The following is a 225,183-nucleotide window of genomic DNA, read 5'->3' on the forward strand; positions in this document are numbered from 1 at the left end:
GGTTACATTCCGAACCCGGAAGTTAAGCTTCTCTGCGCCGATGGTACTGCACTCGCCAGGGTGTGGGAGAGTAGGTCGCCGCCGCACAAATATTGGTCAGTAGAGCCCGCCGTGGGTTTCCCGGCGGGCTCTACTGCGTTACACGAGAGTTAGGCCCGCCCGGGTGTCCGGGCGGGCCTTTCTGCGTTCAGGACGCCTCGTGGCATCTCTGAGTGTCAGGAGGGCGTCCTCTGCGGCCCAGGAGCCTCGGGGGCTCGGGGGCTCGGGGGCTCGGCGGTTGGTTGTTGGTTCACAGGTCCGTCCGCTGGCTCCGGAGCTGCTGGCTCCAGAGTGGGCGATTCCGGAGGTGCCGAAGCTCCCGGCCGGCCTGTAGGGGGATCTACGAGGATCTACGGGGATCTCGGACGGGCCTTCTCTGTCTCCTCGCTCCGCAGTCGGCCTCCTCACAGAGACGTGTCACCGGCAGTTCGGTGGGCTCAGGCTTGGTGAGGGCGCTCGACCCCCCAGGCCCAAGGGCGGCCGTCCCGTGAGCGGCTGGAGGGCTGGGGATGGGCCAGGGAGTCGCGTGGGCGAAAGTCCTGTCGCGTGGGCGAGAGACCTTGAGTGCGCGCCTCGTAGCCCGCTGGCCTTCAGCCCGGCAGAGAGCCCCTCGTGACGCGGGGGCGGGGGCAAGTAAGGCCGTGTCGTCTCCCAGGAGCGGCTGTGGCGCACCCTCGGGTCGGAGGCCGGCTGTGAGAGGAGAGGAAGCTAAAGAGTTACCCCGGCTCTCCATACGGCTGTGATCTCCGTTACGAAATCCGGTCGGCCGTGAAGCCGGGCCCCCAGCCCCCACATCCACCCAACCCCTGCTCCACCCCCGGTAACCGGATCGAGAGCAACCTTCGAGGTTAGGGATGCGTCTGATGTGGAAGGAGGGCTGCAAGCAAACCTTAGGCGCCTTGCAAACCGCTTGGGGCAGAGTGTTATCAGACGACAGTCCCGACTCAGGCAAGAGGCGAGAATGAACCACCCCCGCAAGACCACGACACGCCGAAGAGGTGAGGCGATGTCGGCGGTCCGTGGCACGGGTGGCGGACGGGCGAGGTCCCGCGGTGAGCCCCGCTGAGCTGTGCGGAAGGGCGCTCCCGGGTGGGGCAAGACGGTGCGATTTCGCCGATAGACACGGGCTTCTCGAGATCTTGTGCGCCGGTCTGAGAGATGATCATGCGCCCGGGATTACCCTAGGAAAGCAACGAGATATCCAGTCGAAACCGGGACGCTAGGCGTACAAAATGGAATTAACGCTGGGCGTGTCGCATGGCGAATCACGAATCGTCGGTTACCGTCAAATGTGTAGGGGCGTGCCAGTTGTGGTGGGTTCCTGAGGAAAGGACAAGCCGATGGGGGCAGTGCGCAAGGTGGCGAGCTACCTTGGCCTGGGTATCGACCAAGAAGACCGCTATTACGACGACGAGGAAGCGTACGAGGACGAGTACATGCCTGCGTCGGAGCGGGCGGCCAAGCGGTGGCGTGCCACTGTGGAGTCGTCGCGGATCGTCATGGTCCAGCCGTTGAAGTACAACGACGCGCCGATGATCGGGCAGCACTTCCGTGAGGGCCAGACGGTCATCATGGACGTCACCGGCATGCCGATGCCGGAGGCCACGCGGATGGTGGACTTCGCCGCTGGTCTTGCGTACGGGTGCGAGGGAAGAATCGAGCGGATCGCCGACCGGGTGTTCCTGCTCGCCCCAGCGCACGTGGAGATCGAGACGACCTAAGCCGCCCGAGGGCCGCGGCGCAGCAGCCGCGTGACCTCGGCGGCGTCCTCCGCCGCCTGCTTGGCCCTGGAGTCGGCCTCGCGGGCATAGGCGTGGAGCGCCCACACGGCGCCGTCGGCCAGCTCCTTGAGCTCGCCGACCTGAGTGGCGACGTAGCGCGAGTCGGATTCGACGGCCTTGTGCCGCTGCCAGAGCAACCAGCCCCCCGCGGTGCCCAGGGCGAGAGCGGGGAGAGCGAGCCAGATGGTGGCGATGATGCCGAGCAGGCAGGCCAGTCCGGCGACGATCAGCAGATAAGCGGGCCACGGGGGCGTGGCGTGCCGTGCGGTGCCGTCTTGAGTGATCTCGTGCTCGGCGGCGTCGATCGAGTCAGGGTCGGGGCCTTCCGGCCGCAATCTGATCTGGTGTCCGAGCATCGGCACCACGACTGATTCCGGCGGCGTGAGCACAGTGTCGGCCGCGAGCTCTTCGGTGACCTGCTTGAGGATCGGGGCGGCGACGTGGAGCGCGATGGCGGCGAGCATCGGGTCGGAGCCGGGGCGCAGATCGTCGAGGAGATGCCCGATGAGCGACCCCATGGGCCCTGCTGGGCCGGACAGGCCGACGAGGGCGCGCAGAACGCTCAGCGGCTCGTCCTCGGCCCAGGTGGTGGCGGGGCTGGCCGTACCGTTGGTGAGAGGCACGGTGACGTCGTCGCGCACCGAGGTGATCTCGACGCAGCGGGCCAGGAGCCGGGCCAGTTTGGTGCCGGCCTGGGCGGGCCGGGCGAGCTCGGGGATCTCGGCGAGTTCGGGGAAGTCGGCCAGCGAGGTGGGGACGACCACCGTGGGCTCGCCGGGGGCGAGGGCCTGGATCCACTGGCCGGGGTCGGCGTGCTCGTGGATGGCCAGGACGTCGAGCTTGCGCAACACGAAGATCTTGCCTGCCGGGCCGTACGCGCCGCGGGCGGCGGCGAGCCAGAGCGCCCGCTGGCCGTGGGTGACCGGGCGGTCGAGGGCGAGGTCGCCGAAGGCGGTGCCGAGCCAGGAGGCGTGCACGCGGGCGCCGTGACCGGCGACGGCGAGGGCGAGGCAGAGGAAGAGCGCGGTGTTCTGCTGGTCGCGGCCGGCGGCGCGGGAGAGCGGTTCGAGCGGGTCGTCGCCGCGGAGGATGGCCAGGAGGGCCTGGAGCGCGGGGGGCAGCCAGTCGCCGGGCTCGTCGGGGAAGTCGGCCTCTGAGGGCGGGACGGAACCGTTGGCCGCCAGATGGGCGAGCAAAGCCTCGGTGTAGCGGTGCACCTCGGAGGGGCGGGTGGTGACGTGCGTGCCCAAGGCGAAGACTCTCCCCCTCATGTCATGAGCACTGGCGAAACCCGAGGTCTCCACGCTCTGGACGACCGGCTCGGCCGCCTTTGGACACTCTAGAGCGTAACGAGAGGGCGCGCCATCTCGATGGAGGCACGCCCTCTGCGCCGTGAATGAACGGGAATCTACATACGTTCGGGGGTCGCCACGCCAAGAAGGGACAGGCCCGTCTCCAGAACGCGCAGGGTCAGCGCGCACAGCGCCAGCCGGGAGGCGCGGACGTCGGGGTCGACGCCCTCCTTCACGACCGGGCACTCCTCGAAGAAGGTGCTGAACAGGCTGGCGGTCTCGAACAGGTAGGCCGCCAGGCGGTGCGGCTCGTTGAGCATGGTGGCCTGCTCGACGACCGTGCCGAAGCCCAGCAGGTGCAGGGCCAGGCTGCGCTCGGCGGGCTCGCCGATCCGGATCGGGCCGCGGACCGCGCGCGGGTCGTAGCCGCCCTTGCGGAAGATGGAGCGGATCCGGGCCTGCGCGTACTGCATGTACGGGCCGGTGTTGCCGGTGAAGCCGAGCATGCGGTCGAAGTCGAAGACGTACTCGCTGTCGTGGCTGATCGACAGGTCGGCGTACTTGACCGCGCCCATGCCGACGGCGTGGGCGATCTCGTGCTTGGTCTCCTCGTCGTAGCCGCGGTCGTCGATGGCAGCCGAGGCCCGCTCGATGGCCTCGTCGAGCAGGTCGGTGAGCTTGACCGACTCGCCGGAGCGGGTCTTGAACCGCTTGCCGTCCTTGCCGAGCATCATGCCGATCTGGACGTGCTCGGCCGAGGAGGTCTCGGGCAGCCAGCCGGCCAGCCGCGCGGCGGCGAAGACCATCCGGAAGTGGAGGGCCTGGTCGGCGCCGACGACGTAGAGGATGCGGTCGGCCTTGAGGTCGTCGGTCCGGTAGCGGATGGCGGCCATGTCGGTGCTGGCGTAGCCGTACCCGCCGTCGCTCTTGCGGATGATGAGCGGCAGCGGCTTGTCGTCGGAGCCGGTGAAGCCGGGCGGGAAGACGCAGAGCGCGCCGTCGCTGTGCACGGCGACGCCCATGGCCTCGAGGTCGTCGCAGGTCTTGTCGAGCATGGGGTTGTACATGCTCTCGCCGGCGATGTCGTCGTCGGTGAGGGTGACGCCGAGCATGGCGTAGACCTTGTTGAAGTAGCGGATGGTGGCGTCCATGAAGACGTGCCACAGCCGCATGGTCTCGGGGTCGCCGCCCTGCAGGGTGGTGACCCGCTGCCGTGAGCGGATCTTGAAGCTCTCGTCGCCGTCGAACTTGACCCGGGCGGCCTGGTAGAACTCGGTGCCCATGCCGGCTTCGAGCTGCGCGACCGCGCTGTCCTCGCCGATGTCGAGCAGGTGCTCGATGAGCATGCCGAAGGGCGTGCCCCAGTCGCCGAGGTGGTTCTGCCGGATGACGGTGTTGCCGAGGTGCTCGTTGAGCCGGGCCAGCGCGTCGCCCACGATGGTGGTGCGCAGGTGGCCGACGTGCATCTCCTTGGCCGCGTTGGGCGCGGAGTAGTCGATCACGACGGTCTGCGGCGGCGTGACGGTGGGCACGCCGATCCGCTCGTCCTCGAAGGTCTGGGAGGCCTGGGCGGCGATCCAGTCGCTGTCGAGGGTGATGTTGAGGAAGCCGGGTCCGGAGACCTCCACCGTGCCGGGGAAGTCGGCGAGCCGGTTGGCGATCTCCTCGGCGACCTCCCGCGGCGGCCGTCGCAGTCGCTTGCCCAGGCTCATCGCGACGTTCGCCTGGAAGTCGGCGAACTGGGAGGGCCGGATCAGCGGGTCTGCGTTGGCGTACTCAGGACCGAACGCGCCGGCCAGCGCCTGCTGGACGCGCTCGGTGAGTACAGTCTGCGGGTCGGTCATGTTCTAAGGGTACCGGCGAGCTTGACGGCGATCGTGATGCCGGCCGCCGCCACGCCCGCCACGGCGAGCGAGATGAGGTCGTTGCCGACGTCCCCGGGCTGCAGGGCGAAGAACTCGCGTACGGCCGGCAGCGCGAGCGCCAGCATGAAGGCGGCTCCCATGATCACGACGAGGCCGATCCGCCACATCGTCAGCGGCCGGGCGACCAGCACGAGCACCCACCACGAGGCGAAGAAGAGGGTGAGCACCGCCGCGCTCTTGCTCTCGGCGAGCGAGGAGCCGGGGGCCGACAGCAGGAAGGCGGCGACGACGGCGATGCCGGTGATCAACCCGGCCGGTACGGCGAAGCGGAGCACCCGCGGCACGAACCCGGGCCTGGAGCGCTCGAAGGTGGGCGCGAGCGCCAGGAAGAAGGCCGGGATGCCGATGGTCAGCGCGTTGACCAGCGTGGAGTGCCGGGGCGCGAACGGGTAGTCGGTGGCGAGCACGACGACCAGGAACGAGATCATGATCGCGTAGAAGGTCTTGGTGAGGAACAGCCGCGAGACCCGCTCGATGTTGGCCAGCACCCGGCGGCCCTCGCCGACGACGTGCGGCAGCGTGGCGAAGCGGTTGTCGAGCAGGACGACCTGGGCGACCGCCTTGGTGGCGGGGCTGCCGGCGCCCATGGCGATGCCGAGGTCGGCGTCCTTGAGCGCGAGCACGTCGTTGACGCCGTCGCCGGTCATCGCCACGGTGTGCCCGCGTGACTGCAGGGCGGCGACGAAGGCGCGCTTCTGCTGCGGGGTGACCCGGCCGAAGACGGTGTTGTCCTCCAGGGCCCTGGCGAGACCGGCCTGGTCGTCGGCGGGCAGCGTGCGGGCGTCGACCGCGTCGGCGCCGCCGGGGATGCCGAGCTTGACGGCGATGGCGGAGACCGCGTCGGGGCTGTCGCCGGAGATGACCTTGACGGCGACGCCCTGCTTGGCGAAGTACTCCATCGTCTCGTGCGCGTCCGGGCGCAGCCGCTGCTTGAAGGTCACCAGCGCGACCGCCTCGGGCGTCTCCTTGCCGTCCAGCTCATCGGTACGGCAGAGCGCCAGCACCCTGGTTCCGGTCATGGCGATGGACCGGGCCTGGTCGTAGGCGTGCGTGCCGACGTCGAGCAGCATGTCGGGCGCGCCGATGAGCCAGGCGCCCTGGTCGGCGAAGACGGCGCCGCTCCACTTGCGGGCCGAGGAGAAGGGCACGACGTCGGTGGAGCGCCAGCCGTCCGGCATGGACGCGTAGCGGGCCTGGAGGGCCTGGGCGGTGGCGTTGGGCCGGGGGTCGACGTTGGCGAGGGCGGCGAGCGCCTCCTCGACCGGCTCGTCGGCGCGCAGGGGGATGACCTCGTCGAGGTCCATGCCGCCCTGGGTGAGGGTGCCGGTCTTGTCCACGCACAGGACGTCCACGCGGGCGAGGCCCTCGATGGCGGGGAGCTCCTGGACCAGGCAGTTGCGGCGGCCCAGCCGTACGACGCCTACGGCGAAGGCGATGGAGGTCATCAGGACCAGGCCCTCGGGGATCATCGTCACCACGCCGGCGACGGCGCCGGTGATCGCGGTGGCGAAGTCGGCGGAGTTGCGCAGCAGGTTCCAGATGAGCAGCGCGCCGAGGGGGACGACCAGCCAGGTGATGTACTTGATGAACTTGGTGACGCCGTCGCGCAGCTCGGAGTGGGCCAGGGAGAACTTGCTGGCCTCCTGGGCCAGCTTGACCGCGTAGGCGTCGGTGCCGACCTTGGTGGCGACGTAGGCGCCGGAGCCGGCCGAGACGAAGCTGCCGGACAGCACCTCGTCGCCGGGCTTCTTGTGCACCGGGTCGGACTCGCCGGTGAGCAGCGACTCGTCCACCTCCAGGCCCTCGGCGGCGGTCACGTCGCCGTCGACCAGCAGCTTGTCGCCGGGACCGAGCAGGATGAGGTCGCCCTGCACCACCTGGGAGGGGTGGATCTCCTGGTCGTGGCCGTCGCGGCGGACCTGGACCGGCGTCTCGTTGACCACGGCGAGCTGGTCGAGCGTGCGCTTGGCGCGCCACTCCTGGACGATGCCGATCGCCGCGTTGGCGACGATGACGAGGCCGAACAGGCTGTCGCGCCAGTCGCCGAAGATGAGGATGAGGGCCCACAGGACGCCGATCACCAGGTTGAAGAAGGTGAAGACGTTCGCCCGGATGATGGCGCTCAACGACCGGCTGGTCTGTTTGGGCACGTCATTGGGCTTGGCCGTCGCCACCTGGGCGGAGGTGAGTCCTGTCACGAACACATCACCATAGCCGGTGCGGCCGGTGGGCGATCCGTTCTCCGATCCTCTCGACGATGCCGCCTTTGCACAGGTCAGCCGCCAGGCGGCAGGCGGCGGCGACGCCCTTGGCGGTGGTGGAGCCGTGGGCGATGACGATGGTGCCGTTGAGGCCCAGCAGGACGGCTCCGCCGTACGCCTCGGGGTCGAGGCGCTGGGCGAGCTCACGCAGCCGGCCGCGTTGCATGAAGGCGCCGAACTTGGCCACGCGGCTGCCCTCGATGGTCTCGCGCAGCTCGTCGAAGGCGTAGCGGACGGCGCCCTCCATGGTCTTGAGCGCGACGTTGCCGGTGAAGCCGTCGGTCACGATGACGTCGGCGATGCCGGTGAGCATGTCGTGGCCCTCGACGTTGCCGGTGAAGCCGGGCAGCTCGGCCAGGAGCTCGTGGGCGCGGCGGGAGAGCTTGTTGCCCTTCTCGGCCTCGCTGCCGATGGTCAGCAGGCCGACGCGGGGTTCGTCGATGCCGAAGGCGATCTGCGCGTAGGTGGCGCCCAGGTGCGCGAACTGGACCAGCATCTCCGGCTTGACCTCGGCGTTGGCGCCGGCGTCGAGCAGGATGGTGGGCCGGGGGCGGGTGGGGAGGGCGACGGCGATGGCCGGGCGCAGGACGCCCGGCAGGGCCTTGAGGCGCAGCTTGCCGGTGGCGACGACGCCCGCCGTGGAGCCCGCCGAGACGATCGCGCCGGCGTGGCCCTGCCGTACCAGGTGGCAGGCGATGGCGATGCTGGACTTCGGGCGGCGCAGGCTGGCCAGCGCGCCCTCGTGCATGGCGAGCGCCTCCTCGGCGCGCACGATGGGGATCTCCTTGGTGGCGCCGTGGGCGGCGAGCGCGTCGTAGAGCACGCGCGGCGGGCCGACCAGGACGATCTGGAGCCCGTGCTCGCGGACCGCCTGGACGGCTCCCGCCACGATCTCGTGCGGGGCGTGGTCGCCACCCATGGCATCCACCGCGATCATTTCGGACACAGTCCGAATGGTAGGTCCCCGGAGGCCGCTACCTGCTGGTCTGGTCCCCGTTCACCGGCCTCAGCCACCCTGGGCGAGGTTCCAGTCGGTGATCCCGCGGTCGATGACGACCTTCGACAGGATGGCGCGGCCGGTGACGCGGATGACCGGGCCGCCGGAGCCCGAGCCGCCGGAGACGTTGCGCTTGCCGAGGATCGTGGTGCCCTCGTCGATGATCACGCACTCGTCGGGCACGCGCACGATGAGCTTGGTGAAGCGCACGTCGAGATGGAGGGTGATCTCGCGGCCGGGCAGCACCGCCTCGCTCAGGTCGATGACGAGCGCGCCGAAGCGGCCGTGCAGGCGCAGCTCGCGGGCGGCGGTCCAGCGGCCCTTGCGGATGGTCTTGCCGAGGACGGCGTCGACGCGGCCGCTGCCCAGGGCGAGGGGCGCCTGCTTGGCGTCGACGTCGGGCAGGTCGCGGGTGATGGGGACCAGTTCGCCGACCGTTTTCGCAGCGTAGGCGGCTTCCAGGCGGTCGAGGTGTTCGGGGCTGGTGAGCCGGCCGGTGGCCAGAGCTTCGCCGAGGACCGCGGCGACGCGGTCGCGGTCCTCATCGGACGCGCGGAGGTCATCGCTCATGAAACCACCATACGCGATATGTCGTGTCTTTGCTGGCACCTCACTGGCAACTTGCGTCCCAGTGGAACCAGAAGTGGGCGTGAGCGCGTCCGGGTATAAGGGCCCTAGACGCGCGGCAGGGCCCATTGGTTTACGCCCACACGAACAAAAAAGATGGGAAAGGCCTAGTGATCTTGAACGAGATGGGAACCCGGCGTTTCACGGCCTACTCCGCCAAGCACCTCGACGAGCTGCTCCGTCGCGCGCGGCTCGACGAGGAGGAGAGGCTCAAGGTCCGCGCGGTGGCCACCGTGCTGCCCTTCAGGACCAACGCGTACGTCGTGGATGAGCTCATCGACTGGACGGCGGCGCCGGACGACCCGATCTACCGGCTCGTCTTCCCCCAGGCGGACATGCTCCCGGCGGACGACGTGGCCCGGCTCGCCGGGCTGCTTCGCTCCGGCGCGCCGGCCCCCGAGCTCCAGGCCGAGGCCAACCGGGTCCGGCAGGGGCTGAATCCGCATCCGGCCGGGCAGATGGATCTGAACGTGCCGAGGATCGGGCTCGACCCGGTTCCCGGCATGCAGCACAAATATCCGGAAACGGTGCTCTTCTTTCCTAAACAGGGACAAACGTGTCATGCGTACTGCACCTACTGTTTCCGGTGGGCGCAGTTCGTCGGCGACGCGGACCTCAAGTTCGCCTCCGACGACGTCAAGCAGCTCGCGGAATACCTGAAGGCGCATCCGAACGTCACCAGCGTGCTGCTCACCGGCGGCGACCCCATGATCATGGGCGAGCCGGTGCTCAAGCGGTACATCGAACCGCTGCTGGAGATCGAGCAGCTCGAATCGATCAGGATCGGCACCAAGTCGCTGGCCTACTGGCCGCAACGCTTCGTGAGCGACCCTGACGCCGACGCCACGCTGCGCCTGTTCGAGAAGGTGGTCGCGGCGGGCAAGAACCTCGCCTTCATGGCCCACTTCACGCACCCGCGCGAGCTGGAGCCGGATCTGGTCGCGACCGCGGCCGAGCGCATCACCGGCACCGGGGCGACCATCCGCACCCAGGCGCCGGTCATCCGATCGATCAACGACTACCCCGCCGCCTGGGAGGTCATGTGGCGGCGCCAGCTCACGCTGGGCATGATCCCGTACTACATGTTCGTCGAGCGCGACACCGGTCCCCAGGACTACTTCGCCGTCCCGCTCGTCCGCGCCTACGAAGTCTTCCGCGATGCCTACGCCGCCGTCTCGGGGCTCTGCCGCACGGTGCGCGGGCCCTCCATGTCCGCGACGCCGGGCAAGGTCTGCGTGGACGGCGTCGCCGAGATCTCCGGGCAGAAAGTCTTCGTCCTCCACTTCATCCAGGCGCGTGACCCGGCACTTGTCGGAAAGCCGTTCTTCGCCCGCTATGACCCGAATGCGGTGTGGCTCACGGATCTGCGGCCGGCTTTCGCGGACCGATTCCCTTTCGAGCAGATTCCGCAGAATACGCGGCTTTCCGCCTGATCAATTCCCCGGAAAGGACTCGTGAATTCGCGCCGAACTCCGGCGCGCGATAAACGACGCCCGCCGCACCCCTTTTTCGGGGTACGGCGGGCGTCGCGAGCGATGGGGAAGTGGTGGGCCCAGTGTCAGGGAAGTCGGACGCCGGTGCGTCGGGCGATCTGGGCCTGGAGTCTGGCCATCTGCCAATGCAGCTCAAGCAGTTGCTCGGCCAGTTGGATCCTGGGAATCTCGGACACGTCCTCGATGGCCAGGTGGTCAATCGCGGACGACAGCTCTCGCATCGCGCGCCCCCACTCCATCAGGTGTTCTAGCATCGAACGAACGTTCTAATGATAGCGGAACACGGGTCACGCTGTCAGGCGGACGACGCTCAGGTCCCTCAGGTTTCGTACACCGGCACGATGTAGCCCCGGGCGAGGGTGTTGGCGACGATGTTGAAGCCCACCACGTTCGCCGGCGTGTCCGGCGACAGGCCCAGCGACTCCACGCCGAGCGCGTGGACGGCGACGATGTAGCGGTGCGGGTAGCCGGGCGGCGGGGCGGACCCGCCGTAGGCGGCGGTGCCGAAGTCGTTGCGGCCCTGCACGCCGGGCTTGGCGTCGGCGGTGCCGTACCCGGTGGGGAGCTCGGTGGTGTCGGCGGGCAGGTCCCACAGCAGCCAGTGCCAGAAGCCGCCCTGGGTGGGGGCGTCGGGGTCGTAGACGGTGACGGCGAAGCTGCGGGTGCCCTCAGGGGCGCCGGACCAGCGCAGGTGCGGGGAGAGGTTCTCCCCGCTCATGCCCCAGTCGTTGAACACGTGCGCCTCGGGGACGCGCTCGCCGTCGCGCACGTCGTCACTGGAGACGGCGAGCGGGGCGACAGGGGGAAGGAAGTCGAACGGGATCGGCGGCCGGGCGGACACGATGCACCTCCAAGAAGAACGGTGCTAACGGTCCTATCAGCCTTTGTTGTAGGCCGCCATCACCTCGGTGGGATCGCCGTCCATCTTGATCTTGCCCTTGTGCAGCCAGATGACCCGGTTGCAGGTCTCCTCGATGACCTTGTGGTCGTGGGAGACCAGGAAGACCGTGCCGGCCGACTCCCGGATCTGCCGGATGCGCTCCTGGCTCTTCTTCCGGAACTCGCGGTCACCGGTGGCCAGCGCCTCGTCGATCAGGAGCACGTCGTGCGTCTTGGCCGAGGAGATGGCGAACCGCAGGCGGGCGCCCATGCCGGAGGAGTAGGTGGACATCGGGAGCTGGACGAAGTCCTCGATGCCGGAGAAGTCGACGATCTCCTGGTACTTCTGCTTGACCTCGGACGGCGTCATGCCCATGGCGTAGCAGCCGAGGATGATGTTGCGCTCACCGGTCAGCTCGCGCATCAGCGCGGCGTTGACGCCCAGCAGGGACGGCTGGCCGTCGGTGTAGACCGCGCCCTCGTGCGGCGGCAGCAGGCCGGCGATGGCGCGCATGAGCGTCGACTTGCCCGACCCGTTGCGGCCCACGATGCCGATCGCGTCGCCGTGGTAGGCCACGAAGGACACACCCTTGACGGCGTGGACCTCGGTCATCTGCGGGCGGCCCTGGCGCTTGAGGATGCGCGTGAGGGCGTTGACCGCGTTGCCCTTCTCGTGGTCGGTCGTCTTGGCGTAGACGCGGTAGACGATGTGGAGGTTGTCCACGATGACGGTGGGGGTGCCCGTCGGCGCGTCGAGCGGCGTCACTTGCGGCAGCTCCTCGGTCATCTCAGCCACGGCCGTACCTTTCCTCGGCACGCCAGAAGTACCAGAAGCCGAAGAGCAGCGCGAACACTGCCCACACTATGCAGCTCGTCATGACCCACACCGGCGGGGTGTGGCTCTCGATCAGGATGTCGCGCATCCACTCGATGTAGGAGGCCGCCGGGTTGAGGTACATCAGGTCGGCGACCCACTGCGGAAGCTTGGCGCTCTGGACCACCTTCTCCTGGATGGAGAAGAAGACGCCCGAGGCGTAGAGCCAGGTGCGCATGATGAAGGGCAGCAACTGGTTCATGTCGCGCATCGAGGCGCCGACCCGGGCCATCACCAGGCTGGCCCCGATGTTGAACATCGTCTGCAGGATCAGCACGACCGGGATCATCAGCCACAGCCAGGTCGGCATCTCGCCGGTGATCATCACGATGCCGAGCAGGACGCCCATCGAGATCAGGAGCTGCTGGAGCTCCTGGATCGTGTAGGCCAGCGGCAGGGCGGCTCTGGGGAAGTGCAGGGCCCGGATCAGCGAGAGGTTGCCCGAGATCGACTTGGCGCCCGCGGTGACCGATCGCTGGGTGTAGGTGAAGATGAACATCCCGGTGATCAGGAACGCCGGGTAGTTCACGATGTCGCCCTTGCCACCCAGGATGATGCCGAACATCACGAAGTAGATCGCGGCGTTGAGCAGCGGGGTGATCACTTGCCAGAGCTGGCCCAGTGCGGAGTTGGAGTACTTCGACACGTTGCGAGAGGTCGCGTACGTGAGGATGAAGTGCCGCCGCTCCCAGAGCTGGCGCAGGTAGACGTGGAATCTCGGCCGTGCGATGGCACGGCGAAGCCCATATCTCTCGGCGAGCTTGGCCAGCGACTCCCCGCTTCGGCCGCCCGCCTGGGCGTCCGCGTACGCGGATTCCGGCTGGCTCATGGAAAGGACTCTATTGGATGCGGGTGGATGGGATGCCTGGCGTGACGCTTCCTTCCATGAAGTCTTGGACGGAAGTCCCCCATGCCGGGTTCCAACGCTTGGTCAACCGTAGCCCAGGAACCGGCAGGGTGCCCTGTGTTGGCGCGACCACTCTCCGGAAGGGGGTATTTTTCATCAACCTCGCCCGAGGCCTTCATGTCTCTTTGTCGCATTCCACGCCATCTTTGATGCTCCGGGGGCAACCGTGACAGAGCCGTGTGACGCGGGCAAGGCGCACGTGTGACCGAACTGCAACGCCACAGAGACGTGGTGGTGGCAAGTAGTGAGGGATAGTCGCGATCGACTGGCAGGGCGTCGGCTGGTATGACCATGTCAGCCAAAATCGGGGCAAGACAAGCTGGTCCCGTCAGGCTGCTTCGGCTAACTCGCAGCTCAGCGCTAACGCCCACCTCAGAGGGAGGAAACTTTCATAATGCGTGTTACCAAGGGCGCACAGATCGTCGCCGGTGCCGCGCTGCTGGCCCTCGCGGTTGCCGCGTGTGGCGGCGGTGCTTCCACCGGAAGCAACGCCGGAAGCGGCGAGACGCCGGTCCGTATGGAGGTCGGAGAGCCGCAGCACGCACTGGTGCCGTCGCTCACCGCTGAGTCCGAGGGCGCTGAGGTGCTCGCGGCGATCTACGAGCCGCTCGTCAACTACGACGAGAACAAGCAGCCGGTGGAGAACGTCGCCGAGTCGATCGAGTCGAGCGACAACGTCACCTGGACGATCAAGCTCAAGCCCGGTTACACCTGGCACGACGGCACCCCGCTCAAGGCCAAGGACTACGTCGACGCCTGGAACTGGGCGGCCTACAAGCCGAACGCCGCCGACGCGGCCGGCTTCTTCGCCAAGATCGACGGCTTCGCCGACGTGAACCCCTCCGAAGAGGGCGCCACCCCCACGGTCAAGGAGATGAAGGGCCTGAAGGTCGTCGACGACTCGACCTTCACCGTCACCCTCTCCGCGCCGTTCTCGCAGTTCAAGCTCATGCTCGGGTACACCGCCTTCTACCCGATGCACCCGAAGGCCTACGGCCCCGACGGGAAGCTGACCGCGCAGCAGAACGAGCAGCCCATCGGTAACGGCCTGTTCAAGCTGGACAAGCCCTACAAGAAGGGCACCGACCAGTCGATCGACCTGACCGTGTACGACAAGTTCGCGGGCAAGAAGCCGACCGGCTGGACGAAGCTGCAGTTCAAGCTCTACACGAGCTCCGAGACCGCCTACAACGACCTGGCGGGCGAGCAGCTCGACATCCACGACTCGATCCCGTCCTCGCAGCTCACCACCGCGAAGACGCAGCTCGGCGAGCGTTACCACGACGACCCCGACTCCGCGATCGGCTACATCGGCGTCCCGCTGAAGTACAACAAGGACTTCGAGAACGCCGACATCCGCAAGGCCATCTCGATGGCGATCGACCGCAAGACGATCACCGAGACCGTCTTCGCGGGCAGCCGCTCCCCGGCCGACGCCTTCATCAGCCCGGTCGTCGACGGCTACCGTCAGGGCGCCTGTGGCGAGGCCTGCACCTACAACCCGGCCGCGGCCAAGGAGCTCTACGAGAAGGCCGGTGGCCCGAAGACCGTCGAGCTCGGCTACAACGCCGACGGTGGCCACAAGGAGTGGATCGAGGCCACGGCCAACAACCTGAAGGCCAACCTCGGCATCCAGGTCACGGTCAAGCCGTTCGAGAAGTTCGCCGCCATCCTCGAGGACCTGCAGAACAAGAAGTACTCCGGCCTGTTCCGCATGGCCTGGTCCTACGACTACCCGTCGCCCGAGAACTACCTGACCCCGATCTTCAGCGAGATCGCGATCGCCACCGGTTCGAACTACGGCGGTTACATCAACAAGGACTTCGAGGCTCTGGTCGCCCAGGGTGACAAGGCCACCTCGCTGGACGAGAGCGTCAAGTTCTACCAGCAGGCCGAGGACATCCTCATCAAGGAACTCCCGTACATCCCGGTGTACTTCTACAGGACCAACTGGGGCACCTCCACCAAGGTCAAGAACGTCTCCCTCAACCTGCTCAAGCAGGTCAACTGGGCGGACATCACGAAGGCCTAAGAGTCCAAAGCGGGGGGCGGGCTCGGCCGAAGCCCGCCCCCTCTGGACCCGCCTGGGAGGCAGTCGCCTGGACTTCGGACTATGGTTCGGGGGACTGCCTTCAGGCATGTACGGGAGGCATAAATGGGCCGATACGTCATCCGGCGCCTCATTCAGGCCATACCTGTCCTGTTGGGCGCCACCCTGCTCATCTTCGCCATCGTCTTCGCGCTGCCCGGTGACCCCATCGCAGCGCTGGCCGGCGAAAAGCGCCAGTACCCCGGCGTCGTCGAGGTCCTGCGTGAGAAGTACCACCTGAACGACCCGCTGATCGTCCAGTACTGGCACTACATCAGCGGCGTGGTCTTCCGCTTCGACTTCGGGACGACCTACCAGGACGTTCCGGTGCTGGACCTGATGAAGGCCACCTTCGGCACGACCCTGCAGCTTGCGATGACCGCCCTCGTGCTTGAGGCGATCATCGGCATCGGGCTCGGCCTCTGGGCCGCCCTGCGCCGCGGCAAGGCCGCCGACACCATGATCCTGGCCTCGACGCTTCTGCTGATCTCCGTTCCGACGCTGGTCAGCGGCTTCGTCCTGCAGCTTCTCCTGGGTGTCGAGCTACGCATCTTCCCCATCGCCGGCACCTCCGAGGGCTGGATCAGCTTCATCCTCCCCGGCTTCGTGCTGGCCGGCACCTCCATCGCCTACCTCACCCGGTTGACCCGGACGAGCCTGGTGGAGACCCTGAGGGCGGACTACATCCGGACCGCCACCGCCAAGGGCCTGTCCCGGCGGCGCGTGATCGGCCGGCACGGTCTGCGCAACGCGTTGATCCCGCTGATCACCTATCTGGGCGCCGACCTCGGCAACCTGATGGGCGGCGCGATCATCACCGAGGGAATCTTCAACATCAACGGCGTCGGACTGCTGCTCTTCCGAGGGGTCTACGAACGGCAGCAACCCATCGTCGTGGGCGTGGTGACGGCCCTGGTCCTGGTCTACATCCTGGCCAACCTGGTCGTCGACATGTTGTACGCAGTGCTCGACCCGAGGATCCGCTATGAGTAGCGTCGCGGCACCGCCTCAGGCAGGCGGCAAGCACCAGAAGAAGAAGCAGAACGACAAGCCGGCGAGCCTGTGGAGCGACGCGTGGTACGACCTGCGTCGTAAGCCGGCCTTCCTCATCGCGGCAGGTCTCATCGCGATCCTGCTGGTCATGGCGATCTGGCCCACCCTGTTCACCTCGATCGACCCGACCGACGCGCGCACCTGCGACCTGGCCTCGGCCCGGCAGTTGCCCAGCTCCGGTCACCCGTTCGGGCGCGACAACCTCGGCTGCGACGTCTTCGCCAACACCATCTACGCGGCTCGGTACTCGATCCTGATCGGGTTCAGCGCGACGGTGGCGGTGGCGGTCATCGGCGGCCTGCTCGGCATGATCGCGGCGTACTACAGCGGTGTCACCGACACCGTGTTCTCCCGCATCACCGAGATCTTCTTCGCCATCCCCGGCCTGCTCGGCGCGCTGCTGATCGCCTCGACCTTCCGGGAGAGCGGGGTCAACAGCATCGTGCTGGTCATCCTCGCGCTCTCCGTGCTCGGCTGGCCGATGACCTTCCGCATCATGCGGGCCGCGGTCATCACCGCCAAGCACCAGGACTTCGTCGTGGCGGCCAAGGCGCTGGGAGCCGGACCCTCGCGGGTCATGTTCCGGCACCTGCTGCCGAACGCGATCGCCCCGGTGATCGTCGTGGCGACGATCAACCTGGGCGGGTTCATCGCGGCGGAGGCGGCCCTGTCCTTCCTGGGCGTCGGCGTGCAGTCGCCGGACGTCTCGTGGGGTCTCATGATCGCGGACGCGCGGAGCCGATTCATCGACGCGCCGCTGCCGCTGATCTTCCCGGCCGTCTTCCTGAGCATCACGGTGCTCGCGTTCATCATGCTCGGCGACGCGGTCCGCGACGCGCTCGACCCGAAGCTGCGGTAGGGGGGTATGGCAGTGAAGAAGTCAACGCAGCTCTTGCCGGCCGAGGGAGGGCTCGGCAACGAGCCGCTGCTGGCGGTGGACAACCTGCACGTGGAGTTCCACACGCGTGCCGGGGTGGTCCGGGCCGTCAACGGCGTCAGCTACACGCTCCACCCGGGTGAGACGCTTGCCGTACTCGGTGAGTCGGGGTCGGGCAAGTCCGTGACCGCTCAGGCGATCATGGGCATCCTCGACATGCCGCCGGCGGTCATCCCGCACGGGGAGATCCGCTTCCGCGGCACCGACCTGCTGAAGCTCTCGGAGGACGCCCGCACCCAGGTGCGTGGCCAGCGGATCGCCATGATCTTCCAGGACGCGCTCTCCGCGCTCAACCCGGTGTTCACCGTGGGCTGGCAGATCAGCGAGATGTTCCGGGTGCACCGCGGCCTGAACAAGCGCGACGCCATGAAGAAGGCCGTCGAGCTGATGGACCGGGTGCGCATCCCGGCCGCCAAGCAGCGGGTGAACGACTACCCGCACCAGTTCTCCGGCGGCATGCGGCAGCGCATCATGATCGCGATGTCCATCGCGCTCGACCCCGAGGTCCTGATCGCCGACGAGCCGACCACGGCGCTCGACGTGACCGTCCAGGCCCAGATCATGGAGCTTCTCGCCGAGCTCCAGCGCGAGAGCAACATGGGCCTGATCCTGATCACCCACGACCTCGGCGTCGTCGCCGACGTCGCGGACAAGATCGCGGTCATGTACGGCGGGCGGATCGTGGAGAACGCCCCGGTGCACGAGATCTACAAGGCTCCCGCGCACCCGTACACCAAGGGCCTGCTGGAGTCGATCCCCCGGGTCGACCTCAAGGGCCAGGAGCTCTACGCGATCAAGGGCCTGCCGCCCAACCTGCTCGACATGCCGACCGGCTGCGCGTTCCACCCGCGGTGTCCCTACCGCCAGGACAACTGCGTGACCGACGTCCCCCCGCTCCACGAGATCAGCGGCGTGCGCAGCAGCGCCTGCCACTACTGGAGGGAGGTCCTCGATGGCTCCTGACAAGGGTGCTCCGATCCTCGAGGTCCGTGACCTGGTCAAGCACTTCCCGCTGACCCAGGGCATCGTCTTCAAGAAGCAGATCGGCGCCATCAAGGCGGTCGACGGCGTCTCCTTCGACCTGCACCGGGGCGAGACCCTGGGCATCGTGGGCGAGTCGGGCTGCGGCAAGTCCACGCTGGCGAAGGTGCTCATGGCACTGGAGCGGCCGACGTCCGGCACCGTCAAGATCGACGGCCAGGACATGGGCAAGGCCACCGGCTCCAAGCTCAAGCGCATGCGCCGCAACATCCAGATGGTGATGCAGGACCCGTACACCTCGCTGAACCCCCGGATGACCGTCGGTGACATCATCGGCGAGCCGTTCGACATCCACACCGAGGTGGCGCCCAAGGGCGACCGGCGCAGGAAGGTGCAGGAGCTGCTGGAGGTGGTCGGCCTCAACCCCGACCACATCAACCGCTACCCGCACCAGTTCTCCGGCGGTCAGCGGCAGCGCATCGGCATCGCCCGAGGCCTGGCGCTCCAGCCCGAGATCATCGTCTGCGACGAGCCGGTCTCCGCGCTCGACGTGTCGATCCAGGCGCAGGTCATCAACCTGCTGGAGCGGCTGCAGAACGAGTTCAACCTGGCCTACATCTTCATCGCCCACGACCTGTCGGTGGTCCGCCACATCTCCGACCGGGTCGGCGTGATGTACCTGGGCAAGATGGTGGAGCTCGGCAAGGACGTCGAGATCTACGACAAGCCCGCGCACCCGTACACGCAGGCGCTGCTGTCGGCCGTCCCGGTCCCCGACCCCGACGGCCGCGAGCAGCGGGAGCGGATCATCCTCCAGGGTGACCCGCCCTCGCCGGCCAACCCGCCGAGCGGCTGCCGCTTCCGCACCCGGTGCTGGAAGGCGCAGGACATCTGCGCCACGCAGGAGCCGCTCCTGCAGATCCGGCCGGGGACGGCGCACGAGAGCGCCTGCCACTTCGCCGAGACGCACGACGTGGTCCACGTCCACTGACGCCTCGCGCGCTCAGCCCGCCACGTGCCTCGTGGCGGGCTTTCGCGCTTCCAGGGGCCTCAGCGGACCGCGATGAGGGCCGAGCCGTGGCCGAACAGGCCCTGGTTGACCGCCAGGCCGGTGCGGGCGCCCTCGACCTGGCGGGCCCCGGCCTGGCCGCGCAGTTGCCAGGTGAGCTCGCAGAGCTGCGCGATGGCCTGGGCGGGGACCGCCTCGCCGAAGGAGGCCAGGCCGCCGGAGGGGTTGACCGGCTGCCGGCCGCCGAGCGCGGTGTGGCCCGAGCGCAGCAGGGCGCCGGCCTCGCCGGGGGCGCACAGGCCGATCTCCTCGGTCCAGTCGAGTTCGAGCGCGGTGGACAGGTCGTAGACCTCGGCCAGCGACAGGTCCTGGGGGCCGAGGCCGGCCTCCTCGTAGGCGGCGTGGGCGATGGCCTCGCGGAAGGGGCGCGGCGGCGGTGGTACGGCGAGCGCGGAGTCGGTGGCGAAGGCGGGCAGGTCGAGGAAGGTGTTGGGGAAGTCCGGCGTGATCGTGGAGACGGCGGCCAGCCGTACGGGCCGGGTGTGGCCCAGGCGGCGGGCGTAGGACTCCGAGGCGAGCACGACGGCTGCGCCGCCGTCGGAGGTGGCGCAGATGTCCATCAGACGCAGCGGGTCGGCGACCATCGGGGAGGCGAGCACCTCCTCGGGCGTGACCGTCTTGCGGTAGCGGGCGTTGGGGTTGAGCGAACCGGCCAAGGCGTTCTTGACCTTGACCGCGGCGAACTCGGCGGGCGTGGAGCCGTGCACGGCCATCCGGCGGCGCGCGTAGAGGCCGAAGTACACCGGGTTGGAGGCGCCCAGCAGGCGGAAGCGCAGCCAGTCGGGGTCGTCGGGGCGCTCGCCGCCGACCGGCTTGAAGAAGCCCTTGGGCGCGGCGTCGGCCCCGACGACGAGGGCCACGTCGCACAGGCCGGCCAGGATGCGGGTGCGGGCGACGTCGACGGCCTGGGCGCCGGAGGCGCACGCGGCGTAGCAGGTGGCGATGCGGGCGCCGCTCCAGCCCATGGCCTGGGCGAAGGTGGCTCCGGCGACGAAGCCGGGGTAGCCGTTGCGCACGGTGGCCGCGCCGACCACGTACTGCACGTCGGTCCAGGCCAGGCCGGCCTCGCGCAACGCCGCCCGCGCCGCGGCCACGCCGTACTCGGTGAAGGGGCGGCCCTGCTTGCCCCACGGGTGCAGGCCCGCGCCCAGCACGACGACGCTCACGCGCGCCACATCCAGCGCTCGCCGGAGCTGGTCAGCTCCAGCTCCATGCCCACCCGCAACTGCTCGGCGGTGAGCCCCTCGACCTGGCCGAGCACCACGAGGCGTTCCGTCTCCAGCTCGACCGCGGCCACGGTGATCGGCACGTACGGCTCGGCCGCCTCGTAGGGCGGGGGCGGCGGGTAGCAGGAGTTGGTGTAGGACCAGACCCGCCCGCGTCGCGACAGCCGCGTCTCGACCAGCTCCTCGCCGGCGCAGTGCGGGTTGGGGCAGAAGCCGCTCCTGGGCGGGAAACAGACGGTACGGCAGGCCGTGCACCGGGTGCCGACCAGGTAGGTCAGCCCGTCCTTGACGGTGAACCACATGCGCCGAGTATCACACAAGCGCTTGCTTGAGTCACCGCCGCGCGATCACCCGGATCGACATGGCCGTCACGAGCAGCACCATCGCCAGGATGGTCACGTACCGCGAGATCGGCGCCCGGGGCTGGGGCGCGGCGAAGGCGTCGAGCGAGGCGCCCTCCGGCGACTCACGGGCCAGCAGCGCGGCCGCCTTGAGCGCCCGGTGGGCGTCGGCCAGCCCGTGGCCGAGCGAGCGGCTGTGGCCTGAGCCGGGCCGGCGGCGCGTGCCGTACTCCAGCGCGCGGCGCACCTGCGCGGGGGCGAGGCCGGGGTAGCGCGCCCGGATCAGCGCCGCGACCCCGGCCACCATGGCGGCGGCCGGGCTGGTCCCGTCGCCGATGACGTAGGACGCCGAGCCGTCCGCGCCGACGATCTCGGTGCCCGGCGCGACCACCGACAGGTAGTCCTGGCGGTTGGAGAAACCGGCCGCGCGCAGGTCACGGTCGACCGCCCCGACGGCGATCACGCCGGGGTAGGCGGCGGGGTAGTTGCGCCGGTTGGTGCTCGCGCCGTCGTTGCCCGAGGAGGCGACCAGCACCGAGCCCTTGGCCAGCGCGTACCGCACCGCCTCGGCCTCGGCGGGCGAGCCCTTCCAGGTGCCGCTGCCGCCGCCGAGCGACATGCTGATCACGTCCGCGCCGGAGTCGGCGGCGTACCGGATGCCGCGGGCGAGCGCGGTGTCGGAGACGGGCGCGGTGGACGGCGCGCAGCCGGCGCACCGGCGTTGCAGCTCGCGCAGCGGGTCGTCGTTCTCCAGCGTGACGCGGATGGAGAGCACCTCGGCCTCGGGCGCCACGCCCAGCACGCCGCGCCGGTTCTCCTTGCCGTGCCCGCGCCCGGCGATCAGGCTGGCCATGGCGGTGCCGTGGTGGCCCCAGCGGGCCTGGGGCCGGCGGCGGGCGCCGGTCAGGTCGGGGCCCTCGACCACCGCGCCGCGCAGGTCGGGGTGACGGCCGTCGACGCCGGTGTCGAGCACGGCGACCAGGGCCCCGCCGCCCCTGGTCACCCGCCAGGCCTCCGGCAGGTTGAGCGCGGTGATCTGCCACTGCTTGGCGCGCACCGTCGCGGCCACGTCGTCGCTCGTTCCCGCCGGCAGGAGCAGGAGTGGCACGAGGAGCAAAGGGGGGAGGGGGGACACGTCGGTGAATTCTGGCAGGCCCCACCGGAGATTTCGGTAAGCACGACGATACGCGGGGTAATGTCCGGTGTGGCAACAACCGGAGTTACGGCTGTGCCGCAAGCGCTCAGAGCGGCGCGAGCTTCACCCGCGCGCCGGGCGGCAGGCCGAGCCGCTGCGCGGCGTCGCCGCAGTTGACCGCGATGGCGATCAGCCCGGCGGAGTCGGCGAAGGCGACCAGCTCGCCCGGCGCGACCGCCGAGTAGGTCTCGCGGAAGGGCATCGCGAGCTGCCGCCGCCCCAGCCGGACGTCGAGCGTGTCGCCGACGCGCACGCCCAGCGAGCGCAGGTCCCCCTCGGCGATGGACAGTTGCGTGTTGCCGTAACGGTCGACCGAGACGACCTCGCCCTCCACCGAGCCCTCGCGCAGCAGCGAGGTGGGCGAGGGCAGCGAGACCAGCCGGTTGATCGGGAGCTCGGGGCCGACCTCGGCCAGCTTGCGCCCGCCGGACAGGTGGGCGGCCACCGGCGCGAAGACGTCGCGGCCCGGGAAGGTGGGCGAGGTGGGCCGCAGGAAGAACTCGTCGTTCACGATCTCGTGCGCCGCGCTCGGGCCGCCGCAGGCGTGGATCGCCCACGACAGCAGGCCGTTGTCGGGGCCGATGAGGATCCGGCCGCCCGCCTCCACCGCGACCGCCCGCCGGGCGCCGCCCGCGCCGGGGTCGACCGCGGCGATGTGCACACCCTCGGGGAGGTAGGGCAGCGTCTGGGCCAGGACGGCCGCGCCACGCCGTACGTCTCCCGAAGGGATGAGGTGGCAGAGGTCGATGATGCGGGCCTCGGGCACGATCTTGAGGATCACGCCATGACAAGCCGCCACGTAGCCATCCTCAAGCCCGTAGTCGGTGAGAAGTGTGATGACAGGGGCCACAACAGGTGACTGTACGTCCCGCAAACGCCGGTGAACACCCACGTTCGGCACATTACGATGGCGACGGGCCGCGGTGACGAGAGGAGGAGATCATGGACACTGCACCGGTCAGCGGTGACAGTGCTGCCGAAAGACCCCTCACGGACCGGGACAAGGAACTGCTGGCCTTCGAGCGGCACTGGTTCCGGCACGCCGGGGCCAAGGAGCACGCCATCAAGGAGGCCTTCGCGATCTCGGCGACCCGCTACTACCAGCTCCTCAGCGAGCTGATCGACCGTCCTGAGGCTCTGGAGCACGATCCCATGCTGGTCAAGCGGCTGCGCAGGCTGCGGGCCACCAGGCAGCGCGACCGGGCGGCCCGCCGTCTCGGCCTGCGCCCCTGATGCCATGATGGGGTGATGCTTCCCACCGCGCGCACCGAGGCAGGCCGGGCCGGGATCGAGGCCCTCGTCCGCGATCCGGGCGGGGCCCTGATCGGACTCGACTTCGACGGCACGCTGGCGCCGATCGTCTCCGACCCGGCCCAGGCCCACGCCCATCCCGGCGCGGCAGGCGCGCTCGGCGCGCTGGCCGGCCAGGTGGGCACCATCGTGGTCATCACCGGCCGGCCGGTCGCCCACGTGCTGACCGAGCTGCCCGTCCCCGGCCTCGTCGTGCTCGGCCACTACGGCGCCGAGCGCTGGGAGGCCGGCGAGCTGTCGGCGCCGCCGCCGCATCCCGGGGTGGAGCGCGCCCGGGCCGAGCTCGGCCGGCTGGAACTGCCCGAGGGCGCGACGGTCGAGGACAAGGGCCGATCGGTGGCCGTGCACACCCGCCGCGCGGCCGATCCGGCGGGCGCCTTCGACGCGCTTCGCGCCCCGCTGGACGAGCTCGCCCGCGAGACCGGCCTGGTCGTCGAGCCGGGCCGTTTCGTGCTGGAGCTGCGGCCGCCGGGCATGGACAAGGGCCGGGCGCTGCTCGACTTCGCCGCCGAGCGTGGCGCGCGCTCGGTCTGGTTCGCCGGGGACGACCTGGGCGACCTGGCCGCCTTCGCCGCGGTGGACAAGCTGCGCGCCGGCGGGGTGCCCGGCGTGACCGTGGCCAGCTCCTCGGATGAGGTGGGCGAGCTGGCGGCGCGGGCCGACCTCGTCGTCCCAGGTCCGGACGGGGTGGTCGCGGCCCTTCAAGAGCTCGCCAACCGGCTCGCAAGCGATCACGGCTAGCGTCTGCGTCATGCTGACATCCTTGGTGGTGACCGCCTCCCTCCTCCTGGCCGGCGCGCCCGCCCAGAGCACCGCGACCAAGTCGTTCACCTACCGCGGCATGACCCTCCAGATCCCCAAGACCTGGAAGGTCGGCAAAGCCGACGCCTGGGGCGTGCACATCAAGACCGGCGGCTGCGACCGCACCGCCGCCGAGTGCCGCGGCTTCTACGTCCTCGGCCCGAAGGGCGTCGCCACGGCGCGTGAGGGCAACCCCTACGACACCGAGCAGCGCTTCCACCCGGGCACCGGCGTCTCGCTGTGCACGCCGGACAAGCGCTACTACGAGGGCTACCCGGGCAAGCTGGTCACCAGCGGGCTGCGGCAGGTCGGCCCGGGACACAAGGCCTACTACCGGGTCTGGCTCATCCGCTGCATGACCATGAAGTACAAGCCGACCGACACCTACTTCCAGGAGCGGGTCTGGTACCTGCCCAAGTCGAAGATCCTCGTCTTCGACGCCTGGGGGACCAACCGCCTCGGCGCGATCCTCAAGGCCGCGGCCTGGCGCTGAGCACGCCCGCCACCGCGAGGCCGATCAGGACCGGCACCATCAGGAAGGCGTTGACGGTGCCGTAACCGTCGGCGAGGGCGCCGAGCACCAGCGGCCCGGCGCCCACCGCGACGCTGGCCCAGATCGAGCCGATCGCCGAGGCCCGGTCGGGCCGGCCGCCGGAGTTGGCGATCACGCCGGACAGCGCGAGCGGGAAGTGCAGCGCGATGCCCAGCCCGCACACCACGACGCCGGTCAGCGAGAGCACCGGGTTGGTGCTGAGCCAGAACAGCACCCAGCCGGCCCCGGTGACCGCGAGCGCGCCGACCAGCAGGGTGGTCGTCGTCAGCCGCAGCGCCAGGCGGGCGCCGACGAACCGGCCGGCGGCCAGGCCCGCGGCGAGGGCGGTGACGGTGATCGCGGCGCGTTCCGGCGTCAGGCCGGTGCGGGTGGTGACCAGCACCGCGGCCCACAGGTTGAAGGTGAACTCCAGCGCCACGCAGCAGAACAGCACCGCCCCGGCGGCGTAGAACTTCCACCCGAACCGGCCGCGGTGCTGCCGGTGCTCGCCCTGGTGGTCCTCCTCGGGGATCCAGTACCTGCCCAGCGTCAGCGCGAGCACGAGCGTGCACGCCGGGGTGAGCAGCAGCGCCGCGCGCCAGCCGGCCGCGCTCTGCGCCGCCGCGCTCAGCAGGAAGGGCGCGAAGAGCGCGATCGTCGCGCCGACCGCGTTGGCCTCGCTGATCGCCGCCGGGCCCGCCGGGCCGTGGTGGTCGCTCAGCGCGGCCATCGAGGCGTACAGGGTCAGCGTGCCGAAGCCGCTGGCCAGGCCGTAGCCCAGCAGGGTGGCCGGCAGCGCGGTCGTCGCCACCACCAGCAGCACGCCCGCGTTGACGCCGGCCAGGCCGATCCAGGTCGTCGCGCGCCTGCCGTACTTCCTGACCAGGTACGGCAGAGCAAGCCCCGCGGCGATGCCGCAGAGCGCCATCGAGGTGCCGTGCAGGCCGGCGACGGTCTGCGAGACCCGCTGGTCCTTCTGCAGCAGTGGCAGGGCCGCGCTGAGGCCGTACAGGTAGGTGGCGAAGGTGCCGAGCTGGAGGTAGATGAGCCAGGTCGGGCGATCTCTCGTCAGGCGCATCGCGGCCGTTGTCACGCGGGGACCCCCAGGGTGTCGGGCAGGGTCAAAGCGTACTAAAGGGCATTCAACTGGGCGGCCAGCCACCTTTCCGGGGGCAGCGCGGTGGCCTTGGCCCGCAGCCGCAGGGCTCGCCGTACCCGCTCCTGCTCGTCCATGATCAGCGCGGCGTGCAGCGCGCGGGCGGTCTCGCCGACGTCGAAGGGGTTGACCACCAGCGCGTCCTCGCCCAGCTCGGCGGCGGCGCCGGCCTCGCGGGAGAGCACGAGCGCGCAGCGGTCGGACAGCACCGGCCCCTCCTTGGCGACCAGGTTCATGCCGTCGCGCACCGGGTTGACCAGGAGCACGTCGGCCAGGCGGTAGGCGGCCAGGCTGCGCGGGTAGTCGTCGTCGACGTTGAGGATGAGCGGGTCCCAGTCCTCCGTGGCGTACTCGTCCTCGATCTCCTTGGCGCAGCGCTGCACCGCGGCGGTGTACTCGCGGTACTCGGGCAGGTCGTGCCGGCTCGGGTAGGCGAAGGCCAGGTGCACCACCCGGCCGTGCCACTCGGGATGGGCGGCGAGGAACTCGCGGTAGGCCATCAGGCCGCGCACGATGTTCTTCGACAGCTCGGTGCGGTCGATCCGCACGATCAGCCGCCGCCCGCCGGTCTGCTCCCGTAATGCCGCGACATGGGACTCGACGTCGGGCTCGCAGGCGCGGGCCCACAGCGCGTCGCCGTCCACCCCCAGGCTGTGGACGCCGATGCGGGTGGTGCGCCCGTCATGGGTGACCGCTTCGGCGGAGACCTCCGCGCCGAGCAGGTGGCGGCAGCAGTCCATGAACGCGCGCGCCCAGCGCTCGGTCAGGAAGCCGGCGTGGTCGGCGCCCAGGATGCCCTCCAGCACCTCGCGCCCCACCTCGTCGGGCAGCAGCGAGAAGTACTCGGGCGGCGCCCACGGCGTGTGGCTGAAGTGCGCGATGCGCAGATCGGGCCGCTCGGCGCGGAGCATCGCCGGGGTGAGGGTGAGGTGGTAGTCCTGGACCATCACCCGCGCCTCGTGCGCCGCCTCCTCGGCCAGGGCCAGCGCGAAGGCGCCGTTGTAGTCGCGGTAGGACTCCCACTCGCGCTCGAAGCGGGTGCCGAAGTGCGGGCTGGTCGGGATGTCGTAGAGCAGGTGGTTGACGAACCAGAGCGTGGAGTTGGCAACCGCGTTGTAAGCCCGGTGAAAGGTGGCTGGGGGAATATCCAGCATGCGCAACGGACCGGTGTCGTACCCCGCGTGGTCGAGCCGGCCGCCGGGGGCCTGCCGTACCGCGCCGCGGTCGCCGTCGGACAGCGCGGCACAGACCCAGAGCACGTCCTTGGCCACCCCCGACAGGCCCGAGACCAGCCCGCCGCCGCCGCGTTTCATCGTCAGGACGCCGTCGGCGTCGACCGTGAAGGAGACCGGCCCCCGGTTGGAGGCCACCAGGACGCTGTTCATGAAAACCCTCCCCGCTCTTAGGATCTCTCTATGGCGCTTGATGAGCTAACCGAGGAACTGGCCCGATCCGCAGCGGGCGGCGATCACCGTGCGCTCGGTGAGCTGCTCAAGCGGATCGAGCCCGATGTGTTGCGGCACTGCGCCCGGATCTTGCCCTACCACCAGGATGCCGAGGAAGCCTGCCAGGACACGCTGCTGGCCGTGGCGCGAAACATCGGCCGGTTCGAGGGGCGGGCCCGCTTCAGCACGTGGCTGCACATCGTGACGGCCAACTGCGCGCGCACCACCTACCGCTCGCTCAAGCGGCGCGCGGCCGAGCAGACCTCCGACGAACTGCCCACCCAGCGGCCCGACGTGCGCCGGGTGAGCGTGATCGCCGGCTCGCGGCTCGACCTGCTCGACGCGATGGAGGCGCTGGAGGCCGACAAGCCGGACCTGGCGCAGGCTCTGGTGTTGCGCGACATCGTCCAGCTCGACTACAACGAGGTGGCCGAACAGCTCGGCATCCCGCTCGGCACCGCCAAGTCGCGCATCCACCAGGCGCGCAAGTACGTGCAGGCGGCACTGGGCGAGGACTACCGCTGAGACGGCCTGTCTCGACTGGCGAGACGCTGAGTTGTCAGCGTCGCCAGTCCAGGTAGAGTGCTGCGCAGAAACACAACTTCATATTGCTCATCCAGAGGGGTGGAGGGACCGGCCCTGCGAAGCCCCGGCAACCCTCCCGGTTCGTGCTCGTGACGTGACGAGGCCGACCGGGACAGGTGCCAATTCCGGCCCGTGACCAAGGTGGTCGCGGGCGAAGATGAGGGAAGGCCTCGCTTCATGTCGCTCGACTTCGGCCCTGCTGTCGCGCTCTCCTGCCGCGAATGCGGCACGCGCTACGACCTCGGTCCCCACTTCGCCTGTCTCGAGTGTTTCGGGCCGCTCGAGGTGGCCTACGACTTCGGTACGGTGACCCGCTCGGACATCGAGTCCGGTCCCGACAACATCTGGCGCTACCGGCGGCTCCTCCCGGTCCCCGTGGACGTGACCGAGAAGCGCAACATGAACCCCGGCTGGACCAAGCTGGTCCGCGCCGAGGGGCTCGGCAAGTCGCTCGGTCTCAAGTCCCTGCACATCAAGGACGACTCCGGCAACCCCACCCACTCCTTCAAGGACCGGGTGGTCGCGATCGCCGTCGAGGCGGCCCGCACCTTCGGTTTCCACACCCTGTCGTGCTCCTCCACCGGCAACCTGGCCGGCGCGGTCACCGCCGCGGCCGCCCGCGCCGGGCTGGAGGCCTGCGTCTTCATCCCCGCCGACCTGGAGCAGGCGAAGATCGCCATGGCCCGGGTGTTCGGCGGCAAGCTGATCGGCATCGAGGGCACCTACGACGAGGTCAACCGCTTCTGCTCGGAGCTGATCGGCGACCCGGCCGGCGAGAAGTGGGGCTTCGTCAACGTCAACCTGCGGCCCTACTACGCCGAGGGATCCAAGACGCTGGCCTACGAGATCGCGGAGCAGCTCGGCTGGCGGCTGCCGGACCAGATCGTCATCCCGGTGGCCTCCGGCTCGCAGCTCACGAAGATCGACAAGGGCTTCAAGGAGCTCGTCGCGCTCGGCCTCGTCGAGGAGAAGCCGTACAAGATCTTCGCGGCCCAGGCGACCGGGTGCTCGCCGGTGGCGGCGGCCTACAAGGCCGGGCACGACGTGGTCCAGCCGGTGAAGCCGGACACGATCGCCAAGTCGCTGGCGATCGGCAACCCGGCCGACGGCCCCTACGTGCTCGACATCGCCCGCCGGACCGGCGGCGCGGTGGAGGACGTCACCGACGCCGAGATCGTCTCGGCGATCCACCTGCTGGCCTCGACCGAGGGCATCTTCGCCGAGACGGCGGGCGGGGTCACCGTGGGAGTGCTGCGCAAGCTCGTGGCGGCCGGGAAGCTCGACCCCGAGCTGGACACGGTGGTGCTCAACACCGGCGACGGCCTCAAGACCCTCGACGTGGTCACGGCCGAGCCGTCCGCGGTGATCAAGCCCTCGCTCGACGCGTTTAGGAAGGTTATCTGATGAGTGTTTCGGTGCGGATTCCGACAATTCTGCGCACATACACGGGCGGAAGTGCAGATGTGCGCGGGGAGGGCGCGACGCTTCGCGAGGTGCTCCAGAAGCTCGACGCCGACTTCCCGGGTATCGGCGCGCGAATTCTGGATGAATCGGGCAAGATTCGCCGTTTTGTCAATGTCTATGTCGGGGAAGAGGACGTCCGTTTCTCCGAGGGCCTTGACACCGCGACGCCCGAAGGCGCGCAGATCTCGATCATCCCGGCGGTCGCGGGCGGCTGATCCGGCCCCTTCCGTACGACGCACCCCCTGGGCCCTCGCCCGGGGGGTGTTCGTATCTGCAGGGACATTTCAAACTTAAAGGAAATGTAGCGCTAAGCAGTTTTGTGCTTGACTCTGTTCCCCAATGCCACCTCACAGGTATGGTCGAGTGCGGTCGACTGGCTGGAAATCCCCTTAAGTCAGGAAGACTGCGGATCTTGCGAGAGGAATGGGCGAGGTCCGGAGCCCAGTTAGAGGAGTCGGAAGTGGCGCAGGGCACCGTCAAGTGGTTCAACGCGGACAAGGGCTACGGCTTCATCGCGGTAGACGGTGGTAAGGATGTCTTCGTCCATTACTCAGCGATCATGATGGACGGCTATCGGTCTCTCGAGCAGGGCCAGCGGGTCGAGTTCGAGATCACGCAGGGACAGAAGGGGCCGCAGGCCGAATCTGTCCGAGCGGTCTGACACACACACCTGGCCGGTGGTTCGTACGGCAACGCAGTCCGTGCGAACCGCCCACGAACGCGCGTGGCCGGGTCCGTTCCGGACCCGGCCCGAGCCCCGGCCTCCGGCGACCCGTCCCAGGTGAGGCACCCTCATGAGCAGCCGACTCATGGCGTCGGCTTGCACTCGACCGGGTAGAGTGCTAAACAGTTCGTTGGCACTCTCGATAGCAGAGTGCCAATGATGGATCGAGGCGATGGGGCCTGCCGCAGGGAGATGCAGGCCTATATGCCGTCGCGGGCTTCGGCTCGATCCCTTATGCAAACCACCCTGCATCTGGGAGGTCCAGCCTTATGGCAGCCAAGATGATCGCGTTTGACGAGGACGCCCGGCGCGGTCTCGAGCGCGGTATGAACCAGCTCGCCGACGCCGTCAAGGTGACCCTCGGCCCGAAGGGCCGCAACGTCGTTCTGGAGAAGAAGTGGGGCGCCCCCACGATCACCAACGACGGTGTGTCCATCGCCAAGGAGATCGAGCTCGAGGACCCGTACGAGAAGATCGGTGCGGAGCTCGTCAAGGAAGTCGCCAAGAAGACCGACGACGTCGCGGGTGACGGCACCACCACCGCCACCGTGCTCGCCCAGGCGCTGGTGCGCGAGGGCCTGCGCAACGTTGCCGCCGGCGCCAACCCGATGGCCCTGAAGAAGGGCATCGAGGCCGCCGTCGAGCGCGTCAGCGAGGAGCTCTCCAAGCTGGCCAAGGACGTGGAGACCAAGGAGCAGATCGCTTCGACCGCCTCCATCTCCGCCGCCGACCCCGAGATCGGCGCGCTCATCGCCGAGGCGATGGACAAGGTCGGCAAGGAAGGCGTCATCACCGTCGAGGAGAGCAACACCTTCGGCCTCGAGCTCGAGCTCACCGAGGGCATGCGCTTCGACAAGGGGTACGTGTCCGGTTACTTCGTGACCGACCCCGACCGGATGGAGGCCGTCCTCGAGGACCCCTACATCCTGATCGTCAACAGCAAGGTCTCCGCCAACAAGGACCTGCTCCCCGTTCTCGACAAGGTCGTGCAGTCCGGCAAGCCGCTGCTGATCATCGCCGAGGACATCGAGGGCGAGGCCCTGGCCACCCTGGTCGTCAACAAGATCCGCGGGCTGTTCAAGTCCGTCGCGGTCAAGGCGCCCGGCTTCGGTGACCGCCGCAAGGCCATGCTGAACGACATCGCCATCCTGACCGGCGGCCAGGTCATCGCCGAGGAGGTCGGTCTCAAGCTCGAGAACGCCACCCTCGACCTGCTCGGCCGCGCTCGCAAGGTCGTCGTCACCAAGGACGAGACGACCATCGTCGACGGCGCCGGTGACGCGGACCAGATCTCCGGCCGGGTCAACGAGATCCGCTCCGAGATCGACCGCACCGACTCCGACTACGACCGCGAGAAGCTCCAGGAGCGCCTCGCCAAGCTGGCCGGCGGCGTCGCCGTCATCAAGGCCGGCGCGGCCACCGAGGTCGAGCTCAAGGAGCGCAAGCACCGCATCGAGGACGCCGTTCGCAACGCGAAGGCGGCCGTCGAGGAGGGCATCGTCCCCGGCGGTGGTGTCGCGCTGCTGCAGGCCGGCGCCAAGGCGTTCGACAAGCTCGAGCTCACCGGCGACGAGGCCACCGGCGCGGCGATCGTGCGCAAGGCTCTGGAGGAGCCGCTCAAGCAGATCGCGGTCAACGCCGGTCTCGAGGGCGGCGTCGTGGTGGAGAAGGTTCGCAACCTGACCCCGGGTGAGGGCCTCAACGCCGCGACCGGCGAGTACGTCAACATGTTCGAGTCGGGCATCATCGACCCGGCCAAGGTGACGCGCTCCGCGCTGCAGAACGCCGCTTCCATCGCGGCGCTGTTCCTGACCACCGAGGCTGTCATCGCCGAGAAGCCGGAGAAGACCCCGGCTGCTCCCGGCGGCATGCCCGGCGGCGGGGACATGGACTTCTAAGTCCTGATCCACACGCTTCAGGCGGTCCCTTCGGGGGCCGCCTTTTGCGTGTGCGCTCTTGGTGTTCGCGGGATTTTACCTACCTTTATTTGGCATTTCGGTTGGAGTCCTATTACAGTCCCGCGTTACCGGACGGTTATCGGCCTTCAACGGGAAGGCGGCCGTCCGATCGTCGAGTCCCCCGTGCGCGGGGAGCCGGGGACCCAACTTTCTGGGGTGAATCCGCGACCCCGAGCAGAGTGCGGCCTGCTCGAAACCAGCGGTAGGGCGGCTTTCTCCTGGCCCGAACCCGTCAGCTAACCCGGTAGGCGTCCTAGGAGAGGACCGCCCCCAATTGGATCCGATCTCGGACAAGTTGTTCAAGGTCATCGAAGCTGAACTGCCGTACAGGGAGGAAAGCGGCGGCTATACCAAATACGGCGACTGGTATGGCGCGCACGTCGACGACTCGTACTCCTTCAAGACCGCCGCCTGGTGTGACATGTTCCTCGCCTGGGCCGCGGATCAGGCCGGGGTGGCCGAATACGCGGGACAGTTCGCGTATACGCCGGCGCATGCCAACTGGTTCCGGCAGCAGGGTGCTTGGAGCACCACGCCGGAGCCTGGGGCGTTCGTGTTCTACAACTGGAGCGGGTCGAAGTCGGTCGGCGGGATCAGTCATGTCGGCATCGTGGAGAAGGTCGCCGGGACCAAGATCCATACGATTGAGGGGAACGCGGACGGCGTTTACCTCAAGCGGAAGGTTCGCGACACCGGGACGGTGGTGGGGTATGGGTTGCCGCGGCTGGTGAAGGTCGACGGGGCCACCTACGAACAGACCCTCGCCGCAGCCGCCACTCCCGCAGCCACGCCGCCGCCCGCGGTCGCCGCCACGCCGGCCGCGTCAGCTCCTGCCCCCGAGCCCACCGCCGCATCGGCCGCCCCCGCTTCTCCCGGCTCAGCTCTCTCACCGATGTTCCTTGGTGCCGGTGAGGGGGCGGCGTTGCAGGCTGCTGTGCTGAGCCGTACTCCCGGAGCGGAGAACCTGCCGCCGGCGGATGCGGGCACGGTGGTGCTGGCCGGGGTGTTCCTGACCGCCCTCGTCACCCGGCGGTGGCAGCGCCGCCCGGGACGGCACCGGGCGGCCGGCGGGTCAATCGATGGGATGACCTCGGCCTCACCCGGCCGGAGCGGCAAGGTCGGCCGGCTGCGCGATGCCGGGCGGCGCCGCCGTACCTAGCCTGAAAACGTGGGGTCGCGGCCACCGCACTGGCCGCGGCCCCACTCAATCACTAGTGGTATACCATTGCGGCGTCTCCCCAGCCGTGATCAGAAGGAGCCCGCCCGGTGCTGCGAGCGAAGCCGTCCAAACTGGGCCTGGGCACGGCCCTGTCCGCGCTTCGCGCCAACGGCCGGTTCCGGCTGCTCTGGCTGTCGAACCTGTTCTTCTTCGGCGGCGTCTGGACCCAGACGCTCGTGCTCGGCTGGCTCGCCTACGAGACGACCGGGTCGGAGTTCCTGGTCGCGGTCTTCACCGCTGCGCGGCTGGCGCCGATGTTGCTGGGCCCGATCGCGGGCGCGGTCGCCGACCGGCACAACCGGGTCGGCCTCCTGATCATCGCCTGCGCCTGGGCGCTGGTCACCGCGGGTGCCGTGGCCGGGCTGGCCTCGTTCGACCTGCTGCCGTACTGGGCGCTGGTGGCGGGCGGCCTGGCCCTCGGGCTGGCGCAGTCGCCCTCGCAGCCAGCCCGCTCGTCCATGGTGCTCGACCTGGTCGGACGCGAGAACCTGAGCAACGCCAACGCCCTGAACACGATGGCCATGAACCTGCCCCAGGTGATCGGTCCGGCGGCCGGCGGCGCGCTGATCTCCACGCTGGGCGCGCCGGCCGCGTTGTGGATCTCGACCGCCTGGTACGGGCTCTCGCTGGTGTTGCTGATCCCGCTGCGCGGCCTGGGCGACCCGGTCCGGCACGAGCCCGAGCGCGTGCTGTCGATGATCACCGGCGGGTTCCGCGCCATCGCCCGCAACCGGCTGGCGGTCGCCATCCTCCTGGTCACCCTCGCGGCCAACATCCTGCTCTGGCCGATCTACCAGTCGTTCATGCCGGTCTTCGCCCAGCAGTCGCTCGGCCTCGACGCCGCCGGGCTGGGCGTCCTGCTCACCTGCTGCGGCGTGGGCGGCCTGGTGGGGTCGTTGATCATCGCCGGGCTCGGCGACTTCCGCTTCAAGGGCGGCGCCTTCGTGCTGGGCACCGCCGGATGGGGCCTGCTGTGGGCGGTGTTCGCGGTGGCCCAGAACGTCACCGCCGCCTACGTGGTGATGATCGGCATCGGCGTGCTCAGCGCGGTCTTCGGGGTGCTGCAGACCACGCTGCTGCTCATGACCACCGAGCCCGCGCTCCACGGCCGGGCCCTCGGCGTGCAGGAGCTCGCCATCGGCGTGATGCCGGTCTCCGCGCTGATCCTGGGCGTCATCGCGCAGACCGTCGGCGTCGCCCTCACCACGCTCTGCGCCGGGCTCCTCCTGGCCGCCGCCCTCATCCTGCTCGCCGTACGGGTGCCCGAGCTGGTCCGGTACGGCTGAGCCTTCAGCCGAGCGGCTTGACCCAGCGGCCCCATTCCGGTTGTACGGCGTAGCCGGCCGCCTTCCAAGCGTGGTGGGCGAGGGTGTTGTCGTGGAGCACCATGGCATCCGCCCGGAACGCCCCGAACCCGGCGAACCGCTGCTCGGCGGCCTCGATCAGCTTGGAGCCGATGCCCTTGCGGCGATGATCCGGGTGGACGGCGAGGCGGTACAGGTGTGCCCGCCAGCCGTCCCACCCCGCGATGAGCGTGCCGGCCAGTTCCCCGTCCACCTCGGCGACCAGCAGGGCCTCGGGGTCGCGGTCGAGCAGGGCGAGCACCTTGCCGGCCGAGTCGTGCCGGTCGGTGCCCTCGGCGGCCTCCGCCCAGAAGGCGAGGATCTCGGGCACCTCGTCCTGGCGGGCGGGACGGATGGTCAGCACTTGGTCCTTCATGGCCGGACAAGCTAGCACCCGTCACCACGGACTCCCCTCCCAGCCTCCTGGAAAGGGCAGCCGGTGAGTCGGCTAGCGAGTGATCAGCAGATGCGTGGCCGCCTTCGTGCTGACCTGCTCAACCACCCGATAACCCTGCATGGCGTCCCCCAGCCCATCGAACAACCGCTCACCCCCACCGATGAACATCGGCGCCACCGCGATCCGCAACTCATCCACCAGCCGCGCCCGCAGGAACTGCCGGATCACCCCCGCGCCACCGGACAGCTGCACATCCTTCCCTCCGGTCGCCGCCACCGCCCGAGCCAGCACCTCCTCAGCAGTGCCGTCCACGAAGTGGAAGGAGGTCCCGCCCGCCAGCTTGAGCGTCGGCCGCGGGTGGTGGGTCATGACGAAGACGTCGTTGTGGAAAGGCGGGTTGTCGCCCCACCAGCCCTGCCACTCGTGGTCGTCCCACGGGCCACGCTGCGGGCCGAACATGTTCCGCCCCATGATCGTCGCCCCGAAGTCGCCCGCCGCCTGGAGCACCCGGTCGTTGTCCGGGCCCTCCTCGCCACCCTCCATCCCGTGCGACTCCCGGAAGGCGCGGGTGCCGACCATCCAGTCGTGCAGCGCGTCCGCCCCGTCCCCGAACGGCGCGTCCATCCGCTGCCCGGGTCCCGCGGCGTAGCCGTCGAGGGAGATGGTGAAGTTGGCGACGATCAGCTTGGCCATGACGGCTCCTTCGTGTGCAGTGTTCGGTGTCCTTCACCCCTTGGTCGGAGCCGCACTCGACTCCTCTACACACCCGGCCGACTATTTTTCCGCCACTTTGAGCACCATCAGCGACCCCTCCAGAGCCGCCACCATGGCGAACGGAAACCGATCGACCTCAAGACACAGCGCGACATCATCCGGATGCACGCCCAGCCGTACCCCCTCGGCCAGCTCGGCCGCCGCCCGCGACTCCCCGGCCCGCCGCAGGAACCCCGCCGCCTCCACCTCGTCTCCGCCGGCCCGGAGCGCGATGTACTCAGCGCACGCCAGATCCTCCTCGGCCCGCCCCTCCTCACCAGTCACCACGTACGTCACGCTCTCGCACCCGCGTTCCCGCAGCAGCCGGGCCGTCGCCTCGGCCACCACGAAACTCGCGCACAACACCAGCTCCGCGTCCTTCACCGCCAGCGCGCCCACCGTCCCCGCCGTCGTCTTCTGCACCACGGTCCGGCCGCTCAGGTCGACCGTCCGCAGCATCGCCGGCGAGTTCACCGCGTCGAACCCCGCCGCCGGCGTCCCGTCCTTCAACGCCACCCACCCGGGGTTGCGTGCTTTGAGCGCCAGCGCCTGGTCGAGACTCTCGGCCAGCACGATCCGCTCGGCCCCACGCGCGAACGCCCACGCCGCCACGGTGAACGCCCGCATCACATCGACCACCACCGCGGTTGCGGGGGTCTCAACCAACTGGGGGATGCCCAGGAACCGACTCTCCATCGGGCCATGATGGCCGTTCCTGCTCTCTGGGAGAAAAGAGCCGTCCCAAGTCGCTCGCCGCCGCAAGTTCTACGCCGTCTGGGCTGCTCCGAAAAAGGGCGGGCCTCAAGCGCTCCCTGGGCCGGTCGCCTCGTAGCCTGGGGCCTTCCTAGGTCGCTGCGGAGCGGGACGCGGGGGCTCCGAGGTGCTGCCCGATCGGCTTCTGATCTCGCGGTTGCTCGCTCGTCGACGGCTCGGGGGTCCGGGGGAGCTGGGCTCCCCCGGGAGGGGAGCCCGAGGCGGGCACGCGCGGAGCGCGCCCCACAGCGAAGGACCCTAGGTGAGGAGTTCGGGGAGGGGCTTGGCGTGGAGGACGGTGAGGGTGGTGACGGCGCGGGTGAGGACGACGTAGAGCCGGGCCAGGCCACGGGGTTCGGCGGAGACGATGTCGGCGGGTTCCACCACGATGACGTGGTCGTACTCCAAGCCCTTGGCCAGGGTGGCGGGGACGATGAGGAGGCGGTGGTCCTCGGTGGAGTCGGGGCCGAGCACGGTGTGGGGGAGGTCGGCCAGGGCGGCCGAGGTGTCGGAGACGAGGGCGTCGGGGGTGATGACGCCGATGGAGCCCTCACGGGCCAGCGCCTCGGTGACCGCGTCACGGAGGAGGGGGGCGCGCACCACGGAGTCGTGCGACGAGGGGCTCTGCCGTACGGAGAGGGAGCCGAGGCCGGGGCGGAGGGAGCGGGGGGCGGCCAGGGTGGGGGCGACGGAGGGCAGGAGCTGCGCGGCGTAGTCGAGGACCTCGCGCGGGACTCGGAAGCCGAGCGTGAGCTCGGTGACCTCGCCGGAGTCCTGGCCGAGGTGGTGCAGGACGGTCTCCCAGGAGCTGACCGACCAGGGGGTGGTGCCCTGGGCGAGGTCGCCGAGGACGGTGGCCGACCCGGTACGGCAGCGCCGCCCGAGCGCACGGAGCTGCATCTCGGAGAGGTCCTGGGCTTCGTCGACGACGAGGTGGCCGAGGGAGGGGGTGCGCTCCATGAGGTCGGCGAGCTCGTCGAGCAGGGCGGCGTCGGCGGCGCTCCACTTGGCGGACTTCCAGCCCCGGTACGGCTTGCCCCACAGCAGGAGCTCCTGCTCCTCCGGCGACAGGTCGGTGCGGGCGGCCTTGGCGAGGAACTCGGGGTCGGACAGGAGCCGGAAGAGCACCTGCTCGGGCACGAGCTTGGGCCAGACGGCGTCGACGAGCTGCTTGACCGGCTTGGAGCGGGCGACCTTGTCGTGGACGCGGTCGTCGGGCGCCTCGCCGCGCTGCTCCATGCGGACGAGCACGAGGTGGGCCAGGCGCTGGGTGAGGGCGTCACGGCCGGGGTTGTAGCGGGTGGTGCCGCGCAGGGAGGCGACGATCTCGCGGACCTCGTGGTCGGCGACGCGGAAGCGGTAGACGCCCTGCGTGTAGACGACGCCTTCGGTGGGCTTGGTGATGTGCGCCCAGAGGGCTCGTTCGAGGACCTTGGCCATGCGGGCCGAGCCCTTGACCGCGGAGACGGAGGGGTCTTCGGTCACGGTGCCGGCGCCGAGGAGGTCGGCGACCGTGGTCTGGTCGACCTTGACCTCGCCGAGGGCGGGCAGGACGGAGGAGATGTAGGAGAGGAAGGCGCGGTTGGGCCCGACGATCATCACGCCGGCGCGGGCGAGGCGCTCGCGGTGGGTGAAGAGCAGGTAGGCCGCGCGGTGCAGGCCGACGGCGGTCTTGCCGGTGCCGGGGGCGCCCTGGACGCAGACGGTGGTGCCGAGGTCGCTGCGGACGATCTCGTCCTGGTCGGGCTGGATGGTCGCGACGATGTCGCGCATCGGGCCGGTGCGGGGGCGTTCGATCTCGTCGGTGAGGATCTTGGAGGGGCCGAGGTCGGCGCCGGTGTCGAGGGGCTCGTCCTCGAAGGCGGTGAGCTTGCCGCCGTGGTAGCCGAAGCGGCGGCGGAGCCGTACGCCCATGGGGTCGGCCGGGCTGGCCTGGTAGAAGGCGCGCGAGACGGGGGCGCGCCAGTCGATGACGAGCGGGCGGCTGGTGCCGTCGTGGACGTGCCGGCGGCCGACGTAGATCGTGGGCGGCAGGTCGTCGTCGGCGGAGCGTTCGAGGCGGCCGAAGAACAGCGGCGTGTCGGGGTGGTCGGCGAGCGCGGCGACGCGCTGGTCGAGCAGCGACTGGAGGATCTGCTGCGAGACCCAGTCGCCGGCCGCGTCTGAGGAGAGGGACTGCGCGTGTTCGCGCATCGCCTGGAGGGCGCGGCGGGATTCGGCGAGGTGGGCCTGTTCGGCGGTGAGTATGTCGGGTGCCGGTGGTTCTGCGGGCATGCGGAAGTGCCTCCCGGGAGGTGGTGGTCATCTGAGGTAGCGAACCGACAAGCTTAGTCGTCGAGCGGGCAGGCATCCAAAAGGTTTTCCCTGGGTACAGGGAGGGCGTGCGCCTGGGCTTCTCGCCGGTTCTCCCCACCGTCGCCAGCTTCCTGCTCGCGGCCCTGTGGGGTCTGTCGGTTTTCGCCGGGTGGGGTTTGGAGGCGTTCTGCGCCGATGGGGAGGCGTCCGGTGCGTGCGCGGAGCGGTTGGCGACGTCTAATCTGGTTTCGGGGGTATTCGCGGTTTCCGGGGGTGCGTGTACGGCTGCCGCATGGTTCTCCCGGCGGGATGAGCGGCTGTTCGACCGGGTGATGGCCGTGGCGGTGGCGGCCTGGGTCATGGCGGTCGCGGTGCTTTTCCTGGGCGGCCTGCTCGCCGGCTAGACCAAAACAACACTTCCTACGAAAAATCCGGGCATATCCAGTGGATTCCTTGAATCATGGGGTATGTCGCGTTCGAGCGTGATGCGTAGGGGACTTGTCACCCTGGTGAGGGGGGTGCTTTCGATGACCCGTGGATGTTCCTGGACCTAGTGGGGAACCGTCCGGCTCGGGGAGCCGGACGGTTCGTTCGTCTGCAAGACGCGGGTCACACGTCGTCGGCGTCGACGATCTGGTAGGCGTACCCCTGCTCGGCCAGGAAGCGCTGCCGGTGCGCGGCGAACTCCTGGTCGACGGTGTCCCGGCTGACCACGGTGTAGAACCGCGCGCCGCCCCCGTCGGCCTTGGGCCGCAGCACCCGGCCGAGCCGCTGGGCCTCCTCCTGGCGGGACCCGAAGGTGCCCGACACCTGGATCGCGACCGCCGCCTCGGGCAGGTCGATGGAGAAGTTGGCCACCTTGGAGACGACCAGCACCTGGATCTCCTTGTCGCGGAAGGCCTGGAAGAGCTCCTCCCGCTCCTTGATCCGCGTCTCGCCCTTGATCACCGGCGCGTTGAGATGCTCGCCGAGCTCGTCGAGCTGGTCGATGTACTGCCCGATGACCAGCACCTGCTCGCCCAGGTGCTTGCGGACCAGCGCCTCGGTCACCCGGGTCTTGGCCGGCGCGGTCGCCGCGAAGCGGTAGCGCTCGTCGGACTCGCACATCGCGTAGGTAAGCCGCTCGTCGTCGCGCAGGGTGACCCGCACCTCGACGCAGTCGGCCGGGGCGATCCAGCCCTGGTTCTCCATCTCCTTCCAGGGCGCGTCGTAGCGCTTGGGGCCGATCAGCGAGAACACGTCGCCCTCGCGGCCGTCCTCGCGCACCAGCGTGGCGGTGAGGCCGATGCGCCGGCGGGCCTGCAGGTCGGCGGTCATCCGGAAGATCGGCGCGGGCAGCAGGTGCACCTCGTCGTAGACCACCAGGCCCCAGTCGCGGGCGTCGAAGAGCTCCAGGTGGGAGTAGACGCCCTTCCGCTTGGCGGTCATGACCTGGTAGGTCGCGATGGTGACCGGGCGGATCTCCTTCTTGGAGCCGGAGTACTCGCCGATCTCGTTCTCGGTCAGCGAGGTGCGCTTGAGCAGCTCCTGCTTCCACTGGTGCACGCTGACGGTGTTGGTGACCAGGATCAGCGTGGTCGCCTTGGCGTGCGCGAGCGCCGCCGCGCCGACGATGGTCTTGCCGGAGCCGCAGGGCAGCACGACCACGCCCGAGCCGCCGTGCCAGAAGGCGTCGGCCGCCTCCTTCTGGTAGGGGCGCAGCGTCCAGCCCTCCTCGCGCAGCTCGATCGGATGGGCCTCGCCGTCGACGTAGCCGGCCATGTCCTCGGCCGGCCAGCCGAGCTTGAGCAGGGCCTGCTTGATGTTGCCGCGCTCGCTCGGGTGCACCGCGACCGAGTCGCCGTCGATGCGCTCGCCGAGCATCGGCTGGATCTTCTTCGAGCGCAGCACCTCTTCGAGCACCGCGCGGTCGCTGGTGGTGAGCACCAGCCCGTGCACCGGGTGCTTGTCGAGGCGGAGCCTGCCGTACCTCGCCATGGTCTCGGCGATGTCGACGAGCAGGGCGTGCGGCACGGGGTAGCGGCTGTGCGCGATCAGCGCGTCGACGACCTGCTCGGCGTCGTGCCCGGCGGCGCGGGCGTTCCACAGCGCGAGCGGGGTGACGCGGTAGGTGTGGACGTGCTCGGGGGCGCGCTCGAGTTCGGCGAAGGGCGCGATGGCGCGGCGGCACTCGTCGGCCTTGTCGTGGTCGACCTCGAGCAGCAGGGTCTTGTCGGACTGGACGATGAGCGGGCCGTCGTTCACAGGCTCCCTTTCGTGTGCGCGAGCAGAGGCGGTCGCGCCGGTACGGCTACCGCATATCCAACACGCACGGAGCCCTGAACAGTCCCTAAATCCCGCGACTGTCCAGGACGATCATCACCGCGATGAAGGCCGCCATCAGCACGAACCCGGCGGCGAACACGCTCCACGCCCAGCGGGTGAGCACGCGGGCGCGGGCGGGCTCGGTGGTGACGCGGCCGAGCGCCTTGCCGGCCACGATGGCGCCGGCGATGCCGAAGACGTTGAAGCAGGAGACGACGCCGATGAGGTTGACCACGAGGGCGACGATCGCGTTGGTGCGGGCCCGCTCGATCTCGCGGTGCACCTGGGGCGGGGGAGCGCCGTAGGCGTAGGCGGGCGGCGGATGCTGGCCGTACGGCGCCCCGTAGGGCTGGTAGGCACCGTAGCCCGGCTGGGAGTCGTAGGGCTGGGTCACGAGTCCACATTTATCACGAATTGGCCGGTCTGCCGGGCCGGAGAAACGAAACAGCGGCGGGAACCGCGAGGTTCCCGCCGCCGAGTCCGGCACTCACGCGCTCCGCGGCTCCCAGCGGAAGTGCTTGCGCGCGATGAGCACCCCGACCACGATCCAGGCGACGATGAGCAGCAGCCGCGGCCCGGCCGCCACCCATCCCTGGACGAAGTCGACCGCGGGATGCGGCGCCCCCGCGGTGAAGTCCTGACCGAAGTAGCCGATCCGGATGACGTCCACCACCGGCGAGAGCGGCAGGGCCGCCGCCACCCGCTGGACCATCTCCGGCATGCCCGCGAGCGGGAAGCTGGCCTGCGAGGTGGTCGCCAGGATCAGCATCGCGGGCAGCACGGTGATCTGGGCCGACTCGCCGGTCTTGGTGAAGCCCGACATCGCCGCCGCCATCGGCACGAACATGATCGAGCCGAGCACGACGCCGAGGAAGAGCAGCAGCGGGTTACGCGGCAGGTGGCCGCCGAGCGCGACCAGGCCGAGCGTGATGATCGCGGCGACCTGGAAGACGTAGATCAGGGTGCAGGCCAGGCCGCTGCCGCCGAAGATGGCCGCCTCCGACAGCACGCTGCCGCGCATGCGCTTGAGCACCAGCTCCTCGCGCCGGACGGTGAAGAGCGTGGTCAGGTGCATGAAGGTGACGAAGAAGCCGATGAGCGCCAGCATCCCGGTCAGGATGTAGAGCCCGGCGGGCACGCCCGCCACGTATCCGTCCTTGAGCACCAGGGCCACGCAGCCCAGCAGGAACGGGAAGGCGATCGTGGTGAAGAAGGCCATCCGGTTCCTGGTCAGCATCGCCAGGTCCAGCCTGGCCAGACGCAGGGTGTGTTCAAGCAGCATTGGCCACCTCCAGGAAGACCTCCTCCAGCGAGGCGCTCCGCACCTCCAGGCGGTCGAGGACGATTCGGTGCTCCGCGGCCCACGCCAGCAGCGAGGCCAGGGAGTTCTGGGTCAGGGCCGGGTCCGCGCCCAGCCGGTACTCGGCGGCGCCGCGCTCCACCTTGGCGGGCACGCCGCCCAGCAGGGGGAGCCCGGTGCCGGGCAGGTGGTCGGGGGCCTGGAAGGTGATGCGGTTGCCGCGCTGGGCGACGACCTCGGCGATGGTGCCGGCCACCTCGATCCGCCCGGCGTTCATGATCGCCAGCCGGGCGGCCAGCCGCTCGGCCTCCTCCAGGTAGTGGGTGGTGAGCAGGACGGTGGTGCCGGCCGCGACCAGGTCCTGGATGATCGTCCAGGTGTTGCGGCGGGCCTCGGGGTCCATGCCCGTGGTCGGCTCGTCCAGGAAGAGCACCTTGGGCTGGGAGAGCGTGGCCAGCGCCAGGTCCAGGCGGCGCTTCTGGCCGCCGGAGAGCTGCCGGACCTGCACGCCCGCCTTGTCCTCCAGGTCGACCCGGCCGAGCACCTCGGAGACCGTCAACGGCTTGGCGGGGGAGACGTCCCGCCAGAACCGGACCGTCTCCGACACCGACAGATCGCTGAAGAAGCCGCCTTCCTGCAACATCAGGCCGACGTGCGGCCGGACCTTCGCCCGGTCGGCATGCGGGTCGTGGCCCAGGACGCGCAGCGTGCCCGAGGTGGGCGGGCGGAAGCCCTCCAGCACCTCGATCGTGGTGGTCTTGCCGGCGCCGTTCGTGCCCAGCAGCGCGAACAGCTCGCCCTGCTGTACCTCGAAGGAGATGCCGCGCACGGCCTCGAAGTCGCCGTAGCGCTGGTGCAGGTCCCGGACGACGATGGGGGACTGGGGGGTCGCATTCACGGTTCTGTCTCGTCTCGAAAGGGTGTGAAGAGCCATGATCACCTGACCATCTCGTAGGATTTGATCATTGAGAGATCGCCGACGGCAACGCCGGTGATGAAGCCGGGGTCGAAAAGCCGGGCCGCGGCGGCCCGTACCTCCTCGTGCGTGACGGTGGCCAGCGCGTCGCCGTGCCGCACCAGCTCTTCCGGGGTGCGCTCCAGCAGCGCGGTGGCCAGGCCGGCGGCGTCGCCGACCGACTCCAGCCACCGGCCGACCAGGTAGGCGCGGGCGCGCTCGATCTCCTGCGCGGTGAACGGCTCGGTGGTCACGCCTTCCAGGAGGCGCGCGAACTCCTCGATCGCCGTCCGCGCGGCCTCGCGCCGGACGTCGAACGAGCTCAGCACGAGGCCGCTCGGCTCCAGCGCGGTGCGCGCCGAGTAGGTCAGCCGCAGCCGGTCCCGCATGGTCGTGGCCAGCCGCGAGGAGGAGTGGCCGCCGAAGACCGCGCTCGCCAGCTCCACCGCGGGCGTGGGCTCGGCGACCGTGCCGAACAGGAGCTGCACCTGGGCGGCGCCGTCGCGGTGCAGTCCCCGCCAGGCCTTCTTCCGGTACGGCGGAGCCGCCGCGGCGACCGGTTCCGCGCTGCCCCGCCAGCCGGCCAGCGCGTCGGCGGCCAGCGCGAGGGTGTCCTGCGGGTCGAGCTCGCCGGCGACGACGAGCGTGGCGCCGCCCGGCCGCAGCCGGCTGCGGTGCAGGCCCGCCAGGCTCTCCGCGCTCACCTGGTCGACCGGCCCCGACACCTCCGGCGCGAGACCGACCAGGCGGCGTACGGCCCCGCGCGCGGTCGTGGCCGGATGGGCGGCGAGCGCGGCCAGTTGCCGCGTCACCAGGCCCCGGATGGCCGCGATGTCGTCGGCGGCGTAGCCGTCGTCCTGGACCAGCGCGGAGGCGACGACCTCCAGCGCCTGCCGCAACGTCCTCGCCGGGCCGTCCCCGCTCAGCACGAGCCGGCGGGTGTCGGCCAGCGGCAGCACGGTCCAGCCGGCGCGCTCCAGCTCGGCCGCCCGCGGGCAGCGGCTCTCGCGCAACACCATCGCGCCCAGGATCGAGGCGTCGGCCGCCTCGCCGGAGGCGATCGGGACGCAGAGCCGTACCGCGGCCAGGGGAAGGCCGGGGCAGCGGACGGCGAGCACGCGCAGCCCGTTCGGCAACGTGGCCGAGGCCGACTCGGGCACCCGCGCCGGGCGGTGCCCGCCGAGCGGGGGCAGGCCGGCCGGCTCGGCGCCGGAGGCGGCGGCCGTGCGCTGGTGGACGGTCTCGGGTTCGGCGGGCACGGGAGCCAGCGGCGCACGCCGGCCGCCGTCGCCCGCACCCGGCCGGGTCTCGGACGGGGTCACCAGCACCAGCGCGCGCGGCTGGTCGCCCAGCCGTCGCCCGGCCTGCGTGACCTGCTCGGCGGTGATCCGGTGCAGCCGCTCCGGCAGCTCGCCGAGCAGGTGCGGGGCGTCGAACAGCAGCTCCAACCGGCTCAGTGCGCGGGCCCGTTCGACCGGCCGGGCGTGGGCGCGGCTCCACGCGGCGCCGGCTCGGACGGCGGCGCCCTCCAGCTCGCTCGCCGACAGGTCCGGCACGCTCAGCTCGTCCTCGATCAGCGCGAGCACGCGCTCGGCGGAGCCCTGGTGGTAGGCGGCGACGGAGAAGGTGTCGGGGTGCCGGGCGCGCAGGATGCCCCCGGCGGGACCGCAACCGGAGCGCACGGTGACCTCGCCGAGCCCGGCCTCGGTCAGCGAGCGCCGCAGCCGGCTGCTGAGCCCGTCGGTCAGCAGGGCCGACAGCAGCACGTGGGCGAGGTAGCCGTCGAGGTCGGCGGCCGGGTCGGGCAGGGGATAGCCGACGGCCAGGGCCGGCGCGGTCGCGTGCTGGTCGACCTGCCGGAGCTCGCCGCCGCGCGGCTGTTCCTCGATCCGGCCGGGCAGCGGCTCGCGGCCGGCGATGTCGCCGAAGTGGCGCTCGATCAGCTCCACGTCGGGCTCGAAGTCGCCGCAGATCGCCAGCACCGCGTTGGCCGGGTGGTAGTGGCGCTCGAAGAACTCCCGGCAGTCGGCCACTCCGGCCGCCTCCAGGTCGCCGAGCTCGCCGTAGCCGTCGTGCGTGCAGGCGAAGGAGGTGTAGAGCGTCCGCGCCAGCAGGGTTCCGGGGAAGCGCGCGTAGGGACGGCTCAGCACGTTGCGCCGGATCTCGTCCCTGACCACCTCGCGTTGCTTGGTCAGCGCCGCCTCGTCCAGGAGCGGCGCGCGCATCCGGTCGGCCTCCAGGAACAGCACCCGTTCCAGGGCCCCGCCGGGCACGCTCGCGTAGAAGTTGGTGGCGTCCGGGCCGGTCGTGCCGTTGAAGCTGCCGCCGGAGGCCTGGATCACCCGGCCGTGGGCGCCGGGCGGGACGTGCAGGCTCCCCTCGAACATCAGGTGCTCGAAGAGGTGCGCGAACCCGGCCCGGCCGGGCGGCTCGGTGCGGAAGCCCACGCCGTAGTGGACGCTGACCCCGACCGTGGTGGCGGCCGGGTCGGGCGCCAGAACGAGACGCAGCCCGTTCGGCAGGCAGGCGCGGATGAGTTCGCGCATGATGACATTCCCTCTCTGGCAGATAAGGGCAGGTTGGTGCAATTTCGTTGACCCTTGTCGGGCCGGTTTCCTAGCGTTGAAGTTCAGCCTGTGGCGCCCGCCGGGTGGCGCCGGAGAAGAGGACGAGAATGGCCACGACGCGAGGGGACCGGGCGTGCACTGTTCCGGTCGGCGAATATGAGTGCTGCTTTCAATCCGGCCTGGAATCTGCTTTTGGCCCCGAGCTTCTCCATCAGTTCCGCGGTTACCCGCCGGACGGTGCGCAATGAGACGCCGAGACTCCGGGCCGCCGCCTCATCGGTGCATCCTTGTGCGAGAAGCTGCAGGACCTGCCATTCGCGGGCGGAGATGGGCTGCGCGGCCGGCGCCGTTACGCCGAGCCTGGCAGCGGCTGCCCCCCGTGCTTGGGCGCGGGAGAGCAGGAGTGTCATGCCCGTTTCCGGACGGACCACGGTGAGGGCTTCCCCGTCGGCGCGGCGCAACAGGGCGAGCTCTTCCAGCAACATCAGGCAGCGACGGACCGCGGACGGTTCGCCGTCCAGCCGCTGCACCAACTCCATGAAGGTCAGCGCAGGGCCGGCGGCCAGCAGCGCGTAGACCTGGACGACCTCCACCTCCTCGGTCATGACTCCGCCCCCTTGGCGAGCAGCAGGACCAGGGCGCTGGTCAGCGTCCGGCCGCACTCCTCCAGTTCGGCCACCTCGACGTGCTCGCCGGGCCGCCGGGTCCTGGTCGTGTCGCCGGGCCCGTAGAGCACCATGGGCACGCCGAGTTCCTGGAAGACGTGGGCGTCGCTGGGGCAGGGGTACTGGCACCAGCTCAGGCCGGGGTTGACCGTGCGCAGCAGGTCGGCGAAGGTCGTGTGGCCCAGGCTCGTGGCCGGGGACAGCAGTTCGCGCTCGCTCCAGCTCGGCAGCGGCAGCCCGGCCGGGTGGAACCGGTCGTGCAGCCGGTCGTCGATCACCTTCCTGGCCACCTCCGCCGGCAGCAGCGGCGGCAGGGCCAGGGTGAAGTCCACCTCGCCGGACAGGGCGGGCGTGGACGGGTCGAGGCCGGCGGCCACCCGGCCGGGCAGGACGTACCTGATGCCCTGCCGGGTGGGGTAGAGCTGGCGCAGCTCCTCGTTGGCGTCGTTCAGGGCGAGCACGGCGGCCGCCGCGTGCGTCGCCGCGTTGTGGACGTCGGCGGCGTAGGCCATCGGCCCCGGCGCGCCCCAGCTCGTGAGCCGGTGGCGGGAGAAGCCGTAGGCGGTCGTGCAGACGTGCCGGTCGGTCGGCTCGGTCAGGATCGCCAGCTCGGCGTCGTCCAGGAGCGCGGCGAGCGCGTTCGTGCCCGCGCCGTCGCGGTGCCCGTCGGCCACGAGCTGGACGGTGAGCCGGCCGTGCAGGTCGCTGCGCCGGGCCAGCTCCGCCACCGCGGTGACGATCGTGGCCACGCCGCCGAGCATGTCGCTCGTGCCCGTGCCGTGGATCCGGCCCGAGCGCAGCTCCCCGCCCGAGTCGTCCATGATCGGCTGGTCGATGTCGAGGTGGCCGTTGAGCACCACGTGGCGCCCACCGGGCCCGAGGTCGCAGGTGGCCAGCACCTGCCGGGCGCCGTCTCGCTCGCGGAGCTCGGCGGTCAGGCCGTGCTCGGTCAGCTCGGCGGCGGTCAGTTCGGCGGCGAGCGCCGCGCCGTCGCTCGCGTGGGTGGGTCGCAGGCCGGCGAGCCTGGATGTGAGCTCCGCTGTGGAGAGGGTCATCGTTTCACCTCCTGGTCAGGACGGTAGGGAATGCTGCTTGCCGGGAGTAGGGAGAAGATGCCAGGTGTCAGGCATTGACCATCCGGCGTTGCGCGGCGGTCTCCTGCTCGTGCAGCAAGCACCTGGTCAGGCCCTCGGCGAGCAGGGTGGTGGCGTGGAAGCCCAGCTCGGCGCGGGCGCGGCTGACCGACGGGATCTGTACGGCCAGCGGCCGGCCGTGCCCGCGACGGCCGTTCGTGGTGATGGTGGCGGAAGTTCCTGCCAGCCGGATCGCCAGCCGCGCGGCGTCGCGCAGGCTGATCGTCTCGAACGAGGCGAGGTTGTAGACGGCGTACGGGCGCTCGTCCAGGTTGGCGCGGCCGACCGCGGCGACGATCCCCCTGGCCACGTCCGCGACGTAGGTGAAGTTGCGCAGTTGCTGCCCGCCGCCCGGCAGGGGGATGGGGTGCCCCCCGAACGCGGCCCGCACGACCCGGCCCAGGGTGGACTCGGCCGGCTGGCCCGGGCCGTACAGCCCGAAGGGCCGCACGACGGTCGAGGCGCGGCCCGGGAGCCGCCCGAACTGCTCGGTGAGCCGCTCGCCGATGACCTTGGCGCGGGCGAAGCGGCTCTGCGGGGCGAGCGCCTCGTCCTCGTCGAAGGCCCGTCCGGGGCCGTCGCCGTAGACGTCGGGGGAGGAGTAGAAGAGCACGTGCCGGCAGCCCTGGCTGATGGCCGCGGAGGTCACCGCCGCGGTGCCGCTGACGTTGGCGGAGTACGGCACGGCGTGCCCTTCCTCCGAGCCGAGGTGGATGAGGTCGCGCGCCCCGGTGACCGCGCGGTAGAGCGCGGCCGGGTCGCCCGTCCCGCCGGCGACGTGTTCGACGCGCAGGCCGGGCACGGGTTCTGGCGGGGTGCGGCTGAGCACCCTGACCACCGTGCCGGGCCGGGTGAGGCTCAACTGCTCCAAAATGAAGTTCCGGAGAAAGCCTGACCCGATAATCGCGAGAGCTGTTTCCATGACATTCTCCCTGGTTATTCGTCTGGCGTTGTCTGGAGAATAGGCCGGTGGTCTTCCTTGAGTGAGAGATAAGCTGCCATTTGGCATTGAAAGCCCCTCCTGCCCGCCTGTACGGTGTGCTGGCGAGTCCATTCTTTGGAGGGGATAGTCGTGGCGCGCTCCGGTGGTGGCGAGAGCGGGGAACTGTCCATCGACCGGGTTTTGGAGCTCATGGACGGCCTGCTGCCGGAGGCGGCGTCGCAGGGGTATGCCCTGCTGCTGGAGCGGGGGGACTGTTCGGAGGAGGACGCGGCCCGGCTCGTCGGCGCGGAATGCCTGGCCGAGCTGCTCAGGCGCGGGCTGGCGCACCCGGTCTCCCGGGACAGCCGCACGGTCAAGGTGATCAGGGCGACCGACCCCACCCTGGCCTTCCACGACGTGCTGCACGAGCTGCAGTCACGGCTGACCGAGTCGAGCAACCGGTTGCTCGACGCCCATCAGCGGATCGGCGACATCCAGCGCATCTTCGCCAGGAGGACCGCGGAACAGGACCCCGAGGACGCCATCAGGCTGGTGACCGACCGGCAGGAGATCCAGTCGCTGTCGGTCTCGCTGATCAACATGGCGCAGTCCGACTACATGGGCCTGCACACCTGGCGCTTCGTCGTGGCCCCGCGCAAGGGCAACTTCGCGCCCAGGCCGCCCAGCGTGCTGGAGCGCAAGGTGCGGCGGCGCTCGATCTACTCGACCGAGTACTTCGACAACGAGGTGGGGTACGTCACCATCCAGACGGCCATGTCGGTCGGTGACGAGGTGCGCATCCACCGGCACCTGCCGATGAAGCTGAAGCTCATCGACGAGGACGCCGCTCTGCTTCCGCTCAGCCCCACCGGGGTCACCGGGGTGCTGCTGGTCAGAGCGCCGGTCGTGGTGAAGGCGCTACGTCAGTATTTCGAGCTGCTCTGGCACCGTGCCACTCCGGTCGGGGACGGGAGCGCTCGGCAGGCCGGCGAGGGCATGCCGAGCGAGATCCACCGGCAGGTGCTCAAGATGATGGCACTGGGAATGAAAGACGAATCCATCGCGAATCGCACGGGAATGAGTCTTCGCACGGTCAGGCGCCATATCGCGACCATCATGGAAATGCTTTCCGTGGAAACGCGTTTCGCCGCAGGAGTAACCGCGGCGAAACGCGGCTGGGTCGAATAGCGCCATCTCGATCAGGTCCACTCGTCGTCGTCCGGGCACTGCACGCCCAGGGGGGCGTTGCAGCCGGCGACGACCGTGATCTTCGAGGTCGCGGGCTCGCTCACCGCCGCGTGCACCGTGGCGAAGGTGAAGACGGAAGCGGCGGCCAGGGCGAGGGCGGTGAGGGCGCGGCGAGCGTTCATGGCTTCTTCCTTTGCTTCTTGGTGGCTGGTGATGGTCCAGACATTAGGCCGGAACAAAGCCGCCAAGAAGGAAGGAGATGTCATGTGGCAACATGTACACCTATTGCCACATTACAAGAGCTTTGTGTGCTTGCTGCAGAATGTCAGAATATCGGCGTTGAGCTGGACGTTTGTCGTCACGGCGCGGGTGCCGTGCCCGGCCGCCCGCTCGACCCGGAGCAGCACCTCGTTCGGTGAGGCCCACTGCAGCGCCGCGCCCATCTTGCGGGCGTGCGCCGGATCGACCCGGGTGTCGGCCTCGGCCACCGTGAGCAGCGTGGCCGGGTAGCGCACGCCGGCCTCGACCCGGTGGTAGGGCGAGTAGGCCAGCAGGTGCCGGAAGTGCTCGGGGTCGGCGGCCGTGCCGTACTCGGAGGTCCAGGCCGGGCCCAGGCCCGACCGCTCGTAGCGGACCATGTCGAGCAGGGCCGAGGAGCTGACCGCGGCGGCGAACAGGTCGGGCCGCTGGGTGAGCGCCGCGCCCACCAGCAGGCCGCCGTTGGACCCGCCGGTGATGGCCAGGCGGTCGGCCGTGGTGCGGCCGGTGGCGATCAGGTGCTCGGCGGCGGCCAGGAAGTCGTCGAAGACGTTCTGCTTCCCCGCCAGCATCCCCGCCCGGCGCCACTGCTCGCCGCGCTCGCCGCCGCCGCGGATCCGGGCGATGGCGTAGCCGCCGCCGGCCTCGATCCAGGCCAGCGCGACCGGGTTGTAGGCCGGGACCATCGACAGGCCGAAGCCGCCGTAGCCGAACAGGATGAACGGCCGCGGCCCCGGCGCCCCGAGCACGGTGAGCTGCACCCGGGTGCCGTCCCGCGAGGTGTACTCCTCGGTCGTGCCGCCGACCGCGGGCAGGTCGGCGTGGCCGGGCGGGGCCTCCCACAGCGTGGTCCGCCCGGTCTCGGCGTCGAACCGGAAGACCGACACCGGGGTGGTGTAGTCGGTGTAGGCGAACCACACCTCCCGGCCGCCCTCCGGCCGCACGGCCAGCCCGGCGACCGTGCCCTGACCCGGAGTGGGCACCAGGCCCACCAGCTCGCCCGTGGCGGGATCGTGCCGGGTCAGCTCCGCCAGGCACTGCCGGGTCCTGTTGACCACCAGTTCCCCGTCGAGCAGCACGAAGTCGGCCAGCACGGCCTCGGGGTCCTCCGGGACGAGGTCACGCCAGTGCTCGGTGCCCGGCCGGGCCGGGTCGGTGACCGCGATCCGCCCGCGCGGCGCGTCGAGGTCGGTCAGCACGTAGGCGCGGCCGTCGGGTCCCACCCGCAGCGCGGTGTGCGCGTCCACGCCGACCTGGACCGGGCGCAGCGCCGGGGACTCGGCCGGCGCCTGCCGGAGGTCGGCCAGCCACAGGTCGTTGGCCGGTGAGGTCCCGAGGGCCGCGGAGATGGTGAGCCAGCCGTGCCGGACGTCCAGCCGGTAGTGCGTGGCGGCATCGCGGCCCTCGCCGAACACCAGGGCGTCGGAGTCCGCGTCGGCGCCCACGTGGTGCAGGTAGACCCGGCGCGGCCCGTCTCCGATCCGCCGGACGTAGTAGAAGGACTTGCCCTCGGGCAGCCAGGCGATCGGCGAGTAGCGGGTGCCGTCGATCGGGCCGTCGAGGACCGTCCCGGTGGCCACGTCGAGGACGTACAGCAGGGACTGCTCGGTGCCGCCGGTGGACAGCTCGTAGGCGAGCAGCGTGCCGTCGTCGGAGGGCTGCCAGAGGTCGATCGTCTCGTTCCGGGCGGGCGCGAGCAGGACGCGGTCGGTGCCGTCGGGGTCGACGACGTGCAGCGCGAGGCGGTCGGCCTCGGGGGCGCGGCGGATGACGAAACGCCGTCCGCCCCGCCAGGCCGGCGGGCCGACGTAGCCGGTGCGCTCCAGCTCGGCCAGGCGGGCGGCGAAGCGGGCGTGGACGCCGGCCGTGGCCTCCGCGTGCGCCGCGAACAGCTCCTCCTGGCGGTCCAGCCACTCGCGGGTCTCCGGGGCGTCCGGATCCTCCAGCCAGCGGTACGGGTCGGCCACCTGGACGCCGTGCAGGTCTTCGGTCAGGTCGAGGCGGGGGGCGGTGCTCATGGTCGTCCTTCCATCACGTCAGCCACGATGTCCAGGTACTTCGTCAGTTGTGGATCCCAGCCGACATAGGCGGCGTAGTCGTGCGCATGGGTCAGCACCCGCAGCGGGACCAGCCCTTCGACGGCGACCGGGTGTCCGTAGCCGTCCTGTACGGCGCGCCGCAGCGCCTCGTAGTCGGCACTCAGGGCCGGGGCCAGGCCGTGCGCGACGGCCAGTTCCAGTTCCGACAGCTCGGCCAGCAACCAGGCGACGTCGAGCGAGCCGCTGCCCCTCGCCAGGAACTCGCCGGACAGCAGGGCCGGTTCGGGGCCGGGGACGATCAAGGCCAGGCTCGCCGCGCCGTGCAGCAGGTCACCGCCGGGCGGTCCCAGCAGGGTGGCGCACCTGTCCAGGAGCCGGTCGAGCCTGGCAGGTCCCAGCCGGCCGGCCGCCGCCCGGTGCAATGCGGGGGCGGACTCGCCGGTGGCCAGCCAGGTGGCGAGCCGGGACACGCCGGGATGGGGGCGGGTCACCTCCGGCGGGGCGGGAAGGCGGTGCAAGGCGGCCAAGGCGGCGCCGGCGGCGTGCAGCGCCTGCCGTACCAAGGGTTGCTGGTCGGGAAAGGCCAGCCAGCTCGCGGCCGGCAGCGGGCCGTGGGCCAGGTAGGTCAGGCTCAGGCCCGGCTCGGCGGTGGGCCGGACCGGCAGGCGGAGCGCGGGGTGCAGGCTGGCGAGCGTGCGATGCAGCGGGTCGGGCAGCGGCGCGGGTGGGGGGACGTAGGCGGGACCGGGCTCGCGCCGCCACCGGAAGGCGTCGCCCTCCGGCTCGACGGTGGTGCGGACCAGCCGCGTGGCGAACTGTGTCATGCCGTCAGCTCCTGCTGGGCGCGGCGCTCCTCGATCAGGGTGAGCAGGAGCGACAGGGGAGCCGCCACGGAGGCGTCGTGCCGGCCGGTGGAGATGCTCAGCCCCGGCCGGGGCGGAGCGATGACGATGTTGGGCCGCCGTTCCAGGACGGCCCGGTGGTCCAGGTAGGCCGGGCTGTCCAGGCCGTGCGGCGGCAGCGAGGGCGCCAGGCCGATGTAGGCCGGTGTGCACTGCAGGGCGAGCATCGCCGGGGTGTCGCCCAGGCCGAGCGCCAGGCGGGCCAGGAAGTTGAGGCTCGCCGGGTAGACCAGGATGGCGTCCGGCCAGTTGCTCATCTCCACGTGCGGCGCCTCGACGCCGACGTGGGCCGGCCACTCGTCCGACACCGCGGGCTGGCCGCAGAGCGTGCTGAGCGCGTCGAGGGTGACGAAGCGTTGCGCGCTGCGGGTGGCGACCGGGCGGACGACCAGGCCGGGGTAGCCGGCGCGGAGCCAGCTCAGCCAGCCGGGGATGAAGGCCGCGGAGAGGGCGCCGGTGATCACGATGAGCAGCCGGTTGCCCGAGAAAGGTGGATAAATCAGGTTAGGTGTGGTCACGGAGTGCCTCCAGGATCTCTTCCGCCTCCGCCAGGGCCGCGGTGGGTCCGTCGGCCAGGCAGACGCCTGCGGTGTTCACGACGAGCTCGTCGACGCCCGCCTCGACGTACTCGCCCAGCCGGGCCGCGATGCCGCCTGCCGTACCGCTCTGGAAGACGCCGGAGGCGACCAGCGCGTCCGGTGCGGCCGCGACGCCGGCTCGGGCGAGCATGTCGGCGTAGTGCGGGGCGTTCAGGTGGTGGCCGGCGGCGAGGCCGGCCAGCCGGGCCGGGTCGCGCCCGGGACGGTCGAGGGCGGCGTGCACCACGGTGACCAGGCGGGGACGCCGGGCGCCCGCGCGCAGGATCGGCACGATGACCTCCCGCAGGTAGGCGGGCGGGGTCAGCCAGGTGATGGCCACGTCCGCGCAGTCGGCGGCGGCCCGCGCCATGGCCGGGCGCAGCACGCCCGCGCCGACCTCGACCGCCGGGTGCTCCAGCGGCGGCAGCCGGAAGCCGCGCAGCTCGCCGCCGTCGATCAGCTCGCGCACGGTCGTCAGGTAGGCGCGGGCCTCCCGCACCGGGCTGTCGTACGGCCGGCCGGTGAGCGCGGCCACGAACTCGGGCGAGGAGGCGCCGAACCCGGCGACCACCGGGTGCCCGGTCAGCGCGGCCAGCGAGCGCGCGTCCACCGCGGCCTGCAGCGGATGCTTGAGCGGCATCAACGTCACCGACGTGCCGACCGGGACCCCGCACCCGGCGAGGAGCTGGCCGGTGTCGGCCCGCAGGGACTGCCCCAGCCACAGCCGCCGCGCCACCCCGCGCTTGACGAGACCCGCGTAGCGCCGGGCGGCGGCGGCCGAGCCGGGCTGGATCGGCAGGATGATCGAGGCACGGGTCATGGGGTCAGAGCTCCAGCGCCGGCGAGGACAGGTTCCGGTACGGCAGGGCCGGATCGACCCCGCCCCGGGTGAGCGAGGAGTGCAGCGCCTCGGCCGGCGTGCCCTCGCCCGAGGCGGCGGCCAGCAACGCCTCGGCGACCAGCCGGGCGCGGTGCTCGCCGAAGCTCAGCAGCCGCATGCCGACCCGGGTGTCCACCGGATCCCAGGCGATGGCGAGCCCGGGCCCGACCCGGTGCGCGAAGGCCGACACGTCGTCCACCAGGCCCTCAGCCGTGGACAGCGCGGCGACCAGCGAGGCCAGCGCCGGCCAGGCGGGCTCTTCGAGGTAGATGACCAGGGCGTCGCGGCGGGGATAGCCGGACGAGCGGGAGAACGCCTTGGCCCGGTAGGGCAGCTCGCGCTCCTCCAGCAGGGAGAGCGCGGTCCGCAACGCCGGCGCGGCGTGCGCGGGGGCGGCGAGGTGGACGTAGAGGCGCAGGATGGGCCCGTCGCCGAGCACGGTGCCGGCCGAGCCGTCCACCAGGAAGAAGCCCGGCGAGAGGGTGGGCCGGATGGCGTCGGCCTGGATGAGCGCGCGGCCGATCTGCCCCGGGCCGGTGGGCGCGAAGGCGAGCGAGCGCTCCCCGGGCGCCTGCTCGGTCAGCGAGAGCACGCGGTCGGCGGGCAGCCGCACCCGGACGCCGAGCAGGTCGACGACCCAGGAGGACTCGCCCTGCTCGTAGACCGGCGCCAGCACCTTGCTCAGCCGGTGCGGGACGGCCTCGGTGAGCGCGGACTCCAGCGGCAGGTCACGGGTGCCGGGCCGGATGGTGGGGTCGTTGGCCTGCCCGATGTGGAACCGCTCGTAGAGCGCCCCGCTCAGCGCGGACCACAACGCGCGCGCGCCGTCCGCCTCGATCGTCTCGTCGCCCACGCGGGCGCGGAGCCGGTCGGGCTCGAGGTGGACCGCCTCTGCCACGGCCGCCAGGCCGGCGGCGATCGTCATTTCTTCGACTATGCCCATGCCAGCCAAAGTAAGGGGAATTCCTATTGGTCGGAGGCGGGGTGGCACCACGCTGCTGCGAAATGGCAGCACGGTGCCACGGCGCTGGCGCGGGCCGGAACCGGCGGGTGATTATTGAGTTGTCCGCAAGGGCGCCGAAACAAAAAACAAAGAGTTCCGAGGAGAAATATCATGGCTGAGAAGGACCTGGTCGACGGTTACAACGCCTACACCGACTCCGAGGAGATCGCCTTCGACGAGAACGCCAACGAGGAGTCCCCCAGCACCCCGTGGTGCGTCGTGAGCATCGTGGTCACCGCCTCCGCCGGCTGCTGACGACGCCGCTCATTCGAGCCGCCGGCCGGGCGCTCCTCAGCCCGGCCGGCTCCTCCCCGGATTCTCTTTCGACCCACGCCCCGAGCGTGTTCACCATATGCTTCCGGCCCCGACTGCCTGCGCAGGCGGGGCCGATTTCTCGTGCGCCGGCACGCCGGCACGCGGAAGGGCCCGCACCCCGGAGGGTGCGGGCCGTTCTGTCCTGCGAGGGGGCGGGTTTCAGCAGCCGGCCGAAGCGGTGACCACGATGCTGAGGACACACCACGGGCTGGTGGGGGCCTCCTCCTGGGCGTTCTCGTCGAACGCGATCTCCTCGGAGTCGGTGTAAGCCTTGTAACCGTCGACCAGGTCCTTCTCGGCCATGATGTTTTCTCCTATGAGTATTTGTTTCTTGTTTTTGTTTTCGCGTCCTTGCGGATAACTCAATGATTGCCTGCGCAGAATCGCCTCCGCAAGCGTCTGGCAGCTTGCGGACACGCCTATTGATGGGGGCGTGAAACGCCTTCATCATCTGCGAATATGCTGCGAAAAGAGAGAATCGAGGCCACCTCGCTGGCCGCCGCATCGGAAGTGAACGCGCTGCTGGAGCGGCTGGGCCTGGGCCGGCTGGAGGACGACGGGGTCAGCGCCTTCGCCGGCCGCAACAACAACTGGGCCGGCCAGACCTCGCTCGACGTGCCGGTCTTCGTCAAGCGGCTCGACGGGGAGAGCGCGGAGTCGCTCACCCGGTTCCGGCGGGTGCTCGACCTCCAGGCTCTGCTCGCGGCTCAGCCGGACACGGAGCTGCGCTGCCCGCCGCTGCTGGCCGCCGACGAGGACAGCCGGCTGCTGGTGTTCCACTGGCTGCGCGAGGCCAAGGCCGGGAACGTGCTGGCCGCCGACGGCGAGTTCACCGTCGAGCACGCCTACCGGGCGGGGCGCGGCATCGGGGCGCTGCACCAACTGCCGGCCGCCGCCGACACCAGCGCGCACCCGCTGCCGCCGCTGTGGGCGTTCAAGGCGATCCCGCTGTCGTTGTTCTCCGCCTCCCGCGTGGCCGAGCTGCGTTACTGGGCGTTGCTGCAGAACGACGCGGCGCTGGTCGAGGCGCTGGAGGCGCTGCGGGAACGCGAGCGGGAGGTGACGCACCGGCCGATCCACGGCGACCTGCGGCTCGACCAGTTCCTCCAGGACGACACCGGCTTCTACGTCCTCGACTGGGAGGAGTTCCGGATGGCCGACCCGGCGCGGGACGTCGGGGCCTTCGCGGGGGAGTGGCTGCACCACGCGATCCGGAAGGTCAACTCGGACGTGGAGCAGGTCTTCGGGCCGGGCACGACGCTCTCCCACGAGCTGATCATGGAGCGGGGGGCGGCGGAGATCGCCGCTGTACGGCCGCTGGTCGCCGAGTTCTGGCGGGGGTACCTCGACAGCGGGGTGCCGGTGGACGCGGAGCTGGCCGAGCGGGCCACCGGGTTCGCCGGGTGGCACCTGCTGGACCGGCTGCTGGCGACGGCCGGCATCCAGGTGCGGCTCCGGCCGATCGACCTGGCCGCGGCCGGGATCGGGCGCACGGCGCTGCTGGACCCGGCCCGCTTCGTCGCCACCATCGGCCTGGCCGTCCCGGTGAGCTAGCCGGAATTCACAGTTGGGCCCGGAGGGCCTTCCGGTCGAGTTTGAGCACGCTGGTGACCGGCACGTTGTCCACGAACCGCACCTCCCGCGGGTACTTCACCCGCCCGACCCGGGCACGGGCCCACTCGACGAGCTCGTCCCCGGAGACCTCCGCCCCCGGCCGGACCTGCACGAAGGCCACGACCTCCTCGCCCACGCGCGGGTCGGGCCGGCCGACCACGCCGGAGACGACCACGTCCGGGTGCTGGTTGAGCGCGTCCTCGACGTCGCGCGGGAAGACGTTGAAGCCGCCGCGGATGATCAGGTCCTTCTTGCGGTCGACGACGTAGAGGTAGCCGTCGTCGTCGACGCAGCCGATGTCGCCGGTGTGCAGCTCGCCGTCGACCAGGGCCGTCGAATCGTCCGTGGTCTCACCCCAGTACCCCTGCATGAGCGAGGCGCCCCGCACGCAGATCTCGCCCACGTCGCCGCACTCCACCGGTTCGCCCGCCGAGTCCCGGATGGTGATCTCGTAGCCGGGCAGCGGCAGCCCCACGCTCCCGACCCGGCGCCGGCCCGGCGGGTTGAAGCTGGTGACCGCGCTGGTCTCGGTCAGCCCGTAACCCTCCAGGATCTGCACGCCGGGCATCCGGCGCTCGAACTCCTCCAGCACCGCGCGGGTCAGCGGCGCCGCGCCGCAGGTGAGGAAGCGCAGGTCGGGCAGGGGCCGCAGCTCGTCGCCGAGGGCGAGCAACATCTGCACCATCGAGGGCACGACCGTCCCGTACTGCACGCGTTGCTCGCGGGCCAGCTCCAGGAACGCCTTGGGGTCGAACCAGCGCATCAGCACCGCCTGCTGCGGCTCGGCGGCGTGCATCCCGGCGATGGTGACGATCAGCCCGTAGGCGTGCGAGAGGGGCACCGGCACGATCGCCCGGTTCGCGCCCTCCAGGTGGGACATGGCGTAGGCGTCACGGGCGACATTCCACAGGCCGCGGTGGTCGAGCATGACGCCCTTGGCCGTGCCGGTGGTGCCGCCGGTGTACATCAGGGCCGCCAGGTCGCCCGGGTCGCGCGCCACCGGGCCGTGCTCGCCGGCCTGCTCCAGCTCCTCGACGCCGGACAGCACCCGCACCTCGGCGCCGCTCGCCTCGACCGTCGCCAGCAGCTCGGGCGAGGCCACGACCAGCCGGGCGCCGCTGTCGTCGATGATGTGCCGCAGCTCGCCGGGTCCGACGAGGAAGACGACCGGGGTGACGACCGCGCCGGCCAGCCAGACCGCCTGGTAGAGCACCTGCACGTCGGGGGAGGTGGCCATCATCACGACCACGCGGTCGCCGGGCCGTACGCCGAGGGCGATCAGGCCGCCGCAGACGCGCCGGGCGCGGGCGGCCAGGTCGTGGCCGCGGTGCCAGACGCCTTCGTAGAACAGCGCCTCGTAGTCGCCGAAGCGCTCCCATGACTCCTCGGCAAGTCGCCCCAAAGTCTGCGTCATGTCGTCAAACTAACGCGCTCAGGACAGATCGGCGACCCCTGTGATCCGGTGGAGGGCGAAGCGGTGCACGGCGGCCCGCGTCTCGTCGTAGGCGGTCAGGTAACCGCCCTCCAGCCGGGCCGGCTCCAGGACGCGGCTGGTGGCGTTGCCCTGCGAGTCGGTGTAGCCGATCCACACCCGCGCGCCCTGCCGGATCGCCTCCTGCAACGCGGTGATCGTGGTGGTGGACGGCCCGCGCGGGATCTGCCCGTCCGGCGCGTCCACCGGGCCCCGCCGCTCGTCCCCGGCCCGCATCGCCCGGACGGCCGCCGCGACGACCTCCGGATCCGGGCTCCCGTTCGGTACGGCAGGCGGCCGAGCGGGCGCCTCGGTGCGGCGCGCGTCGAGCTGGCTGACGATCACGTCCCCGTCGAGCGACTCGGCGACCGGCGCGTAGCCCATCGCCCGCAGCGAGTCGACCAGCACGGCCCGCGACGTGCGCGAGGCGATCACCGTGGGCGCCAGCCGGCGCAGCCGCAGGGGAGCGGCCCGGCGGTCGGCCATCACCTGGTCGAGCAGCGCCGGGTCGTCGCAGCGCACGTAGGCGCTGGCCGTGCCGACGCGGATCCGGCCGTGCCGGCGGGCCACGTCGGTGACCAGGTAGGACAACGGCTGCGGCACCGGCGTGGCGGAGTGGCGGGCCAGCATGGACAGCAGCTCGTCGGCGCTGTGCCCGGCGTCGAGCGCCCGCCGCACCGACGGCTCGGAGAAGCGGTAGACGGTCGCGCCGCCCTTGGATTCGACCTCGGCGGCCAGCGCGAGCCAGCGGTTGAGGTCGCTGGTCAGCGGACCGGGCGCGACCGCGGTGAGGTCGGCCTGGAGCACCACGTGGTCGACCGGTTCCGGCAGCAGCGGGGCGAGCAGGGCCGCCGCGCGCTCGGTGTCGGTCAGCAGGGCGCGGCCATGCCGGGACAGCACGCCCAGGCCGGTCACGCCGACCTGCTCGGCCTCGCGCAGCGCGAACTCGATGAGCTGGTCGCGCAGCGGCCCGCGGCGGCGGGGCTGTTCCCAGGCCAGGCGTTGCTGCACCGACTCCAGACCGGGCGCGCGGCCCTCGGGCAGCACGTCCAGGGTGGCTCGGCGCAGGCCGGGCGCGGAGGAGCGGCGCAGGTCGGGGTGGAGCGCGTTGAGCGGCCGGTCGCGCTCGTCGCGCTCGCCGATCAGGCCGGGCACCCGGTCGGTGCGCAGCCACGCGGCGGCCAGCCGTACCCAGCGTTCGGCGGTGTCCTTGACCCGCCACTGGTCGTAGAGGGAGGTCGGCAGCCACTCGCCGTCGGCGGCCAGCAGCCCGGCGGCGTGGGCGATCTCGACGATCAGCGCGGTGGCCCACTCCGGCCGGTCGAGCAGGGTCGCGGTGCGCTTGAGGTCGCGCACGCCGAGGCCGCCGGTGCGCAGCACGCCCGGCGGTTCGGCGCTCCAGCGCTCGCACAGCTCCTCGACCGAGCGCACCAGCTCGAAGGCCTGCGCGGCGGCGGTGCGGTCGACCAGCGAGCGGTCGCGCTCGGGGCCGCCCAGCTCGGGGGGCTCGGTGGCCAGGTCGCGGTGGACCCGGCCCTCACGCAGGTAGAGGGCGACCTCGCGGGGCAGCGTGACGCTCTCGGGACCGGTGGCGGCCAGCAGGCCGCGGGCGAGCAACTGCTCGATGGGCGAGCGGGCGCTCTCGACGGTCACCTCGCGCCGGGCGTTGGGCACCCGGCCGGTGGGCGGCCCCCAGGCGAGCTGGCTGAGCGCCGCCTGGGCCTCGGCGGAGACCGCGGCGATCAGCTCGGCGGGCTCGGCGAGCGCAGCGGCCAGCCGTTCCTTGCCGGTGCCGGCCGTGCCGGGGGCGATCTCGTCGGCCATCTCGGCGAGCTGCTCGGGCGGGTGGTGACGGAAGACGTCGGCCACCGGCGGCCCCAGCCCGGCCGGGTCGTCGAGCACCGCGGCCACCCCGGGCGCCAGCATGAGCGCGTCGTCGGGGCCGTAGACCAGGGCGAGCTCCTGGAGGTACTCGATCCGCGGGTCGGCGCCCATGATCTCGGTCAGCCGGTCACGGGTCATCGGCTCGCCCAGCACGGCCAGCGTCTCGACCACGGCCAGCGCGAAGCGGTCGAGGCGGTCGAGGGTACGGCCGATCGCCGACGGGCTGGCGGCGCGCGAGGCCAGGCCGTCGAGGTGCGCGGGCACGGGAGTGATCAGTTCGGGGCGCGCGGAGACGAGCGCCCGCAACTGCGCGTCGGAGCGCCCCCGTAGCCACTCGGTGAAGGTCATCGCCCCAGGGCGGGCTTCACCCCCGGGCGAGGTAGAAACCTTCATTCACGCAATGGTATGTCGCTGTAGTTTGAGCATGTGCAGGAGAGTGCCGAGCAGTTGGTCCTCGACTATGTCGCCAGGGTGGCCGACGCCGCGCACGGCGTGCTCCGGCCGGACCAGCGCGTCGACTTCGTCAACCGGCTACGGGCCCGCATCGAGCGCGAGCGGGCGGGCAGCACCAACCCCCGGGAGGTGGCGCGGCTGCTGGCCCGGTTCGGCGAGCCGCGCGCGCAGGTCGAGCGGGAGGTGCGCCGGCTGGCCCCGGCGGCGCAGCCGGAGAACGCGGCGGCCGTGCTGATGGAGAGCTCGGGGAACACCACCCCGTTGCCGAAGGTCGACACCACCAAGTTCCCCCGCATCATCGACGACGTGCCGCCGGGCGTGGCGCGCAGCCGCCGCGAGGCCCAGCAGCGGCTCGACCGCCGTGGCCGCCGGCCCGCGCCGCTGGTGCGCTTCCGGCAGGCGGCGATGTCCACCGCCAACCCGGCCGCCACCGACGGCCGGGACGCCGTGACCATCCTGCGCGCGCACTCACGCGAGGTGACCGCGATGGTGGTGCTCTTCGTCGCGGCGCTGCTGGTGCCGTTCAACGTCGGCGAGCTGGCCATCTTCGAGGTGCCGCTGGTGGTCTGGGCGGTCGGCGCCTTCCTGGTGCTGCTCAGCGAGACGTGGACGCTGCGCGACAAGCTGCTCGGCATCGCCGCCGCGCCGCTCACCTACCTCGTCGGCGGCGCGCTGGTCGCCGCCGCCCGGCTCGGCGGGGCCGACCAGGGGTTCGGGCGCTTCATCACGGAGTTCTGGGCCTACAGCGGGATCATGTTCATGGTCGGCACCGGTCTGGGTGTCGTACGGCTGGCCTACAAGCTGCTCGACCCGGCCTGAGGCAGCAGCCCCCTGGCCAGGCGCACCCACGCCGCCACGAACTGGTCCTTCTCCGCGTGGCCCGGCGACTCGCCCACGGTCTCCTGGAACAGCCGGTACTGCACCACCGCGCCGCCCAGCACGGCGGCGACGCCGGCCCAGTCGACGTCGGCGTCGGCGTACTCGGGCTGGGCCTTGAACCACGTGACGATCGCGTCGAACATCGGCTGCAGCAGGCCCTCCCTGACCACCGCGACCAGCTCGGGGAACTGGCTCAGGTCGCGGAAGAAGACCCGGGTCAGCTCGCTCTCCTCGCGCACCTTCGCCAGGCCGGCCTTGCACAGCCTGGCCAGCCGTACGTCGAGCTCCTCGGCCGACTCCATCAGCCGCCGGTCGGCGAGCCCCTCGGCGACCTGGGAGCTGGTGCGGAGGGCGTGCTCGTGGATGGCGGCGGCCAGCACCTCGTACTTCGACCGGAAGTGGCGGTAGAGGCCCCCGGCGCCGGGGGACAGGCCGGAGGCGGCCTCGATCTCGGCCACCGAGGTCGCCGAATAGCCCCGCTCGGCGAACAACCTCAGGGACTCGGCGATGATCCGCTCTCGTGTCGGCCTGGTCATAGTCGTCTCAGAATACTCGCCACCACCGAGCCGATGATCAGCCAGACCACGGCGGCCAGACCGTAGTCCACGAGGGTGTTCCAGAGCGGGTCCTCGATCTGGAAGAGCCCTTCGAGGCCGAGGGTGAGCGAGCCGGCGAGACGTTCGACCGTCTGGTACCAGGAGTTGGCCGGGTTGGCCGGGACGATGGTGAAGACCGCGTAGAGGACCAGCACCAGGGCGGCCGCCCGGGTGGCGAGGAGCACGAGCGAGGCGAGACCTTCGCCGAGGCGGCGGAGGAACTGGCCGGGCGGGGGCTTCGCCGGGCGGTAGGGCCTGGCGTCGGTCTGCGGTTCCAGTGAACCACTCATAAGTGCCTCCTTACCCCCGTTCCGGCAGTTCAAAGACGTCGGTGCCGTGGTGCATCCTTCATGCGTGGGGAATGTGGGATTTGATCTGGATATGACGCTGGCCGACACCCGGTCCGGCATCGCGGCCTGCTACGACGAGCTGGCGCTGCGTCTCGGCATCGAGATCGACAGCGCGGCGATCATCACGCGGCTCGGGCCGCCCCTCGAACTCGAGATGGCCAACTGGGTCGCCGCCGAGCGGGTGGCGGAGGCGGTCGAGCTGTTCCGCAGCTTCTACCCCGAGCTCGCGGTCCCGGTGACCACCGCCATGGCCGGCGCGCACGAGGCGATCGAAGCGGTCAGGGCCAGGGGCGGCAAGGTCATCGTGGTGACGGGCAAGAACCTGCGCGACGCCGTCCGGACCGTCGAGGCGCTCGGTTTCGACGTGGACGAAGTGGTCGGATCGGTTTTCGGATCCGCGAAAGGAACGGCTCTCGCACGCTTCGGCGCCGCCGCTTATGTTGGAGACCATGTGGCCGACATCGAGGCGGCGAAGGCCGGTGGCGCCGTCAGTGTGGCGGTCGCGACGGGACCGTACACGGTCGGTGAATTGCGGGAACACGGAGCGGATGTGGCGTTGCGTGATCTGAAGGAATTCACGTCCTGGTTCGACGGGTTTTACCCGGTCGCTCTCCGGGCGTGAGGGGCATAACCTACTTCCACTCAATCATTCCGACAGTCTGAACGAGGTCCCCCTGTGCCGAGTGGCAAGGTCAAGTGGTACGACGCCGACAAGGGTTTCGGCTTCCTCACCCGCGACGATGGCGGTGAGGTCTTCGTGCATTCCTCCGCGCTGCCCGCCGGCGCCCCTGCGCTCAAGCCCGGCCAGAAGGTCGAGTTCGGCGTGGCGGAGAGCCGCAGGGGACAACAGGCGCTCTCGGTCCGGATCCTTGAGCAGCCGCCCACCCTGGCCAAGCCCAAGCCCAAGGCCAAGCGGAAGAACCCCGACGAGATGGTGGTCATCGTCGAGGACCTGATCAAGCTGCTCGACGGCATCTCGGAGACCTACCGGCGGGGCAAGCATCCGGACGGCGCGCACGCCAAGAAGATCGCCCAGGTGCTCCGGGTGGTGGCGGACGACCTCGACTGACCCGCACGGCCGGCTCTAGCGGGCCAGGCCGCCGAGCTTGCGGGCCGCGGTAGCGGCGGCGTCGGCGGGCATGCGGGCGGCGAGCGCCCGCGCCCGCTCGGCGGTCTCCGGCTTGAGCGCCCCGGCCAGCGTGCCGGCCAGGCCCTCCGGCGTGGTGGTCCCGCCCACGCCCAGCTCGGCGACCCTGCGGCCCCAGTAGTGCTGGTCGTAGCTCTGCGGGACGATCACCTGCGGCGCTCCGGCCAGCGCGGCGGCCGTGGTGGTCCCCGCACCGCCGTGGTGGACCACCGCCGCCACCCGGCGGAAGAGGGCGGTTTGGTTGACCTCCTCCACGGTCAGGCGGTCGGGGCCGTCCGAGCCGGGCGTCAGGCCCGCCCAGCCCCGCAGCACGACCATCCGGCGGCCGGACTCCCGCACCGCCGCCAGCACCGCCTCGCCGGTCTCCGGCGCCAGCGCCATGCTGCCGAACCCGACGTAGACCGGCGGCTCCCCGGCGTCGAGGAACCCGGCCAGCTCCGGCGGGAGCGGCCGGGCGTCCGGCAGGAGCCAGGCGCCGCTCTGCCACACCTCCAGCTCGGCGCCGCCGGGCCACGGGCCGAGGACCGGGTCGGCCGCCAGCCAGGGCCGGTCGGTGAACAGGTGGTCTCGCACGCCCTCGACCGGCGGCAGCCCGAGCGCGGCGCGGTGACCGTTGAGCGCCGCGCCCCACATCGCGTCCCAGTGCTCGGCGTCCCGCTCCCACAGCCTGGCGGCCGGCTCGTCCTCCGCCGCGGCGTACATGGGCGTCGGCGCGGGCGGCACCAGCGGGTTGGGCAGTCCGGCCGGGCAATACCCCACATAGACGTACGGCAGGCCGAGCCGCTCGGCGACCGACCGGGCGGCGAGCTGCAGGGCGGTGGCCCCGACGAGGACGTCACACCCCTCGGCGGCCTCGGGCAGCGTGGCGAACTGGGTGCTCACCGTGGCCTCGGCGAGCTGCCGCAGTTGCTCCGGCGTCGGCCTCCCCGCCGGGCGCGGGGCGGTGGCGGCGCGCCGCACCTCCGGGCCGATCGGGACGAAGCCGAAGCCCAGGCCCTCCACCCAGGCGCCGAAGTCGGGCGGCGCGCACAGCCGGGCCTCATGGCCGAGCGCGCGCAGCTCCAGGGCCAGGGCGAGCAGCGGCTGGACGTCGCCGCGGGAACCGATCGTGGACAGCAGGGCACGCATGCGGAACTCCCCGGGTGAATGGTGTCGGCCGCGGTGAATACCGCGCCGGCCCACGATTGTGCGGGGCGTCCCGGGGCTTGTGGCAAGCCCCGGGGTGCGCTATACGGTGAAAGTGGCGGGGAAATGGTCCCCATACGGTGAAAGTGGCGGGGAAATGGTTCCCGGCTTTTCGCGCTTTGCCCTGGGCGGCGCTACAGGCCGTGCGGGCGGGTCAGCGGCTTCGTGGTGTCGATGACGTCCAGCGGGCCGCCGGTGTCGGCCGGTTCGGGCTCCTCCGGAGGCTCGGCGGCCGCTTCGCGTTCGGCCTCGACCCGGGCGTCGCGGGCGCGGATGCGGGTGCGACGCCGTACCAGCAGCCATACCAGGCCCACGCCGAGCACCACGGCCAGCACGATCATGCCCGCCCGGCCGCTCTCGGTGAGCGACAGCAGCAGCCCGACGAGACCGCCGAAGACCCACGCGACCTGCAAGAACGCCTCGACCACGCCGAAGGTGGACGAGCGCACCTCCTCGCCGATCTCCCGCTGGATGATCGCGTCACCGGCGAGCTTGCCCAGTTCCTGGGCGAAGGCGGCGGCGAAGGCGATGGCCAGGGCCCACCAGACGTTGAAGAAGACCGCGGTGACGACGGTGGTGACCAGGGCCAGGGCCGAGGTGAGCAGCACGATGAGCTGCGGCGAGTGGTTGCGCGACCAGTTGGCGGCGGCGGCGCCGATCAGGCCGCCCAGGCCGGCGGCCCCGGCGAGCAGGGCGATGAGGGTGAGCGGGGCGAACCCGGCGATCTGGTCGATCGGCACGCCTGGTGGCGGCGTCGCCGGTTTCATCCCGGGGACATTGTTCTCCTGAACCAGGAAAAGCAGGAAGAACAGCAAAAAGCCGGAAAAGATGCGAATGCCGACGTTGGCCAGCATCGATTCGGTGACCGCGGGGCCGACGTTGAGAATGGTCCGCCAGCGCACCGGCGAAGCGCCCTCCTCCTCGGTCTCCGGCGAGTCCACGTGCCGCGGCAGCCGTACCGCGTAGACCCCGGTGACGATGAAGACGAGCATCGCCAGCCGCAACGTCCAGGCCGCGCCCAGCCAGGTGGCGAGGCCGGCCGCCACCGGGACCGCGGCTCCGGCGGCCACCAGGGAGAACAGCGCGACCCTGGCGTTGGCGCTGACCAGGGTGATGTCCGCGGGCAGCACGCTGGGCATGATCGCCGCCCGGGAGACGTTGTAGGCCTTCGACAACACCAGCACGCCGAGCGCCGAGGCGAAGAGCGTGACCAGGTCGTTGGGCCCGACCGCGGCGGCCATCGCGAAACAGAGCAGGCCACGGCCGAAGAGCGTGCCGGCCATCACGTACCGCCGGCCGGAGCGGAACCGGTCGAGGATCGGCCCCACGAACGGCGCCACCAGGGCGAACGGGATCATCGTGATGACCAGGTAGAGCGCCACAGAACCGCGCGCCTCACCCACCGGCAGCCCGAAGAAGATCGTCGTCGCCAGCGCCCCGGTGACCAGCGCGTCGCCGACGCTGTGCACCGCGGTGAGCTCGATCAGCCGGCCCAGCCCCGTCCGGCCCGCGCCCTGGGCATGGGTGAGCCGGCGCGTGGCCTGCCCCACCTTGCGGGCGCCGCGTGCCGTCCCCTGCGCGGCGGCCTTCGTGCCCCGCGCGGCGCCGCGGCCGGCGCGAGCCACGCCACGACCGGCGTCGGCGAGCCCTCGACCGACCCGGCGCGACACCTCTCCCGCCTTTTCCCAACCATCCGCCACGCTTAACAGTCTTACCCGGTCGCTCCGATGGGTGACAATGAAGTGTGAGCCAACCGATGACGCGGACCAGGAGCCGTGCCGCCGCACCCGATCAGGCCTGTGTCGCCGCCGTGGATCTGGCGCGTGAGGCGGCCGAGGAGCTCGCCGCGCCGAGTCCGGTCGGTGAGCACCTCGGCTACGAGGGCGAGGGCGACCGGATCGTCACCCACTATTTCGCCTGCCTCGACCGCGCCTACCGCGGCTGGCGCTGGGCCGTCACGGTGACCCGCGCCTCGCGCGCGAAGAAGGTCACCGTCAGCGAGGCGGTCCTGCTGCCCGGCACCGGCGCCCTGCTGGCGCCCCAGTGGCTGCCGTGGAGCGAGCGGCTGCTGCCCGGCGACCTCGGCGTGGGCGACCTGCTGCCGACCTCCGACGACGACGACCGGCTGGTGCCCGGTTTCACCGATCCCGGCGACGACGACACCGATCACCAGATGGTTTTCGAGTACGGCCTCGGCCGAGCCCGCGTGCTCTCGGCGGTCGGGAAGGACCGCGCCGCAAGGCGCTGGTACACCGGCGATCAAGGGCCGCACACCCCTCTCGCGCACGCCGCGCCCGCGCAGTGCTCCACCTGCGGCTTCTACTGGCCGCTCGCGGGTTCGATGAAGTCGGAGTTCGGAGTCTGCGCTAACGAGTACGCGCCCGACGACGGCAAGGTCGTCTCGGCCGACCACGGCTGCGGCGCCCACTCCGAGGCCGCGGTCATGCCGCCGCCGGTGGAGCAGGCCGTGCCGATCCTCGACGACCTGGGCTACGACCTGCTCGACGAGGGCTCGGTGGACGAGGCGGCCTCGCCCGCCGAGGAGCTCGGCCACTCCTGAGCGCTCGCCCCGCCGCCCGGCGTCTCCGCCGGGCGGCGTTCTTGACGGTGGCGGGCGCTAGCCTTTCGTCCGCGTGGCCGACCCGTGCCACCGGGCGAGAAGGAGAGTCGTGGACGTTTTCGGCACCGATCGGATGCGGGCGGCAGTGCTCGCGGCTTGGCAGGCCTCGCCTGCGCGCTTTCGTGAGGATGCCAACGCCGAGGAGGATTTCGCCCTCGGCGGCTACCGTGACCGGCTGATCGTCGAGCTGGCCCAGAACGCCGCGGACGCGGCGCTGCGCGCCGGGGTGCCCGGCGTGCTGCGGCTGGTGCTGCGCGACGGCGTGCTCACCGCGGCCAACACCGGCGAGGCCCTCGACGCCGCCGGCGTGGAGGGCCTGTCCACGCTGCGGGTCTCGGCCAAGCGCGACGACGCGGGCGCCGCCGGACGGTTCGGCGTCGGCTTCGCGGCCGTCGTGTCGGTGTCCGACGCCCCCGAGATCGGTTCCCGTGGCGCGCCGTCGGTGCGCTGGTCCCGCGCGGAGACCACCGAGCTGGTCGCGGCGAGGCCCGAGCTCGCCGGGCAGCTCGCCGACCGGGGCGGCCACGTGCCCCTGCTGCGGCTGCCCTTCGCGGGTGAGCCGCTGGCCGTGCCCGACGGCTTCGACACACTTGTACGGCTGCCGCTGCGCGACGAGGCGGCGGCCACGGCGGTCCGCCGCATGCTGGCCGAGGCGAGCCCCGCGTTGCTGCTGGGCCTGCCCGCGCTCACCCGGATCGAGATCTCGCTCGACGGGGACGAGCGGGTGGTCGAGCCCGGTGACTGGGCGCTCGGCGTGGCCTCCGGCGAGTTCACCCCGGCCGAGGTGGCCGAGCTCTTCGCCGACCGGCCCACCGAGGAGCGGGCCCGCCCGTTCTGGTCGGTCCGCTGGGCCGTACCGGTGTCCGCCGAGCGCGGCGGGGAGCCGGTGCCGCTGCCGCGCAGCGTGCGGCCGGTCATCCACGCGCCGACGCCCAGCGACGAGCCGCTCGACTTGCCCGCCCTGCTGATCGCCTCCTTCCCGATGGCCACCGACCGGCGGCACGTCGCCAAGGGGCCGCTGACCGACTTCCTGGTGGAGAAGGCCGCCGACGCCTACGTGGAGCTGCTCGGCCGGTTGCCGCGCACGCCCAAGCTGCTCGACCTGGTCCCGGCGCTGATGGGCAAGGGCGAGCTCGACGCGATGATCCGGCGGGCGGTCCTGCGGCGGTTGCCGGACGTGCCGCTGCTGCCCGCGCTCTCGGGGCCGGCGCCTGCCGTACAGACGCCGACGTTCGCCGACGCCGAGCTCTACGACCCCGACGCGGAGTGGACGGTCGAGCACCCGGTGCGCGAGCGCGGCGCCGACGGGTGGGTCGTCTCCGGACGGGAGGCGGCGGTCGTGCCCGGCTCGGGAGAGCTGCTGGCGCGCATCGCGGAGATCGTGCCCGGGCTGCTGCCGGCGGGCTGGCCGGCCCGGCACCCGGCGATGATCACGCTGGGCGTCCGGCAGGTCGGCCTGGCCGACGTCATCGACCTGCTGTCCGGCGAGGTCGTCGAGGGCCGGGAGCCGGGGTGGTGGCGCGAGCTCTACGACGTGCTCCCCGGCGACGACCACGAGGCGCTGGGCGCGCTCCCGGTGCCGCTGACCGACGGGCGGCTGGTCCGCGGCCCGCGCGGCACGCTCATCCTCAGCGGGGCCGGCGGGTTCGACCTGGCGCCGCTGGGGCTGCGCATCGTGCACCCCGACGCGGCGCACCCGCTGCTGCTGCGCCTCGGCGCGGCCGAGGCGACGCCGCGCACGATCCTGGAGGACCCGCTCACCAAGGCGGCGGTGGCCGAATCCTTCGACAACCCCGACCACGAGCCGATCGCCCGCGCGGTCTTGGCCCTGGTCGACGCGGCGGCGCTCGCGCCCGGCGAGGCGCCCTGGCTGGGCGAGCTGGCGCTGCGCGGAGCCGACGGCGAGCTGTACTCGGCGGGCGACCTGCTGCTGCCGGGCGGCGCGCTGGCCGGCATCCTCGAAGAGGGGCCGCTGGCCGCCGACGAGCTCGTGGCCGAGTACGGCCCGCGGGTCCTGGCCGCCGCCGGAGTGCTCGACGGCTTCGCGGTGGTCAACGACACCGACGTGCTGCTCGACCACGACGACTGCGACCACGACCTCGACGCCGAGGACGACTGGCTCGACGAGGTGGCCGACCTGACCGGCGACCTCGACCTGCCACCGGTGGCCGCCGAGTTCAGCGCCGTGCGCGACCTGGAACTGGTGGCCGACTGGCCGGCCGCGCTCGCCCTCCTCACCCGGCCGCCGCTGCGGGCCGCGCTCCAGCCGCTGCGCGTCGGCGGCGTCGAGGTGCCGTCCTACACCGCCTGGTGGCTGTCCGAGCACCCCGTCCTCGACGGGCGGCGCCCGCGCGAGCTGCGGCTGCCCGGCGCCGACCCGCTGCTGCACGGCTTGTACGGCGACGCCCCCGCCGGGCTCGACGACGTGGCGCTGGCGATGATCGGCGTGCGGACCACGCTGGCCGACCTGCTCGACTCGCACGGCGGGCCCGAAGAACTCCTGGAGCGGATGGCCGACCCGGCGATCGAGCTCGACCGGGCGCAACTGCGCGGCCTGTGGATCGCGCTGGCCGCGGTCGACCCCGGACGGGTCTCACCGCCCGAGCGGGTGCGGGCCGTGCTCAACGGGCGGATCGTGGTGGCCGAGGCGGAGGACGCGGTGGTCGTCGAGGCGCCCGACCTGCTGCAGCTCGTCGCCGACCGGCCGCTGGTGCTCGCGCCGTTCGACCTGGCCGAGGCGTTGTCGGAGCTGCTCGACCTGCCGCTGGCTGGGGAGCTGGCGACCGGCGAGGTGACCTCGGCGGGGGTGGAGCGGGCGGTGCCCGCGCAGGTGCGGTCACTGTTGCCCGCGGCGCCGGACAGCTACGTCGAGCACGAGAAGTTGCTGGTCGACGGGGTGGAGTGCGCGTGGCGGTTCTTCGACGGGAAGGTGCACTGCACCGGGGTGGACGGGCTGGCTCGCGGGCTGGCCTGGGCCACCGGGCAGTGGAACGACCGGCTCGCGGTGGCGGCGCTGCTGCGTGACCCTGATGCGGTGCCGCTGCTGCTGGCGGAGGCCGACCTGAGCTGAGCTTGCTTGGTGTGTGCGACGTGAGCCCGGTCCATGGCCGGGCTCATGGCGTTTCCGGGGCTGGTTACGGCTGGCCTGGTTTGCGGAAGCGGCGGACGAACCAGAGGCCGAACAGTCCGCCGACGATCCCGGCGACACACGTCCAGACCCACCACGAGTACTGCGGCGCGGGTGGGAAGAGCAGCAGCGCGACCAGCGCGAGCGCCCACAGACCGGTGCCGACCAGGATGGTGGTCTGGTCGTTCGTGGCGATCGGCTCAGGATCGGGATGCCATTGCTGCTTCACGGCATCAACCCTATCTCGATCCGATCACCGGACCTTTCGCTGTTTGGCCACTCCTGTCACTCTTCGCGCGTGAATACACGCCTTGACGGATTCTTTTCGATCACCGAACGCGGGTCGACCATCTCGCGGGAGGTCCGCGGCGGTCTGGCCACCTTCTTCACGATGGCCTACATCGTCGTGCTCAACTCCTTCATCCTCGGCGGGATGGCGGACAAGGACAAGCAGTTCCTGGGTGACGTGGTCACCTCCGGGGCGCAGTTCCCGATGATCGCCGCGGCGACCGCGTTCGTCGCGGGTGTGTTGACCATCGTGATGGGCCTGGTGGGCCGCGCGCCGTTCGCCGTGGCGGCGGGCCTGGGCCTCAACGCCTTCGTCGCGTTCGGCATCGCGCCCAACATGTCGTGGGAAGACGCGATGGGCCTGGTCGTGCTGGAGGGCCTGATCATCGCGGTGCTGGTGCTGACCGGCTTCCGCACCGCGGTCTTCCACGCCATCCCCCCGGCGCTCAAGACGGCGATCAGCGTGGGCATCGGCCTGTTCATCGCGCTGATCGGCTTCGTGGACGCCGGGTTCGTGCGCGCCAACGCCGCCCCGCCGCTGACGCTCGGCATCGGCGGCGCGCTCGTGAGCTGGCCGATGTTCGTCTTCGTCATCGGTGTCCTGATGACGTTCGTGCTGGTGGCGCGGAGGGTCAAGGGCGCGATCCTGATCGGCATCGTCGCCAGCACGGTCCTGGCGCTGATCGTGGAGGCGGTCGCCAAGGTCGGCGGCGCCAACGGCGGCAAGAACCCCGGCGGCTGGCAGTTGAACACGCCGACCTTCGCCGACCTGCAGATCTTCGGCATCCCGGACCTGAGCCTGCTCGGCCAGTTCAGCCTGTTCGGGGCCTTCTCCAAGATCCCGCTGCTGCTCGGCGTGCTGCTGGTCTTCACCCTGCTGATCACCGACTTCTTCGACACCATGGGCACCGTCGTGGGCGTCGGCGGCCAGGCCGGGCTGCTGCGCGAGGACGGCACGATGCCGCGGACCAGCCAGATCCTGTTCGTGGACTCGGTGGCCGCGGCGGCCGGCGGCGCGGGCTCGGTCTCGTCGAACACCACTTACGTCGAGTCGGCGGCCGGCGTCGGCGAGGGCGCGCGGACCGGTCTGGCCAGCGTCGTCACCGGTGTGCTGTTCCTGTTCGCGGTCTTCCTGTCGCCGCTGGTCAAGGTCGTGCCCTACGAGGCCGCCGCGCCCGCGCTGGTCGTGGTCGGCTTCATGATGATGACCTCGGTCAAGAACATCGACTGGGACGACTTCGAGATCGCCGTCCCGTCCTTCCTGACCATCGTGCTCATGCCGTTCACCTACTCGATCGCCAACGGCATCGGCGCCGGGTTCATCAGCTTCGTGCTGATCAAGCTCGCCCGGGGCAAGGCCCGCGAGGTGCACGGCCTGATGTGGGTGGTGGCCGCGCTGTTCGCGCTGTACTTCGCGCTGGGCCCGATCAAGATTCTGTTCGGTCTTGACTAGGTAAGGCAGGCCCTACCGAAATTCCGGGTGCGCGCGGGGTTACGGAGGACGCCGGAAGATCGCGACACTTGGGCGGTGTCTACCACCACTGGCAGTGACTTCGCCCACCTGTCGAGGATGATCAAGGACGCCGGTCTGCTTGACCGGCGTCCTGTCTATTACCTCCTCCGGCTCGCCCTCGTCACCGTGGCTTTCGCCGGTGGCTGGCTGCTGTTCGTGTCCGTCGGCGACTCCTGGTGGCAACTCGCCGTCGCCGTCTTCCTCGCCGTCGTCTTCGCCCAGGTCGCGCTGGTCGCGCACGATCTGGCGCACCGCCAGGTGTTCCGGTCGCGGAGCAGTTCGGCCGTCGCCGGCCGGATCGCCGGGAACCTGGGCATCGGGATGAGCTACGGGTGGTGGATGGAGAAGCACAACCGCCACCACGCCAACCCCAACCACGAGGACCACGACCCGGACGTCGACCCGTCGCTGCTGGTCTGGTCGGAGGAGCAGGCGTCGCGGGCGACCGGGCTGTCGCGCTTCATCGCCCGGCGCGAGGCCTGGCTGTTCTTCCCGCTGCTCACCCTGGAGGCCTGGAACCTGCACGTCTCCGGGCTGCGCAGCCTGCGGACCATCCGCGGGCGCGTCCTGGAGGGCGCGCTCCTGCTCGCCCACTTCGCCTGGTTCTTCGGGCTGATCTTCGCCACGTTGCCGGTGGGCAAGGCGATCGTCTTCGTGCTGCTGCACCAGGCGGTCTTCGGGGTCTACCTCGGGTGCACCTTCGCGCCCAACCACAAGGGCATGCCGGTGCTCACCGCCGAGGACGAGCTCGACTACCTGCGCAAGCAGGTGCTGACCTCGCGCAACGTGCGGGGCGGGGTGGCGATCGACGTGCTGCTGGGCGGGCTCAACTACCAGATCGAGCACCATCTGTTCCCGAACATGCCCACGCCCAACCTGCGCCGGGCTCAGCCGATCGTGCGGGACTACTGCGCTTCGCTGGGCGTGCCGTACGCGGAGGCGGGGCTGATCGAGTCGTACGGCATCGCGTTGCGGCACATGCACCGGATCGGGGCCGAGCTCAGGGCGTCTTGAGCTGCTCCGCCGTACACCCTGAGCAGGCCCGGAGAGCGGGCATCATGGAAGGGCCCCGGAATCGGGGCCCTTCGCCGTGACGGATCTCACACCGGGCGGGGTATCACATGGTGAGACATGTCCGTATTTGAAGGGGAATATACGTGCGCTTTGTGATAGTTAGCAAGGGTAATGAATCATGCTAACGAATCCTCCAAAGTTGGACCTGCGCAGCGACGCGGGCCTGGCCTCGGTCCTGCGCGTGTCGCTGGCAAGGCTGACCAGGCGACTTCGACGACAAGCAGCGGCACACTCCCTGACGCCCACCCAGTTCGCGACGCTCGCCGCCGTGGAACGCCACCCCGGGATCTCACCCGGCGAGCTGGCCGACCTCGAGAAGGTGCAGCCCCCGTCGATGACACGGGTGATCGCGTGGCTCGAGGAGCGCGGATTGGTCGCGCGCACACCGCACCCCAGCGACCGGCGCCAGGTGACCGTGAACGTGACCGAGTCGGGCGAGGCGCTCCTGAAGGAGGAGCGTCGGCGGAAGGAAGCCTGGCTGACACAACGGCTGAAGGAGCTGACTCCGGAGGAGCGGGCAGTGCTACGGCAGGCCGCCCCGATTCTGGAGAAGCTCAGCAAGATCTAGGGGAACATACCCGGACCGGGATGTTCCGGTCGCTCCGTATCCACAACTACCGGCTCTTCGCCATGGGCGGCGTCGTCTCGAACGTCGGCGGCTGGATGCAGCGCACCGCCCAGGACCTGCTGGTGCTCCAGTTGACCGGGGGCAGCGGGGCGGCGCTCGGCGTCGCCACGGCGCTGCAGTTCGCCCCCATGTTGCTCTTCGGCATGTTCGGCGGCGTGCTGGCCGACCGCTACCCCAAGCGGCCGTTGCTCGTCACCGCCCAGGCGCTCATGGCGGTGCTCGCCCTGGCCATGGGCGTGCTCACCGTCACCGGCGCGGTGCAGGTGTGGCACGTCTTCGTGATGGCGTTCGCGCTCGGCCTCATCTCCTGCGTGGAGGTGCCGACGCGGCAGACCTTCGTGGTCGAGATGGTCGGACGCAAGGACCTGCCGAACGCGATCGCGCTGAACGCCTCCAGCTTCAACCTGGCCCGCGTGGTCGGCCCGGCCGTGGCCGGACTGCTCATCCACGCCCTGGGGACCGGGCCGATCTTCCTGCTCAACGCGATCTCGTTCGCCGCGGTGATCTCCAGCCTGCTGCTGATGCGCAAGGCCGAGCTGAACCCCGCCGAACCCGTGCCGCGGGCCAAGGGGCAGTTGCGAGAAGGCTTCCGCTACGTCCTGCGAAATCAGGACCTCCTCATGCCGGTGCTGCTGGTCGGCTTCGTGTCGATGTTCGCGCAGTCGTTCTCCATGTCGATCGCGCTGATGGCCACCGAGGTCTTCGCCGCGGGCGCCTCCTCCTTCGGCCTGGCCTCCAGCATGTTCGCGGTCGGCGCGCTCGGCGGAGCGCTCCTGGCCGCGCGGCGGGCCCGGCCCAGCAAGAAGCTGCTGGTCGCCGGGGCGCTCAGCTTCGGCCTCTTCCAGATCGCGACGGGCATTGCTCCCTTCTACCCCCTGTATCTCCTGCTACTCGTGCCCACCGGAATCGCACTGATCACGGTGAACACGGCCGCCAACGCGAGCGTCCAGCTCGCCACCTCGGCCGAGATGCGAGGCCGGGTCATGGGCATCTACCTGCTGGTCTTCACCGGCGGAGCCCCGCTGGGCGCACCGCTGATCGGCTGGCTGTCCGACCTTGGTGGCCCCCGGATGGGCGTGGCCCTGGCCGGTGCGCTGGTCGTGGCAGGCACCGGGCTGGCCGTCCTGCTCAGCCGGGTGATCGGCGCGCGCGTCCAGCGCGCAGAATTGACCGATGAGACTCTTCGCGGCGCTGTTGCCGCCGGATGAGGTGCTCGACGAGATCGAGCGGGCGATCGCGCCGCACGTGGGCGAGGTGCCCGGTCTGCGCTGGCCGGACCGGGCGACCTGGCACATCACCCTCGCCTTCTACGGCGAGGTGCCCGACGCGGTCGTGCCCGATCTGCGGGTACGGCTGGCGCGGGCCGTACACCGGCATGCCGCCCTGGACCTGGCCTTCACCGGGTTCGGGGCGTTCAGCAGCGCGCGGCGGGCCCGGGTGTTCTGGGCCGGGGTCAGCGGCGACTCGGCGGAACGGCTGAGCGACTCGGTCAAGGCCGCCGGACGCCGGGCCGGAGTGCCGCTGACCGACACCAAGCGCTTCCACCCGCACCTGACCCTCGCCAGGGCCAGGGACGAGCAGGACCTGCGCCCGCTGGTCGAGTCGCTGGCGGGCTTTCGCGGCTCGACCTGGCGGGCGGCTGAGGTGCACCTCATGCGCAGCGTGCTGGGACCGCCGCTGGAGTACCGGTCACTGGCCTCCTGGGCGCTCGGCTGAGCCTTTTGGTAGCTGGGTCACCTGGTTGTGCGGGCTTCGGCATCCCGGGGGCTCGGCTAGGCTCCAGGGCGTGGATCGTCCTCGCCTCTGGCTGCTGCCCATCGTGCTCGGCCTGCTCCTCGTGATCGTCGTGGTCGGCGCGCTGCTGCAGTGACCTACCAGGCGTAGTCCTCCGGCGCGGTGCGGTGACCAGGGAAGATCTCGTCGAGGCGGGCCAGCGCCTGCTCGTCCAGGTCGATCTCCAGGGTCCGCATGCTGCCGTCGAGCTGCTCGATGGTCCGCGGCCCGATGATCGGTGAGACCACCGCGCGCTGCCGGAGCAGCCACGCCAGGGCGACGTCCGCGGGCTGCTCGCCCAGCTCGTCACAGAACTTCTCGTATGCCTCGATCTTGTCGCGGTGCTTGTCGAGCTCCTTGACCATGTGCTCGCTCGCCGACCGGCCCTTGTCGATCTTGCGCAGCACGCCGCCCAGCAGGCCGCCCGCCAGCGGGCTCCACGGGATCACGCCGATGCCGAGGTCCTCGGCGGCGGGCAGCACCTCCAGCTCTACCTTGCGGGTGAGCAGGTTGTAGTGGGACTGCTCGCTCACGATGCCGAACATGCCGCGCTTCTCCGCGACGTTCTGCGACTTGACGAGGTGCCAGCCGGCGTAGTTCGAGGTGCCGACGTAGAGGATCTTGCCCTGCTGGCGCAGGACCTCCATCGCCTCCCAGAACTCCTCGAACGGCGTGCTCCGGTCGATGTGGTGGGCCTGGTAGACGTCGATGTAGTCGGTCTGCAGCCGCTTGAGCGAGGCGTCGGCCGCGCGGCGGATGTGCAGGGCCGACTGCAGGTTGTCATTGGGCCAGTCACTCATCCGGCCGTGGAACTTGGTGGCCAGGACGGTCTTCTCGCGCCGCCCGCCGCCCTGGGCGAACCAGCGGCCGACGATCTGCTCGGTGACGCCCTCGCCGGTCTTCCAGCCGTAGACGTCGGCCGAGTCGAAGAAGTTGAGACCCAGCTCGTGGGCCCGGTCCATGATCGCGAAGGAGTCCTCCTCCGTGGTCTGCGGACCGAAGTTCATGGTGCCGAGGCAGAGGGGGCTGACCTTGAGCCCGCTTCGTCCTAGGTTCACATAGTCCATGCGGTCAACCCTAAAGACCTGGAGTGCACTCCAGGCCAGAGGCCGTTTCCGAGCGACCGCCAGAGGCCGTTTCTCGGTAGACTGAGGGTGGCCCGACGGGAGATCTGGAAGTTGCCCGGCGGGTTTCGCTGTTCCATGAGCTCGTTCCGGAAACTGTCGGTGCCGTCTGATGCACTGTCCCGCGTGCCCCGCCCCCAGCCCATAGCTGCGCTGCCCGACGGCCCTCAACCCACGGCTGCGTTGGTCCGCGGCGCTCAGTCCACGCCTAAGCTGTCCCGCGGGTCCCAGCCCACGCCTGCGCTGCCTCGTGGGCCCCACCGCACGCTGATCGGCGCCGCAGTCCCGATCTTCCTGTCCATGATCACCAGCCTGGTCGGCGGGCTGATCGGCACCGCCGTCCTGGGCCACCACGCCACCGCCGCACTGGTCGCCTTCGCGCTCTCCCAGGCGGTCCTCAACCCCGCCACCGCCGCCGTAGCCGGCGCCCTGCGCGGCATGTCGCCCTTCCTCGCCCCCCACCGCGGCAACCCGGCCGCCGCCCTCCCGATGCTGCGGGACGCGCGCTGGCTGGCACTCTCCCTCGGTACGGCAGGCGCCGTGGTCGTGGCGTGCACCCCGCTCATCGCCCAGGCGTCCGGCGCACCCGCCGAGGTGCTCGCCGAACTCGGCGCACTGCCCTGGTGGCTGGCGGCCTACATCGCCGTCTTCGCGGCCAGCGGCGGGGCCGGGGCGGCGCTCATCGCGCTCGGACGCAGCCGCCCGGTCTTCTGGGCCTCGCTGGCGGCGGCCCTCACCGAGGTGGTGCTCGCCTTGGTGCTCGTGCCCGTGCTGGGGTTGCCCGGGATGGGACTGGCCTTCCTCGCCTCCGCCCTGGTCAGCACCCAGGTCGCCGGCTTCTTCCTGCGCCGCGTGCCCGGCCTGGAGTCCTACTCCGCCTGGCCCGGCCGCCCCCGGACCGCTGAGATCCTGCGGATGGCCCGGGTCGGGCTCCCCATGGCCGGCACCACGCTGGTCAAGTTCGCCGCCCTGGCCGTCGTCACCTACGCAGCCGCCCGTACCGGGGTGGCCGGGGCTGCGGCGCATGCCGTGCTCAGCTCGACGTTCGGGTTCCTGTTCCTGGGCGCTTTGGCGGTGGCCATGGCCTCCATGCCCGAGGTCGCCCGCGCCCAGACCGTCGCCGAAGCCCGCCGCGTCACCCGCGCCGCCCTCACCGTCGGCGGTGGGGTTGCCTTGGTGGGGGCCGTGGCGGTGCTCCTCTTCCAGGACGCGATCTTCGGCCTGCTCACACCTGACCCGGCGGTGCGCGGCGTGGCGGCTTCCCTGGTGGGGCTGCTCGTCCTGGCCTCACTGGCTGATGCTGTGCAGATGGTCATGGGCTTCGGCCTCAGCGGCCTCAAGCGCTCCTGGTGGAGCTTGGTCAGCTTTGCCGGGTCTTACGGGGTTCTGGTGGTGATCATCCATCCGGTGGTGTCGACCTGGGGGTTGGCTGGGATCTGGTGGGCCATGCTGGCCAACGGGGTGGTCTTGATCGGCCTGCAGAGCTACGGCTTCCACCGATTCAGCGGCCGCCTCGAAACCACCCCGCCCCCGCCACCACCCCTCCCACCCCGGCCACCAGCCCGACCCCACACTGAGCCGGCCGATCCCGCGCTGACCCGGTGGTTCCTGCGCTGAGCCCCAAGCCCGCGCAGGCACCTCGTCCATTCCTCCCTCGGCCGCCGGGCGGCCCGCGCTGAGCTCGGCTGATCTCGCGTTGCCCCCCTGGCCCCGCACGGCCACCTCGACCGCTCCCTCACCCCAGCCGGGCCGATCCCGCGCTGAGGCCAGCCCGCTCAGCCACCTCGGCCCGCGCAGCAACCTCTCCTCCCGGCTACCTGGTCCGCTCAGTTACCTTGGCCCTCCTCCCGCTCCACGTAGCCCGGTTCATTCCGCGTGAGTCCGGCTCGCCGGATCACCTTCCCCCGAGCCCTCTCGCTGTGCCCCGCCCTTCTCCTCCCGAGGCCCCGACGGCGGGGGCTGGGTTGGACTTCGGTTGGTGCGTGCTGGCTCGGTGCTCTCAGTGCAGAGGTGGAGGCGGGCGGAGGCGGAGGAGGGTGGGGTTGGGCGCGGCGGAGCCACGGGGGCGGGTCGGGGTCGGGCGGGGGGCAGAGCTAGGGGGTCGGGCGGGGGCAGAGCTAGGGGGTCGGGCGGGGTGGAGCTACGAGGGCGGGTGGGGTGGGGCTTCGAGGGTGGGCGGGGGGTTAGGGGGTTGGGGGTTGGGCGTCGTGGGCGAGGATGGCGAGTTGGATGCGGTTGACCATGCCGAGCTTGGTCAGGGCGCTGGAGATGTGGGCCTTGACGGCGCCGACCGAGAGGTGGAGGCGGTCGGCGATCTCGCTGTTGGAGATGCCCTCGGCCACCGCCTGGGCGACCTCGCGTTCGCGGGGGGACAGGAGGGACAGGCGGGCGCTGGCCTGGGCGGTGCGGTGGTCGCGGGTGGCGTCCCGGGTGACGTGCGAGATGAGGGTACGGGTGACACCGGGGGACAGGACCGGCTCGCCGGCGGCGGCTTGCCGTACCGCACGGACGATCTGGTCGGGCGGGGTGTGCTTGACGAGGAAACCGGCGGCACCCGCGCGGAGGGCGGCCAGGACGGTGGCGTCGCCGTCGAAGGTGGTCAACACGATGACCTCGGGGCGGTGGCCTTGGCGGGTGGTTACGGCTCGGGTGGCGGAGATGCCGTCGAGGTACGGCATGCGGACGTCCATGAGGATCACGTCGGGGGTGAGGCGGTCGACGGCGTCCATGACGTCGGCGCCGTCGGCGGCGTCGCCGACGACATCGATGTCGGGGTCGCCGCGCAACATCAGGCGGAGGCCTGCGCAGACCAACGGGTCGTCGTCGACGAGCAGGACCCGGATGACGTCGGCCATGGTCACAACGTAGCTCGGTGGGGGCGGGTGTGGGGGTGCCGTCTCTATGGAGCTTCGGGCCGATGGGGGGTGGGTGGGCCATCTCGCCCGGCCACCTGGTGTTGACACGCCCCCGGCGTGCAAACGCCCCTGGCGTTCCCCCGCCCACCTAGCGTTTCCCCCGCCCACCTGGCGTTCCCCCGCCCACCTGGCGTTCGCAGGCCCTCCTGGTTCCCCCCGCCCACCTAGCCCTGCTCCGCCGCCCTCATTCTCCGGCCGAATCCCGCCCCCCACCTGGCCCGTCCCTCTGGCCATCGGTCTTCCCGCCGCCCCACCTGGCGGCCCGTACCCTAAGCACCGATCAGCCCGCCGCCTCCACTTGAGCCCGCCCCCTGATCACCGATCAGCCCCGCCACCCCACCTGGCCCGCCGTGGGGTGGCGGGGGTCAGGGGGTGTGGGTGGGGAGGTGGGCGGTGAGGTGGAAGGTGCCATCGGTGTGGCCGTGGGTGAGGGTGCCGCCTTCCAAGGTGACGCGTTCGGTGAGGCCGACCAATCCGTAGCCGCCGTTGGCTGCGGCGGGGTGGGGGCTGGGGTTGGTGATGTGGACGGTGAGGGCTGGGCCTGGGGTGATGGTGACGTGGACCGGCGCGCCGGGGGCGTGTTTGCGGGCGTTGGTGAGGCCCTCCTGGACGACCCGGTAGATGGCCCGTTCGAGCTGGGGGCGGAGACCGTCGAGGGTGGTGGGGCAGTCCAAGGTGACGGGCTGGCCGGCGGCGGAGGCGTCGGCGACGAGCGCGGGAAGGTCGGCCAGGCGGGGGTACACGGGTGCGCCGGTCAAGGGGCGGGGTGCGGGAGCTTCGGCCGGGTGGGGAGATGTGGGAGTGGCGGTCAGGTGGCGGTGTGCGGGAGGGGCGGTTGGGGGGAGGGTGGGCAGGGTCGGGTCAGGGGGGAGGGTGGGCAGGGTCGGGTCAGGGGGGAGGGTGGGCAGGGTTGGGTGAGGGGGGAGGGTGGGGGTGTCGTCGCGGAGGATGGAGAGGACTTGGCCCAGCTCGTCCAAGGCCAGGCGGGCGTTGTCGTGGATGACGCGGACGGCGGCGTCGACCTCGGTGGGTTCGAGGGCGGGAGCCTGGCCGGCACCGGCGCGAGCCGTACGGTAAGCAAGGGCGCCGGCGTGCACGGAGAGCAGCGAGATGCGGTGGGCGAGGACGTCGTGCATCTCGCGGGCAAGGCGGGTGCGTTCGGCACGGCGGGTGTCGGCGAGACGGGCTCGGTGCTCACGCTCACGGACCTCGGCCTCACGGCGCAGGTCGATCAGGACGAGGCGGCGGCTGCGCACGATGAACCCGGCGCAGAGCGGGCCGACGAACAGCAGCGCGGTCCAGAGGATGATCGTGATGCGGCTCATGCCGGGCGGGTCGGCGAAGAGGGCGTAGTAGCTGACGCCGAGCAGGTGGAGGGCGGCGACGGCGACGGCGCGGGTCCAGGGCTGGTGCACGGCGAGGGTGAAGACGGCGACCATGGCCGCCCCGAGCGCGGCGCCGGAGAGGAACAGCGCGGGCAGGAGCAGCAGCGCGACCGCGACGGGGTACCGGCGGCGGGCCCAGACGGCCAGGCAGGCGAGCGCGCCGACCCAGGGGTTGATCGCGATCATCCACTCGGGGACGAAGTCGACGCCGGCGGGCGGGTAGCCGATGACGCCGTCGAACCACATGGCGACGGCGAAGGCGAAGAGGGCGGCGTCGGAAGCCCAGTCCCGTGGCGTCCGGCGGCGGCGGCCGGGCACGAGTTCGCCGGGCATGAGCCAGTAGGGCGCCTGGACGGGCTGGTGCCGGGGGGTCATACCGCCGAGCCTACGTTCGCCGGGCCAGGCGCACTCTGGCCGATCGGCCAGGGGTGGTGGCCGGTGGACCAGTGCGCGGCGCGGGCCGTACGGCGTGCACTGGTGGCATGACACAGGTGGTCCTGGCCTGCGAGGGCCTGAGCAAGCGGTTCGGGGATCGGGTGGCGGTGGCGGAGCTGTCGTTCACCATCGCCGAGGGGGAGACGTACGGGCTGCTCGGCCCGAACGGGGCGGGGAAGACCACGGCGATCTCGATGATCGTCGGCATCATGCGGCCGGACGCGGGCGTGGTGCGCGTGGACGGGATGGTGCATTCGGTGCGCAACACCGCGGTGAAGGCGGTGATCGGTTACGTGCCGCAGGAGCTGGGGTGTTACCCGGAGCTGAGCGCGCGGGAGAACCTGCGTTTCTTCGCCCGGCTGTACGGCTTGCGCGGCCGGAGCCGGGTGGAGGAGGTGCTGCGCGTGGTCGGCCTGGAAGCCAGGGCGGACGAGCCGGTGTCGGGCTTCTCGGGCGGCATGGCCAGGCGGCTGAACATCGGCATCGGCCTGCTGAACCACCCCCGGCTGCTGGTGCTGGACGAGCCGACCGCCGGGGTGGATCCGCAGAGCCGCAACGCCATCCTCGACAGCGTCGGCCGGCTGGCCGGGGAGGGGGTGGCGGTGTTGTACACGACGCACTATCTGGAGGAGGCCGAGCGGTTGTGCGATCGGGTCGGCATCCTCGACGAGGGCCGGCTGCGGGCGGAGGGCACGAAGGAGGAGCTCACCGGCCTGGTCGGCGAGCCCGATCTGGAGTCGGTGTTCCTGCAGCTCACCGGGCGGGAGTTGCGGGACTGATGGGGACGATCCTGCTCAAGGACCTGCGCCAGCAGACGCGGGAGGGCACGGTCGTGCTGTTCGGGCTGGTGCTGCCGCTGGTGCTGGCGTTCGTGCTCGGCCTGGCGCTGGGCGACCAGCCGGCGGGGCCGGGGTTCGATCTGACCACGCGGCTGGCGGCCGGTTCGTCGGTGTTCTTCCTGTTCTTCGTCGTCTCCGGGATGACCGGGTTGCTGCGCGAGCGCCATCTCGGCACGCTGCCGCGGCTGCTGGCCGCGCCGGTCGGGGACGCGGCGATCCTCGGCGCGAAGCTGGTCGCGGGGGTGCTGCTCGGCCTGCTGAGCATGACCGCGCTGGTGCTGATCACCACCTTCCTGTACGGCGCGCGCTGGGGCCCGCCGCTGCAGGTGGCCGCCCTGGTGTCCGCGACCGTGCTGGCCGCGTCCGGGTTGTCGGCGGCGGTGGCGGCCTTCGCCAGGACGGCGGAGCAGGCGGTGAACCAGCAGGGCGCGCTCGCGGTGGTGCTCGGCCTGACCGGCGGCGCGTTGTTCCCGCTGCCCCGGACCGGCTGGGTGGAGTGGGTCAGCCTGCTGGCCCCGCACCACTGGTTCCTGCGGGGCCTGGAGGAGGGCGAGCCGGCGCTGCCGGTGGCGGTGTTGCTGGGAATGGCGCTGGTGACCGGGGCGGTCGCGGTGGCGAGAGCGGGAAGGACGTTGCGGCCATGAAGGTGTGGGCGATCGCGCTGGTGGAGCTGCGCCGGGCGGTGAAGGAGCGCAGCAACCTGTTCTACATGGGGCTGATGCCGCTGCTGCTGGTGTACCTGCTGGGCTCGGTCTTCGGCGAGCGGACCCGGGCCGAGCCGCCGGAGCACGTCACGGCGCCGGCGATGGTGTTGATGTTCGTCTTCTTCATGTCGCTGATCGTGGCGATCAACCTGGCGGCGAGCTTCGAGTCGGGGGTGTTGTACCGGGTCTACGCCGGTCCAGTCCCGGCGGGGGCGATCGTGCTGGGGCAGGCGCTCGGGCGGGTGCTGATCGCGCTGGCTCAGGCGCTGATCATCATCGCCGGTTCGGCGGCGCTCTACGGGGTGCGGTGGGGCGATCCGCTGGGGGTGGCGGTGTTGACCGTGCTGTTCGTGCTGGTGGGGGCGGGGGCCGCGCTGGTGCTCGGGTCGGTGCTGCGGCAGCAGGGGCCGGTGTTCGCGGTCGCGATGATCGTCGGGCTGAGCCTGCCGACGCTGGGCGGCAGCCTGGCGCCGCCGCTGGAGCACATGGACCAGCCGTTGCGCACCTTCGCGCACCTGACGCCGCACGCGTGGGGGCATCTGGGGTTCGGGGCGCTTCGGGCGCCGGGAGCGTCGGTGCTCGACATCCTGCCGAGCCTGGGGGTGCTGGCTGCTTATGCGCTGGTGTTGCTCGGCGTGGGGATGTGGGCCTTTCATCGGCGGCTGGCCAGGGTTTAGGACATTTGTCGTGCCGCGCCGGGGATTCTTGGATCTGCCGGGCCGTACCGGCTGGTTCCTAAGGTCGAGGGCATGAGAGCGATGAGTGGATCGTGGTCGTGCCGTGTCCGGCTTCCGGCGCGCACGGCCTAGGTTGGTGCGGTGAGCGCTTGGCTCGAACCGCCGGACGGCCGGCCGTACCACGCCCTCGACCTGCGGCGGCTCAGCCCGTTCTGCCTGATGGTGGCCGGGCCGGTGTGGAGCACGGTCGAGGGGCACTACCGGCCCGTCTGGCTGGCGTGGACGGTCGCGGTGCTGGCCGCGGGGCTCTTCGTGGCGGTGGTGCTGCTGGCCGCCCGTGGCCGGGGGAGGGCGGCGTGGCTGCCGTTGGCCGCTCTCGGCGCGCTGTCGGCCGCGGCCTGCCTGGGCTGGGGTGCTGACTGGTTCTACCTCTTCCCGCTGGTCGGCCTGGGGTGCGGCGCCGCGCTCACCGGCCGGGCGGTGCCGCGGGTGCTGCTCGCCTGCACGGCCTTGGTCGCCCTGCTGAGCTGGCGCGACGGGGCCGGGATCGGGGAGATCATGGCTTTCGCCTGGGGCACCTTCGGCGCGGGCGCGGTGCTCGCCGCCTTCCTGCACCTGCACGCGCTCATCGGCGAGCTGGCCAGGACCAGGGAGAAGCTGGCTCGTGCGGCGGTGGCCGAGGAGCGGCTGCGCTTCTCCCGCGACCTGCACGACCTGCTTGGGCACACGCTCTCGGTCATGGTCGTCAAGGCCGAGGCCGTCCGCCGGCTCGCCCCGCGCGACCCCGAGGCCGCCGCCGGGCAGGCGGGGGACATCGAGGTTCTGGGGCGGGAGGCGCTCACCCAGGTCAGGGCGGCCGTCACCGGGTATCGCGGGCGGGGGCTGGCGGCGGAGCTGGACTCCGCGCGGGTGGCGCTGGCCGACGCCGGTGTCGCGCTCGCCGTGGAGGTGGCGGAGGTACGGCTCGCGCCGGAGACCGACGCGTTGTACGGCTGGGCCGTACGGGAGGGGACCACCAACGTGATCCGGCACAGCCGGGCTAGCACCTGCGAGATCAGCCTCGCGGCGGGAGAGGACGGCACCGTGCTGGAGATCCGGGACGACGGCAGCGCCCAGACGGCACCGGCCGGCGGTGCTCATGGGCATGGGTTGCGCGGGCTTGACGAGCGGGTCGCCGCGGCCGGCGGGACGATGAGTGCGGGGCCGCGGCCGGGTGGCGGGTTCGTGTTGCGGATCGAGCTGCCGTGATCCGGGTGCTGCTCGCCGAGGACCAGGGCATGATGCGCGACGCCCTGGCCCTGCTGCTCGGCCTGGAGCCGGACCTGGAGATCGTCGCCCGGGTGGGCGCGGGGGACGAGGTGCTCGCGGCGGCCCTGGAGGCCAGGCCGGACGTGGCGTTGCTGGACATCGAGATGCCCGGCCGGAGCGGTCTGGAGGTGGCCGCCGAGCTGCGGGAGGCCCTGCCCGCCTGCCGGGTGCTGATCCTGACCACCTTCGGGCGGCCCGGGTACCTGCGCCGGGCCATGGAGGCGGGAGCGGCCGGATTCCTGGTCAAGGACGGTCCGGTGGAGGAACTGGCGGCGGCGATCCGGCGGGTGCTGGCCGGGGAGAAGGTCGTCGACCCGGCCCTGGCCGCGGCGGCGTTGAGCGCGGGGGCCAGCCCGCTGACCGACCGCGAGCGCGACGTGCTGGCCGCCGCGGCGGACGGGGCGACGGTGGCCGACATCGCGGCGCGGCTGCACCTCTCGGAGAGCACCGTGCGTAACTACCTGTCGGCGGCGATCACCAAGACCGGCACCCGCAACCGCATCGAGGCCGCCCGCACCGCCCGGCAGCACGGCTGGCTGTAGGCGTCCCCTGGTCCGTTCCGGCTGCGCGGCTGGTTGGAAGGGCTTTTGGCGGTCCGCTCCGCGGATCGGTGCACATCCCATCGGTGATCAGTGGGCATGATGGCGGGATGGGGGATGTCCTGATTCGGGTGCTTGCCGCTGTCGTCCTGGTCTGTCTGACGCCGGCCGCGGCCTGGGCGGCGGAGCCGGACGAGGCGGGTGAGCGGCTGTTCACCTTCCGGGACGACCGGATCACCGAGTCGAGCGGGCTGGCGCTCTCGCCGACCCACGAAGGCGTCTACTACACGCACAACGACAGCGCCGCCGCGCCGGAGTTCTTCGCGGTGGACGGTCGGGGGCGGACCAAGGCGGTCTTCCGGGTGCGCGGGGCGATGGCCAGGGACTGGGAGGCGATGGCGGCCTCGACCGACCCGGCCACGGGGCGTGGGGTGTTGTGGTTCGGTGACATCGGCGACAACCAAGGGCTTTGGCAGGACATTTCGGTGTATCGGGTGGCTGAGCCGTCGGTGGTGCGCAGTACGACCCTTCCGGCGGTGCGTTACCGGTTCCGGTACGAGGACGGGCCGCGGAACGCCGAGGGGATCATGGTGCATCCGCGTACGGGGCGGCTGTACGTGGTGACGAAGGAGTTCTCGGGGGCGGTCTACGCGGCGCCCAAGCGGTTGCGGACCGATCGGGTGAACGTCCTGCGGCGGGTGGCGGCCGCGCCGCTGATGGCGACCGACGCCGCGTACGCGCCGGACGGGGAGAGCTATGTGGTCCGGACGTACTTCTCCGCCACGCTCTTCCGGGCCGATGGCGAGATGATCACGCGGGTTTCGATGCCGGAGCTGCAGCAGGCCGAGTCGGTGGCGTTCACCCGGGACGGGCGGGCTTTGCTGACCGGGAGCGAAGGGGTGGACAGCCCTGTGCATCGGGTGCCGTTGCCGGATCGGGTGCTGGCTTCGGGGGCTGAGGAGGAGCCGTCGGGGGAGGCTTCGCCGGAGCGGCCGAGCGGGCAGGCCTCCCGGGCGGCGGCCGCTGAGGCGTCGGACGGGTCGGGGGCCGCGTTGTCGATCGGGGATGTGCTGCTCTGGCTGGCCGCGGCGGCTGGAGCGGTCGGGGTGATCGTCTTTCTGGCTCGGCGGACGCGGTGAGGGTACTCGGGCGGAGTTGAGTACCTCTGCTCAAGCGGTCTGCAATCAGGTCGCGGGAGGGTGGGGGCATGCACGCGCGAAAGCTGATTTGTCCGGACTGTGGGGTGGGGTTGCCGCCCGGTGGCGTTTCGGCCTGCCCGAACTGCGGGTTGCCGCTCAGTGGGCCGGTCGCGGCGGAGCTCTGGCAGGTGGACGCGGCTTTGGCAGACCTGCGGGGGCGGCGGAACCAACTGCTCGGGCTGTTGCGGGCCGAACGTGACCGTCTGGCCAAGGAAGCCCCGCCGTTGACCCCGGCCGCCGCGGGAACACCGACGGGCCCCGGGGGTCCGGCGGGCCCCGGGGTATCGGCGGCCCCTGGAGTTCCGGTGGGTGCGGGAGTCCCGGGCGTCGTGGGGGCTCCGGCGGGGGTCCCGGCTGGCGCGCGGCCGGTGGGTGCCGGTGGCATGGGTCCGGGCGGTGCGGGTGCCGGTGGCTTCCAGCAGAACGTCGGGCAGGGCGTTGGGCCGGGCGCCGGGCAGGGGCGGGCGGAGGTGTCGCGGCGGGGGGCGCAGAACCTGCTGCTGATCCTGGGCGGCCTGCTGATGGCGGTGGCCGCGATCATCTTCACCGTCGTGAGCTGGGGCCACATCGGCCTCGCCGGGCGCGCGGCGATCATGGGTGGCTTCACCGCCGTGACGCTGGCCGCCCCGGTGGTGCTCCTGAAGCGCCATCTGACCGCCACCGCCGAGACGATCGGCGTGCTGGGCCTGGCCCTGCTGCTCCTGGACGGGTACGCCGCCCGCCGCGTCGGCCTGCTGCCCGACCTGCGGCCGGAGGTCTACGCGGCCCTGCTGGTCGCGGTGGCCGCGCTGGCGGCGGCGGTGTACGCGAGAGTGCTCCCGCTCCGCGCCCCGGCGCTGATCGCGATCGTGCTGGCCCAGGTCCCGCTCCCGCTGGCGGCCATGCACCCCGCCGGCGACACCCTGTACGCCGCGCTGGCCGCCACCGCGGTGCTCGACGCGCTGATCTGGTTCGCGCTCGCCCGCCGCGGCACGGGCTGGCGGGCGCGCGAGGTGACGACGATGGTGTGCCTCATCCTGATGTGGGGCGCCGCGCTGCTGTTCGGCCTGTTCTCGGCCCTGCTGGCCGAATGGCTCGACTACTCCCTGCCGCGCGCCGCCGGGCTGCTGGTGCTGGCGGCGATCCCGCTGGCCGTCGCGCTGGTGCCGGTCCCGCTGCTCGGCGCGAAGGCCCGTGCGGCGGCGGTCCCGCCCGCGTGGCTGGCGCTGACCCTGGCCGCCGGTACGGCGGTGCATCCGCTGACCGAGGAGTTCTGGGTCGTGGTGCCCTTCGTGGCCGCCGGGCTCGCGCTCATGCTGGCCTCGATGCTGCTCCCGGCCCGCCTGCGCAAGACCGGCGCGATCACCGGCCTGGTGCTCGCCGGCGTCGCCGCGATCCCCGCCGCGCCCGGCACGCTCGGCCTGCTGCTCGCCCCGGTCCTCTGGGACGACGGCCGGGCGATCACCCCCGGCCCCGAGCACAGCCACTCCACCGTGGTGATCCTCCTGCTCTTCGCCGCCGCGTTCGCCGCCGGGTCGGTGCGGGTACGGCGGGCGCTCTGGCCGGCGTACGGCCTGGCGGTCCTCGCGGTGTTGTGCGCCCCGGTCGCCTTCGGCGCGCCCAGGCCGGTGGCCATGGCGGTGCCGCTCGTGCTGGCGGTGCTGCTGACCTTCCTGGCGTTGCGCGCCTGGGGGTTCGCCCTCGGCGCCGGGCTGGCCGCGGCCGAGGCGGTGGCCTGGTCGCTGAGCGTGCCGAACCTGGTCTACCTGGCGCTCGGCGTGCTCCTGGCCTGCTGGGCGCCGCTGTACCGGCGTCCGGCGGCGCTGGCCGGGGCCGCGGCGAGTGGGGGCGGGCTGGTCTGGGCGGGGTTGCTGGATCTCGGCGTGCCGTTGGTGGAGGGGTGTGTCGCGGCGCTGGCTGTCGCCGGGCTGCTCGCCTTCGTCGCCGAGTTCCGGCGGCGTCCGGGTGACCAGCACTGGCATCTGGGGGAGATCTTCGCCTGGACGGCGTTCGTGCCGGCCGTTCCGGCGCTGGCGGCGACCATGGAGGGGTATCGCACTCTGGACATCCCGCTGACGTCCGCGCATCCGGTGCTCCTCGGAGGGCTGGCGGTCGCGGGGGGCGTGGGGGTGTCGGCGATGCGCCGCCGCAAGACCGGGCTTTGGGCGGGGGCGGCGACGCTCGTGGGGGCCTTGCTGGTGGCGTTGGTGCCGGTCACGGTTCGCCTGCCGTACGGGCTGGTGGTGGGGTTGGTGACGGCCGGCTGCGCGGGTGCGGCGGCGGTGGCGGTGTGGCTCGGGCGCAACCCGGCGCGGGCGCCGGGCGTGGGCAACCGGGTGGCCGCCGCGGTGGCGGCCGGGTGGCTGGGCACGATCGCGGCGAGCGCGGCCGGGGCCTCGGACGGGGCGTTGCTGACCGTGCTGGCGGTGCTGGCCGCGGTCGCGGCGCTGGCGGCGTGGCTCGGGCCGGTCAAGCCGCTCGGGGTGACGCTCGCGGCGGTGCTGGCGGTGACGGAGGTCGTGGCGGTGTGGGCCGTGATCGACCAGCGGACGGCCAGCCTGGCGTGTGCCGCCGCGGCGGTGGTGGCGATCGGCGCGGGGCTGGCGGCGCGGAGCCGGGCGGTCGGTTACCTGGGCACCGGGTTCCTGCTGGCGGCGTCGTGGATCCGGCTGAGCGCCGAAGGGGTGGAGGTCGTCGAGGCCTACACGCTGCCGTTCGCGCTGGTGTTGCTCGGGCTCGGCTGGTGGCATGCGCGCGGGCGGGTGATGAGCTCGTGGCGCGTGTACGGGTCGGGGCTGTTGCTGGCCTTCGTGCCGTCGGTGCTGGCCGAGCCGACGCCGGTGCGGTCGCTCATGCTGGGGGCGGCGGCGCTGGTGGTGACCGTGTCAGGGGCGCGGATGCGGCTGCAGGCGCCGGCGTTGCTGGGCGGGGTGACGCTGGCGGTGGTGGCGGTGCGGGAGCTGTCGCCGTGGATCGCCGACCTGGTCTCGGTGATGCCGAAGTGGATCCCGATCGCCGTGGGCGGGCTGGCGCTGCTGGCGATCGGGGCCACCTACGAGGCGCGGTTGCGCGACGTACGCCGCCTCAAGGCCGCGGTCACGCGCATGACCTGAAAACCCAAGGACTGGTCAGGCTCGGCGGCGGCGCATGGTTTCGGTGAAGCCCTCGCCGCGCAGCGCCCGCTCGACCACCTCGATCGAGCGGGCCAGCCGGACCAGCCGCGGCCCCTCCTCGCGGTAGACGTCGAGCACCGCCTCGACCGCGTGCGGCGGCAGGTGCGGCTTGAGCTCGACGGCCGCGCCGCGGTACCCGGCCCGCGCGGCCTCGACCGCGGAGTTGACGTGATGGATCGCCATCCGCGCCAGCGCGAGCGGGAAGCGGCGCAGCACCTCGTAGGCGCGGTAGTCGGGCGGCACGGCGTCGAGCAGCCAGGTCACGGCGGAGGTCTCCCAGTCGGGCGCGCTCGGCGGCCGGACCTCCGGCGGCCACTCTGGCGGCAGGTACATGGCTCCTATCGTACTCGTGTTCGACTTGAGTGAAGAGCAAGTAAGCGCTAGCTTGCGGTCATGAGAGTGCTGGTCACCGGCGCGTCCGGCTTCGTCGGCTCGCACGCGGTGGCCGCGTTGCGCGCCGCCGGCCACGACTGCCGGCTCCTGGTGCGCGACCCCGAAAGGGCCGTCCGGGTGCTCGGCGGAGCCGACGGGCTCGTGCGCGGTGACATCCGCGACGCCGCGGCCGTCCGGCGCGCCCTGACCGGGTGCGAGGCCGTGCTGCACGCGGCGGCCGACATGGGTGTCACCGGCCGCGCCGCCGACCTGGCCGGGGCCAACGGCCAGGGCCTGGAGAACGTGCTGGGCCAGGCGGTGGAGCTGGGCCTCGACCCGGTGGTGCACGTCTCGACGATCGCGGTGTTCGTGCCGCCGACCGGCCCGCGCATCACCGCCGCGAGCCCGCTGGCCAGCCCGCGCAACGCCTACGGCCGCTCGAAGGTGGCCGGCGAGCGGTACGCCAGGGGGCTGGGCCGCGTCACCATCGTCTACCCCGGCGGCGTCGCCGGACCGGGCCAGCCGCGGCTCGACGCGCTGAACGAGGGCATCCGCGCCGGCGTCCGGCAGGGCTGGCCCCTGGTGCCGGGCGGCGTGGGCGTGATCGACGTGCGCGACCTGGCCGGCGCGCTGGCCGCCTGCTTCGACGGGCCCGGCGAGCCGCGCCGGGTGCTGCTCGGCGGGCGGTTCGTGACCTGGTCGGAGATGGCCGACCTCTGCGAGGCCGTCACCGGCCGCCGCATCCGCCGCTACCGGCTGCCGCCCGCCCTGCTCAGAGGGCTCGGCAGCACGCTCGACCTGCTGAAGAAGGTGATCCCGATCAGTTACCCGCTCACCCGCGACGCCGCCGAGATCATGCTGACCAACGTCCCGGTCGCCGAGGGCGAGGAGGTGGCGCTCCGCCCGGTGAAGGACACGATTTCGGACACATTGCGCTGGCTCGCCGCCGAAGGCCACCTGAAAGCCTCGGAAATCGGCACACTTGCCCCGTGACCAGAGAGAGGATCGGCGTCGTCGGCGCGGGACTCGTCGGCCTGGCGGTCGCGCGCGAACTCGCCCGCACCCGGGACGCCGAGGTGACGGTGCTGGAGAAGGAGAACCGCGTGGCCGCCCACCAGAGCGGCCACAACAGCGGCGTGGTGCATGCCGGGCTCTACTACCCGCCGGGCTCGCTCAAGGCGACCCTGTGCCGCGAGGGCGTGGCCATGCTCCGGGAGTACTGCCGGGCGCACGGCCTGCCGTACGAGGAGGTGGGCAAGCTGGTCGTCGCCTCGACCAGGAGCGAGCTGGCGGGGCTGCGCCGGCTGGCCGAGCGGGCCAGGGCCAACGGGGTGCCGGAGCTGGCCGAGCTCGACGCGCTGGGGTTGCGCGAGATCGAGCCGAACGCGGTGGGCGTGGCCGCGGTGCACTCGCCGCGCACCGCCGTCTGCGACTTCCCCGCGGTCGCGCGGCGGCTCGCGCAGGACGTGGCCGAGCTGGGCGGTTCGGTACGGCTCGCCCACCCCGTGCGCGCCGTGCGGGAGCGGGCCGGCCGGGTCGAGCTGATCGCGGCCCGGCGGCGCTTCGCCTTCGACCGGCTGGTGGTCTGCGCCGGTCTCAGCTCCGACGCGCTCGCGGCGATGACCGGCCGGCCGGGCGAGGTGCGCATCGTGCCCTTCCGCGGCGAGTACTACGCGCTCCGCGGCGGCTCCCGCGACCTGGTGAAGGGCATGATCTACCCGGTGCCCGACCCGCGCTACCCCTTCCTCGGCGTGCACCTGACGCGGCACATCGACGGCGAGGTGCTCGTCGGGCCGAACGCGGTGCTGGCGCTGGCCTACGAGGGCTACCGCCGGCGCGACGTGCGCAATGTCCTGGACATCGCGCGCTGGCCGGGCGCCTGGCGGATGGCCCGCCGGCACTGGCGGACCGGCCTGAAGGAGGTCTACGGCTCGCTGGCCAAGGGCGCCTTCGTCCGGGCCGCGCAGCGGTACGTGCCCGCGCTGACCGCCGCCGACCTGGAGCGGAGCCACGGCGGGGTGCGCGCCCAGGCGGTCGCCCGTGACGGCTCGCTGGTCGACGACTTCGCCCTGGACGTGCACGGCCCGATCGTGCTGGTCCGCAACGCGCCCTCCCCGGGCGCGACCTCGAGTCTGGCGATTGCCCGACATATCGCCGGAATTGTTCCGGCACTCACCCGGTGAGGCATCCTGTAAGCGATGGAAGCGCGACTGCTGGTCGTCGAGGACGACCCCAACATCCTCGAGTTGCTCGCCGCGAGCCTGAGGTTCGCGGGCTTCGACGTCGACACGGCCGGCACCGGCCTGGAGGCGGTGGCCGCCGTGCAGCGGCACCGGCCCGACCTCATCGTGCTCGACGTCATGCTGCCGGACATGGACGGCTTCGAGGTCGTCCGCCGGCTGCGGGGCACCGGCACGTGCACGCCCGTCGTCTACCTGACCGCGCGTGACGCGGTCGAGGACAAGATCCGCGGGCTGACCATCGGCGGCGACGACTACGTCACCAAGCCGTTCAGCCTGGAGGAGACGGTCGCCCGCATCCGCGCGGTGCTCCGCCGTACCGGCGGGGACGCGCCGCCACCGCCGCCTCGGCTCACCTTCGCCGACATCGAGCTCGACGAGGAGAGCCACGAGGTGTGGCGCGGCGGCCGGCCGGTCGCGCTGTCGCCCACCGAGTTCAAGCTGCTGCGGTACTTCATGAGCAACGCCGGGCGGGTGCTGTCCAAGCCGCAGATCCTCGACCACGTCTGGGACTACGACTTCCGCGGCGAGGTCGGCATCGTGGAGTCGTACGTCTCCGTGCTCCGCCGCAAGATCGACAACCGGAACCCGCGGCTGATCCACACCCTGCGCGGCGTGGGCTACGTGTTGCGCACGCCGCCGGAGCCCTGATGCGTGCCCTGCCGCTGCGCATCAAGCTGACCGCCCTGACGCTGGCGCTGCTGGCGGTGGCGCTGGTCTTCATCGGCGTCAGCAGCGTCTCGATGTTGCACACCTACCTGATCCAGCGCGTCGACCAGCAGCTCGACCTGGTCATGCACAAGTCGCAGGCCAAGCTGGCCAAGGCCGTCGGGCCCGACCAGTTCACCGTGCTGGAGGCCGACACCATCGTGCTGCTCGGCCGCCGCGACGGCCGGTGGCAGTCGCTGGTCCGTGACGTGCGCGACGTGGACGGCCTGCCCAAGCCGGTGCTGCCCGAGTCGACCTTCGGGGAGAACATCACCGTCCGGGCGGCCAAGGGCGACGGCGAGTGGCGGGTGAAGCAGCACCTGCTCCCTCAGGGACGCCTGGTCGTCGCGGTCGACCTGCGCGAGGTCGCCGACATCACCCGACAGCTCGTCCTCATCGAACTGCTCGCCGGCGGCGCCATCCTGCTGGTCCTCGCCGTCGTCGGCGTCGCCACCGTACGGCGCAGCATGCGCCCGCTGAACGAGATCGAGAACACCGCACAGGCCATCGCCGCCGGCGACCTGAGCCGTCGCGTGCCCGACGGCGACCCCCGCACCGAGGTCGGCCGCCTGGCCAGGGCCTTCAACAGCATGCTCACCCAGATCGAGGCCGCCTTCCAGGCCCGCTCGGAGTCGGAGGTCGCGGCCCGCCGCTCGGAGGACCGGATGCGCCGCTTCGTCGCCGACGCCTCCCACGAGCTGCGCACCCCGCTCACCTCGATCCGCGGCTTCGCCGAGTTCGCCCGACAGGACCCCGACGCCGACACCGCCGGCATGCTCAAGCGCATCGAGGAGGCCGCCGCCCGGATGGGCGTGCTGGTGGACGACCTGCTGCTGCTGGCCCGCGTCGACCAGCACCGCCCGCTGCGCATGCACCCGGTGGACGTGCTCGCCCTGGCCGCCGACGCCGTGCACGACGCCCGCATCCTCGCGCCCAGCCGCGACATCCGCCTCGACGTGGTCGGCGGCGCCGCGCTCATCGTCTCCGGCGACGAGGTGCGGCTGCGCCAGGTCGTCGGCAACCTCGTCTCCAACGCGCTGGTGCACACCCCCGACGGCACGCCCGTGGTGATCCGCGTCGGCCAGTCGGGCGAGATGGCCTTCCTGGAGGTCGCCGACCAGGGGCCCGGCCTGTCGCCCGCCCAGCTGGAACGGGTCTTCGAGCGCTTCTACCGCGCCGACACCGCCCGCTCCCGGCGCTCCGGCGACGATCGGGGCAGTGGCCTCGGCCTGGCCATCGTCGACGCGCTCGTCGCCGCGCACGGCGGCACGGTCGGCGTGACCAGCGCCCCCGGCGAGGGCGCGACCTTCCGCGTGGAACTCCCACTCGCCTTGGAGTGAGGCTTCAGCTTCCTCTCAGATCCGTTTGCCATGCTGCGAGGGTGACAGAGGCGTTGATCCTCGTCGTGGACGACGAGCCGAGCATCAGAGACCTGCTCTCGGCCAGCCTGCGCTACTCCGGCTTCGACGTGCTGACCGCCGCCGACGGCTACGAGGCCATCGAGGCGGCCGAGCGCGTCCACCCCGATCTTGTCGTGCTCGACGTGATGCTGCCCGACCTCGACGGGTTCGAGGTGGCCAAGCGGCTCTCGGCGCCGGTGGTCTTCCTGACCGCGCGTGACGCCGCCGAGGACAAGCTGCTCGGGCTCGGCATCGGCGACGACTACGTGACCAAGCCGTTCAGCCTGGAGGAACTGCAGGCCCGCATCCGGGCGGTGCTCCGCCGTACCAGGGGAGAGGTGGTCTCCGGGGTGCGGCTCCAGGTCGCCGACCTGGTGCTCGACGAGGAGGCGCACGAGGTCTGGCGGGCCGGCCGGCAGGTACGGCTGTCGCCGACCGAGTACAAGCTGCTGCACTACTTCATGACCAACGCCGGCCGGGTGCTGTCGAAGGCGCAGATCCTCGACCACGTCTGGAACTACGACTTCGGCGGCGACGCCGGCGTGGTGGAGTCCTACGTGTCGTACCTGAGGCGCAAGGTGGACGACGTCGAACCCCGGCTGATCCACACCTTGCGCAGTGTCGGCTACGTCCTGCGCGAGCCGCCAGCGTAGCGTGGAGCCATGGACCTGCTCGGCGTTCTGCGTGCGCTACGGCAGCGGCTCGGCGGCGAGCTGTTCCCGCTCGACGTCGGCGACGCCGCCGCCGACCGGCGGGCGGTCGCGGAGCTGATCGGGCAGCTCGACGACTACCTGCTGCCGCGCCTGGCGACGATTGACGCGCCGCTGCTGGCCGTGGTCGGCGGCTCGACCGGCGCGGGCAAGTCGACGCTGGTCAACTCGCTGGTCGGCAGCGAGGTCAGCGAGCCGGGCGTGCTGCGCCCGACCACGCTCGCGCCCACGCTGGTGGTGAGTCCCGCCGACGAGCCGTGGTTCATGGCCGCCAACGTGCTGCCCGGCCTGGCCCGCACCACCGGGCACGCCGAGCCGGGCTCGCTCCGGGTCGCGGTGGCCGCCTCGCTCCCGGCCGGGCTGGCGTTGCTGGACGCGCCCGACATTGACTCCGTGGTGACCGCCAACCGCGAGCTGGCCGCGCAACTGCTCGCCGCGGCCGACCTCTGGCTCTTCGTGACCACCGCCGCCCGCTACGCCGACGAGGTGCCCTGGAGCTTCCTGCGCTCGGCCCGCGAGCGCTCGACCGCGCTGGCCGTCGTGCTCGACCGGGTGCCGCCCGAGGCGCTGGAGGCGGTCGCCGCCGACCTGTCCAGGCTGCTGACCGAGAACGGGCTGGGCGGCACGCGGCTGTTCACCGTGCGCGAGGAGGCGCTGCCGAGCGAGAAGGCGATGTTGTCCTTCGCGGCGGTCGCGCCGATCTCCGACTGGCTCGGCGAGCTGGCCCGCGACGCCGCCGAACGTGGCCGCATCGTGCGCCAGACGCTCTCGGGCGCGCTCGACAGCGTGGCCGACCGGCTGCCCTGCCTGGCCGCCGGGGTCGAGCGGCAGCGTGCCGCCCTGGACGAGCTGCGCTCGATCGTCGCCGAGGCCTACTCCGGGCAGGCCTTCGACGAGGGGCTGGCCGACGGCTCGCTGCTCCGGGGCGAGGTGCTGGCCCGCTGGCAGGACTTCATCGGCACCGGCGACCTGATGCGCGCGCTCGAATCGCGGGTCGGCTGGCTGCGCGACCGGATCGTCGGCGTCTTCACCGGCCGTCCCGCCGCCTCCGCGCAGCTCCGGGTGGCCCTGGAGAGCGGGGTCGTCACGCTGATCCGTGGCGTTGCCGACCGGGCCGCCGAACAGAGCGTCGAGGGCTGGTCGGCCGCGCCCGGCGGCGCCGAACTGCTCGACCGGGGCGGCGCGGTGGCCGCCACCCGGCTCGGCCGCGCCTCCCCGGACGTCGGCGAACGCGCCGAGGCGCTGGTGCGATCCTGGCAGGAGTACGTGCTCGCCCTCGTGCGCGAGGAGGGCGCGGCCCGCCGGACCACCGCGCGGGTGGCCTCCTTCGGCGTCAACGGGGCCGGGCTGCTGCTCATGCTCGCCGTCTTCGCCTCGACCGGCGGCCTCACCGGCATCGAGGTCGGCATCGCGGGAGGGACCAGCGTGCTGTCGCAGAAGGTGCTGGAGGCCGTCTTCGGCGACCAGGCCGTCCGCACCCTCACCGCCAAGGCCCGTGCCGACCTGCGCGAACGGGTCCGCGGCCTGCTGGCGGAGGAGGCCGGGCGCTTCACCGCGCTGCTCGACGGCCTCGAACCCGACGCCGAGGCCGCCCCGGCCCTGCGGGAGAGCGCGACCGCCCTGCGCGAGCGCGGGGAGGCGATGTGAAGCTGCTGCGCCGCAAGGACGGCCCCTCCCTCGACGACCGCCTGGCCGCCCTCACCGAGGCGGCCGACCTCGCCGACGGCCGCCTGCCCGCCGACCTCGTCCTGGCCGCCCGTTCGGTGACCGACCGGGCCGGCGTACGGCGGAGCCTGTCGGTCGACCACACCGTGGCCGCGCTCGCCGGAGCCACCGGCAGCGGCAAGTCCTCGCTCTTCAACGAGCTGGCCGGGGCCGACCTCGCCCAGGTCGGCGTCACCCGCCCGACCACCTCCACCGCCCGCGCCGCGCTCTGGGACGGCGACGGGGCCGGGCCGCTGCTGGAGTGGCTGGCGGTGCCCACCCGGCACGCGGTCGAGGGGGACGACCTCGGCGGGCTGATCCTGCTCGACCTGCCCGACCACGACTCCATCGAGCTCGCCCACCGGCTGGAGGTCGACCGGCTGGTCGAGCTGGTCGACCTGCTGGTCTGGGTGATGGACCCGCAGAAGTACGCCGACGCCGCCGTGCACGAGCGCTACCTCCGGCCGCTGGCCCGCCACCGGGACGTGCTGGTGGTCGTGCTCAACCAGATCGACCGGCTGCCGCCCGACGCGGTGGCCCGCTGCCTGGGCGACCTGCGGCGGCTGCTGGAGGAGGACGGGCTGTCCGGGGTGCCCCTGCTCGGCGTCTCGGCGCGGACCGGGGCCGGGGTGGCCGAGCTGCGCGCCATCCTGGCCGAGCGGGTGAACGAGCGCCGCGCCTGGTCGGCCCGGCTCGCCGCCGACGTCACCACCGCGGCCGACACCCTGGCCGGCGCCTCACCCCGCGACGCCGACCCCGACTCGGGCGCGCGACCGGCGGGCAGCCTGGACAAGCCGCTGGTCCGGGCGCTGTCGGAGGCGGCCGGGGTGCCGCTGGTGGTGGAGGCCGTACGCAAGGCGCACACCCACCGGGCGGTGACGGCGACCGGCTGGCCGGTGACCCGATGGCTGCGGCGCTTCCGGCCCGACCCGCTCAAGCGGCTGCGGATCGGCACCGGCTCCTCCGGCCGGACCTCGCTCCCGGCCGCCTCGGCCGTGCAGACCGCCCGGGTGGAGACCGCCATTCGCGACCTCACCGGCGCCGCGTCGGCCGGGCTGCCCCAGCCGTGGGCGGCGGCGGTCAAGCGGGCCGCCACCGCGCACGCGCCCGAACTGCCGGACGCGCTCGACCGGGCCGTCGGCGGCGTCTCCCAGCAGGTGACGCGGCGGCCCCGCTGGTGGAGCTTCGTGGGGGCGCTGCAGTGGCTGATCCTCGGGGTGGCGGTGGCCGGGCTGTTGTGGCTGGGAGTGCTCTTCGCGGTCGACTGGCTGCGGTTGCCGGAGATGCCGATGCCCACGGTGGGCGACCTGCCGTGGCCCACCGCGCTGCTGCTCGGCGGTGCGTTGGCGGGGGTGCTGGTCGCGGTGTTGTCCCGGTTGGCCGCGTGGGTGGGCGGCCGTCGCCGGGCCGCCCGGGCCGCCCGCGAGCTGCGCCGGGCCGTCGCCGCGGTGGCCGCCCGGGACGTGCTGGAGCCGGTCGAGGCGGAACTCGGGCGCTACACCGCCTTCACGGAGGCAGTACGGCGAGCAGGTTGATGGTGGTCAGTCGAGGAGGTTCTGCTCGACGGTGAGGTCCTGGGGCGGGTGCCGGGTCAGCTCGTCGAGGAGCGGGCGCAGCAGCGGGTGCTTCTCCGCGCCTCGCCGTACCGCGGCGAAGACCCGGCGCTCGGGGCCCGCCGCCGGCCGGACGACGACCTGCGAGAGGTCGAGGTCACGCAGGGCCAGCCGCGGCACCAGAGCCACCCCCGCCCCCGCCCCGACCAGCGCCACGACCGCGCGGAAGTCGTCGGAGTGGTGGGCGAAGTCGGGCGTGAAGCCCACCCGCTCGCAGGCCACGGTGATCACGTCGTGCACGGGGTTGCCCGGGTAGGGGCCGATCCAGTCCGCGCCCGCCAGGTCGGTGAGCCCGTCGGAACCGGCGTGGTCGTGCGGCAGGACCAGGTCGAAGGGCTCGGAGTACAGCGGCAGCCGGAACAGCCGCGGGTCGGAGGAGTCGGGGGCGCCCCGGTACTCGACCGCCAGGGCCAGGTCGGCGGCCTCGTCCAGCAGCAGGCTCAAAGCCTGGTCGCCCTCGGCGTCCCGGACGTGCACGCGCAGGCCCGGCGCGACCTCGCGCAGCGTCCGGACCGCCGGGGCCAGCACCGCGCCGATCGCGGTGGCGAACGCCGCCACCGTCACCTCGCCCACCTGGCCGCTGGCGTAGGCGGCCACCTCGGCCTCGGCCCGTTCGAGCTGGGCCAGGACCTCGTTGGCGTGCGCCAGCATGATCCGGCCCACCGCGGTCAGCCGTACGCCCCGGCCGTCGCGGGTGAGCAGCCGGTGGCCCACCTCGTGCTCCAGCGCGCCGAGCTGCTGGGAGACGGCGCTCGGGGTGAGGTGCAGGGCCGCGGCGGCGGCCGTCACCGTCCCATGGTCGGCCACCGCGCGCAGGGTCCGCAGGCGCCGGGTGTCTATCACGGGGCTGAGTCTACGGATTCCCCGCTGCAGATCCTCGGTCGTCAGCCGCGGGCGGTGATGAAGGCCTCGACGGCCCGGTCGACGTCCTCGGCCGAGTGCGCCGCCGAGAGCTGCACGCGGATGCGCGCCTGCCCCTGAGGCACCACCGGGTAGGAGAAACCGATCACGTAGATCCCCAGGTCAAGCAGACGGTCAGCCATGGCGGAAGCCTTGGCGGCGTCCCCGATCATGACCGGCGCGATCGGATGGTCCCCCGGCAGGATGTCGAACCCGGCCTCGGTCATCTTCGTCCGGAACCGCTCGGTGTTGGCCCGCAGCCGCTCCCGCGCCTCGCTCGTGGTCTCCAGCAGGTCGAGGACCTTCAGCGAAGCCGCAGCGATCATCGGCGCCAGCGAGTTGGAGAACAGATATGGGCGTGACCGCTGCCGCAGCAGGTCGCAGATCTCCTTGCGCGCCGACACGTAACCACCGGACGCACCGCCCAGGGCCTTGCCCAGGGTGCCGGTGATGATGTCGACCCGGTCCATGACCCCGTGCAGCTCGGGCGTGCCGCGTCCGGTCGGGCCGACGAAGCCGACGGCGTGGGAGTCGTCGACCATGACCATCGCGTCGTACTGCTCGGCCAGGTCGCAGATCTCCCGGAGCGGAGCCACGTAACCGTCCATGGAGAAGACGCCGTCGGTCACGATGAGCTTGCGGCGGGCCGTACCGGCTTCCTTGAGCTTGGCCTCCAGATCGGCCATGTCCCGGTTGGCGTAGCGGAAGCGCTGGGCCTTGGACAGCCGGATGCCGTCGATGATGCTCGCGTGGTTGAGCGCGTCGGAGATGACCGCGTCCTGCGCGTCGAGCAACGTCTCGAAGACGCCGCCGTTGGCGTCGAAGCACGAGGAGTACAGGACGGTGTCCTCCTGGCCGAGGAAGTCGGCCAGGCGCGCCTCCAGCTCCTTGTGCACCGACTGGGTGCCGCAGATGAAGCGGACCGAGGCCATGCCGAAGCCCCAGCGGTCGAGCGCGACCTTGGCCGCCTCGATGACCTCGGGGTTGTCGGCCAGGCCCAGGTAGTTGTTGGCGCAGAAGTTGAGCACCTCGGCCGAGCCGACGCCGACCGAGGCGTTCTGCGGCGTGGTGATGACGCGCTCGGGCTTGAGCAGCCCGGCCCGCTCGATCTCGTCGAGGGTCTCGCGGAGCTGGCCGCGCACGCTGTCGAACATCAGTTGCTCCAGTCCATGATGACCTTGCCGGTGCGGCCGCTGGCGGCGGTGTCGAAGGCCGCGTCGAAGTCGCGGTAGGAGAAGCGGTCGGTGATGACCGGGGACAGGTCGAGGCCCTTCTCGAGCAGGACCTGCATGTTGTACCAGGTCTCGTACATCTCGCGGCCGTAGATGCCCTTGATGGTGAGCATGGAGGTCACCACGGTCGCCCAGTCGACGGCGAACTCCGCGGCGGGCAGGCCGAGCATGGCGATGCGGCCGCCGTGCGTCATGTTCGCGATCATGTCGCGCATGGCCGCCGGGTTGCCGGACATCTCCAGGCCGACGTCGAAGCCCTCGCGCATGCCGAGCTGCGACATGCCCTCCTGGAGACTGCTCTGCGCGACGTTGAGCGCGAGGCTGACGCCGAGCTTGCCGGCCAGGTCGAGACGCTCGGAGCTGACATCGGTGATCACCACGTTGCGCGCGCCCACGTGCGTGGCGACGGCGGCGGCCATCAGCCCGATCGGGCCGGCGCCGGTGATCAGCACGTCCTCGCCGACCATCGGGAACGACAGCGCGGTGTGCACCGCGTTGCCGAACGGGTCGAAGATCGCGGCGATGTCCGGGTCGACCGGGATGCGATGCACCCACACGTTGCTCGCCGGCAGCGTCACGTACTCGGCGAAGGCGCCGTCGCGGTTGACGCCCAGGCCGACGGTGTTGATGCACAGGTGGCGGCGGCCGGCCATGCAGTTGCGGCACTTGCCGCAGACCAGGTGCCCTTCGCCGCTGACCAGATCGCCGACCTGGATGTCCTCGACGCCGGGCGCCACCTCGACGACCTCGCCGGAGAACTCGTGGCCCACGATCAGCGGGAGCCGCAGGGTGTTCTTCGCCCAGTCGTCGTATTTGCGGATGTGGAGGTCGGTGCCGCAGATCCCCGTCCGGAGGACCTTGATCAGCACCTCGCCGGGGCGGACGGTGGGCTCTGGCACGTCCACCAACCACAGGCCCGGCTCGGCCCTCTCTTTGACCAGCGCTTTCATAGTGAACCATCTTCCTCCAGGGCACCGTGGTGGTGTCCATCGAGGCTTTCTTAACTCCCCCCTCAGATCCGCTTCACGCGCTGGGTTGTCGGGGTTTTGGGTCGCCGTAGGGGGTTCTTGTCGGACAGGGGCAGGTTCCGCCGTACGGGGGGCTTGCCGTATTGGTTGGGTGGGGGTCGGGGCTTCTGAGACCCGCCCCCGCCGCACCCCCGCTTCCGCAGCTCCCGTCGATGGATTATTGAAAGTTGTTTTGTTAAGTAGGATGGTCGGGTGCACCAGCAGAGTGGCGACGCCTCCCTCCTGCGGCGGCTGAACACCGCCGCCATCCTCGGCAGCCTCCGCACCGCGGAGGTGGCCACGTTGACCGAGCTGGCCAAGGCCAGCAGGGTTTCCCGGCCGACCGCCGAGGCGATCGTGGAGGAACTGCTGGGCGAGGGCTGGGCGGAGGAGTGCGCGGAGGAGCCGGGGGAACGCCAGCGGGGCCGTCCGGCCCGCCGGTTCCGGTTCCGGGCGGCGGCGGGGCACGTGGCGGGCGTGGGGATCGGACACACGAGCGTCCGGGTGATGGTGACGGACCTCAACGGCGAGCCGGCCGCGGCGGGCCGTACGCCGATGGCGTCGGGAGCCCCGGCGGACGAGCGGCTGAACGCGGTGTGCGAGCTGCTGAGCCGTACGGTCGCCGAAGCGGGCCTGGAGACCGCCCAGCTCGCCTACGTGGGCGTCGGCACGACGGGTGTGGTGGACGGCGCCGGCCGGGTGGTCAAGAGCATCGTCCTGCCCGGCTGGAGCGGCCTCGACCTGCAGCGGGAGCTGTCCGACCGGTTGCCGGTCCCGGTGATGGTCGAGAACGACATGCGGCTGGCCGTCCTCGCCGAGCACTGGCGCGGCGTGGCCCGAGAGGCCGAGAACGTGGTCTACCTGTTCACCGGCGACCGCGTGGGCCTGGGCCTGCTGATCGGCGGCCGGCCGTACCGTGGGGCGCACGCCGCCTCGGGGGAGATCGGCCGCCAGCCCAACGACAACTGGGCGGGCCTGCGGCACGTGATCGACTACGCGATGGCCGTGGAGCCGGGGGAGCTGCGCGGGGCACGGCAGAGCGCGGAGTTCGCCATCGCGCGGGCCCGCGCGGGTGACGGGAAGGCGCTGGAGGCGGTCAGGTCGTTCGGCCGGGGCCTGGGCGCGGGGCTGATCCCGGTGGTCAACCCGTTCGACCCGGAGATCGTGGTGATCGGCGGCGCCCTCGCCTTCGCCGGTGACCTGCTGGTCGAGCCGATCCAGGAGCTCCTCGACGAGTACTGCCTCTACCCGCCCCGCGTGGTCGCCTCGGGGCTCGGCAGCGAGTGCGTGACGCTCGGCGCGGTCCGGATAGCCCTCGATCAGGCCGAACGCCTGCTGTTTACGCAGACGGCTTGAAAAAATCAGTTACCAAATGGTCTCAGCCAGATCGCTACGCCGCATCAGTTGTCCAAAACGAGCGTATTTACTCTAGTTGCTTGCATAAATGAGCGTTAACCTCCAGGCAATCGTCATGACCTGGAGGTGAGACGTGGCCGCTGCCACGACGGCCCCACCCGTGGACCTGCCGGCGCCGGCAGTGCCCGCGCCGCCGCGCCGGACCCTGCGCGACCGGCTGCGACGCGACTGGACGCTGCTCCTGCTGGCCGCGCCCGGCGTGCTGTACTTCGTGATCTTCTTCTACGTCCCCGTGCTCGGGAACGTGATCGCGTTCAAGGACTACGCGCCCTTCCTCGGGATCAACGGCAGCCCGTGGGTCGGCATCGACAACTTCGTGATGCTCGTGGCCGAGCCCGAGTTCTGGACCGCGGTCGGCAACACCCTGCAGATCACCGCGCTCCAGCTCATCCTCTACTTCCCGGCCCCGATCTGCCTGGCGCTGCTGCTGAACTCGCTGGTCGGCCACCGGATCAAGCGCTTCATCCAGAGCGTGGTCTACCTGCCGCACTTCCTGTCGTGGGTCGTGGTCGTCGCCATGTTCCAGCAGGTCGTCGGCGGCGCGGGCACGCTCACCCAGTTCCTGAACGAGCACGGCGTCACCATCGGCAACCTGATGTCCAACCCGGACACCTTCAAGCTGCTGGTCACCGCGCAGGTGATCTGGAAGGACACCGGCTGGGGCACGATCATCTTCCTGGCCGCGATCACCGCGATCGACGTCAACCAGTACGAGGCCGCCGCGCTCGACGGCGCCGACTGGAAGCGCCGGCTGTGGCACGTGACCCTGCCGGGCATCCGGCCGGTCATCCTCATGCTGCTCATCCTGCGCCTCGGCGACATCCTCAGCGTCGGCTTCGAGCAGATGGTCCTGCAGCGAGACGCGGTCGGCCCGGCGGCCTCCGAGGTGATCGACACCTACGTCTACTACCACGGCGTCATCAACGGCGACTGGGGGATGAGCACCGCCGCGGGCCTGATGAAGGGCCTCATCGGCGCGGCGCTGATCTACGCGGCCAACAAACTCGCCCACCGTTTCGGAGAACAGGGGATCTACCGATGAGGCCGCCGTGGATGGAACGCCCGACCATCGCCGGGCGCACCCTGAAGTTCGTCGTCCTGACCGCCATCACGCTGGCCGTGCTCTACCCCTTCGGCCTCGCGCTCGGCACCAGCCTGACCGGCAAGGCCGAGAGCGTCGCCAACGGCGGCAGCTACGTGCTGTTCCCGAGCGACCCGACGCTGGAGGCCTACAAGGTCATCCTCTCCGGCGGCACGGTCACCAGGTCGGTCCTGATCAGCATCGGCATCACCCTCGTCGGCACCGCGCTCAGCCTGGCCTGCACGGTCTTCCTGGGCTACGCGCTCTCCCGGCGCGGGGTGCTGTTCGGCAAGCCGATCCTGCTGATGGTGCTGGCCACCTTCCTGTTCACCCCCGGCATGATCCCCAGCTACCTGATGGTCAAGGAGCTCGGGATGATCGACACCTACCAGGCGTTGATCGTGCCGGTCCTGGTCAACGCCTTCAACGTGGTCGTCGTCCGGGCCTTCTTCCAGAACCTGCCGGAGGAGCTCTTCGAGGCGGCCCGCATGGACGGCTGCTCGGAGTGGCGGATGATGTGGCGCATCGCGCTCCCGCTGTCCAAGGCGGTGATCGCCGTGGTCGGCCTGTTCTACGCCGTCTCCTACTGGAACACCTTCTTCAACGCGATCCTCTACCTCAACGACCAGACGAAGCACCCGATCCAGGTGGTGCTCCGCCAGTACATCTTCCGCGGCAACGCCCAGGCGGGCGCGGACATCGGCGTCATCAGCAGCCTGCCGACCGCCTCGGTCCAGATGGCGGTCCTGATCATCGCGCTGATCCCGATCGTCGCGGTCTACCCCTTCCTCCAGAAGTACTTCGCCAAGGGCGTCCTCACCGGCGCCATCAAGGGCTAACAGCCCTCCTTCGTCGGTCTGTCAGCCCAAGGGCTGGCTGCGTTTATGGAGAACCAATGCTTTCTCGTCGTGGTTTCCTGGGTCTCGTCGCCGCGGGCGTCACCGTCGCCGGGCTCGCCGCGTGCAGCGGCGAGGGCGGTACGGCAGGCGTCAAGAAGGGTGGCGCGGACCTGTCCAAGAAGCTGCAGCTCCCCACCTTCACCGCCGCCAAGATCCCCACCCCCGACCTGCCCATCGACGCCGGCCAGGACCCGGCGTACCTGAAGTACCCCGAGACCCTGGTCAAGTCGGTCGCCACCCAGCCCGGCGACGGCAGCAAGATCACCGCGTTGACCCAGACCTGGGACGTCGCCCCGCCCACCGTGGACAAGAGCGCCTACCTGCAGGCGCTCAACAAGGCGCTCAACGCCCAGTGGGAGATGAACATCGTCGTCGGCGACGGCTATCCCGACAAGTTCAACGCCATCATCGCCTCCGACGACCTGCCCGACCTGGTGTGGTTCCCGCCGAACCAGGGCCTGCAGCGCGTCCCCGAACTGCTCGAGGCCAAGTTCCACGACCTCACCCCGCACCTGTCCGGCGACGCGATCAAGAAGTACCCGAACCTCGCCAACCTGGGTGACACCGCCTGGAAGTCGGCCGTCACCAACGGCAAGATCTTCGGCGTCGCGGTCGCCTACAGCCGCTTCGGCCAGGTCTTCCTCACCAACCGGGAGTTCTGGAAGCCGGTCGGCGGCGACAACGCCTTCACCAGCGCCGACGACTTCCTGGAGAAGGCCAAGACGCTGATCGACCCGAAGAAGAACAAGTACGCGCTGGAGCCGGCCTACGCCAACGCCGTGCACATGTTCAGCCACTGGTACGGCGCGCCGAACACCTGGAAGCTGGAGGGCGGCAAGCTGACCCACCAGTACGAGACCGCCGAGTACCAGGCCGCCATCGAGTTCGCGATCAAGTGCTACAAGGCCGGCCTGTTCTGGCCCGACCCGACCCTGACCACGATCAAGGAGAAGGCGGCCAACGGCCAGATCGGCGCCTACATCGAGTCCTTCCCGGGCTTCCTCAACGACTCGCGCAGCCAGAACTTCGACCTCGGCGTGATCGTGCCGTTCGCGGCCACCCCGTCCTCGAAGCCGGTCTTCAACATGGCGCTCGGCTCGGTCGGCTTCACCTCGATCAACAAGAAGGTCGACGCCAAGCGCGTCGAGATGCTCCTGCGCGTCCTGGACTTCATGGCCGCCCCGTTCGGCACCGAGGAGAACCAGCTCGTCAACTACGGCGTCGAGGGCACCCACTTCACCAAGTCCAACGGCGACCTGGTCTTCACCGACCGGGGCAAGACCGAGGTGCCCACCACCCAGCAGCCCATCTCCTTCGTCATCGGCTCGCCCGCCGCGCTGTTCATCCCGGGCAAGGCCGACCGCACGAAGCTGATCCACGACTTCCAGACCAAGGTCGCCCCGATGGTCCAGCAGCGGGTGACCACCGGCCACTTCTCCGACACCTTCACCCAGAAGAACGGCGAGCTGTCGACCATGGGCAACGACATGGTCAAGGACATCGTCGCGGGCCGTAAGTCGATGTCGGACTGGCCGGAGTTCGTCAAGTCGTGGATGGCCAAGGGCGGCGCCGCGATGAAGGCCGAGTACGAGGCGTCGATCGCCAAGGGCTGACGGCCTGCCGTACCAATCGAGAAGGGAACGAAGTGGAAGACCTGCGTATCGGAGTGATCGGCCTCGGCCTGCGGACCAACCTGGCGTTGGCCGCGCACCGGCCCGGCAAGGGGTCGGTGGTGTCGGCGCTGTGCGACTCCGACCCCGCAGTGCTCAAGCGGCAGGCCGAGCGGTTCGAGGCGGACCTCCTCACCGAGGACTACCGCGACCTGCTCGACCGGGCCGACATCGACGCGGTCATCGTGATGACCCCGGACGACACCCACGAGCAACTGGCGGTGGACGCGCTGCGCGCGGGCAAGCCGGTCTACCTGGAGAAGCCGCTGCACATCACGGTCGAGGGCTGCGACAACATCCTGCGCGCCGCCTACGAGACCGGGACCAGGCTCTACGTGGGGCACAACATGCGCCACATGGGCGTGGTCCGGCTGATGCGCGACATCATCCGGAAGGGGGTCATCGGCGAGCCGAAGACCGTGTGGGTCCGCCACTTCGTCTCCTACGGCGGCGACTACTACTTCAAGGACTGGCACGCCGACCGCACCAAAACGACCGGCCTGCTGCTGCAGAAGGCCGCGCACGACCTGGACGTCATCCACTGGCTGGCCGGCGGGTACACCACGCGGGTCAACGCGCTGGGCGACCTGATGCTCTACGGCGACCTGCCGCGCCGCGAGCCGGGCACGCCGCGGCCGGAGGGCTGGCTGCGCGAGTTCGAGTGGCCGCCCACCGAGCGCCGGAACCTGAACCACGTGGTGGACGTCGAGGACGTCTCGGTGATGAACATGCGCCTGGACAACGGCGTCATCGCCGCCTACCAGCAGTGCCACTTCAGCCCCGACTACGTGCGCAACTACACGGTCATCGGGACCGAGGGCCGGCTGGAGAACTTCGGCGACGGCCCCGGCGACACGGTCAAGGTCTGGAACACCGGCCCGACCGGCTACCGCGAGGACTGCGACATCGCCTACCGGGTGCCGGAGGCGCAGGGCGGGCACGGCGGGGCCGACCCGGGGATCATCGGCGAGTTCTGCCGGTTCGTCCGCGAGGGCGGCGTCACCGACACCTCGCCGGTCGCCGCGCGGATGAGCGTGGCCGCGGGGTACATGGCCACGATGTCGCTGCGGGACGGCGGCATGCCGTACGACGTGCCGGCGCTCGACCCCGAGCTGATCGCCTACTTCGAGGCCGGTCAGATCCGGGCATGACCTACCGGCTCCGCTACCAGGTCCTGCCCGGCCGCGACCCGCGCGAGCTCGCCCGCTGGTGCGCCGAGCACGCGATCCCCGAAGTCGTCCTGATCTACGGCTCCGAGGAACTGCACTCCGGGCACCCGGCCGGGGTCGGCGAGGACCTGTGGTTCGAGCACGTCGCCGGGGTGAAGCGCGTGCTCGACGCGCACGGGATCGGCGCGAGCCTGAACCCGTGGGTGACCGTCGGGCACGCCGACCGGGGCCGCACGCAGGATCTCGGCTTCGCCCCGATGGTCTCCCCGTCGGGCGAGGTCGCGACCGCGACCGCCTCCTTCGCCTGCCCGGTCTGGCGTGACTGGCTGGCCGGGCACTACGGGCGGTTCGCCGCGCTCGGCTTCCGCGTGCTGTGGCTGGAGGACGACTTCCGCTTCCACAACCACGGCCCGCTGACCTGGGGCGGCGGCTTCGAGCCGGAGATGCTGGAGCGCTTCGCGCTGCTCGCCGGGGAGAAGGTCGGCCGCGCCGAGCTGGTCGCGGCGATCACCGCCGCCGGCCCGCCGCACCCCTGGCGGGCGCTGCTCCAGCGGACCTGGCGTGAGGCGCAGCTCGAAGCCCTCGACCTGGTACGGCAGGCGGTCGCCGGCCGCGCCGAGCTGGGCCTCATGAGCTCGGGCCTCGGCATCGCCTCGGTCGAGGGCCGCGACTGGGCGGAGCTCTTCGACCGGGTCGAGGTGCACCGCCCGCACTTCGCCGCCTACAGCGACACCCCCGGCAAGTCGCTCGCCTACTCGATCGCCATGCTCGAACTCCAGCGCGGCCTGCGCCCCGCCGGGGTCGAGGTGACGCCCGAGATCGAGAACTGGCCGCACACCGAGTGGACCAAGTCCGACACCCAGACCTGGTCGGAGATGGTCACCGCCCGGCTGTCCGGCGCGGACGGCCTGCTGCTCGACGTGCACCCCTTCGTCACCGGCGACCCGGCGCGCTACCCGCGCGTCGGCGCCATGCTCGACCGCTCCCGCCCCGCGCTCGACGCCACCGCCACGCCCGACCTGCAGACCATCGGCGTCGGGATCCCGTGGTGGCCGGACACCGCGGCGCGGATCTGGGGCGACGGCACCCTCGACGGGCTCGCCGCCGACCCGCTGCGGGCCGCCCGCTACCTCCTGCCGTACGGCGTGCCGGTCCGGGCGGGTCTCGCGCCGGTCAGCGCGGTGTTCGGCAAGGTCGCCTGGGGCGTCCCGGACGAGGCCGTCGAGGAACTGCTCGCCGGCGGGGTGCTGCTCGACGGGCACGCGGCGCTGGTGCTGACCGAGCGCGGGTACGGCTCGCTGCTCGGCGTCGAGGTCGAGGAGATCGCCGAACGGTTCACGCCGGCTCGCCTGCCGTACAGCATGGAGCGCGTCGCCGACGGCGGCGCGTTGCTGAGCGTGAACGTGCAGCCCGCGGTGGCCCGGCTGGCGGCGGTTCCCGGGGCGGAGGTGTGGACGCAGCTTCTCAGCCCGCGCGGTGAGCACTGGGGTGAGGGGCGGGTGGCCTTCCGCAACTCGCTCGGCGGCCGGGTGGTCACGCTGGCCGCCTGCGAGCCTGAGGAGCTCGGGCGGTGCGACGACGGGCAGCGCCTGGCGCACCGGGCGGTGCGTTTCCTCGGCGGCGAGTTCCCGCTGGTCACCGGCGGGCCGTTGCTCATGCCGCAGTACGCCCTGGTGGGCGGGCGGCACCGGCTGGCCATCGCCAACGGCTCCGCCGACCCGGCCCGTCCTGTGGTGACCGGCACCGGGCCGATGCAGGCGACCCTGTTGGAGCCGTTGCGGGAGCCTCGCCCCGTGCCCATCCACCAGCAGTCCGGAAATTTCGTGATCGACGCGGATGTGCCGCACCGGGGATATGTGATCGTGGAATGGTGAAGAACGAGCGTCCCTTCGTCGTCCCCGCCCTCCAGGAATGGACCGGCGGGGAGGGCGTCTTCGTCCCCGGCGTCGTCCGGCGCGAGCTCGCGCCCACCGGTCTGGGCGACGAGGGCTACCGGCTGGAGATCACCCCCGACGCGGCCACCGTCACCGCCGAGACCGAACGCGGCCTCATCCACGGAGCCGCCACCCTGGACCAGCTCCTGGCCCGCGGCCCGGTGCCCTGCGGGGTGGCCGAGGACTGGCCGAACTACCCCGTCCGCGGTTACCTCCTGGACGTCGGCCGCCGCTACGTCACCCCCGAGCTGATCCACCGCCTGCTGCGGCTGATGGGCCGCTTCAAGCTCAACGAGCTCCAGCTCCACCTCAACGACAACGAGATCAAGCCCCCGGACGGCGACTGGAACCGCGCCCTGCACGGCTTCCGGCTGCGCTCGGCCGCCTTCCCCGGCCTGGCCTCGCCCGAGTCCTACTCCCGCGCCGACTGGGACGGGTTCGAGGACCTCGCCGCCGCGCACGGCATCACCCTGGTCCCCGAGATCGACGCCCCGGCCCACGCCCGGTCCTTCATCGCCTACGACCCCTCTCTCGGGCACGACGGCGGCGACTCCGACCACCTCGATCTCGCCAACCCCGCCGCGACCGAGCTGGTCAAAGCGGTGATCACCGAGTTCGTGCCGTGGTTCCGCGGCCCGGCCGTGCACTTCGGCGCCGACGAGTACTACCAGAGCAAGGAGCTGTGGCAGCGCTTCTTCAACGACATGGCCGCGCACATCCGCTCGCTCGGCAAGCAGCCGCGCGCCTGGGGCGGCTTCACCCGGCTCTCCCCGACCGGCGACACCACCGGTTTCGACCCCGACGTGGTCGTCAACAGCTGGAACAACGGCTTCTACGGCCCCGAAGGGGCGCGCGGCGACACCTACCCGCTGATCAACAGCAACGACGCGCTGCTCTACCTCGTCCCCGAGGCCGACTACTACCACGGCCACGGCCTGGACAACGAGTGGCTCTACGACCACTGGGAGCCGCACGTCTTCGCCGACGGCGAGCGCCTCGACCCCGGCGACCCCCGCCTGCTCGGCGCCATGCCCGCCCTCTGGAACGACCTCGTCCGCGCCTCCTACCCGCAGGAACGCATGTACGAGCTGATCGAGGACAGCCTGCCGGTGCTGGCCCAGAAGATGTGGAGCGGCTCCAAAGCGGGCCTGCCGTACGCGGAGTTCAGCAGCCGAGCGCGGCCCTGATCGCCGGGTCGTCGAGCTCGTGCCCGGGCCCGTCGGCAGCACCCGGTCCGCCCAGCGCACCGCGACCGGTCCGGCCGAACCGCAGGTAGCTCATCGGCGGCCGATCACCGTGGTGGTCTCGTACTCCTCCGACTCCTCCGACCAGGCGGTGAAGCCCTGCGCGGTGAGGATCTCGACCGCGACGGGGGCCTGGCGGGCGGTGGTCTCGGAGAACAGGTGGCCGCCGGGGGCCAGCCAGGCGGGGGCGTCGGCGGCGACGCGGCGGAAGACGTCGAGGCCGTCGCCGCCGCCGTCCAGGGCGACGGGGGCCTCGTGGTCGCGGGCCTCGGAGGGCAGCAGGCCCAGGTCTGCGGTGGGGACGTAGGGGACGTTGGCCAGAAGGAGGTCGATCCGGCCCCGGAGCGCGCCGGGCAGGGCGGCGAACAGGTCGCCCTCGTAGACGCGCGGCAGGTTCTTGCGGGCACACCGCACCGCGGCCGGGTCGATGTCGGCGGCGTGCACCTCGACCTCGACGGAGGCGGCCAGGGCGGCGCCGAGCGCGCCGGCGCCACAGCACAGGTCCACGGCGAGCGCGCCCGGCCGGGCGAGGGCGGCGGCCTGCCGTACCAGGAACTCGCTGCGGCGGCGGGGGACGAAGACGCCGGGGTCGACGACGATCCGGAGGCCGGCGAACTCGGCCCAGCCCACGACCTGCTCCAGCGGGTGGCCGGCGACGCGGCGGGCGACCATCTCCTCCAGCTCGGCGGGTGAGCCGGCGGCAGCCGTGAGCAGGTCGGCCTCCTCCTCGGCGAAGACACATCCAGCGGCGCGAAGCCGTTCCACGAGAAGCACCGGGGGAGTCTAGCGGCCCAGGTCGTAGGTGAGATGGGTGGCCAGCGCCGAGTGCCGGCAGCGCACCGGCGTCAGGTCGGCGGCGAAGCCGCCGTCGAAGAGCGGGGTGCCTCCGCCCAGCACCACGGGGGCGATGTGCAGGGTGAGCCGGTCGACCACGCCGGCGCGCAGGCACTGCCGGATCACGGTGGGGCCGCCGCCGATCAGCACCGGGCGCTCGCCGGCGACCTCGGCGGCCTGCGTGAGCGCGCTGTCCAGGTCGGAGAGGTAGGTGAAGCCGGCCGGCAGGTCGTCGGTGATCCGGCTGGTCAGCACGAAGATCGGCATGGGGTAGGGGTTCTCGCCGCCCCACTGCTCGCCGTCGTCGAACATGCCGCGCCCGACGATGACCGCGCCGGCGTCGACCAGGTCGGCGGCGGCCTCGGCGTCGGCGCGGGTGGCCTCCTGGCCGGAGGACGGGGAGTCGTAGGTCCAGGGCCCGCCGAAGATCCAGTAGTGCAGCCGTTCGCCGCCCTCGCCCAGGCCGCGTCCGGGCCGGGGGTCCGGTCCGGTCACGAAGCCGTCGAGCGAGACGGTGATGTCAGCGTGGATCCTGGTCATGGCTCCTCCTCGGGTACGGGTGTCGGCGAGACAGACACCCGCACCGGGCGGAACTCATCGCTCGGATTCGTGCCGGGCGCGCTCCCGCTCCAGGTCGGGCAGCGGGGAAGGCTCGGGGACGGCGGAGCCCAGCGCCCGCGGCCCGGTCTCGGCCTCCTGCGCGTCGGCGACGGCGGAGGCGGCGGCCCGCTCCGCCTGCTCGATCTCGCGCCGGGCCGCCTCGCTGGAGTCGTCCCCCTCGTCGCGGGTGGCCGCCGAGCGGGGCAGGTTCTCGGTGAACGCCTTCGAGATGCCCTGCAGCGCCGAGGTGACCTCCGAGGGGATCACCCACATGGTGTTGCCCTGCCCCTGGGCGAGCTGGGGCAGCACCTGGAGGTACTGGTAGGCCAGCAGCTTGGGGTCGGGGTCGTTGCGGTGCACGGCCTGGAAGACCTGGTCGATGGCGCGCGACTGGCCCTCGGCCTCCAGGATGGCGGCGGTGCGCTGGCCCTCGGCCCGCAGCACGCGGGCCTGCTTGTCGCCCTCGGCGGTGAGGATCTGCGACTGCCGCTGGCCTTCGGCGGTCAGGATGGCGGCGCGCTTGTCCCGCTCGGCGCGCATCTGCTTCTCCATCGCGTCCTTGATGGTCTTGGGCGGGTCGATCGCCTTGATCTCGACCCGGTTGACCCGCAGGCCCCACTTGCCGGTCGCCTCGTCGAGCACGCCGCGAAGCTGGGAGTTGATGGTGTCGCGCGAGGTCAGCGTCTTCTCCAGGTCCATGGAGCCGACCACGTTGCGCAGCGTGGTGACGGTGAGCTGCTCGACCGCCTGGATGTAGTTGGCGATCTCGTAGGCGGCCGCGCGCGGGTCGGTGACCTGGAAGTAGAGCACGGTGTCGATCTCGACGACGAGGTTGTCCTCGGTGATCACGGGCTGGGGCCGGAAGGACACCACCTGCTCGCGCAGGTCGATCATCGGGTAGACGCGGTCGATGTAGGGGATGACGAAGTTGAGCCCGGGCTTGAGCGTGCGGTGATAGCGGCCCAGGCGCTCGACGTTGCGCGCGCGGGCCTGAGGCACGATGCGCACCGAGCGCAGCACCGTGATGGCGGCGAAGAGGATGAGCAGGATCCCCACGATCAGGAGGGCGTCCATATCAGTACTCCCGTGGATAGACGAGGGCGGTGGCGCCCTCGATCTCGATGACGTCGACGGCCGTGCCCGCAGGGATGACCAACGTCTCGTCATAGGCGCGTGCCGACCACTCCTCGCCCCCGATGCGCACCCTGCCCTCGCGTCCGGTGACCTCCTGGACGACGTAGGCGGGCTTGCCGACGAGCGCCTCGACCCCGAAGCGCTGGAGTTGTGGCTGGCGGATGTGGCGCATGGCGATCGGGCGGATCACCAGGATCCCCGCCGCGGAGGACAGGGCGAACACCAGAAGTTGCACGGGAACGGGCAGGCCGAGCGCGGCCACGCCCGCGGTGAGCAGCGCCGCGGTGCCGAGCAGGCCGAGCGCGGCGGTCAGGGTGAAGAGCTCGGCGATGCCCAGCACCACCGCGAGGACTAGCCAGATGATCCATTCATCCATGGGTCGGCCCTCCTGAAGGAAGAACGGACCTGCCTTCGCAGTTGGTTCCCCACTGTCCACCGTATGCCCTGCGCAGGGCTGATCCCAGAACGGATATCAACTCGTAGTGGTCGGGGGTGGCGGCGCGGGCTCGACCCAGCCGTTCTTGGGCGCCGGGTCGTACAGCGCGCTGCCCTGGATCCACTTGTCCCACGGCAGTTGCCAGAAGCCCCAGCCGTTGTGCCATTCGAGCTCGCGGTCGGTGCCGGTGATGGTGACCGGGTCGCCGCGCAGGGAGCTGTCGAAGAACCAGGCGGCCTGGTCGGGGCGGGAGTTGATGCAGCCGTGGCTGACGTTGACCCGGCCCTGCGCCCACACGTTGTCCTTGGCGTGGACGTACTCGCCGCTGTTGGAGATGCGCACGGCGTGGTCGATCAGCACGTCGTAGAAGCCGGGGTCGCCCTTCGTGCGGCCCGGCGAGATCATCCGGACCGGGTGGCCCTTCTCCATGGTGAGGTGCACGCCGCTGGTGGTGGTGTACTCCCTGGTGGTGGCCATGCCCGCGCTGATCGCCATGCGCTGCACGACGCGGCCCTCGCGGCGCACGGTCATCTGCTTGGTGATCGTGCTGACCGTGCTGATCTGCTTGCGGCCGACCGCGAACTCCAGCTCGTGGTCGGCGGTGCCGAACACGCCGGGGGCGGCCCGCACGCCCGTCAGGTGGGCGACGACGCGGACCGGCTGGCGGGGGGCCCAGTAGTGCCGGGTGCGGTAGACGGCCTGCTGGTCGCTCACCCAGCGCCAGGCGCCCTCGACCGGGGTGGCGGCACGCACTTCGAGGGCCCGCTCGACCGCGGCGCGGTCGCGGATCGGCCGGTCGAAGGTGACGATGATCGGCATGCCCACGCCCACGGTCTCGCCCGGCGCCGGCACCACCGAGGCGATCTTGAAGGTCTCGGGGGCGGGCCGGGTGCGGAAGCGGCCCGCGGCCAGCGTCGAGACCTGGCCGCCGGCCGCCTTGGCGGTCACCGAGTACTCCGTGCCCGGGGCGAGGGTCCAGTCGGAGCGCCACGTCGTGCCGGTCGGGTCGAGCCGGCCGGGCACCGGCGTGCCGCCCGCGTGCGCCTGCACCTGGGCCAGCGTGCCGCCCTGCGCGCGGATCACCAGCCCGCGGTCGGGCCGGGCCCGCTGGCTGTCGAAGGCCGGCCAGACGGTGACCACGGGCGGGGGCGCCTGCGGCGTCTCGGCGGTGACCGAACTGCATGCGGTGAGGGCGACGCAGCAAGCCGCGGCGAAGACCGCGCCGAGCCGGGGCACGCGCATCTGCTCTCCTGTTGTCAAAGACCGGGGAGAGACCAGAGTAGCGGCATGTCACGACTCGGGCACGCGGAGTCACCTATACGATTTTTCCGGACACCTCGCCCAGCGACAGCTCGCCGATCCGCGCCGACAGCGTCACCACGTCGCCGTCCTCCAGGAAGGTGCGCACCGATCCGTCGGCCAGCTTGATCGGCTCGCTGCCGTTCCAGGTCAGCTCGATCAGCGAACCGCGCTGCTCCCGCTCCGGCCCGGAGATCGTCCCGCTGCCGAACAGGTCGCCGGTGCGCAGCGAGGCGCCGTTCACCGTCAGGTGCGCGAGCATCTGGTCCGGCGTCCAGTACATGCTCGCGTACGGCGGGCGGCTCACGACCTCGCCGTTGAGCGAGACCTCCACCTCGATGTCGAAGCCCCAGTCCGCCTTGCGCTCCAGGTAGGGCAGCGGCTCCGGGCTCTGGGCCCGGCCGGGGATCCGCGGCAGCGCCTCCAGCGGCGTGATCCACGGCGAGATCGAGGTGGCGAACGACTTGCCCAGGAACGGCCCGAGCGGCACGTACTCCCACGCCTGGATGTCGCGCGCGCTCCAGTCGTTGAGCAGCGTCACGCCGAACACGTGGTCCTCGAAGGCGCCCGCCGGGCTGCCCAGCTCGGACGGCACGCCCACCACGAAGCCCAGCTCCGCCTCGATGTCCAGCTTCGCGCACGCCCCGAAGACGCCCGCGCGGAGCTGGCCGTGCGGGCGGCGCACCGGCGTGCCCGACACCACGACGGTGCCCGAACGGCCGTGGTAGCCCACCGGCAGGTGCCGCCAGTTCGGCAGCAGCGGCTCGGCGTCGGGGCGGAAGATCCGCCCGATGTTGGAGGCGTGGTCCAGCGAGCAGTAGAAGTCGACGTAGTCGGCCACCTCGATGGGCAGGTGCAGGCTCACCTGGTCCAGCGGGACGAGGTGCTCCTCCACCAGCGAGCGCGAGGAGGCCAGCTTCTCCTGGATCACCGCGCGGGTGTCGTGCCAGGCCGTGCGCCCGCGCGCCATGAACGCGTTGAGGCTCCCGGTCGCGAACACCTCGTCGTGCAGCGCCGCGGCCAGGTCGAGGACCCGGTCCTCGAAGCGCACGCCGACCCGCGGCGCCTGGCCGGGACGCGAGAAGACGCCGTAGGGCAGGTTGTCGATTCCCCAGCTCATTGCTTGTCCACCAGTCCTAGTGCGATCAGGTCCTCCACCGGCGCGCTGGTGCTGCAGGAGCCGTAGGAGACCAGCAGCCGCCGCGCCTGCTCGGCCGTCTCGTCCGGTACGGCTTGCGCCAGCCGTACCAGGCCGCCGACGTCGGTTGAGGTCAGCACCGGCACGGGGTCGCGCCCCTCGACAGCCTCGCAGACGGCGAGCACGAGGTTGAGGAAGCCGTGCCGGTCGACGCCGAGCGCGGGGTCGAAGTGCCGCACCGCGTGGTGCAGCCCGGCGGTGGCCTTGAAGCGGATGCCGCGCTCGGCGCAGTGCGTGACGAAGCCGCCGAGCGCCTGCGCGGTGGGGAAGGCCTCGGCGGTCAGGCCGCCGCAGCGCACCTTGAGCCCGGCGCCGTCCGGCAGCTCGACGGGCAGCCGTTCGGGGGCGACCTCGACGAACACCGCGGGTCCTGCGGGCAGGGCGGGCAGGACGCCGTCCGGCGGGAGCCGTACCTCGACCAGGTCCACGGGCAGGCCGTCGAGCGCGGGCGGCTCGGCGGTGTCCATGATCAGGCCGATGCGGCCGGGCCGTACCGGGGCGGCACGCAGGTCGTCGAGGCGGCCGGCCGGGCACAGGAAGCGGTGGGTGAGCACCGGGCTGCCCGCGGCGCGGTCGCTCGCGTGCCGCTCCAGCGCCTCCGGCAGCGGCAACGCGGTCGGCGGGAACAGGCCGGCGTCGTCCACCAGGGCCTGGAACAGCCGGTTCATCGGGCCCAGGTCCAGGCGTAGCCCGGGTCCTCGCACGACAGCGCGCCCTGGCCGAGGTCGAGCGGGCGGAAGGTGTCGACCATGACCGCCATCTCGCTGGTGTGCGTCGCGCCGGCCTCGATGACCGCCTCGACCGCGCCGGGCTGCGGGCCATGGGTGAAGCCGGCCGGGTGCAGCGAGATCGAGCCGACGTCGATGCCGGAGCCGGCGCGGGCGGAGTAGTCGCCGCCGACGTAGAACATGAACTCGTCGGAGTCGACGTTGTGGTGGTTGTAGGGGATCGGCACTGCCTCGGGGTGGAAGTCGAGCGGGCGCGGCATGAACGAGCAGACCACGAAGCCGGGCCCCTCGAAGGTCTGGTGCACCGGCGGCGGCGCGTGGGTCTTCTTCACCACGGGCTCGAAGTCGTCGATGTTGAAGACGAACGGGTAGAGGCAGCCGTCCCAGCCGACCACGTCGAAGGGGTGGTTGCGGTAGACCAGCCGGGTGAGGCCGCCACGGGTGCGGACCAGCACAGGCACCTCCTCGCCCTCGACGATGAGCGGCTGGTCCGGGGCGCGGAAGTCGCGCTCGGAGTAGGGCGCGTGCTCCAGGAGCTGGCCGAACTGCGACAGGTAGCGCCGGGGCGGGCGGATGTGCCCGGCGGCCTCGATGACCAGGGCGTTGACCCGGCCCTTGGGCACCCAGCGGTGGATCGTGCCGGTCGGGATGACGACGTAGTCGCCCGCGCCGACCTCAAGGGCTCCGTAGCTGGACTCGAAGCGCGCCGAGCCGGCCTGGATGTAGACGCACTCGTCGCCCTTGGAGTTGCGGTAGAGCTCGCTGGGCTGGTCGGTGGTCGCGTACGACAACCGGACGTCGTTGTTGCCGCTGAGCATCATCCGCCCGGTGACCAGGTCGCCCTGGGAGGCGAGGTCCTGGGTGCGGAAGTGCCGGGGGGAGAGCGGCAGGTTGGGCTGGAGCGTCTCGGACAGCAGCGGCTCGACCGCCTCGGCCTTGACGATCGCGGTGGGCAGGTAGCGGTGGTAGAGGAGCGAGGAGTCGGAGGAGAAGCCTTCCTCGCCCATCAGCTCCTCGGCGTAGAGCCCGCCGTCCGGCCGGCGGAACTGCACGTGGCGCTTGCGCGGGACCTCGCCCACGAGACGGTAGTGCGGCATCTGCCCTCCTCCAGCGCGTCCGCTTAGCGGACGCTTATGTCCTCTATAAGGACCATCCTAGGCCAGGGCGGCGGCCAGTTCCACAGCCGCGGCCAGCACGTTCTCCCCGTCCGGCAAGGGCCCGAACGTCACCACCCCCACCGAGGCCTCCAGCCAGGGCACGCCGACAACGGGCGCCGCGACCCCGCGCGCGCCCTCCTGCAATTGCCCCTCACTCACGAAATACCCCGATTCCCCGGCCCGGAGCGCGAGGATCGCCTGCCCGGCCGCGCCACGGCTCAGCGGATGGCGCGCACCCTCCCGGTAGGCCACGTGCAACGTCGTCCACGACGGCTCGACCACCGCCACCGCCAGCCCGTCGTCGCCCTCGGCGACGGTCAGGTGCGCGGTCGCGCCCACCTGCTCGGCCAGCTTCCGCAACACCGGCAGCGCCGCCGCCCGCAACAACGGCTGGACCGCCTGCGCCAGCGCGAGCATGCCGAACCCCAGGTGCACCCGGCCTTCGGTGTCGCGCCGCACGAAACCCTCCTGCAGGAGCGTGGTCAGCAGCCGGTAGATCACCGGCCGGCTCAGCGCCAGTTCCTTCGCCAGTTCGGTGGGCGTCAGGCCGCCGCGCCCCTCGGCGAGCAGGCGCAGCAGGCGTAGCCCGCGTTCAAGGGTCTGTGCTGATTCGGCGGCCATGAGGTCGATTATCGGGCCGCCTGAGTGGTGGCTTGATGACCTAGGCGTGGGGGTAGGAATGCGCTTAGTCACGAAAGGGGCAGGAGGGGGAGGGTGCGGACGATGTGGCTCGGTTTGCTGTCCGCGGTCTTGCTGGCCGTGCTGGCCATCCCACGCTTGCCGGATGTCGACGCCTCCACCTTCATGGTCAGGGACACGCCCGTCAGCCGGGGGATTCCGCCGCCGCCCACCCAGCTCGTGGAGAACGTCTTCGAGGTCTCGGAGGGCATCCCGGTCGACGACCGGCTGATCCCGCTGGAGGAGGGGGTGGCCTTCCGCCCGGCCGAACTGGCCCCCGGGGTGCGGGTCGACGAGCTCGGCCACCTGCGCGGCACGCCGCTGCGGCCCGGCTCCTACACCGATCCCGTGTCGATGTGCCGGGGCCGGTTCTGCGTCCAGGACCAGGTCACCTTGGTCGTGCACCGCAACGTGTCGTGGCAGCCGGGCGAGCTGACCTTCCCCGGCCGGGTGGGCCAGCCGGTCGAGGGGCGCATCCCGATCCTCGGCGGGCCCGGCAGCGTCCTGGCGACCTTCACCGTCACCGACTCGGCCGCGCTGCCGCCCGGGGTCGTCATCGGCCCCGACGGGTACGTCAGCGGGGTGCCTGAGCGGCGCGGTGTCTACGAGGTGCCGGTGCGCATCTGCCTGGCGGGCAACTGCGCCGGAGTAGTGGTCACCCTCATCATCGTGTGACACGCTTTGTCGGCATGAAATCGGTCATTGTGGTCGGTGCAGGGATTTGGGGATCGTCGCTGGCATTGCGGCTGGCCGAAACCGGGTGGCAGGTCACGCTCGTCGAGCAGCACACCCCGGGTCATGTCCGGCAGGCCAGCGCGGGTGAGACCCGGCTGCTGCGCAGTGCGCACGGCACGGACGAGTGGTACGCCCGGCTCTCCCGCACGGCCCGGCAAGGCTGGCTCGACCTGGGCGAACGCATCGGCGAACCGCTCTACCACGAGCACGGGACGGTGTGGTTCGCCCGCGAGGAGCACGGCTGGGAGCGGGCCAGCGCCGGCGTCCTCGGCTCGCTCGGCATCCCGCACGAGTTGCTCGACCCGGCAGACGGGCGCCGGTTCTTCCCGGACTTCGCGCCCGACGGGCTCGCCTTCCTGCTGTGGGAGCCCGAGGCCGGGGTGCTCAGGGCCCGCCGGGCCACCCAGGTCATCGCGCGGCTGGCCGTCCAGGCCGGGGTGCGGCTGGTCACCGGGCGGGCCGTGCCGTACGGCGAGGCCGTCTCGGTGGCCGGTGAGGTGCTGCGGGCCGACCGGGTGGTGTGGGCGGGCGGGGCCTGGTTGCCCGCGCTCTTCCCGGAGCTGCCACTGGTGGTGACCAAGCAGGACACCCTGCACTTCGACGTGGCCTGGCGGGGGACGCCGGCCTGGGTGGACTACGACGTCTCGGCCTACGGGCACGGCGATGTGGACGGCGTGGGCATGAAGTGCACCTCCGACGCCGAGGGCCTGCCGTACGAGCCGGAGGAGGGCTCGCGCACGGTCGACCGGGAGAGCGTGGCGGCGGCCTCGGCCTACCTGGGCCGGCGCTTCCCCGCGCTGGCCGGGTCGCGGGTGCTGTTCAGCCAGGTCTGCCAGTACGCGCTGACGCCCGACGCCGAGTGGATCATCCACGAGACGGCGCCGGGGGTCTGGGTGCTGGGCGGCGACTCCGGGCACGGCTTCAAGCACGCGCCCGCGCTCGCCGGCTACGTGGCGGGGCTGCTGGACGGCGAGTACGCGCCGGAGCCGCGGTTCGGCCTGCACGAGCGCACACCGGCCCGCGGCCTGCGGACCAGCGGGTTCACGGACGGCTGAGCCGCTCCGCCCCAGGGGCGCGCAGGTTGCGCACGCCGGGCGACAGCAGCGCCGCCAGGCAGGCAATGATCACGATCGCCGCGCAGCCGACCAGCGCGCCCTTGGGCCCGATCGCGATGCCCACCGGCCCGGCCAGCATCAGGCCGATCGGCCCGAACATCAGCGAGCCGAGCGCGTCGTAGGAGCTCACCCGCGACAGCGCCTCGCCCGGGATCTCCCGCTGCATGGTGGTCTGCCAGAGCACGCCGAAGACGTCGAAGCAGACCCCCATCAGCACCGCGCCCAGCACCACCAACCACAGCGGCGCCGACAGCCCGAGCAGCAGGTACGGCATGGCCGTCGGGATGGTCAGGCAGGTCGCGACCAGGATCGGCCGGCTGGGCCGCAACCGCAGCGACACGAAGACGCCCAGCAACGTGCCGACCGCCTCCCCGGCCAGCACCGCCGACCAGGCCGCCGGGCCGCTCTCGCCCAGCTCCTGGTCGACCAGCATCGGCCCGAGCACGCCGTGCGCGGCCTGGATGGCCAGCAACATGATGGAGAACTGGGCGACCACCACCCACAGCCACTGCCGGGAGCTGAACTCCCGCCAGCCCTCGCGCAGGTCCTTCAGCACCGAATGCCGTTCCCCGGGCTTGCCCGCCGGCGCTTCGCCGGCCGGCCGCAGCTTGAGCTGGGCGATGCACACCCCGGCGACCGCGAAGAGCAGGCCGCTGATCATGAGCGCCCACCCGCCGCCGACCAGCACGACGGTGCCGCCGCCGAGCACGGCCCCGAGGATGCGCGAGGAGTTGGCCCCCAGCGCCAGCAGCGCGTTGCCGGTCTGCAGCCGGTCGACCGGCACCACCTCGGGGATGATGCCCTGCAGCGCGGGGAAGAGCAGCGCCATCGCGATGCCGCTGACCGCCGCGGCGGAGGCCAGGGCGGGCAGCGGCGCCCAGCCGGTCAGCAACATCACGCCCAGGCCGCAGAAGGCCAGCGCGTTGGCCGCCTCGCCGGCCATCATCACCCGCTGGCGCGGCAGCCGGTCGGCGACCACCCCGCCCACCAGCATGAACAGCACCATCGGCAGCGACTCGGCGGTCAGCACGACCGACAGCGTGGTGGCGTTCGCGCCCGGAAGCTGCAGGACGCCGAAGGCCAGCGCGACCGGCGCGAAGGTGCTGCCCAGGGTGGAGATGGTGCGAGCCGTCAGCAGGAGGGTGAAGCGGTGGTCCTTGAGCAGGGACAGGTCCTGCTGAAAGCTGTGCATTCTCGCCATTCTTCCGAGGCTGTCACGTCGTGTCGCGCCATTTTTCAGCGGGTGGTCACCTTCTTGACCGGCGTTTGTGTGGATCTCCGGTACGAGGATGGATAGTGTGCTGAATGCCCTAATGTCCCCCCAGGAGTGGCGCGCATGACCAAGAGGAAGATCCTCATCGTCGGACTCGTCCTGGCCCTGCTGGGCATCGTCGCTCCGGCCTCGGCCCACGCACAGCCCGCCCGCCCGTGCGAGGACCTGCCCCCGGGCACCCCCTCGTTCGTCGTCTGCACCTGGCTGGCCACCCCCGAGGAGGCCGCCGAGATCGCCCGCTTCTGGCTCGGCAACGACGGCGAGAACATGAAGGCCGCCGACCCGAACCCCGGCAAGTTCGGCGTCTGCGAGGGCATCACCTGCAACACCGAGGGCGACGGCGTCGCCCACGAGATCGGCGACCCGGACGTCCCCGAGGCGACCGACGACGAGGGCAAGCCCGAGTGCGCGCAGGGCGAGACCTGCTACACCGACCCGGACGAGATCTCCCAGGCCGACGTGGAGAAGGCCGCGCTGACCCCGGCCGGGCAGAGCACGAAGAACGCCACCGGCACCGGCCTGCGCACCTGGATCGACACCGAGCTGTCCGACGACTGGAAGAACGGCAAGCTCGCCGAGGCGGTCAAGCGCGTCGGCGCCCTGGCCGCCCAGCCCGGCGTCGTCGGCATCCGCTTCGCCACCCAGCTCGGCTACGACTCCCGCGCCTTCGCCTCGGCGGAGGAGCTGGAGAAGTTCGTGACCGAGACCTCCGCCGCGCTGCGCGAGGCATTGCCCGGCAAGAAGCTCGCCGTGCACACCGTCCTGCCGGTGCTCGGCTGCGGCGCCGACGAGGCCTGCAAGGGCGAGCTGGCCAAGAAGTACCCACTGCTGAACCCGGACGCCTTTGGCGCCTTCCTGGCCAAGTCGCTGATCGACCAGCTCGGCCTGGACAACGGCCACCTGGCCACCGAGTACGCCGCCTGGAAGATCGACGCCGTCACCGCCCAGCGCAACCAGTCGATCGAGATCCGCGCCAAGTCGTGGGACGCCTACGGGCACATCGCCGCCGAGGACGCGACCTTCACCGCGGCGGGCTCCTCGGCGCTGACCGAGGAGCAGGCCACCAAGGCGATCACCGAGCGCGTGGTCGCCCCGCTGCAGTCCGACGCGGCCGAGAGCGTGGTGCTCTGGACCCGCTGGCAGGCCGCCGACGGCACCGTGCACCGGGTGCTCGGCGAGAAGCTGGCCGACAACGCCACCTGGGGGCAGTTGCGCAAGCTCGCCGCGGTCAAGCCGCGGCTGGCCACCATCTACGACCCGGCCACGCCCGAGGTGGACGTGACCAGCGACCTGAAGAAGCTGGCCGAGGTCTTCGGCCAGGTCTACCTGCGGGCCGAGTAGCCGCTAGCCGCCCTGCGCGGACGGCAGCACGCCGAGCGGCAGCGGGGCGGGCGGCACGGCGTCGGGGATGCCCGGCGCCGGTCCGGCCGCCGCGTCCGGTGTCTCGGGCAGTTCGCTCGCCGGTCCGCCGCCGGGCAGGCCGAGAGCGGTGAGGATCATCGGGAACGAGCTCGCGAACGCGCGGTTCCAGGCCGGCCAGGAGGCGGGCCTGGCCGGGCTGAGCGTGTGCTCGATGCCCAGGGCGCCCAGCCGTCGGCTGATCGCCCCGGCCTCCTCCCCGGCCAGATAGACGCCCAGCCCGCGCAGCCGGGGCGCCAGGACCAGTGGATCGCCGCCCGTTCCAGGGCCGGTCAGAGGTCCGCCGTAGGCTCCGGCGAAGCGGAACAACGCGGGTATCGCCGTCGCGTACGCCAGGGCCCCGTAGCCGCCCTCGCCCTGTCCGGCGACCGCCCGGCGGCGACCGGCTCGATACTCCCGCTCCAGCAGGCGGCGCAGCTCGCGGGTGTGGAAGGCGGCCCACCGCGCGTCGGCGTAGGAGGCGTCCCGGCCGGCGTCCGGCATGACCACGATCGCCTCGACGCCCTCGGTCATCGCCGCGACGTCGCTCATCCTGGTCCAGGCCGTGTAGTTGTCCGCGCGGCCGTGCAGCAGGTAGAGCACGGGCCAGGTGCGGATCCGGTCGGTCTTGCTCCAGCCGGGCGGCAGCAGCAGCCGGACCGGGACCAGGCGGCCGGTGGCGGGGGAGGAGACCAGCAGGTCCAGCATGCGCGGCCCGGTCCAGCGCTCGCGCACGACGCTTGCCGTACCGGGGAGGGCGGGCCGGCCCGGGGTGAAGCGCGGGTCACCGTCGTTGGGCGGCACCGCGGCCGGCGGCGCGGCGCTGGGCCGCGGCGAGGCCGGAGGGGGAGGGTCGGCGAGTGCGGGCAGGCCGGTCAACGCCAGGCACGCCGCACCCGCCAGGGACAGCAGGACACGCACCAACGGTCACCAGTCGAGGAAGTTGCCCAGCTCCTGCTGGTTGATGAGTCCGTCCCCGTCGAGGTCGAGCTGCTTGACGGCGGCCTCGGCCCGCTCCATGGTGATCGGCTGGCCCAGCACCTCCATCAGGCGCACCAGCTCGGCGGGGGAGATCAGGCCGTCGTTGTCGACGTCGATCAGCTTGAACGTGACCTCGTAGTCGCTCATAGGTAGGCACCCTAGTGCCGAAAGCGGTCAGGTGTAATAGGACACATGCTCATCGCATCAGCGCCTAATTTGCGCGATATCGGGGGACACCGCACGACCGATGGTGGAAAGGTGCGAACCGGGCTGGCCTACCGATCGGGGGCGCTCAACCTGCTGGGCCCCGACGACCAGCGGCAACTGCTCGAAGCCGGGGTCCGCCGCGTCTGCGACCTGCGCACCGCCACCGAGCGCACCGACGGGCCCGACCTGCTGCCCGAGGGCGTCGACTACCTCGTCTGCGACGTCCAGCGCTCCGGCGGCCACGGGGCCGACATCGCCGCGCTCTTCTCCGCGCCGGAGGGGGCGGAGGCGCTCAGCTCGCCCGAATCGGCCGAACGGTTCCTCACCGAGGTCTACCGGGCCTTCGTCACGACCACCGACGCCCACGACGCCTACCGCGACCTGTTCCGCGCGCTCGGCGAGCCCGGCACCCTGATGCACTGCACCGCGGGCAAGGACCGCACGGGCTGGGGCGCGGCGGTGCTGCTCACCCTGCTGGGCGTCGACCGGGCCACGGTCACGACCGACTACCTGGCCAGCAACGAGCACCTGGCCGCCTCCTACGCCGGGATCTACGACCTGGTGCCCGAGCCGGAGGTGGTCCGGCCGCTGCTGGAGGTACGGCAGGTCTACCTCGACGCGGCCTTCGACACCGCCGCCCAGTTCTACGGCGGCGTCGAAGGCTACGCCCGCGAGGCACTCGGGCTCGCGGAGGCCGACCTGGCCGCCCTCCGCGAGCTCTACCTGGACTAGACGACCGCTCCCGGCCGCACCTTCTCGCGGGGGCGGACGGGCGCGGGCTCCTTCGCCCTGGCCTCCAGCTCGATCGCCATCGGCCCGGCGACGAAGCACGACGACAGCGTGCCGGTCACGATGCCGATCAGCAGGGCGATGGCGAAGTCGCGCAAGGAGTCGCCGCCCAGCACGGCCAGCGCCGCCAGGATGAACAACGCGCCCAGGCCGGTGTTCACCGTGCGCGGCACGGTCTGCAGGATCGCGGTGTTCACCACCCGGCGGAACGGCTCCTTGCCCGAGCGCAGCTCACGGACCCGGTCGAACACCACCACCTTGTCGTTGACCGAGTAGCCGATCACGGTCAGCATGGCCGCCAGGAAGACGCCGTCGATCGGCTTGCCCAGCCAGGCGAACGTGCCGAGCACCACGGCCGCGTCCACGAACAACGCGGTCACCGCCGCGGTGGCCAGCGTCCACCGGAAGCGGATCGCCAGGTAGAGCAGCTGCGCGGCCAGCGCCACGCCCAGCGCGATGAGCGCGCCCTGCCGCAGCTCCGCGCCCAGCGACGGGCCGATCAGCTCGTCGCGCACCTTCGGGCCGAGCGCCTCGCCGATCCTGGCCGCCTCGTCCGAGCCCAGCTCGCCGGTCCGTACGGTGATCCGGCCCTCGGCCGCCTGCACCACCGCGTTGGGGAAGCCCGCGTCGCTCACCGCCTGCCGGGCGGCGTCCGCGCTCTGGGCGGTCGCGAACTCCATCACCCGGCCGCCGGTGAACTCCACGCCGAAGTTGAGCCCGCGCACCGCGAGCCCGGCGAAGGCGACCACCAGCATCAGCCCGGCCACCGCCAGCCAGAGCCGGCCGCGCCGCAACACGAACGGATTCCGCGCGGCCAGCCAGGTCCGCAACCGGCCGGGCGAGGCGAGGCCCGACCAGCGCGCCGGCATCCGGCCCGCGGCCCACTGCGCCAGCACGCGGGTGATCACCATCGCGGACACCAGCGACGCCAGCACGCCCAGGGAGAGCGTCACGCCGAAGCCCTTCACCGGGCCGGAGGCCAGCCAGAACAGCAGACCCGCGGAGAGCAGCGTGGTCACGCCCGAGTCGGCGATGGCGCTCCACGCCTTGCCGAAACCGCGGTCCAGGGCGCGGCGCAGGCCCGCCTTGCCGTACTCCTCCCTGGCCCGCTCGAAGACCAGCACGTTGGCGTCGACGGCCATGCCGATCGCCAGCACGAACCCGGCCAGACCCGGCAGGGTCAGCGTGGCCCCGAGCGCGACGAGCGCGGCGTAGGAGAGCAGCCCGTAGACGCCCAGCGCGATCGCGGCCAGCAACCCGGTCAGCCGGTAGACGAGCACGATGAACAACGCGGTGAGCGCCAGGCCGATCACCCCGGCCTGCGCGCTCGCCTCGATCGCGGCGGCGCCCAGCGTCGGGCCGACCGTGCGCTGCTCGACGATCTCCAGCGGCACCGGGAGCGCGCCGCCCTTGATCAGGACGGCCAGCTCCTCGGCCTGCTGCGCGGTGAACTGCCCGGTGATCGTGGTCGCGCCGCCCGCCTGGCCGGCCCGGCAGGGCGTGTCCGTCCCGACCATCGGCGAGGAGATCACCTCACCGTCCAGGACGATCGCCACCCGGCGCTCCGGCGCCTCGTACGGCTGGCAGGCCGCCTCGCCGGTGAGCCGCTGCCAGGGCCCCGGCTCGCGGAAGTCGACCGTGACGAACCAGCCCGGGCCGCGCTGCGGATCGGTGCGAGCCTCGGCCCCGGTCACCCCGTCGCCCGAGATCACCGCCGGACCGGCCGACAGCGGCCGGCCGTCCTCGTCGGTCAGCGCCTGCCCGCCGGAGGCGAGCACCGGGTGGAAGGACAACTGCGCGGTCTTGCCGATGACCTCGGCCGCCTCGCGCGGGTCGAGCACGCCGGGCAGCTCGACGATGATGCGCCGCTCGCCGGACCGCACGAGCGTGGGGTCGGCGACGCCGAGCGCGTCGGCCCGCCGGGCCAGCACGTCACGGGCCCGGTCGACCGCCTCCGCGTCGGCGCCGTCCTGCGCCTCGAAGACGATCTGGGTGCCGCCGCGCAGGTCCAGCCCTAGGCGCGGCGACATGGTGAATGCGACGAACAACGAAAGGGCGGTGACGGCAAGCGCCATCACCGCACGCCAAACAGACATGCGAAAGCCTCCACATGATCAGGAAAGGAAAAGACGCCGGATCAGGCGGAGGCGGGCGGGGCTCGGGCGGGGCTGGCCAGGCGGTCGGCCATCACCGGGGTGGCGGGTCGCTCCGCCGTACCGGTGGAGACCGGGAGGGCCGGCGACGGCGGGCCGGCGGCGGGGACGGCGGCGAAGCCCGCCTGCGGGCCCGCCTTGGTCCCCGGCTGCGCGGTCATCGGGACCTGCGTCGCCTGGCGGTGCTGGGCGCCGTCCTGGACGGCGGTCTGGGCCGTCGGGGCGAACGCGGCGGCGGGCGGATGGACGCCCGTGCCGAAGAAGATGGAGGACAGCAGAAGGACCAGCGCCGCGGGCAGTCTGATCCTCACGCGTTCACCGTACCCGTGTTCGGGGTAGCGGGTGCCCTATGCCGCGCTACGGGCTTCATGCTTCCCACGAACAGGTAAAGCCGAAACACCTGCTGGACGCCGTGATCGCGGCGGAGCAGGCGGGCTTTTCGGCTTTCATGTCCTCCGACCACTTCTCTCCCTGGAGCGCCAGGCAGGGGGAGTCAGGCTTCGCCTGGTCCTGGCTGGGCGCCGCCCTGGCCAGCACCTCGCTGCCCGCGGGGGTGGTGACCGCGCCCGGGCAGCGCTACCACCCGGCCATCACCGCGCAGGCCATCGGCACGCTGGCCGCCATGTTCCCCGGTCGCTTCTGGGCCGCGCTGGGCAGCGGCGAGGCCTCCAACGAGCACATCACCGGCGACCGCTGGCCGCCGAAGGCCGAACGCAACGCCCGGCTGCTGGAGTGCGTCGAGATCATCCGGGCGCTCCTCGCCGGCGAGGAGGTCACCCACCACGGGCTGGTCACCGTCGACCGCGCTCGCCTCTGGACCCTGCCCGACGAGCCGCCGCTCCTGGTCGGCGCCGCGGTCAGCGAGGAGACCGCGCGCTGGTGCGCGCAGTGGGCCGACGGTCTCATCACCGTCGGCGGGCCCAAGGCCGCCGACGTCCTGCGCGCCTACCGCGAGGCCGGCGGCCGCGGACCCGCGCGGGTGCAGGTGCACCTGAGCTGGGCGCCGACCCAGGAGGAGGCGGTACGGCTGGCGCACGAGCAGTGGCGGTCCAACGTCTTCCCGCCGCCGGCGTGCTGGGACATCGACAGCGTCGAGGTGTTCGACGCCGTCTCCGCCGGGGTGAGCGAGGCCCAGGTGGCCGAGGTCGTCCAGATTTCCAGCGATATTTCACACCATCGGGAGATGCTGGAGCAGTATCGCGACTTTGAGGAGATCTTCCTCCACCACGTAGGGCAGGAACAGCTTGCCTTCGTCGAAGCCTTCGCGGAGATCGTCAAATGAGACTCACCCAAACCTCTGACCTGTGGTGGAAGAACGCCGTCGTCTACTGCCTCGACGTCGAGACCTTCAAGGACGGCAACGACGACGGCATCGGCGACTTCCGCGGCCTCACCCAGCAGATCGACTACCTCGCCGGACTCGGCGTCACCTGCCTGTGGCTGATGCCGTTCTTCCCCACGCCCAACCGCGACGACGGCTACGACATCACCGACTTCTACTCCATCGACCCCCGCCTGGGCACGCTCGGCGACTTCGTGGAGTTCATGCGCACCGCCAAGGACCGCGGCCTGCGCGTCATCGCCGACCTCGTGGTCAACCACACCTCCGACCAGCACCCCTGGTTCAAGCAGGCGCGCTCCTCCAAGGACAACCCGTTCCGCGACTGGTACGTCTGGTCCGACACCCCCGAGCCGGACGACCCGAAGCAGGTCGTCTTCCCCGACAAGGAGAACTCCTTCTGGGAGCTCGACAAGGACAGCGGCCAGTACTACCTGCACAGCTTCTACAAGCACCAGCCCGACCTGAACGTCGGCAACCCCCAGGTGCGCGACGAGATCACCCGCATCCTCGGCTTCTGGATGGAACTCGGGCTGTCCGGCTTCCGGGTCGACGCCGTGCCGTTCCTCATCCAGAACGTCAGCCCCAAGCTGCCCGACCCGCACGACTTCCTGGCCGACCTGCGCGCCTTCATGAGCCGCCGCGAAGGCAGCTCCATCCTGCTCGGCGAGGTCAACGTCCCCTACGACGAGGCCCTGACCTACTTCGGCGACGGCAACGGCACCGAGCTGACCATGTGCTTCGACTTCATCGCCATGCAACGCGCCTGGCTCTCCCTGGCCCGCTCCGAGGCCGAGCCGCTGGCCAGCGCGCTCCGCGAGCGCCCCAAACCGCCCAAGGACTGCCAGTGGGCGATGTTCCTCCGCAACCACGACGAGCTCACCCTCGACAAGCTCACCGACGAGGAACGCCAGGAGGTCTTCGACGCCTTCGGACCCTCGCCCGACATGCAGATCTACGGACGCGGCCTCCGACGCCGCCTGCCCACCATGCTCGGCGGCGACCTGCGGCGCATCAAGATGGCCTACAGCCTGCTCTTCTCCCTGCCCGGCACCCCCGTCATCTTCTACGGCGAGGAGATCGGACTCGGCGAGAACCTCGAAGCCGAAGGCCGCATGGCCGTCCGCATCCCCATGCAGTGGGCGCCCGAAGGCGGCTTCAGCAAGGCCGAACCCGACCGCGAGATGCCCGGCGGCGCCTACGCCCCCGAACGCGTCAACGTCGCCGCCCAGAAACGCGACGGCGACTCCCTGCTGCGCTGGTTCCAGCTCCTCATCGAGCGCTACCGCGAATGCCCCGAACTCGCCTGGGGCGAGAAACGCGTCCTCGACTGCGACCACCCCGCCGTGCTCGCCCACCGCTGCGACGCCGACGGCGCCACCGTCCTGGTCGTCCACAACCTGTCCGACACCGCCGCCGACATCGAGCTCACCCTCGAAGGGCTGGCCCACTGCCGGCTCACCGACCTGCTGACCGACGCCGTCTTCGACGTCGGCGAGGACGAGCGGGTGGAGCTTCCGCTCGACCCGCACGGCTCCCGATGGCTGAGAGCATCCGCCCCTGACGTCCCCCCAGAGGATGCTTCGGTGAAATCTCAGTGATCACATCGAATCCACATTCCGGGTGATTTCACGGCGCGAGAGCTGCTTTAACCTCACGGCATGACCCCCGCGAGACCCGCGTGTTGAGACAACGGGTGCTGAGACACCGCGTCTTGACTCACCCCGTCCTGAGACACCGCGTACCCCCCACGCCGCTCGACTGGACGATCGCCGTGGCCGTCCTGGTCTTCGCCCTGGCCGAAGAACTCGGCGACGGCGGAGGCCGCCCGTTATGGCTGGCCGCCGCGGTGACCGCCGGTGTCCTCGTGCTGGTACGGCGGCGCCTGCCCGCCACCGTGCTCGCGGTCTACAGCGCCCAGTTCCCCGTCACGCTCTACTTCGGTAACGGCGTGCCGGCGGCCTGGGGCTGGTACGTCGAGCTGCTCCTGCTGTTCACCCTCATGGCGGAGGCCGCCTTCCCCAGCAGGCGGCTCCTGCTCGGCCTGGGCTGCGGGGCCTTCGCGATGGTCAGCCTGTTCGTCTTCAGCCCCACACCCATCGCGGTGGGCGACGTCACCATCGCCTTCTTCATGGCCGCCATCGCCTGCGGGGCGGGCGTCGCCGTACGCCGCCACCAGGAGACCGCGCTCGCCGCCCACGAACGAGGCGAACTCCTCGCCCGCCAGGCCGTCGTCGAGGAACGCAACCGCATCGCCCGCGAACTCCACGACATCGTCGCGCACAGCGTCAGCGTCATGACCATGCAGGCGGGAGCGGTCCGGCTCATGCTCAAGAAGGAGCAGTCCACCGAGCGGGAAACGCTCACCCTCGTCGAGGGCGCCGGCCGGGAGGCGGTCGAAGAGCTTCGCCGTATGCTCGGCCTGCTCCGCACCCCCGGCGACGACGAGCGCACCCCGCAGCCCGGCCTCGAACGCCTGGAGGAACTCGTCGAGCAGATGTGCATCGCCGGCCTCGACGTCCACCTCATCGTCCACGGCCACCCCGTGCCCCTCTCCCCGGGACTGGGGCTGTCGGTCTACCGCATCGTCCAGGAGTCGTTGACCAACACCCTCAAACACGCCGGCCCCACCAAGGCCACCGTCACCCTCTCCTACCGGCCGCGCGAACTCCGGGTGGACATCGAGGACGAAGGCCTCACCGGCAAACCCGGCCCGCCTGGACACGGCCTTATCGGCATGCGGGAACGTGTCGCCCTCTTCCACGGCCGCCTCACCGCCGGCCCCGCTCCCCAGGGTGGGTACAGCGTCCGGGTCGACCTGCCCCTCTGACTACAGGGTCCTTCGTTTTGAGCGCGCATCTACTCGGACCTTCGCTCTGGGCGCGCTTCGCGCGTTTCGGCTTGGGCTCCTCTCATGGGGGAGCCGAGCTCCCCCAAACTTCCTAGCCGGGGGCCTCCCGGCCCCCGGACCCCCGTGTCTTGGGCGGTCTCTGGATGGGGGCGTCGGAGTGGCCGGACTGGATGGTCGAGACGAGGGCTGTTGGGCTGTGGGAGGGTTTGGCCGAAGTGAGATTCACCCTGCGATAGCCGTCGGGAGGTGGCAGGTGGCGGGTCACCGGCTGTCGAGGTGTGCAGCGGCCGTCATGGCGGCCGTCGCAGCACTGGCCGCCTCTGGATGTGGAACACCAGCCCGTACCGCGGCACCTAAGTCCGCCACACCGGAAGCGTCCTCGTCGCACTCACTGGAACTGGAGATCACGCGACGGGAGGAGAAGGACGACACCCCCAACCCCGGATCGGGCCCGGGTGACCCTCGGCTGGCGAAGGCCCTGCTCGCTCGCTTCCAGGATGCGCAGGAGCGCCCGGGCCTGCCGGGAGCCGTCGTTGCGCTGCCGGTGACCGACCTGGAGTCGCTCTTCATACCGTTGCGCCAGCACAGCACCGCTTTCTTGGAACGGGAGGAGTGCCACAAATGGACCATCGGGCTGTGGTTCGAGGTCCTGCAGCGGTACAACACCCCCGGCGTGCAGATGGCCGTCACGACCCTCAGCGAACGCGACTCCGTGGCAGGGCTGCAAGAAAGGCCCGAGGCGGCAGTCTTCAGTGAGGCGATCATCACCGGTCCCCGCGCGATGTTGGACCGTCTCGGCGATCCGACCTTGCCTGCGGCATGTCGCCACCTGTCCGACGCCGCGGTCGGAACGGGGAGCATCCAGCCGCTGGCCGTTCCACCCCTGGGCGAGCGCTCCTGGGCCTATCGGGTCACCGGCAGCGGGGAGGTCCCGATCTGGCACTGGGTGGCGGTGATCCAGACCTCCCGCTACGTGCTGGAGATCCGGATCCCGAACCAGCAACCGAGCCCGCGTGTCGATCCCGCCGTGCTCCTGCCGCACATCGCCCAGGAGGCTTACACCAAGGCGGAGGCGGCATACCGCTAGCTGCCGCACCGCGCCATCGGTGTCTGGGCACACCGATAGCGCATCAAAAGGGCGGCATCCTACGGTGCTCGCGTCCTGGACGTTCCTACCTGAGGAGTGCTTCATCCATGCGAGTTCCGTTCATCGGCGTATCCGCCCTGGCCTTGGCGGCGGCGCTCCTGACGCCCGGTGCGGCGAGCGCCGCCGTCAACCCGGATGACCCCACGACGCTGGGATCGGGTGGCTGCTACTCGGTGTCGGTCACCCGGCAGGACCGCGTCGCCGTGGCCTACATCAACCTCAACGGCTGTAAGCCCAAGCACGCCATCCGGGCCGTCATGATGTGCATCCACGTGAGCATCCCGCAGAAGTACTACGGCCCCTGGAAGCGCAACGCGGGAGAGTTCAGCGCCACGAACTGCCCCACCGGGTCCAAGGTCGCGCGCTATGGCTACCAGTACGGGAGTGGAAACGGCCCCATCCACTGGAACTAGTGCTCCCACCGGTGCGGGCGAACGTACCGCGCGCGACTGGCCTTGCCTGAAAGCGGATGGTCGAACGAACCAGCGGCAGTGCGAGAGAGTGAACGGACGAGGATTGACGCCGTCACCGAGCGGGTCCTGCCCTCGTGGCCAGGTCTACACGGGGTCGGACGCTTCGACGACGGTGACCTGCCAGGGCAACACGTCGAGCACGGGAGCCCACCGCTCGCGGTCCAGCGTGAGGATGGGGAAGTCCAGGTAGCGGCTCACCGCGACGACGTGGGCCGCGGACAGGTCAGGGGCGTCGCCCAAGTGCTCGGCGATGGCGGCGATGCGGAGGGTGTGGTCCAGGTTGGCCACCACGTCCAGCAGGACGTTGGGCAGGTTCTCCACCAAGCCGTTGAGCGTGTCCTGCTGGCGGGGGCTGAGGCCTGCCTGGGCGTGCGCGAGCGTGACGGCGGGGACGCTCATGCGTTCGGCGGCGAAGTCCAAGGCGGCGACCAGGTTGGCCGTCATGTCGTCCCCGCGCGCCAGCTCACGCAGGAACAGGTCGTCCAGGACGTAACCGCTCACGTGCCGTCCTCGTCGAGGCGGTTCTGCCGGAGCAGGCTCAGGCTGTCGAAGATGCGCTTGGCCCGGGCCACCGCCTCGGGGTTGCCCGCCGCCTCGGCCAGGCGGCGTTCGGCGGCTTCGCGTCGCCGGTGGACGGTGGCCTGGTGAGCGTCGTAGAGGAACTCGAGCGCTTCGGCGGCGGTGACGGTGCGTCCGCGCTCGCGGGTGAGATCGGCGACGACCTGGTTGAGCTGGTCGCGGACGCGCTCGGGGGCTTGAAGTTCCGGGCAGGCGCGAGGTGCCTGCCCGGAAGTGCCGGGAGCCGCCGTCTAGCGCGTGCGTGGCACCAGGCGCAGCACGATCGCTGCTGCCGTCAGGCACACCACCCCCGCGACCGCCATGCCGGCCGAAGGGCCGGTGGCGGCCATGACGCCGGTGGCTGCTGCCAGGGTGAGGGTTTCCAGGCTGATCCGGGCGGTGTTGAACAGTGCCGCGCCGGCTCCGCCTCGGTCGGAGGGGACGTGCTTGAGGGCCTGGCCGTCTGGCACGCCTTCGGTGAGGCCGAGGACGGCACCGGCGACTGCGGCGGCGATCAGGAGGGCGGCGAGGTGGGTGGTGAACAGGAGCAGGGCGGACGCGGCTGCGCCGGCGAGGAGGGCGCCGGTGACCAGCCGCCGGGCCCAGCGCCGGGCCAGGCGGGAGGCGATGAGCGGCAGCAGGGTGGACGGCACGGTGAGCAGGCTGAGGATGAGGGCGGCCTCGCCTGGACCCACCCGCTCGGCGGCGCCCAGTTGGGGGAGTACGGCCAGGCCGACTACGAGGAGGCCCATGAAGGCGCCGGTGGCCACCGCGTAGGCCCGGTAGGCCGGGATGCGGAGGAGGTCGAGCGGGATGGCCGGGTGTTCGGCTCGGCGCTCGACGCGGACGAGGAGCAGTGCGGTGGTGAGGGCGAGGAACAGGAGGAGGCCCGGCACCCACCAGGGGATTCCGGAGCCCAGGCCCAGGCCGAGGGCGGTGACGACGGCCGAGATGGTGACACCGAAGAGCACAGCGCCGGCCAGGTCGTAATCGCCACGAGCATGGGGGGTCCGGAGGCCGGGGAGGCCGAGGGTGGTCAGGGCGGCCAAAGCGGCGACTGCGCCCGGGACGACGAAGACGAGGGGCCAGCCGCCCAGGGCCATCAGGCCTTGGGCGACGAGGGGGCCCATGGCCAGGCCGCCGCCCATGACCGCGCCGATGTAGCCGTAGACGCGGCGGCGGTCCTCGGGCGGGTAGACGGCCAGGACCATCGACGAGGCGCCTGCGGCGCACATCGCCGCTCCGAAGCCGGCGACCGTACGGAGGGCCACCAGGGAGAGCAGGTCGGGGGCGAAGGCGGAGGCCACGCCGGTGGCTGCGACCACGAGGTTGCCCAGGGCGAAGAAGCGGGTGCGGGCGGTGCGGTCGGCCATGGTGCCGGCGAGGAGCAGGGCTGCGGCGAAGATGCCGTTGTAGGCGAGCACGATCCACGGCCCCAGGGCGGTTGGACCGGGCAGGTGGCGGGTGACGTCGGGGACGACGGCGGTGGCGCCGGTGATGGCCAGCGGGAAGACGGCGTCAGAGACGAGGGCGGCCCACAGGACACGCCGGCGGTGACGTCGGGACAAGGTGAACACGGAGTGCGCTCCGGAAAGAGGAGTTCCGAGCGCCACGGGGGCGCTCCTGGCCAGAGGTCAGGAGCGACGGCGAGTGTCTGGTTTTCGCGCCGCCGCTCTCAGCGACGGCGCACCTTGTCCGTTTTCGGCACGCGGACACGGTAGCAGCTCTCGGGAGCCGCCTTCATCGGGGTTTTCGGGCGCGAGAGCTCATGAGGACCCGGAGGAGGTCTCGAAGGCGCTGGCGAGGAGGGGGATCGGGTCGGCGGGGAGGTCGTGTCCCGATCGGGCGGTGGGCCAGGTGGAGAAGCCGTCGTCGGGCCAGCGCGGGATCACGTGGAAGTGCAGGTGGAAGACCGACTGCTCCGAGCCTGGGCCGCTGGCGTGGAGGAGGTTGACGCCGCTGGCGCCCAGGCGGGTGCGCATGGCGTGGGCGACCTGCTGGGTGAGGGCCATGGTGGCGGCCAGCGCGGGCGCGGGGATGTCGAAGAGGTCGGCGTGGTGGGCGACCGGGATGACGAGGGTGTGCCCCGGCGCGATGGAGTCCAGGGGGGCGAACGCGCAGGCCTCGGGGGTGCGGGCGACCCAGCGGGCGGTGTCGCGGTGGAGCAGGTCGCAGAAGACGCAGGTCATGAATCAACGATCCCAGACTTGAAGTTCGTGGCACGAACCAATATGGTTCGTAACGCGAACGAATTGGTTCGTGAGGCGAACTTACGCACAAATGGAGAAGTGATCATGAGTCGCAAAGTTGTCGTTGTGGGTGGCGGGTACGGTGGGGCCGCGGTGGCCAAGGCGCTGGATGCGGAGGCCGAGGTGGTCCTGATCGACCCCCGGGACGCCTTCGTCAACTCGGCCGGTTCGCTGCGCGCCCTCGCCCAGCCGGACTGGGCGGGTGCGATGTTCTTCCCCTACGACCAGTGGCTGAAGCGCGGCACGGTGGTACGGGACCGGGTGGTCGCGGCGGACCCCGAGGGGGTCACGCTGGCGGCCGGGCAGCGGGTCGAGGCCGACTACCTGGTCCTGGCCACCGGTTCCAGCTACAGCTACCCGGCCAAGCCCGCCTCCGACTCCACCGAAGCGGCCCTCGAGGACCTGCGCGAGACGCATAAGGAGCTGGCCGGGGCGGAGCGGGTGCTGATCCTGGGCGCGGGGCCGGTCGGCATCGAGCTGGCGGGCGAGATCAAGGAGGTCTGGCCGCACAAGCACGTGACGCTTGTGGACCCGGCGCCCAGCCTGCTGGCCGCCTTCCCGGAGGAGATGCGCCAGGACCTGCGCCGCCAGCTCGACGAACAGGGCATCGAGCTGCGGCTGGGCCACGGCCTGGCGACGCCGCCGCCGATCCCGGCCGGCCGGGCGGGCGGGTTCACGGTCTCGACCACCGCGGGGGAGGAGATCGCGGCGGACATCTGGTTCCAGGCGTACGGCGTGCGGACCAACAGCGACTACCTCGCCGACGGCAGGCTGACCACGCGCACGCCGCTGGGGCAGGTGCCGGTGACCGAGACGCTCAACGTCGCCGGCCACGACCACGTCTACGCGGTCGGCGACCTGACCGATGTCCCGGAGGCCAAGATGGCCGGGTACGCGATGCAGCACGCCGAGGTGGTGGCCGCGAACATCCTGGCCCAGCTCCGCGGCGAGCGCCCGGCGGCGACCTATCGGCCGCTGCCGTACCCGATGATCCTGCTCCCGCTGGGGCCGCGCGGCGGGGTCGGCCAGTTGCCCGGCCCGGACGGGCCTTCCGTGGTCCCGGCCGAGACGGTCTCCGCCTACAAGGGCGCCGACCTGTTCACCGGCCGCTTCACCCAGGAGTACGGCGGAGCCGCCTGACCCGCCCGAGGAGTGCCCCGAAAACGAGCCCTACGGCTGGCGCAACCCCGCGGTGAGCAAGTGCCCGCTCACTCCCAGCAGGGACGGCGCCGACTCCATAGCCCGCTGCGCGTCAAGGGCCTGAGCCCGCCGCTCCGGATCGTCGAGCCACTCGTTGACCGGCGCGTACAGCCAGAGCGTCCCCTCCAGCCCGTACTGCGTGACCCCGCCCAGCCCCGCCTCGGCGAACTCCACAGGCACCTCCTCCGGCGAGTGGAAGTACGCCACGAACCCGCCGGGCGAGCGCATGGCCCCGGTGTCCGCGGCCGAGCGAGCGGCCACCCGCTCGACCTCGGTGAAGTAGGAGCCGGTCCGGAGCGTGTCGTGCACCCCGGCGAACCGGTTGATCGTCGCCGCCACGACCACCCCGCCCGGCCGTACCACCCGATGGGCCTCGGCCAGCGCCCGCACCCGGTCGGCACGGTCGGCGAGGTGGTACAGCGGCCCCAGGAGCAGGGCCGCGTCGACGCTCCCGTCGGGCACGGGCAGGTCTCGCGCGTCACCCAGCCGCGCGGTCACGCCGGGCAGCTCGGCGGCCCGCTCCACGTGCAGGGGCACCGGGTCGAGCAGCTCCACCTCGTACCCGTCGGCGGCCAGCCATTCGGCGTGCACGCCGGTGCCGCCGCCGACGTCGAGCACCCGGGCCGGCGCGGGCGGCAGCACCCGGCGCAACACGTCCTGCGTGCGCCAGAACTCCAACCGGCCGTGGCCCTCGCGCAGCCGGGTGTGCTCACGGTCCTGGGCGTAGTAGGCGAGCAAGGTCTCGCGAGTCACCGTCATGCTCGATCATGACCCCGCGCGCGGGCGCCGGGCAACGCGTTATCCGAGCTCCTCGAACAGGGTGAGCTGCAGCCCGGCCGGTCCTTCCAGCCGGGAGTTGAGCGAGTTCCAGGGGGTGCGGACCGGCTCGGCGACGACCTCGGCCCCGGCCTGCGCCAGCCGTACGGTGGCCTCGCGGGAGTCGGACACCTCGAAGGCCACCCGGATGTGCCCCGCCACGCGGCGTCCGACCTCGACCTCGTCGATGAACTCGGCGTGCCCGGGGTCGGTGATCTCCAGGGTGGCGCGGCCGGCCTCCAGGATGGTGACCCGCCCGTCGGGGGAGGAGTAGGCGGCTCGTTCCGGCAGTCCGAGGACGTCGCGGTAGAAGTGCAGGGCGGTCTCGTAGTCCTCGGCCGTCACGACCAGGCGGAGTTCTTTCACGCTCATGAACAGCGACAAGCCGGGCCGAGCCCGCGCTATTCCTCCGGGTTCTCCAGCCAGGCGACGATGTGCCGGACGAAGCTGTCGGCGTGCGCGATGGGGCCGCGGTCGAGGGCGGCGACCAGGTGGGTGATCCCGAAGGTGGCGTCCCAGACGCGGGCCCGCCGGTAGGTGCCGGGGTCGACGGCGTCGCGGACGTTGGCCCAGCCGTGGATCCAGCCGAGGAAGGCGGCGTCCACCGCCGGGTCGAAGAGCTTGGCGCGGTCCCAGTCGAGTACGCCGATCAGCTTGCCGTCCGGGCCCCAGTGCACGTTGTGGCCGCCGAGGTCGCCGTGGACGAGTGCGTCGGGGACCTCCTCCAGGGCCAGGGCCGCAGCGAGTCGCCGTTCACCGTCCTCGCGCCACTCGGCGGGCAGGCGCGGGATGACCTCGCCGGCGAAGATGTCCATCCAGCGTCGCCCGGCCGGGTAGCCGCGTGGCGCGGGGACGACGGCCCGCAGTTCGGGGGTGACGGGCAGGTCGCGCAGGGCGGCGAGCAGGTCGGCGAACCGCGCCGGGTCGCCGACCCCGTCCGGGAGGGCGGTGCCGTCGAGCCAGGAGAGCGCGACCGCCGCGCGCTCGCCGAAGCGGGTGACCGGGGTGAGCGGCTGGGGCACCTCGAACGGGAGCCCGGCGGCGGCGATCACCCGCAGCAGTTCGGTGCGGGCGGGCAGGGCCTCGGCCTCGGTGGGCCGCCGGCTCACTCTGACGGCGGCGACGCCGGGCAGCAGCACCACGTCGTGCAGCCCGCCGGTGAACAGCCGGGCCCGGTCGAGCCCGACCCCCGGCAGCAGGGCCTCGGCGATCTCCAGCAGGTCGGGCGTCATCCGCCCAACCTAACGTCCCGGCTGCTCAGAGGTACGAAGGCCCGGTCACCCGGTGCCGGAAGGTCCACCACACCCACGCCTGCGAAGCCACCAGGAACGGGATGATCCCGGCGATCACCGGAGCCAGGAAGGCCGGCCCGGTGGCCTCCAGCCGCACCGCACCACCGGCGATCACCACCAGGGCCGCCAGCGCCGCCGAGGTCAGCGCGTAGGCCCGCCACCCGGCCGAGCGCCCGGCCAGGACCGAGGCCCGCTCGCGCAGTTCCCCCCGCAGCCGCAACGAGGCGAAGGCCAGCCCGTGCACGGCCAGCAGCAACGCCACCAGCAACCCCGGCAGCAGGGCGACCGGCCCGCCCAGCCCGACCAGCGCGTCGCCGAGCAGGAGCCCGAGGCTGATCGCCAGCCCCCAGCTCCCGGCGACGATCGCCCCGTCCCAGACCAGCCGCCAGGTCGCGCCGCTCAGCCGGCCGCGCAGCCACAGCCCCATGTCGCGGACGACCCAGGCGGCCAGCAGCCCGACGACTACCGCGTAGTTGCCGCTCAGCAGCTCGCCCTCGCCGGTCGGGAAGAGCCCGGTCAGCACGCCGGCGGTCGCCACCAGCCACACCTCGTTGCCGAGGAAGAACGGCGCGATAGCCGCGATCACCTCCCGCCGCTCGCCGGAGGTGCGCCCGAGGTACGGCAGGAGCATCCCGACCCCGATGTCCGCCCCGCCGAGCACGAGGTAGCCGATGGCGAAGAAGGCGAGGATCAAGGCTTCCATGAGGGCTCCTCAGTAGGTCAGGGCGGGTTCGGCGGCGGCCGGCAGGCGCTCGGCGCCGAGCATGACCGCGCCGGGCTCGCGCCGGGCGGTGCGCGCCAGCAGCCAGTAGTTGATGACGATGAGCACGCCGAACACGGCCGAGAAGGTGATGAGCGAGGTCAGCATCTGCCCGCGGGTGACGTCGGAGACGGCGTCGGCGGTTTTGAGCAGCCCGTAGACGGCCCACGGCTGCCGGCCGAGCTCGCGGAAGAGCCAGCCGCCGATGGTGGCGACGAACGGCAGCGGGATGCAGGCGATCAGCAGCCAGTGCCAGCCGCGCCAGCGGGCGACGGCGCCCTTGAAGAGCATGAGCACCGTGCTGAGCATCGAGACCAGCGCGAGCACCGCGTAGACCACCAGCATGACCAGCGCCGAGGTCGAGACCACCTCGACCGGCGGCAGGTAGTCGCCCGGTCCGTGGAGCGCGACCGCCTCGGCCTGCGCCTCGGCCAGCCGTTCGGAGCTGCCCACCCACGCGGCCACCTTGGTGGGCTGCAGGCTCTCGAAGGAGATGCCGCCGAAGGAGGCGGTCAGGGTGAGCGCGGCGAGGGAGAACCCGACGCCGAGCCGCAGCGACTTGCGGAAGAACTCCTGCTCGTGGGTGCGCCTGCGCAGGTGGTAGGCGCTGACCCCGGCCATGAAGAACGAGCCGACGACCAGCCCGGCGCCCAGCACGTGCCCGAAGGCGTTGATCGCCGCCGGGTTGGCCAGCAGCGCCCCGAAGTCGGTGAGTTCGAGCACCCCGCCGCGCAGCTCGTAGCCGACCGGCTGCTGCAGGAAGCCGTTCGCGATCATGATCCAGAAGGCCGAGGCGTAGGCGGTCAGCGTGACGATCCAGATCAGCGCCAGGTGCGCCCAGCGGTTCAGCCGGTTCCAGCCGAAGATCCACAACCCGAGGAAGGTCGACTCGACGAAGAAGGCGACCAGCGTCTCCAGCGCCAGCGAGGCCCCGAAGACGTTGCCCGCGAAGTGCGTCAGCCCGCTCCACGACAGCCCGAACTGGAACTCCATCACCAGGCCGGTCACGATGCCCATGGCGTAGTTGATGACGTAGAGCTGTCCCCAGAAGCGCACCATCCGGGTGTGCACCGGGCTGCCCGACAGGGTGGCGCGCGTCTGCACGATCGCCACCAGCGTCGCCAGCCCCAGGGTCAGCGCCACGAAGAGGAAATGGGCCCCCGCGGTGAGGGCGAACTGCAGCCGGGCGAGCTCTACCGTGTCCATGCCCCGATGGTGCTGGTACGGCTCCCGCCGCCGCGTCATGCCGGCGCGGGCACCGGCCCTACTCCGCGGGAGTTACGCCGCGGCCTGCCGTACCACTCAGGGGGTAAGCCAGCCGGGCGTGATCATGCCCGCCTCGTAGGCGAGCACCACGAGCTGGGCCCGGTCGCGGGCGGCCAGTTTGGTCATGATCCGGCTGACGTGCGTCTTCGCCGTGGCGGGGGACAGGATCAGCCGGGCGGCGATCTCGTCGTTGGACAGGCCGTGCCCGACCAGCACGAGCACCTCGCGCTCGCGTTCGGTCAGCCCGTTGAGCTCGGGACCGGGCTCGGGACGCTTGACCCGGCCGGCGAACTCGGCGATCAGCCGCCGGGTGACCGACGGGGCGATGAGCGCGTCGCCCCGGGCCACGACCCGGACGCCGTGGATCAGCTCGGCGGGCTCGGTGTCCTTGACCAGGAAGCCGCTGGCCCCGGCGCGCAGCGCGCCGTAGATGTAGTCGTCGAGGTCGAAGGTGGTCAGGATGATCACCTTGACCTCCGCCAGGCGGGGGTCGGTGACGATGCGCCGGGTCGCCTCCAGGCCGTCGAGCTCGGGCATGCGGATGTCCATGAGCACGACGTCGGGGCGCAGCTCGCGGGTCAGCTCGACGGCCTTGGTGCCGTCGCCGGCCTCGGCGATGACCTCGATGTCCTCCTCGTCGCTGAGGATGGAGCGGAAGCCGGCACGCACCAGCGTCTGGTCGTCGGCGAGCAGAACTCGGATCATTTCCCTCATTCTTCCTTCAGCGGCAGCGTCGCCACCACCCGGTACCCGCCCTCGGGCCTCGGCCCGGCCTGGAGGCTCCCGCCGAGCGCGGCGGCGCGCTCGCGCATGCCCTGCAGGCCGAACCCGGAGCCGTCGGCGTAGTTCGCGCCCGGCCCGGCGTCCTCCACGCTCAGCACCAGGGCGGCCGGCTCGCGGGTGACGGCGAGCGAGGCGGTGTCGCCGCCGGAGTGCCGGGAGACGTTGGTCAGGGCCTCCCGCAGGATGCGGGTCGCGGTGAGGTCCACCTCGGCGGGCAGGTCGGCCAGCGAGCCGGTGACCGTCGTGGTCACCCGCAGGCCGCTGTCGCGGGCCAGTTCGTCGAGGCGGGCCAGGCTGGCCGCCGGCAGCGTGGGCAGGTGTTCGTCCACCTGGCGCAACATGCCGAGCGTGCTGCGGAGCTGGCGGAGCGTCTCCTTGCTGGTCTCCTTGATCGTCTGCAGCGCGGTCTCGGCGTCCTCGGGGCGCTTCTTCAGCCCGTGCAGCGCCGAGCCGGCCTGGACGTTGATCATCGAGATGTTGTGCCCGATGACGTCGTGCAGCTCGCGGGCGATGCGCAGCCGCTCCTCGGTCTCACGCCGCCGGGCCTCCTCCTCCTTGGCGTGCTCGGCCTGGAGCAGGCGTTGCTCGACCTCGTGCCGGTAGGCGCGGCGGTTGCGCACGTAGGCCCCGGCGGCGATGGTGACCACCACGCCCTCGGCGATGGCCAGGAAGCTGGTGTTGTCGATGTGCCGCGGGCCGCCCATCTCGCCCAGGCCCATCGCCAGCAGCGCGGTCGCCCCGGTGGTGATCGCGGCCAGCAGGTAGCCCTGCTCGGCGGCGGTGTAGAGGGCGACGATCGGCAGGATGATCAGGGGGCCGTCCATGCTGGCGTACGGGTAGTACGCCAGCGTCGCGGCGGTGACGACGACCAGCGCGGCCACCGGGAAGCGCCCACGCCAGAACATCGCGCCGCACGCCACGAGGGGCAGCACGAAGTCGAGGAGCTCGGGGGTGCGTTCGGGTCTGAGTACGAAGGTCAGGGCCGTGCCGAGCACGACCGCCGCCACGACCACGATCGTCGTGATCCGCATACACGTCACCCTAACCTGGGTAGGGGACAGGCATGTCAATCAAGGATCAACTGCGCGAGATCGACTCCGACCTCGCCAGTCTCAAGGCCACCCGCGACGAGCTGCGCGAACAGGTGGGCGACCCGGACGCCGGGGACTACATGGACCGCTCGTTGCTCCTGCAGCAGCTCGACGAGCAGGAGCGGCGCATCGGGGAGATGCAGGCCAGGCGGGAGGAGCTAGCCAAGCGCCTTGACGCGTAGCGGAGCGCCCACCTCGTGCAGGTGCCGCAGCGCCTGGCCGTAGGACGCCAGCAGGCCCGTCTCGCAGTAGTCGACGCCGAGCTCGGCGCAGTAGGCCCGGACGATCGGCTGCGCGCGGCGCAGGTGCGGGGTGGGCATGTTGGGGAACAGGTGGTGCTCGATCTGGTAGTTGAGGCCGCCGAGCGCGATGTCGACGAACACCCCGCCGCGCACGTTGCGCGAGGTCAGCACCTGCTTGCGCAGGTAGTCGAGGGTGGTCTCGCCGGTGATCGTGGGCATGCCCTTGTGGTTGGGCGCGAAGGTGCAGCCCAGGTAGAGGCCGAACAGGCCCTGGTGCACGATGATGAAGACGATCGCCTTGACCGGGGAGAGCACGGAGAAGATCAGCCCGAAGTACCACACGAAGTGGGCGGTCAGCAGTGCCGCCTCCAGCCAGCGCTGGCGGGCGTTGGGCCGCAGCAGCGCCTTGAAGCTGGCGATGTGCAGGTGCCAGGCCTCCAGGGTCAGGATCGGGAAGAACAGGATCGCCTGGTATTTGGCGACGAAGCGCGGCAGGCCGCGGCTCTCGGCCAGTTGGTCGCGCGACCACACGATGACCGAGGGCGAGACGTCCGGGTCGTGCTCCTCGTGGTTGGGATTGGCGTGGTGGCGGGTGTGCTTGTCGGTCCACCAGTCCCAGCCCAGGCCGACGCCCAGGTTGCCGAGCAGCCGCCCGACCAGCGAGCTGGGCCGGCGCCGCCGGAAGACCTGAAGGTGCCCGAGGTCGTGGGAGACGAAGCCGAACTGCGCGAAGACGATCGCGAAGTAGACGGCGACGGCGATCTGCCACCAGGTGTCGCCCGCCCAGACGAACAGCGCCACCCCGGCCGCGAAGGCCAGCAGCCAGGCGCCGATCCGCACCGCGTAGTACGCCGGGCGCCGGTCAAGGAGCCCTTCCTCGTTGATCCGCCTCGCCAGGCGGGCGAAGTCACTTCCCCGCGCCTCGACCGCGCTTCTCGCCATCGAACCTCCCCAAATCGTGCTTGCGTTCTCGACGTAAGCACGTGGGTGATCGACGCCACGGGCCCCACCGACACTGTACGGCACGACTCGCCGTTCCTTACTGGGGCGAATTCGGCGGAAAGGCAACTGAGTCAGTCGCGGAAGATCACCTCGCCGGGCTGCACGATCTTCGCTCCGGCCCCGGCCAGCTCCTGCTCGACCCCGGCCGAGATCTCGGTCGCCGGCCGCCCGTCGTCGTAGGTGCCGTGGGCCCCGCTGACGAGCTGGACCTCGTGGCCGCGCCGGAGCGCCTCCAGCCCGGTCTCGCGCACGCACCACTCGCTCTGGAAGCCGGCCACCACCAGTTGGTCGCCCGCCGCCAGCAGGTCGCCGAGCTTCGTGCCGGTGAAGGCGTCGGGCACGAGCTTGTCGACCACCGGCTCGCCGGTCAGCGGCGGGTGCACCAGCTCCCACCCGTCGGTGCCGGGCCGGTCGGGGTCGAGCTCGCCGCCGTTGTTGCGCACGTGCACGACCCGGGCGCCGGCCGCGCGGGCGCGTTCCAGCAGGTCCTCGATGGCCGCCCCGACCTCGGTCGCGCCCGGCGCGGGCGTCGGCGGGAGCAGCATGTTGCGCTGGACGTCGATGAGCAGAAGTGTCGTCATGCGAACACGCTATCGAATCAGCGACTCCGGTGTCAGCCGTCCGGTCAGAAGCAGCAGCAGGGTCGCGGTCGGCGCCTCGATCAGCCGGCCCTCGCCTTCGGTCCAGGTCGTGTCGGTGGCGACCAGCCGGTAGCCGGCCAGGTCCTTGCGCGGGTGGAACAGCCGCTTGCGCGCCCACAACCGCTCGCAGCCGGCCCGCGCCGCCTCCGCCGGCGTCTCCCGCGTCTGCCCCAGCGGCCGGGTGACGTCCTGCCAGTGCACCAGCACGTCGGTCAGCGCCTCGTACACCGTGGTCGTCGGGGCCAGCCGCCGCGACTCCGCCGCCCGCCGCATATCCGCCACCAGCCGCTCGTACGGCAGGCGAGCCTTCTCCCGCGCGGCGTCGCGGATGATCACGTTGAGGTCGCCGCGGGCCCGGATCGCCGGCCCGAACAGCTCCCACCACCGCACCTCGGTCGCCAGCGGGACGTGCGCGATGACGTCGCGCACCCGCCACTCAGTGCACAGCGAGCGGCTCTCCCACTGCTCGGGCGAGAGGCCCTCGGCCCAGTCCGCCAGCTCGTGGCGCTGCCGGCGGATCTCCTTCCTGATCTCTTCCTCGGTCACGTCGCCCTCCCGGCACGGTAGACGGCCACCGGCCGCAGCAGCGCGGACGGATCGGTCAGGGGGTCGCCGTCGACGGCGACCAGGTCGGCGTCGTACCCGGGCCGGATCCGGCCCTTGCGGTCGCCGACGCGGCACACCCGGGCGGCCACCGAGGTGACCGCGCGCAGCAGGTCGAGGGGGGCGTAGCCGATGCCGGCCAGCTGCTCCACCGCGTGCGGGAGCACCCCGTGCGGCTTGGGCGGCCCGACGCCGGCGTCGGTGCCGATCACGAAGGGCACCCCGCAGGAGTACAGCGCCTGCATGTTGGCGATCAGCTTCGGCAGGAGCGCGACGATGCGCGGCGGGGGCGGCCCGCCGACCGGGACCACGCCCGCGGTGACGGAGACCACCGTGCCCGCGCCGGCCAGCTTGCCGAGCAGGTCGAAGTCGGTCTCCACGGAGTCGGCGGTGAGGAAGGAGCAGTGCTCGACGGTGTCGAACCCGGCCTCCAGCGCGATGGCCACCCCCGGACGGCCGTGCGCGTGCCCGGCGATCGGCAGGCCCAGCGCGTGCGCCTCCTCGGCCGCCGCCCGAGCCTCGGCCAGGGTGAACTGCGCCAGGTGGGAGTGGGTGCCCTCGGTCATCTCGCCGCCGGTGAGCATCATCTTGACCACGTGCGTGCCGCGCCGGGCCCGCTCGCGCACGGCCTCGCGGATCTCCGCCTCGCCGGAGACCTCGCCGCCGAGCCACCAGCAGTGCCCCCGCACCGTGGTGATCGGCGGGCCCGCGGCCAGCACCTCGGGGCCGCCGGTGAGCCGCAGCGCCAGGAAGCCCCGGTCGCCCAGGTCCCGCACGGTGGTCACGCCCGCGGCCAGGTGCCGCGCGGCGGACTCGCGCATCAGCTCCAGCAACTCCTCGTCGCCGGCCGCGGTGAGCCGGGCGATCGGGTCGGGCCCGGCGTCGAAGGCCAGGTGCACGTGGCAGTCGACGAGGCCGGGCAGCAGCGTCGCCCCGCCCAGGTCGACCCGCGCGGAACCGCCCCGCGCCACCTCGGTGACGCGGCCGTCCACGACGGTGACGACCTGGTCCTCCAGGAAGTCGTGGCCGTCGAAGAGGCGGCCGGCACGTATCGTGAGCATGCGACCACGGTCGCACGCCCGGCCGGGCCGGCGCCTGAGTAAGGGTTACTCAAGTGTGGCGAGCCGGTCGAAGAGCTCGATGGCGGCGTGCCGTACCTCCTCGGGGTTGAGCCCGTCCAGGGTCTGCCGGGCGTGGGCGGCGTCGCGCGTGGTGGCGAGGGTGATGGCGACCGAGTGCGCCGCGGCCCGGTCGAGCGAGCCGGCGGGTGCCCGGTCGGCGAGCTCCTGAGCGCTGGTGGCGAGGTCGAGGTTGTCCTTCACGGTGGCTCCTTCCGGGGGGAGCCCATCACATCATCCCCGCCCGTCCCAGATCCAGCGGAGTCACGTGCGGGCCGCGTCGATCCAGTGGTCGAGGACGGCCGCGGCCCGGCCGGTGTCGACGGCCGTCGCCGCGCGGTCCATCGCCGCGGCCAGCCGTACGACGAGGTCCCGGGGCGTGGGCGCGCCCTCGGCGGCCACCAGCGCGGCGGCGGCGTTGAGGAGCACGATGTCGCGCACCGGACCCGGCTGCCCGTCCAGCAGCGCCCGGGTGACCGCGGCGTTGTGCGCCGGGTCGCCGCCGACGAGCCGGTCCGGCGTGGTGTACGGCAGGCCGAGGTCGGCGGGGTCGAAGCCGGTCTGCGTCACCGCCCCGTCGCGGACCAGCCAGACCGTGGACGGCCCGGTCGTGGTCAGCTCGTCGAGCCCGTCCTCGCCACGGAAGACCAGCGACGAGCAGCCACGGCGGGCGAACGCCTCGGCCAGCACCGGGGCGAACCGCGCGTGGGCGACGCCGACCGCCTGGGCCCGGGGCCGGGCCGGGTTGATCAGCGGGCCGAGGAAGTTGAAGACGGTCGGGATGCCCAGCTCGCGCCGCGCACGCGAGGCGAAGCGGAAGGCCGGGTGGTAGAACGGCGCGAACAGGAAGGTGATGCCGACCTCGGCGGCCACCCTCGCGGCCCGCTCGGCGGGCAGGTCGAGCGGCACGCCGAGCTCTTCGAGCAGGTCGGCGGCGCCGCAGGCGGAGGAGGCGGAACGGCCGCCGAGCTTGACCACCCGGGCGCCGGCCGCGGCGGCGACGAGGGCGGCCATGGTGGAGACGTTGACGGTGTTCGCCCGGTCGCCGCCGCTGCCCACCAGGTCCACCAGGTCGCCGGGGACGTCGATCGGGGTGGCTTCGCGCAGCAGCCGGTCGGCCAGCCCGGCGACCTCGTCGGCGGTCTCGCCCTTGGCGCGCAGGGCGACGGCGAACGCGGCGATCTGGGCGTCGGCGGCGGCGCCGGTCATGATCTCCGCCATCGCCCAGGAGCTCTCCGCGGCGGTCAGCGAGTGGCCGGAGAGCAGGCGGGTGTAGAGCGAGGGCCAGGTCATGTCATGCCTTTCGGAGGTCGAGCCTCGACGAAGGGCATGAGAAAGGCCGCCTCACCGAGGCGGCCGGGACATCACGGGGACCGCCTAGGGGGCGGGCCACCAGCGACGGTTCGTGATCACGTGTGCGACCCTATCCCATGCCGGGGAAATACGGCGAGGCCGCATGGTGTTGAGCTGGACGTTGAAACTTCAACTAGTTCCACGGGGAGTGGTTCGGCATGATGCAGTTCGGGATCTTCACCGTCGGTGACGTCACCACCGACCCGACGAACGGACGCACGCCGAGCGAGCACGAGCGGATCAACGCCATGGTCGCCATCGCGCTCAAGGCCGAGGAGGCCGGGCTCGACGTCTTCGCCACCGGCGAGCACCACAACCCGCCCTTCGTCCCCTCCTCACCCACGACCATGCTCGGCTACATCGCGGCCAAGACGGAGAAGCTGCTCCTGTCCACCGCGACCACGCTGATCACCACGAACGACCCGGTGAAGATCGCCGAGGACTTCGCGATGCTCCAGCACCTGGCCGGCGGCCGGGTGGACGTGATGATGGGCCGCGGCAACACCGGCCCGGTCTACCCCTGGTTCGGCAAGGACATCCGCGACGGCATCCCGCTGGCGATCGAGAACTACGCCCTGCTCCGCCGCCTGTGGACGGAGAAGGTGGTGGACTGGGAGGGCACCTTCCGCACCCCGCTGCAGGGCTACACCTCCACGCCCGCGCCGCTCGACGGCGTCGCGCCGTTCGTCTGGCACGGCTCCATCCGCAGCCCGGAGATCGCCGAGCAGGCCGCCTACTACGGTGACGGCTTCTTCGCCAACAACATCTTCTGGCCGAAGGAGCACTTCCAGAAGCTCATCCGGCTCTACCGGCGGCGCTTCGCCCACTACGGGCACGGCACCGAGGAACAGGCCATCGTCGGCCTGGGCGGCCAGGTGTTCATGCGCAAGAACTCCCAGGACGCCGTCCGCGAGTTCCGGCCCTACTTCGACAACGCCCCGGTCTACGGGCACGGCCCCTCCCTGGAGGAGTTCATGGCCGAGACCCCGCTGACCGTCGGCAGCCCGCAGCAGGTCATCGAGCGGACCCTGAAGTTCCGCGAGCACTTCGGCGACTACCAGCGCCAGCTCTTCCTGGTCGACCACGCCGGTCTGCCGCTGAAGTCGGTGCTGGAGCAGATCGACCTCCTCGGCGAGGAGGTCGTGCCGGTGCTGCGCAAGGAGTTCGCGATCGGCCGGCCCGCCTCCGTGCCGGACGCCCCCGTCCACCCCCGCCTCAAGCAGCTCGTGAAGGAGTCCCGATGAAGCTCGTCGTCGTCTCGGCCGGTCTGAGCGTCCCCTCGGCCACCCGGCTGCTGGCCGACCGGCTGGCCGAGGCCACCGCCGGCCGGCTGCCCGGCCTGGAGGTCCAGGTCGTGGAGCTGCGCGACCTCGCGGTGGAGATCGCCAACAACTTCGTGACCGGCTTCCCCGCCGCCAAGCTCCGCGCCGCGATCGACGCGGTGACCGAGGCCGACGCGCTGATCGCGGTCACCCCGATCTTCACCGCCTCCTACAGCGGGCTGTTCAAGTCGTTCTTCGACGTCATCGACGACACCGCCCTGGTCGGCAAGCCGGTGCTCATCGCGGCCACCGGCGGTACGGCCCGGCACTCGCTGGCGCTGGAGCACGCGTTGCGGCCGATGTTCGCCTACCTGCGTGCCGTGGTCGTGCCCACCGCGGTGTACGCGGCGTCGGAGGACTGGGGCAACAGCGACGGGCTCGCGAGCCGGATCGACCGGGCGGCCGGAGAGCTGGCGGCCCAGCTCGAAGGGCGGCCCGCGGCCAAGCCGGCCGAGGAGTTCGTCGCCTTCGAGCAGCTCCTGAACGGGCAGAACGGCAACCGCCGGCACCTGCGCGCGGACAACGTCACCGGATAACCGGATAACCGGATAGCCGGCTAGCCGGGCGTGAGGGCGCGGCGGTAGACCGCGATGCGGTCGGCCGGGCTGTCCAGGCAGCAGCTCGCGCACTTCCCGCCGTCCTCGGCGGTGTAGTAGAGGCAGCAGGTGTTGCGCAGGTAGAACAGCCCCGACCGGTCGCCCTCGGCCAGCCGTACCACCTGGCCCAGGCGGTCGAAGTCGGCCGGAGCCGCGGCCAGGAACCGTTTGTAGGCCGCCTCCAGCAGGTCGACGTCGGCGTCCGGCCGCCGGCTGGCCGCACAGAAGGCCATCGCGCAGCCGAAGGCGGCCCCGCCCCTGAGCTGGCGCATCCCCGCCTTGGTGGCGGCGCGCATCGAGCCGGCCAGGGGTTCGAGGTGCTCGCCGAGCACCTGGCGGACCACCAGGTCCAGCCCGCGCCCGAGACGGGCCTCCCGCACGGCGACGGCGTCGAAGCCGTGCTCCGCGCCGAGCCGGATCAGCACGTTGCCCGGCCCGAGGTCGGGGAACTCGTCGAACAACGCCCACGACAGCAGCGCCGAGGTGGTCACCGTGCTGGCGTAGACGGCCATCACGGTCAGCGCGGTGGCGTGCGCCGAGACCTGGCCGCTGGCCACCCGCTCGGCCTCCAGCACCGCCGCGAGCTCGGGCGAGGCGGGGTCGAGCAGCCGGTCGGCGGGGATCCAGCTCCCGTCCGGGTCCGGCTCGACCGTGAGCCGGAACCGCTCGCCGTACCCGGCCAGCTCGGCCAGCGTCTCGTCGAAGCCACGCATGGCCTTCATACCCCCTGGAGGTTCCGGTGCCGTCGGCGGAACCCTAGCACCGGCTCACCAGGCGCAGCGGAAACCCATGTGCCCGGTGGCCGAGTCGGGGGTGTTGGCGGTGCGGGCGGCCACCCGGTAGCGGTTGCAGTAGGAGTCGTGGCACAGGTACGAGCCGCCGCGGATGACCTTGTGCGTGGCGTCCCAGGCGTCCGCGGTCCACTCCCAGACGTTTCCCACCACGTTGTAGAGGCCGTAGCCGTTGGGCTGGAAGGACTTCACCGGCATCGTGCCCCGGCTCGGCGCGGTCGGGAAACGGCCCTGCCAGATGTTGCACCGCGCCCGGCCGCCCGGCGCGAGCTCGTCGCCCCACGGGTACCGCTTCCGCTCCAGGCCGCCGCGCGCGGCCCGCTCCCACTCCGCCTCGGTCGGCAGGCGCTTGCCCGCCCAGGAGGCGTAGGCCCCGGCGTCGTGCCACGACACGTGCACGACCGGGTGGTTCTGCCGGTCGGCGATGCTCGATCCCGGGCCCTCCGGCGACCGCCACGTGGCCCCCTCGACCCCCACCCACCAGGGCGCCTGCGGCACCGTCGCGTCCATCACCCCGCGCGAGGCGAACTGGCGGAAGACGAACGACCAGCCGATCCGCTCGGCCTCGGTGACGTAGCCGGTCGCCTTCACGAACGCGGCGAACTTCGCATTGCTCACGCAGACCGGGTCGATACGGAACGGCTCCAGCCGTACCTCCCGCACCGGGCCCTCGCCGTCGCCGGGCCGCGCGTACTCGTCCTCGTTGCCCATCAGGAAGGTCCCGCCGGGAATCGGCACCATCCCGCTCGGCGGCTCGCCGCCGCTCCGGTCCGGTCCACGGTACGGCGCAGCCGCGGCGGGCAGCGCCTCCGCGACACGAGCCGGAGAGCAACAGGCCTGCTGGTCGGTCATGCGGACTACCTTATGGTGGCCGGTACGGTATGAAATGACCATGCAGTTGCCGGACCTCACCCCCGCCTGGCACCGGCCGGAGGTGCTACGGGCCGGCCTGGTCGCGCTCTGCCTGGCGCTGGCGGTGCACCTGCTGCCCGGACTGCCCTCCGCTTCCGGCCACCCCGCCCTCCTGGCCGCCGCCTCCGCCCTCGACCGCCCGGCCACGGCTGGGCCGTACTTCCAGGTGCGGCTGACCGTCACGCAGACCTTCGACCTCGGCGGCTACCGGCTGCGCGAGACCTTCAGCACCGACCGCGTCTACGACCTGACGCTCGGCAAGATGGCCGAGCGGCTGCTGCCGCCACGCCTCGTGCCCGAGGACGAGGCGGCCTGGGCCCGCGCCGGCCGGCCGATCCCGGCGGCGGCGCTGAGCAGCGGCTCGATCGCGCCGGAGCCGGTGGTGCGGCGGTGGCGGCGGCACGACGGCTGGAAGATCGGGCCGATGACGCTCGACGGCGTCCAGGTGCGCGGCCTCGACCCCACCGAGGCGTCGCTGCGCCGCTGGATCGACGCCGGGCTCACCGACCTGCTGACCGCGCCGATCTCGCCCGCCCTGCGGGCCCGGATCTACCGCGACCTCGCCGGCCGGCCCGGCGTGCGCGTGGAACGGGTGAGCTTCGACGGCCGCCCCGCCGCGCGGGTCCGGCTCGGCCCGGCCGACTTCCACCTCGACCCGGCCACCGGCGCCTACCTGGGCACCCAGCAGGCCGGCGACCCCGCCCGCCCCGATCTGCCGATCGGCTACCGGCAGCGGGTGGACCACCTCGGCTTCACCGAGACCCCGCCTTTCGAGATTCCCACCTGAACGCGGTCACACTTTCGCGGCGGCGTCCGTCAGAGAGATGACGGGAAGATTCGATAGGGAGTCACCACATGATCGACAGTTTGTCCTCCGCCGTCCGTGGCCGCGTCCTGCTCGCCGGGCAGGACGGGTTCGACCAGGCGGCCCGCGCCTGGAACCTCGCCGTGGCCCAGCAGCCGGCCGCCGTCGTGGAAGCCGCCGACGCCCAGGACGTCGCCGCGCTGGTCCGCTTCGCCCGCGAGGCCGGGCTCGTCGTCGCCGCCCAGCCGAACGGCCACGGCGCCAACGGCAACGCCACCGGCGCCATCGTGCTGCGCACCGACCGCCTGGACGACCTGCGCGTCGACCCCGACACCCGCACCGCCCGCGCGGGCGCCGGCGTGAAGTGGGGCGCCGTCCTGACCGAGGCCGCCAAGCACGGACTCGTCGCCCTGGCCGGCAGCTCGCCGGTGGTCAGCGTGGCCGGCCTCACCCTCGGCGGCGGCGTGAGCTGGTTCGGCCGCAAGTACGGCTGGAGCGCCGACTCGGTGCTGGCCTTCGAGGTCGTCACCGCCGAGGGCGAGCTCGCCCGCGTCACCGCCGGCACCGACCCCGACCTGTTCTGGGCCCTGCGCGGCGGCGGTGGCGACTACGCGCTGGTCACCGCCATCGAGTTCCGCCTGCACCCGGCGCCCGTGCTGTACGGCGGGCGGATGGTCTGGCCCGGGACGCAGGCCGCGCCCCTGCTCGACCTCTTCCGCGAGGTCACCGCGACCGCGCCGGACGAGCTCGCCCTCTGGTACAGCGTGGTGCAGTTCCCCGGCCAGGACCCCATGGCCGTCCTCGACCTCACCTACCTCGGCGACGCCGCCGAAGCCGCCGAACTCCTGCGGCCCTTCGAGGCGCTCGGCGCCCCCGTGCACGACAGCCGCGGCCTGATCTCGGCCGCCGACCTGGGCGCCATCACCGCCGAACCCACCGACCCCTCGCCCGGCAAGGCCCGCGCGCTGCTGCTCGACTCCCTGGACGACGTGCCCGCCGTCCTGCTCGACCAGCCGCTCGCCCCGCTCGTCGGCTTCCAGGTGCGCCACCTCGGCGGCGCCTTCGCCCAGCCGTCCGACAGCCCGCACGGGCCGCTGACCGAGCCTTACCTGCTGTACCTGCTCGGCGTGGTCTTCTCGCCGGACATCGCCCCGGTGCTCGACGCCCGCCAGCGTGCCGTCGCCGACGCCCTCGCCACCCACGCCGGGCCGCGCAAGCCGTACACCTACCTGTCCGGCACCGACCGCGCCGCCGACGCCTTCAGCCCGGACTCGCTGGAGCGGCTGCGCCAGATCAAGCAGGCCCGCGACCCGCACGGCCTCATCCGCGCCAACTTCCCCGTCCTCGACTGACCTCATCAGGCATCCCCCGAGGCCGACACCGGAGAGCAAGGACATCTGAAACCGTGCCCGGGGGCTGACACTGGAGGCATGGACATCACCTTGGTGCTGGGAGACCTGACCGACCAGCACGCCGACGCCGTCGTCAACGCCGCCAACTCCACCCTCCTCGGTGGCGGCGGCGTCGACGGCGCCATCCACCGCCGCGGCGGCCCCGACATCCTCGCCGCCTGCCGCGACCTCCGCACCACCCGCTACCCTCGCGGCCTCCCGCCCGGCCAGTCGGTAGCCACGCCCGCCGGCCGCCTCCCGGCCCGCTGGGTCATCCACACCGTCGGCCCGGTCTACTCCCGTGAAGAGGACCGCTCCGCCGTCCTGGCCTCCTGCCACCGCACCGCCCTGCACGTCGCCGACGAGCTCGGCGCCACCAGCGTGGCCTTCCCCGCCATCTCCACCGGCGTCTACGGCTGGCCCCTGGACTCCGCCGCCCGCATCGCCGTGGACACCGTCCGCACCACCCCGACCCAGGTGACCGACCTCCGCTTCGTCCTGTTCTCCCGGGAGGCCCACGCCGCCTTCGCCCGAGCCCTGGACTCCTAGTTCCACTTGGCCTGTCGAGGCCCCGGAGATCGCTGTAGCCTTCCGACCGTACCGGTGATGCGGCCCGACGGGCTTCCGCTGCGCGCAGCGGACACGCCCCCATACCGCACGAGTCTTTCGTGCTGCCTGGGGGTTGGTCCGTGGCCGTTTTCCGGCGTCCCGCGGAGAGTCTGGTCAAGCTGGTCGCCGAGTCGGTGCCCGAACGGGTGCTCAGCGAGGTGATCGCCGACTACCTGCAAGTGAACCAGGGCATCAACCCGAGCAAGAGCGAGCGCAAGTCGTGGGACCGCAGCATCCCCATCCTCGCCCACGACCTCGTCGAGGCCGGGCTGGGCGGCGTGGAGATGCTGGTGGAGTACCAGCTCCCGCTCACCAGCAAGCGGGCCGACGTGATCCTCGCCGGCGTCGACCGCCGCACCGGCCAGGACTCCTACCTGATCGTCGAGCTCAAGCAGTGGGGCCGGGCCGAGCTGTACGACCAGGGCAACGACCGGGTCATCGTGCCGGCCATGGGGGACCGCCCCAAGCTGCATCCGGTGCTCCAGGTCCGGGGCTACTGCGAGTACCTCGCCGACTTCGTCGGGGCGCTCGACCAGCACCGCAACGCCGTACGCGGCGTCGCGTACCTGCACAACGCGCACGACCCCGACATCCAGGACCTCTACCAGCACGTCGAGGACGAGCGCACCCGGCTGTTCAGCAAGACCCGCCGCGGCGAGTTCGTCGACTACCTCAAGGCGCAGTTCGCCCCGGCCTCCGGCGCGGCGGCGGCCGACCGGCTGCTGAAGAGCGCCATCCGGCCCTCCAAGCAGTTGCTCAAGGCGGCGGCACTGGAGATCAAGAACCGCGACCAGTTCGTGCTCCTGGACGAGCAGCGCCTGGCCTTCGAGATCGCCATGCACGCCGTGGAGAAGGCCCGGGCGGCGCACTCGAAGGAAGTCGTGATCATCACCGGCGGGCCCGGCTCCGGCAAGAGCGTCATCGCGCTCTCCCTGCTGGGTGAGGCCAGCGGGCGCGGCTACTCGGCCCTGCACGCGACCGGGTCGCGTTCGTTCACCGAGACGATGCGCCGCTACGTGGCCAAGGGCTCGACCTCGATGAAGGCCATGTTCAAGTACTTCAACAACTTCATGGCCGCCAAGCCCAACGACCTCGACATCCTCATCTGCGACGAGGCCCACCGCATCCGCGAGACCTCGGCCAACCGCTTCACCCGGGCCACGGCCCGGACCGGACGCCCGCAGGTGGACGAGCTGGTCTCGGCCGCCCGGGTGCCGGTCTTCCTGCTGGACGAGCACCAGGTGGTACGGCCCGGCGAGACCGGTACCGTCGCGGACATCCGCGCGCACGCCGCGGCGCTCGGGCTCACCGTCCACCAGGTCGACCTCGACGGGCAGTTCCGGTGTGGCGGCAGCCGCAAGTACGAGGAGTGGGTGGTCCGGCTGCTCGGCCTCGACGGCGGCGATCCGCAGCCGTGGACCGGCGACGAGCACTTCGAGGTCTCCCTGGCCGAGTCGCCGCACGAGCTCGAGGCGGTGCTCCGGAGCCGGCTCGACGACGGCTACTCCGCCCGGATCACGGCCGGCTTCTGCTGGCGCTGGAGCGAGCCGAACGCCGACGACACACTGGTTCCGGACGTGCGGGTGGGCGACTGGGCACGGCCCTGGAACGTGAAGGGTGAGCGGGCGGTGGGCAACGCCCCGGCCAGCGCGTTGTGGGCGACCTCGCCGGGCGGCTTCGACCAGGTCGGCTGCGTCTACACCGCCCAGGGTTTCGAGTACGACTGGAACGGCGTCATCCTCGGCCCCGACCTGCTCTACCGCGACGGGCGGCTGGTCACCGTACGGGCGGCCAGCAAGGACCCGGCGCTGACCAAGAAGGCCGTCTCCGACCAGCAGGCCGACCGGCTGATCCGCAACACCTACAAGGTCCTGCTCACCCGCGGGATGATGGGCACCACGCTGCACTCCGTCGACCCGCGGACCCAGGACTTCCTCGCCTCGCTGCTGGAGCGGTCCTAGAGCGGGCTGACGCGGCGGTGGAGGAGGCAGAACTCGTTGCCCTCCGGGTCGGCCAGGACGTGCCAGGAGACGTCCGGGCCCTGGCCGACGTCGATGGGGCGGGCGCCGAGGTCGAGCAGGCGGCGGAGTTCGGCCTCCTGGTCGCGGTCGGTGGCGTTGAGGTCAAGGTGGAGGCGGTTCTTGACGGTCTTGGGGTCGGGGGTGCGGGCCAGGATCAGGGTGAAGGGGGACTCGGGGGAGCCGAGCTCGACCAGGTCCTCCTCCTCGGCGATGACCTCGAAGCCGAGGACCTGGCGCCAGAAGACGGCCAGGCTCCGGGGGTCCGCGCAGTCCAGGGACAGTTCGGTGATGCGGCAGGCCATGGTCCAGTATGCACACACTAGATCACCACGGCCGGGTTCCGTCGGGTAGGGTCGAGGGGTCGCGTGTCGCCGGCCGGGAGGACGGGGGCGGCATGGAGGCACCGTACCTGGGGATGATGTCGTGTCTACACACTTCACAGGCCGCACCTGAGCTAGCCGCGCTTCGCCGCGCCTCCACTCACGCCCGATGACGCACCGCCCGTGAGTCTTCTCTCTAAATGATCTTTGCGCCGTTTTCGCGTGGGCCCATGCCTGGCCGCGCGGGCGGTCGCTTCGTGTACCCGTCAGGAGTCTTCTTTGTCGTTCACGCACATCCCCGTCACGTCCGCCGAGGCCGCCGAGGTCACGGCCACCATCATGGCCATGCAGGCCGAGCCGCCCGTCCTGCCTGCCGACGCCGACCTCACCCCGGTGCTGCCCGGGCTCGCCACCTGGGTCACCGCCCCGGGTACGGCCGGCCGTACCGGAGTGACGGTCTACGTCCACGGCGGCGGGTTCGAGTACACGAACCCGCACCTGGAAACGGTCATGGCCTACCGCCTGTCGGCGGCCACGGGCCGGCCCGCGCTCCGGGTCGAGTACCGGCTCGCGCCCGAGCACCGGTACCCGGCCGCCCTCGACGACGTGCTCGCCGTCTACCGGGCTCTGCTCGACCGGGGCGTGCCCGCCTCGGAGATCATCCTGGCCGGTGAGTCCGCGGGGGCCACGCTGGTGCTGTCGGCGCTGCTCGTCCTGCGCGAGGCGGGCGAGCGGCTGCCCGGTGGCGCGCTGGCCGTCTCACCCCAGACCGACCTGGCCCTCACCGGCGCGTCCATCGACGCCAACGACGGCAAGGACTTCGTCAACCGGGCCGTCCTCGACCACGTCCGCACGCAGTACCTCGCCGGGGCCAGACCCGACGAGGCCCCCCAGTCCCCCCTGTACGGCAAGCCGCACGGCCTGCCGCCCCTGCTGCTGGTGGCGGGCACCGCGGAGGTGCTGCTCGACGACGCCCGCCGCTTCGCCGAGGCGGTCGCCGCGACGGGCGGCCCGGTGGAGCTCGACCTGTACGAGGGCCTGCCGCACGCCTTCCACGCCACGATGCTGGCCGCCACCCCGGGCCCGGTCGCGGCGACCCTGCTGCGCCGCATCACCGAGTGGACGGAACGTTTGCCGCAAATCGGGTGATGATCGCCCTGTAGAGCACCTTGAGCTCGGCAGAAGGGCGCCTCCCTCATGCGGTGGGACTCACTCGGCTGGCGCGACCCGCAGTTCCTGGCCTCCCGGCCCAGCGGCGAGCGGGTGCGCCGGTTCGTGGCCATGTTGCTGACGCTGCAGCGTCTCAGCTACCTGCTGCCCGCCGCGTCCAGCCTGTTCGCCGTCGAGCAGCTCTTCATCGACCGGGGCCGGAACGCGGCGCTGCTGGGTCTGGCCCTGGCCTGGAACGTCACGCTGTTCCTGTGGGTCGCACGGCGCGGCTGGTTCGCGCCGTGGGCGGTGGTGATCGACGTGGCGGTCACGTGCGTCCTGCTCGTGGGGGTGACCGGGGGCTGCCTGCCGGAGTCCGGCACGTGCGAGACCAACTGGTCCTCGCACGCCCTGCTCGCCACCGGGGCGCTGATCGGCGCGGTGAGCGAGCGGCCGGCGCAGTTCGCCGCGCTGCTGCCGCCGATCGTGGTCTACGCGCTCGCGCACGCGGCCGACCTGGGCCAGCGCTTCCCGGCGGCGCTGGAGCTGGCGGTGCGGGTCAACAGCTACGTCTGGTTCGCGATCATCGTCTTCTTCATCCGCCGCTACCTGGCCGCCCAGGCGACCCGGCTGGACCGGCAGGTCGAGCAGCGGCTGGCGGCCGAGGCGGCCGAGGCAGCCGAGCGGGCCCGGCTGGCGCACTACCGGGAACTGCATGACACGGTGCTGGCGACGCTGATCGCCATCGCCCGCGGCGGGCTCGACCACCACACCGAGGAGGTGCGGCGGCGATGCGCGGCCGACGCGGCGTACGTGCGGGCGCTGCTCCGGCAGGACGCGGCCGGGCCGGCCAGCGGTTTGAGCAACGGCCTGGCGCGGGCCGTGGCCAGGGCGGCGGGGCTCGGCCTGTGCGTGAGCTACGCGGCCGAAGGGGTGCCAGAGGACCTGCCCGCCGAGGTGGCGACGGCGATGACGGAGGCGGCGACGGAGGCGCTCAACAACGTGGCCAGGCACTCGGGGGAGCGGGAGGCCTGGCTCACCGCCGTCGTGCTGGACGGCGTGGTCACCGTACGGGTGGTCGATCGGGGCGCCGGGTTCGAGCCGGCCGGGATGACGCCCGGCTACGGGTGGGGGTCCTCGATGGCCGGGCGGATGCGCGAGGTGGGCGGCGCCGCGACGGTCATCACGGCGCCCGGCGAGGGGACCTGCGTGGAGCTCAGGTGGCCAGACCGTCCTCTCTGACCCGGTCGGCCAGTTCGAGCTTGGTGTAGGCGGGTCGTCCGGCCCTGCGGTACTTGTCCTTGACGCGTTCCAGGTAGTTCTTGGCGGTCCCGGGCTGCACCCCGGCGCTGCGCGCGGCCGCGGTGAGGGTCATGCCGGAGGCGTAGGCGAGCAGTACGGCCCGCTCCTGGGGCGAGAGCACCGGCCGGTCGCTGTCCCGGTCGGCCAGCCAGCCCAGGGCGAGCTCGGGGGAGATGGTCACCTGCTCCCGCGCCACCTCGCGGATCTTCCGCACCAGCGCCACCAGGTCGTGGTCCTTGGTGATGTAGCCGCTCGCCCCGGCCTCGACCATGCGCCTGGCCATGTCGCCCGAGGTCACCGCGCTCACCACGAGCACGCGGCGATGCAGGCGCACCAGCGTGCGCACGTTGTCCACCGGGTCGGAGCGGTCGGCCAGCAACAGGTCGAGCAGCACGACGTCGGCCGGCGCCCGTTCGGTGGCGAGGAGTTCGGCCACGGTCGCCGCGCAGCCGGCCAGCCGTACGTCGGGGACGCCGGCCAGCCAGGCGGCGAGTCCCTCGATGAGCATGCGGTCGTCGTCGACCAGCGAAACGGTGATCACGACCGTCTTTCTCATATCCCGATTGACCTGTCAAGTGCGCAGTTATGGCGGCTACCGGTCAACGAACTCGCGGCGGATCCTGACGCCAAGTCCGACATGTCCGACCAAGGAGGAAGCATGACCGTGACCCTCGACAGGGCCGAGGAGATCATCGCCGCCTGGCGGGCGGGCGAGGAGCCGGACAGCCCGGCCGGCCCGCTGCTGCCCGGCCTGTACGCCGAGTCCGAGATCACCATGACCGGCCCCGGCTACTCCGGCAAGTGCGGGACCGCCTGCTCGGGCTCCTACACCCGCTACTGCTGCTGAGCGGGGGCGGGAATCCATGGCCGGTGAGTTCGACCCCCCGTTGGACGTGCTGCTCGGACCGGCTCTGGCCGACCTGGAGGCCCGGCTGGGGGCGCTCACCGGCCTCGCTCCGGCCGAGCGCGACGCCATCCTCGACGGCGCCACGCGCTCGCTCGACGAGGACGTCCGCCGGAAGATCACCCGGTTGCTGGTGCTGGAGCTCAACGCCGCCCGGCTGGCCGGCCGGCTGACCGGCGCCGACCCGGCGGCGAGGTGGGCGGAGTGGAAGCGCTCCGTCGCGGAACCCGCCTTCTGGCAGGCGCTGGCCGAGCCGTACCCCAGCCTGCTGCCCAGGCTCGCGACGGTGATCGGCAACCGGTGCGAGGCGGCCCACCGCTTCGCCGCCAGGTTCGCCGCGGACCGCGCGGCGCTGGCCACGCTCCCCGGCGCGCCGTCGGGCGCGCTCACGCGGGTCGACTTCGGCGCCGGCGACAGCCACCGGGGCGGCCAGAGCGTCATCCTCGTGCACGGCGAGGACGGCCGGGTCATCTACAAGCCGCGCTCGCTGGCGGTGGACGCCGCCCTCGCCGGCCTGCTCACCCACCTCGGCCTGTCCACCATGCGCGTGCCCGCCGTGGTGACCAGGCAGGAGTACGGCTGGGCCGAACACATCGAGCACCGCCACTGCGCCGACCCCGCCGAACTGCGCGGCTTCTACCGCGGCATGGGCCACTGGCTGGCCCTCATGCGCCTGCTCGGCGGCAGCGACCTGCACGCGGAGAACCTCATCGCCGCCGGTCCGAACCCCGTGGTCGTCGACTGCGAGAGCCTGTTCACCCCCGTCGTCAAAGCCCGGCCCTCGGGGTACGGCGAGGCCTTCGACCTGGCCGTGGAGCTGGTCGACACCTCGGTCATGCGCACCGGCCTCCTGCCCGGACGCGGCGTGGCGCTCGGCTGGCGCGGAGTCGACATGTCGGCGGCCGGCGCGCTGCCCGGCCAGCAGCCGCAGATCGAACTGCCGATCGTGCTCGGCGCGGGCACCGACAGCCCCCGGATGGGCACCGAACGGGTGGACCTGCCGCCGGCCGCCAACCACCCGAGCCCGTCACCGGTGCTCGGCCAGTACTGGGACGTGATCCTCGCCGGGTTCGACGAGCTCGACGAGCGGCTGGGCGAACTCGACCGGTCCGGCAAGCTGGAACCGCTGCTGTCCGGCTTCGCCGGCTGCCCGGTCCGTGCGGTGTTGCGCTCCACGGAGTCGTACGCCGAGCTGGGCCGCATGCTCTGGCACCCCGCCGCGTTGCACGACGAGGCCCCGGCGCGGGCCAAGGCCGCCGCGTTGCTGGCCAAGATGTCGCAGAACGTGCCCGGCGCGCCGGGCGACGCGGCGATCATCGCGGCCGAGGTGGACGAGCTGTGCCACGGCGACATCCCGATGTTCGACACCACCCCGCGGTACGGCGTGCTGACCGGGCCGGCCGGGACGCGCTGCGGCCCAGAACGCGACCTGATCGCCGAGGCGCTCGACCGCTGGCGGGCCCGCGAGCACGGCCTGGACCGCCGCGTCGCGCAGGCCGCCCTGGTCAGCGCCTACCTCAACGAGGGGTGGATGCCCGAGGACGCCCGCCTGGTCACCGGCCCGCTCCGCACCACCGACCTGGACCAGCGGCGACGGGCCGCGGCGGCCGGGATCATGCGTGGCGTCCTCGACAGCGCCGTCCGCGGCGCCGACGGGACCGTCACCTGGATCACGCCCACCCTCAACCCGACCGGCTGGGCCGTCCAGCCCCTGTCCACCGACCTGTACGGCGGGGCCCACGGAGTGGCCCTCCTGCTGGCCGCCTACCTTCGGGAGAGCTCTTCCGGGCGGGCTGAGCCGGTTGACGGGGTGCCGGAGCTTCTGGAAGCGGTCCTGCGCACCCTTCGCCGGACGGAGGACCAGGACGCGGCCAAGCGGGGGGAGGCCATGCGGCTGCGGCCTGACCCGCCTGGGGCTTACCTGGGGGTTGCCTCGCAGGTTTGGGGGTGGCTGCTGCTCCGCGACCTGGATGTCACCGATCTGGACGCTTCTCGTGATGAGGCGCTGACCAGGGCTGTGGCCCTCGCCGAGCTGCTGCCTGCCGCGATCGAGGCCGACGACAGCTACGACCTGCTCTCCGGCATGGCGGGAGCGATCGTCCCCCTCCTACGCCTGGCCGAACGAACCGGCCAGACCCGATGGTCCGACCTCGCCCACTCCATCGGCACCCGCCTCGCCGGCCTGGCCGTCACCCGGTCCGGAGGCGTCTGCTGGCCCAGCCCCCGCTTCCCCCAGGGCCTCGGCGGCCTGGCCCACGGAGCCACCGGCATCGGCTGGGCCCTGTCCCGCCTCGACGGCTTCCAAGAGCTCGCCGAGGCCGCCTTCACCTACGAGGAAACCCTGTACGACCCCCGCCAGCTCGGCTGGGTGGACCTGCGAGGCGACGGCTTCACCGCAGCCGCCTGGTGCCACGGCGCGGGCGGGGTCGGCCTGGTCGCCGCCGACCAGCTCGCCCGCACCGGCGACGAGATCTGGCGCGACCGCCTGGCTCGGGCCGCCGCCTCTTGCTGGGCCGACGGCACCGGCTGGAACCACACCCTCTGCCACGGCGACCTGGGCTCCTGGGAGGTGATCGAGCTGGCTCGCACGGCAGGGGTCGCCCCGGTGGCGCAGGAACGGCTCGCCGCGCACATCCTGGGCAGCCTGGAAACCAACGGCCCGATCAGCGGACTGGCCCGCGACGCCTTCTCACCCAGCCTCCTGCCCGGCCTGGGCGGCGTGGCCTACCAACTCCTCCGCCTCCACCCGGAAGCCCACCTCCCCTCCCTCCTCCTACCAGGTCTTTCCTCCCCGGATCGCCTCCCTCCGGAGCCGATGTGACCGACCCTGCCCCCGAAGCCCCGGCCCCCACGGACGAGATCGTCGCCCCCTACTGGCATCTCGACCGCCAGGAGGGCCCAAGCCGCACCCTCGCCATAGCCCCCATCCTCCGCCTGATCTGGACCGCAGGCCCCCGCCCGGCCCTGGCCATCGTCCTCCTCCAACTGACCGCCGGCGCAGCCACCGCCAGCGGCCTTCTCGCCACCACCTCCGTCCTCCACACCCTCCTCACCGCCCCCGACCGCCTCCCCGCCGCCCTCCCGGGCCTGGCCCTGCTCGCCACCCTCCTGACCCTCCGCGCCGCAGCCGAGGCCGCCGTCGAGATGGCCCGCGCCCGCCTCGAACCCGCGCTCCGCCGTACCGCCGAGGAACACCTGATGGCCGCCGCCCTGGGCGTACAACTGGGCGACTTCGACGACGTCGACTTCTACGACGGCCTCCACCGAGCCCGCGACCGCGGCCTGTTCCACCTCGACCGCGCCGCCGCCAACCTCGTCGACCTGCTCGGCGCCGCCTGCGGGGTCGTCGCCGCCGCGGTCGGCCTGGCCGTCCTGCACCCGCTGCTCCTGCCGATCCTGCTGGTCAGCGTCCTGCCCGAGTCCTGGGCGGTGCTCAGGGCCGCCCGGCTCGGCTACGCCGGGATGCGCAGCATGGTCACCCTCAACCGCCGCGTCGAGCTGCTCGGCGAGCTCGCCACCGGCCGTGAGCCCGCCGCCGAGCTGCGGGCCTGCCAGGCCGAGCCGTACGTCCTGGCCGAGTACCGGCAGGCGGCCGACCAGCTCAAGGCGCAGGAGACGCGGGTCGGCCTGGCGATGGCGCGCACCCGTACCCTCGGCCGGGCCGCCGGTGGCCTGGCGATGCTCGGCGTGCTGGCCGTGCTCGGGGCGATGTTGCAGGCGGGCTGGCTAGCCCTGGCCGCCGCGGGCACGGTCGTGATCGCCGTCCGGGTGGCGGCGGCTGCGCTCAAGCAGCTCGCCCAGGCGGCCAATCAGCTCTTCGAGCAGGTCATGTACGTCGCCGACTACCACGACTTCCTCGCCGACGCCGCCGCGCGCCGCCGTCCCTCCGGTGGTACGGCAGCGCCCCGCGCCCCCGAGCGCATCACCCTGCACGGCGTCACCTTCACCTACCCCGGCGCCGGACGGCCCGCGTTGAGCGACATCGACCTCACCATCCACGCCGGCCAGACCATCGCCCTCGTCGGCGAGAACGGCTCGGGCAAGACCACCCTCGCCAGGCTGCTGGCCGGCCTCTACCGACCGACCTCCGGGACCGTCCGCTGGGACGGCCTCGACACCGCCGGCCTCGATCCGGTCACCCTCGCCGACCGGGTCGTCCTCGTCCCGCAGCACCCCGTCCGCTGGCCGCACGACGCCCGGACCAACGTCCGCATGGGCCGCCACGACCGCCGCGACCCCGACGACCAGGCCCTGACCGAGGCCGCCTCTCTCGCCGCCGCCGACACGGTCATCTCTGACCTGCCGCAGGGCTGGAACACCCTGCTCTCCAAGCAGTTCAGAGGCGGCCATGAGCTCTCCGCCGGCCAGTGGCAGCGCCTGGCCGTCGCCCGCGGCCTCTTCCGCGACGGCCCCCTGCTCATCTGGGACGAACCCACCGCCCCGCTCGACGCCAAGGCCGAGTACGCCGTCTACGAGACGCTCCGCAAGATCGCCGGCGAACGAACCGTCCTGCTCATCACCCACCGTCTCACCTCGGTACGGCACGCGGACCGCATCTTCCTCCTGCACCGCGGCCGCATCACGGAGGCTGGAACCCACGACGAACTCCTCGCCCTGTCGGGCCACTACGCCGAGCTTTACGCCCTCCAAACCGGCACAACCCCCCAGCAATGCCCATGAGCCCCTTTGAAACGGCGGCCCGCCCATGAGGCTGATCCACCTTCTTGAAACGGCGGCCCGCCCATGCGGCTGATCAACCCGGGAGACCCCGGCTACCAGGCCAGACGCAAGGCCTTCCTGAACACCGCCCACCCCGAACCACACCCCACCCTGATCGCCTGCTGCGAAACCGGGAACGACATCCCCACCGCCCTCGCCCTGGCCCAATCCCACGGCCTGCCGTACGCCATCCGCGGCGGCGGCCACAGCTTCGCCGACCACTCCTCCACCACCGGCGTCCTCATCGACCTGAGCCCGCTGAAATCCATCGACCTGGACCTCAAGGCCGAAACCGTCCGTATCGCCCCGGGCGTCCAGATCGGCGAACTCGCCCGCCACCTCGCCCCCCACCACCGCCTCGTCCCCTGCGGCTGGTGCCCCACCGTCGGCGTCATGGGCGCCGTCCTGGGCGGCGGCTACGGCGTCTTCAGCCGCCTGTACGGCCTGGGCGCCGACCATCTGCTCTCGGCAAGCGTCCTCCTCCCGAACGGCACCCACCTCGACGCCGACCCCGACCTCCTCTGGGCCCTTCGCGGCGCCGGCGCCGCCCGCTTCGGCGTCGTCACCTCCATGACCCTCCGCACCCGCCCGGCCCTCCCCGCCATCGCCGTCCAGGCCGTCGTCGACTTCTCCCACGCCGCCGCACTCATCGACACCTGGCAACACTGGGCTCCGTCAGCCCCGGACGAGGTCAACCTCGAACTCGCGATCGCCGCCCCCGACGACCCTGACGACCCGCCGTACGCGGTCCTGTTCGGCGTCGTAGCCGGCCCGGAAGACTGGACCCGCAAGCAAATGGCAGACCTCCTGCCGCTGCATGACGTCACCTTCAATCCCCTCGACGCGCGCGCCGCCGCCTGCCACCACGCCTATGCCGACGACGCCGGCGGCCCCGTCACCACTGTTCCTGAAGGGGAACGCCCCGGCCTCCGGCTGAACAAGTCGGGCTTCTTCTCCGACCCTTTGCCACGTGCGGCAATCGAGGACCTGCTCGACCGGTTGGTGGCTGACCGCGTTTATGGCGAGTCCCGCGACCTGGAGTTCGTCCCATGGGCCGGCGCCATCGGACGTGTCGAGCCAACGGCCACGGCCTTCTTCCACCGTCGGCCGCGTTTCCTGCTCAAGCAGTCGGTCCAACTGGGCTTCCGCTCCAGCGACTCACGCCGGCAGGAGTCCCGCGCCCGGCTGCACCACTCCTGGGCACCTTTGGGGGAGCGTTCGATCGGCGTTTATCCCAATTATCCCGATGCAGAGCTACCAGATCCGCTTCGGTCCTACTACGGCGACAACCTCGCGCGACTTCAGGAGCTCATGGCCGTTTATTCACCCTAAAGGATAGCCGAAATCGTATTGACGCAAGCCGAATCAAGGGTGAAGCTTAGGCCTTAATTGAATTCGCCCATCGTGCCATTTCAAAGTGTCAGCGCGCGATGGTAGAAGGAGGCCTATGACGCCATTCTCTGCGGAGGCGGACGAGCCGGAAGGTAGACCTGGGGCGGGAGAAGTCCTGCCCATCGGGTCCGCCGGCTTGACGGTGCACGAGTCGTCCTTCCCCGCACGTGTGGCGGCTTTCCTGCGCTTCAGCCCGGTGATCGAAGCCGCGCAAACGGCCCATCGCCGTGACTGGCCGGAGGACACCTACGACATCGTCACCCTGGCCTTGACCGCCATCGACCTGGTCGTAGCGCGCCAGGGCTTCGAGTTCGAGGCCACTCGGCAGGACGTGGTGGACGCGTTGTCGGCCTTGTGCGGCCTGGCGGCTCCTAGCCGTCCGGTCGGAGAGCACGTAGACGTGGCCTCCTTCGTCGTGGACGCTCTGCTCAACCGGCCAAGCGGCCAGGCCCCCTTTCGGTACGTCACCAGCGACTACTCCGATCAGGAAACAGGCCATCGGCGCCGCGAAGTGCCTTTCTCCCTACTGGTCGAGCATGACCATGCCTCGCGCGACGAGAACGTGCTGCGCGCAACGAAAGACGCCATCAACGCCTTGATCGGCGGACTCGACTTCGATGTCGAAGACGAGCAGGTGGCCACTGAGCTGGTGCTCGAAAGGCAACTGGCCCGTAACGCCTTCGATGCCGCCCTGAAGTCTGCAGAACGAGCCCGGCTGCTTTCCGCCAGCCTTGCCGAAGGGCTTGACCGGCTGCTGAAGCAAACCCGCAGAGACCTGCGAATCGTTACGGAAGAATGGGCCGAGGCCGTCCCGGACCGCCTGGATGCCGCCCGCACCCACATCAGGGAGCGGCTGAAATCCGAACGCCTTCTCCTGGAGAAAGTCCGAAACGCCTTGGTGAGCGGTGAGGTGAAACTGCTCACCTCCGCTCTGCGGATCGCGCAGCTGCTGGAGGAATGCCAGCGTCGCCACGAGGCCCTGCACCACCGGGTCATCGCCGCCCGCGGAGTTTTCCTGGAGGAACAGGAACGCCAAGCCTTCCGCCCGCCCGCGTCAGTCGCCTTGCCGGATCCGCAGCAGGAGATCCTGCTGCCGTTGCTCGAATGGGGCAGCGCCGCGGCCAGCAGCCTGACCGAGCGGTTCCTGACCGACATGGCAGGACCTCGCCCTCCCCGGCTACCTCGCCTGTATCGGCTGGTCAACGACCTGTGGGCGCGCAACGGCGCCGTCGGCGCTGGCGAGCGGAGCGATGAGGACGAAGTCGAACTCGCTGAGTTGCCCGCACCACTGATCCGCCCGGAGGTCGTCGAGCTGGCGATCCGTGCCGTGCGCAGCGTGGGTCTGCCCGCCAGGCTTTCCCGGCTGCTGGACGCGTGCCTGAACGATGCCCAAGTCGCTTCCCTGCACCTCCGCCAGCAGGGCGCCGAGGTCCTCAACCTAGCGGTGTTGTGGGCCTTCTCTCCGGAGGAGGCCGACGACGAGGGCGGCCGGATGGCCGAGGACCTGATGGCCCGCATTCTGGGTTCACGAACCGTCGTGGACACCGATGGCACCCCGTTGCGACTGTCGGGCTGGGACGGTGACGACGTGATCGTCGCTCCGGACGCCGCGTCGCTGCTCGACGCGAAGCCGGTTCCGATCAGCAGGGAGTCCCGATGAGCCTTGTCGACACCGACCACAACGACATCGGCCTGCTGGTGTCATTCGCGATCCGGCCGACGCAGCGGCCTGGCCGACATCCTGACTACCAGCGGGTCTTGAGCCGCTATCGGACGGAGTTGGAGTTCAAGTCCGCCACCAATGCGATCTTGCACGGCTTGGGCGCGAGAGTGCTCTCGGATGGTGACTTCGGGCTCATCCTCGGTGTCGAGGCGGAGTCCCCGCTGGCCTTCCGGGTTTCCGACTTGCCGAACACCGGAAAGCCGGAGAACCGGCTGTTGGCCGGTTTGGTGCTCACCGGCCTGGTCGCCTACGCCTATCCCAGTACGCAGGAACTCGACGATGACCGCGTTCGGCGGGTGTCAGCCAGGGATCTCGATGCTTGGTTGCGTGAGCTGTGCGAGCGGCTGCGCTCCCACGACGCAGCCGGCGACGTCATCCCGGAAGAGGGCCTCGACGAGGCCTGGCGGATCTTTGTGGCCATGCCCTCGGTGCATTACGGCGAAGCCGGCCGCGGCTTCGGCAAGTTGACCAGCCGGTGCACGCGCTACTGGGTGCAGACGATTCTGGGCTGGTTGACCCAGCAAGGCATGGCCCGCCCCGACAGCTCGGCCGAAGACGCCTGGACTCTGACCGAGCGGTTCCGTGTTCACGCCAGAGAGGTCGCTCTTGAAAGGGCTTACAGCTTCATCGCCGAAGTGCATCGCAGAGAGGACGCACGCGGATGACCTATCAACTCGCCGCACTTCGGTTTCGGACAGTGGGCGAACGGTCTGCCCGATTCATCGATCTTCCGCTCGACTTCACCGCGCCTGTCGATGGCGGCGCCGTACCGCAAGACTCGGTGGTCTGGCTGCGCAACGGCGGAGGCAAGTCGAGCATCCTGTCGCTGACGTATGCGCTGCTCTTGCCGCACGCCAACGACTTCATGGGCAAGTCGGTGCAGCGGAGTCTCACCGACTATGTCGACAGCGGCGACACCTCCCACGTCATCGCGACCTGGCATCCCCATGACGCCGGCCGGACTCTGCTGGGAGACCCAGAAGAAGTCCTCGTCACCGGCGTGGTCCATGAGTGGGCCGACCTACGCCGGCCGGCAAAGGCAGCAGACTCCAAGGAGAAACTGAGCAGTTGCTTCTACGCCTTTCACGCAGTGCCCGGTGTCCTGGATTCGCAGACTCTGCCGTTCTGTGACGAGGCCGGACGTCCCAGGCGACTGGCCGGGTTCCTCGAAGAACTGCGCGAGCTGGCCAAGGCGCATGGGCGGCACCCCAACCTGGTGATTACCGATAAGCAGCATGTCTGGACGCAAGCCTTGTTGGACCGGCATCTGGACCCGGAAATCTTCCGTACGCAGAAGCAGATGAACCACGTCGAGGGCGGCGTGGAAGACCTGTTCAAGTTTCCGGCCGCCAAGGACTTCATCAACTTTCTCCTGGACCTGGCGACGCAACCGGAGGCCGCCACCAGCGTTGCGACCCGGCTCGCCAGCGTCACTGAACTGCTGGCAGCCAAGCCACGGAAGATCGAGGAGCGCGAGTTCTGCGTCGCTACCGCCGACGAGCTGAGCGAGGTCGCTGCCGGCTACGAACGGGTGCAAGCCGCCACCGATGAGCAGATCGCCATGACCACGGCCGCGGAGACTCTAGCGGCCTCCTTCGCCGCCGCAATCGCTACCGCAGATGAGCTCAAGGAGAGTCTGCGGAGGCAGTTGGTGGCGTTCGGAGAGGCCCGCACCGCGGCCAACAACGATCGCTCCGCCGCCAACGACTTGGTTTACCTCTACCGCAGGGAAGGTGCCAAGCTGCGGCTGGCCGAAGCCGAAGCGCAAGAGCAGAAGACCGAGCAGCGGGTCGGAAGCGGACGAGCACTGGTGCAGGCTTGGGAGACCACCATCCTCCTTGCTGCCTATACCGATCTGCAGTCCCGCCTGGCCCAGGCGGAGCTGCTGGCTGCTGCCGAGGAGGCCGAGATTGCCCCGCTGCGCGACGAACACGCGCGGCATGCGGCAGTGCTGCGGCACAGGCTGACGATGCTCGCCGACGAAGCCGACTTCGCCGCAGACCTGGCCGAGGAGCAGGAAGGGACGGCCCGCGAGCTCTGGGCGAGTTGCGAAGAGGCGGCGGAACGAGCCCGCGAGGAGCTGTCGAAGGCGACCACCGACGAGACCCAAGCCCAAACGCAGCTCGACATCCTCGACCAACGCCGCCAGGAAGGCGTTGAACGAGGTCATCTGCCTGGTCCTACCGTCTCGCCCGAAGACCATCTCGTCAGCGTGATCGACGCACAGGCTGAGATCACACAGCAGCTTGAGAATCTGGCGACCCGGTGCAACGACCGTCGTGCTCGCCGTACCAACATCGCCGAGCGGGAAACCACCCTGGCAGGCGAACGCAGCGCCGCCGACGCGGCGCGCACAGTCGCAGGAGAACGGCAGGCCGAGCTGACGGCCAGGTGGTCCGAACTGACCGGTTCCGAGCGCTTGCGTGGCCTGGCGGAGGTCGCGGAGGACGAAGCCATCGACGTGTGGGCCGAAGGCCCGCTTCTGCTGCGCCGGTTGAGCGACGCGGTGATCGCCGCCGACGATGAACGCATCCTGCGCAGAGCCGAACAACACGCCGACAGACGGACCATCGAGGCGCAAGAGCGAAACCAGGTCCTGCCCTCCAGCCTGGACGCCGAACGCATCGAACGGGAGCTCCTGGACGCTGGAGTACCCGCTCAAACAGGCTGGGCGCACCTGCGCTCGGTCATCCCCGCGCAGCGGTTGGCGAGCGCGCTGGACCTACCCGAGATCGCACGTCTCGGTTCCGGCGTGGTGGTGCCGACCGCCCGCATTGCCGATGCGATCAAGGTCCTCGACTCCCATGCGATCGAGACCACGTCCCTGGTGGGCGTCTATTCCGCGGAAGCCGCCGATGCTGTGGTCCGGGGCGGGACGGTGGCCGATCCCATGACCGCCGCGGCCTGGATGCGACTGCAGCCCGGTCTGGTTGACCAGGCCGAGGCGGAAGCGGCGGTCCGCCTGCTCAAGGAACGCGCTCATGCGCACACCCGCAAAGAACAGGAACTGACTCGGCAGCGGGCAGCCGACGACGAACTGCGGCGCACCGTCTCCCGCTTCCTCGACGACTGCCCCGCCGGCCATCTGACCATGCTGAGCGAGGAGATCGAGCGGCTCGACCGCAGGCTGCAATCCATCGACGACGAGCAGAAACGCAACAAAGCGGAGTTGGAGGGCCTCGACGGCGCCGACCGGCTAGACGACACCAGGCGTGAAGTGCTCAACAGCAACCTTCGCCAGGCGGAGACCACCATCACCTGGCTTCGGGACTTTGCCCTCGCCGTAGCCGACGCGGCCGGTTGGCATCATCAGGTGTCCGATGCCCGAGCACGAGCCGCCAAGGCGGACCAGGACTTTCGTCAGCACCAGGCAGACGCCAGGCAGGCGCTCCTCGATGCCCAGCAGCGGGCAAACACCGCCAGATCCGAACGCGACCGAGCCCTCGGCTACCGATCAGAACGCGACAGCCTCCCAGAGGAGAGCATCGATCACCTCGGCGCCGACGAAGATCGGGCCACGCCGTTGGAGACTTTGCGCGGTCGCCGGCTTGACGCACTCAAGGCGCTCGAATCACGCGCGGCTCAGTCAGTGCTGGCCGACCGGGTGCAGAGCCTCAGCCAGCAAGTCGCTCAAGCAAAAAGTGAGCTTCTGCAACGCCCTGCCGACGATCGGGCAACCGCCGAGCACTTGCTTGCCAGCCCCGAAGGACAGGAACCGCTCCTACGATCGGCTGCCCTGGCTCAGGCTCGGCAGGGGGTCGAACAGGCGGTGGGCGAATGGGGCGCCGCGAAGAATCAGGTGAAGCAGTGCCGTGAGGATCTCAAAGAGATCGAACAGCTCTATCGGCAACCGCCCCGCCGGACACTGCCCGTCGTGCCGGATACGTCTGAGGAGGCGGAGGCTCTCGCCGCCGAACAGGAGCTGCGCAGTCATAAGGCCAAGGAACGGGTGACCGAGGCGGAAGGCCTGATCGGCGCGGTCGAGCAGCAGACATCACAGGCCGACCACCGCATGACGCTCCTGGGAACGCTCTTGGAGGCGCTCCCAGATCCGGGTGTGCGCTTTGCGGAGCCATTCGCGGACGACGAGGACGCCGCACGCGCCCGCTCCAAGCAGGTCAGAGAGGCCATGAGTGCCGCCAGCAAGATCCGCACCGCCGCAGAGGCCCAGCTCACCGCCTCAGTGGACCGGCTGCGGCGCACAGCCGCGCGTTTCCCTGGCATCTCCGGGCCGATGAAAGACCGGGTCGCGAACGATTCACCCCCACTTCTCGGCCCGCACGCCGGGGACCTGCGTGACAAACTTCGGCTGCGCGCCCAGACCTTGGCGGGTGAGCTCGGCGCAATCGCCCAAGATCAAGCCATTCTGAGCGAGGCGCTCGCCCAGTTGGTGAAGGACAGCTTCGACATGCTCGGCAAGGCCGAGCGTGCCTCACACATGAAGACCGGTTCCGGATCGTGGGCCGACAAGAAGGTACTGCGCATCAGTTTTGACCGGCCAAGCGATGCTGACCTGGTGGTCTATGCCGAACGAGTCATCGACAGGCTCGTGGAAAAGGGGCTCAAACCCGAGGGGATGCCCCTGCTCAAGGCCGCGGTGCACGAAGCCGCCGGGCCGCGGGGGTTCACCGTCAAGGTGCTCAAGCCCACGGATGACACCAGCGGAACCACCGAAGACATCAGTCGCCTCGCCAAGTGGAGCGGCGGCGAGAAACTGACCGTGTGCGTCGCGCTCTACTGCACCCTCGCCGCGTTGCGCGCCGCCCACACCGGCCGGAAGGGACGATCCGGCGGGGTCTTGCTGCTCGACAACCCCATCGGCCGAGCTTCGTCCTCGTCTTTGGTACGGCTTCAGCGGGATGTCGCTGCCTCGCATGGAGTCCAGCTCATCTACACGACCGGGGTGAAGGACCCGGCGGCCGTGATCCAGTTTCCTAACGTCATCCGGCTCGACAACCGAGAAGGCCGGGGACAAAGCCGCCGCTACATCGTGCCAGAGGCCAGTGTCGTCACCGGCATCCGTGTCGCACACGCCGACCACCCGTGAGACGGCGCCGAATGAGCAGGCCGATGACGCCTCTCGCGGCCGAGCTAGCCCGGCTGATCAAGGGGCACCGAGGCAAGCGGGTTCCCGTCATCGAGCTTTTCAGTACGGCCAGCAGATTCGATCCCGGCCTGGTCGGCGACGCCGGAGGGCTGGCCAGATTCCGCGATGCCCTCACTGAGTTGGAAAGCGCCGAGCAGATCACCCTGCCGGCGCCGAGATCCAGCACCGGCTGGGACCGCCGAGTGGTTCCTGCCATTCCGCTCTGGGTCACCCGCGTTCAACAGCAGACCGTTCTGCGGCCAGCACCCGTTCCGAGGGTCTGGCCACACCTGCTCGAAGCCGCCGGCGCCATCGCGACCAGAGCCGATGAACGGCAGATCCTCGATCGCATCGCTGCCTGGATGCGTGAGGACCCTGCCCCCGAGCTCGTCCCCGTCCAGGAACGCTCCTTAGAGCTCTTCGACGACGAGAAGGCGCTCGACGGCTATCTGACGACACGGCTCTTCACGTCCGGTGCGCTCACCCTTGAATTGCTGGCTTGCTTCCCGCCGCCTCTGCCGTTCGTGTCCCAGCACGTGTCCGGCGTCGGGGCCACCGGCCTGCTCGTCCTGGAGAACCGTGCCACCTACACCTCCTTCCTCACCGCGCTACGAGCCCTTGACCCGGCAGTGAGGCCCGACCTGCACCTTGCCTGGGGACATGGCAACGGCTTCGCCCAGAGCGTCTTGAGCATCCCCTTGCTCGAACCCGCTCCTCACTTCGTGCGTTACTTCGGCGATCTTGACCTCGCCGGGCTCCTCACCGCGACCAACGCTGCCGCTCAGGCCGCTGCCGTAGCCCTTCCACCGGTGTCCCCGGCTACTTCCTGCTACCGCTTCCTCTTGGACGGGCCGCCGCATTGGCGAACCCACGACGCCAGTAACCAGCGCGCTGCCGCAGACCACGTCGCCGTCTGCTCCTGGCTGCCTCCTGACTTACGTTCACCAGCGGCCGAGCTGCTTTCCCGACGCCTTCGGGTGCCGCAGGAACGGCTGGGGCACAAGGCGCTTCGGCGTTGGCCCGACTTCTGGGCGGAGTTTGAAATCGGTGATGTGTAATCGGAAATCCCCCATACGGCCTCTAAATCTGACAAGTTACGAGAAGATCGGGACCATGCCGATTTCCCTGCCAATCGCGGATCCATGCCCCTTCTGCGACTACCTGACCGGCCAGCAGCCCGCCACCATCCTTGAGCAAGGGCAACATGCAGCCATCCTGGTCACCGCTTGGCAGCGTGGACAGGGCCACGTACTGGTGATCCCAGTCGCTCACCGCGCAACGATCATGGACGTGACCCCGGCGGAGGAGCAGCACTTGATGAGCGCCGTCCGGCGGGCGGCGCACGCAATCGCAGTTGCCTACGACTCTGGAGGCATCGCCGTCTGGCAGAACAACGGCGTGGCCGCGCACCAGAAGGTCCCCCATGCCCACTTCCATGTCGCCGGCACTCTGCCGGGCGGCGGCACGCGAACCGGCGAGGTGCCCCGCCTCGACCTAGGCGAGACCGACCGGATCGCCAAACGCCTTAGCCCGCATCTCTAAGCGGGCACCATGACGGTGCTTAGCTTGTGCGCGCGAGCGAACGGTGGCTGAATGATGGTCCCGTTAGACCATGCGCGGTGTCCGTTTAGTGGGTTATGGATGTTATGTGAGATAAGCGGCGCTAGCATCGCCCATGCGGTCTCATGATGAATTGGGAGGTGGGTGCGATGGCAGAAACGGTCAATCTTCGCATGAGTGGGGATTTCGCCGAACAGGAGCTCCGGTCGCTCTACGACTGGCTGATGAGGGACCTCGACGAGCTCGACTATATGGACGTGCGCCTGCAGTCGAAGGAGCCGAAGCCCGGAGAGATGGGCGACACCCTCGACCTCATTACGCTGGCTGTGACAAGCGCATTGCAGTGGCCAGCATTCGTTGAGACACTGTCGCAGTGGCGGAGGACACGGCGGCATCGTCCACAGGTGACGATCGAGCATGGAAATACGACCGTCGTAGTGTCTGAGGCCGAGTCGGAATTCATTGCCGAGATTCTTAGGGCCTTGGAGGATCGCGATTGAGCCTTCCTGATCCGCTGGCCTCGCGTGCCGTACTCATCGGCACGAGTCAGTACACCCACCTGAGCCCTCTCCCCGCCGTCGAAAACAATTTGAAGACGTTGGGCGCCCTTCTGCAGCGCTCCGATTTGTGGGGACTGCCGGCAGAGCACTGCACGATTGTGCATAACCCCACATCGATTCACGCGATGATGGACCCGCTCTGGCAAGCGGGAGAAGAGGCGAGAGATACTCTCATCGTCTACTTTTCCGGCCATGGTTTGACACACTCCACGGAGGGTGACCTCTACCTCACTTTGGTGGGCTCGCAAAGCGAGCGCATGTATAGCGCTGTGTCCTACGACACCGTGCGCAACGAACTTCGAGTAAGTAGGGCACGACGCAAGATCGTCATTCTCGACTGCTGCTACAGCGGGCTGGCCCTTGGACTGTTGGGCACTGATGATGTAACGAATCATGTAGCGAACAGCGCCCGTGTCAATGGCACGTATGTGATGACGGCTACGACCGAGAACAAAACTGCACTAGGCGGACTGGACACCTACACCGCCTTTACGGGCGAGTTGATCCACTTCCTCAGCGAAGGCATCCCCGGACAGCCTGAGTTCCTTGAGGTAGATGCGATCTATCAGCACGCCCGCGAGTCGCTTCGAGACAAAGGTCTCCCGATCCCGCAGAAGCGAGAGTCGAATTTTGCGGCCCACATTCCCTTGGTGCGCAACCGTGCCCACAGGAGTCAAAAGCGCATCGAAGCCAACGAGCGCTTTGGTCCCATCAACGGCATAGAACCGGGGACTCTCTTCGATAGCCGCCGGGCGCTGCACGATGCGGGGGTACACCGCCCCTTGCAAGCAGGCATTTGTGGCACTGCCGAGAAGGGCGGCGCGGAGTCCATCGTCGTTTCGGGCGGGTACAAGGACGATGAGGACTACGGAGATGTCATCATCTATACCGGTCACGGTGGGCGGGATCCCAATACCGGTGTGCAGGTCAGGGACCAGTCGGCGGATGATTCAGGCAACGCTGCGCTCATCAAGAGCATCATGACTGAACTGCCCGTACGGGTTATCCGCGGCTCTGGGGGTAACAAGAAATTCTCCCCGAATGCTGGATACAGCTACGATGGGCTCTTCACGGTCGCCGATTACTGGACTAAGCGCGGCACCGATGGGCGCATGGTTCTTCAGTTCCGACTTGAGCAAATAGGTGACGGGAACACCAAGAGGTCCGCATCGCCACACCTCAGTCGCAAGCTTCCTCCCGGACGCCGAGTAGAAGTTGCTCCAGGAATCTATGCCGACAGATTACTTGCCACGGAACTCAAGCAAGTGTACGACCATGCCTGTCAGATATGTGACACTGTGCTTGAGGTCCCAGGCGGTCTGCGGATCGCTGCCACCGTTCATATTCGAGGGCTAGAGCAGCCTCACCTCGGCCCCGACAACAAGGCCAACCTGCTGTGCCTCTGTCCCAATCACCGAGACCTTTTCAAGTATGGGGCGATCACCATCGAGGATGATCTCTCGGTTATAGATCGGACGGATGGCGAGCCGATCGGCAAGCTGAAACTCAAGCATGAAATCGATCATGCGCACCTCCAATACCATCGTCAGCATCACACTCTCGGACACCAACGGCTCAGCGACGAACTTGTCTAACTAGGCGGCCTCCGGTTTGGGCGCCGGTGACCGGTCGGCAGCTTCTTCAGTGCACAGGTCAGGGTCTCTGCCATGCCCGCGCGCTGCAGTTCTCTACCGAAGTCCCGGGCGCCAAGACGCTGTAGCAAAGCCGGCGCCCGAGATGACGCCATCTACAGTGCGGCTGGAGCGCCCTCGGCCCCGTAAGCACTCCCGAACACCTGAGTAGCCACCCTCTCCGCCTGCCCGAACCACCCCGCGACCGCCTCCGGCCCGAGCACCGGAAGCCCGGCCGCCGCCTTCCGAATACGGGAGAGCGCCTGCTGGCCCCGGGCCGCAACAGCATCCAGGTCGTAGCCGACGAGCTGCCCATGCCGCTTGCGCACCACACCCCCGATCAGCACGGTGTCCACATCAGCAGCCGTGGACTGGAGCACGACCGAGCCGACGGGGTGGCTGGAGGGCACAAGCCCCAGCTTCGGCTTCACGATGATCACATCGGCCTGCTTCCCCGGCGTCAGCGAGCCGATGCGATCGCCAAGGCCGAGCGTCTCCGCACTACCCCGGGTGCCCCAGCTCAGGGCGTCCCGTACGGTCAGCTCGACCGAGGACGGCATGCGGCCGGTCCGGTGGACCCGGTCGTGGTCGAGCATCCGCTGGGTCTGCAGCCCGAGCCGCAACTGCGAGAACAGGTCGCCCGAGCCGACCGCCACGATGTCGGTGCTGATCCCCGGCAGGATTCCATGTTCGAGCGCGGGACGGATCGGCGGGATACCCATGCCCATCTGCATCTCGGTCTCCGGCGCGATCGTGACCCGCCCCCCGGTGTCGGCCACGAGCTGCCACTCGTCACCGACGAGAGCCGGACAGTGGATGTGCACGTGGCCCGGCCGCAGCAGCCCGTGATCGCGGAACTCACGAAGCCCCTTGAGCAGGATCGACGAGGTGGCCGCCGCCGTATGCGACGCGGTCAGCACATCGAGCTCGGCGGTCAGCCGGAACTCCGCCACGCTATCCGCGAACGGAAGCGTGCCGAAGTCGCTGAGCAGGATGCCCATGCTCGACAGCCCGCCCCAGCCGTAGGAGCGGAACCGCTCAGCGTCCTTGAGCCGTTCGGCGTGCGAGGCGAACCCGGCCGGCTCGAAGGCGAAGCACTGGAAGCCGTACGAGTACACATGCCTGATCCCGGTCGCGCGCAGCGCGTCGACCGCCGCGATCGCATGGTCGGGGGAGTTGACGCAGTCGCAGCAGTCCATGATCGTCGTGACGCCGGAGTCGATGGCCTCGATCGCGCCCACAGTCGAGGCCGCGCTCATGTCCTCGGCGGTGATGAGCGAGCCGATCCCGTAGAACACGTTCCCCAGGAACTCCATGAGCGACTGGTCGGCGGAGATACCCCGCAACAACGCCATCCAGGTGTGCCGGTGACTGTCCACCATGCCCGGCAGGATGAAACCGCCCTGGGCGTCGATCACCTGCGCGTCGACGCCGTCGAACTCCGAACTGTCACGCGCGACGGCGGCGATCCGGTCGCCTTCGATCAGCACGGCTCCCTGCGGAAGCTCGCCGTACTCGCCGTCCATGCTGATGAGGTGGCCGCCAGTGACCACGGTGCGTGTCATGCAGGCATGGTGTGCCAGGGGGTGAGCACCGAGTAATACCCATCCTGACCTGCGCCATAACGGTCGCGACATAGCACCAGGTCGCTTCAAGTACCCGTTCCGTACGACGGAACCGCCCCCTTTGTCGTCGTACGGCTCGGCGGGTAAGACTGGCGCCTGTGAACACCGTCCTCCTCAACGACCATGCCCTCGACTACGACATCACCGGGTCGGGCCCCACCACGTTCCTGCTGTTGAGCGGCTGGTGTCAGGACCACCGCCTGTTCGATCAGCTCCTGCCGTACCTCACGGGCCGGCACCGCGTGATCCGCGCCGACTGGCGCGGCCACGGCGTCGAGCGGTCCGTGCAGCGGGACTTCGGCTACGCCGAACAGGCCGACGACGTCATCGCCCTCCTCGACCACCTCGGCGTCACCGAGGTCGTCCCCGTCTCCACTTCCCACGGCGGCTGGGCCAACCTCGAGCTCGCCGACCGCCTGGGCCCGACCCGTGTCCCGAAGGTCGCTGTGATCGACTGGCTCCAACTCGATGCCCCCGAAGCCTTCATCCAGGACCTCCGCACCATCCAGGACGAGCGAACCTGGATCCGCGGCCGCGAGAACCTGTTCGACCTCTGGCGTGCCATGGCCGCCTGCCCGCCCGTGGACAAGCACCTGGACCAGGAGATGGCCTTCTTCGACTTCGACATGTGGGCCCGCTCCTGCCGCGTCATCGAAGCCGCCTACGCCCACTGGGGCTCCCCTTTGCACCGCATGTCCGCCCTCACCACCCCCCGCCCCATCGCCCACCTGTACTCCCAGCCGGACGACCCCACTTATCACCAGGCCCTCGCCGACTTCGCCACCGAACACCCTTGGTACTCACCGATCCACCTTGGGGGGCGGACGCATTTCCCGACCTTGGAGACGCCACGCGTGGTCGCGGAGCACCTTGACGTTTTTGTCGTCTGAATTCGCGTCGGCGGACGCGAGGCTAGGAGTTCAGCGGACCGGCCTCGCGCTAGAATTGTTGTCACCATGTGTTGGGCCATCATGATGGCGGTGAACACTGCCATCATGATTTTGCATAAGGTTCACGATCATTGGTCCTTCGCTACATTCTCGTGGGCCACTGACCAAGAGTGCGTGGGAGAAAGCCACAGCTTCACGGCCTCGATTAGATGGCGCAGCAAATCCGAACTTGCGGCACCCGCTTTAGGAGAGGGGAGGCTACTCCACCTGGTCGGGTAACTTGAGCTGGGCAAACAGGCCGTGTATCGCCGGGACCGCGGAAGATCATCCCGTGGATGTCCCCAACGCCGATCCTGAGAGTCGCCGTGTCATAGAGCGGATGAATCGCCCCGGCTTCGATGGAGATCATCGTGTGTCGGAGGCGTCCATGTCTACCGATGCCGACGGTGCCAGATGTTCATGCCTCGGCTCTTCTCCTTCGCCGTAGGAGAGCCAACACTGCAACTGCCGCCAGGGTCATCCAGATCTTGCCAAGAATCTGCCCCTGGAGGTAGTCAAAGGAGTTGAAGGCCAGCTTCAGGAACAAGAGGCTGTCGCACAGGATGCCTACCGCATTCGAGGCGACTATGGCGAGCAGCAGTCCTCGCTGGCGAAGTGGTTCGTAGGCAGCGAAGTCCGCTAGCTCCGCGACGGCGAAGGCTACGGCTGAGGCCACGGCGAGGTCAGGGTCGGCCAGTACGTATGAGATGACGATCCCAGCCGCTATAGCTCCCAAGACTGCAAGCCGGCCGGCCGCTTCTCGGCTGAGGTCTCGAAGGACGAGTGCCAGTCCCACCAGGTAGACACCGGCGGGCGCTACGTAGCCGAAGCCCACAGGGACCGCGCCAAGGTGGGTGACTGCCAGGTTGGCCGCAGGAATCGTAGCGATGTACGCAACGAGCGCGACGCTGCCAGCGGTTACGGAAGCCTTCACGTTCTGCTCTCTGTTCAAGTGGCTGCTTGGCCCGGCCGGTAACAGCAGGGCGAACTTCCAGACAGTACAGCCAACAGCACCGACAACGGTGTGAATCCCGCTGCTATGGGACATCTGCGCCCGGCAGATACAAGTATGATCTTGACTTGCGAATGGGGGACCTTCTTGCTGGGCGATTCCGCTGTTACGAGTGCACGACCTCCTCGTTGTGGCCGTCTGGATCGCCGGAAAACTGCTACACCTGCGGCCGGAGCAGGAGGTGCACTTTCTCCTGATCGATTCGTGGCGTCATCTGGTTCTGCTGATTGATGACCTCTAATCTGGCATCTGTGATGTGCGGGCAGCCTGCGGCGGCGCTCCCAACGGCGGAACGTCGCTCCAGGTGACTGCAGGCCAGGTTGGCAGGGACATCTTCTGGAAACTACGATGTCTACTGGGTCGGTTGTGGTGTAAGTTTCTGTTGGCTTCCATGCGAACAGAAGGCGATCAAGTGACTACAGATATGCGCAAGGCCGTGGTGCTCCTGAGTGGGGGGCTCGACTCGACGACCGTTCTTGCCATCGCTCGGGAGGAAGGTTACGAGACATATGCTCTTAGCTTCCGCTATGGACAGCGTCACACCGAGGAGCTCGAGTCGGCCAAGAAGATCGCTGTTGAACTTGGTGCCACCCAGCACGTGATCGCCGACATCAACCTCGCAGTCTTCGGTGGATCCGCACTTACCGATCACGCGCTCGACGTGCCCCACCACGAGAGTGTGGACGATCTGGACGCTGGCATCCCAATCACCTATGTTCCGGCCCGTAATACCGTGTTCCTCTCCTTTGCGCTCGCCTGGGCAGAGACGCTTGGTTCCTCTGACATCTTCATCGGAGTCAACGCTCTCGACTACTCCGGCTACCCCGACTGTCGACCCGAGTACATCGAGGCATACGAGCGCATGGCCAACCTCGCGACGAAGGCCGGCGTTGAAGGCATACAGAAGCTGAAGATCCACACCCCTCTGATCAACCTCACCAAAGCTCAGACGATCCAGCGTGGCCTTGATCTAGGTGTCGACTACTCTCTGACCCACAGTTGCTACGACCCGATCGACGGTCGTGCTTGCGAGACTTGCGACTCTTGCCTCCTTCGTGGGCGAGGTTTCGCGGAGTTGGGCCTAGTGGACCCGTCCTTCACCTCGAAGGCTTGATTCGTCGTGTATCGCATCAAAGAGATCTTCTACACTCTTCAGGGCGAGGGCAGTCACGCAGGGCGACCGTCTGTGTTCTGTCGGTTCACAAGCTGTAATTTGTGGACGGGTAGGGAGGAAGATCGACGCCGAGCGATCTGCAGGTTCTGCGATACGGACTTCGTCGGCATGGATGGCCCAGGCGGCGGACGTTTCAAGACGGCTGCCGACCTCGCTGCGGCCGTCGCCAAGACGTGGCTGGGCAAATCTCATTCGCGTAGTCGGCCCTATGTCGTCTGCACAGGTGGAGAGCCGCTACTGCAACTCGATGAGGAAGCAGTCGACGCCCTGCACGCTGAGGGGTTCGAAGTGGCCATTGAAACCAATGGCACCCGGGCGGCTCCCGCTGGCATCGACTGGATCTGCGTGAGTCCCAAGGCAGGCACCGAGTTGGTCCTGACATCGGGGCACGATCTGAAACTGGTCTACCCACAGGTTGGGGCTGAGCCGGAGCTCTTCGAGGGCCTTGACTTTGATCGTTTCCTGCTGCAGCCCATGGACGGTGCGGACCTCATCGCCAACACCAAGGCGGCCATCGAGTACTGCCTTGATCATCCTCAATGGCAGTTGAGCGTCCAAACTCACAAGATTTTGGGAATCCGTTGATCGAGATCTTTCGTGAATTCACGTTCGAAGCAGCCCACAGGCTTCCGAACGTGCCTGAGGGGCACAAGTGCGCCAGGCTTCACGGACACAGCTACCGAGTCGAAGTGCACATCCGCGGTGAGGTCGACCCTGTCACCGGGTGGCTGATGGACTTCGGAGAGATCAAGAAGGTATTCAAGCCGTTGCTGGACCAACTCGACCATTACTACCTGAACGAGATCGCAGGGCTTGAGAACCCCACCAGCGAAGTCCTCGCCAAGTGGATCTGGGATCGACTGGTCGACTCGTTGCCGCTGTCGGCGATTCATGTCCGAGAGACGTGCACTTCTGGGTGCATCTACCGAGGGGAGGACTGATGCTCGCCGATGTGCAGGCTGCACCCGACAGTCGTGGCGTAGCGCTGGACGAAGTCGGGATCGAAGGCCTCCGGTATCCCGTCCTCGTAGCCGATGGCCAGGGTGCCAAGCGTGAGACCGTGGCCACGGCCGCGATGTCTGTAACCCTCGGACCTGAGGTCAAGGGCGCTCATCTGAGCCGCTTCGTTGAAGTGTTGCATGGTTCTCGCGAGCAACTGACCTCCTCTACGGCGATAGGCCTGGCGGACGAATTGCGGGAGCACATGGGGAGCGCCAGCGCGCGCGTTCACTTGGTCTTCCCCTACTTCCTCGAGCGTGAGGCACCCATTACACGGTCACGCGCCTTCGTCGAGTACACCTGTGCTGTAACCGTGACCAGCAGTGTGGCCGATACCCAGTTGATGTTGAGTGTTGAGGTGCCGGTCACCAGCGTGTGCCCCTGTAGCAAAGCCATCAGCGATCGTGGCGCGCACAATCAGCGAGGTCACGTCACGATTGAAGTTAAGCCGTCGGACCACGCGACCGACATATGGTTTGACGAGTTGATCGACATTGCCGAGGGGGCGGCTTCGTCACCGGTCTATGCGTTGCTCAAGCGTCCGGATGAGCGTCATGTGACCATGGCTGGCTACGATAACCCAGTCTTCGTCGAAGATATGGTGCGTAGCGTTTGTCAGGTCCTTTCGGCTTCTGACCGCATCACCGCTTATCGCGTGCGCGCCGTCAACGACGAGAGCATTCACAATCACGCGGCATATGCGGCGGTCTCGTGGACCTCGCCGAACGGTGCGTAGTTCCATGGCCGACAGTGTTGGTCGAAACGGCCAAGTCGTGCATGTTGTGGTGACATGCACCAACCGCAAGCGACTCCCAGTCCCTGAGCACCTCCGTGTTCGCAGTTTGAAGGCCAAGAGGGCGGATGAGCGTTGCGACGAATGGATCAAGCGCCTATCAGGCGCCGAGACTCCCGTGGCCGCGAGTAGCCTGTACGCGGGCGAACATTGGCTCATTGCACGTGATCTAGCCGAGGTAGTTGGCCAAGAGGCAGCACTATGGGTGTGCTCCGCAGGGTATGGACTGATCCCTGTAGACGCGCCCGTAGCCCCCTATGCGGGTACGTTTGCCTTTGGGCATGAGGACTCGGTGGCCACGGACACTGACGGGACCCGCCAGTGGTGGGAACTCCTCGCCCAGTGGGTCGGGCCGCGTCCTGGGCAACCGCGCTCCCTCGCAGCGCTGGCCAGTCTCTACCCCGACGCAGCGATCGTTGCTGTGCTCTCGGATCCCTATCTTCGCGCATGTGCAGACGACCTGCGAGAAGCCTCTTCGAGGCTGTCCAATAGCGATAACCTCTCGGTCATCGGGCCGGCCGGGCGCTGTGCTGACGTCGATGACCTGATAGTCCCAGTCACGGCGGCACTCCGGTCCGTAGTCGGTGGGAGTCTCCTTTCGCTGAATGCCCGAGCGGCGATGCATGTGCTCAAGGAATCACGCCTGCGTGGAGACGCCGTACAGCGCCCACTGCTGGCCAAGCTCATGAGCGACGCCCTTGCAACAGCACCGGAGGTTCCTCGAAAGCCAGCCGGGATCCGTATGACAGACGATGAAGTCCGTGCCTTCATCCGAAAGCGACTGGAATACGGGCCTACATCGGCAACCCCTCTACTACGCGAGCTGCGAAGCTCAGGGCTCTCCTGCGAGCAAGCTCGTTTCAGGGGCCTTTTTCTCGAAGAGCAGCGTGCTTCGGCGGGTGGCTGGCAGTGACGACGCCGCAGTGGACCGATGCGATCGAAGTCCGTGCTCTTCGCATCATTCAGGTGAAGGAGTATCCGCTATTCTCGTTCATGCTACGTGCGGATCAAGTGCTGAAGTTCGCTGACATCTCCAGAGTGAGCAGAGACGAAGCAGGGAAGCTGATCGGTTACCAGCGTCCGCAGGTGAAGAAGCACATCCAAGAAATCGTCCAATATCTGGACAGCGACCTGCCAATTTTTCCGAATCCAATCATCATGGCGCTGTCTTCACGCGTGCACTTTAGATGCACCCGTGGTGGAAACAGGTATCCAGACGATGGCGTCTCGGATACCGGTAGGCTCGTGGTCCCTCTTCCCGAAGAGGGAAAACCGAAGCCGGCTTGGATCGTCGACGGACAGCAACGCGCACTGGCACTCTCTCAAGCACGCCGCCAGGACTTCCCAATGCCGATCATCGCCTTCATCGCAGACACCGTGAATTTGCAGCGAGATCAATTCGTTCGGATCAACAACACCAAACCACTGCCACGTGGATTGGTGACAGAACTCCTTCCCGAGGTCGACAGTCCGCTTCCGCCGCGACTCGCCATCAGGAAGGCTCCGTCGCAGTTGTGCGACATCCTGAACTCGGACAAGAACTCACCATTCTACGGCCTTATCAAACGTGCCTCCGCTGCTGGTACTAAGCAGTCCGGTGCAGTAGTTACCGACACCGGAATCGTGGACATGATTCAGGAAAGCCTCACATCCCATTCTGGAGCCCTCTATCCTTATCGCGATATCGGTCGAGGAGAGACCGACTTCGACGGAATCATCCAGGCGCTCTTCCTCTACTGGACGGCGGTTCGGGAGACATTCCCGGATGCGTGGGGCAAGTCGCCGGAGAAAAGCCGTCTTATGCATGGTGCTGGAATCAGGGCAATGGGCCGCCTTATGGACCGGATTCTGGGCGTCGTCGACCCACTGCGAAGCGACGCGCCGGAAACAGTGAGAAAGCATTTGGAACTTATCGCCCCGCACTGCAGGTGGACGTCGGGAGTATGGGAAGAAATAGGGCACCGATGGAACGAGATCGAGAATGTGAGCAAGCACGTTCACGAACTCTCTAACTATCTCATTCGCGTCTATCAGATTGCACGTAGGGGACTCGCGTGAAGTTCTACTTTCCGGACAGCCAGGACCAAGTGAGTCCCACATTTAACTTTTTCACTGAGGAACACTCCCCGTACCGTGTGCGGCAGCGAGATGACAAGTATGCACACGAGATCCTTGAGCCATTGCCCTATGACGGCCTCCTTGTCAGCAAGGCGATTGTAGACGGCTCTGTAAAAGGGGCCGGAAAGTACTCTATGCCGCAACGAGAGCGGCTCTATCGGCTAGGAGTGCGCAGGTATTTCAGGCTCCCTGAGAACATTGTGACGATCGGGGACTGTGGTGCCTTCAATTACGTCGACGAAGAGCTTCCTCCATATACGATCGATGAGGTCCTAGACTTCTATGAGCGCTGCGGCTTCCACGCTGGGATCAGCGTCGACCACGTCATCTTCGGCTATGATCCGAAGGTCTCGGATGAGGAAGCAAATCCGATGTGGAAAAAGCGACGCGAGATCTCGCTCCGGTACGCAGCCGACTTCTACGAGGCCGTTGAACGCAGAGGAAATAGGATCGAACCTGTTGGCGCTGCTCAAGGATGGAGTCCCGCCAGTTACGCGGACAGCGTCCGACGCCTGCAGGAAATCGGCTATAAGCGTATCGCCCTCGGAGGCATGGTTCCTCTGAAGACTGTCGACATTCTCGCTTGCCTGCAAGAAATAGATCATTTGCGCTGGCCCACCACAGAGTTGCATCTCTTGGGGATCACAAGGGTGGCATCGATGGAAGAGTTTGCCCTCCACGGCGTCAGTAGCTTCGACAGCACCTCGCCGTTTCGACAGTCGTTTATGGACGACCGCAACAACTACCACACGGAGGGCATGGCTTATACCGCTATTCGAGTGCCACAGGTCGATGGGAATCCGGCCCTCAAACGACGGATTCTGGCGGGCGAAGTCTCGCAGGCGAAAGCTAGGACTGCAGAGCGTGAATGCATGAAGCGCCTGCGTGCATATGACGAAGGCTCTGAGACCGTGGACAGAGTGGTTGAGATCCTCGAAGAGTACGAACGATTGGTTGAATCGGACAAGAAACAGAGCAGGATTCCGGCCTATCGCGTTACTCTCGAAGCCAAACCCTGGAAGTCATGCAAGTGCACAATCTGCGCTGCGCACGGTATTGAGATAGCTATCTTCCGCGGATCTGAACGGAACAAGAGACGCGGATTCCACAACTTGTCGGTGTTCGCCACTAAGATGCACCACATCAAGCACCCCCTTGGACAGGAGAACTAATGGCCGACCGCCAGATCCTTCGTCTTCCAGCGTTGGAGGTCCGGCAGGGATCGCGCCGCATCTATTGCTTCGCTGTCGACGGCAAGAGGCTCCACGAGTTTGCAGCGGTCTCCCGCATACGTCGTGACGCGAAAGACCAACTCCAGGGGTATCAGCGGCCTGAGGTTGCTAGCCACATCCGAGCTATCCAGCGCTACCTTGAGTCGGAGAATCCGATGCTGCCGAACGCGCTAGTGCTCGCCTTCGACAGTCGCGTTCGCTTCGAACCTGCGGTCACGAGCCACGAAATCGGCTACTCGGTGCCCGGGGAACTCGCCATCCCCCTAGACGAGACCCTAGAGGATGACGAAAAGCCGGCATGGGTAGTCGACGGCCAACAGCGAAGTGCTGCTATCCGGGACGCCGACATCGGAGAGTTCCCCGTCGCGGCGGTCGGATTCATAGCGGACAACGATGCTGAGCAGCGTGCACAGTTCATCCTCGTCAACAACACCAAACCCCTTCCTAAGGGCCTGATCCACGAACTGCTGCCGGACACGAACACTCACCTGCCGCCGACTTATGCTCGTCGCCAGCTCCCTGCCGCCCTCATGACCCGCCTCAATGGGACGTTCAATGGCCCGTTCTATCGAGCCATCGCCACGCCCACGTCTCCCGATGGCTACATCAAGGACAACAGCATCCTCCGAATGATCGAGCACAGTCTGTATCAGGGAGCTCTCTATCAGTATCGCGATCCCATGGATGGTGCCGGCGACGTCGACAAAATGCTTGCACATCTCAACACCTATTGGGGATTGGTGCGGGAGACGTTCCCAGAGGCATGGTCGCTGCCGCCGAGGCTCTCGCGGCTCTCCCATGGCGTAGGGATTCAGGCAATGGGGTTCATCATGGATCACCTAACGGAGGACCTACCTCCTCAGGAGATCCCTGGCGCGGTCAACGACGCACTCAAGCGCATTGAGGCAGGCGCTGCCTGGACGGGCGGCTCCTGGAAGTTCGGCTCAAGCGAGGCTCGCAAGTGGAACAGCTTCCAGAACACGCCTAACGACGTCCGCTTGCTCACGGACGGTTTGTTGTACCTGATCAACCAGGAAGCCCTCTTCTGAGAGGAGTGGTGAGCGAGCACGAAGGCATTTCTCTGTCCAACAGCACTTTGAGGAGGGTTGGCATCAGCCTCCTCCTCAAGCGCATGCGTAGCGGCCTTTCTCGGCCGCTCAACCTTCAGCGAGCTCACGTAAAATGGCGGACGAGCCGCGAGAGTTGACGAGCACTACCGGTCTCCCACCTCGCTTGGCATTGATGAAGTCCGTAGCGGCGTGCTTCGCTGATGCTGTCACCACGACAAATACGTCAGCATTGGCCGCCTGGGCGGCGAGTCTGCTGCTGCCGTCGTGTTCGGCGCTCGTCTCGATGTCGATACCGGGCACCAGGGTGCGGAGTATCTGTGCCGCGCGAGTAGTGGCCGTCTCGGTTAGGGAGTAAAGCACCACCTTAGAGTCCTTCAGATAGCGATAAGGCGCACTGGGGTCGGCGTCCTCGGCCTGCTCAGTGAGTAGGTCCTTCGGCACGCCGAGTGCTAATTCGCTGGCGACTATCTTGATAGCCTCTAGATCAGTCAAGTTCAGCGCTGATTTGAAGGGCCTGACCTTCTCCATGATCTCGTAGAAGAACGGCGCTGTTGTAGCACTTGTCGCCGCCGCCGGAGTAACCGTCGCTGCCTGAAGCACGTCGATCGCCCAGGTGGTGGTCACAGCGGAGATGTTCGCCTTGACGATGAGACCGATCCATTCCAGCGTCGTGGCGAACACCTTCGGGTCGGGGTTAGCAGCCAGCAGATAGTCCAGCAGTGCCAGGGTCTGGACTCGGACGCCAGTTGAGTTCTTTTCACTCATAGCGAGTCCAGCGAGAACACGTTCGCTGAGCCCTGCGGCCCCATCCGCGACAAAGACATCGCGGTGCGCCGCCATGAACTGACCACCAAATTCACCGAGCTTTCCGAGTGCGTGATCGGAAGCGTTGACAAGCAGGTCAGTTAGTGCGTCGTCAGTTAGAGGGGCCCACCCGTCGGTGGTTTCTGGGCCGATGGCCATGACCGTCGCGTCATCGTCATGGTCTAGTGATTCGAACCAGGCTCGCCATCCCAGCTGCGGCCGGCCTTGGGTGAACTCATCCAGCCATGCAAGATCGCTACGTAGACGTGCCCCGGCCTTGTCGACCAGTTTGCGTAGATCATGCCCGGAGAGGTAGTCGGCCACCAAAGTTGCCTGCTCCGGCGCTTGCAGTTCGCGGGCGCAGGCCAGGAGGAGGTGGGTAGCCTCAAGCCCAGGCTTCAACGTAAACGCGAGGTCCAAGGCCGCCTGCAGTTCGCCCCGAAGCATAAGCCTGGTCGCCCGTTCGAGTGGCGATTCGATTGGACTTGCGGGCTGCATCGACGTGACGGGTTTGGTCACTTCGACCGACTGCTCGGCTATTTGTGTCCGGTGTATTCGAAGCACCGCACGCAAATGATCGGGTAGGCCAGACTCGATCGCGCCGGCCTCGCTCAGAAGTCGGCCTATTCTGTCGTCGGCGCCGCTCTCTATCGCGATAAGAAACTCGACGACGACTTGGGCACGAGTTGTAGGGGGTGTGCTCGAGAATAGCGGTCGGAAAAATGGGGGGAGTGTGGTGACGGCGTCGAGTAGTTCGTGCTCCTTGCCTTCTGCGTCATGAGCGGCAAACCGTGTGGCATAGACCGCTTGCTGTATCGCCTGGGTGATCCCCAGCGGTCGACGCATGGCGAGTACGTGGTCGAGGTCTCTATCCGCGAGGAGGGCCTTCCAGTCCTGCAAACCGGCGAATGCGCGCAGGCGAAGAAAAGCCAGGTTCGTTTGGTCGAGGTCGGCCGTCGCCTCGAGTTCGCGGAGACATGCTAATGCGACGCCGCGGTCTTGGGCAGCGATGGCGTGCCCAAGGTCGTCGAGTACCTCCACGGTGGTTCTAGGAGCATCCAACTCCGACGGTGGCCTGCCATTGAGGAGACGGCTCATGATCAGCAGGCTGTCGCGTACCTGTCTGCGTGAGCGCCTCGCATGCGGCTTCGACCGCGGTAGAACCTCGAAGCGCAGTGGCTGCACAGGCGACTTCAGCAGCGCGGCGTCGAACGGATCGGTGGGGTCGAGAGCACCTCGAACACGAGCAAGGTCGCTGAAGGTCGGGCCTATCCAACTGTCGAGGAGGTTTAATATCTCGCGCTGTTGGCGCTGAGTCGGCGCGAACGCATACCACCATAGGCGGCCGCGGAAACTCCGCGGCAAGAACCCGATCTGGCGTCGTTCGATAGCATTCATGAAGTTCTCGAGGATTATTTGGTCGTCCGCCTCCACCTCAGTGGGCCTGATGTCGTTGCCCGTGCCGAAGAATGCCTTGAAATCGACGCTCATGACAGTTGGTACCTGTTCTGATAGTCGACCCATGCTCGGGCGATGTGATCGGGGTCAGACACGACGGTGACGCCTTCCTCGTTCATTGTCTGGCCAAAGTAGGTGAAGTTCATCGAACCATGGATATGGAAGCGACTGCTGAGGATACCCTTGTCGTGCAGGGCGTTGCGAAGCACTAGCGTGGGTCGTGGTCCGACCGGGGCGAGCTCGGTGAGGCGCTGTCTCGTGATCGTGTTACGCGGGTCGTCGCGTATGACCACTTGGACATCAGTGCCGCGTCGAGCAAGTTCTACGAGCACCTCCGTCAGTCGTATCGGCCGGGCGGGCAACCCGGGGAGCACGCTCTTGAACTGCCCCGCCGCGTTGTCGATCACGGCGATGTCGGAAACCCAGGGGGAAAGGACCAAAAGCTGGCTCGACGGGGCCAAGAGTTCGGTCACCAGCAGATTCTGGATCAGATCGTTGAGCAGTCGGGTTTCACCTGCACCAGCGGTCGTGATCCTTCTCATGCCGACACCTCGGCAAGTTCGAGCGAGACCACGACGCTACCGTCCGGGTAGTGGTCGATCTCCACGATCCGTGGGTACACCTGGAGAAAGTCCGTCTCAATGGCGCGATCCGACAGGTCGACCAACTCCTTCGCCAGCACGGGGGCTTCCTCGGGCGTCGCGACCAACTGCGCCGAACCCTGTGAGACCAGACGGGAACGGATCATCTCGTCTGCGTTGGCATCAGTTACCCTGATCGCTTCCTCCGTGGGTGTGAAGAGACGTCGGAGCAGATCGGGCGCAGCTGGTAGATTTTCTACATAGGGGTTCCACGACTGCAGCGCATCGGCTCGTACGGCCCAACCGCGTGGCCAGAGCACACTTTGGATAGCGTCGATTCGTTGCCGCTCTGTTGAGTTCGCCGAGAGGTTTAGCCCCGCATCCAAGTCGTGCCGATGGTGCATCAGATATGCCCAGGTGCGCGGAGGAATTTCCACGCCCAGACGCTGCTCCTCGGTCTCCCACTCGTCAATGAGGGTGCGTAGCGCCTGGTCGGTATATGCGCTTGAACCTGGCCGGAGCAGGCGGTTCGCCAAGCTTGAAATTACGGCTTGTTCGGCGCCGTAGATTCCTGCGTGCCGCAACTCTGTGCGGATCCGGTCCAAGCTCTGCACCCGTTGCGCCTGTGTCACCGACCCGCGGAAGTCCGCGATAAGGGAGAGCCAGTCGTTACGCTCGGTGGCGTAGCGCACGATTCGCCGCATATGCGCGTCGACTAGTTCGTTGGTAGAAGGCTGGACTGCTCTCATGATCAGCCGGAGGAAACGCCGCGGATCCGGGCGTACCCGAGCTGCTAGCGCTTCGATGAAGCCGCCGCCGCCGATCGTTGCTTCGGTCAACCAGACCTGGCCATGCCGCAGGGTGCCGTCGAGTTCGTATCCGGGTTCGATGTCGACGAGGATTCCCTCGGGATCGTGCTCGGGACAGATCTCTCGCGCTGCCCACAAGGCAGCCTGCCCGAGCGTGGCCAGGAGGCGCTGGCGCAGCCAGGACTGGAACTGCTCTGGGGAAGGGTTCCAGACTTGCTCGGTCAACTGGTCCAGGCGAGCGACCACGTCCTGGTTAGCGAGCAGCTTTTTCAGACGCTCAGCCATCCGGTTGACTGCGGCGCTCTCGGCTTCCTCGACACCGGAACTGCGGAACATGGCGTTCAAAGTGTCTGTCAACCGGGTGGAGAAGGACGCGCGCACTGCCTGGTAGGCGTCCGGGAGTGACGTGTCCTCTGCGACGGCTGACATGAGGAGCATGCATTCAATGGTCTGGTGCAGCCATTCCAGTTGGAACCTGTTCACCTGTTCCAGCAATTTCGGGTCGTTCACCAGTAGGTGTTTAAACCAGGCGCTGCGCAGTGCTGGCTCGGCGTCAGTCGGAGGGCTGATCATTTCTGGGAGAGTGATCGTCAGGCGAAGTCCATCCACGTCATACGTCGCTCCGAGACCGACATGCTCACCCTCAAGTGAGAACTGTGCCCGGACTCTTGCCTCGCGGCCCTGGTCGAAAACCAAACTGGCCTCTGACTCAATCGCAACGCGACGGACCTCGACGTGAGCGTTCTGCGCATGCAGGAAGAAGCGCGCCTCATCAATGAGTGCGCCGATGGGATCTGAGCGAGGGATTCGGGCAACCAGTCCGGGGCCGCTTTCGAGGAACTGCGATCGCCAGACCATGCTTGCGTTGGAGGTATCCTTAATCTCCTTTGGCGTGATACTGAGTCGCAATTGATCGGGCCGGATAATAGGGATCTTCGCTGGAGTCCCGCGGAGTTCGACGGTTGCCACGTCCTGACGGTGGAACACCGGAAGGACAGGTCCGAGATCCATGATGGTCTCGCGCGCACCGTAAGGAATCGGAACCCAATGGCGCTGCTCAAGGTTGCGGGTCGCGAATCGCCGAGACACCCGCCCCGGAGCATATTCGCGGAGCATTTGGGCCAACCCCATCGCGTGAAATTCTTCCTTTTCCCAGTGCTGCTGGGGAGGGACAATGACGTACCCCTCTGGGAGGGCGAGTTCGCTGAACAAATTCACGGGAAAGAAGTCGGGAAGCGGATTGTCTCCCATTGAGTCCTGGCCCTTGACGTATCGGTCTGGGCCGGCCACCGACCACTCGGTCTCGAGTCGTCGCACCAGTGTTGGCACGGCAGCGAGCATGAGGGGCCGCGGCGGGTGCCAGAGGATCTCTGCGGCGAGGTTTTCTGGGACCTGGAGCGCACCTTGGATCCAGAGGCGCAGACTGCGCTGCCGGTCAGGATTGCGGAGAAGGCTGCGCAGAACGGTAGCAGCGCTTTCCTGGATCCTCCGATTGTCTGGGTACTTGGGATCCGTGAGTCCCTTCAAGTCACGCCAGAGGTTCGCACGAGGGTGGGCCGCTTGGAGTTGCTCCGCGAGCCAATCAAGCATCGCCAAGGTTGCTTGCATGCGGAGCACGGCGCGGTTGCGGATTGGGAGTACTAGTGCGGGCAGCACTGGATCGAAGAGCGTGTCCCAGGCTTCGTAGGCGACGCGATCCCGTCCATAGTCAGAAAGCACTACAACCGTGTACGGGCGCATTGCTCGGCTTCGCCCGGCACGTCCCTTGCGCTGGAGGAATGGAGCGACACCACGTGGTGCCTTGTGCTGAAGCACGGCGCCGACATTCGGATCGTCGAAGCCGACCTCGAGCGAGGCGGTTGCAACCACCAGTTGGGATTCGACGTCCACCCCAGCATCTTGAGAGGTGGTCCGGCTTACTTTGAGCCCTGTGCCATCGAGTTTGTGCCCCAGCTTCAGTGGAAGGTCCCAGACCTGTCCGGCGCGTCGCTGCCCGGTGAGGTCCCCCTGTCCGGTACGTCGCATCGATGCCAGCGGCGCTTTGGACTGCCGGACGCGGTCATTCCGGAGATCTTGCCCCTCCGCGTCAAGGAGATAGGAGTACAGTCGATTGGCTACGTCGAGGTCATCGGTGAAGACGAACGCCTTGGTCCCGAGTAGCCCGTCCGATGTTCGGGTCCTGGGTTCGTCAAGGACTCGTGGCAAGAGCATCGCCGTCTGGATTGTTGTCGACAGGACTGATGCACCGCTGGTCGGATCGCTACGCACCGCGATCATGTACTCGGCGCCCTCGTAGTCCATCTCATCCGCGCCTGGTTCGATGCTGGTGACTAACTCGTCATCGACACCGGTCAGATCGCCCATATGGCGCACAGCGTTGGAGAGCGTCGCGGAGAGCCCAACGAAGGTGACTGGGCTGTGCAGGGCGTGGTGCCAGCGTCGCAGAACCAGAGCTGCTTGAGCCCCGGTGGTGCCGTTGTATGTGTGGATTTCGTCGAGCAACATCAAGCGCGGCTTCTTGGGCACGCCGACGCCGAACAGTTGCCGTAGCGAGAGGTCGGAGAGTCCCCGGTTGAGCATCTCCGTTGTGGTGAACAGCACGTCAGGTGGCTGCTTGGTCATCTGCTGACGGGTCAGAACGAGCCTGCCGTTATCAAATGCTCCACCACAAGTTCCACAGGTAAGACGCTCTATCTTCCACTGGACGTCCTGATGGGACCAGAAAAGCGTGCCGCCGCAGATGGCGTAGCCGTCGCCGGGGCACGTGAAGTGGGGGCACCTGAATCCCTGGGGATGCTTTGTCCACGTCGAGTAGGAGGCGGATAGAGCTTTCAGGGTGTGGGGGGTGTCCTTATTAAGGACCCCAATGGTCATCGGCCGTCCATTTGTCTCAATCCAGACCGAATCGAGTCGCCGGGCGTGCGCAAATGCTGTGTTGAGTTGGTCCTTGAGCAGTTCGTTGCGGGGATATACGGCCAGTGCGCGGGTCCACACGGACTGGTCTTGGAGCCCTGTCAGGTAGGCAAAGGCCGGCAGGTAGAAAGCGAGTGTCTTGCCGCTTCCGGTGCCGGCACCCACGACCGTGGCCGTGGTGATGTTCGACTGCAGTGCAGTCATTATTTGGCGGGTGGCGCGGACCTGGAACCCGCTGAGGTCGTGGTGCTTGCCGTCCAAGAAGGTCATCGCGTCGATGACTTGACGGTAGATGTTGTGGACACCACCTGTTCCTTCGAGGACTGCCTCTCTGGGTTGGTCGCGTCGGGGGTACGCACGCGACCGTCGCGCGTAGCGGAAGTCGGCGATGAGTGGGGTGCCTTGCCGCCAGGCCACCGATGGGTCGGCGGAGAGAAATATCTGGCGTAGTCGGGCAAGGAGGCGAAGTGCCTCCCCGTTTCGTGTACGCCACCGTGGCGGTGAAGCTGCGGCATCACGAATGATCATGCCCTTGTGGTCGAGCGCATCGATCACGTCTTGGGCCGCGGTGAGTGCGCCCGACTCGTTCAGCACGAGGTCGACCAGTGCGTGTAGTTCGTCGTCAGTGAACCCGCCGTCGACGACGCCCCAGGACAGGAGTGGGTCCTCGTGTGCCTCAAGGACATCGAGAATCTTGCGCTCGATCTTCTGGGGCGTCACTGGAGTCGCACCCAGAAGCGATCGAGGATCCCCAGCCTCATCAGGCCGGCCAGAACCTCGGGTGTGAAGGAACTCAAAGGCATCCCTGTTGTCCCCTGAGCGTTCAAGATCACTTTGGCGAGGGTTGGGTCGACGAGTCTACTGATCCGTTCACCGCAGGACCGGAGAGTCCCCAACGCGCTGGACAACTTTGCGACGTCCCCCAATTCGGGAACAGCGCGGTTGTTTAGGATAGCGAGCACGCTCTGCGCCTTCTCGATCTCGATATGGATGTCTTCGACCTCAATGCCGCTCCTGGCTAGCGTAGCGACAAGATCCTCATTGATCGCCGGTATTTCACGGCTTCGCAATGTTGCCCATGCTTCCTCGACGGACTGGCGAAGAAGCTTCACGAACGGTTGGACGGCCTTGAGTCGCGCTCTCGCCTCGTCCAGTGGCGCGTCAACGGTCTGGCCAGGCAGTGCGCCGGTGAGGGCCTGGAGCGTAGCGATCACCTGCGTTGCTCTTTGAGGCAAGTCGGAGTCGATGCTGACCCCGGCCGCGCGGAGTTCGGCCACGCCGTTGGCCAACTGTCGAACTGTTTCGATGTATGCCTCGACCTGCTCGGCTAAGGTCACCAACTCGCCGGTACGGCGCTTGATTGAGTTCTCGTCGTCAGCAGTTGCAGCCGCCACACGTAGTCGCTGGACCTGCTCGATGAGAGTCATGCTGTCTCCTCGGGGCCGGTCACGTTCGCGATTTCACGGCTCAAGGTCTTCAGTCCGGCAACCAGACGATTGAGCGCCTCGACGTGCTCGCGCTGTGCCTCAGAGGCAGATCCCGCCTTCAGCTTCTGCTCCAACGCCGCCACGGCGGCCAGAGTTGGGTTGAGCCAGTTTCGGATTCGCACCGCTGACCCTTCCCAATCCGAAGTCACCAGGTGAAGACGCTCGTCCGCAGTGAGAGCGTCCCAGGTTCGCAGTCTCTCACTGATGCCCTCCACCTTCTTGAGATCGCCGGGTTTCACCGCCTTGGCAGCACCGGTGAGGGCCGGCACGTCGATCGAAGCTGGAAGATCGCCCACGTGTGACCGCTCAGTGACCACAGTGTTGAGCGCTTTGGCGACCTCAGCAATCTCCCCCCCGAGATCGCCCACATTCGGCATCAAATCCAAGGCTTCCTTGAGCAAGGGCTCCAACATTGCGATTCGGATCTGAACGCTGTCCACCAGTGGGGTGATGAAATTGGTGTCCTGCTCGGACCACGTTGTGTTGGCGTTGGTGCGAACGGCGCGGAGGAGACGGGGGAGATCGAGGGCTAGTGGCTTGCCGCCTGAGCCTTGACTATAAGACGCCATGCGGAGCAGTCGTTGTTGGAGCAACTCTCGCTCTGGCTTCTGCTCGGTGCCGATGAAGCGATCCTGCCACCGTCGCAGTTGAGGTCGTACGGCTGCGTCCGCGAGCTTCGGGGGCGAGGCGAAGATCGCCTTAACCCGGCTGAGTGGGTCAGGCTTGTAAGCGTCGGAGATGCCGAGGGCCTTGCTGACCGTCAGCAGGGTATGGGTGAGGCGGACCAGTTCGGGCTCATCACGCTGCTCCTGAGGAAGGAGAGAAACGGAGACGCGTGCCGCCCATGTCCGGACCTTCTCCACACATAGGCGCTGGAGTAGCTCCCCGTTCGGAACGGTAACCCAGGATCCCGCCTCGTTCACCCATGCGAGTGCTCGGAGCACACGGACATCCTCGTCGTTGGTGCGGTCAATCGGGATGAGCGCCTTTTGCAGTCTGTTGTCGTCCAACGCGATCGAGTTCGTCGCATCGAAGGACGGCGAGAGTTCCTTCTTTCCGCTGGTCCAGTAACCGTCGCCACCGTATCCGTCTTCGAATCCCAGATAAGCCGTGACAGCGGCATGCACGATGTTTCTGAGGCTGTTGCGGTCGCTCTGATTGAGGTCTCCAGTGGTATGCCAGCGGTCGACGGCCCGGACCAGATGCGGCTCCTGCGTCGGCGCTGGCGACTGCGCGGAAGGTATGGGGGTGGCCAGTTCGGCGTTGTGCTGCCCGCGGTCTTCCTGTCTACCCGGAGACTGCCCTAAGGGTGCCGGGGCAGTGTCGAGTCCGTCCAAGGGAGGGATGCCGAACGCGTCATGGATTGTCGGGTCGAGATTCTGGGGCCCGTTGCCCGAACCCCAGAAGCGGACCATCCGGACGCGGCGTTGGGAGAGTTCGGGGTCGCCCGGCGTGCCCAGTCGGACCTGATCCTCGATGTTGTTGAGGATGTCCAGCGCGCCGGCGCGAAAGTCGTTCTCGAACCCAGCGCTCGGGAAGCGGCCTTCGTCCAGTTCGATTTGGTCACGGTGAAGTACCGGGCGCAGAACGCGGGTCAGAACGTCGCGAGCGACGAAGCCACCGTCCCTGGACTGACTTCGGATAGCCAGGTCGAGCGCAGTTTTGCTGAACGGAAAGAGACCAATATCGTTGACCTGGCCAAACGCCCGGTGGCACTTCTCCTGAACTGGGCACTGGCTGCAGTGGTTCGGCACCGGCAGTCGGCCATGGTGGTTTTCGTCGATGATCTGGGAACCGACGCGCACCGCGTTGAGGTATCGGGCGGCGAATCCCGTGGGGTCGAACGTCGCTTTCCTGTCCGCTGGGAGTTCGAGATCGAAGACTTTGTACGTGCGCGTGTACACCGTCTCCGGCATCTGATTGACGAAGTAACCAGTTGTGACGGCCATGACTACACGCATCGGGCATAGGGCGACATCTGCGGTCGGGATGAGGGTGATTGCGTCGATGAGTCCACCCTGGATTCCCTGAAAGATTGAAAAATCCTCGATGAGGAGGAGTAGTTCAAGTCCCTGCTCGCGTAGGTCGAGGCGTAGTTCGACGAGGAGTTGTTTGAGGTCATCCCCCCCAATTCCGAAGACCTCACTGACCGCAGGTCCGAGCTGCTCGTTGAGCATCTTCGCTGCAAGATCGCGCAAGCTCACGTCGCTGGTCAGCACTCCTGCAACACTTGCAGCATCAGCGCCGGCCTTGCTGACGTCATCGACTGAAAGGTTTAGGTCCGTTGCGCTGAATCCGAAGGCATCCTCTTTGTCCTCTGTGCCCTTGCCGGAGAGTTTCTCCCGCACCAGGCGTGCGATGAGGCCATCATCGGCAAGGAGACGGTTGCGGAACACGGGATCACCGAGTAGGGCCGGCAGGCCTGTTGGCGAGGCAAGATATTCGCGAAGTTCGTTCTCTTCGGGTGTGCCGTCCTTGCGTGCCCCCCGAGTCTCTACGAGGACGGCGAGAGCATTGCGCAGGCGGAGTCGTGCCTCGGTCTCGTCCGAGGCGGCGTCGACGGCAGTGGCCACCCTGGCGCGCAACTCCTCGGCCCGCTTACTAGTGGCATGTTGAAGAATGAGTTCAAGGATCCCGCGGAGCGACATCCGATGCTTCGGGACAAAGATCAGCCTGGTCTTGTCCGTAGTCTTCAAGTTGACCCGGAGCCAGCGAACCAGATGCGACTTCCCCGTACCCGACTTTCCGAGGATCGGAATGATGGGCTGGTCTTCTGGCAGCTCCTGGACGGCACGCAACAGGGACTGCTCGTCGACGACGGTGCCGCCGACGGCGCTGTCCACTTGATCGCGTCGAATGATCGGAATCGAAGTATGCGTTGCGAGGAACACCCCATCTGAAGTGCTCTCCGCCTCCACGGGAATGATCGCCGACGCCTCATCGGCCCTCCAGCACGCAACAGGAAGGTCACCCCGCCAACTCATATTTTCCTCCTCCAAACAGGGTGACGTGTGTCCGGCGACTGCTGTCGAACCGCGAGAGGCGGACACCATCAGCGTCAGGCAGGGTGTCTAATACCAGTCGACCGCGGTCCTCCAGGACACGCAGCGCCTGCCCCACAGAACTGTCGACACAGTCTTGTGCGACGCCTGGATCAGGGTCTGCGCCGATCAAGGACCTGGTAAGAGAAACGCGGACAAGACCACCGTGAAGAACGGGCAATTTGGTCGCCAGGCGATTGAGGAAGTCGCCGATCGGGATCTGCCCGGCCGGCAGTTCATCCAGTACGTCGTCGATTGCGATGATAGGCAGGGGTACGAGCCCCGGTTTCGCTCGTACGGGTGAGGGCGAGGCCATGCCAAGCGCCAGTGCCCAACGGCCGAATGCGCCCCACCGCGTATCGTTCGTGATAGCCCAAGTCTCGTTGCTCTGGCCGGGGAACTGAGCCTGCTGCAGCGTCTGGACGTTGTCTGCCCACGACAGGGGACGTCCGAGTGCGTCCTGTGCGAGAAACCAGGAGAGTGCGCGAGCCAGGTCGCGTGCGCCACTTGTATGACCCTCACCTGTGACCGTACGCCAGGGGTCGCCGTCTCGATCTAGATTTAGAGCATGCATCTGTAGTGCACGACGGAACTTCGCTGGCGACTGCGTGGTACCGCTGTTGGTGGCGGTGTCGGTCACAGTGATCACGCCGGACTTGTCGAGGGAGAGCATCCCGATTGTCCGAAAGGCGAGCAGAGTGTTCCTGATGCCGTCAGGCGCAGTGCTGCTGTCGTTCAGCCCTGGCGGCTTGAACACCTCAACCAACTCTTCCTCGGTCCAGGGACGCCTGGACTCGATGAGGAAGTTGATGATGGCACGACCGAGGCCAGGAAGGCTTCGCGGCGGGTTCAGGACAGCCATCAGAGTCTCCTGAGGAAGTCATCGATGTTCCAGTGCGGGCTCCGGATATTTTTGACAAGTTCGTCCGGATATGCCGGGTCGTGCATGTTTTCGGGTACTACCACCACTCGTAGTGGGCCGCTTGTTGGAGCGAGCCATGATGTAGGAGGCGTATCCCCGTGGTCGATCAAGATGAGGCTCGGTACCGACAGACGAGTAGGTATTCCGCGTGTACGTATTGCCTCCATGGCCACCATGCCCTCGTCGGCGAACCGTGATGCTGTGCTTATCGCTGGGAGCGCCAGCAGTGTCGCTGAGGCGACGATGCCGCGTATGCCATTGGTGACGCATGCCTGGACGAGATTGCTCAGTGTGCTGCGAAGGCGTCCATCGGCATATGTCACCACGAGGCTGCGATGGCCGATTGCCAGAGCCTCCAGCGCCGAACTGGTCCTCCTGTCGAGGTCAGGTACGAATGCTTCCGCAACGAGTGGACGCGCGGCCCGAAAGTTGGGTTCATGAATATGCTTGTCCGCAGGACACCCTGAGCACGCTGGCGAAACGGTCTGGGACGCGTGCATAGTGCCTATGTTTGTGTAGGAGTATTCCTCGCTGAGCACATGCCCCCAGCAGTCGTCTCTCGCCAGTAGGCGGGCCACTCGCGCCATTGAGGCTGATTCGGATTCCTTGATCTCTGTGCGTACCCGCTGTAGGGCAGCTTCGATGGTTTGCCGGTCTAGGTTGGCGACATTAGGGCGAAGCCGTACCAGGACTTGGCGTATGAAGGTGGCCCACTCTGCATTGAGCCGTGCTTTCCACGATTCCTCGGACTCGTCAGGTGCGCGTTCGATCGTCGGAGGGGCCATCCTCTCGATAGTGATGAGGCCTGCGCGCTCCATGAGAACCAGTGTGTTGCGGTTCCATAACTGGTTGGAGTCTGAGGGATATTCGTTGTGCTCAGGTACGACGCCGGTGTCCAGGATCAGGCCTCCGGCCGCCCTATTTGAATGCATACGGTGCGAGCGCATGGCAACCCATCGGTTCCACGCCTTCGTGTTCCCGATCAAGGTTGTTGTCTCGATTTGCCGGCCCTCGCTGGTGTCGGAGTCGGCGGGTAGCCATACAGAGAGCGCGGCATGGCCGTCCCGCCCGGCGCGGCCGACCTCTTGGTAGAAGCGGTCGACTGAGGCGGGGACACACGCGTGCATCACCGTGCGTACGTCGCTCTGGTCGACGCCGAGGCCAAAGGCGCTGGTGCCGACCACGACGTCTATTGATGTCGGTTCGCCGTCGCCGGACCAGCTGCGCAGGATGTCGAGGCGTTCGGCGGAACCGATGTCTCCGTGGAAGACAGCGGTTCGGGCGAAGCCAACTTCCCGTAGGCGCCCGGCGATGATTTCGGCTGGTCTCTTCTTGGTGGTGTAGATGATCGCGGGCCGAGGGAGATGATGCAGCGCCTCAACCACGCGTTCGATGCGGACAGTTGGCGACGACGTGGTGCCGAGGAGGTACCGCAACTCGGTGCGCAGGAAGGTCGAACCGACGAACAGTGAGTCGGTGGTGCCTGCGAAGAGTTGATCGTTCAGCAGAAGGCTGGATGCTGAGAGGGTTGCGCTCAGGAGCGTGACGCGTGGTGGGGCATGTCCGGCGCCTGTCGCGACTTCGCGGAGTTCGCCTACCAAGGAGGCGACGATCTGGAACTCGGGCCGGAAGCTAAGGCCCCACAAGCGCACCAGGTGTGCCTCGTCGATGACAAGGTGGGTGAGTTGGCCGGAGGCCGTCAGAGTCCGGAGCAAGGAGGCGAGTCCGGAAACGAGAGCCTCGGGCGAGGTGAGGAGAATCCGTTGCGTCCCATCGCGCAAGCGTTCTTTGATAGTTTCGCGTTCTTCTTCGGCGCGATCACTGTAGTAGGCCAACTCTCGGGGGAGTTCGGACGTTGGGAATCGTCCCCGTAGCTGGCGCTCCTGATCGAGGGCCAAGGCGGTGGTGGGCACCACTATGACAGTGGTCCCTTCCGGACGAAGCAGACCGGGAGCCAAGCCGACAATCGACTTGCCGGTGCCGGTAGGCAGGACCACGTGCAGGGTGGAAGCTGGGTCCGCCAGTGCGGCGGTTCGGATCGCACTAGCCTGACTGAGCGAACGGTAGTGGTCGATGTCGGGAGCGATCGAGTTCAACGCGGGATCCACCGGCACCGGGGTATCCGGGCGGGCGTAGGTAGGCACTTTCGTCCCGTTGGCCAATACATATGGGCCAGGGCTTGCGCAGGCAAGATCGATCCAGCGGGGATCGCCGTGGAGCCAACTGGGCGCCCAAACATTGCCGAGTCGAACGATGTGCCGGGTGGCTCCAAACCGTTCTGCGTACAGGCTGGCTCGCTTGAGCGCGTTTAGTTCGACGCCGCGTTTGTGAAGGTCGATCTCCAGTCCGTGGTTGCGCCGACCGGTGACTCCTACCTGGTGGCGGAGCACCTGACCGAGCAAAGCCGCAACGTCACCACTGATCGCGGCCCCCGGCACGTTGGACTGCCACGCGTCCACGAGTCGACGGTGCGGTCCGCTGAGGTGTTTTGTCGGCTCCGAGTTCCCGAGAAGAATGCGCTGAACGATGTCAAACTGAGCGGTCACGCGTATCCGTCCTGCTCGAAGCTGCGCCCCGAGACAATGACCACACCGGTGCTGTCTAGGCGGAGCAAAGGCATCCGGACGGCTGCTGTCAGAGCCTGACCGACCATGGATTCGATTCTTATCTCCTCTTCGAGAATGGCGCGCTCGTTCCCGTCTGAACGCACGGCGCGCAACCTCAGTTGGTTAAGTCTTGTCGCCATGTCGGCCTCCGCGAGCGCCAACGCCCGCGTCTGGGCCTGGACCACGACGTCGTCGCCGCGAATCAGGTGCTGAGCGGAGTTCTCGACCGATCGCCAGCGTTGCCCCCATCTCTCGGCCGGCACTAATTCGTATGCGCGCTCGATCCGCTTCCGGTTAAGGGCGTAGTCACCTCCATCCCTACCGGTGATCGGTTTCGCATACGGTGCTTGTAGGGCGTTAAGGTGTCGTTCGTCGGAGAGCGGATTTCCATCCTCGTCCATCCACACCGTAACGATAAGAGGCGGAAATATCCCGTCGGCTCGGCGCCTCAGCGATGGCCGATCGAAGCGCCCGTCGGTCAGTGTTGCCGCCAGTCGACGAAATTCATCAGCCTCGCTGGTAGCCCCAAATGGGTTCACCTCGATGGCGTAGTCAAAGCGATAGACAGGGCACTCCTCGCGCGGCCAGTCCGGAAGCCAGCGCCACATGCCGAATGCACGGCCACGATCGTCATTCCAAAGAAAGTCGGAGACTGCGTCGATGAACTGATCGCCATATCGGTAAAGGCGAACATTTTCATGTTCGACCGCCACCGTGCGTACGAACGTGCCACGATGACCAGTGAGTGGTACGAAATCGCGCTTAAGCCTCCAGGCAGGAACGAGTGGGATCTGGGCCTGCCCGCTGGGGAGTTTTCCGATCGGTTCATAGCCGCCTATCGTGTGCACGGGATCACCGACAGGCTCGAAGCGGAGGTTCCCGATGGCTCGCCGGGAGGACAGCAGGGCATCAGTGAGGTCAGCGAACGAGGATGCCTGATTCTCGAAAGCCATCATCTGACCGTACACAGATCGCTCGTCGGTGGGCGACTCGATGCTGTCCAGGGCATCCTGTTCACGTACGCGCTCAACTTCATCATCCAGGATCGTGCGAACCGTATCGATTGCCTCATCAACTGCATCGACGCCCTGCTCGAACAACATTTGCCATGCGGTGTCCGTGGCCAGATCCACCGCGCGTTGCAGGCTGGCCACGGATTTGTCGAAAAGCCCGAATCCTTCTGTGAGGATCCTCATCCACGCCTCTGCAAACGACTCTGTCTCCCCCGGTTCCGCTACCCAGTAGGAACGCCAGGCGCTACCGTCACGACGAACATCCCAGCGATCACACCTGCCGATGCGCTGCTCAAGGCGATTCGCTCCCGGTGGCACGCCCACGTGGACTAGTAGGTCGGCGAACTGGAGGTTGCGTCCCTCCTCGGCGGAGGAGTCAGCGACGAGGATGGACGCCGATCGGGTCTGTTCGAAGGTTAGAACAGCCTTCTCGGACATAGTGGGCGGATCGCTCGCCACGTGCTGGAGGACGTTGTTCGGGAGCAGTTTGCGGAGTTCTTCGGCTACTTCTGTGGCCATGTCTGGCGTTGGGCAGAAGACGACCGCCCGTTCACGCGCCCCGAATCGATAGGTCAGTGCGTCGACCAAAGGGCGCGATATCCCGTATTGACGGCTAACGAGACGGAGGTCGCTATCGATCCGATCGAGGGCGTCCTGCTCACCCTGTGTCGCTGCTACTCGCGATCGCGCCCAGCGGCGGAGTCCGTCTGAATCCAGAGCCAGCGAGACTGCGGTCGCCAAGGCAGACGCCGCCTCGCGGCGGGCCTCCTGGTCGGACTCGCGGGCCGCAAGGGCCTCCTGGCGCCAGTTATCCAGAAGACGAGTTACGTCAAGGACGATAGGCGATTCGAGGGAGATCGGCTCTGGGCGGAGACGCCCGGTGACTCGGTAGGACCCTTCTAGGGCAGTTGTGCGACGGGTGCGTAGCATGCGGCGGTGGACCCGGTACACCTCGGAGATGTGTGTGCGGAGCGAGTCGATCGCCATGGATAGGGCGTCCTGGTCTCGTTCCTCGATAGTCTTCTTCGCCCTAGCAACCAAGGCGGTCACTTCTGCGTCTTCGGGAAACGCTGTATCGATCTCGGCGAGACGATTCCTTAGCAGGACACCGGGCAGTCCCGGTCGTAGTCCGAGAAACAGTCGGCCGAGACCACCTCGGGCCTTCAGGAGCTCTCTCAGGTCCTCGACCGTAGTCTCGCGATACACAGCAGGGTCGAGCCACTTGAGCATCGAGAGGAATGCCTCTTCGTTGTGCAGTGCCGGCGTCGCTGAGAGCAGCAGGAGGCGTGGACTCACGGTCGTGATCTCGGCGAGGCGAGCATAGCGAGCGGACAACTCCTTCTGCTCGCTATTCGCTAGGCGGGCAAGATTATGCGCCTCGTCAACCACTACCAGATCGGCGCGATCCCAGGTGTCGGGTTCGTCGTCGCGAGCAAAATTTATCCGAGCATCCGGAAAATCGTGAACCCGAAACTTGCTGATCAGTTCCCGACGCCATTGTTCGACGAGAAATGGCGGAAGAACCAGTTGCACCGTAAGATACGGATTGTCCAAAAGTAATTGCCGGATAACAAGACCAGCCTCGATTGTCTTGCCGAGGCCGACCTCATCTGCCAGCAGATACCGTTGCACTGGGTCCTGCAATACCCGCCACGCCGTTTCGATCTGATGTTTGTAGAGTTCGATGCAGCTCGACAGGGCCCCCCGCATGCCATGCGCCGCCGAGCGCTGCGCGAGGATGCTCTGCAGGAAGGGGCGACGCATGTCGGCCAGAAGAGGAGACTCCAGCAATCCTGTGCTTGCGAAACCGACAGGGTCGGTCAGTGGGCGATCCCCGCGGACGTACAGGTCCTTTTCGGTGACATAACCCTCCCATTCGTGTCCACGCACATAGATGTCCCGTTGTGCTGTGGTTTCAACGATCCGACCCGAGCGCCACCTATCGTCAGCAAGCCAGAAAACCCTGAGTTCTGGAGCCAGAGTGAACCGCTTCAGGCTCGCCCTGGGGACGGTTTCGCGATGGCGCTCGTCCGGATGCTGTCCAGGAGTGTCGAAGTACTCGAGGACCAAGTCATCACCGTCTCGACCCACCAGTTTTCCGGGCCCCAGTGTGTTGGCGCTAGACATGAGCAGGTCGCCACGGTTCAACGATGTGCTCCGGGAGCCACGGCTACGTGCCTCTGGACCGTTCCCACTCTTCACGTCGGAACGGGTGGTCGTTACGTTCTTCACGTGACCATCGGCGCTGCGTGATCCGCGGCATTGCGGGAAGCGTGAACAACCCCAAAAGTAGTTGCCTGCGTTACGTCCTCGGGATGCGACTCGCATCACCATGCTGGAACCGCACAGGGGACACAGGACACCCTCATCCGTCAAGTGACGTCCCTCCGCCGTGGGCAGTACGCCCCGCGACGATCTGAAGGTGTGTCGGTGCTGACATTCACCTGTCCACACTGCTCCCGCATTTACTCCTGCCCCTGATCAGCGCCCGCCGCCATGCGTCCCCCTCGGCCCAACCGTGACACCCTCGCCGGCCCTCTGGGATCGCGTGAGAAGGTCGGTGTAAATGGCCAAGCGTAAGGCAAACCCCAAAAAGGACATTCTCCAAGGACTGTCCTGCCATTCGGGGCTCCCTCGCACGGCTCCCGACGACCAGGAAGTCCGCAATATACCACGACCCGGGGCCTCCTGCACCGTTATGCCGCTCTCAAGTACGAGTTATGGGTGCGCCATAATTGGTATTCCTAACGGTGCCTTGTCATCTCAGGGCTGTCCGATACAGAGAGCGCCCCTTAGTGTCGCCGAGAAGGACGGCCCTTACCTGGTCCTTCCCTCTTGCTCGCCTTGGGACGATCAGGGCTATGACTAAGCGGTGTTGCTGCGCTTCCCTCCTTACCGTGGACCACAGCAACCCCGGTATCCGGTGGCAAGGCCTGACGTAGGAGGGCCGCGGCAGCCGATCGCCCCGACCACGTATGGCGAGTACCGAAGTCGGCGATCGTCCCGCCTCACCCGTCCATGATCTCCCAAGACCTTTAGGCGCAGTGGATACCACTAGGTTCATGCGAATCCAGCTCCTCTCCCTACGCTCATCGCCCCGGCAGGGGCTTGAGTGGCGAACGTCTTCCTAGTTCGCGCCAGTGCCTGTAAAGCTCCTGGCGCTATCGATGGCCGTGATGACCTTCAACTAGTCCAGTCCAGGCCCCGCTGTGTGGCAGGCGCGTGGGCGGCGCTGGTCGCGACCGGCCGGAGAGCCGCAGCGCGGCCAGCGACCGCCCGACGCACGGCAGACCGCCGCCGGCGGGCTGCCCTTGATGACGTACAGATATTTAGCTTTCAGTCCACCGGCGTGACTAAGTCGATCTTGATTGGCCTACTTGCCGCCCTCACGTTCGCTGCATGAGCGTGTATGGCCTGGCTGCCGCCCAGATGGTTTCGAGGCTGGCAAGGTAGGTCGCTGTGGCCGCCGGCGGATCGATGGCTCGTAGGTGGATGACGGGTGCTTGAGCTGCGGGTGTGCCGTAGGCGTGGGCATTGATCAGCAACTCGTCATCCGCCCGGTAGATCGAGTTGTAGAGCACCGTCTCGTGGATGCGTATCTCAACGTTGTCGACACCGCTCAGCGTGCCGTACAGGACGAGGGCGTTCTTCACGCGAGCGGCCATGACCTCCGCGCCGATGCCCTCGTCGGTGCCGCGGGCGGCGACCTGGGGAGCGTCGGGGTCGCCGAGGAGGACGCGTATCTTCACGCCGGCGCGGGCTCGGTCGGCCAGGAGGCGAAGGATCCCGGTGTCCTCGGCCAAGAACAGGCTGCTGTAGGTGAGGATGCTGATCTCGCGTGACGCTGACTGGAAGAGTAGTCGCCACGCGGCCTGCGGAACCGCCCACCGGTGGGGATAGATCGCTTGGACCTCTTCGGGGATGGCGCGGCGTGGTTCGGCGAGGTCGGGCCAGAGGTCGGCTTCGTCGACGTGCAGGAGGTCGGCCACGGCCCACCGGTGGCGTGGGTGTGGAGTGCGGCCCTTGATCCAGCGGCTAACTGTCTTGGGGTCGACGGCGAGATGTGCGGCCACGTCCACTGGTTGAAGGCGGGCGTTGTTCAGGGCTTGCCGCAGATGGTCGTTCATGGGCGCACCTCCCGAGGGGATCGGGCGTTCTGCCTGGGAAGTTAACACGAGACGTCCCTAGACGTCCCTGAGTTGCGGTGTAAAGGTTCCCGGCTGCGGGCGAACCTCGAACGTACAGACCGTGACGACGAAGGGACAGCCCGGTCATGAACAGCACCAAGGAACGCCGGCGAGCCTGCGAGGAGACGCTGCTGGCGGCGCTACGGAACGAGCTGGTGGAATGCGGAGTGGACGCCGCGTTCCTCATCGAGGACGACGGACGTCCGGGAGTCGAACTGCCCGACGCGACGGGCTCGCTTCGCCGCGTCTACGTCCACCTCCAGTTCCGCTGGTTCTACTGGGGCGACGAGCCGGACGAGAGGACTTCGTGTCTCGACCTCCCCGCCGCGGTCGAGCGCATCCGGCAGGCCGCTCAGCAGGGCTGGCGAGAAGGAGAACAGGGAGAGCTCAGCTTCAACCTCAAGAAGATCGCCGACGCGTACGGCCTCTGAGACGTCGATCGACAGTGCCTAGATGGCTGACCGGTTGGCGGGTCTACACGCAGCTCGTCGACCGGCTGAGAGAACGGATCGAGATGAACATGTACCCAGAAGGATCGATGATGCCCTCGGAGGCCGCGCTGTCCGCGGAGTTCGGCGTCGCCCGCAACACCGTACGGCGGGCACTGGCCGTTCTGGAGGCGGAAGGGCTGATCCAGACGATTCCCGCGAAAGGCCGGCTGGTCCTCGGCGGGAGCAAGACCAGGGACGAGCCGTACCTGTACCAAGGCATCGTCCGGGAGCTGCGCGGACAGATCGAGCGCGGGGAACTGGCGCCCGGTGGTGCAGTGCCCAGCGAGTCGATATTGCGGCGGGCTCATGGAGTCTCGCGCAGCACGGTCCGACAGGCGCTCGCGGTCCTGCAGCAGGAAGGGTTGATCGTGGCCGAGCACGGCCGCGGGCGGTACGTGCGCAGGTGAGACGTCCTAGGACGTCCTGCAGCGCGTACTGGATGAATCCCGACGCGATATGCCTATCGTGGACAGCGTGGGACAAGCTGAATGGGCTCATGACCTCGCCAAAGACCTGCTTGCGACGACACTTCCCCGGCGCTGGGCGCACACCCAAGGGGTGGCAGCCCGCGCCATGTCGCTGGCTTCCATCCTCGGCGACGAGGCCGACACCCTGACCGCCGCCGCCTACCTGCACGACATCGGATACGCGCCGAACCTCGTCGACACGGGGTTCCATCCGCTGGACGGTGCGCGCTATCTGCGCGACGTTCACCAGGCCGACGACACGCTGTGCCGCCTGGTCGCTCACCACTCCTGCGCCGTCAACGAGGCGCTTGAGCGGGCCCTGTTCGTGGAACTCACCGCGGAGTTCGACGAAGAGCGCCCAGAGCTAGTACAGGCGCTGACCTACTGCGACATGACCACCGGTCCGGACGGCCGGCACCTCGACGTCACGGAACGGCTCGCCGAGATCCACTCTCGCTACGGTCCCGAGCATCTGGTCAGCCGGTCGATCACGGCCTCGACGCCGTGCATCCTGTCCGCGGTGCGGGCGGTGGAGGCGGCGCTATCCGAGGTACGGCAGGTCGGCGCCGGCTAGGTAGTGCTCGATCCGCATCCGCATCGAGCGGTCCATCCGCAGTGAAGTGATCTGCTCGCGAGGGACCCAGCGGACCTCGCGGGACTCATCGCTTGGCGTGGGTTCGCCGCTGACCGCCCGGCCCGTCAGGACCAGTGAGAACTCCTGGCGGGCCTCGCCGTTGGAGGTGTACAGGATCACGTGCCGGGGGTCACTGTAGGTGCCCACCAGGCCGGTGATCTCGCACGCGATGCCGGTCTCTTCGAGCGTCTCCCGCACCGCGGCTTGGGGAATCGACTCACCCAAGTCGATCGCGCCGCCGGGGACGGCCCAGTTGTCGTTATCGGTGCGGCGGATCATCAGCACCTCGCCCGCGCCGTTCGTGACGATGACGTTCACGGACGGCACCAGGCTGTTGGGCTTGGGAGCGTCGGGGTCGTCGTAGTAGTCGATCCGCTTGGCCATGGCTCAGGACCCTATCGGCCTGGCCCCGTCCCAGACTCGCTCAAAGCTGTTTGCGTAGGTAGTGACCATATCCCCGCCGACGACCCTACGAAGGTGGAAGACCGGGGCATTGCCTGCAGGCACTCCGTACACGTGGGTGTTGACGAGGAACTGGTCGTCGGCCCGGTAGATCGAGTTGTACAGCACCGTGGAATGCAGCCGGAACTCGACGTTGTCACGTTCCCGCAAAGACCGGTACAGGACGAGGACGTTTCGGATCTTGAAGGCCATGCCCTCATCGATCCCCTCGTCCTTTCCACGCTGGGCTACTTCAGGACAGTCCGGGTCGCCGAGCAGGATTCGAACCCGAACGCCGGCGTCGGCCTTTTCGCCGAACATGCGCACGATCCCGGCGTCGTCGGCGAGGAAAAGGCCGCTGTAGACCAGCACGCCGATCTCTTCGGACGCGTCAGCGAAGAGTCGTCCCCACACGTCCCTGGGTACTGCCCAGCGGTGCGGATAGACGGTGACGATCTCGGACTCGGAGGCTGAGGCGACCTGATCGCGGGTCAGCGCCTCCGGCCACAGGTACGTCTCCTCGGTTTCGAGATAAGAAGCCACCGCAAAACGGTGCTTTCGGTACGGCGCTCGCCCCTTCGTGACCCACCGTTCGACGGTTTTCGGGTCGACCGCGATGGCCTCCGCGAGCTGGGCGATGCTCACGCCGCGCTGCAACAGGGCCGCTCGTAGCCTCTCGTTCGCCATGTCACCTGCCAAGAGGACGTCCGGGGACGTGGCCATCGTAGGACGGACGTCTTGAACATGTCCCGTCGTGTAGTGATCTCGTCCTAACTCTCCGTCGCATTCTCGATTCACAACGCCGAGAGCAACGGAAGGAGAGGTGATCGCATGACTGACGAGATCTACCCCGAGCCCACGTGCGAGTGCAGCGCCCAACTGGAGCGCGGGCAGGCTCGCTGCCGCAAGTGCCTGGCCCGGGGCCGCTGGCTCAGGAAGCAGACGGCCAAGAGGCACGGGCGGCGCATCAAGACCCGACGTCCCCCGCGTAACCCGCGCGGCCTCACCCTGAGGGGAGTGAGCTGGACGTGATCGCACTGATCATCGCCGCGCTGCTGGGAACCGCGCTGGTCGCGGGTTACATCGCCGTCCTGGTCGGCATCCGACGTGAGGACAAGGCCCTGAGCCTGCGCAGCCGGCCGACCGGCGTATCCGCGGCGCTGGCTCGGAAGGTCACCGGTTGCTACGTCCGGAACGGGGTGTCGTGGACGTAGCCAACTGCTCCTCGACTCGCGCCAGTCGCACCGACAGCTCCTGTACGGCGGAACGCAGCTCGGCCACCTCGTCGGCCACGTCGCCGGACGCGGGTTGGTCGGTGTCCTGGACGAACACGCCCTTGCCCTGTTGGCCGATCACCAGGCCCTCATTGCGCAGGATGCCGACGGCCATCTTCACCACCGACAACGACGCGTCGTAGCGCTCGGCGAGCTGAGCCGTAGAGGGCAGCGGGGTTCCGGGCGCGAGGGCGCCGCCTCGGATCTGCGCTCGGAGATCGTCGGCGATCTGGAGATAGCCGGGCCGCCCGGTGTTCTTGACCATCGCACACCATCACACCACGAAACACCAACCAAGACACATATCCCGGTGACGGGCGGGCCTCTGACCCGCTGCTGTCCCGGAAGGTGATTGTGGCCGCCTCCAGCGCCGCGCCCACCGCGAGGCCGCCGTCGCCCAGCGCGTGCACGGTCGTGTAGTACTTCAGCGTGTCGCCGCTGTTGAAGAAATCCTGGGCGGCCGCGGGGTTTTTACCCAGCGCCGTCATCACGTCCGCCATCGGGTGCCGCCCGTGAGAGCCGGAGCTGATGGATGCTCGCTGGGCGGCGTCCATCTTCCTGGCCACCTCCAGCAGGAACGCGCTGTTGTAGGTGCCATGGGTGAGGACCCGAGCGAGACCCCTGTGCGGGCCGAGCTTGAGGTCCGAGGTGAGCCCACGTCGCCATTCGGAGCTGAGCTGTGCGCTGGCCGCGCCCAGTGCCGTGCCGAGGGCGGCCAGCAGGCGTTGCGCGTCTTTGTCCTTCTCATCGAGTACGGCTGTGGCGGCCACGTCCTTGAACTTCTCGGGTCCCAGCGCATTCAGGAGCTTGAGCGCGAACTGAGGGTCCTTCGCATGCTTTTCCAGTTGGGCCAGGGCCTGCTTGTTCACCTCGGAGCTCTTCGCGCTTTGCTGCAGGAAGACCGCTGCCGCATACGCGTCAGGATCGTGAGATACCTTTTTGTGCAACTCCTCGTCGAACCCGATCAGACCGCTCCCGGACGACACCTTCCACGTGTCGTTCATCGCCTTGATCGTGTCGTTGCGCCGTTGCAGCTCAGGTTTGGTGGCGCGGATCCATATCTCCGCCTCCCGCATCGCGCTCAGCCCTGAGATATCCAGCTCCAGCTTCTCCAGGGCGCGCCGCACCGCGGGCTCGTTCCTCCGCAGCAGGTCGCCGACTCGGGAGAACAGGGACTCGAACCGGTCCATCACATCCGGGTTGATCCCGGAGTACTGAGTGTCGAACGGCTTGGGTTGTAGCTCCAGGGGTGGCTCGGTCATGACCGGCCTCCGGCATCTTCAGCGGACATGCGCAGGCTATCTCCCATCCGGATTCACCCCGAGGCCTCCCACCCGAACTGATATGGGCGGAGGCTCGCCGAAAGTACGCATCCCGCTCGCGGGCGGGTTCAATCCGAAGGGCGTTTCCGGTTGCGATCTACCGGAAACCCTCGCGCTGTCGTGGCAGCCGACAAGAAGTGAGCTGCCTAGCTAAGGCCGAGGGGGTGTCGTTCGAAGGATTGGGTTCGGCAGCGAGAATCGTGGTCCTCGGGTGGCCTGCGTCACCACCAAGATCATCCCGCATATGTCCCGTGATCAAGGTCCTACGGCTGCACACGGCTGCTCTCGGCGACCTACCCGGGTCTGGAAAGCAAAAGACCTGCGGCTGAGAAACCGCAGGTCAGAGGCCAAAATGCCTGGTGGAGAAGAGTGCCCCCGGCAGGATTCGAACCTGCGGCACCCGCTTTAGGAGAGCGGTGCTCTATCCCCTGAGCTACGGAGGCGGATCTCCCTAAGCCTAGCGAAAGCTGAGGGCGCTCCGCACCAGCCGCGCACTACAGCGGGCGGGAGGGAGGTCATAGCCTGCCTGAACTGCGGTAAAGCCATGACAAGGCTACTCATAGGCGTTCACCGGAGCTGGCTAACGTCACCACGGTGACCAGAGGACGGGGTAAACGGACGCGCGGGCGGGAGCGGGGGAGGCGGCCGGTCGCGTTGGGGGTGGCCTTGGTGGCGCCGGCGATTCTGGCCGGGGGGCTGATGGTGGGGGAGTTGGGGTATCGGGCCGGGCTGGAGGCCGGGGGCACTGAGGGGCGGAGCGAGGGGGCCCGGGTGGTGCCGTTGCGGGAGGCTGAGGGGGCTCGGTGGGTGGAGGTCAGGGTGGTGGCGTTCGAGCCGACCTGGGCGCCGGCGCCGCCGCATCCGGATGTGACGTATGAAGGGGTTTTGCCGGAGCCGGTGTCGGCGGCGCCTCGGCCGGTGGTGGCGGCTGAGGTGCCGGAGGTGAGTTCGTCGGTGGTGCCGCGGGAGGTGGAGCCTCGGACGAGGGCGAGGCCGAGTCCGCGGGTTGAGAGGCGGGTGCGGCCGCGGGCGGGGTGTCCGGGGGAGTGGCGGGAGACTTGGTTGTGGGAGCTCTGTCGGGAGCATGAGCGGCAGGCGGTGGAGGAGTTGCCGCGGGCCTGAGAGGCGGACGGCGATGACACGGGTCTTGTTGGCCTGAGCTGGAGGCGGCGGTGCCCGTCTTGCTGGCGTGAGTGATGGGCGGCAATGCGGGGCCTTGCTGGCGGGAGTCGTGGGCGGCGACACGCCGGGTCTTGCTCGCGTGAGCGGAAGGCGATGCGTGGGAGGCCTGCAGGTGTGAGCGGTAGGCGGTGGAAGTGTCGCGCATGGGTGGCGGGTTCGGTGGGAGTTGTCGTGAGTCTTGAGCGGCGGCGCGGGGGAGTCGGCACACAGGGTGCCGCAAGCCTCTCAAGGAGCTGTAACGAGCGGCGTACAACACTAGGACGCACTGCTTCGGGCTCGCCGTAGAAGGGGTTGCGCGCAGCCTGAGGGATGGGTCACCAGCGCCGTCAGAACAAACCCCGGCAAATCCCCCAAGGTCCGGATGCCTGAAGGGTGTCGAGGTTGTCGCGGATCGACCGCAAAACGGACCGGCAACCCCGGTGAATGGGACATAACGGCTCTCCGGAGTTGGGTCCGGGCACTGAGGAGCCTGTAGTAACGTGCGTGCCTGACCAGGGTAACGAGTGGGCAAACGGAGGAGCCGAGGTGCCATCTCCCCGATCAGCGGGTCTGATCGCGGTCGTCATGGCCACGAGCTTCGTCGTCGGCGCCCCGGCGGCGACCTCGGGCACAGCGGCCGCCGCCCACAAGGGAGTCGCCCAAGAGGGAGTCCCCGTTACAGGCGGAGCCGAACAGGGATTCAAGGACCCCAAGGATCTGACCGAGCTCCGCAAGGAGGCCGAGAAGTCCGCCAAGGAGCTGGAAGCGGCCGACAAGGCCCTGGTGAAGCGCCGGACCGAGATAGCCACGGTGGAGAAGGAGCTCAAGACCCTGCTCACCGCCCTGTCCAAGGCGGAGAAGGAGCTGACCGTCCGCCGCCAGCCGGTGGCACAGATCGCCGAGACGCTGTACCAGCAGCCGATGAGCCAGGGGTTCATGTCGTTCATGTCCGGCGACGCCGGCGTGACCACGCTGCGGGCGATGGCCGACGCGGGCGAGATCGTGGCGGCACGGCAGCGCGAGGTGGAGGAGACGGGCCGGCTGCACGCGGAGGCGGCAAGGCTGGCCGGCGAGGCACAGGAGCTACGGGCCACGAACCTGCTGGCCGAGGCGCAGCTCTCCGCCGAGGTGGACCTGATCAGGCAGCGCTCGGACAAGATCGTCAAGTCGCTGACCCAGGCCCTGGTGAAGCTGGGCATCAAGGTCGACAAGGTGGAGCGGGACGCGCTCGGCTGCAACCCGCTTCAGATCAGCCTGGCCGACGACTACCCCAACGGCCTCATCCCCGGCAACCTGCTGTGCCCGCTGCAGCAGCGCGGGCACCAGCTCAGGGCGGACGCGGCGATCGCCTTCGTGAGCCTCAACGAGGCCTACCGGCGGCAGTTCGGCCGGGCCATCTGCGTCACCGACGCCTACCGCAACCTGAGCGAGCAGCAGTCGATCTACTACCGCCGCCCAGGTTTCGCCGCGGTGCCCGGACGGAGCAACCACGGGCTCGGCCTGGCGGTCGACCTGTGCGGAGGGGTTGAGCGCTTCAGGAGCGCGGAGTTCAACTGGCTGGAGAAGAACGGCAAGCGGTACGGCTGGATCCATCCGGACTGGGCGTACTCCAGCCCCTTCGAGCCGTGGCACTGGGAGTACGACCCCAAGTCCGATTCGATCCTCTAGGCGGCGGCCCCGACCTCGGCGCAGCAGTGGGAGCAGCGTCGGGCCTTGATCGGGATCTCCGTCAGGCACTCGGGGCAGTCGCGCGTGGTCTTCTCCTCCAGCGCCGCCCGGCGGTCGCGGAAGATCGTGTACGGCCGGACGATCAGGAAGTAGACCACCGCGGCGACCAGCAGGAACGAGATGACCGCGTTGAGGAACAGGCCGATCTTGAACTCGCCGGCACCGATGTTGAAGGTCAGCGCCGACAGGTCCGGCTGCCCGCCGATCGCCGCGATCAGCGGGTTGAGCAGGTTGGTGACGAAGGCGTTGACCACGGAGGTGAAGGCCGCGCCGATGACCACGGCGACGGCGAGATCGATGACGTTCCCCTGCATGAGGAACTTCTTGAATCCACTCATGCGACGAATCGTAGTGTAGAGATTACCCTGAGTGATGTTTAAGAATGATCGAGAGTCGCCCGCCGGCCTGCGCGGCAGCGAGCTGAGCTGCTTGTTCGGGGGTCGTGCCAAGCACCAGTAAAGCTCCGTGCTCGGAGTTTCCGGAGGGTGTGGACAGCACGGTGACCGCGTCGGCCACCGGCAGCGCGGCGGGTGACTCGTCCCAGGAGGCGAGCACGCCGATGGTGGAGCCGGGGCGCACCAGCCGGGCGGCGTCGGGGTCGGCGATCCGCACCGGGGTGGCGACCTGCCCAGCGGGCAGCCGCGCGAGCAGGGAGTCGCCCAGCAGGCGGACGTCGGTGAAGGGCTCGCCGCGCCGCATGGGGGCCGCGAGCACCTTGCCCACCGGGTCGGCCGCGAGCGCCCCGTCGGGCACCACGGCCCGCGGCAGCCGTACGGTATGCGCGTCTCCGGCCCCAAGCACGCCGGGAGCCAGGTCGCGGGCGGCGACCAGCACCTGGACCGTCGATCCGGCCCCCGGACGGAGGGCGGACAGCACGCAGAGCAGGGCCACCCCCGTCAGTACGGCCGCGATGAGCCGGCGGCGCCGGCCGAACCGGCGGATCCAGGCGTGCATCAGGGCAGCTCGAAGGGGAGCTTGATGCCGTCGAGGGCCGAGCCGCAGGAGCAGGTGCGCTCGCGGGGCAGGGCGGCGACCGCCTCGGAGACCAAAGTACGCATCCGGGCCACGTTGGCGGCGAAGAAGGCGAGCACCTCCTCGTGCGTCACGCCCTCGCCGGCCTCGACCCCGGCGTCGTGGTCGGTGACCAGGGACAGCGAGGTGTAGCAGAGGGCCAGCTCGCGGGCCAGGACGGCCTCGGGGAAGCCCGTCATGCCGACGATGCTCCAGCCGTTGGCGGTGAACCAGCGGGACTCGGCGCGGGTGGAGAAACGCGGCCCCTCGATGACCACGAGGGTGCCGCCGTCGATGGTCTCCCAGTTGGCCGAGCGCGCGGCCGACAACGCCACCGAACGCCCGGTGGGGCAGTAGGGGTCGGCGAGCGAGACGTGCACCGCGCCGTTCAGGTCGTAGAACGTCTGGACGCGCCCCGAGGTGCGGTCCACGAACTGGTCGGGGATGACGAGCGCACCAGGCCCGATCTCCGGCCGCAACGAGCCCACGGCGCTGGGCGCGAGCACCTGCGTCACGCCCAGCGCCCGCAAGGCCCACAAGTTGGCCCGATAAGGGATGCGGTGCGGCGGGAAGCGGTGATCGCGCCCGTGGCGCGGGATGAAGGCGACGGAACGGGAACCGATGCGGCCCACCGTGACGACGTCGCTGGGCGGGCCGTAAGGAGTCGAGACCTCGATCTCCTCCGCGTCGTCGAGCAGCGAGTAGAACCCCGAACCGCCGATGACGCCGATCTCAGCGCGAGTGACCATGGCGCTGAGACTAGCGGGCGCCCGTGACCGTCATCCGCTCCAGAATCGCGTTCTGTGGATAACCGGCTAGCTGGCCGCGGCGGCCGGCTTGCTGGCCTCGGAGGAGGTCGACGCGGGGGTCTTCGTCTCCGTGGCGCTCTTGCCGTTCGTGCCCGACGCGGTCGTCGACGCGGTGGAGGTCGAGGAGGACGAGCGGTTGTCGGTGCGGTAGAAGCCCGACCCCTTGAAGACGATGCCGACGGCGGAGAAAACCTTGCGGAGCTCACCCTCGCAGGAGGGGCAGACCGTCAGGGCGTCGTCGGAGAACTTCTGGACGACCTCGAGCGGCTCACCGCAGTCGTTGCAGACGTACTGATAGGTGGGCACGACGCTCCTCCCGTGGAAACTCTGGCACTCTACCAACGCGACTGCTAATCATAAACGACGCAACCGGCTGACTCATTCCATACCGCGCTCGCCGTGCCACCCGGCCAGCTTGCCGCGCCGCGAGACCGCGCGCAACCGGCGTTCGACCTGCTCACGGCAGCTCGCCGCGGTCACCACGAGGACCTGGTCGTCCACGCGCACGCGCGTGGAGTCGGTCGGCACGAACGAGCGGCCCTCCCGGACGATGAGCGTGACCTGCGCATCGGCCGGCAGCCGCAGCTCGAAGATCTCCACACCGTGGAGCTGCGAGCCGGGCGGCACCTTGATCTGGAGCAGGTCGGCGTTGAGCTCCTCCAGCGGCGCCGACTCCACCTCCAGATCCAGCGCCTCGCCGGGCCCGTCCAGGCGCAGCACGCGGGCGAGGAAGGGCAGCGTCGGCCCCTGGACCAGGGTGAACACCACGACGATCACGAAGACCTGGTCGAAGAGGTCCTCCGAACCCGGCACGCCGCTCGCCCACGGGATGGTCGCCAGGACGATCGGTACGGCTCCCCGCAATCCCGCCCAGGACAGGAAGGTCTGCTCGCGCCAGTTGATCCGGTCGAGCCGCCCGATCCTGGCTGCGAAGGCGCTGACGATCACCGACAGCGGCCGGGCGAGCAGGATGAGGACGATTCCGGCGATCAGGCCGGGGACGATCGAGGTGGCCATGTTCTTCGGGCTGGCCAGGAGGCCGAGCATGACGAAGAGCCCGATCTGTGCCAGCCAGGCCGCGCCCTCGGCGAAACCGCGGGTCGCGGCGCGGTGTGGCAGTCGTGCGTTCCCCAGGAGCACACCCGTGACATAGACCGCGAGGAACCCCGAACCGTGCAACAGTACGGCTCCGCCGTACGAGACGAAGGTCAGGGACAGGACGGCGATGGGGTAGAGGCCGGAGGCGGGGAGGGCGACGCGGCGCAGCGCGTAGACGCCCGCGGGGCCGACCACGAACGCCACGACCGCGCCGATCGCCAGCTCCATTGCCGCGTTCCAGACGAACGTCCACAGGCTGGGGACAGGCTGCGAGACGTTGCTCAGCAGCACGACCACGATGACCGTCGGCGCGTCGTTGAAGCCCGACTCCGCCTCCAGGATTCCCGACAATCGGGGCGGAAGCGGCAGACGGCGCAGCACGGAGAAGACCGCGGCGGCGTCCGTGGAGGCCAGGACCGCGCCCAGGATCAGGGCCAGCCGCAGGTCGGTGCCGAGCAGCAGGTGGACGGCGGTGGCCACGACCAGGATGCTGACGCCCACGCCCAGCGTCGCCAGGATCAGCGCGCTGGGCACCGATGGACGGACATGTCGCCAGTTGGTGGTCAGGCCGCCTTCGGCCAGGATGACGGCGAGGGCGAACAGCCCGATGTGCTGGGCCAGCTCGGGGTCGCTGAACGGGATGCCGATCGCGGAATCGCCGAGCAGCAGGCCGAAGCCCAGGAAGAGCAGAAGGCTGGGCAGGCCGCTTCGATGCGCCACGGCGACCGACGCGATGGCGGCAATGACGACGGCAGAGCCGAGCAGAATCCAGACATCAGGCTTCATCTACGGCATAAGACTAGATCAGCGCAGCACCTTTAGCCCCGCAGGTGTGGCCGCGTAACGCACCGGCCGGTCGTGCGGCTCCGCCGGGACGCCCTCGATCAGCTCGCCGTCGTGGAGCAGGGCGACCGTGGGCACGTTCGGCCCGACCCTCGCCAGCGCGCGGTCGTAGGAGCCGCCGCCGCGGCCGAGCCGTACCCCTGTGGTCGCGTCCACGGCGAGCGCGGGGACGATCACCAGCGCGGCCGTGCGGATCGCCTCGACGCCCCTTCTGGTGTCGATCGGCTCCGGAATTCCGGACCGTCCCGGCTTGAGGGTGTCCGGGCCGTCATAGACCGCCCAGTCCAGATCATCGTCAGGGTTATGCACAGGCAAGATCACTGTCGCGCCGTGTTTCCACAGGGCGAACACCAGCCCGTGTGTCTCGGGCTCGGATCCGATAGATACATAGCAGGCCACCAGCCCGGCCATCTGCACCCACGGCTGATCCAGGAGGGTTTCCCGAATGACGACCGAGTTTGCCCGTCTTTGCTCCGGGGAGAGTGACCGCCGCCTGTCCATCAGCTTGCGACGGAGTCCTATCTTGTCCACGAAGCACCTCCACTAGGGTCTACACCATGTCTGACTTCGACCCTGTGACGAAAGCCGTCGTGCCCGCCGCGGGTCTGGGCACCCGGTTCCTTCCGGCGACCAAGGCAACTCCCAAGGAGATGTTGCCGATCGTCGACAAGCCCGCGATCCAGTATGTCGTCGAAGAGGCGGCCTCCGCCGGGCTCCTCGACGTGCTCATGGTCACCGGCAAGAACAAGCGCTCGATCGAGGACCACTTCGACCGCGCCTTCGAGCTCGAAGAGGTCCTGGAGGCCAAGGGCGACGACGAGCGCCTGTCCCAGGTGCGCGAGCCCGCGGCGCTGGCCACCCTGCACTACGTACGGCAGGGCGAGCCCAAGGGCCTGGGCCACGCCGTGCTCTGCGCCAAGCAGCACGTCGGCGACCACGCCTTCGCCTGCCTGCTCGGCGACGACCTCATCGACCACCGTGACGAGCTGCTCAAGCGCATGATCGAGGTCCGCCACACCTACGGCGGCAGCGTCATCGCCCTGATGGAGGTCCCCAAGGAGCAGGTCTCCCTGTACGGCGTGGCCACCATCTCGGCGACGTCGGAGGACGACGTCGTGCGCGTGACCGACCTGGTGGAGAAGCCCCCGGTGGACGAGGCGCCCTCCAACTGGGCGATCATCGGCCGGTATGTGATCGACCCCGCGGTCTTCGAGGTGCTGGAGAACACCCCGCCCGGCCGCGGCAACGAGATCCAGTTGACCGACGCGCTGCGCACGCTGGCCGGGCGGTCCACCGACGAGGGCGGCCCCGTGCACGGCGTGCTGTTCCGCGGGCGGCGCTACGACACCGGTGACAAGCTCGACTACCTGCGCACGGTGGTGAAGTTCGCGGCCGACCGGCCCGACCTGGCGCCCGAGTTCGTGCCGTGGTTGCGGGAGTTCCTTGATGAAATCGGTTGACGCCCATCTGGCCGAGGTGCTCGCCACGGTGCGCACCCTGGCCCCGCTCGAGGTCGAGCTGGAGCGGGCACTCGGCACGACGCTGGCTGAGGAGGTCGCCTCGCCGGTGCCGTCGCCGCCCTTCGACAACTCGGCGATGGACGGCTACGCCGTACGCGCCGCCGACCTGGCGCAGGTCCCGGTCACCCTGCCGGTGATCGACGACGTCGCGGCGGGCTCCGGCGAGCTGCGCGCGGTCGGTCCCGGCCACGCGGTCCGGATCATGACCGGCGCTCCGGTGCCGGCCGGAGCCGACGCCGTGGTGCCGGTCGAGTGGACCGACGGCGGCACGGCCACGGTGACGATCGATCGCGCGGCGCCAGTGGGCAACGCGATCCGGCGCGCCGGCGAGGACGTGCAGGCCGGCGAGGTCGTCCTGAAGCCCGGCACGCTGATCGGCCCCGCCCAGCTCGGCATCCTCGCCGGGGTGGGCCGGCGTCGCGTCTGGGTACGGCCGCGCCCGCGCGTCGTGGTCATCTCGACCGGCGCCGAGCTCGTGGAGCCGGGCACGCCGCTGGGTCCCGGGCAGATCTGGGACTCCAACAGCTACACGCTGGCCGCGGCGGTGCGCGAGGCCGGGGGCGAGAGCTTCCGGGTGGGCATCGTGGGTGACGACCCCGCCGACTTCCTCGACCAGCTCGACGCGCAGCTCGTCCGGGCCGACGTCGTGATCACCAGCGGCGGCGTCTCGATGGGGGCCTACGAACCGGTCAAGGAGGCGCTCTCGCCGCTGGGCACCGTGCGGTTCGAGCGGGTCGCCATGCAGCCGGGGATGCCGCAGGGGTTCGGGGTGGTGGGGGAGGACCAGGTCCCGATCTTCGCCTTGCCGGGTAATCCCGTTTCGTCTTATGTGTCGTTCGTGCTCTTCGTGCTTCCGGCGTTGCGGAAGATGAGCGGGCTGCCCGACGGGCCGTCGATGGCGACCACCGCGCAGGTCGTCGCCCCGCTGCGCTCGCCCGCCGGACGGCGTTCGTTCCTGCGCGGAGTGCTGAGCGACGACGGCACGGTCATGCCGGTGCACGGGCAGGGCTCGCACCAGCTCGCCGCGCTGGCCTCGGCCAACGCGCTCATCGTCGTGCCGGAGGAGCTGACCGAGGTGCCGTCGGGCGCGACTGTGCGGGTGATCCGGCTGTGAGCGGCACGCCAGGCTTCACCCATCTCGACGAGACCGGCGCCGCCCGGATGGTCGACGTCTCCGCCAAGGACACCTCTGTCCGTACGGCTACCGCCACCGGCCGGGTGCTGCTGTCGGCCGAGGTCGTGGCGTTGCTCCGCTCCGGCGAGGTCCCCAAGGGGGATGCGCTCGGCGTGGCCCGGATCGCCGGGATCATGGGCGCCAAGCGCACGCCCGATCTGATCCCGCTGTGCCACCCGATCGCCCTGCACGGGGTGAAGGTGTCACTGGAGGTGGTCGACGCCGGAGTGGAGATCACCTGCGTGGTGAAGACCGCCGACCGCACCGGCGTCGAGATGGAGGCGCTGACCGCGGTCTCGGTGGCCGCCCTGGCGCTCATCGACATGGTGAAGGCGGTCGACCCCGCGGCAGTGATCACCGACGTGCGGGTGGAGGAGAAGACCGGCGGCAAGACCGGCGTCTGGAACCGCCCGTGACGTGGCGGGGTCGCACGCGGGGGAGGGCGGCCTGATGCGCGCGTTGGTGATCACGGTGTCCAACCGGGCCTCGGCCGGCGTCTACGCCGACCGGTCCGGCCCGATCCTGGCCGGCGGTCTGGCCGAGGCCGGATGCGAGGTGGATGGGCCGCAGGTGGTTCCCGACGGCGAGCCCGTCGAGGAGGCGTTGCGGCGCGGCGTCGAGGAGGGGTACGACGTCATCGTCACCACCGGTGGCACCGGTCTCACCCCGCAGGACCTCACGCCCGAGATGACCGCCCGCGTCATCAGCCGCGAGATTCCGGGGATCGCCGAGGCGGTGCGGCAGGCCAACCGCGACAGAGTGCCCACATCGGTGCTCTCCCGTGGGCTCGCCGGACAGGCCGGCGACACGCTGATCGTCAACCTGCCCGGATCGACCGGAGGTGTCCGTGACGGCCTTGCCGTACTGACGCCAATCCTTCGGCACGCGGTGGAACAGATCCGTGGTGGTGACCACCCGCGCTGAGAGATGATGCAGGTGTGGATCGTTTTCGTGGCTGGCCGGCGACGCTGACCGAGGGACCGGTCGGCCTTCGACCGCTGCGCCTTGCGGACGTCCGGGTGTGGCGCGAGACCCGGCTGCGCAACGCCGACTGGCTGCGTCCCTGGGAGCCGAGCAACCCCGAGACGCCGTTGTTCCGCACCGGGCTCGGCCCGTACATCTCGATGGTCGGCACGCTGCGCCGGGAAGCCCGGCAGGGCATGTCGATGCCGTGGGTCATGACCTATCAGGGCCGCTTCGCCGGGCAGCTCACCGTCGGCGCCATCGTCTGGGGCTCGGCCCGGTCCGCGCAGGTCGGCTACTGGATCGACGGCGCGCTCGCCGGGCACGGCATCACCCCGACCGCGCTGGCCATGGCGGTCGACCACTGCTTCTTCACCGCGGGACTGCACCGCATCGAGGCCAACATCCGGCCGGAGAACGCGGCCAGCCGCCGGGTGGTGGAGAAACTCGGCTTCCGGGAGGAAGGCGTCAGACGGCGACATCTCCACATCGACGGCGCCTGGCGCGACCACATCTGCTACGCCCTGACCGTCGAGGACGCCCCTCGCGGCCTGCTCGTCCAGTGGCGTCGAGCGGGGTCCGCCGTTGAAGAGCTTTGACGATCTCGCGACACACCGCATCGAATGCTCGTCAATCAGTGACACGCGGTCTTACGGTGCGTGACGTGAGCACATCGAAGACGCGAACCGACGCCCTTCGTTTTCGTGCTGCCCGGAGGTGGCCGTGAGTCCGGTCTTCCTCTACCTCGCCATCGTCGTCATGTGGCTCTGCGTCCTGGTCCCGATGTGGTTGCGCCGGGACAAGACGCACCTCCAGGAGCTGGAGGAGGAGTTCTACGACGCCGACGAACTGCTGGACGAGGCCCAGGAAACGTACGATCCGGACACCCTTGAGCGGTCGCTCGCGGACTTCCGGCACATTCGCGCCCGCCACCGGTCGATCATCGTCGCGCGGCGGCGGCGATTGCTGTTCTTCTCGCTCCTGCTGGTGTTCGCCTCCGTCGTCACGGCCGCGGTGAAGGTCATCCCGTGGTGGGGCGTCGCGCCGTCTGCCGTCGTGCTCTTCGGCTATGCCACTGTGCTCCGGATCGCCGTCCGTGTCGACCGTGAGCGTCGCGCGCGTGCCGCCGAGGCCCGGGCGCGCCAGCGCCGCCGCCTCCGTGACCAGCGCCGTGCCGCCGAACTCGCCGCCGCTCAGGCCGAGGCGGAGATCATCGCCTTCACGGCTCGGCAGGGGGATGTGCTCTTCGACCAGTACGCCGAACCTCCCCGTCGGGCGGTTGGGGACTGAGGA

The 225,183-nt window shown here is 69.7% G+C and carries 206 protein-coding genes, 1 tRNA gene, 1 rRNA gene and 2 riboswitches; of the genes, 104 read left to right on the forward strand and 104 right to left on the reverse strand.

The window, feature by feature from the left end:
* A 5S ribosomal RNA gene (gene rrf / locus ACIBG7_RS31950) occupies nt 1-87 on the forward strand; the annotation flags it as partial.
* A gap of 1,292 nt (nt 88-1,379) precedes the next feature.
* Nucleotides 1,380-1,760, forward strand: coding sequence for a cell division protein SepF (locus ACIBG7_RS31955; protein ID WP_357922206.1), 381 nt, complete (start codon nt 1,380-1,382; stop codon nt 1,758-1,760).
* On the opposite strand, the gene ACIBG7_RS31960 is transcribed toward ACIBG7_RS31955, so the two are convergent.
* The 5 genes from ACIBG7_RS31960 to ACIBG7_RS31980 all read right to left on the reverse strand — a co-directional run bounded on the left by ACIBG7_RS31960 (nt 1,757) and on the right by ACIBG7_RS31980 (nt 8,865).
* The gene (locus ACIBG7_RS31960) at nt 1,757-3,070 is read right to left on the reverse strand and encodes a hypothetical protein (protein ID WP_397338597.1); all 1,314 of its coding nucleotides are present in this window, start codon (nt 3,068-3,070) and stop codon (nt 1,757-1,759) included. The genes ACIBG7_RS31955 and ACIBG7_RS31960 overlap by 4 nt on opposite strands.
* Nucleotides 3,071-3,228: 158 nt before the next feature.
* Nucleotides 3,229-4,956, reverse strand: coding sequence for an arginine--tRNA ligase (gene argS / locus ACIBG7_RS31965; RefSeq protein ID WP_397338598.1), 1,728 nt, complete (start codon nt 4,954-4,956; stop codon nt 3,229-3,231).
* A complete protein-coding gene (locus tag ACIBG7_RS31970) occupies nt 4,953-7,235 on the reverse strand; it encodes an HAD-IC family P-type ATPase (protein WP_397338599.1) in 2,283 nt (760 codons plus the stop codon). Before ACIBG7_RS31970 ends, argS begins: the two co-directional genes overlap by 4 nt.
* Nucleotides 7,236-7,242: 7 nt before the next feature.
* On the reverse strand, nt 7,243-8,235 hold the full coding sequence (plsX, locus tag ACIBG7_RS31975; RefSeq protein WP_397338813.1) for a phosphate acyltransferase PlsX: 993 nt from the start codon (nt 8,233-8,235) through the stop codon (nt 7,243-7,245).
* Nucleotides 8,236-8,304: 69 nt separating this feature from the next.
* Entirely contained in the window at nt 8,305-8,865 is a 561-nt protein-coding gene (locus tag ACIBG7_RS31980) for a DUF1707 domain-containing protein (protein ID WP_357922218.1), read from the reverse strand.
* Between the two features lie 182 nt (nt 8,866-9,047).
* Here ACIBG7_RS31980 and ACIBG7_RS31985 point away from each other — a divergent pair, with 182 nt between their 5' ends.
* A complete protein-coding gene (locus ACIBG7_RS31985) occupies nt 9,048-10,355 on the forward strand; it encodes a KamA family radical SAM protein (RefSeq protein WP_397338814.1) in 1,308 nt (435 codons plus the stop codon).
* A 125-nt stretch (nt 10,356-10,480) separates the two neighbouring features.
* Here ACIBG7_RS31985 and ACIBG7_RS31990 read toward each other — a convergent pair whose 3' ends face one another.
* From ACIBG7_RS31990 to ACIBG7_RS32005, 4 genes are all read right to left on the reverse strand, one after another.
* On the reverse strand, nt 10,481-10,669 hold the full coding sequence (locus ACIBG7_RS31990; protein WP_357922224.1) for a hypothetical protein: 189 nt from the start codon (nt 10,667-10,669) through the stop codon (nt 10,481-10,483).
* Nucleotides 10,670-10,734: 65 nt separating this feature from the next.
* Nucleotides 10,735-11,256: a YbhB/YbcL family Raf kinase inhibitor-like protein gene (locus tag ACIBG7_RS31995; protein WP_397338600.1), complete on the reverse strand. Its 522-nt coding sequence runs from the start codon at nt 11,254-11,256 to the stop codon at nt 10,735-10,737.
* Nucleotides 11,257-11,292: 36 nt separating this feature from the next.
* On the reverse strand, nt 11,293-12,081 hold the full coding sequence (locus tag ACIBG7_RS32000; protein WP_357923313.1) for an ABC transporter ATP-binding protein: 789 nt from the start codon (nt 12,079-12,081) through the stop codon (nt 11,293-11,295).
* A 1-nt stretch (nt 12,082) separates the two neighbouring features.
* Nucleotides 12,083-12,997 (reverse strand): ABC transporter permease, encoded by a 915-nt coding sequence (locus ACIBG7_RS32005; RefSeq protein ID WP_357922230.1) that lies wholly within the window; start codon nt 12,995-12,997, stop codon nt 12,083-12,085.
* 472 nt (nt 12,998-13,469) lie between these two features.
* On the opposite strand from ACIBG7_RS32005, the gene ACIBG7_RS32010 reads away from it, so the two are divergent.
* The 5 genes from ACIBG7_RS32010 (at nt 13,470) to ACIBG7_RS32030 (ending at nt 19,126) form a co-directional block, all read left to right on the forward strand.
* On the forward strand, nt 13,470-15,107 hold the full coding sequence (locus ACIBG7_RS32010; RefSeq protein ID WP_357922233.1) for an ABC transporter substrate-binding protein: 1,638 nt from the start codon (nt 13,470-13,472) through the stop codon (nt 15,105-15,107).
* A gap of 123 nt (nt 15,108-15,230) precedes the next feature.
* Entirely contained in the window at nt 15,231-16,157 is a 927-nt protein-coding gene (locus tag ACIBG7_RS32015; protein WP_357922236.1) for an ABC transporter permease, read from the forward strand.
* A complete protein-coding gene (locus ACIBG7_RS32020; RefSeq protein ID WP_357922238.1) occupies nt 16,150-17,076 on the forward strand; it encodes an ABC transporter permease in 927 nt (308 codons plus the stop codon). Before ACIBG7_RS32015 ends, ACIBG7_RS32020 begins: the two co-directional genes overlap by 8 nt.
* A 12-nt stretch (nt 17,077-17,088) precedes the next feature.
* Nucleotides 17,089-18,117: an ABC transporter ATP-binding protein gene (locus ACIBG7_RS32025; RefSeq protein ID WP_397338601.1), complete on the forward strand. Its 1,029-nt coding sequence runs from the start codon at nt 17,089-17,091 to the stop codon at nt 18,115-18,117.
* The gene (locus ACIBG7_RS32030; protein WP_357922243.1) at nt 18,107-19,126 is read left to right on the forward strand and encodes a dipeptide ABC transporter ATP-binding protein; all 1,020 of its coding nucleotides are present in this window, start codon (nt 18,107-18,109) and stop codon (nt 19,124-19,126) included. Before ACIBG7_RS32025 ends, ACIBG7_RS32030 begins: the two co-directional genes overlap by 11 nt.
* A gap of 59 nt (nt 19,127-19,185) precedes the next feature.
* Here ACIBG7_RS32030 and ACIBG7_RS32035 read toward each other — a convergent pair whose 3' ends face one another.
* The 4 genes from ACIBG7_RS32035 to ACIBG7_RS32050 form a co-directional block, all read right to left on the reverse strand.
* On the reverse strand, nt 19,186-20,370 hold the full coding sequence (locus ACIBG7_RS32035) for a lipid-transfer protein (RefSeq protein ID WP_397338602.1): 1,185 nt from the start codon (nt 20,368-20,370) through the stop codon (nt 19,186-19,188).
* On the reverse strand, nt 20,367-20,732 hold the full coding sequence (locus ACIBG7_RS32040; RefSeq protein ID WP_397338604.1) for a Zn-ribbon domain-containing OB-fold protein: 366 nt from the start codon (nt 20,730-20,732) through the stop codon (nt 20,367-20,369). Before ACIBG7_RS32040 ends, ACIBG7_RS32035 begins: the two co-directional genes overlap by 4 nt.
* A 31-nt stretch (nt 20,733-20,763) precedes the next feature.
* The gene (locus ACIBG7_RS32045) at nt 20,764-21,906 is read right to left on the reverse strand and encodes a S8 family serine peptidase (RefSeq protein WP_397338605.1); all 1,143 of its coding nucleotides are present in this window, start codon (nt 21,904-21,906) and stop codon (nt 20,764-20,766) included.
* A gap of 106 nt (nt 21,907-22,012) precedes the next feature.
* Nucleotides 22,013-22,867, reverse strand: a complete 855-nt coding sequence (locus tag ACIBG7_RS32050) for an S-adenosyl-l-methionine hydroxide adenosyltransferase family protein (protein WP_397338606.1) — start codon at nt 22,865-22,867, stop codon at nt 22,013-22,015.
* Between the two features lie 41 nt (nt 22,868-22,908).
* Here ACIBG7_RS32050 and ACIBG7_RS32055 point away from each other — a divergent pair, with 41 nt between their 5' ends.
* Genes ACIBG7_RS32055 through ACIBG7_RS32065 form a run of 3 tightly spaced genes read left to right on the forward strand, consistent with a single transcriptional unit; the run spans nt 22,909 to nt 24,571 of the window.
* Nucleotides 22,909-23,199, forward strand: a complete 291-nt coding sequence (locus ACIBG7_RS32055; RefSeq protein ID WP_357922258.1) for a DUF3263 domain-containing protein — start codon at nt 22,909-22,911, stop codon at nt 23,197-23,199.
* Between the two features lie 15 nt (nt 23,200-23,214).
* Nucleotides 23,215-24,018 (forward strand): trehalose-phosphatase, encoded by an 804-nt coding sequence (gene otsB / locus ACIBG7_RS32060; protein WP_357922261.1) that lies wholly within the window; start codon nt 23,215-23,217, stop codon nt 24,016-24,018.
* Between the two features lie 10 nt (nt 24,019-24,028).
* Complete coding sequence (locus tag ACIBG7_RS32065) at nt 24,029-24,571, forward strand: hypothetical protein (RefSeq protein WP_397338607.1); 543 nt, start codon at nt 24,029-24,031, stop codon at nt 24,569-24,571.
* Here ACIBG7_RS32065 and ACIBG7_RS32070 read toward each other — a convergent pair.
* Both ACIBG7_RS32070 and ACIBG7_RS32075 read right to left on the reverse strand, forming a co-directional pair.
* Complete coding sequence (locus tag ACIBG7_RS32070) at nt 24,549-25,688, reverse strand: MFS transporter (RefSeq protein WP_397338608.1); 1,140 nt, start codon at nt 25,686-25,688, stop codon at nt 24,549-24,551. The two genes, ACIBG7_RS32065 and ACIBG7_RS32070, sit on opposite strands and share 23 nt — an antisense overlap.
* Nucleotides 25,689-25,741: 53 nt before the next feature.
* On the reverse strand, nt 25,742-27,151 hold the full coding sequence (locus ACIBG7_RS32075) for a trehalose-6-phosphate synthase (RefSeq protein WP_397338609.1): 1,410 nt from the start codon (nt 27,149-27,151) through the stop codon (nt 25,742-25,744).
* Between the two features lie 30 nt (nt 27,152-27,181).
* Between ACIBG7_RS32075 and ACIBG7_RS32080 the strand changes: the two genes are divergently transcribed.
* The 7 genes from ACIBG7_RS32080 (at nt 27,182) to ACIBG7_RS32110 (ending at nt 34,447) form a co-directional block, all read left to right on the forward strand.
* Nucleotides 27,182-27,736, forward strand: coding sequence for an RNA polymerase sigma factor (locus ACIBG7_RS32080; RefSeq protein WP_357922273.1), 555 nt, complete (start codon nt 27,182-27,184; stop codon nt 27,734-27,736).
* Between the two features lie 84 nt (nt 27,737-27,820).
* Nucleotides 27,821-27,960: riboswitch (SAM riboswitch) on the forward strand.
* A 13-nt stretch (nt 27,961-27,973) separates the two neighbouring features.
* A complete protein-coding gene (gene thrC, locus ACIBG7_RS32085) occupies nt 27,974-29,200 on the forward strand; it encodes a threonine synthase (RefSeq protein ID WP_357922276.1) in 1,227 nt (408 codons plus the stop codon).
* Nucleotides 29,200-29,475 (forward strand): MoaD/ThiS family protein, encoded by a 276-nt coding sequence (locus tag ACIBG7_RS32090; protein WP_357922279.1) that lies wholly within the window; start codon nt 29,200-29,202, stop codon nt 29,473-29,475. Before thrC ends, ACIBG7_RS32090 begins: the two co-directional genes overlap by 1 nt.
* A gap of 245 nt (nt 29,476-29,720) precedes the next feature.
* Complete coding sequence (locus ACIBG7_RS32095; RefSeq protein ID WP_068927743.1) at nt 29,721-29,921, forward strand: cold-shock protein; 201 nt, start codon at nt 29,721-29,723, stop codon at nt 29,919-29,921.
* 332 nt (nt 29,922-30,253) lie between these two features.
* Nucleotides 30,254-31,882, forward strand: a complete 1,629-nt coding sequence (gene groL / locus ACIBG7_RS32100; protein WP_357922282.1) for a chaperonin GroEL — start codon at nt 30,254-30,256, stop codon at nt 31,880-31,882.
* Between the two features lie 160 nt (nt 31,883-32,042).
* A riboswitch (cyclic di-AMP (ydaO/yuaA leader) is annotated at nt 32,043-32,209 on the forward strand.
* A gap of 7 nt (nt 32,210-32,216) precedes the next feature.
* On the forward strand, nt 32,217-33,101 hold the full coding sequence (locus ACIBG7_RS32105; RefSeq protein ID WP_397338610.1) for a CHAP domain-containing protein: 885 nt from the start codon (nt 32,217-32,219) through the stop codon (nt 33,099-33,101).
* A gap of 107 nt (nt 33,102-33,208) precedes the next feature.
* The gene (locus ACIBG7_RS32110; RefSeq protein ID WP_357922290.1) at nt 33,209-34,447 is read left to right on the forward strand and encodes an MFS transporter; all 1,239 of its coding nucleotides are present in this window, start codon (nt 33,209-33,211) and stop codon (nt 34,445-34,447) included.
* Between the two features lie 4 nt (nt 34,448-34,451).
* Here the strand turns inward: ACIBG7_RS32110 and ACIBG7_RS32115 are convergent, their stop codons facing one another.
* The 4 genes from ACIBG7_RS32115 to ACIBG7_RS32130 all read right to left on the reverse strand — a co-directional run bounded on the left by ACIBG7_RS32115 (nt 34,452) and on the right by ACIBG7_RS32130 (nt 38,681).
* On the reverse strand, nt 34,452-34,880 hold the full coding sequence (locus ACIBG7_RS32115) for a GNAT family N-acetyltransferase (RefSeq protein ID WP_397338612.1): 429 nt from the start codon (nt 34,878-34,880) through the stop codon (nt 34,452-34,454).
* 72 nt (nt 34,881-34,952) lie between these two features.
* On the reverse strand, nt 34,953-35,594 hold the full coding sequence (locus tag ACIBG7_RS32120; protein WP_397338613.1) for a dihydrofolate reductase family protein: 642 nt from the start codon (nt 35,592-35,594) through the stop codon (nt 34,953-34,955).
* A gap of 81 nt (nt 35,595-35,675) precedes the next feature.
* Nucleotides 35,676-36,350, reverse strand: a complete 675-nt coding sequence (locus ACIBG7_RS32125) for a 2-phosphosulfolactate phosphatase (protein ID WP_397338614.1) — start codon at nt 36,348-36,350, stop codon at nt 35,676-35,678.
* A gap of 315 nt (nt 36,351-36,665) precedes the next feature.
* Nucleotides 36,666-38,681: a HelD family protein gene (locus tag ACIBG7_RS32130; RefSeq protein WP_397338615.1), complete on the reverse strand. Its 2,016-nt coding sequence runs from the start codon at nt 38,679-38,681 to the stop codon at nt 36,666-36,668.
* Nucleotides 38,682-38,788: 107 nt separating this feature from the next.
* Here ACIBG7_RS32130 and ACIBG7_RS32135 point away from each other — a divergent pair, with 107 nt between their 5' ends.
* Entirely contained in the window at nt 38,789-39,106 is a 318-nt protein-coding gene (locus tag ACIBG7_RS32135; RefSeq protein WP_397338617.1) for a hypothetical protein, read from the forward strand.
* Nucleotides 39,107-39,311: 205 nt separating this feature from the next.
* Here the strand turns inward: ACIBG7_RS32135 and ACIBG7_RS32140 are convergent, their stop codons facing one another.
* From ACIBG7_RS32140 to ACIBG7_RS32175, 8 genes are all read right to left on the reverse strand, one after another.
* Nucleotides 39,312-40,946 carry a DNA repair helicase XPB gene (locus ACIBG7_RS32140; protein ID WP_357922308.1) on the reverse strand — a complete coding sequence of 545 codons (1,635 nt, stop codon included), beginning with the start codon at nt 40,944-40,946 and terminating at the stop codon, nt 39,312-39,314.
* Between the two features lie 85 nt (nt 40,947-41,031).
* A complete protein-coding gene (locus ACIBG7_RS32145; protein ID WP_357922311.1) occupies nt 41,032-41,400 on the reverse strand; it encodes a hypothetical protein in 369 nt (122 codons plus the stop codon).
* A 93-nt stretch (nt 41,401-41,493) separates the two neighbouring features.
* Nucleotides 41,494-42,288, reverse strand: a complete 795-nt coding sequence (locus tag ACIBG7_RS32150; RefSeq protein ID WP_357922313.1) for an ABC transporter permease — start codon at nt 42,286-42,288, stop codon at nt 41,494-41,496.
* Nucleotides 42,278-43,240 carry an ABC transporter ATP-binding protein gene (locus ACIBG7_RS32155; RefSeq protein ID WP_397338618.1) on the reverse strand — a complete coding sequence of 321 codons (963 nt, stop codon included), beginning with the start codon at nt 43,238-43,240 and terminating at the stop codon, nt 42,278-42,280. The genes ACIBG7_RS32150 and ACIBG7_RS32155 overlap by 11 nt, the downstream gene beginning before the upstream one ends.
* Before the next feature lie 2 nt (nt 43,241-43,242).
* Nucleotides 43,243-45,807 (reverse strand): M16 family metallopeptidase, encoded by a 2,565-nt coding sequence (locus ACIBG7_RS32160; protein WP_397338619.1) that lies wholly within the window; start codon nt 45,805-45,807, stop codon nt 43,243-43,245.
* An 83-nt stretch (nt 45,808-45,890) separates the two neighbouring features.
* Nucleotides 45,891-46,433 carry a helix-turn-helix transcriptional regulator gene (locus tag ACIBG7_RS32165; protein WP_357922321.1) on the reverse strand — a complete coding sequence of 181 codons (543 nt, stop codon included), beginning with the start codon at nt 46,431-46,433 and terminating at the stop codon, nt 45,891-45,893.
* A complete protein-coding gene (locus tag ACIBG7_RS32170) occupies nt 46,430-47,548 on the reverse strand; it encodes a M20/M25/M40 family metallo-hydrolase (protein WP_357922323.1) in 1,119 nt (372 codons plus the stop codon). Before ACIBG7_RS32170 ends, ACIBG7_RS32165 begins: the two co-directional genes overlap by 4 nt.
* A gap of 67 nt (nt 47,549-47,615) precedes the next feature.
* Nucleotides 47,616-48,680 carry an NAD-dependent epimerase/dehydratase family protein gene (locus ACIBG7_RS32175; protein WP_397338620.1) on the reverse strand — a complete coding sequence of 355 codons (1,065 nt, stop codon included), beginning with the start codon at nt 48,678-48,680 and terminating at the stop codon, nt 47,616-47,618.
* Between the two features lie 18 nt (nt 48,681-48,698).
* Here ACIBG7_RS32175 and ACIBG7_RS32180 point away from each other — a divergent pair, with 18 nt between their 5' ends.
* Entirely contained in the window at nt 48,699-49,736 is a 1,038-nt protein-coding gene (locus ACIBG7_RS32180) for a LuxR C-terminal-related transcriptional regulator (protein ID WP_357922329.1), read from the forward strand.
* 11 nt (nt 49,737-49,747) lie between these two features.
* Here the strand turns inward: ACIBG7_RS32180 and ACIBG7_RS32185 are convergent, their stop codons facing one another.
* From ACIBG7_RS32185 to ACIBG7_RS32210, 6 genes are all read right to left on the reverse strand, one after another.
* Entirely contained in the window at nt 49,748-49,918 is a 171-nt protein-coding gene (locus tag ACIBG7_RS32185; protein WP_357922332.1) for a hypothetical protein, read from the reverse strand.
* Nucleotides 49,919-50,029: 111 nt separating this feature from the next.
* Nucleotides 50,030-52,012, reverse strand: a complete 1,983-nt coding sequence (locus ACIBG7_RS32190) for a prolyl oligopeptidase family protein (protein ID WP_397338621.1) — start codon at nt 52,010-52,012, stop codon at nt 50,030-50,032.
* A complete protein-coding gene (locus ACIBG7_RS32195) occupies nt 52,009-52,857 on the reverse strand; it encodes a hypothetical protein (protein ID WP_397338622.1) in 849 nt (282 codons plus the stop codon). The genes ACIBG7_RS32190 and ACIBG7_RS32195 overlap by 4 nt, the downstream gene beginning before the upstream one ends.
* Nucleotides 52,854-53,453: a flavoprotein gene (locus ACIBG7_RS32200; RefSeq protein WP_357922340.1), complete on the reverse strand. Its 600-nt coding sequence runs from the start codon at nt 53,451-53,453 to the stop codon at nt 52,854-52,856. Before ACIBG7_RS32200 ends, ACIBG7_RS32195 begins: the two co-directional genes overlap by 4 nt.
* Nucleotides 53,440-54,333 (reverse strand): LLM class flavin-dependent oxidoreductase, encoded by an 894-nt coding sequence (locus ACIBG7_RS32205; RefSeq protein WP_397338623.1) that lies wholly within the window; start codon nt 54,331-54,333, stop codon nt 53,440-53,442. The genes ACIBG7_RS32200 and ACIBG7_RS32205 overlap by 14 nt, the downstream gene beginning before the upstream one ends.
* 4 nt (nt 54,334-54,337) lie before the next feature.
* On the reverse strand, nt 54,338-55,318 hold the full coding sequence (locus ACIBG7_RS32210; protein ID WP_357922345.1) for a T3SS effector HopA1 family protein: 981 nt from the start codon (nt 55,316-55,318) through the stop codon (nt 54,338-54,340).
* A gap of 189 nt (nt 55,319-55,507) precedes the next feature.
* On the opposite strand from ACIBG7_RS32210, the gene ACIBG7_RS32215 reads away from it, so the two are divergent.
* Nucleotides 55,508-55,651: an LxmA leader domain family RiPP gene (locus ACIBG7_RS32215; protein ID WP_357922348.1), complete on the forward strand. Its 144-nt coding sequence runs from the start codon at nt 55,508-55,510 to the stop codon at nt 55,649-55,651.
* 219 nt (nt 55,652-55,870) lie between these two features.
* Here the strand turns inward: ACIBG7_RS32215 and ACIBG7_RS32220 are convergent, their stop codons facing one another.
* Nucleotides 55,871-56,014, reverse strand: a complete 144-nt coding sequence (locus ACIBG7_RS32220) for an LxmA leader domain family RiPP (protein WP_357922351.1) — start codon at nt 56,012-56,014, stop codon at nt 55,871-55,873.
* 156 nt (nt 56,015-56,170) lie between these two features.
* On the opposite strand from ACIBG7_RS32220, the gene lxmK reads away from it, so the two are divergent.
* The gene (lxmK, locus tag ACIBG7_RS32225; protein ID WP_397338624.1) at nt 56,171-57,265 is read left to right on the forward strand and encodes a class V lanthionine synthetase subunit LxmK; all 1,095 of its coding nucleotides are present in this window, start codon (nt 56,171-56,173) and stop codon (nt 57,263-57,265) included.
* A gap of 7 nt (nt 57,266-57,272) precedes the next feature.
* Here lxmK and ACIBG7_RS32230 read toward each other — a convergent pair whose 3' ends face one another.
* The gene (locus ACIBG7_RS32230; protein WP_397338625.1) at nt 57,273-58,739 is read right to left on the reverse strand and encodes a class I adenylate-forming enzyme family protein; all 1,467 of its coding nucleotides are present in this window, start codon (nt 58,737-58,739) and stop codon (nt 57,273-57,275) included.
* A gap of 18 nt (nt 58,740-58,757) precedes the next feature.
* On the reverse strand, nt 58,758-61,073 hold the full coding sequence (locus ACIBG7_RS32235) for a helicase-associated domain-containing protein (RefSeq protein WP_397338626.1): 2,316 nt from the start codon (nt 61,071-61,073) through the stop codon (nt 58,758-58,760).
* A 33-nt stretch (nt 61,074-61,106) separates the two neighbouring features.
* Here ACIBG7_RS32235 and ACIBG7_RS32240 point away from each other — a divergent pair, with 33 nt between their 5' ends.
* On the forward strand, nt 61,107-61,952 hold the full coding sequence (locus ACIBG7_RS32240; protein WP_357922362.1) for a hypothetical protein: 846 nt from the start codon (nt 61,107-61,109) through the stop codon (nt 61,950-61,952).
* On the opposite strand, the gene ACIBG7_RS32245 is transcribed toward ACIBG7_RS32240, so the two are convergent.
* Both ACIBG7_RS32245 and ACIBG7_RS32250 read right to left on the reverse strand, forming a co-directional pair.
* Nucleotides 61,928-62,548, reverse strand: coding sequence for a helix-turn-helix domain-containing protein (locus ACIBG7_RS32245; RefSeq protein ID WP_357922365.1), 621 nt, complete (start codon nt 62,546-62,548; stop codon nt 61,928-61,930). The genes ACIBG7_RS32240 and ACIBG7_RS32245 overlap by 25 nt on opposite strands.
* Nucleotides 62,545-62,898 carry a hypothetical protein gene (locus tag ACIBG7_RS32250; protein WP_357922368.1) on the reverse strand — a complete coding sequence of 118 codons (354 nt, stop codon included), beginning with the start codon at nt 62,896-62,898 and terminating at the stop codon, nt 62,545-62,547. The genes ACIBG7_RS32245 and ACIBG7_RS32250 overlap by 4 nt, the downstream gene beginning before the upstream one ends.
* 73 nt (nt 62,899-62,971) lie before the next feature.
* Here ACIBG7_RS32250 and ACIBG7_RS32255 point away from each other — a divergent pair, with 73 nt between their 5' ends.
* Nucleotides 62,972-63,580, forward strand: a complete 609-nt coding sequence (locus ACIBG7_RS32255; protein WP_357923315.1) for an HAD family hydrolase — start codon at nt 62,972-62,974, stop codon at nt 63,578-63,580.
* A gap of 54 nt (nt 63,581-63,634) precedes the next feature.
* Nucleotides 63,635-64,027, forward strand: coding sequence for a cold-shock protein (locus ACIBG7_RS32260; RefSeq protein WP_357922371.1), 393 nt, complete (start codon nt 63,635-63,637; stop codon nt 64,025-64,027).
* A 15-nt stretch (nt 64,028-64,042) separates the two neighbouring features.
* On the opposite strand, the gene ACIBG7_RS32265 is transcribed toward ACIBG7_RS32260, so the two are convergent.
* On the reverse strand, nt 64,043-65,233 hold the full coding sequence (locus tag ACIBG7_RS32265) for a glycosyltransferase (RefSeq protein ID WP_397338628.1): 1,191 nt from the start codon (nt 65,231-65,233) through the stop codon (nt 64,043-64,045).
* Nucleotides 65,234-65,424: 191 nt separating this feature from the next.
* Nucleotides 65,425-66,960 (reverse strand): MFS transporter, encoded by a 1,536-nt coding sequence (locus tag ACIBG7_RS32270; protein WP_357922376.1) that lies wholly within the window; start codon nt 66,958-66,960, stop codon nt 65,425-65,427.
* Between the two features lie 86 nt (nt 66,961-67,046).
* Between ACIBG7_RS32270 and ACIBG7_RS32275 the strand changes: the two genes are divergently transcribed.
* Together ACIBG7_RS32275 and ACIBG7_RS32280 are read left to right on the forward strand one after the other, a co-directional pair.
* Nucleotides 67,047-67,850: a DUF3027 domain-containing protein gene (locus ACIBG7_RS32275; protein WP_357922378.1), complete on the forward strand. Its 804-nt coding sequence runs from the start codon at nt 67,047-67,049 to the stop codon at nt 67,848-67,850.
* A gap of 133 nt (nt 67,851-67,983) precedes the next feature.
* A complete protein-coding gene (locus ACIBG7_RS32280; RefSeq protein WP_397338815.1) occupies nt 67,984-70,980 on the forward strand; it encodes a sacsin N-terminal ATP-binding-like domain-containing protein in 2,997 nt (998 codons plus the stop codon).
* 64 nt (nt 70,981-71,044) lie between these two features.
* Here the strand turns inward: ACIBG7_RS32280 and ACIBG7_RS32285 are convergent, their stop codons facing one another.
* Nucleotides 71,045-71,266, reverse strand: coding sequence for a DUF2530 domain-containing protein (locus ACIBG7_RS32285; RefSeq protein ID WP_357922384.1), 222 nt, complete (start codon nt 71,264-71,266; stop codon nt 71,045-71,047).
* A gap of 69 nt (nt 71,267-71,335) precedes the next feature.
* On the opposite strand from ACIBG7_RS32285, the gene ACIBG7_RS32290 reads away from it, so the two are divergent.
* The 5 genes from ACIBG7_RS32290 (at nt 71,336) to thpR (ending at nt 76,256) form a co-directional block, all read left to right on the forward strand.
* Nucleotides 71,336-72,778 (forward strand): NCS2 family permease, encoded by a 1,443-nt coding sequence (locus ACIBG7_RS32290; RefSeq protein WP_357922387.1) that lies wholly within the window; start codon nt 71,336-71,338, stop codon nt 72,776-72,778.
* 117 nt (nt 72,779-72,895) lie between these two features.
* Nucleotides 72,896-73,852, forward strand: coding sequence for an acyl-CoA desaturase (locus ACIBG7_RS32295; RefSeq protein WP_357923317.1), 957 nt, complete (start codon nt 72,896-72,898; stop codon nt 73,850-73,852).
* 178 nt (nt 73,853-74,030) lie between these two features.
* Nucleotides 74,031-74,480 (forward strand): MarR family transcriptional regulator, encoded by a 450-nt coding sequence (locus tag ACIBG7_RS32300; protein ID WP_357922390.1) that lies wholly within the window; start codon nt 74,031-74,033, stop codon nt 74,478-74,480.
* A 20-nt stretch (nt 74,481-74,500) separates the two neighbouring features.
* A complete protein-coding gene (locus ACIBG7_RS32305; RefSeq protein ID WP_397338629.1) occupies nt 74,501-75,748 on the forward strand; it encodes an MFS transporter in 1,248 nt (415 codons plus the stop codon).
* Nucleotides 75,714-76,256 (forward strand): RNA 2',3'-cyclic phosphodiesterase, encoded by a 543-nt coding sequence (thpR, locus tag ACIBG7_RS32310; RefSeq protein ID WP_397338630.1) that lies wholly within the window; start codon nt 75,714-75,716, stop codon nt 76,254-76,256. The genes ACIBG7_RS32305 and thpR overlap by 35 nt, the downstream gene beginning before the upstream one ends.
* Before the next feature lie 155 nt (nt 76,257-76,411).
* On the opposite strand, the gene ACIBG7_RS32315 is transcribed toward thpR, so the two are convergent.
* On the reverse strand, nt 76,412-77,380 hold the full coding sequence (locus ACIBG7_RS32315; RefSeq protein WP_357922397.1) for an aldo/keto reductase: 969 nt from the start codon (nt 77,378-77,380) through the stop codon (nt 76,412-76,414).
* A 357-nt stretch (nt 77,381-77,737) separates the two neighbouring features.
* Between ACIBG7_RS32315 and ACIBG7_RS32320 the strand changes: the two genes are divergently transcribed.
* Nucleotides 77,738-79,054: an MATE family efflux transporter gene (locus tag ACIBG7_RS32320; protein ID WP_397338632.1), complete on the forward strand. Its 1,317-nt coding sequence runs from the start codon at nt 77,738-77,740 to the stop codon at nt 79,052-79,054.
* A gap of 566 nt (nt 79,055-79,620) precedes the next feature.
* Here ACIBG7_RS32320 and ACIBG7_RS32325 read toward each other — a convergent pair.
* Both ACIBG7_RS32325 and ACIBG7_RS32330 read right to left on the reverse strand, forming a co-directional pair.
* A complete protein-coding gene (locus ACIBG7_RS32325) occupies nt 79,621-80,292 on the reverse strand; it encodes a response regulator (RefSeq protein WP_397338634.1) in 672 nt (223 codons plus the stop codon).
* 425 nt (nt 80,293-80,717) lie between these two features.
* Entirely contained in the window at nt 80,718-82,112 is a 1,395-nt protein-coding gene (locus ACIBG7_RS32330; protein ID WP_397338635.1) for a sensor histidine kinase, read from the reverse strand.
* A 107-nt stretch (nt 82,113-82,219) separates the two neighbouring features.
* On the opposite strand from ACIBG7_RS32330, the gene ACIBG7_RS32335 reads away from it, so the two are divergent.
* The 7 genes from ACIBG7_RS32335 to ACIBG7_RS32365 all read left to right on the forward strand — a co-directional run bounded on the left by ACIBG7_RS32335 (nt 82,220) and on the right by ACIBG7_RS32365 (nt 90,530).
* A complete protein-coding gene (locus ACIBG7_RS32335; RefSeq protein ID WP_397338636.1) occupies nt 82,220-82,951 on the forward strand; it encodes an ABC transporter ATP-binding protein in 732 nt (243 codons plus the stop codon).
* Complete coding sequence (locus ACIBG7_RS32340; RefSeq protein ID WP_357922411.1) at nt 82,951-83,655, forward strand: ABC transporter permease; 705 nt, start codon at nt 82,951-82,953, stop codon at nt 83,653-83,655. Before ACIBG7_RS32335 ends, ACIBG7_RS32340 begins: the two co-directional genes overlap by 1 nt.
* Nucleotides 83,652-84,392 carry an ABC transporter permease gene (locus ACIBG7_RS32345; RefSeq protein WP_397338637.1) on the forward strand — a complete coding sequence of 247 codons (741 nt, stop codon included), beginning with the start codon at nt 83,652-83,654 and terminating at the stop codon, nt 84,390-84,392. Before ACIBG7_RS32340 ends, ACIBG7_RS32345 begins: the two co-directional genes overlap by 4 nt.
* Before the next feature lie 141 nt (nt 84,393-84,533).
* On the forward strand, nt 84,534-85,640 hold the full coding sequence (locus ACIBG7_RS32350) for a sensor histidine kinase (RefSeq protein WP_397338638.1): 1,107 nt from the start codon (nt 84,534-84,536) through the stop codon (nt 85,638-85,640).
* Nucleotides 85,637-86,242 carry a response regulator transcription factor gene (locus ACIBG7_RS32355; protein ID WP_357922420.1) on the forward strand — a complete coding sequence of 202 codons (606 nt, stop codon included), beginning with the start codon at nt 85,637-85,639 and terminating at the stop codon, nt 86,240-86,242. Before ACIBG7_RS32350 ends, ACIBG7_RS32355 begins: the two co-directional genes overlap by 4 nt.
* Before the next feature lie 107 nt (nt 86,243-86,349).
* Nucleotides 86,350-87,378, forward strand: a complete 1,029-nt coding sequence (locus ACIBG7_RS32360) for a hypothetical protein (RefSeq protein WP_357922423.1) — start codon at nt 86,350-86,352, stop codon at nt 87,376-87,378.
* A gap of 443 nt (nt 87,379-87,821) precedes the next feature.
* Nucleotides 87,822-90,530, forward strand: coding sequence for an SCO7613 C-terminal domain-containing membrane protein (locus ACIBG7_RS32365; RefSeq protein ID WP_397338639.1), 2,709 nt, complete (start codon nt 87,822-87,824; stop codon nt 90,528-90,530).
* Between the two features lie 15 nt (nt 90,531-90,545).
* Here ACIBG7_RS32365 and ACIBG7_RS32370 read toward each other — a convergent pair whose 3' ends face one another.
* Nucleotides 90,546-90,923, reverse strand: a complete 378-nt coding sequence (locus ACIBG7_RS32370; protein ID WP_357922429.1) for a hypothetical protein — start codon at nt 90,921-90,923, stop codon at nt 90,546-90,548.
* A 60-nt stretch (nt 90,924-90,983) separates the two neighbouring features.
* Here ACIBG7_RS32370 and ACIBG7_RS32375 point away from each other — a divergent pair, with 60 nt between their 5' ends.
* The 7 genes from ACIBG7_RS32375 to ACIBG7_RS32405 are packed head-to-tail and all read left to right on the forward strand — an operon-like array spanning nt 90,984 to nt 99,259.
* Nucleotides 90,984-91,955, forward strand: coding sequence for an NAD-dependent epimerase/dehydratase family protein (locus ACIBG7_RS32375; RefSeq protein WP_397338640.1), 972 nt, complete (start codon nt 90,984-90,986; stop codon nt 91,953-91,955).
* The gene (lhgO, locus tag ACIBG7_RS32380; RefSeq protein ID WP_397338641.1) at nt 91,952-93,145 is read left to right on the forward strand and encodes an L-2-hydroxyglutarate oxidase; all 1,194 of its coding nucleotides are present in this window, start codon (nt 91,952-91,954) and stop codon (nt 93,143-93,145) included. Before ACIBG7_RS32375 ends, lhgO begins: the two co-directional genes overlap by 4 nt.
* Before the next feature lie 15 nt (nt 93,146-93,160).
* Nucleotides 93,161-93,853, forward strand: coding sequence for a response regulator transcription factor (locus tag ACIBG7_RS32385; protein ID WP_357922438.1), 693 nt, complete (start codon nt 93,161-93,163; stop codon nt 93,851-93,853).
* Nucleotides 93,853-95,250 carry a HAMP domain-containing sensor histidine kinase gene (locus ACIBG7_RS32390; protein WP_357922441.1) on the forward strand — a complete coding sequence of 466 codons (1,398 nt, stop codon included), beginning with the start codon at nt 93,853-93,855 and terminating at the stop codon, nt 95,248-95,250. The genes ACIBG7_RS32385 and ACIBG7_RS32390 overlap by 1 nt, the downstream gene beginning before the upstream one ends.
* A gap of 41 nt (nt 95,251-95,291) precedes the next feature.
* Entirely contained in the window at nt 95,292-95,963 is a 672-nt protein-coding gene (locus tag ACIBG7_RS32395; RefSeq protein ID WP_357922444.1) for a response regulator transcription factor, read from the forward strand.
* Between the two features lie 9 nt (nt 95,964-95,972).
* Nucleotides 95,973-97,667: an ABC transporter gene (locus tag ACIBG7_RS32400; protein WP_397338642.1), complete on the forward strand. Its 1,695-nt coding sequence runs from the start codon at nt 95,973-95,975 to the stop codon at nt 97,665-97,667.
* Nucleotides 97,664-99,259 carry a GTPase gene (locus ACIBG7_RS32405; RefSeq protein ID WP_397338643.1) on the forward strand — a complete coding sequence of 532 codons (1,596 nt, stop codon included), beginning with the start codon at nt 97,664-97,666 and terminating at the stop codon, nt 99,257-99,259. The genes ACIBG7_RS32400 and ACIBG7_RS32405 overlap by 4 nt, the downstream gene beginning before the upstream one ends.
* Nucleotides 99,260-99,265: 6 nt before the next feature.
* Here ACIBG7_RS32405 and ACIBG7_RS32410 read toward each other — a convergent pair whose 3' ends face one another.
* The 3 genes from ACIBG7_RS32410 to tdh are packed head-to-tail and all read right to left on the reverse strand — an operon-like array spanning nt 99,266 to nt 102,419.
* Nucleotides 99,266-100,180: a LysR family transcriptional regulator gene (locus tag ACIBG7_RS32410; protein WP_357922452.1), complete on the reverse strand. Its 915-nt coding sequence runs from the start codon at nt 100,178-100,180 to the stop codon at nt 99,266-99,268.
* A gap of 41 nt (nt 100,181-100,221) precedes the next feature.
* Complete coding sequence (locus ACIBG7_RS32415; RefSeq protein ID WP_397338644.1) at nt 100,222-101,391, reverse strand: glycine C-acetyltransferase; 1,170 nt, start codon at nt 101,389-101,391, stop codon at nt 100,222-100,224.
* Nucleotides 101,391-102,419 (reverse strand): L-threonine 3-dehydrogenase, encoded by a 1,029-nt coding sequence (gene tdh, locus ACIBG7_RS32420; protein ID WP_357922458.1) that lies wholly within the window; start codon nt 102,417-102,419, stop codon nt 101,391-101,393. The genes ACIBG7_RS32415 and tdh overlap by 1 nt, the downstream gene beginning before the upstream one ends.
* Before the next feature lie 270 nt (nt 102,420-102,689).
* Here tdh and ACIBG7_RS32425 point away from each other — a divergent pair, with 270 nt between their 5' ends.
* From ACIBG7_RS32425 to ACIBG7_RS32455, 7 genes are all read left to right on the forward strand, one after another.
* Entirely contained in the window at nt 102,690-103,832 is a 1,143-nt protein-coding gene (locus ACIBG7_RS32425) for an ROK family protein (RefSeq protein ID WP_357922460.1), read from the forward strand.
* 133 nt (nt 103,833-103,965) lie between these two features.
* Nucleotides 103,966-104,934: an ABC transporter permease subunit gene (locus tag ACIBG7_RS32430; RefSeq protein WP_357922463.1), complete on the forward strand. Its 969-nt coding sequence runs from the start codon at nt 103,966-103,968 to the stop codon at nt 104,932-104,934.
* The gene (locus ACIBG7_RS32435) at nt 104,931-105,812 is read left to right on the forward strand and encodes a carbohydrate ABC transporter permease (protein ID WP_357922465.1); all 882 of its coding nucleotides are present in this window, start codon (nt 104,931-104,933) and stop codon (nt 105,810-105,812) included. Before ACIBG7_RS32430 ends, ACIBG7_RS32435 begins: the two co-directional genes overlap by 4 nt.
* 56 nt (nt 105,813-105,868) lie before the next feature.
* The gene (locus ACIBG7_RS32440; RefSeq protein ID WP_397338645.1) at nt 105,869-107,485 is read left to right on the forward strand and encodes a hypothetical protein; all 1,617 of its coding nucleotides are present in this window, start codon (nt 105,869-105,871) and stop codon (nt 107,483-107,485) included.
* Nucleotides 107,486-107,517: 32 nt separating this feature from the next.
* A complete protein-coding gene (locus tag ACIBG7_RS32445) occupies nt 107,518-108,693 on the forward strand; it encodes a Gfo/Idh/MocA family oxidoreductase (protein ID WP_357922471.1) in 1,176 nt (391 codons plus the stop codon).
* Complete coding sequence (locus ACIBG7_RS32450) at nt 108,690-110,585, forward strand: hypothetical protein (RefSeq protein WP_397338646.1); 1,896 nt, start codon at nt 108,690-108,692, stop codon at nt 110,583-110,585. Before ACIBG7_RS32445 ends, ACIBG7_RS32450 begins: the two co-directional genes overlap by 4 nt.
* Entirely contained in the window at nt 110,579-111,832 is a 1,254-nt protein-coding gene (locus tag ACIBG7_RS32455) for a glycoside hydrolase family 20 protein (RefSeq protein WP_397338647.1), read from the forward strand. Before ACIBG7_RS32450 ends, ACIBG7_RS32455 begins: the two co-directional genes overlap by 7 nt.
* Nucleotides 111,833-111,922: 90 nt before the next feature.
* On the opposite strand, the gene ACIBG7_RS32460 is transcribed toward ACIBG7_RS32455, so the two are convergent.
* From ACIBG7_RS32460 to ACIBG7_RS32500, 9 genes are all read right to left on the reverse strand, one after another.
* Nucleotides 111,923-112,663: a putative protein N(5)-glutamine methyltransferase gene (locus ACIBG7_RS32460; protein ID WP_397338648.1), complete on the reverse strand. Its 741-nt coding sequence runs from the start codon at nt 112,661-112,663 to the stop codon at nt 111,923-111,925.
* A gap of 9 nt (nt 112,664-112,672) precedes the next feature.
* On the reverse strand, nt 112,673-113,263 hold the full coding sequence (locus tag ACIBG7_RS32465) for a dihydrofolate reductase family protein (RefSeq protein ID WP_397338649.1): 591 nt from the start codon (nt 113,261-113,263) through the stop codon (nt 112,673-112,675).
* 54 nt (nt 113,264-113,317) lie between these two features.
* On the reverse strand, nt 113,318-114,397 hold the full coding sequence (locus ACIBG7_RS32470; protein ID WP_357922486.1) for an SPFH domain-containing protein: 1,080 nt from the start codon (nt 114,395-114,397) through the stop codon (nt 113,318-113,320).
* 1 nt (nt 114,398) lies between these two features.
* Nucleotides 114,399-114,833, reverse strand: coding sequence for an NfeD family protein (locus tag ACIBG7_RS32475; protein WP_357922489.1), 435 nt, complete (start codon nt 114,831-114,833; stop codon nt 114,399-114,401).
* 96 nt (nt 114,834-114,929) lie between these two features.
* Nucleotides 114,930-116,135 (reverse strand): Ig-like domain-containing protein, encoded by a 1,206-nt coding sequence (locus tag ACIBG7_RS32480; RefSeq protein ID WP_357922492.1) that lies wholly within the window; start codon nt 116,133-116,135, stop codon nt 114,930-114,932.
* 73 nt (nt 116,136-116,208) lie between these two features.
* Nucleotides 116,209-117,312 (reverse strand): fumarylacetoacetase, encoded by a 1,104-nt coding sequence (gene fahA / locus ACIBG7_RS32485; RefSeq protein WP_357922494.1) that lies wholly within the window; start codon nt 117,310-117,312, stop codon nt 116,209-116,211.
* Complete coding sequence (locus tag ACIBG7_RS32490; protein WP_357922497.1) at nt 117,309-118,058, reverse strand: hypothetical protein; 750 nt, start codon at nt 118,056-118,058, stop codon at nt 117,309-117,311. Before ACIBG7_RS32490 ends, fahA begins: the two co-directional genes overlap by 4 nt.
* Nucleotides 118,055-119,215: a homogentisate 1,2-dioxygenase gene (locus ACIBG7_RS32495; protein ID WP_397338650.1), complete on the reverse strand. Its 1,161-nt coding sequence runs from the start codon at nt 119,213-119,215 to the stop codon at nt 118,055-118,057. Before ACIBG7_RS32495 ends, ACIBG7_RS32490 begins: the two co-directional genes overlap by 4 nt.
* A gap of 57 nt (nt 119,216-119,272) precedes the next feature.
* Nucleotides 119,273-119,896, reverse strand: coding sequence for an IclR family transcriptional regulator (locus tag ACIBG7_RS32500; protein ID WP_397338651.1), 624 nt, complete (start codon nt 119,894-119,896; stop codon nt 119,273-119,275).
* 102 nt (nt 119,897-119,998) lie between these two features.
* Here ACIBG7_RS32500 and ACIBG7_RS32505 point away from each other — a divergent pair, with 102 nt between their 5' ends.
* Both ACIBG7_RS32505 and ACIBG7_RS32510 read left to right on the forward strand, forming a co-directional pair.
* A complete protein-coding gene (locus tag ACIBG7_RS32505; RefSeq protein WP_357922506.1) occupies nt 119,999-120,628 on the forward strand; it encodes a hypothetical protein in 630 nt (209 codons plus the stop codon).
* 14 nt (nt 120,629-120,642) lie between these two features.
* Nucleotides 120,643-121,743 carry an NAD(P)/FAD-dependent oxidoreductase gene (locus tag ACIBG7_RS32510; RefSeq protein ID WP_397338652.1) on the forward strand — a complete coding sequence of 367 codons (1,101 nt, stop codon included), beginning with the start codon at nt 120,643-120,645 and terminating at the stop codon, nt 121,741-121,743.
* On the opposite strand, the gene ACIBG7_RS32515 is transcribed toward ACIBG7_RS32510, so the two are convergent.
* Complete coding sequence (locus ACIBG7_RS32515) at nt 121,730-122,995, reverse strand: MFS transporter (RefSeq protein WP_397338653.1); 1,266 nt, start codon at nt 122,993-122,995, stop codon at nt 121,730-121,732. The genes ACIBG7_RS32510 and ACIBG7_RS32515 overlap by 14 nt on opposite strands.
* A gap of 144 nt (nt 122,996-123,139) precedes the next feature.
* Here ACIBG7_RS32515 and ACIBG7_RS32520 point away from each other — a divergent pair, with 144 nt between their 5' ends.
* Nucleotides 123,140-124,417 carry a hypothetical protein gene (locus ACIBG7_RS32520; protein ID WP_397338655.1) on the forward strand — a complete coding sequence of 426 codons (1,278 nt, stop codon included), beginning with the start codon at nt 123,140-123,142 and terminating at the stop codon, nt 124,415-124,417.
* A 3-nt stretch (nt 124,418-124,420) separates the two neighbouring features.
* Here the strand turns inward: ACIBG7_RS32520 and ACIBG7_RS32525 are convergent, their stop codons facing one another.
* Together ACIBG7_RS32525 and ACIBG7_RS32530 are read right to left on the reverse strand one after the other, a co-directional pair.
* A complete protein-coding gene (locus ACIBG7_RS32525) occupies nt 124,421-125,395 on the reverse strand; it encodes an alpha/beta hydrolase (protein WP_397338656.1) in 975 nt (324 codons plus the stop codon).
* A gap of 6 nt (nt 125,396-125,401) precedes the next feature.
* Nucleotides 125,402-125,602 carry an EF-hand domain-containing protein gene (locus ACIBG7_RS32530; RefSeq protein ID WP_357922521.1) on the reverse strand — a complete coding sequence of 67 codons (201 nt, stop codon included), beginning with the start codon at nt 125,600-125,602 and terminating at the stop codon, nt 125,402-125,404.
* Between the two features lie 45 nt (nt 125,603-125,647).
* Between ACIBG7_RS32530 and ACIBG7_RS32535 the strand changes: the two genes are divergently transcribed.
* Entirely contained in the window at nt 125,648-126,394 is a 747-nt protein-coding gene (locus ACIBG7_RS32535; RefSeq protein WP_357922524.1) for a tyrosine-protein phosphatase, read from the forward strand.
* Here the strand turns inward: ACIBG7_RS32535 and secD are convergent.
* Together secD and ACIBG7_RS32545 are read right to left on the reverse strand one after the other, a co-directional pair.
* The gene (gene secD, locus ACIBG7_RS32540; RefSeq protein ID WP_397338657.1) at nt 126,391-128,547 is read right to left on the reverse strand and encodes a protein translocase subunit SecD; all 2,157 of its coding nucleotides are present in this window, start codon (nt 128,545-128,547) and stop codon (nt 126,391-126,393) included. The two genes, ACIBG7_RS32535 and secD, sit on opposite strands and share 4 nt — an antisense overlap.
* Nucleotides 128,548-128,588: 41 nt before the next feature.
* Nucleotides 128,589-128,915 carry a hypothetical protein gene (locus ACIBG7_RS32545; RefSeq protein WP_357922530.1) on the reverse strand — a complete coding sequence of 109 codons (327 nt, stop codon included), beginning with the start codon at nt 128,913-128,915 and terminating at the stop codon, nt 128,589-128,591.
* 38 nt (nt 128,916-128,953) lie between these two features.
* Between ACIBG7_RS32545 and ACIBG7_RS32550 the strand changes: the two genes are divergently transcribed.
* The 5 genes from ACIBG7_RS32550 to ACIBG7_RS32570 all read left to right on the forward strand — a co-directional run bounded on the left by ACIBG7_RS32550 (nt 128,954) and on the right by ACIBG7_RS32570 (nt 134,354).
* The gene (locus ACIBG7_RS32550) at nt 128,954-129,886 is read left to right on the forward strand and encodes a TIGR03885 family FMN-dependent LLM class oxidoreductase (protein ID WP_357922532.1); all 933 of its coding nucleotides are present in this window, start codon (nt 128,954-128,956) and stop codon (nt 129,884-129,886) included.
* On the forward strand, nt 129,883-131,544 hold the full coding sequence (locus ACIBG7_RS32555) for an alpha-amylase family protein (protein ID WP_397338658.1): 1,662 nt from the start codon (nt 129,883-129,885) through the stop codon (nt 131,542-131,544). The genes ACIBG7_RS32550 and ACIBG7_RS32555 overlap by 4 nt, the downstream gene beginning before the upstream one ends.
* 113 nt (nt 131,545-131,657) lie before the next feature.
* Complete coding sequence (locus ACIBG7_RS32560; protein WP_357922537.1) at nt 131,658-132,773, forward strand: sensor histidine kinase; 1,116 nt, start codon at nt 131,658-131,660, stop codon at nt 132,771-132,773.
* Nucleotides 132,774-133,086: 313 nt separating this feature from the next.
* On the forward strand, nt 133,087-133,881 hold the full coding sequence (locus tag ACIBG7_RS32565; protein WP_397338659.1) for a hypothetical protein: 795 nt from the start codon (nt 133,087-133,089) through the stop codon (nt 133,879-133,881).
* 107 nt (nt 133,882-133,988) lie between these two features.
* Nucleotides 133,989-134,354 (forward strand): hypothetical protein, encoded by a 366-nt coding sequence (locus tag ACIBG7_RS32570; RefSeq protein WP_397338660.1) that lies wholly within the window; start codon nt 133,989-133,991, stop codon nt 134,352-134,354.
* A gap of 144 nt (nt 134,355-134,498) precedes the next feature.
* On the opposite strand, the gene ACIBG7_RS32575 is transcribed toward ACIBG7_RS32570, so the two are convergent.
* From ACIBG7_RS32575 to ACIBG7_RS32585, 3 genes are all read right to left on the reverse strand, one after another.
* A complete protein-coding gene (locus ACIBG7_RS32575; protein WP_397338661.1) occupies nt 134,499-134,915 on the reverse strand; it encodes a hypothetical protein in 417 nt (138 codons plus the stop codon).
* Between the two features lie 308 nt (nt 134,916-135,223).
* A complete protein-coding gene (locus ACIBG7_RS32580; protein ID WP_397338662.1) occupies nt 135,224-136,549 on the reverse strand; it encodes an MFS transporter in 1,326 nt (441 codons plus the stop codon).
* A gap of 189 nt (nt 136,550-136,738) precedes the next feature.
* Nucleotides 136,739-137,161 (reverse strand): HIT family protein, encoded by a 423-nt coding sequence (locus ACIBG7_RS32585; protein ID WP_397338663.1) that lies wholly within the window; start codon nt 137,159-137,161, stop codon nt 136,739-136,741.
* Between the two features lie 105 nt (nt 137,162-137,266).
* On the opposite strand from ACIBG7_RS32585, the gene ACIBG7_RS32590 reads away from it, so the two are divergent.
* Entirely contained in the window at nt 137,267-138,361 is a 1,095-nt protein-coding gene (locus ACIBG7_RS32590) for an NAD(P)/FAD-dependent oxidoreductase (RefSeq protein WP_397338664.1), read from the forward strand.
* A gap of 30 nt (nt 138,362-138,391) precedes the next feature.
* Here the strand turns inward: ACIBG7_RS32590 and ACIBG7_RS32595 are convergent, their stop codons facing one another.
* The 7 genes from ACIBG7_RS32595 to ACIBG7_RS32625 form a co-directional block, all read right to left on the reverse strand.
* Nucleotides 138,392-139,180: a class I SAM-dependent methyltransferase gene (locus ACIBG7_RS32595; RefSeq protein ID WP_397338665.1), complete on the reverse strand. Its 789-nt coding sequence runs from the start codon at nt 139,178-139,180 to the stop codon at nt 138,392-138,394.
* Nucleotides 139,181-139,219: 39 nt separating this feature from the next.
* The gene (locus tag ACIBG7_RS32600) at nt 139,220-139,609 is read right to left on the reverse strand and encodes a VOC family protein (protein ID WP_357922563.1); all 390 of its coding nucleotides are present in this window, start codon (nt 139,607-139,609) and stop codon (nt 139,220-139,222) included.
* Between the two features lie 29 nt (nt 139,610-139,638).
* Entirely contained in the window at nt 139,639-140,469 is an 831-nt protein-coding gene (locus tag ACIBG7_RS32605; RefSeq protein WP_397338666.1) for a phosphotransferase, read from the reverse strand.
* Nucleotides 140,470-140,494: 25 nt separating this feature from the next.
* The gene (locus ACIBG7_RS32610; RefSeq protein ID WP_357922568.1) at nt 140,495-141,232 is read right to left on the reverse strand and encodes a cytochrome d ubiquinol oxidase subunit II; all 738 of its coding nucleotides are present in this window, start codon (nt 141,230-141,232) and stop codon (nt 140,495-140,497) included.
* Between the two features lie 9 nt (nt 141,233-141,241).
* Complete coding sequence (locus tag ACIBG7_RS32615) at nt 141,242-142,495, reverse strand: cytochrome ubiquinol oxidase subunit I (RefSeq protein WP_357922570.1); 1,254 nt, start codon at nt 142,493-142,495, stop codon at nt 141,242-141,244.
* A 96-nt stretch (nt 142,496-142,591) separates the two neighbouring features.
* A complete protein-coding gene (locus ACIBG7_RS32620; RefSeq protein WP_357922573.1) occupies nt 142,592-143,260 on the reverse strand; it encodes a response regulator transcription factor in 669 nt (222 codons plus the stop codon).
* 5 nt (nt 143,261-143,265) lie between these two features.
* The gene (locus ACIBG7_RS32625; protein WP_357922576.1) at nt 143,266-144,369 is read right to left on the reverse strand and encodes a histidine kinase; all 1,104 of its coding nucleotides are present in this window, start codon (nt 144,367-144,369) and stop codon (nt 143,266-143,268) included.
* Nucleotides 144,370-144,401: 32 nt separating this feature from the next.
* On the opposite strand from ACIBG7_RS32625, the gene ACIBG7_RS32630 reads away from it, so the two are divergent.
* A complete protein-coding gene (locus ACIBG7_RS32630) occupies nt 144,402-144,611 on the forward strand; it encodes a hypothetical protein (protein ID WP_357922579.1) in 210 nt (69 codons plus the stop codon).
* Here ACIBG7_RS32630 and ACIBG7_RS32635 read toward each other — a convergent pair.
* The 6 genes from ACIBG7_RS32635 to trpD form a co-directional block, all read right to left on the reverse strand.
* Nucleotides 144,588-145,613 (reverse strand): fatty acid desaturase family protein, encoded by a 1,026-nt coding sequence (locus tag ACIBG7_RS32635; protein ID WP_397338667.1) that lies wholly within the window; start codon nt 145,611-145,613, stop codon nt 144,588-144,590. The two genes, ACIBG7_RS32630 and ACIBG7_RS32635, sit on opposite strands and share 24 nt — an antisense overlap.
* A 131-nt stretch (nt 145,614-145,744) precedes the next feature.
* Nucleotides 145,745-146,254, reverse strand: coding sequence for an isochorismatase family protein (locus tag ACIBG7_RS32640; RefSeq protein WP_397338668.1), 510 nt, complete (start codon nt 146,252-146,254; stop codon nt 145,745-145,747).
* A gap of 9 nt (nt 146,255-146,263) precedes the next feature.
* Nucleotides 146,264-146,860 carry a maleylpyruvate isomerase family mycothiol-dependent enzyme gene (locus tag ACIBG7_RS32645; protein ID WP_397338669.1) on the reverse strand — a complete coding sequence of 199 codons (597 nt, stop codon included), beginning with the start codon at nt 146,858-146,860 and terminating at the stop codon, nt 146,264-146,266.
* Nucleotides 146,857-147,978 carry an amidohydrolase family protein gene (locus ACIBG7_RS32650; RefSeq protein ID WP_397338670.1) on the reverse strand — a complete coding sequence of 374 codons (1,122 nt, stop codon included), beginning with the start codon at nt 147,976-147,978 and terminating at the stop codon, nt 146,857-146,859. Before ACIBG7_RS32650 ends, ACIBG7_RS32645 begins: the two co-directional genes overlap by 4 nt.
* A gap of 45 nt (nt 147,979-148,023) precedes the next feature.
* Nucleotides 148,024-148,239, reverse strand: coding sequence for a hypothetical protein (locus ACIBG7_RS32655; protein ID WP_357922591.1), 216 nt, complete (start codon nt 148,237-148,239; stop codon nt 148,024-148,026).
* 60 nt (nt 148,240-148,299) lie between these two features.
* The gene (trpD, locus tag ACIBG7_RS32660) at nt 148,300-149,328 is read right to left on the reverse strand and encodes an anthranilate phosphoribosyltransferase (RefSeq protein WP_397338671.1); all 1,029 of its coding nucleotides are present in this window, start codon (nt 149,326-149,328) and stop codon (nt 148,300-148,302) included.
* A 221-nt stretch (nt 149,329-149,549) separates the two neighbouring features.
* On the opposite strand from trpD, the gene ACIBG7_RS32665 reads away from it, so the two are divergent.
* A complete protein-coding gene (locus ACIBG7_RS32665; protein ID WP_357923319.1) occupies nt 149,550-150,632 on the forward strand; it encodes an LLM class flavin-dependent oxidoreductase in 1,083 nt (360 codons plus the stop codon).
* The gene (locus ACIBG7_RS32670) at nt 150,629-151,246 is read left to right on the forward strand and encodes an FMN reductase (RefSeq protein ID WP_357922597.1); all 618 of its coding nucleotides are present in this window, start codon (nt 150,629-150,631) and stop codon (nt 151,244-151,246) included. The genes ACIBG7_RS32665 and ACIBG7_RS32670 overlap by 4 nt, the downstream gene beginning before the upstream one ends.
* 20 nt (nt 151,247-151,266) lie before the next feature.
* Here ACIBG7_RS32670 and ACIBG7_RS32675 read toward each other — a convergent pair whose 3' ends face one another.
* Entirely contained in the window at nt 151,267-152,028 is a 762-nt protein-coding gene (locus tag ACIBG7_RS32675) for a (2Fe-2S)-binding protein (protein WP_397338672.1), read from the reverse strand.
* Nucleotides 152,029-152,073: 45 nt separating this feature from the next.
* Nucleotides 152,074-152,838 carry a formylglycine-generating enzyme family protein gene (locus ACIBG7_RS32680; protein ID WP_397338816.1) on the reverse strand — a complete coding sequence of 255 codons (765 nt, stop codon included), beginning with the start codon at nt 152,836-152,838 and terminating at the stop codon, nt 152,074-152,076.
* A gap of 151 nt (nt 152,839-152,989) precedes the next feature.
* Here ACIBG7_RS32680 and ACIBG7_RS32685 point away from each other — a divergent pair, with 151 nt between their 5' ends.
* The 4 genes from ACIBG7_RS32685 to ACIBG7_RS32700 all read left to right on the forward strand — a co-directional run bounded on the left by ACIBG7_RS32685 (nt 152,990) and on the right by ACIBG7_RS32700 (nt 157,775).
* Nucleotides 152,990-153,796, forward strand: coding sequence for a hypothetical protein (locus tag ACIBG7_RS32685; protein WP_397338673.1), 807 nt, complete (start codon nt 152,990-152,992; stop codon nt 153,794-153,796).
* Nucleotides 153,797-153,864: 68 nt separating this feature from the next.
* Nucleotides 153,865-155,166, forward strand: a complete 1,302-nt coding sequence (locus ACIBG7_RS32690; RefSeq protein ID WP_397338674.1) for an FAD-binding oxidoreductase — start codon at nt 153,865-153,867, stop codon at nt 155,164-155,166.
* Between the two features lie 78 nt (nt 155,167-155,244).
* Nucleotides 155,245-155,754 (forward strand): O-acetyl-ADP-ribose deacetylase, encoded by a 510-nt coding sequence (locus ACIBG7_RS32695; RefSeq protein ID WP_397338676.1) that lies wholly within the window; start codon nt 155,245-155,247, stop codon nt 155,752-155,754.
* 140 nt (nt 155,755-155,894) lie between these two features.
* On the forward strand, nt 155,895-157,775 hold the full coding sequence (locus ACIBG7_RS32700) for a DNA/RNA helicase domain-containing protein (RefSeq protein WP_397338677.1): 1,881 nt from the start codon (nt 155,895-155,897) through the stop codon (nt 157,773-157,775).
* On the opposite strand, the gene ACIBG7_RS32705 is transcribed toward ACIBG7_RS32700, so the two are convergent.
* Entirely contained in the window at nt 157,772-158,137 is a 366-nt protein-coding gene (locus ACIBG7_RS32705) for a VOC family protein (protein WP_357923320.1), read from the reverse strand. The two genes, ACIBG7_RS32700 and ACIBG7_RS32705, sit on opposite strands and share 4 nt — an antisense overlap.
* A 297-nt stretch (nt 158,138-158,434) precedes the next feature.
* Between ACIBG7_RS32705 and ACIBG7_RS32710 the strand changes: the two genes are divergently transcribed.
* Nucleotides 158,435-159,304 (forward strand): alpha/beta hydrolase, encoded by an 870-nt coding sequence (locus tag ACIBG7_RS32710; protein WP_357922614.1) that lies wholly within the window; start codon nt 158,435-158,437, stop codon nt 159,302-159,304.
* A gap of 48 nt (nt 159,305-159,352) precedes the next feature.
* Complete coding sequence (locus ACIBG7_RS32715) at nt 159,353-160,546, forward strand: sensor histidine kinase (protein WP_397338678.1); 1,194 nt, start codon at nt 159,353-159,355, stop codon at nt 160,544-160,546.
* Here the strand turns inward: ACIBG7_RS32715 and ACIBG7_RS32720 are convergent.
* A complete protein-coding gene (locus tag ACIBG7_RS32720) occupies nt 160,521-161,162 on the reverse strand; it encodes a response regulator (protein ID WP_357922620.1) in 642 nt (213 codons plus the stop codon). The genes ACIBG7_RS32715 and ACIBG7_RS32720 overlap by 26 nt on opposite strands.
* 102 nt (nt 161,163-161,264) lie before the next feature.
* Here ACIBG7_RS32720 and ACIBG7_RS32725 point away from each other — a divergent pair, with 102 nt between their 5' ends.
* From ACIBG7_RS32725 to ACIBG7_RS32775, 11 genes are all read left to right on the forward strand, one after another.
* Entirely contained in the window at nt 161,265-161,453 is a 189-nt protein-coding gene (locus ACIBG7_RS32725) for a DUF6229 family protein (protein WP_357922623.1), read from the forward strand.
* Nucleotides 161,454-161,469: 16 nt separating this feature from the next.
* Nucleotides 161,470-164,331, forward strand: coding sequence for a type 2 lanthipeptide synthetase LanM family protein (locus ACIBG7_RS32730; RefSeq protein WP_397338679.1), 2,862 nt, complete (start codon nt 161,470-161,472; stop codon nt 164,329-164,331).
* Nucleotides 164,328-166,190 carry an ABC transporter ATP-binding protein gene (locus ACIBG7_RS32735; protein WP_397338680.1) on the forward strand — a complete coding sequence of 621 codons (1,863 nt, stop codon included), beginning with the start codon at nt 164,328-164,330 and terminating at the stop codon, nt 166,188-166,190. The genes ACIBG7_RS32730 and ACIBG7_RS32735 overlap by 4 nt, the downstream gene beginning before the upstream one ends.
* A gap of 63 nt (nt 166,191-166,253) precedes the next feature.
* On the forward strand, nt 166,254-167,561 hold the full coding sequence (locus ACIBG7_RS32740) for an FAD-binding protein (RefSeq protein ID WP_397338681.1): 1,308 nt from the start codon (nt 166,254-166,256) through the stop codon (nt 167,559-167,561).
* Between the two features lie 196 nt (nt 167,562-167,757).
* Nucleotides 167,758-169,281: a hypothetical protein gene (locus tag ACIBG7_RS32745; protein ID WP_397338682.1), complete on the forward strand. Its 1,524-nt coding sequence runs from the start codon at nt 167,758-167,760 to the stop codon at nt 169,279-169,281.
* Nucleotides 169,278-170,009 carry a hypothetical protein gene (locus ACIBG7_RS32750; RefSeq protein ID WP_397338683.1) on the forward strand — a complete coding sequence of 244 codons (732 nt, stop codon included), beginning with the start codon at nt 169,278-169,280 and terminating at the stop codon, nt 170,007-170,009. Before ACIBG7_RS32745 ends, ACIBG7_RS32750 begins: the two co-directional genes overlap by 4 nt.
* Complete coding sequence (locus tag ACIBG7_RS32755; protein WP_397338684.1) at nt 170,006-174,391, forward strand: hypothetical protein; 4,386 nt, start codon at nt 170,006-170,008, stop codon at nt 174,389-174,391. Before ACIBG7_RS32750 ends, ACIBG7_RS32755 begins: the two co-directional genes overlap by 4 nt.
* A gap of 23 nt (nt 174,392-174,414) precedes the next feature.
* A complete protein-coding gene (locus ACIBG7_RS32760) occupies nt 174,415-175,488 on the forward strand; it encodes a hypothetical protein (RefSeq protein ID WP_397338685.1) in 1,074 nt (357 codons plus the stop codon).
* Between the two features lie 55 nt (nt 175,489-175,543).
* Nucleotides 175,544-175,972, forward strand: a complete 429-nt coding sequence (locus tag ACIBG7_RS32765; protein ID WP_397338686.1) for an HIT family protein — start codon at nt 175,544-175,546, stop codon at nt 175,970-175,972.
* Nucleotides 175,973-176,139: 167 nt separating this feature from the next.
* Nucleotides 176,140-176,490 (forward strand): hypothetical protein, encoded by a 351-nt coding sequence (locus tag ACIBG7_RS32770; RefSeq protein ID WP_397338687.1) that lies wholly within the window; start codon nt 176,140-176,142, stop codon nt 176,488-176,490.
* Nucleotides 176,487-178,145, forward strand: coding sequence for a YDG/SRA domain-containing protein (locus tag ACIBG7_RS32775; protein WP_397338688.1), 1,659 nt, complete (start codon nt 176,487-176,489; stop codon nt 178,143-178,145). The genes ACIBG7_RS32770 and ACIBG7_RS32775 overlap by 4 nt, the downstream gene beginning before the upstream one ends.
* A gap of 152 nt (nt 178,146-178,297) precedes the next feature.
* On the opposite strand, the gene ACIBG7_RS32780 is transcribed toward ACIBG7_RS32775, so the two are convergent.
* Complete coding sequence (locus tag ACIBG7_RS32780; RefSeq protein WP_397338689.1) at nt 178,298-179,746, reverse strand: amidohydrolase family protein; 1,449 nt, start codon at nt 179,744-179,746, stop codon at nt 178,298-178,300.
* 158 nt (nt 179,747-179,904) lie between these two features.
* On the opposite strand from ACIBG7_RS32780, the gene ACIBG7_RS32785 reads away from it, so the two are divergent.
* Entirely contained in the window at nt 179,905-180,696 is a 792-nt protein-coding gene (locus ACIBG7_RS32785) for an alpha/beta fold hydrolase (RefSeq protein ID WP_397338690.1), read from the forward strand.
* A gap of 457 nt (nt 180,697-181,153) precedes the next feature.
* Here the strand turns inward: ACIBG7_RS32785 and ACIBG7_RS32790 are convergent, their stop codons facing one another.
* Nucleotides 181,154-181,687 (reverse strand): VUT family protein, encoded by a 534-nt coding sequence (locus ACIBG7_RS32790; RefSeq protein WP_397338691.1) that lies wholly within the window; start codon nt 181,685-181,687, stop codon nt 181,154-181,156.
* Nucleotides 181,688-182,171: 484 nt separating this feature from the next.
* On the opposite strand from ACIBG7_RS32790, the gene queC reads away from it, so the two are divergent.
* From queC to dbpB (ACIBG7_RS32825), 7 genes are all read left to right on the forward strand, one after another.
* Entirely contained in the window at nt 182,172-182,861 is a 690-nt protein-coding gene (queC, locus tag ACIBG7_RS32795; RefSeq protein WP_397338692.1) for a 7-cyano-7-deazaguanine synthase QueC, read from the forward strand.
* 6 nt (nt 182,862-182,867) lie between these two features.
* The gene (gene queE, locus ACIBG7_RS32800; protein ID WP_397338693.1) at nt 182,868-183,506 is read left to right on the forward strand and encodes a 7-carboxy-7-deazaguanine synthase; all 639 of its coding nucleotides are present in this window, start codon (nt 182,868-182,870) and stop codon (nt 183,504-183,506) included.
* Nucleotides 183,506-183,862, forward strand: coding sequence for a 6-carboxytetrahydropterin synthase QueD (gene queD / locus ACIBG7_RS32805; RefSeq protein ID WP_397338817.1), 357 nt, complete (start codon nt 183,506-183,508; stop codon nt 183,860-183,862). The genes queE and queD overlap by 1 nt, the downstream gene beginning before the upstream one ends.
* Nucleotides 183,862-184,656 carry a GTP cyclohydrolase FolE2 gene (gene folE2 / locus ACIBG7_RS32810; RefSeq protein ID WP_397338694.1) on the forward strand — a complete coding sequence of 265 codons (795 nt, stop codon included), beginning with the start codon at nt 183,862-183,864 and terminating at the stop codon, nt 184,654-184,656. Before queD ends, folE2 begins: the two co-directional genes overlap by 1 nt.
* 966 nt (nt 184,657-185,622) lie before the next feature.
* Nucleotides 185,623-186,771, forward strand: coding sequence for a DGQHR domain-containing protein DpdB (gene dbpB, locus ACIBG7_RS32815; protein ID WP_397338695.1), 1,149 nt, complete (start codon nt 185,623-185,625; stop codon nt 186,769-186,771).
* Nucleotides 186,768-188,003 (forward strand): tRNA-guanine transglycosylase DpdA, encoded by a 1,236-nt coding sequence (gene dpdA, locus ACIBG7_RS32820; RefSeq protein ID WP_397338696.1) that lies wholly within the window; start codon nt 186,768-186,770, stop codon nt 188,001-188,003. Before dbpB (ACIBG7_RS32815) ends, dpdA begins: the two co-directional genes overlap by 4 nt.
* Nucleotides 188,003-189,112 carry a DGQHR domain-containing protein DpdB gene (dbpB, locus tag ACIBG7_RS32825; RefSeq protein ID WP_397338697.1) on the forward strand — a complete coding sequence of 370 codons (1,110 nt, stop codon included), beginning with the start codon at nt 188,003-188,005 and terminating at the stop codon, nt 189,110-189,112. The genes dpdA and dbpB (ACIBG7_RS32825) overlap by 1 nt, the downstream gene beginning before the upstream one ends.
* A 108-nt stretch (nt 189,113-189,220) precedes the next feature.
* Here the strand turns inward: dbpB (ACIBG7_RS32825) and dpdD are convergent, their stop codons facing one another.
* The 9 genes from dpdD to ACIBG7_RS32870 all read right to left on the reverse strand — a co-directional run bounded on the left by dpdD (nt 189,221) and on the right by ACIBG7_RS32870 (nt 208,894).
* Nucleotides 189,221-191,428 carry a protein DpdD gene (gene dpdD, locus ACIBG7_RS32830; RefSeq protein ID WP_397338698.1) on the reverse strand — a complete coding sequence of 736 codons (2,208 nt, stop codon included), beginning with the start codon at nt 191,426-191,428 and terminating at the stop codon, nt 189,221-189,223.
* A complete protein-coding gene (gene dpdK / locus ACIBG7_RS32835; protein ID WP_397338699.1) occupies nt 191,425-191,937 on the reverse strand; it encodes a phospholipase D-like domain-containing protein DpdK in 513 nt (170 codons plus the stop codon). The genes dpdD and dpdK overlap by 4 nt, the downstream gene beginning before the upstream one ends.
* The gene (gene dpdJ / locus ACIBG7_RS32840) at nt 191,934-196,418 is read right to left on the reverse strand and encodes a protein DpdJ (protein ID WP_397338700.1); all 4,485 of its coding nucleotides are present in this window, start codon (nt 196,416-196,418) and stop codon (nt 191,934-191,936) included. The genes dpdK and dpdJ overlap by 4 nt, the downstream gene beginning before the upstream one ends.
* Nucleotides 196,415-197,125 carry a hypothetical protein gene (locus ACIBG7_RS32845; RefSeq protein ID WP_397338701.1) on the reverse strand — a complete coding sequence of 237 codons (711 nt, stop codon included), beginning with the start codon at nt 197,123-197,125 and terminating at the stop codon, nt 196,415-196,417. The genes dpdJ and ACIBG7_RS32845 overlap by 4 nt, the downstream gene beginning before the upstream one ends.
* On the reverse strand, nt 197,122-200,169 hold the full coding sequence (dpdH, locus tag ACIBG7_RS32850) for a protein DpdH (RefSeq protein WP_397338702.1): 3,048 nt from the start codon (nt 200,167-200,169) through the stop codon (nt 197,122-197,124). Before dpdH ends, ACIBG7_RS32845 begins: the two co-directional genes overlap by 4 nt.
* Nucleotides 200,153-201,088, reverse strand: coding sequence for a protein DpdG (dpdG, locus tag ACIBG7_RS32855; RefSeq protein WP_397338703.1), 936 nt, complete (start codon nt 201,086-201,088; stop codon nt 200,153-200,155). The genes dpdH and dpdG overlap by 17 nt, the downstream gene beginning before the upstream one ends.
* The gene (dpdF, locus tag ACIBG7_RS32860) at nt 201,088-203,694 is read right to left on the reverse strand and encodes a protein DpdF (RefSeq protein WP_397338704.1); all 2,607 of its coding nucleotides are present in this window, start codon (nt 203,692-203,694) and stop codon (nt 201,088-201,090) included. Before dpdF ends, dpdG begins: the two co-directional genes overlap by 1 nt.
* Nucleotides 203,691-207,101: a protein DpdE gene (gene dpdE, locus ACIBG7_RS32865; protein ID WP_397338705.1), complete on the reverse strand. Its 3,411-nt coding sequence runs from the start codon at nt 207,099-207,101 to the stop codon at nt 203,691-203,693. The genes dpdF and dpdE overlap by 4 nt, the downstream gene beginning before the upstream one ends.
* 1,052 nt (nt 207,102-208,153) lie before the next feature.
* Nucleotides 208,154-208,894 carry an XRE family transcriptional regulator gene (locus ACIBG7_RS32870; RefSeq protein ID WP_397338706.1) on the reverse strand — a complete coding sequence of 247 codons (741 nt, stop codon included), beginning with the start codon at nt 208,892-208,894 and terminating at the stop codon, nt 208,154-208,156.
* Nucleotides 208,895-209,040: 146 nt separating this feature from the next.
* Here ACIBG7_RS32870 and ACIBG7_RS32875 point away from each other — a divergent pair, with 146 nt between their 5' ends.
* The 3 genes from ACIBG7_RS32875 (at nt 209,041) to ACIBG7_RS32885 (ending at nt 210,486) form a co-directional block, all read left to right on the forward strand.
* A complete protein-coding gene (locus ACIBG7_RS32875; RefSeq protein ID WP_397338707.1) occupies nt 209,041-209,385 on the forward strand; it encodes a hypothetical protein in 345 nt (114 codons plus the stop codon).
* 14 nt (nt 209,386-209,399) lie between these two features.
* Nucleotides 209,400-209,852 carry a GntR family transcriptional regulator gene (locus tag ACIBG7_RS32880; RefSeq protein WP_397338708.1) on the forward strand — a complete coding sequence of 151 codons (453 nt, stop codon included), beginning with the start codon at nt 209,400-209,402 and terminating at the stop codon, nt 209,850-209,852.
* A gap of 166 nt (nt 209,853-210,018) precedes the next feature.
* Complete coding sequence (locus ACIBG7_RS32885) at nt 210,019-210,486, forward strand: HD domain-containing protein (protein WP_397338709.1); 468 nt, start codon at nt 210,019-210,021, stop codon at nt 210,484-210,486.
* Here ACIBG7_RS32885 and ACIBG7_RS32890 read toward each other — a convergent pair.
* Both ACIBG7_RS32890 and ACIBG7_RS32895 read right to left on the reverse strand, forming a co-directional pair.
* The gene (locus ACIBG7_RS32890; protein WP_397338710.1) at nt 210,454-210,930 is read right to left on the reverse strand and encodes an NUDIX hydrolase; all 477 of its coding nucleotides are present in this window, start codon (nt 210,928-210,930) and stop codon (nt 210,454-210,456) included. The genes ACIBG7_RS32885 and ACIBG7_RS32890 overlap by 33 nt on opposite strands.
* A gap of 3 nt (nt 210,931-210,933) precedes the next feature.
* The gene (locus ACIBG7_RS32895; protein WP_397338711.1) at nt 210,934-211,674 is read right to left on the reverse strand and encodes a helix-turn-helix domain-containing protein; all 741 of its coding nucleotides are present in this window, start codon (nt 211,672-211,674) and stop codon (nt 210,934-210,936) included.
* Between the two features lie 144 nt (nt 211,675-211,818).
* Between ACIBG7_RS32895 and ACIBG7_RS32900 the strand changes: the two genes are divergently transcribed.
* Together ACIBG7_RS32900 and ACIBG7_RS32905 are read left to right on the forward strand one after the other, a co-directional pair.
* The gene (locus ACIBG7_RS32900) at nt 211,819-212,019 is read left to right on the forward strand and encodes a hypothetical protein (protein ID WP_397338712.1); all 201 of its coding nucleotides are present in this window, start codon (nt 211,819-211,821) and stop codon (nt 212,017-212,019) included.
* Nucleotides 212,016-212,201 carry a hypothetical protein gene (locus ACIBG7_RS32905; protein ID WP_397338713.1) on the forward strand — a complete coding sequence of 62 codons (186 nt, stop codon included), beginning with the start codon at nt 212,016-212,018 and terminating at the stop codon, nt 212,199-212,201. The genes ACIBG7_RS32900 and ACIBG7_RS32905 overlap by 4 nt, the downstream gene beginning before the upstream one ends.
* On the opposite strand, the gene ACIBG7_RS32910 is transcribed toward ACIBG7_RS32905, so the two are convergent.
* The 3 genes from ACIBG7_RS32910 to ACIBG7_RS32920 form a co-directional block, all read right to left on the reverse strand.
* A complete protein-coding gene (locus ACIBG7_RS32910) occupies nt 212,161-212,466 on the reverse strand; it encodes a GntR family transcriptional regulator (protein WP_397338818.1) in 306 nt (101 codons plus the stop codon). The two genes, ACIBG7_RS32905 and ACIBG7_RS32910, sit on opposite strands and share 41 nt — an antisense overlap.
* Nucleotides 212,351-213,523 (reverse strand): hypothetical protein, encoded by a 1,173-nt coding sequence (locus ACIBG7_RS32915; RefSeq protein WP_397338714.1) that lies wholly within the window; start codon nt 213,521-213,523, stop codon nt 212,351-212,353. The genes ACIBG7_RS32910 and ACIBG7_RS32915 overlap by 116 nt, the downstream gene beginning before the upstream one ends.
* 430 nt (nt 213,524-213,953) lie before the next feature.
* Nucleotides 213,954-214,026: transfer RNA gene (locus tag ACIBG7_RS32920), tRNA-Arg, on the reverse strand.
* A 1,264-nt stretch (nt 214,027-215,290) separates the two neighbouring features.
* Between ACIBG7_RS32920 and ACIBG7_RS32925 the strand changes: the two genes are divergently transcribed.
* Nucleotides 215,291-216,412: a D-alanyl-D-alanine carboxypeptidase family protein gene (locus ACIBG7_RS32925; protein ID WP_397338715.1), complete on the forward strand. Its 1,122-nt coding sequence runs from the start codon at nt 215,291-215,293 to the stop codon at nt 216,410-216,412.
* Here the strand turns inward: ACIBG7_RS32925 and mscL are convergent.
* The 6 genes from mscL to ACIBG7_RS32955 all read right to left on the reverse strand — a co-directional run bounded on the left by mscL (nt 216,409) and on the right by ACIBG7_RS32955 (nt 220,764).
* Complete coding sequence (gene mscL, locus ACIBG7_RS32930) at nt 216,409-216,810, reverse strand: large conductance mechanosensitive channel protein MscL (protein WP_357922714.1); 402 nt, start codon at nt 216,808-216,810, stop codon at nt 216,409-216,411. The two genes, ACIBG7_RS32925 and mscL, sit on opposite strands and share 4 nt — an antisense overlap.
* A 22-nt stretch (nt 216,811-216,832) precedes the next feature.
* Entirely contained in the window at nt 216,833-217,426 is a 594-nt protein-coding gene (locus ACIBG7_RS32935; protein WP_397338716.1) for an SAF domain-containing protein, read from the reverse strand.
* Nucleotides 217,426-218,232 (reverse strand): S-methyl-5'-thioadenosine phosphorylase, encoded by an 807-nt coding sequence (locus ACIBG7_RS32940; protein WP_397338717.1) that lies wholly within the window; start codon nt 218,230-218,232, stop codon nt 217,426-217,428. The genes ACIBG7_RS32935 and ACIBG7_RS32940 overlap by 1 nt, the downstream gene beginning before the upstream one ends.
* 66 nt (nt 218,233-218,298) lie before the next feature.
* The gene (locus ACIBG7_RS32945; protein ID WP_357922723.1) at nt 218,299-218,598 is read right to left on the reverse strand and encodes an FmdB family zinc ribbon protein; all 300 of its coding nucleotides are present in this window, start codon (nt 218,596-218,598) and stop codon (nt 218,299-218,301) included.
* 72 nt (nt 218,599-218,670) lie between these two features.
* Nucleotides 218,671-220,176, reverse strand: a complete 1,506-nt coding sequence (locus ACIBG7_RS32950) for a potassium/proton antiporter (RefSeq protein WP_357922726.1) — start codon at nt 220,174-220,176, stop codon at nt 218,671-218,673.
* Between the two features lie 18 nt (nt 220,177-220,194).
* Nucleotides 220,195-220,764 carry a 5-formyltetrahydrofolate cyclo-ligase gene (locus ACIBG7_RS32955; RefSeq protein WP_357922729.1) on the reverse strand — a complete coding sequence of 190 codons (570 nt, stop codon included), beginning with the start codon at nt 220,762-220,764 and terminating at the stop codon, nt 220,195-220,197.
* Between the two features lie 26 nt (nt 220,765-220,790).
* Here ACIBG7_RS32955 and galU point away from each other — a divergent pair, with 26 nt between their 5' ends.
* The 6 genes from galU to ACIBG7_RS32985 all read left to right on the forward strand — a co-directional run bounded on the left by galU (nt 220,791) and on the right by ACIBG7_RS32985 (nt 225,180).
* Nucleotides 220,791-221,693, forward strand: a complete 903-nt coding sequence (gene galU, locus ACIBG7_RS32960; protein ID WP_357922732.1) for a UTP--glucose-1-phosphate uridylyltransferase GalU — start codon at nt 220,791-220,793, stop codon at nt 221,691-221,693.
* Nucleotides 221,680-222,867: a gephyrin-like molybdotransferase Glp gene (gene glp, locus ACIBG7_RS32965; protein WP_357922735.1), complete on the forward strand. Its 1,188-nt coding sequence runs from the start codon at nt 221,680-221,682 to the stop codon at nt 222,865-222,867. Before galU ends, glp begins: the two co-directional genes overlap by 14 nt.
* Nucleotides 222,864-223,343: a cyclic pyranopterin monophosphate synthase MoaC gene (moaC, locus tag ACIBG7_RS32970; RefSeq protein ID WP_357922739.1), complete on the forward strand. Its 480-nt coding sequence runs from the start codon at nt 222,864-222,866 to the stop codon at nt 223,341-223,343. The genes glp and moaC overlap by 4 nt, the downstream gene beginning before the upstream one ends.
* A 34-nt stretch (nt 223,344-223,377) precedes the next feature.
* Nucleotides 223,378-223,851 carry a molybdenum cofactor biosynthesis protein B gene (locus tag ACIBG7_RS32975; protein WP_397338718.1) on the forward strand — a complete coding sequence of 158 codons (474 nt, stop codon included), beginning with the start codon at nt 223,378-223,380 and terminating at the stop codon, nt 223,849-223,851.
* Nucleotides 223,852-223,865: 14 nt separating this feature from the next.
* Entirely contained in the window at nt 223,866-224,489 is a 624-nt protein-coding gene (locus ACIBG7_RS32980) for a GNAT family protein (RefSeq protein WP_357922744.1), read from the forward strand.
* Between the two features lie 124 nt (nt 224,490-224,613).
* Nucleotides 224,614-225,180, forward strand: coding sequence for a hypothetical protein (locus tag ACIBG7_RS32985; protein WP_357922746.1), 567 nt, complete (start codon nt 224,614-224,616; stop codon nt 225,178-225,180).
* Nucleotides 225,181-225,183 lie beyond the last annotated feature (3 nt).

Source organism: Nonomuraea sp. NPDC050328 (assembly GCF_044459405.1).
In the GTDB taxonomy this organism is placed as follows: domain Bacteria; phylum Actinomycetota; class Actinomycetes; order Streptosporangiales; family Streptosporangiaceae; genus Nonomuraea.

What these genes read in the sequence shown, in the direction of transcription:
- ACIBG7_RS32610 (WP_357922568.1), bottom strand. Translation starts at nt 141,232, where the DNA reads ATGGAAGCCTTGATCCTCGCCTTCTTCGCCATCGGCTACCTCGTGCTC.
- ACIBG7_RS32015 (WP_357922236.1), top strand. Translation starts at nt 15,231, where the DNA reads ATGGGCCGATACGTCATCCGGCGCCTCATTCAGGCCATACCTGTCCTG.
- fahA (WP_357922494.1), bottom strand. Translation starts at nt 117,312, where the DNA reads ATGAGCTGGGGAATCGACAACCTGCCCTACGGCGTCTTCTCGCGTCCC.
- ACIBG7_RS32115 (WP_397338612.1), bottom strand. Translation starts at nt 34,880, where the DNA reads ATGAAGGACCAAGTGCTGACCATCCGTCCCGCCCGCCAGGACGAGGTG.
- ACIBG7_RS32530 (WP_357922521.1), bottom strand. Translation starts at nt 125,602, where the DNA reads ATGAGCGACTACGAGGTCACGTTCAAGCTGATCGACGTCGACAACGAC.
- plsX (WP_397338813.1), bottom strand. Translation starts at nt 8,235, where the DNA reads ATGATCGCGGTGGATGCCATGGGTGGCGACCACGCCCCGCACGAGATC.
- ACIBG7_RS32535 (WP_357922524.1), top strand. Translation starts at nt 125,648, where the DNA reads ATGCTCATCGCATCAGCGCCTAATTTGCGCGATATCGGGGGACACCGC.
- ACIBG7_RS32345 (WP_397338637.1), top strand. Translation starts at nt 83,652, where the DNA reads ATGAAGGTGTGGGCGATCGCGCTGGTGGAGCTGCGCCGGGCGGTGAAG.
- ACIBG7_RS32500 (WP_397338651.1), bottom strand. Translation starts at nt 119,896, where the DNA reads ATGGCCGCCGAATCAGCACAGACCCTTGAACGCGGGCTACGCCTGCTG.
- ACIBG7_RS32565 (WP_397338659.1), top strand. Translation starts at nt 133,087, where the DNA reads ATGGCGGCCGTCGCAGCACTGGCCGCCTCTGGATGTGGAACACCAGCC.
- dpdE (WP_397338705.1), bottom strand. Translation starts at nt 207,101, where the DNA reads ATGGTGATGCGAGTCGCATCCCGAGGACGTAACGCAGGCAACTACTTT.
- ACIBG7_RS32670 (WP_357922597.1), top strand. Translation starts at nt 150,629, where the DNA reads ATGAAGCTCGTCGTCGTCTCGGCCGGTCTGAGCGTCCCCTCGGCCACC.
- dpdK (WP_397338699.1), bottom strand. Translation starts at nt 191,937, where the DNA reads ATGAGAAGGATCACGACCGCTGGTGCAGGTGAAACCCGACTGCTCAAC.
- ACIBG7_RS32125 (WP_397338614.1), bottom strand. Translation starts at nt 36,350, where the DNA reads ATGGAGAGTCGGTTCCTGGGCATCCCCCAGTTGGTTGAGACCCCCGCA.
- ACIBG7_RS32320 (WP_397338632.1), top strand. Translation starts at nt 77,738, where the DNA reads ATGATCACCAGCCTGGTCGGCGGGCTGATCGGCACCGCCGTCCTGGGC.
- ACIBG7_RS32890 (WP_397338710.1), bottom strand. Translation starts at nt 210,930, where the DNA reads ATGGCCAAGCGGATCGACTACTACGACGACCCCGACGCTCCCAAGCCC.
- ACIBG7_RS32915 (WP_397338714.1), bottom strand. Translation starts at nt 213,523, where the DNA reads ATGACCGAGCCACCCCTGGAGCTACAACCCAAGCCGTTCGACACTCAG.
- ACIBG7_RS32975 (WP_397338718.1), top strand. Translation starts at nt 223,378, where the DNA reads ATGCGCGCGTTGGTGATCACGGTGTCCAACCGGGCCTCGGCCGGCGTC.
- ACIBG7_RS32360 (WP_357922423.1), top strand. Translation starts at nt 86,350, where the DNA reads ATGGGGGATGTCCTGATTCGGGTGCTTGCCGCTGTCGTCCTGGTCTGT.
- ACIBG7_RS32635 (WP_397338667.1), bottom strand. Translation starts at nt 145,613, where the DNA reads ATGGCGAGAAGCGCGGTCGAGGCGCGGGGAAGTGACTTCGCCCGCCTG.
- ACIBG7_RS32325 (WP_397338634.1), bottom strand. Translation starts at nt 80,292, where the DNA reads ATGGCCGACGTCATCCGGGTCCTGCTCGTCGACGACGACCCGTTGGTC.
- dpdD (WP_397338698.1), bottom strand. Translation starts at nt 191,428, where the DNA reads ATGAGCGTCGATTTCAAGGCATTCTTCGGCACGGGCAACGACATCAGG.
- ACIBG7_RS32070 (WP_397338608.1), bottom strand. Translation starts at nt 25,688, where the DNA reads ATGCGCCTGACGAGAGATCGCCCGACCTGGCTCATCTACCTCCAGCTC.
- ACIBG7_RS32450 (WP_397338646.1), top strand. Translation starts at nt 108,690, where the DNA reads ATGACCTACCGGCTCCGCTACCAGGTCCTGCCCGGCCGCGACCCGCGC.
- ACIBG7_RS32870 (WP_397338706.1), bottom strand. Translation starts at nt 208,894, where the DNA reads ATGAACGACCATCTGCGGCAAGCCCTGAACAACGCCCGCCTTCAACCA.
- ACIBG7_RS32590 (WP_397338664.1), top strand. Translation starts at nt 137,267, where the DNA reads ATGAGTCGCAAAGTTGTCGTTGTGGGTGGCGGGTACGGTGGGGCCGCG.
- ACIBG7_RS31990 (WP_357922224.1), bottom strand. Translation starts at nt 10,669, where the DNA reads ATGCTAGAACACCTGATGGAGTGGGGGCGCGCGATGCGAGAGCTGTCG.
- mscL (WP_357922714.1), bottom strand. Translation starts at nt 216,810, where the DNA reads ATGAGTGGATTCAAGAAGTTCCTCATGCAGGGGAACGTCATCGATCTC.
- queC (WP_397338692.1), top strand. Translation starts at nt 182,172, where the DNA reads ATGCGCAAGGCCGTGGTGCTCCTGAGTGGGGGGCTCGACTCGACGACC.
- ACIBG7_RS32235 (WP_397338626.1), bottom strand. Translation starts at nt 61,073, where the DNA reads ATGAAGGTTTCTACCTCGCCCGGGGGTGAAGCCCGCCCTGGGGCGATG.
- ACIBG7_RS32175 (WP_397338620.1), bottom strand. Translation starts at nt 48,680, where the DNA reads ATGGACTCGCCAGCACACCGTACAGGCGGGCAGGAGGGGCTTTCAATG.
- ACIBG7_RS32595 (WP_397338665.1), bottom strand. Translation starts at nt 139,180, where the DNA reads ATGACGGTGACTCGCGAGACCTTGCTCGCCTACTACGCCCAGGACCGT.
- dpdG (WP_397338703.1), bottom strand. Translation starts at nt 201,088, where the DNA reads ATGGCTGTCCTGAACCCGCCGCGAAGCCTTCCTGGCCTCGGTCGTGCC.
- ACIBG7_RS32665 (WP_357923319.1), top strand. Translation starts at nt 149,550, where the DNA reads ATGCAGTTCGGGATCTTCACCGTCGGTGACGTCACCACCGACCCGACG.
- ACIBG7_RS32695 (WP_397338676.1), top strand. Translation starts at nt 155,245, where the DNA reads ATGGACATCACCTTGGTGCTGGGAGACCTGACCGACCAGCACGCCGAC.
- dbpB (WP_397338697.1), top strand. Translation starts at nt 188,003, where the DNA reads ATGGCCGACCGCCAGATCCTTCGTCTTCCAGCGTTGGAGGTCCGGCAG.
- ACIBG7_RS32330 (WP_397338635.1), bottom strand. Translation starts at nt 82,112, where the DNA reads ATGACCCCCCGGCACCAGCCCGTCCAGGCGCCCTACTGGCTCATGCCC.
- ACIBG7_RS32625 (WP_357922576.1), bottom strand. Translation starts at nt 144,369, where the DNA reads ATGCGGATCACGACGATCGTGGTCGTGGCGGCGGTCGTGCTCGGCACG.
- secD (WP_397338657.1), bottom strand. Translation starts at nt 128,547, where the DNA reads ATGTCTGTTTGGCGTGCGGTGATGGCGCTTGCCGTCACCGCCCTTTCG.
- ACIBG7_RS32680 (WP_397338816.1), bottom strand. Translation starts at nt 152,838, where the DNA reads ATGGTGCCGATTCCCGGCGGGACCTTCCTGATGGGCAACGAGGACGAG.
- ACIBG7_RS32455 (WP_397338647.1), top strand. Translation starts at nt 110,579, where the DNA reads ATGGTGAAGAACGAGCGTCCCTTCGTCGTCCCCGCCCTCCAGGAATGG.
- ACIBG7_RS32720 (WP_357922620.1), bottom strand. Translation starts at nt 161,162, where the DNA reads ATGAGAAAGACGGTCGTGATCACCGTTTCGCTGGTCGACGACGACCGC.
- ACIBG7_RS32640 (WP_397338668.1), bottom strand. Translation starts at nt 146,254, where the DNA reads ATGACGACACTTCTGCTCATCGACGTCCAGCGCAACATGCTGCTCCCG.
- ACIBG7_RS32185 (WP_357922332.1), bottom strand. Translation starts at nt 49,918, where the DNA reads ATGAACGCTCGCCGCGCCCTCACCGCCCTCGCCCTGGCCGCCGCTTCC.
- ACIBG7_RS32385 (WP_357922438.1), top strand. Translation starts at nt 93,161, where the DNA reads ATGGAAGCGCGACTGCTGGTCGTCGAGGACGACCCCAACATCCTCGAG.
- ACIBG7_RS32515 (WP_397338653.1), bottom strand. Translation starts at nt 122,995, where the DNA reads ATGCACAGCTTTCAGCAGGACCTGTCCCTGCTCAAGGACCACCGCTTC.
- ACIBG7_RS32755 (WP_397338684.1), top strand. Translation starts at nt 170,006, where the DNA reads ATGACCTATCAACTCGCCGCACTTCGGTTTCGGACAGTGGGCGAACGG.
- ACIBG7_RS32265 (WP_397338628.1), bottom strand. Translation starts at nt 65,233, where the DNA reads ATGCGTGCCCTGCTGTCCACGATCGGTTCCCGCGGCGACGTCCAGCCG.
- ACIBG7_RS32780 (WP_397338689.1), bottom strand. Translation starts at nt 179,746, where the DNA reads ATGACACGCACCGTGGTCACTGGCGGCCACCTCATCAGCATGGACGGC.
- ACIBG7_RS32480 (WP_357922492.1), bottom strand. Translation starts at nt 116,135, where the DNA reads ATGCGCGTGCCCCGGCTCGGCGCGGTCTTCGCCGCGGCTTGCTGCGTC.
- ACIBG7_RS32295 (WP_357923317.1), top strand. Translation starts at nt 72,896, where the DNA reads ATGATCAAGGACGCCGGTCTGCTTGACCGGCGTCCTGTCTATTACCTC.
- ACIBG7_RS32030 (WP_357922243.1), top strand. Translation starts at nt 18,107, where the DNA reads ATGGCTCCTGACAAGGGTGCTCCGATCCTCGAGGTCCGTGACCTGGTC.
- ACIBG7_RS32245 (WP_357922365.1), bottom strand. Translation starts at nt 62,548, where the DNA reads ATGACCAGGCCGACACGAGAGCGGATCATCGCCGAGTCCCTGAGGTTG.
- ACIBG7_RS32250 (WP_357922368.1), bottom strand. Translation starts at nt 62,898, where the DNA reads ATGAGTGGTTCACTGGAACCGCAGACCGACGCCAGGCCCTACCGCCCG.
- ACIBG7_RS32075 (WP_397338609.1), bottom strand. Translation starts at nt 27,151, where the DNA reads ATGAACAGCGTCCTGGTGGCCTCCAACCGGGGGCCGGTCTCCTTCACG.
- lxmK (WP_397338624.1), top strand. Translation starts at nt 56,171, where the DNA reads ATGCTGCGAAAAGAGAGAATCGAGGCCACCTCGCTGGCCGCCGCATCG.
- ACIBG7_RS32685 (WP_397338673.1), top strand. Translation starts at nt 152,990, where the DNA reads ATGCAGTTGCCGGACCTCACCCCCGCCTGGCACCGGCCGGAGGTGCTA.
- ACIBG7_RS32725 (WP_357922623.1), top strand. Translation starts at nt 161,265, where the DNA reads ATGACCGTGACCCTCGACAGGGCCGAGGAGATCATCGCCGCCTGGCGG.
- ACIBG7_RS32300 (WP_357922390.1), top strand. Translation starts at nt 74,031, where the DNA reads ATGCTAACGAATCCTCCAAAGTTGGACCTGCGCAGCGACGCGGGCCTG.
- thpR (WP_397338630.1), top strand. Translation starts at nt 75,714, where the DNA reads ATGAGACTCTTCGCGGCGCTGTTGCCGCCGGATGAGGTGCTCGACGAG.
- ACIBG7_RS32390 (WP_357922441.1), top strand. Translation starts at nt 93,853, where the DNA reads ATGCGTGCCCTGCCGCTGCGCATCAAGCTGACCGCCCTGACGCTGGCG.
- ACIBG7_RS32150 (WP_357922313.1), bottom strand. Translation starts at nt 42,288, where the DNA reads ATGCTGCTTGAACACACCCTGCGTCTGGCCAGGCTGGACCTGGCGATG.
- ACIBG7_RS32585 (WP_397338663.1), bottom strand. Translation starts at nt 137,161, where the DNA reads ATGACCTGCGTCTTCTGCGACCTGCTCCACCGCGACACCGCCCGCTGG.
- ACIBG7_RS32675 (WP_397338672.1), bottom strand. Translation starts at nt 152,028, where the DNA reads ATGAAGGCCATGCGTGGCTTCGACGAGACGCTGGCCGAGCTGGCCGGG.
- ACIBG7_RS32215 (WP_357922348.1), top strand. Translation starts at nt 55,508, where the DNA reads ATGGCTGAGAAGGACCTGGTCGACGGTTACAACGCCTACACCGACTCC.
- argS (WP_397338598.1), bottom strand. Translation starts at nt 4,956, where the DNA reads ATGACCGACCCGCAGACTGTACTCACCGAGCGCGTCCAGCAGGCGCTG.
- ACIBG7_RS32365 (WP_397338639.1), top strand. Translation starts at nt 87,822, where the DNA reads ATGGGTCCGGGCGGTGCGGGTGCCGGTGGCTTCCAGCAGAACGTCGGG.
- ACIBG7_RS32690 (WP_397338674.1), top strand. Translation starts at nt 153,865, where the DNA reads ATGATCGACAGTTTGTCCTCCGCCGTCCGTGGCCGCGTCCTGCTCGCC.
- ACIBG7_RS32935 (WP_397338716.1), bottom strand. Translation starts at nt 217,426, where the DNA reads ATGCACGCCTGGATCCGCCGGTTCGGCCGGCGCCGCCGGCTCATCGCG.
- dpdH (WP_397338702.1), bottom strand. Translation starts at nt 200,169, where the DNA reads ATGAGTTGGCGGGGTGACCTTCCTGTTGCGTGCTGGAGGGCCGATGAG.
- folE2 (WP_397338694.1), top strand. Translation starts at nt 183,862, where the DNA reads ATGCTCGCCGATGTGCAGGCTGCACCCGACAGTCGTGGCGTAGCGCTG.
- ACIBG7_RS32885 (WP_397338709.1), top strand. Translation starts at nt 210,019, where the DNA reads ATGTCGCTGGCTTCCATCCTCGGCGACGAGGCCGACACCCTGACCGCC.
- ACIBG7_RS32335 (WP_397338636.1), top strand. Translation starts at nt 82,220, where the DNA reads ATGACACAGGTGGTCCTGGCCTGCGAGGGCCTGAGCAAGCGGTTCGGG.
- otsB (WP_357922261.1), top strand. Translation starts at nt 23,215, where the DNA reads ATGCTTCCCACCGCGCGCACCGAGGCAGGCCGGGCCGGGATCGAGGCC.
- tdh (WP_357922458.1), bottom strand. Translation starts at nt 102,419, where the DNA reads ATGAAAGCGCTGGTCAAAGAGAGGGCCGAGCCGGGCCTGTGGTTGGTG.
- ACIBG7_RS32195 (WP_397338622.1), bottom strand. Translation starts at nt 52,857, where the DNA reads ATGACACAGTTCGCCACGCGGCTGGTCCGCACCACCGTCGAGCCGGAG.
- ACIBG7_RS32730 (WP_397338679.1), top strand. Translation starts at nt 161,470, where the DNA reads ATGGCCGGTGAGTTCGACCCCCCGTTGGACGTGCTGCTCGGACCGGCT.
- ACIBG7_RS32170 (WP_357922323.1), bottom strand. Translation starts at nt 47,548, where the DNA reads ATGACCCTCTCCACAGCGGAGCTCACATCCAGGCTCGCCGGCCTGCGA.
- ACIBG7_RS31955 (WP_357922206.1), top strand. Translation starts at nt 1,380, where the DNA reads ATGGGGGCAGTGCGCAAGGTGGCGAGCTACCTTGGCCTGGGTATCGAC.
- ACIBG7_RS32210 (WP_357922345.1), bottom strand. Translation starts at nt 55,318, where the DNA reads ATGACGATCGCCGCCGGCCTGGCGGCCGTGGCAGAGGCGGTCCACCTC.
- ACIBG7_RS32845 (WP_397338701.1), bottom strand. Translation starts at nt 197,125, where the DNA reads ATGACTCTCATCGAGCAGGTCCAGCGACTACGTGTGGCGGCTGCAACT.
- ACIBG7_RS32370 (WP_357922429.1), bottom strand. Translation starts at nt 90,923, where the DNA reads ATGTACCTGCCGCCAGAGTGGCCGCCGGAGGTCCGGCCGCCGAGCGCG.
- ACIBG7_RS32440 (WP_397338645.1), top strand. Translation starts at nt 105,869, where the DNA reads ATGCTTTCTCGTCGTGGTTTCCTGGGTCTCGTCGCCGCGGGCGTCACC.
- ACIBG7_RS32900 (WP_397338712.1), top strand. Translation starts at nt 211,819, where the DNA reads ATGACTGACGAGATCTACCCCGAGCCCACGTGCGAGTGCAGCGCCCAA.
- ACIBG7_RS32650 (WP_397338670.1), bottom strand. Translation starts at nt 147,978, where the DNA reads ATGCTCACGATACGTGCCGGCCGCCTCTTCGACGGCCACGACTTCCTG.
- ACIBG7_RS32340 (WP_357922411.1), top strand. Translation starts at nt 82,951, where the DNA reads ATGGGGACGATCCTGCTCAAGGACCTGCGCCAGCAGACGCGGGAGGGC.
- ACIBG7_RS32155 (WP_397338618.1), bottom strand. Translation starts at nt 43,240, where the DNA reads ATGGCTCTTCACACCCTTTCGAGACGAGACAGAACCGTGAATGCGACC.
- ACIBG7_RS32160 (WP_397338619.1), bottom strand. Translation starts at nt 45,807, where the DNA reads ATGCGCGAACTCATCCGCGCCTGCCTGCCGAACGGGCTGCGTCTCGTT.
- ACIBG7_RS32620 (WP_357922573.1), bottom strand. Translation starts at nt 143,260, where the DNA reads ATGATCCGAGTTCTGCTCGCCGACGACCAGACGCTGGTGCGTGCCGGC.
- ACIBG7_RS32765 (WP_397338686.1), top strand. Translation starts at nt 175,544, where the DNA reads ATGCCGATTTCCCTGCCAATCGCGGATCCATGCCCCTTCTGCGACTAC.
- ACIBG7_RS32080 (WP_357922273.1), top strand. Translation starts at nt 27,182, where the DNA reads ATGGCGCTTGATGAGCTAACCGAGGAACTGGCCCGATCCGCAGCGGGC.
- ACIBG7_RS32630 (WP_357922579.1), top strand. Translation starts at nt 144,402, where the DNA reads ATGTCAATCAAGGATCAACTGCGCGAGATCGACTCCGACCTCGCCAGT.
- ACIBG7_RS32130 (WP_397338615.1), bottom strand. Translation starts at nt 38,681, where the DNA reads ATGCCCGCAGAACCACCGGCACCCGACATACTCACCGCCGAACAGGCC.
- ACIBG7_RS32020 (WP_357922238.1), top strand. Translation starts at nt 16,150, where the DNA reads ATGAGTAGCGTCGCGGCACCGCCTCAGGCAGGCGGCAAGCACCAGAAG.
- ACIBG7_RS32230 (WP_397338625.1), bottom strand. Translation starts at nt 58,739, where the DNA reads ATGACGCAGACTTTGGGGCGACTTGCCGAGGAGTCATGGGAGCGCTTC.
- ACIBG7_RS32190 (WP_397338621.1), bottom strand. Translation starts at nt 52,012, where the DNA reads ATGAGCACCGCCCCCCGCCTCGACCTGACCGAAGACCTGCACGGCGTC.
- ACIBG7_RS32605 (WP_397338666.1), bottom strand. Translation starts at nt 140,469, where the DNA reads ATGACGCCCGACCTGCTGGAGATCGCCGAGGCCCTGCTGCCGGGGGTC.
- ACIBG7_RS32275 (WP_357922378.1), top strand. Translation starts at nt 67,047, where the DNA reads ATGACGCGGACCAGGAGCCGTGCCGCCGCACCCGATCAGGCCTGTGTC.
- ACIBG7_RS32715 (WP_397338678.1), top strand. Translation starts at nt 159,353, where the DNA reads ATGCGGTGGGACTCACTCGGCTGGCGCGACCCGCAGTTCCTGGCCTCC.
- ACIBG7_RS32495 (WP_397338650.1), bottom strand. Translation starts at nt 119,215, where the DNA reads ATGCCGCACTACCGTCTCGTGGGCGAGGTCCCGCGCAAGCGCCACGTG.
- ACIBG7_RS32950 (WP_357922726.1), bottom strand. Translation starts at nt 220,176, where the DNA reads ATGAAGCCTGATGTCTGGATTCTGCTCGGCTCTGCCGTCGTCATTGCC.
- ACIBG7_RS32315 (WP_357922397.1), bottom strand. Translation starts at nt 77,380, where the DNA reads ATGGACTATGTGAACCTAGGACGAAGCGGGCTCAAGGTCAGCCCCCTC.
- ACIBG7_RS32470 (WP_357922486.1), bottom strand. Translation starts at nt 114,397, where the DNA reads ATGGACGCCCTCCTGATCGTGGGGATCCTGCTCATCCTCTTCGCCGCC.
- ACIBG7_RS32280 (WP_397338815.1), top strand. Translation starts at nt 67,984, where the DNA reads ATGCGGGCGGCAGTGCTCGCGGCTTGGCAGGCCTCGCCTGCGCGCTTT.
- ACIBG7_RS32475 (WP_357922489.1), bottom strand. Translation starts at nt 114,833, where the DNA reads ATGGATGAATGGATCATCTGGCTAGTCCTCGCGGTGGTGCTGGGCATC.
- glp (WP_357922735.1), top strand. Translation starts at nt 221,680, where the DNA reads ATGAAATCGGTTGACGCCCATCTGGCCGAGGTGCTCGCCACGGTGCGC.
- ACIBG7_RS32520 (WP_397338655.1), top strand. Translation starts at nt 123,140, where the DNA reads ATGACCAAGAGGAAGATCCTCATCGTCGGACTCGTCCTGGCCCTGCTG.
- ACIBG7_RS32375 (WP_397338640.1), top strand. Translation starts at nt 90,984, where the DNA reads ATGAGAGTGCTGGTCACCGGCGCGTCCGGCTTCGTCGGCTCGCACGCG.
- ACIBG7_RS32220 (WP_357922351.1), bottom strand. Translation starts at nt 56,014, where the DNA reads ATGGCCGAGAAGGACCTGGTCGACGGTTACAAGGCTTACACCGACTCC.
- ACIBG7_RS32305 (WP_397338629.1), top strand. Translation starts at nt 74,501, where the DNA reads ATGTTCCGGTCGCTCCGTATCCACAACTACCGGCTCTTCGCCATGGGC.
- ACIBG7_RS32490 (WP_357922497.1), bottom strand. Translation starts at nt 118,058, where the DNA reads ATGAACCGGCTGTTCCAGGCCCTGGTGGACGACGCCGGCCTGTTCCCG.
- ACIBG7_RS32465 (WP_397338649.1), bottom strand. Translation starts at nt 113,263, where the DNA reads ATGACCAGGATCCACGCTGACATCACCGTCTCGCTCGACGGCTTCGTG.
- ACIBG7_RS32770 (WP_397338687.1), top strand. Translation starts at nt 176,140, where the DNA reads ATGGCAGAAACGGTCAATCTTCGCATGAGTGGGGATTTCGCCGAACAG.
- ACIBG7_RS32895 (WP_397338711.1), bottom strand. Translation starts at nt 211,674, where the DNA reads ATGGCGAACGAGAGGCTACGAGCGGCCCTGTTGCAGCGCGGCGTGAGC.
- galU (WP_357922732.1), top strand. Translation starts at nt 220,791, where the DNA reads ATGTCTGACTTCGACCCTGTGACGAAAGCCGTCGTGCCCGCCGCGGGT.
- ACIBG7_RS32400 (WP_397338642.1), top strand. Translation starts at nt 95,973, where the DNA reads ATGGACCTGCTCGGCGTTCTGCGTGCGCTACGGCAGCGGCTCGGCGGC.
- ACIBG7_RS32120 (WP_397338613.1), bottom strand. Translation starts at nt 35,594, where the DNA reads ATGGCCAAGCTGATCGTCGCCAACTTCACCATCTCCCTCGACGGCTAC.
- trpD (WP_397338671.1), bottom strand. Translation starts at nt 149,328, where the DNA reads ATGACCTGGCCCTCGCTCTACACCCGCCTGCTCTCCGGCCACTCGCTG.
- ACIBG7_RS32550 (WP_357922532.1), top strand. Translation starts at nt 128,954, where the DNA reads ATGCCGCGCTACGGGCTTCATGCTTCCCACGAACAGGTAAAGCCGAAA.
- ACIBG7_RS32940 (WP_397338717.1), bottom strand. Translation starts at nt 218,232, where the DNA reads ATGGTCACTCGCGCTGAGATCGGCGTCATCGGCGGTTCGGGGTTCTAC.
- ACIBG7_RS32760 (WP_397338685.1), top strand. Translation starts at nt 174,415, where the DNA reads ATGACGCCTCTCGCGGCCGAGCTAGCCCGGCTGATCAAGGGGCACCGA.
- ACIBG7_RS32555 (WP_397338658.1), top strand. Translation starts at nt 129,883, where the DNA reads ATGAGACTCACCCAAACCTCTGACCTGTGGTGGAAGAACGCCGTCGTC.
- ACIBG7_RS32600 (WP_357922563.1), bottom strand. Translation starts at nt 139,609, where the DNA reads ATGAGCGTGAAAGAACTCCGCCTGGTCGTGACGGCCGAGGACTACGAG.
- ACIBG7_RS32615 (WP_357922570.1), bottom strand. Translation starts at nt 142,495, where the DNA reads ATGGACACGGTAGAGCTCGCCCGGCTGCAGTTCGCCCTCACCGCGGGG.
- ACIBG7_RS32750 (WP_397338683.1), top strand. Translation starts at nt 169,278, where the DNA reads ATGAGCCTTGTCGACACCGACCACAACGACATCGGCCTGCTGGTGTCA.
- ACIBG7_RS32165 (WP_357922321.1), bottom strand. Translation starts at nt 46,433, where the DNA reads ATGACCGAGGAGGTGGAGGTCGTCCAGGTCTACGCGCTGCTGGCCGCC.
- ACIBG7_RS31980 (WP_357922218.1), bottom strand. Translation starts at nt 8,865, where the DNA reads ATGAGCGATGACCTCCGCGCGTCCGATGAGGACCGCGACCGCGTCGCC.
- ACIBG7_RS32740 (WP_397338681.1), top strand. Translation starts at nt 166,254, where the DNA reads ATGCGGCTGATCAACCCGGGAGACCCCGGCTACCAGGCCAGACGCAAG.
- thrC (WP_357922276.1), top strand. Translation starts at nt 27,974, where the DNA reads ATGTCGCTCGACTTCGGCCCTGCTGTCGCGCTCTCCTGCCGCGAATGC.
- ACIBG7_RS32065 (WP_397338607.1), top strand. Translation starts at nt 24,029, where the DNA reads ATGCTGACATCCTTGGTGGTGACCGCCTCCCTCCTCCTGGCCGGCGCG.
- ACIBG7_RS32435 (WP_357922465.1), top strand. Translation starts at nt 104,931, where the DNA reads ATGAGGCCGCCGTGGATGGAACGCCCGACCATCGCCGGGCGCACCCTG.
- ACIBG7_RS32005 (WP_357922230.1), bottom strand. Translation starts at nt 12,997, where the DNA reads ATGAGCCAGCCGGAATCCGCGTACGCGGACGCCCAGGCGGGCGGCCGA.
- ACIBG7_RS32000 (WP_357923313.1), bottom strand. Translation starts at nt 12,081, where the DNA reads ATGACCGAGGAGCTGCCGCAAGTGACGCCGCTCGACGCGCCGACGGGC.
- ACIBG7_RS32055 (WP_357922258.1), top strand. Translation starts at nt 22,909, where the DNA reads ATGGACACTGCACCGGTCAGCGGTGACAGTGCTGCCGAAAGACCCCTC.
- ACIBG7_RS32570 (WP_397338660.1), top strand. Translation starts at nt 133,989, where the DNA reads ATGCGAGTTCCGTTCATCGGCGTATCCGCCCTGGCCTTGGCGGCGGCG.
- ACIBG7_RS31985 (WP_397338814.1), top strand. Translation starts at nt 9,048, where the DNA reads ATGGGAACCCGGCGTTTCACGGCCTACTCCGCCAAGCACCTCGACGAG.
- ACIBG7_RS32205 (WP_397338623.1), bottom strand. Translation starts at nt 54,333, where the DNA reads ATGACCCGTGCCTCGATCATCCTGCCGATCCAGCCCGGCTCGGCCGCC.
- groL (WP_357922282.1), top strand. Translation starts at nt 30,254, where the DNA reads ATGGCAGCCAAGATGATCGCGTTTGACGAGGACGCCCGGCGCGGTCTC.
- ACIBG7_RS32505 (WP_357922506.1), top strand. Translation starts at nt 119,999, where the DNA reads ATGTGGCTCGGTTTGCTGTCCGCGGTCTTGCTGGCCGTGCTGGCCATC.
- ACIBG7_RS32875 (WP_397338707.1), top strand. Translation starts at nt 209,041, where the DNA reads ATGAACAGCACCAAGGAACGCCGGCGAGCCTGCGAGGAGACGCTGCTG.
- ACIBG7_RS32010 (WP_357922233.1), top strand. Translation starts at nt 13,470, where the DNA reads ATGCGTGTTACCAAGGGCGCACAGATCGTCGCCGGTGCCGCGCTGCTG.
- ACIBG7_RS32415 (WP_397338644.1), bottom strand. Translation starts at nt 101,391, where the DNA reads ATGTTCGACAGCGTGCGCGGCCAGCTCCGCGAGACCCTCGACGAGATC.
- ACIBG7_RS32510 (WP_397338652.1), top strand. Translation starts at nt 120,643, where the DNA reads ATGAAATCGGTCATTGTGGTCGGTGCAGGGATTTGGGGATCGTCGCTG.
- ACIBG7_RS32090 (WP_357922279.1), top strand. Translation starts at nt 29,200, where the DNA reads ATGAGTGTTTCGGTGCGGATTCCGACAATTCTGCGCACATACACGGGC.
- ACIBG7_RS32040 (WP_397338604.1), bottom strand. Translation starts at nt 20,732, where the DNA reads ATGTGGTTCACCGTCAAGGACGGGCTGACCTACCTGGTCGGCACCCGG.
- ACIBG7_RS32705 (WP_357923320.1), bottom strand. Translation starts at nt 158,137, where the DNA reads ATGGCCTGCCGCATCACCGAACTGTCCCTGGACTGCGCGGACCCCCGG.